224 protein-coding genes, 4 tRNA genes and 2 pseudogenes (2 of these 230 only partly in view) are annotated in these 221,041 nt (G+C 65.1%); 107 read left to right on the top strand and 123 right to left on the bottom strand.

Features of this window, described 5'->3' with window-relative positions; translation table 11 throughout:
* From FFS62_RS23600 to FFS62_RS04400, 4 genes and pseudogenes are all read right to left on the bottom strand, one after another.
* A pseudogene (locus FFS62_RS23600) lies at nt 1-24 on the bottom strand (PAS domain-containing protein); its annotated part reaches 255 nt to the left of the window's first position; the annotation flags it as partial.
* A 153-nt stretch (nt 25-177) separates the two neighbouring features.
* Nucleotides 178-1,905, bottom strand: coding sequence for a bifunctional isocitrate dehydrogenase kinase/phosphatase (aceK, locus tag FFS62_RS04410; RefSeq protein ID WP_137971585.1), 1,728 nt, complete (start codon nt 1,903-1,905; stop codon nt 178-180).
* A 164-nt stretch (nt 1,906-2,069) separates the two neighbouring features.
* Nucleotides 2,070-2,252, bottom strand: a complete 183-nt coding sequence (locus tag FFS62_RS04405) for a hypothetical protein (RefSeq protein ID WP_137971584.1) — start codon at nt 2,250-2,252, stop codon at nt 2,070-2,072.
* Nucleotides 2,253-2,429: 177 nt separating this feature from the next.
* Nucleotides 2,430-3,722, bottom strand: a complete 1,293-nt coding sequence (locus tag FFS62_RS04400; protein WP_137971583.1) for a dicarboxylate/amino acid:cation symporter — start codon at nt 3,720-3,722, stop codon at nt 2,430-2,432.
* Between the two features lie 669 nt (nt 3,723-4,391).
* On the opposite strand from FFS62_RS04400, the gene nirB reads away from it, so the two are divergent.
* The 15 genes from nirB (at nt 4,392) to FFS62_RS04325 (ending at nt 17,996) form a co-directional block, all read left to right on the top strand.
* Nucleotides 4,392-6,950, top strand: a complete 2,559-nt coding sequence (nirB, locus tag FFS62_RS04395; RefSeq protein WP_137971582.1) for a nitrite reductase large subunit NirB — start codon at nt 4,392-4,394, stop codon at nt 6,948-6,950.
* Nucleotides 6,950-7,300, top strand: coding sequence for a nitrite reductase small subunit NirD (gene nirD, locus FFS62_RS04390; RefSeq protein WP_137971581.1), 351 nt, complete (start codon nt 6,950-6,952; stop codon nt 7,298-7,300). The genes nirB and nirD overlap by 1 nt, the downstream gene beginning before the upstream one ends.
* Nucleotides 7,301-7,354: 54 nt before the next feature.
* On the top strand, nt 7,355-8,167 hold the full coding sequence (locus FFS62_RS04385) for a formate/nitrite transporter family protein (protein ID WP_137971580.1): 813 nt from the start codon (nt 7,355-7,357) through the stop codon (nt 8,165-8,167).
* A gap of 43 nt (nt 8,168-8,210) precedes the next feature.
* Nucleotides 8,211-9,929, top strand: coding sequence for a bifunctional protein-serine/threonine kinase/phosphatase (locus FFS62_RS04380; RefSeq protein WP_137971579.1), 1,719 nt, complete (start codon nt 8,211-8,213; stop codon nt 9,927-9,929).
* 199 nt (nt 9,930-10,128) lie between these two features.
* Nucleotides 10,129-11,127, top strand: a complete 999-nt coding sequence (locus tag FFS62_RS04375; RefSeq protein ID WP_137971578.1) for an AraC family transcriptional regulator — start codon at nt 10,129-10,131, stop codon at nt 11,125-11,127.
* A gap of 70 nt (nt 11,128-11,197) precedes the next feature.
* Entirely contained in the window at nt 11,198-11,674 is a 477-nt protein-coding gene (locus FFS62_RS04370) for a hypothetical protein (protein WP_137971577.1), read from the top strand.
* A 36-nt stretch (nt 11,675-11,710) separates the two neighbouring features.
* Nucleotides 11,711-12,235: a M23 family metallopeptidase gene (locus tag FFS62_RS04365; RefSeq protein WP_137972225.1), complete on the top strand. Its 525-nt coding sequence runs from the start codon at nt 11,711-11,713 to the stop codon at nt 12,233-12,235.
* Between the two features lie 656 nt (nt 12,236-12,891).
* Nucleotides 12,892-13,284, top strand: coding sequence for a hypothetical protein (locus tag FFS62_RS04360; protein WP_137971576.1), 393 nt, complete (start codon nt 12,892-12,894; stop codon nt 13,282-13,284).
* An 84-nt stretch (nt 13,285-13,368) separates the two neighbouring features.
* A complete protein-coding gene (locus FFS62_RS04355; protein ID WP_137971575.1) occupies nt 13,369-13,758 on the top strand; it encodes a hypothetical protein in 390 nt (129 codons plus the stop codon).
* Between the two features lie 465 nt (nt 13,759-14,223).
* Nucleotides 14,224-14,976: a hypothetical protein gene (locus FFS62_RS04350; RefSeq protein WP_137971574.1), complete on the top strand. Its 753-nt coding sequence runs from the start codon at nt 14,224-14,226 to the stop codon at nt 14,974-14,976.
* Between the two features lie 131 nt (nt 14,977-15,107).
* The gene (locus FFS62_RS04345; RefSeq protein WP_137971573.1) at nt 15,108-15,365 is read left to right on the top strand and encodes a hypothetical protein; all 258 of its coding nucleotides are present in this window, start codon (nt 15,108-15,110) and stop codon (nt 15,363-15,365) included.
* Between the two features lie 90 nt (nt 15,366-15,455).
* On the top strand, nt 15,456-15,860 hold the full coding sequence (locus FFS62_RS04340; RefSeq protein WP_137971572.1) for a hypothetical protein: 405 nt from the start codon (nt 15,456-15,458) through the stop codon (nt 15,858-15,860).
* Nucleotides 15,861-16,509: 649 nt separating this feature from the next.
* Complete coding sequence (locus tag FFS62_RS04335; protein ID WP_137971571.1) at nt 16,510-17,058, top strand: cysteine hydrolase family protein; 549 nt, start codon at nt 16,510-16,512, stop codon at nt 17,056-17,058.
* A 2-nt stretch (nt 17,059-17,060) separates the two neighbouring features.
* Nucleotides 17,061-17,453 (top strand): hypothetical protein, encoded by a 393-nt coding sequence (locus tag FFS62_RS04330; RefSeq protein WP_137971570.1) that lies wholly within the window; start codon nt 17,061-17,063, stop codon nt 17,451-17,453.
* A gap of 21 nt (nt 17,454-17,474) precedes the next feature.
* Nucleotides 17,475-17,996: a hypothetical protein gene (locus FFS62_RS04325; protein WP_137971569.1), complete on the top strand. Its 522-nt coding sequence runs from the start codon at nt 17,475-17,477 to the stop codon at nt 17,994-17,996.
* Here the strand turns inward: FFS62_RS04325 and FFS62_RS04320 are convergent.
* Nucleotides 17,964-20,945: a hypothetical protein gene (locus FFS62_RS04320; protein WP_137971568.1), complete on the bottom strand. Its 2,982-nt coding sequence runs from the start codon at nt 20,943-20,945 to the stop codon at nt 17,964-17,966. The two genes, FFS62_RS04325 and FFS62_RS04320, sit on opposite strands and share 33 nt — an antisense overlap.
* 229 nt (nt 20,946-21,174) lie before the next feature.
* Between FFS62_RS04320 and FFS62_RS04315 the strand changes: the two genes are divergently transcribed.
* From FFS62_RS04315 to FFS62_RS04300, 4 genes are all read left to right on the top strand, one after another.
* The gene (locus FFS62_RS04315) at nt 21,175-21,825 is read left to right on the top strand and encodes a DUF502 domain-containing protein (RefSeq protein ID WP_137971567.1); all 651 of its coding nucleotides are present in this window, start codon (nt 21,175-21,177) and stop codon (nt 21,823-21,825) included.
* Nucleotides 21,825-22,691: a serine hydrolase domain-containing protein gene (locus FFS62_RS04310; RefSeq protein WP_171016263.1), complete on the top strand. Its 867-nt coding sequence runs from the start codon at nt 21,825-21,827 to the stop codon at nt 22,689-22,691. The genes FFS62_RS04315 and FFS62_RS04310 overlap by 1 nt, the downstream gene beginning before the upstream one ends.
* Before the next feature lie 94 nt (nt 22,692-22,785).
* The gene (locus FFS62_RS04305; RefSeq protein WP_137971566.1) at nt 22,786-23,565 is read left to right on the top strand and encodes a dienelactone hydrolase family protein; all 780 of its coding nucleotides are present in this window, start codon (nt 22,786-22,788) and stop codon (nt 23,563-23,565) included.
* A 221-nt stretch (nt 23,566-23,786) separates the two neighbouring features.
* Nucleotides 23,787-24,485 (top strand): 4'-phosphopantetheinyl transferase, encoded by a 699-nt coding sequence (locus FFS62_RS04300; RefSeq protein ID WP_256662111.1) that lies wholly within the window; start codon nt 23,787-23,789, stop codon nt 24,483-24,485.
* Between the two features lie 176 nt (nt 24,486-24,661).
* Here FFS62_RS04300 and metE read toward each other — a convergent pair whose 3' ends face one another.
* The gene (gene metE, locus FFS62_RS04295) at nt 24,662-26,950 is read right to left on the bottom strand and encodes a 5-methyltetrahydropteroyltriglutamate--homocysteine S-methyltransferase (protein ID WP_137971564.1); all 2,289 of its coding nucleotides are present in this window, start codon (nt 26,948-26,950) and stop codon (nt 24,662-24,664) included.
* 111 nt (nt 26,951-27,061) lie between these two features.
* Here metE and metR point away from each other — a divergent pair, with 111 nt between their 5' ends.
* The 3 genes from metR (at nt 27,062) to FFS62_RS04280 (ending at nt 30,460) form a co-directional block, all read left to right on the top strand.
* The gene (gene metR / locus FFS62_RS04290; RefSeq protein ID WP_137971563.1) at nt 27,062-27,982 is read left to right on the top strand and encodes a transcriptional regulator MetR; all 921 of its coding nucleotides are present in this window, start codon (nt 27,062-27,064) and stop codon (nt 27,980-27,982) included.
* A 66-nt stretch (nt 27,983-28,048) separates the two neighbouring features.
* Nucleotides 28,049-29,665 (top strand): FMN-binding glutamate synthase family protein, encoded by a 1,617-nt coding sequence (locus FFS62_RS04285; RefSeq protein WP_137971562.1) that lies wholly within the window; start codon nt 28,049-28,051, stop codon nt 29,663-29,665.
* Between the two features lie 54 nt (nt 29,666-29,719).
* Entirely contained in the window at nt 29,720-30,460 is a 741-nt protein-coding gene (locus FFS62_RS04280; RefSeq protein WP_137971561.1) for a glutathione S-transferase family protein, read from the top strand.
* 4 nt (nt 30,461-30,464) lie between these two features.
* On the opposite strand, the gene FFS62_RS04275 is transcribed toward FFS62_RS04280, so the two are convergent.
* Nucleotides 30,465-30,875 carry a VOC family protein gene (locus FFS62_RS04275; RefSeq protein WP_137971560.1) on the bottom strand — a complete coding sequence of 137 codons (411 nt, stop codon included), beginning with the start codon at nt 30,873-30,875 and terminating at the stop codon, nt 30,465-30,467.
* Between the two features lie 191 nt (nt 30,876-31,066).
* On the opposite strand from FFS62_RS04275, the gene FFS62_RS04270 reads away from it, so the two are divergent.
* Nucleotides 31,067-34,183 (top strand): transglycosylase domain-containing protein, encoded by a 3,117-nt coding sequence (locus FFS62_RS04270; RefSeq protein WP_137971559.1) that lies wholly within the window; start codon nt 31,067-31,069, stop codon nt 34,181-34,183.
* Nucleotides 34,184-34,243: 60 nt separating this feature from the next.
* Here FFS62_RS04270 and grxD read toward each other — a convergent pair whose 3' ends face one another.
* Entirely contained in the window at nt 34,244-34,573 is a 330-nt protein-coding gene (grxD, locus tag FFS62_RS04265; protein WP_137971558.1) for a Grx4 family monothiol glutaredoxin, read from the bottom strand.
* A gap of 161 nt (nt 34,574-34,734) precedes the next feature.
* Here grxD and FFS62_RS04260 point away from each other — a divergent pair, with 161 nt between their 5' ends.
* Nucleotides 34,735-35,469 (top strand): ABC transporter substrate-binding protein, encoded by a 735-nt coding sequence (locus tag FFS62_RS04260; RefSeq protein WP_137971557.1) that lies wholly within the window; start codon nt 34,735-34,737, stop codon nt 35,467-35,469.
* A gap of 10 nt (nt 35,470-35,479) precedes the next feature.
* Here FFS62_RS04260 and FFS62_RS04255 read toward each other — a convergent pair whose 3' ends face one another.
* The gene (locus FFS62_RS04255) at nt 35,480-37,588 is read right to left on the bottom strand and encodes a molybdopterin oxidoreductase family protein (protein WP_137971556.1); all 2,109 of its coding nucleotides are present in this window, start codon (nt 37,586-37,588) and stop codon (nt 35,480-35,482) included.
* A 234-nt stretch (nt 37,589-37,822) separates the two neighbouring features.
* On the opposite strand from FFS62_RS04255, the gene FFS62_RS04250 reads away from it, so the two are divergent.
* The 3 genes from FFS62_RS04250 to FFS62_RS04240 all read left to right on the top strand — a co-directional run bounded on the left by FFS62_RS04250 (nt 37,823) and on the right by FFS62_RS04240 (nt 40,746).
* Nucleotides 37,823-38,455: an SGNH/GDSL hydrolase family protein gene (locus tag FFS62_RS04250; RefSeq protein WP_137971555.1), complete on the top strand. Its 633-nt coding sequence runs from the start codon at nt 37,823-37,825 to the stop codon at nt 38,453-38,455.
* A gap of 270 nt (nt 38,456-38,725) precedes the next feature.
* Entirely contained in the window at nt 38,726-39,646 is a 921-nt protein-coding gene (argF, locus tag FFS62_RS04245; RefSeq protein WP_137971554.1) for an ornithine carbamoyltransferase, read from the top strand.
* Nucleotides 39,643-40,746: an ABC transporter ATP-binding protein gene (locus FFS62_RS04240; protein ID WP_137971553.1), complete on the top strand. Its 1,104-nt coding sequence runs from the start codon at nt 39,643-39,645 to the stop codon at nt 40,744-40,746. The genes argF and FFS62_RS04240 overlap by 4 nt, the downstream gene beginning before the upstream one ends.
* A 113-nt stretch (nt 40,747-40,859) precedes the next feature.
* Here the strand turns inward: FFS62_RS04240 and FFS62_RS04235 are convergent, their stop codons facing one another.
* Complete coding sequence (locus tag FFS62_RS04235; protein WP_137971552.1) at nt 40,860-41,639, bottom strand: PhzF family phenazine biosynthesis protein; 780 nt, start codon at nt 41,637-41,639, stop codon at nt 40,860-40,862.
* A gap of 355 nt (nt 41,640-41,994) precedes the next feature.
* On the opposite strand from FFS62_RS04235, the gene FFS62_RS04230 reads away from it, so the two are divergent.
* Nucleotides 41,995-43,239 (top strand): alginate export family protein, encoded by a 1,245-nt coding sequence (locus FFS62_RS04230; protein WP_137971551.1) that lies wholly within the window; start codon nt 41,995-41,997, stop codon nt 43,237-43,239.
* 84 nt (nt 43,240-43,323) lie between these two features.
* Entirely contained in the window at nt 43,324-44,103 is a 780-nt protein-coding gene (locus tag FFS62_RS04225; protein ID WP_256662110.1) for a type IV pili methyl-accepting chemotaxis transducer N-terminal domain-containing protein, read from the top strand.
* Here FFS62_RS04225 and FFS62_RS04220 read toward each other — a convergent pair.
* Genes FFS62_RS04220 through ybaK form a run of 3 tightly spaced genes read right to left on the bottom strand, consistent with a single transcriptional unit; the run spans nt 44,100 to nt 46,925 of the window.
* Complete coding sequence (locus FFS62_RS04220) at nt 44,100-44,882, bottom strand: ABC transporter substrate-binding protein (protein ID WP_137971549.1); 783 nt, start codon at nt 44,880-44,882, stop codon at nt 44,100-44,102. The two genes, FFS62_RS04225 and FFS62_RS04220, sit on opposite strands and share 4 nt — an antisense overlap.
* 39 nt (nt 44,883-44,921) lie before the next feature.
* Nucleotides 44,922-46,409 carry a glycerol kinase GlpK gene (gene glpK / locus FFS62_RS04215; protein WP_137971548.1) on the bottom strand — a complete coding sequence of 496 codons (1,488 nt, stop codon included), beginning with the start codon at nt 46,407-46,409 and terminating at the stop codon, nt 44,922-44,924.
* A gap of 45 nt (nt 46,410-46,454) precedes the next feature.
* The gene (gene ybaK / locus FFS62_RS04210; protein WP_137971547.1) at nt 46,455-46,925 is read right to left on the bottom strand and encodes a Cys-tRNA(Pro) deacylase; all 471 of its coding nucleotides are present in this window, start codon (nt 46,923-46,925) and stop codon (nt 46,455-46,457) included.
* 166 nt (nt 46,926-47,091) lie between these two features.
* Here ybaK and FFS62_RS04205 point away from each other — a divergent pair, with 166 nt between their 5' ends.
* Together FFS62_RS04205 and glpD are read left to right on the top strand one after the other, a co-directional pair.
* Nucleotides 47,092-47,850 carry a DeoR/GlpR family DNA-binding transcription regulator gene (locus FFS62_RS04205; RefSeq protein ID WP_137971546.1) on the top strand — a complete coding sequence of 253 codons (759 nt, stop codon included), beginning with the start codon at nt 47,092-47,094 and terminating at the stop codon, nt 47,848-47,850.
* Nucleotides 47,851-48,074: 224 nt separating this feature from the next.
* Entirely contained in the window at nt 48,075-49,613 is a 1,539-nt protein-coding gene (gene glpD, locus FFS62_RS04200) for a glycerol-3-phosphate dehydrogenase (protein WP_137971545.1), read from the top strand.
* Here glpD and FFS62_RS04195 read toward each other — a convergent pair whose 3' ends face one another.
* From FFS62_RS04195 to FFS62_RS04185, 3 genes are all read right to left on the bottom strand, one after another.
* Nucleotides 49,614-50,633 (bottom strand): alpha/beta fold hydrolase, encoded by a 1,020-nt coding sequence (locus tag FFS62_RS04195; RefSeq protein ID WP_137971544.1) that lies wholly within the window; start codon nt 50,631-50,633, stop codon nt 49,614-49,616.
* 118 nt (nt 50,634-50,751) lie between these two features.
* Complete coding sequence (locus FFS62_RS04190; protein ID WP_137971543.1) at nt 50,752-52,371, bottom strand: ATP-binding protein; 1,620 nt, start codon at nt 52,369-52,371, stop codon at nt 50,752-50,754.
* Complete coding sequence (locus tag FFS62_RS04185; protein ID WP_137971542.1) at nt 52,368-53,093, bottom strand: winged helix-turn-helix domain-containing protein; 726 nt, start codon at nt 53,091-53,093, stop codon at nt 52,368-52,370. Before FFS62_RS04185 ends, FFS62_RS04190 begins: the two co-directional genes overlap by 4 nt.
* A 676-nt stretch (nt 53,094-53,769) precedes the next feature.
* Here FFS62_RS04185 and FFS62_RS04180 point away from each other — a divergent pair.
* The 3 genes from FFS62_RS04180 (at nt 53,770) to FFS62_RS04170 (ending at nt 59,810) form a co-directional block, all read left to right on the top strand.
* Entirely contained in the window at nt 53,770-56,652 is a 2,883-nt protein-coding gene (locus tag FFS62_RS04180; RefSeq protein ID WP_137971541.1) for a ribonucleoside-diphosphate reductase subunit alpha, read from the top strand.
* A gap of 378 nt (nt 56,653-57,030) precedes the next feature.
* Nucleotides 57,031-58,275: a ribonucleotide-diphosphate reductase subunit beta gene (locus FFS62_RS04175; protein ID WP_137972223.1), complete on the top strand. Its 1,245-nt coding sequence runs from the start codon at nt 57,031-57,033 to the stop codon at nt 58,273-58,275.
* Nucleotides 58,276-58,433: 158 nt separating this feature from the next.
* Nucleotides 58,434-59,810, top strand: a complete 1,377-nt coding sequence (locus FFS62_RS04170; RefSeq protein WP_137971540.1) for a HEAT repeat domain-containing protein — start codon at nt 58,434-58,436, stop codon at nt 59,808-59,810.
* A gap of 694 nt (nt 59,811-60,504) precedes the next feature.
* On the opposite strand, the gene FFS62_RS04160 is transcribed toward FFS62_RS04170, so the two are convergent.
* The 3 genes from FFS62_RS04160 to FFS62_RS04150 all read right to left on the bottom strand — a co-directional run bounded on the left by FFS62_RS04160 (nt 60,505) and on the right by FFS62_RS04150 (nt 62,344).
* Nucleotides 60,505-60,774 carry a DUF2798 domain-containing protein gene (locus tag FFS62_RS04160; protein WP_137971539.1) on the bottom strand — a complete coding sequence of 90 codons (270 nt, stop codon included), beginning with the start codon at nt 60,772-60,774 and terminating at the stop codon, nt 60,505-60,507.
* 337 nt (nt 60,775-61,111) lie between these two features.
* The gene (locus tag FFS62_RS04155) at nt 61,112-61,303 is read right to left on the bottom strand and encodes a CsbD family protein (protein WP_137971538.1); all 192 of its coding nucleotides are present in this window, start codon (nt 61,301-61,303) and stop codon (nt 61,112-61,114) included.
* 141 nt (nt 61,304-61,444) lie between these two features.
* Nucleotides 61,445-62,344: a LysR substrate-binding domain-containing protein gene (locus tag FFS62_RS04150; RefSeq protein ID WP_137971537.1), complete on the bottom strand. Its 900-nt coding sequence runs from the start codon at nt 62,342-62,344 to the stop codon at nt 61,445-61,447.
* Nucleotides 62,345-62,463: 119 nt separating this feature from the next.
* On the opposite strand from FFS62_RS04150, the gene FFS62_RS04145 reads away from it, so the two are divergent.
* The 3 genes from FFS62_RS04145 to FFS62_RS04135 all read left to right on the top strand — a co-directional run bounded on the left by FFS62_RS04145 (nt 62,464) and on the right by FFS62_RS04135 (nt 64,438).
* Nucleotides 62,464-63,165, top strand: a complete 702-nt coding sequence (locus tag FFS62_RS04145) for an FMN-dependent NADH-azoreductase (protein WP_137971536.1) — start codon at nt 62,464-62,466, stop codon at nt 63,163-63,165.
* A 94-nt stretch (nt 63,166-63,259) separates the two neighbouring features.
* Nucleotides 63,260-63,952 (top strand): GNAT family N-acetyltransferase, encoded by a 693-nt coding sequence (locus FFS62_RS04140; RefSeq protein WP_137971535.1) that lies wholly within the window; start codon nt 63,260-63,262, stop codon nt 63,950-63,952.
* Between the two features lie 48 nt (nt 63,953-64,000).
* Nucleotides 64,001-64,438, top strand: a complete 438-nt coding sequence (locus FFS62_RS04135; RefSeq protein WP_137971534.1) for a hypothetical protein — start codon at nt 64,001-64,003, stop codon at nt 64,436-64,438.
* 82 nt (nt 64,439-64,520) lie between these two features.
* Here the strand turns inward: FFS62_RS04135 and FFS62_RS04130 are convergent, their stop codons facing one another.
* Entirely contained in the window at nt 64,521-65,531 is a 1,011-nt protein-coding gene (locus FFS62_RS04130) for a sterol desaturase family protein (RefSeq protein ID WP_171016262.1), read from the bottom strand.
* 169 nt (nt 65,532-65,700) lie between these two features.
* Nucleotides 65,701-66,363 carry a twin-arginine translocation pathway signal protein gene (locus tag FFS62_RS04125; RefSeq protein ID WP_137971532.1) on the bottom strand — a complete coding sequence of 221 codons (663 nt, stop codon included), beginning with the start codon at nt 66,361-66,363 and terminating at the stop codon, nt 65,701-65,703.
* Nucleotides 66,364-66,548: 185 nt separating this feature from the next.
* Here FFS62_RS04125 and FFS62_RS04120 point away from each other — a divergent pair, with 185 nt between their 5' ends.
* Both FFS62_RS04120 and FFS62_RS04115 read left to right on the top strand, forming a co-directional pair.
* On the top strand, nt 66,549-66,848 hold the full coding sequence (locus FFS62_RS04120; protein ID WP_137971531.1) for a hypothetical protein: 300 nt from the start codon (nt 66,549-66,551) through the stop codon (nt 66,846-66,848).
* A gap of 125 nt (nt 66,849-66,973) precedes the next feature.
* Nucleotides 66,974-68,989, top strand: a complete 2,016-nt coding sequence (locus FFS62_RS04115) for a U32 family peptidase (RefSeq protein ID WP_137971530.1) — start codon at nt 66,974-66,976, stop codon at nt 68,987-68,989.
* Between the two features lie 55 nt (nt 68,990-69,044).
* On the opposite strand, the gene FFS62_RS04110 is transcribed toward FFS62_RS04115, so the two are convergent.
* Complete coding sequence (locus tag FFS62_RS04110; RefSeq protein ID WP_137971529.1) at nt 69,045-69,533, bottom strand: DUF2938 domain-containing protein; 489 nt, start codon at nt 69,531-69,533, stop codon at nt 69,045-69,047.
* Nucleotides 69,534-69,607: 74 nt separating this feature from the next.
* On the opposite strand from FFS62_RS04110, the gene FFS62_RS04105 reads away from it, so the two are divergent.
* Nucleotides 69,608-70,042 carry a helix-turn-helix domain-containing protein gene (locus FFS62_RS04105; protein ID WP_137971528.1) on the top strand — a complete coding sequence of 145 codons (435 nt, stop codon included), beginning with the start codon at nt 69,608-69,610 and terminating at the stop codon, nt 70,040-70,042.
* On the opposite strand, the gene FFS62_RS04100 is transcribed toward FFS62_RS04105, so the two are convergent.
* Entirely contained in the window at nt 70,039-70,329 is a 291-nt protein-coding gene (locus tag FFS62_RS04100) for a putative quinol monooxygenase (protein ID WP_137971527.1), read from the bottom strand. The genes FFS62_RS04105 and FFS62_RS04100 overlap by 4 nt on opposite strands.
* Before the next feature lie 153 nt (nt 70,330-70,482).
* On the opposite strand from FFS62_RS04100, the gene FFS62_RS04095 reads away from it, so the two are divergent.
* A complete protein-coding gene (locus FFS62_RS04095) occupies nt 70,483-71,070 on the top strand; it encodes an NAD(P)H-dependent oxidoreductase (RefSeq protein ID WP_137971526.1) in 588 nt (195 codons plus the stop codon).
* A gap of 31 nt (nt 71,071-71,101) precedes the next feature.
* Here FFS62_RS04095 and FFS62_RS04090 read toward each other — a convergent pair whose 3' ends face one another.
* Nucleotides 71,102-71,950, bottom strand: a complete 849-nt coding sequence (locus tag FFS62_RS04090) for a CAP domain-containing protein (protein WP_137971525.1) — start codon at nt 71,948-71,950, stop codon at nt 71,102-71,104.
* 119 nt (nt 71,951-72,069) lie between these two features.
* On the opposite strand from FFS62_RS04090, the gene FFS62_RS04085 reads away from it, so the two are divergent.
* Complete coding sequence (locus tag FFS62_RS04085; protein ID WP_371920096.1) at nt 72,070-72,912, top strand: class I SAM-dependent methyltransferase; 843 nt, start codon at nt 72,070-72,072, stop codon at nt 72,910-72,912.
* Here the strand turns inward: FFS62_RS04085 and FFS62_RS04080 are convergent.
* From FFS62_RS04080 to FFS62_RS04070, 3 genes are all read right to left on the bottom strand, one after another.
* Nucleotides 72,896-73,351, bottom strand: coding sequence for a hypothetical protein (locus FFS62_RS04080; protein ID WP_137971524.1), 456 nt, complete (start codon nt 73,349-73,351; stop codon nt 72,896-72,898). The two genes, FFS62_RS04085 and FFS62_RS04080, sit on opposite strands and share 17 nt — an antisense overlap.
* Before the next feature lie 145 nt (nt 73,352-73,496).
* Nucleotides 73,497-74,681 (bottom strand): NnrS family protein, encoded by a 1,185-nt coding sequence (locus FFS62_RS04075; protein ID WP_137971523.1) that lies wholly within the window; start codon nt 74,679-74,681, stop codon nt 73,497-73,499.
* Complete coding sequence (locus FFS62_RS04070) at nt 74,668-74,925, bottom strand: transmembrane sensor/regulator PpyR (protein WP_137971522.1); 258 nt, start codon at nt 74,923-74,925, stop codon at nt 74,668-74,670. Before FFS62_RS04070 ends, FFS62_RS04075 begins: the two co-directional genes overlap by 14 nt.
* Nucleotides 74,926-75,203: 278 nt before the next feature.
* On the opposite strand from FFS62_RS04070, the gene FFS62_RS23145 reads away from it, so the two are divergent.
* From FFS62_RS23145 to FFS62_RS04060, 3 genes are all read left to right on the top strand, one after another.
* Nucleotides 75,204-75,341, top strand: coding sequence for a hypothetical protein (locus tag FFS62_RS23145; protein WP_171016238.1), 138 nt, complete (start codon nt 75,204-75,206; stop codon nt 75,339-75,341).
* 206 nt (nt 75,342-75,547) lie between these two features.
* Complete coding sequence (locus tag FFS62_RS04065) at nt 75,548-77,503, top strand: AAA family ATPase (RefSeq protein WP_137971521.1); 1,956 nt, start codon at nt 75,548-75,550, stop codon at nt 77,501-77,503.
* Between the two features lie 94 nt (nt 77,504-77,597).
* Nucleotides 77,598-77,879 carry a peptidylprolyl isomerase gene (locus tag FFS62_RS04060; RefSeq protein WP_137971520.1) on the top strand — a complete coding sequence of 94 codons (282 nt, stop codon included), beginning with the start codon at nt 77,598-77,600 and terminating at the stop codon, nt 77,877-77,879.
* A 15-nt stretch (nt 77,880-77,894) separates the two neighbouring features.
* Here the strand turns inward: FFS62_RS04060 and FFS62_RS04055 are convergent, their stop codons facing one another.
* Nucleotides 77,895-78,953 carry a DUF1176 domain-containing protein gene (locus FFS62_RS04055; RefSeq protein ID WP_171016261.1) on the bottom strand — a complete coding sequence of 353 codons (1,059 nt, stop codon included), beginning with the start codon at nt 78,951-78,953 and terminating at the stop codon, nt 77,895-77,897.
* A gap of 119 nt (nt 78,954-79,072) precedes the next feature.
* Between FFS62_RS04055 and FFS62_RS04050 the strand changes: the two genes are divergently transcribed.
* Complete coding sequence (locus FFS62_RS04050; RefSeq protein ID WP_137971518.1) at nt 79,073-79,915, top strand: class I SAM-dependent methyltransferase; 843 nt, start codon at nt 79,073-79,075, stop codon at nt 79,913-79,915.
* A gap of 4 nt (nt 79,916-79,919) precedes the next feature.
* Here FFS62_RS04050 and FFS62_RS04045 read toward each other — a convergent pair whose 3' ends face one another.
* Nucleotides 79,920-80,843 (bottom strand): LysR family transcriptional regulator, encoded by a 924-nt coding sequence (locus FFS62_RS04045; protein ID WP_137971517.1) that lies wholly within the window; start codon nt 80,841-80,843, stop codon nt 79,920-79,922.
* 115 nt (nt 80,844-80,958) lie between these two features.
* On the opposite strand from FFS62_RS04045, the gene FFS62_RS04040 reads away from it, so the two are divergent.
* The 7 genes from FFS62_RS04040 to FFS62_RS04015 all read left to right on the top strand — a co-directional run bounded on the left by FFS62_RS04040 (nt 80,959) and on the right by FFS62_RS04015 (nt 85,440).
* On the top strand, nt 80,959-81,708 hold the full coding sequence (locus FFS62_RS04040) for a 3-oxoacyl-ACP reductase family protein (protein WP_137971516.1): 750 nt from the start codon (nt 80,959-80,961) through the stop codon (nt 81,706-81,708).
* Nucleotides 81,709-81,927: 219 nt separating this feature from the next.
* Entirely contained in the window at nt 81,928-82,629 is a 702-nt protein-coding gene (locus tag FFS62_RS04035) for a YebC/PmpR family DNA-binding transcriptional regulator (protein ID WP_137971515.1), read from the top strand.
* 9 nt (nt 82,630-82,638) lie between these two features.
* Nucleotides 82,639-82,827 carry a hypothetical protein gene (locus tag FFS62_RS04030; protein WP_137971514.1) on the top strand — a complete coding sequence of 63 codons (189 nt, stop codon included), beginning with the start codon at nt 82,639-82,641 and terminating at the stop codon, nt 82,825-82,827.
* Between the two features lie 199 nt (nt 82,828-83,026).
* Nucleotides 83,027-83,158 (top strand): hypothetical protein, encoded by a 132-nt coding sequence (locus FFS62_RS23365; protein WP_256662109.1) that lies wholly within the window; start codon nt 83,027-83,029, stop codon nt 83,156-83,158.
* Nucleotides 83,159-83,338: 180 nt separating this feature from the next.
* On the top strand, nt 83,339-84,034 hold the full coding sequence (locus FFS62_RS04025) for a polysaccharide lyase family 7 protein (RefSeq protein ID WP_137971513.1): 696 nt from the start codon (nt 83,339-83,341) through the stop codon (nt 84,032-84,034).
* A gap of 124 nt (nt 84,035-84,158) precedes the next feature.
* The gene (locus FFS62_RS04020) at nt 84,159-84,479 is read left to right on the top strand and encodes a DUF2025 family protein (protein ID WP_137971512.1); all 321 of its coding nucleotides are present in this window, start codon (nt 84,159-84,161) and stop codon (nt 84,477-84,479) included.
* Between the two features lie 109 nt (nt 84,480-84,588).
* On the top strand, nt 84,589-85,440 hold the full coding sequence (locus FFS62_RS04015) for an ABC transporter substrate-binding protein (RefSeq protein WP_137971511.1): 852 nt from the start codon (nt 84,589-84,591) through the stop codon (nt 85,438-85,440).
* A gap of 146 nt (nt 85,441-85,586) precedes the next feature.
* On the opposite strand, the gene FFS62_RS04010 is transcribed toward FFS62_RS04015, so the two are convergent.
* From FFS62_RS04010 to FFS62_RS03990, 5 genes are all read right to left on the bottom strand, one after another.
* Complete coding sequence (locus tag FFS62_RS04010; protein WP_137971510.1) at nt 85,587-86,882, bottom strand: phospholipase; 1,296 nt, start codon at nt 86,880-86,882, stop codon at nt 85,587-85,589.
* 96 nt (nt 86,883-86,978) lie between these two features.
* Nucleotides 86,979-87,839, bottom strand: coding sequence for an FHA domain-containing protein (locus FFS62_RS04005; RefSeq protein WP_137971509.1), 861 nt, complete (start codon nt 87,837-87,839; stop codon nt 86,979-86,981).
* Nucleotides 87,840-87,848: 9 nt separating this feature from the next.
* Nucleotides 87,849-89,537, bottom strand: a complete 1,689-nt coding sequence (locus FFS62_RS04000) for a serine/threonine-protein kinase (protein ID WP_137971508.1) — start codon at nt 89,535-89,537, stop codon at nt 87,849-87,851.
* A gap of 17 nt (nt 89,538-89,554) precedes the next feature.
* Nucleotides 89,555-90,334 carry a PP2C family serine/threonine-protein phosphatase gene (locus tag FFS62_RS03995; RefSeq protein WP_137971507.1) on the bottom strand — a complete coding sequence of 260 codons (780 nt, stop codon included), beginning with the start codon at nt 90,332-90,334 and terminating at the stop codon, nt 89,555-89,557.
* A gap of 94 nt (nt 90,335-90,428) precedes the next feature.
* On the bottom strand, nt 90,429-90,752 hold the full coding sequence (locus FFS62_RS03990; RefSeq protein ID WP_137971506.1) for a hypothetical protein: 324 nt from the start codon (nt 90,750-90,752) through the stop codon (nt 90,429-90,431).
* A gap of 139 nt (nt 90,753-90,891) precedes the next feature.
* Here FFS62_RS03990 and FFS62_RS03985 point away from each other — a divergent pair, with 139 nt between their 5' ends.
* The 6 genes from FFS62_RS03985 (at nt 90,892) to FFS62_RS03960 (ending at nt 94,907) form a co-directional block, all read left to right on the top strand.
* The gene (locus FFS62_RS03985; protein WP_137971505.1) at nt 90,892-91,614 is read left to right on the top strand and encodes an endonuclease; all 723 of its coding nucleotides are present in this window, start codon (nt 90,892-90,894) and stop codon (nt 91,612-91,614) included.
* A 167-nt stretch (nt 91,615-91,781) separates the two neighbouring features.
* Entirely contained in the window at nt 91,782-91,991 is a 210-nt protein-coding gene (locus tag FFS62_RS03980; protein WP_068825417.1) for a cold-shock protein, read from the top strand.
* 97 nt (nt 91,992-92,088) lie between these two features.
* Nucleotides 92,089-92,268, top strand: coding sequence for a hypothetical protein (locus FFS62_RS03975; RefSeq protein ID WP_137971504.1), 180 nt, complete (start codon nt 92,089-92,091; stop codon nt 92,266-92,268).
* 107 nt (nt 92,269-92,375) lie between these two features.
* Entirely contained in the window at nt 92,376-93,413 is a 1,038-nt protein-coding gene (locus FFS62_RS03970) for a GGDEF domain-containing protein (protein ID WP_137971503.1), read from the top strand.
* Nucleotides 93,414-93,491: 78 nt separating this feature from the next.
* Entirely contained in the window at nt 93,492-94,049 is a 558-nt protein-coding gene (locus tag FFS62_RS03965) for a magnesium transporter (RefSeq protein WP_137971502.1), read from the top strand.
* Between the two features lie 102 nt (nt 94,050-94,151).
* Nucleotides 94,152-94,907: an ABC transporter substrate-binding protein gene (locus FFS62_RS03960; protein WP_256662108.1), complete on the top strand. Its 756-nt coding sequence runs from the start codon at nt 94,152-94,154 to the stop codon at nt 94,905-94,907.
* Between the two features lie 3 nt (nt 94,908-94,910).
* On the opposite strand, the gene pdxJ is transcribed toward FFS62_RS03960, so the two are convergent.
* The 11 genes from pdxJ to rpoE form a co-directional block, all read right to left on the bottom strand.
* Nucleotides 94,911-95,657, bottom strand: a complete 747-nt coding sequence (gene pdxJ / locus FFS62_RS03955) for a pyridoxine 5'-phosphate synthase (protein ID WP_137971501.1) — start codon at nt 95,655-95,657, stop codon at nt 94,911-94,913.
* Nucleotides 95,650-96,348 (bottom strand): DNA repair protein RecO, encoded by a 699-nt coding sequence (gene recO / locus FFS62_RS03950; RefSeq protein WP_137971500.1) that lies wholly within the window; start codon nt 96,346-96,348, stop codon nt 95,650-95,652. Before recO ends, pdxJ begins: the two co-directional genes overlap by 8 nt.
* A 3-nt stretch (nt 96,349-96,351) precedes the next feature.
* The gene (gene era / locus FFS62_RS03945) at nt 96,352-97,254 is read right to left on the bottom strand and encodes a GTPase Era (protein WP_137971499.1); all 903 of its coding nucleotides are present in this window, start codon (nt 97,252-97,254) and stop codon (nt 96,352-96,354) included.
* Nucleotides 97,247-97,936 (bottom strand): ribonuclease III, encoded by a 690-nt coding sequence (rnc, locus tag FFS62_RS03940; protein ID WP_137971498.1) that lies wholly within the window; start codon nt 97,934-97,936, stop codon nt 97,247-97,249. The genes era and rnc overlap by 8 nt, the downstream gene beginning before the upstream one ends.
* A complete protein-coding gene (locus FFS62_RS03935; RefSeq protein ID WP_137971497.1) occupies nt 97,933-98,304 on the bottom strand; it encodes a DUF4845 domain-containing protein in 372 nt (123 codons plus the stop codon). The genes rnc and FFS62_RS03935 overlap by 4 nt, the downstream gene beginning before the upstream one ends.
* Before the next feature lie 93 nt (nt 98,305-98,397).
* Complete coding sequence (gene lepB, locus FFS62_RS03930; RefSeq protein WP_137971496.1) at nt 98,398-99,249, bottom strand: signal peptidase I; 852 nt, start codon at nt 99,247-99,249, stop codon at nt 98,398-98,400.
* Nucleotides 99,250-99,254: 5 nt separating this feature from the next.
* A complete protein-coding gene (gene lepA / locus FFS62_RS03925) occupies nt 99,255-101,054 on the bottom strand; it encodes a translation elongation factor 4 (RefSeq protein ID WP_137971495.1) in 1,800 nt (599 codons plus the stop codon).
* 152 nt (nt 101,055-101,206) lie between these two features.
* A complete protein-coding gene (locus tag FFS62_RS03920; protein ID WP_137971494.1) occupies nt 101,207-102,631 on the bottom strand; it encodes a DegQ family serine endoprotease in 1,425 nt (474 codons plus the stop codon).
* A gap of 113 nt (nt 102,632-102,744) precedes the next feature.
* Nucleotides 102,745-103,683, bottom strand: a complete 939-nt coding sequence (locus FFS62_RS03915) for a MucB/RseB C-terminal domain-containing protein (protein ID WP_137971493.1) — start codon at nt 103,681-103,683, stop codon at nt 102,745-102,747.
* 8 nt (nt 103,684-103,691) lie between these two features.
* On the bottom strand, nt 103,692-104,273 hold the full coding sequence (locus FFS62_RS03910) for a sigma-E factor negative regulatory protein (RefSeq protein ID WP_137971492.1): 582 nt from the start codon (nt 104,271-104,273) through the stop codon (nt 103,692-103,694).
* A gap of 37 nt (nt 104,274-104,310) precedes the next feature.
* Nucleotides 104,311-104,892 (bottom strand): RNA polymerase sigma factor RpoE, encoded by a 582-nt coding sequence (gene rpoE / locus FFS62_RS03905; protein ID WP_137971491.1) that lies wholly within the window; start codon nt 104,890-104,892, stop codon nt 104,311-104,313.
* A gap of 345 nt (nt 104,893-105,237) precedes the next feature.
* On the opposite strand from rpoE, the gene nadB reads away from it, so the two are divergent.
* The gene (nadB, locus tag FFS62_RS03900) at nt 105,238-106,854 is read left to right on the top strand and encodes an L-aspartate oxidase (protein WP_137971490.1); all 1,617 of its coding nucleotides are present in this window, start codon (nt 105,238-105,240) and stop codon (nt 106,852-106,854) included.
* Here nadB and FFS62_RS03895 read toward each other — a convergent pair.
* Nucleotides 106,823-107,275 (bottom strand): protein YgfX, encoded by a 453-nt coding sequence (locus FFS62_RS03895; protein WP_137971489.1) that lies wholly within the window; start codon nt 107,273-107,275, stop codon nt 106,823-106,825. The two genes, nadB and FFS62_RS03895, sit on opposite strands and share 32 nt — an antisense overlap.
* The gene (locus FFS62_RS03890; protein ID WP_137971488.1) at nt 107,259-107,513 is read right to left on the bottom strand and encodes a succinate dehydrogenase assembly factor 2; all 255 of its coding nucleotides are present in this window, start codon (nt 107,511-107,513) and stop codon (nt 107,259-107,261) included. The genes FFS62_RS03895 and FFS62_RS03890 overlap by 17 nt, the downstream gene beginning before the upstream one ends.
* Nucleotides 107,514-107,632: 119 nt before the next feature.
* On the opposite strand from FFS62_RS03890, the gene FFS62_RS03885 reads away from it, so the two are divergent.
* From FFS62_RS03885 to FFS62_RS03875, 3 genes are all read left to right on the top strand, one after another.
* Complete coding sequence (locus FFS62_RS03885) at nt 107,633-108,574, top strand: folate-binding protein YgfZ (protein WP_137971487.1); 942 nt, start codon at nt 107,633-107,635, stop codon at nt 108,572-108,574.
* Between the two features lie 110 nt (nt 108,575-108,684).
* On the top strand, nt 108,685-109,521 hold the full coding sequence (locus FFS62_RS03880; RefSeq protein WP_137971486.1) for an HDOD domain-containing protein: 837 nt from the start codon (nt 108,685-108,687) through the stop codon (nt 109,519-109,521).
* Between the two features lie 154 nt (nt 109,522-109,675).
* Nucleotides 109,676-110,431, top strand: coding sequence for an ABC transporter substrate-binding protein (locus FFS62_RS03875; protein ID WP_137971485.1), 756 nt, complete (start codon nt 109,676-109,678; stop codon nt 110,429-110,431).
* A gap of 262 nt (nt 110,432-110,693) precedes the next feature.
* On the opposite strand, the gene FFS62_RS03870 is transcribed toward FFS62_RS03875, so the two are convergent.
* A complete protein-coding gene (locus tag FFS62_RS03870) occupies nt 110,694-112,085 on the bottom strand; it encodes a sensor histidine kinase (protein WP_256662107.1) in 1,392 nt (463 codons plus the stop codon).
* Nucleotides 112,078-112,749, bottom strand: a complete 672-nt coding sequence (locus FFS62_RS03865; RefSeq protein ID WP_137971483.1) for a response regulator — start codon at nt 112,747-112,749, stop codon at nt 112,078-112,080. The genes FFS62_RS03870 and FFS62_RS03865 overlap by 8 nt, the downstream gene beginning before the upstream one ends.
* 207 nt (nt 112,750-112,956) lie before the next feature.
* On the opposite strand from FFS62_RS03865, the gene FFS62_RS03860 reads away from it, so the two are divergent.
* The 5 genes from FFS62_RS03860 to FFS62_RS03840 all read left to right on the top strand — a co-directional run bounded on the left by FFS62_RS03860 (nt 112,957) and on the right by FFS62_RS03840 (nt 118,342).
* Nucleotides 112,957-114,225 carry an OprD family porin gene (locus FFS62_RS03860; RefSeq protein WP_137972220.1) on the top strand — a complete coding sequence of 423 codons (1,269 nt, stop codon included), beginning with the start codon at nt 112,957-112,959 and terminating at the stop codon, nt 114,223-114,225.
* Between the two features lie 29 nt (nt 114,226-114,254).
* The gene (locus tag FFS62_RS03855; protein ID WP_137971482.1) at nt 114,255-115,229 is read left to right on the top strand and encodes a tripartite tricarboxylate transporter substrate binding protein; all 975 of its coding nucleotides are present in this window, start codon (nt 114,255-114,257) and stop codon (nt 115,227-115,229) included.
* Nucleotides 115,230-115,376: 147 nt separating this feature from the next.
* A complete protein-coding gene (locus FFS62_RS03850) occupies nt 115,377-115,823 on the top strand; it encodes a tripartite tricarboxylate transporter TctB family protein (RefSeq protein WP_137971481.1) in 447 nt (148 codons plus the stop codon).
* A gap of 1 nt (nt 115,824) precedes the next feature.
* Nucleotides 115,825-117,333 (top strand): tripartite tricarboxylate transporter permease, encoded by a 1,509-nt coding sequence (locus FFS62_RS03845; protein ID WP_137971480.1) that lies wholly within the window; start codon nt 115,825-115,827, stop codon nt 117,331-117,333.
* On the top strand, nt 117,326-118,342 hold the full coding sequence (locus tag FFS62_RS03840) for an AbrB family transcriptional regulator (protein WP_137971479.1): 1,017 nt from the start codon (nt 117,326-117,328) through the stop codon (nt 118,340-118,342). Before FFS62_RS03845 ends, FFS62_RS03840 begins: the two co-directional genes overlap by 8 nt.
* A 101-nt stretch (nt 118,343-118,443) precedes the next feature.
* On the opposite strand, the gene ccoM is transcribed toward FFS62_RS03840, so the two are convergent.
* The 4 genes from ccoM to FFS62_RS03830 all read right to left on the bottom strand — a co-directional run bounded on the left by ccoM (nt 118,444) and on the right by FFS62_RS03830 (nt 119,775).
* Entirely contained in the window at nt 118,444-118,575 is a 132-nt protein-coding gene (gene ccoM, locus FFS62_RS23360; protein WP_256662106.1) for a cytochrome c oxidase subunit CcoM, read from the bottom strand.
* A 143-nt stretch (nt 118,576-118,718) separates the two neighbouring features.
* Entirely contained in the window at nt 118,719-118,871 is a 153-nt protein-coding gene (locus tag FFS62_RS23140; protein WP_171016260.1) for a hypothetical protein, read from the bottom strand.
* On the bottom strand, nt 118,868-119,470 hold the full coding sequence (locus tag FFS62_RS03835) for an alpha-ketoglutarate-dependent dioxygenase AlkB (RefSeq protein ID WP_137971478.1): 603 nt from the start codon (nt 119,468-119,470) through the stop codon (nt 118,868-118,870). The genes FFS62_RS23140 and FFS62_RS03835 overlap by 4 nt, the downstream gene beginning before the upstream one ends.
* A gap of 5 nt (nt 119,471-119,475) precedes the next feature.
* The gene (locus tag FFS62_RS03830; protein WP_137971477.1) at nt 119,476-119,775 is read right to left on the bottom strand and encodes an aspartate-semialdehyde dehydrogenase; all 300 of its coding nucleotides are present in this window, start codon (nt 119,773-119,775) and stop codon (nt 119,476-119,478) included.
* Nucleotides 119,776-119,941: 166 nt separating this feature from the next.
* Between FFS62_RS03830 and rapA the strand changes: the two genes are divergently transcribed.
* Nucleotides 119,942-122,791 (top strand): RNA polymerase-associated protein RapA, encoded by a 2,850-nt coding sequence (gene rapA, locus FFS62_RS03825; protein WP_137971476.1) that lies wholly within the window; start codon nt 119,942-119,944, stop codon nt 122,789-122,791.
* 58 nt (nt 122,792-122,849) lie between these two features.
* Here rapA and FFS62_RS03820 read toward each other — a convergent pair whose 3' ends face one another.
* The 3 genes from FFS62_RS03820 to FFS62_RS03810 form a co-directional block, all read right to left on the bottom strand.
* Nucleotides 122,850-123,659, bottom strand: coding sequence for an SDR family oxidoreductase (locus tag FFS62_RS03820; protein ID WP_137971475.1), 810 nt, complete (start codon nt 123,657-123,659; stop codon nt 122,850-122,852).
* Between the two features lie 103 nt (nt 123,660-123,762).
* The gene (locus FFS62_RS03815) at nt 123,763-124,566 is read right to left on the bottom strand and encodes a CBS domain-containing protein (protein WP_137971474.1); all 804 of its coding nucleotides are present in this window, start codon (nt 124,564-124,566) and stop codon (nt 123,763-123,765) included.
* A gap of 147 nt (nt 124,567-124,713) precedes the next feature.
* On the bottom strand, nt 124,714-125,079 hold the full coding sequence (locus FFS62_RS03810) for a DUF2784 domain-containing protein (protein ID WP_137971473.1): 366 nt from the start codon (nt 125,077-125,079) through the stop codon (nt 124,714-124,716).
* A gap of 256 nt (nt 125,080-125,335) precedes the next feature.
* Between FFS62_RS03810 and bfr the strand changes: the two genes are divergently transcribed.
* The gene (gene bfr / locus FFS62_RS03805) at nt 125,336-125,806 is read left to right on the top strand and encodes a bacterioferritin (RefSeq protein ID WP_137971472.1); all 471 of its coding nucleotides are present in this window, start codon (nt 125,336-125,338) and stop codon (nt 125,804-125,806) included.
* Between the two features lie 53 nt (nt 125,807-125,859).
* On the opposite strand, the gene FFS62_RS03800 is transcribed toward bfr, so the two are convergent.
* The 19 genes from FFS62_RS03800 to FFS62_RS03710 all read right to left on the bottom strand — a co-directional run bounded on the left by FFS62_RS03800 (nt 125,860) and on the right by FFS62_RS03710 (nt 144,311).
* Nucleotides 125,860-126,417 carry a DUF4410 domain-containing protein gene (locus FFS62_RS03800; protein ID WP_137971471.1) on the bottom strand — a complete coding sequence of 186 codons (558 nt, stop codon included), beginning with the start codon at nt 126,415-126,417 and terminating at the stop codon, nt 125,860-125,862.
* A gap of 32 nt (nt 126,418-126,449) precedes the next feature.
* On the bottom strand, nt 126,450-127,136 hold the full coding sequence (locus FFS62_RS03795; RefSeq protein ID WP_137971470.1) for a TadE family protein: 687 nt from the start codon (nt 127,134-127,136) through the stop codon (nt 126,450-126,452).
* A gap of 1 nt (nt 127,137) precedes the next feature.
* Nucleotides 127,138-127,590, bottom strand: coding sequence for a tetratricopeptide repeat protein (locus FFS62_RS03790; RefSeq protein WP_137971469.1), 453 nt, complete (start codon nt 127,588-127,590; stop codon nt 127,138-127,140).
* Nucleotides 127,578-127,943 carry a DUF192 domain-containing protein gene (locus FFS62_RS03785; RefSeq protein ID WP_218569268.1) on the bottom strand — a complete coding sequence of 122 codons (366 nt, stop codon included), beginning with the start codon at nt 127,941-127,943 and terminating at the stop codon, nt 127,578-127,580. The genes FFS62_RS03790 and FFS62_RS03785 overlap by 13 nt, the downstream gene beginning before the upstream one ends.
* Nucleotides 127,940-128,815 (bottom strand): type II secretion system F family protein, encoded by an 876-nt coding sequence (locus FFS62_RS03780; RefSeq protein ID WP_137971468.1) that lies wholly within the window; start codon nt 128,813-128,815, stop codon nt 127,940-127,942. Before FFS62_RS03780 ends, FFS62_RS03785 begins: the two co-directional genes overlap by 4 nt.
* Nucleotides 128,815-129,672: a type II secretion system F family protein gene (locus tag FFS62_RS03775; protein WP_137971467.1), complete on the bottom strand. Its 858-nt coding sequence runs from the start codon at nt 129,670-129,672 to the stop codon at nt 128,815-128,817. The genes FFS62_RS03780 and FFS62_RS03775 overlap by 1 nt, the downstream gene beginning before the upstream one ends.
* A 1-nt stretch (nt 129,673) precedes the next feature.
* Nucleotides 129,674-131,329: an ATPase, T2SS/T4P/T4SS family gene (locus tag FFS62_RS03770; RefSeq protein ID WP_137971466.1), complete on the bottom strand. Its 1,656-nt coding sequence runs from the start codon at nt 131,327-131,329 to the stop codon at nt 129,674-129,676.
* Between the two features lie 10 nt (nt 131,330-131,339).
* Complete coding sequence (locus FFS62_RS03765) at nt 131,340-132,827, bottom strand: type II and III secretion system protein family protein (protein WP_137971465.1); 1,488 nt, start codon at nt 132,825-132,827, stop codon at nt 131,340-131,342.
* 73 nt (nt 132,828-132,900) lie between these two features.
* Nucleotides 132,901-134,940, bottom strand: a complete 2,040-nt coding sequence (gene cpaB / locus FFS62_RS03760; protein WP_171016259.1) for a Flp pilus assembly protein CpaB — start codon at nt 134,938-134,940, stop codon at nt 132,901-132,903.
* A 99-nt stretch (nt 134,941-135,039) separates the two neighbouring features.
* Complete coding sequence (locus FFS62_RS03755) at nt 135,040-136,107, bottom strand: hypothetical protein (protein WP_137971463.1); 1,068 nt, start codon at nt 136,105-136,107, stop codon at nt 135,040-135,042.
* Nucleotides 136,107-136,772, bottom strand: a complete 666-nt coding sequence (locus FFS62_RS03750) for a hypothetical protein (RefSeq protein WP_137971462.1) — start codon at nt 136,770-136,772, stop codon at nt 136,107-136,109. Before FFS62_RS03750 ends, FFS62_RS03755 begins: the two co-directional genes overlap by 1 nt.
* A gap of 2 nt (nt 136,773-136,774) precedes the next feature.
* The gene (locus FFS62_RS03745) at nt 136,775-137,623 is read right to left on the bottom strand and encodes a hypothetical protein (protein WP_137971461.1); all 849 of its coding nucleotides are present in this window, start codon (nt 137,621-137,623) and stop codon (nt 136,775-136,777) included.
* A gap of 22 nt (nt 137,624-137,645) precedes the next feature.
* The gene (locus FFS62_RS03740; protein WP_137971460.1) at nt 137,646-139,742 is read right to left on the bottom strand and encodes a Tad domain-containing protein; all 2,097 of its coding nucleotides are present in this window, start codon (nt 139,740-139,742) and stop codon (nt 137,646-137,648) included.
* A 29-nt stretch (nt 139,743-139,771) separates the two neighbouring features.
* On the bottom strand, nt 139,772-140,026 hold the full coding sequence (locus tag FFS62_RS03735; protein WP_137971459.1) for a pilus assembly protein: 255 nt from the start codon (nt 140,024-140,026) through the stop codon (nt 139,772-139,774).
* Nucleotides 140,027-140,209: 183 nt separating this feature from the next.
* Nucleotides 140,210-140,734 (bottom strand): alpha/beta hydrolase, encoded by a 525-nt coding sequence (locus FFS62_RS03730; protein ID WP_137971458.1) that lies wholly within the window; start codon nt 140,732-140,734, stop codon nt 140,210-140,212.
* A 76-nt stretch (nt 140,735-140,810) separates the two neighbouring features.
* Nucleotides 140,811-141,257 carry a hypothetical protein gene (locus tag FFS62_RS03725; RefSeq protein ID WP_137971457.1) on the bottom strand — a complete coding sequence of 149 codons (447 nt, stop codon included), beginning with the start codon at nt 141,255-141,257 and terminating at the stop codon, nt 140,811-140,813.
* 278 nt (nt 141,258-141,535) lie between these two features.
* Nucleotides 141,536-142,243, bottom strand: coding sequence for a DUF4349 domain-containing protein (locus FFS62_RS03720; RefSeq protein ID WP_171016258.1), 708 nt, complete (start codon nt 142,241-142,243; stop codon nt 141,536-141,538).
* Between the two features lie 101 nt (nt 142,244-142,344).
* Nucleotides 142,345-144,003 carry a cation acetate symporter gene (locus FFS62_RS03715; protein ID WP_137971455.1) on the bottom strand — a complete coding sequence of 553 codons (1,659 nt, stop codon included), beginning with the start codon at nt 144,001-144,003 and terminating at the stop codon, nt 142,345-142,347.
* A complete protein-coding gene (locus tag FFS62_RS03710) occupies nt 144,000-144,311 on the bottom strand; it encodes a DUF485 domain-containing protein (RefSeq protein ID WP_137971454.1) in 312 nt (103 codons plus the stop codon). Before FFS62_RS03710 ends, FFS62_RS03715 begins: the two co-directional genes overlap by 4 nt.
* 215 nt (nt 144,312-144,526) lie before the next feature.
* On the opposite strand from FFS62_RS03710, the gene FFS62_RS03705 reads away from it, so the two are divergent.
* The 4 genes from FFS62_RS03705 (at nt 144,527) to FFS62_RS03690 (ending at nt 149,133) form a co-directional block, all read left to right on the top strand.
* Nucleotides 144,527-146,752, top strand: a complete 2,226-nt coding sequence (locus tag FFS62_RS03705; RefSeq protein WP_137971453.1) for a bifunctional diguanylate cyclase/phosphodiesterase — start codon at nt 144,527-144,529, stop codon at nt 146,750-146,752.
* A 101-nt stretch (nt 146,753-146,853) separates the two neighbouring features.
* Nucleotides 146,854-147,078: a DUF2061 domain-containing protein gene (locus FFS62_RS03700; RefSeq protein WP_137971452.1), complete on the top strand. Its 225-nt coding sequence runs from the start codon at nt 146,854-146,856 to the stop codon at nt 147,076-147,078.
* 82 nt (nt 147,079-147,160) lie between these two features.
* Nucleotides 147,161-148,714, top strand: coding sequence for a beta (1-6) glucans synthase (locus FFS62_RS03695; RefSeq protein WP_137971451.1), 1,554 nt, complete (start codon nt 147,161-147,163; stop codon nt 148,712-148,714).
* 14 nt (nt 148,715-148,728) lie between these two features.
* On the top strand, nt 148,729-149,133 hold the full coding sequence (locus tag FFS62_RS03690; RefSeq protein WP_137971450.1) for a carboxypeptidase-like regulatory domain-containing protein: 405 nt from the start codon (nt 148,729-148,731) through the stop codon (nt 149,131-149,133).
* A gap of 17 nt (nt 149,134-149,150) precedes the next feature.
* Here the strand turns inward: FFS62_RS03690 and FFS62_RS03685 are convergent, their stop codons facing one another.
* Entirely contained in the window at nt 149,151-149,519 is a 369-nt protein-coding gene (locus FFS62_RS03685) for a hypothetical protein (protein ID WP_137971449.1), read from the bottom strand.
* Between the two features lie 84 nt (nt 149,520-149,603).
* On the opposite strand from FFS62_RS03685, the gene FFS62_RS03680 reads away from it, so the two are divergent.
* The 4 genes from FFS62_RS03680 to FFS62_RS03665 all read left to right on the top strand — a co-directional run bounded on the left by FFS62_RS03680 (nt 149,604) and on the right by FFS62_RS03665 (nt 153,248).
* Nucleotides 149,604-150,167 (top strand): hypothetical protein, encoded by a 564-nt coding sequence (locus FFS62_RS03680; protein ID WP_137971448.1) that lies wholly within the window; start codon nt 149,604-149,606, stop codon nt 150,165-150,167.
* A gap of 79 nt (nt 150,168-150,246) precedes the next feature.
* Nucleotides 150,247-151,545: a serine/threonine protein kinase gene (locus FFS62_RS03675; RefSeq protein ID WP_137971447.1), complete on the top strand. Its 1,299-nt coding sequence runs from the start codon at nt 150,247-150,249 to the stop codon at nt 151,543-151,545.
* Nucleotides 151,538-152,308, top strand: coding sequence for a VacJ family lipoprotein (locus FFS62_RS03670; RefSeq protein ID WP_137971446.1), 771 nt, complete (start codon nt 151,538-151,540; stop codon nt 152,306-152,308). The genes FFS62_RS03675 and FFS62_RS03670 overlap by 8 nt, the downstream gene beginning before the upstream one ends.
* A 91-nt stretch (nt 152,309-152,399) precedes the next feature.
* A complete protein-coding gene (locus tag FFS62_RS03665) occupies nt 152,400-153,248 on the top strand; it encodes a pirin family protein (protein ID WP_137971445.1) in 849 nt (282 codons plus the stop codon).
* On the opposite strand, the gene FFS62_RS03660 is transcribed toward FFS62_RS03665, so the two are convergent.
* Nucleotides 153,245-154,447: a patatin-like phospholipase family protein gene (locus FFS62_RS03660; protein WP_137971444.1), complete on the bottom strand. Its 1,203-nt coding sequence runs from the start codon at nt 154,445-154,447 to the stop codon at nt 153,245-153,247. The two genes, FFS62_RS03665 and FFS62_RS03660, sit on opposite strands and share 4 nt — an antisense overlap.
* 40 nt (nt 154,448-154,487) lie before the next feature.
* Complete coding sequence (locus FFS62_RS03655; RefSeq protein ID WP_137971443.1) at nt 154,488-155,420, bottom strand: lipid A biosynthesis lauroyl acyltransferase; 933 nt, start codon at nt 155,418-155,420, stop codon at nt 154,488-154,490.
* A gap of 110 nt (nt 155,421-155,530) precedes the next feature.
* Here FFS62_RS03655 and minC point away from each other — a divergent pair, with 110 nt between their 5' ends.
* The 5 genes from minC to FFS62_RS03630 all read left to right on the top strand — a co-directional run bounded on the left by minC (nt 155,531) and on the right by FFS62_RS03630 (nt 159,469).
* On the top strand, nt 155,531-156,262 hold the full coding sequence (minC, locus tag FFS62_RS03650) for a septum site-determining protein MinC (protein ID WP_137971442.1): 732 nt from the start codon (nt 155,531-155,533) through the stop codon (nt 156,260-156,262).
* 100 nt (nt 156,263-156,362) lie between these two features.
* Nucleotides 156,363-157,175 carry a septum site-determining protein MinD gene (minD, locus tag FFS62_RS03645; protein WP_137971441.1) on the top strand — a complete coding sequence of 271 codons (813 nt, stop codon included), beginning with the start codon at nt 156,363-156,365 and terminating at the stop codon, nt 157,173-157,175.
* Entirely contained in the window at nt 157,175-157,429 is a 255-nt protein-coding gene (gene minE, locus FFS62_RS03640) for a cell division topological specificity factor MinE (RefSeq protein WP_137971440.1), read from the top strand. Before minD ends, minE begins: the two co-directional genes overlap by 1 nt.
* 56 nt (nt 157,430-157,485) lie before the next feature.
* On the top strand, nt 157,486-158,121 hold the full coding sequence (locus FFS62_RS03635) for an RluA family pseudouridine synthase (RefSeq protein ID WP_137971439.1): 636 nt from the start codon (nt 157,486-157,488) through the stop codon (nt 158,119-158,121).
* A 58-nt stretch (nt 158,122-158,179) separates the two neighbouring features.
* Entirely contained in the window at nt 158,180-159,469 is a 1,290-nt protein-coding gene (locus tag FFS62_RS03630) for a M18 family aminopeptidase (protein ID WP_137971438.1), read from the top strand.
* Between the two features lie 180 nt (nt 159,470-159,649).
* On the opposite strand, the gene FFS62_RS03625 is transcribed toward FFS62_RS03630, so the two are convergent.
* Nucleotides 159,650-160,366, bottom strand: a complete 717-nt coding sequence (locus FFS62_RS03625; protein WP_137971437.1) for a UTRA domain-containing protein — start codon at nt 160,364-160,366, stop codon at nt 159,650-159,652.
* Nucleotides 160,367-160,655: 289 nt separating this feature from the next.
* Here FFS62_RS03625 and FFS62_RS03620 point away from each other — a divergent pair, with 289 nt between their 5' ends.
* From FFS62_RS03620 to FFS62_RS03595, 6 genes are read left to right on the top strand one after another with little or no spacing between them, the layout of a single operon-like run.
* A complete protein-coding gene (locus tag FFS62_RS03620) occupies nt 160,656-161,711 on the top strand; it encodes an ABC transporter substrate-binding protein (protein ID WP_137971436.1) in 1,056 nt (351 codons plus the stop codon).
* Nucleotides 161,712-161,759: 48 nt separating this feature from the next.
* The gene (locus tag FFS62_RS03615) at nt 161,760-162,566 is read left to right on the top strand and encodes an alkaline phosphatase family protein (RefSeq protein WP_137971435.1); all 807 of its coding nucleotides are present in this window, start codon (nt 161,760-161,762) and stop codon (nt 162,564-162,566) included.
* On the top strand, nt 162,566-163,405 hold the full coding sequence (locus tag FFS62_RS03610) for an ABC transporter permease subunit (RefSeq protein WP_137971434.1): 840 nt from the start codon (nt 162,566-162,568) through the stop codon (nt 163,403-163,405). The genes FFS62_RS03615 and FFS62_RS03610 overlap by 1 nt, the downstream gene beginning before the upstream one ends.
* Nucleotides 163,395-164,189, top strand: coding sequence for an ABC transporter permease (locus FFS62_RS03605; protein WP_137971433.1), 795 nt, complete (start codon nt 163,395-163,397; stop codon nt 164,187-164,189). The genes FFS62_RS03610 and FFS62_RS03605 overlap by 11 nt, the downstream gene beginning before the upstream one ends.
* A complete protein-coding gene (locus FFS62_RS03600; protein ID WP_137971432.1) occupies nt 164,186-165,175 on the top strand; it encodes an ABC transporter ATP-binding protein in 990 nt (329 codons plus the stop codon). Before FFS62_RS03605 ends, FFS62_RS03600 begins: the two co-directional genes overlap by 4 nt.
* A complete protein-coding gene (locus FFS62_RS03595) occupies nt 165,175-165,828 on the top strand; it encodes an HAD family phosphatase (RefSeq protein ID WP_137971431.1) in 654 nt (217 codons plus the stop codon). The genes FFS62_RS03600 and FFS62_RS03595 overlap by 1 nt, the downstream gene beginning before the upstream one ends.
* A gap of 2 nt (nt 165,829-165,830) precedes the next feature.
* On the opposite strand, the gene FFS62_RS03590 is transcribed toward FFS62_RS03595, so the two are convergent.
* A complete protein-coding gene (locus FFS62_RS03590) occupies nt 165,831-166,793 on the bottom strand; it encodes an NAD(P)H-quinone oxidoreductase (protein WP_137971430.1) in 963 nt (320 codons plus the stop codon).
* 153 nt (nt 166,794-166,946) lie between these two features.
* Between FFS62_RS03590 and FFS62_RS03585 the strand changes: the two genes are divergently transcribed.
* Nucleotides 166,947-169,025 (top strand): carboxy terminal-processing peptidase, encoded by a 2,079-nt coding sequence (locus tag FFS62_RS03585; protein WP_137971429.1) that lies wholly within the window; start codon nt 166,947-166,949, stop codon nt 169,023-169,025.
* 94 nt (nt 169,026-169,119) lie between these two features.
* Nucleotides 169,120-170,880 carry a bifunctional diguanylate cyclase/phosphodiesterase gene (locus tag FFS62_RS03580; protein WP_137971428.1) on the top strand — a complete coding sequence of 587 codons (1,761 nt, stop codon included), beginning with the start codon at nt 169,120-169,122 and terminating at the stop codon, nt 170,878-170,880.
* Here the strand turns inward: FFS62_RS03580 and FFS62_RS03575 are convergent.
* The 7 genes from FFS62_RS03575 to FFS62_RS03545 form a co-directional block, all read right to left on the bottom strand.
* Nucleotides 170,864-171,343, bottom strand: a complete 480-nt coding sequence (locus tag FFS62_RS03575; protein WP_171016257.1) for an SEL1-like repeat protein — start codon at nt 171,341-171,343, stop codon at nt 170,864-170,866. The two genes, FFS62_RS03580 and FFS62_RS03575, sit on opposite strands and share 17 nt — an antisense overlap.
* Complete coding sequence (locus FFS62_RS03570; protein ID WP_137971427.1) at nt 171,343-171,708, bottom strand: hypothetical protein; 366 nt, start codon at nt 171,706-171,708, stop codon at nt 171,343-171,345. Before FFS62_RS03570 ends, FFS62_RS03575 begins: the two co-directional genes overlap by 1 nt.
* Nucleotides 171,705-172,028 (bottom strand): helix-turn-helix transcriptional regulator, encoded by a 324-nt coding sequence (locus tag FFS62_RS03565; RefSeq protein WP_137971426.1) that lies wholly within the window; start codon nt 172,026-172,028, stop codon nt 171,705-171,707. Before FFS62_RS03565 ends, FFS62_RS03570 begins: the two co-directional genes overlap by 4 nt.
* Before the next feature lie 291 nt (nt 172,029-172,319).
* On the bottom strand, nt 172,320-172,754 hold the full coding sequence (locus FFS62_RS03560; protein ID WP_137971425.1) for a YkvA family protein: 435 nt from the start codon (nt 172,752-172,754) through the stop codon (nt 172,320-172,322).
* Nucleotides 172,755-173,107: 353 nt separating this feature from the next.
* Nucleotides 173,108-173,824 carry an FKBP-type peptidyl-prolyl cis-trans isomerase gene (locus FFS62_RS03555; protein WP_137971424.1) on the bottom strand — a complete coding sequence of 239 codons (717 nt, stop codon included), beginning with the start codon at nt 173,822-173,824 and terminating at the stop codon, nt 173,108-173,110.
* 226 nt (nt 173,825-174,050) lie between these two features.
* Nucleotides 174,051-174,127, bottom strand: a tRNA-Asp gene (locus FFS62_RS03550).
* 14 nt (nt 174,128-174,141) lie between these two features.
* A tRNA-Val gene (locus FFS62_RS03545) sits at nt 174,142-174,217 on the bottom strand.
* Nucleotides 174,218-174,377: 160 nt separating this feature from the next.
* Here FFS62_RS03545 and rdgC point away from each other — a divergent pair.
* Nucleotides 174,378-175,298 carry a recombination-associated protein RdgC gene (gene rdgC / locus FFS62_RS03540; RefSeq protein ID WP_137971423.1) on the top strand — a complete coding sequence of 307 codons (921 nt, stop codon included), beginning with the start codon at nt 174,378-174,380 and terminating at the stop codon, nt 175,296-175,298.
* Nucleotides 175,299-175,468: 170 nt separating this feature from the next.
* Nucleotides 175,469-175,783 carry a quaternary ammonium compound efflux SMR transporter SugE gene (gene sugE / locus FFS62_RS03535; RefSeq protein WP_137971422.1) on the top strand — a complete coding sequence of 105 codons (315 nt, stop codon included), beginning with the start codon at nt 175,469-175,471 and terminating at the stop codon, nt 175,781-175,783.
* A 124-nt stretch (nt 175,784-175,907) separates the two neighbouring features.
* Here sugE and FFS62_RS03530 read toward each other — a convergent pair whose 3' ends face one another.
* From FFS62_RS03530 to FFS62_RS03505, 6 genes are all read right to left on the bottom strand, one after another.
* Complete coding sequence (locus tag FFS62_RS03530) at nt 175,908-177,779, bottom strand: MFS transporter (RefSeq protein WP_137971421.1); 1,872 nt, start codon at nt 177,777-177,779, stop codon at nt 175,908-175,910.
* Nucleotides 177,780-177,915: 136 nt separating this feature from the next.
* Entirely contained in the window at nt 177,916-180,042 is a 2,127-nt protein-coding gene (locus tag FFS62_RS03525; RefSeq protein WP_137971420.1) for a TonB-dependent siderophore receptor, read from the bottom strand.
* A gap of 104 nt (nt 180,043-180,146) precedes the next feature.
* Nucleotides 180,147-180,476, bottom strand: a complete 330-nt coding sequence (locus FFS62_RS03520; protein WP_137971419.1) for an AzlD domain-containing protein — start codon at nt 180,474-180,476, stop codon at nt 180,147-180,149.
* Nucleotides 180,476-181,186 carry an AzlC family ABC transporter permease gene (locus tag FFS62_RS03515; RefSeq protein WP_137971418.1) on the bottom strand — a complete coding sequence of 237 codons (711 nt, stop codon included), beginning with the start codon at nt 181,184-181,186 and terminating at the stop codon, nt 180,476-180,478. Before FFS62_RS03515 ends, FFS62_RS03520 begins: the two co-directional genes overlap by 1 nt.
* A gap of 71 nt (nt 181,187-181,257) precedes the next feature.
* Nucleotides 181,258-182,085, bottom strand: a complete 828-nt coding sequence (locus FFS62_RS03510; protein WP_137971417.1) for an AraC family transcriptional regulator — start codon at nt 182,083-182,085, stop codon at nt 181,258-181,260.
* A 4-nt stretch (nt 182,086-182,089) separates the two neighbouring features.
* The gene (locus FFS62_RS03505; protein ID WP_137971416.1) at nt 182,090-182,659 is read right to left on the bottom strand and encodes a GNAT family N-acetyltransferase; all 570 of its coding nucleotides are present in this window, start codon (nt 182,657-182,659) and stop codon (nt 182,090-182,092) included.
* A gap of 163 nt (nt 182,660-182,822) precedes the next feature.
* On the opposite strand from FFS62_RS03505, the gene FFS62_RS03500 reads away from it, so the two are divergent.
* A complete protein-coding gene (locus tag FFS62_RS03500; protein ID WP_137971415.1) occupies nt 182,823-186,293 on the top strand; it encodes a PAS domain-containing hybrid sensor histidine kinase/response regulator in 3,471 nt (1,156 codons plus the stop codon).
* Nucleotides 186,294-186,415: 122 nt separating this feature from the next.
* Nucleotides 186,416-187,114 carry a pirin family protein gene (locus FFS62_RS03495; protein WP_137971414.1) on the top strand — a complete coding sequence of 233 codons (699 nt, stop codon included), beginning with the start codon at nt 186,416-186,418 and terminating at the stop codon, nt 187,112-187,114.
* A gap of 17 nt (nt 187,115-187,131) precedes the next feature.
* Here FFS62_RS03495 and rmuC read toward each other — a convergent pair whose 3' ends face one another.
* From rmuC to dapA, 8 genes are all read right to left on the bottom strand, one after another.
* Nucleotides 187,132-188,493, bottom strand: coding sequence for a DNA recombination protein RmuC (rmuC, locus tag FFS62_RS03490; protein WP_171016284.1), 1,362 nt, complete (start codon nt 188,491-188,493; stop codon nt 187,132-187,134).
* Between the two features lie 176 nt (nt 188,494-188,669).
* A complete protein-coding gene (locus tag FFS62_RS03485) occupies nt 188,670-189,080 on the bottom strand; it encodes a tetratricopeptide repeat protein (protein ID WP_137971412.1) in 411 nt (136 codons plus the stop codon).
* Nucleotides 189,081-189,432: 352 nt separating this feature from the next.
* A complete protein-coding gene (locus tag FFS62_RS03480) occupies nt 189,433-190,185 on the bottom strand; it encodes an RES family NAD+ phosphorylase (RefSeq protein WP_137971411.1) in 753 nt (250 codons plus the stop codon).
* A gap of 48 nt (nt 190,186-190,233) precedes the next feature.
* Nucleotides 190,234-190,605, bottom strand: coding sequence for an antitoxin Xre/MbcA/ParS toxin-binding domain-containing protein (locus tag FFS62_RS03475; protein ID WP_137971410.1), 372 nt, complete (start codon nt 190,603-190,605; stop codon nt 190,234-190,236).
* 180 nt (nt 190,606-190,785) lie between these two features.
* Nucleotides 190,786-190,875: transfer RNA gene (locus FFS62_RS03470), tRNA-Ser, on the bottom strand.
* 124 nt (nt 190,876-190,999) lie between these two features.
* The gene (locus FFS62_RS03465; RefSeq protein WP_137971409.1) at nt 191,000-191,869 is read right to left on the bottom strand and encodes a phosphoribosylaminoimidazolesuccinocarboxamide synthase; all 870 of its coding nucleotides are present in this window, start codon (nt 191,867-191,869) and stop codon (nt 191,000-191,002) included.
* Nucleotides 191,870-191,962: 93 nt separating this feature from the next.
* Nucleotides 191,963-193,078 carry an outer membrane protein assembly factor BamC gene (bamC, locus tag FFS62_RS03460; protein ID WP_137971408.1) on the bottom strand — a complete coding sequence of 372 codons (1,116 nt, stop codon included), beginning with the start codon at nt 193,076-193,078 and terminating at the stop codon, nt 191,963-191,965.
* 17 nt (nt 193,079-193,095) lie between these two features.
* Nucleotides 193,096-193,974, bottom strand: a complete 879-nt coding sequence (gene dapA / locus FFS62_RS03455) for a 4-hydroxy-tetrahydrodipicolinate synthase (RefSeq protein WP_137971407.1) — start codon at nt 193,972-193,974, stop codon at nt 193,096-193,098.
* 167 nt (nt 193,975-194,141) lie between these two features.
* Between dapA and FFS62_RS03450 the strand changes: the two genes are divergently transcribed.
* A complete protein-coding gene (locus FFS62_RS03450) occupies nt 194,142-194,699 on the top strand; it encodes a glycine cleavage system protein R (protein WP_137971406.1) in 558 nt (185 codons plus the stop codon).
* A 10-nt stretch (nt 194,700-194,709) separates the two neighbouring features.
* Nucleotides 194,710-195,183: a peroxiredoxin gene (locus FFS62_RS03445; protein ID WP_137971405.1), complete on the top strand. Its 474-nt coding sequence runs from the start codon at nt 194,710-194,712 to the stop codon at nt 195,181-195,183.
* Nucleotides 195,184-195,236: 53 nt separating this feature from the next.
* On the opposite strand, the gene FFS62_RS03440 is transcribed toward FFS62_RS03445, so the two are convergent.
* Complete coding sequence (locus FFS62_RS03440) at nt 195,237-195,476, bottom strand: sulfurtransferase TusA family protein (RefSeq protein WP_137971404.1); 240 nt, start codon at nt 195,474-195,476, stop codon at nt 195,237-195,239.
* 100 nt (nt 195,477-195,576) lie between these two features.
* Between FFS62_RS03440 and FFS62_RS03435 the strand changes: the two genes are divergently transcribed.
* Nucleotides 195,577-197,007: a M48 family metalloprotease gene (locus FFS62_RS03435; protein ID WP_137971403.1), complete on the top strand. Its 1,431-nt coding sequence runs from the start codon at nt 195,577-195,579 to the stop codon at nt 197,005-197,007.
* Nucleotides 197,008-197,062: 55 nt separating this feature from the next.
* Here the strand turns inward: FFS62_RS03435 and nadA are convergent, their stop codons facing one another.
* The 16 genes from nadA to aspS all read right to left on the bottom strand — a co-directional run bounded on the left by nadA (nt 197,063) and on the right by aspS (nt 210,043).
* On the bottom strand, nt 197,063-198,121 hold the full coding sequence (gene nadA / locus FFS62_RS03430; protein WP_137971402.1) for a quinolinate synthase NadA: 1,059 nt from the start codon (nt 198,119-198,121) through the stop codon (nt 197,063-197,065).
* A gap of 107 nt (nt 198,122-198,228) precedes the next feature.
* A tRNA-Lys gene (locus tag FFS62_RS03425) sits at nt 198,229-198,304 on the bottom strand.
* A gap of 57 nt (nt 198,305-198,361) precedes the next feature.
* On the bottom strand, nt 198,362-199,036 hold the full coding sequence (gene queC, locus FFS62_RS03420; protein WP_171016256.1) for a 7-cyano-7-deazaguanine synthase QueC: 675 nt from the start codon (nt 199,034-199,036) through the stop codon (nt 198,362-198,364).
* A gap of 1 nt (nt 199,037) precedes the next feature.
* A complete protein-coding gene (queE, locus tag FFS62_RS03415; RefSeq protein ID WP_137971400.1) occupies nt 199,038-199,685 on the bottom strand; it encodes a 7-carboxy-7-deazaguanine synthase QueE in 648 nt (215 codons plus the stop codon).
* A gap of 120 nt (nt 199,686-199,805) precedes the next feature.
* Complete coding sequence (gene ybgF / locus FFS62_RS03410; protein ID WP_137971399.1) at nt 199,806-200,618, bottom strand: tol-pal system protein YbgF; 813 nt, start codon at nt 200,616-200,618, stop codon at nt 199,806-199,808.
* Nucleotides 200,619-200,624: 6 nt separating this feature from the next.
* A complete protein-coding gene (pal, locus tag FFS62_RS03405) occupies nt 200,625-201,122 on the bottom strand; it encodes a peptidoglycan-associated lipoprotein Pal (RefSeq protein WP_137971398.1) in 498 nt (165 codons plus the stop codon).
* A gap of 55 nt (nt 201,123-201,177) precedes the next feature.
* Nucleotides 201,178-202,476 (bottom strand): Tol-Pal system beta propeller repeat protein TolB, encoded by a 1,299-nt coding sequence (tolB, locus tag FFS62_RS03400; RefSeq protein WP_137971397.1) that lies wholly within the window; start codon nt 202,474-202,476, stop codon nt 201,178-201,180.
* Nucleotides 202,473-203,429: a cell envelope integrity protein TolA gene (tolA, locus tag FFS62_RS03395; protein WP_137971396.1), complete on the bottom strand. Its 957-nt coding sequence runs from the start codon at nt 203,427-203,429 to the stop codon at nt 202,473-202,475. The genes tolB and tolA overlap by 4 nt, the downstream gene beginning before the upstream one ends.
* Nucleotides 203,429-203,887, bottom strand: coding sequence for a protein TolR (gene tolR, locus FFS62_RS03390; RefSeq protein ID WP_137971395.1), 459 nt, complete (start codon nt 203,885-203,887; stop codon nt 203,429-203,431). Before tolR ends, tolA begins: the two co-directional genes overlap by 1 nt.
* Before the next feature lie 10 nt (nt 203,888-203,897).
* A complete protein-coding gene (tolQ, locus tag FFS62_RS03385; protein WP_137972217.1) occupies nt 203,898-204,569 on the bottom strand; it encodes a protein TolQ in 672 nt (223 codons plus the stop codon).
* Between the two features lie 31 nt (nt 204,570-204,600).
* Nucleotides 204,601-205,044: a tol-pal system-associated acyl-CoA thioesterase gene (gene ybgC, locus FFS62_RS03380; protein ID WP_137971394.1), complete on the bottom strand. Its 444-nt coding sequence runs from the start codon at nt 205,042-205,044 to the stop codon at nt 204,601-204,603.
* Nucleotides 205,045-205,097: 53 nt separating this feature from the next.
* A complete protein-coding gene (ruvB, locus tag FFS62_RS03375) occupies nt 205,098-206,150 on the bottom strand; it encodes a Holliday junction branch migration DNA helicase RuvB (protein WP_137971393.1) in 1,053 nt (350 codons plus the stop codon).
* A gap of 3 nt (nt 206,151-206,153) precedes the next feature.
* On the bottom strand, nt 206,154-206,759 hold the full coding sequence (gene ruvA, locus FFS62_RS03370) for a Holliday junction branch migration protein RuvA (protein WP_137971392.1): 606 nt from the start codon (nt 206,757-206,759) through the stop codon (nt 206,154-206,156).
* An 18-nt stretch (nt 206,760-206,777) separates the two neighbouring features.
* Nucleotides 206,778-207,302 (bottom strand): crossover junction endodeoxyribonuclease RuvC, encoded by a 525-nt coding sequence (gene ruvC, locus FFS62_RS03365; RefSeq protein ID WP_137971391.1) that lies wholly within the window; start codon nt 207,300-207,302, stop codon nt 206,778-206,780.
* 134 nt (nt 207,303-207,436) lie between these two features.
* Nucleotides 207,437-208,186, bottom strand: a complete 750-nt coding sequence (locus tag FFS62_RS03360) for a YebC/PmpR family DNA-binding transcriptional regulator (protein ID WP_137971390.1) — start codon at nt 208,184-208,186, stop codon at nt 207,437-207,439.
* Nucleotides 208,187-208,267: 81 nt separating this feature from the next.
* Nucleotides 208,268-210,043, bottom strand: coding sequence for an aspartate--tRNA ligase (gene aspS, locus FFS62_RS03355; protein ID WP_137971389.1), 1,776 nt, complete (start codon nt 210,041-210,043; stop codon nt 208,268-208,270).
* A gap of 262 nt (nt 210,044-210,305) precedes the next feature.
* Between aspS and FFS62_RS03350 the strand changes: the two genes are divergently transcribed.
* The 5 genes and pseudogenes from FFS62_RS03350 (at nt 210,306) to FFS62_RS23355 (ending at nt 213,943) form a co-directional block, all read left to right on the top strand.
* The gene (locus FFS62_RS03350) at nt 210,306-211,418 is read left to right on the top strand and encodes an HD domain-containing phosphohydrolase (protein ID WP_137971388.1); all 1,113 of its coding nucleotides are present in this window, start codon (nt 210,306-210,308) and stop codon (nt 211,416-211,418) included.
* A 140-nt stretch (nt 211,419-211,558) separates the two neighbouring features.
* A complete protein-coding gene (locus FFS62_RS03345; protein ID WP_137971387.1) occupies nt 211,559-212,029 on the top strand; it encodes a Dps family protein in 471 nt (156 codons plus the stop codon).
* 102 nt (nt 212,030-212,131) lie between these two features.
* Nucleotides 212,132-213,199, top strand: coding sequence for a GGDEF domain-containing protein (locus tag FFS62_RS03340; protein ID WP_137971386.1), 1,068 nt, complete (start codon nt 212,132-212,134; stop codon nt 213,197-213,199).
* Nucleotides 213,200-213,334: 135 nt separating this feature from the next.
* A pseudogene (locus FFS62_RS23520) lies at nt 213,335-213,610 on the top strand (cold shock domain-containing protein membrane protein); the annotation flags it as partial.
* Between the two features lie 90 nt (nt 213,611-213,700).
* Nucleotides 213,701-213,943: a cold shock domain-containing protein gene (locus FFS62_RS23355; protein ID WP_225592204.1), complete on the top strand. Its 243-nt coding sequence runs from the start codon at nt 213,701-213,703 to the stop codon at nt 213,941-213,943.
* A gap of 46 nt (nt 213,944-213,989) precedes the next feature.
* Here FFS62_RS23355 and FFS62_RS03330 read toward each other — a convergent pair whose 3' ends face one another.
* The gene (locus FFS62_RS03330; protein WP_137971384.1) at nt 213,990-214,196 is read right to left on the bottom strand and encodes a SlyX family protein; all 207 of its coding nucleotides are present in this window, start codon (nt 214,194-214,196) and stop codon (nt 213,990-213,992) included.
* A 3-nt stretch (nt 214,197-214,199) separates the two neighbouring features.
* A complete protein-coding gene (locus FFS62_RS03325) occupies nt 214,200-214,625 on the bottom strand; it encodes an HIT domain-containing protein (protein ID WP_137971383.1) in 426 nt (141 codons plus the stop codon).
* A 747-nt stretch (nt 214,626-215,372) separates the two neighbouring features.
* Between FFS62_RS03325 and FFS62_RS03320 the strand changes: the two genes are divergently transcribed.
* Nucleotides 215,373-216,731 (top strand): OprD family porin, encoded by a 1,359-nt coding sequence (locus tag FFS62_RS03320; protein WP_137971382.1) that lies wholly within the window; start codon nt 215,373-215,375, stop codon nt 216,729-216,731.
* A 70-nt stretch (nt 216,732-216,801) separates the two neighbouring features.
* On the opposite strand, the gene FFS62_RS03315 is transcribed toward FFS62_RS03320, so the two are convergent.
* Nucleotides 216,802-217,209, bottom strand: a complete 408-nt coding sequence (locus FFS62_RS03315; protein WP_225592205.1) for a PaaI family thioesterase — start codon at nt 217,207-217,209, stop codon at nt 216,802-216,804.
* A gap of 101 nt (nt 217,210-217,310) precedes the next feature.
* Between FFS62_RS03315 and FFS62_RS03310 the strand changes: the two genes are divergently transcribed.
* On the top strand, nt 217,311-219,026 hold the full coding sequence (locus tag FFS62_RS03310; protein ID WP_137971380.1) for a proline--tRNA ligase: 1,716 nt from the start codon (nt 217,311-217,313) through the stop codon (nt 219,024-219,026).
* A 20-nt stretch (nt 219,027-219,046) separates the two neighbouring features.
* Nucleotides 219,047-219,997 (top strand): hypothetical protein, encoded by a 951-nt coding sequence (locus tag FFS62_RS03305; protein ID WP_137971379.1) that lies wholly within the window; start codon nt 219,047-219,049, stop codon nt 219,995-219,997.
* Here FFS62_RS03305 and FFS62_RS03300 read toward each other — a convergent pair whose 3' ends face one another.
* A complete protein-coding gene (locus tag FFS62_RS03300; protein ID WP_137971378.1) occupies nt 219,998-220,270 on the bottom strand; it encodes an acylphosphatase in 273 nt (90 codons plus the stop codon). It abuts the gene before it with no gap.
* A gap of 4 nt (nt 220,271-220,274) precedes the next feature.
* Nucleotides 220,275-220,742, bottom strand: a complete 468-nt coding sequence (locus tag FFS62_RS03295; RefSeq protein ID WP_137971377.1) for a TlpA disulfide reductase family protein — start codon at nt 220,740-220,742, stop codon at nt 220,275-220,277.
* A gap of 30 nt (nt 220,743-220,772) precedes the next feature.
* Between FFS62_RS03295 and FFS62_RS03290 the strand changes: the two genes are divergently transcribed.
* On the top strand, nt 220,773-221,041 hold the start of the coding sequence (locus tag FFS62_RS03290) for a PilZ domain-containing protein (protein ID WP_137971376.1). The gene runs 1,141 nt beyond the window's last position; only the first 269 of its 1,410 coding nucleotides appear in the window; it begins with the start codon at nt 220,773-220,775; its stop codon lies beyond the right edge, outside the window.

Here is a 221,041-nt window from a genome sequence, read left to right as displayed (position 1 = left end):
GGTCACGGGAAGGTTCTGACGCATATGCGGACCGTCCTTGGAGAAATGTGAGGGAGACTTCCTGGCCTTACACCATTGGTTCTAGCACAGCCGTACCAAACCGGCAGATGGCCAGTATCTACCTCACATTTCCCTGACGAACGGTAGGGACTATTCCCTAGGCAAGGTGCCGCCCGTTCACGCGATCAGGTCGGCCTTGCGCCGATAGGGGAACACGTCGATCACCTTCCCGGAGCGGATCGCATCCTGCAGGCTCTGCCAGTACTCGGCGGTAAAGAGGTCGCCGTGCAGCTGGTTGAACAGCCGGCGCTGGCCGATATCGACGAACAGGAAGCGCGGGAACTCCTCGGGGAACACGTCGTTCGGCCCCACCGAATACCAGGGCTCGCTGGACATCTCATCTTCGTCGTAGCGTGGCGGCGGGATGCGGCGGAAGTTCACCTCGGTCAGGTAGCTGATCTCGTCGTAGTCGTAGAACACCACGCGGCCGTGGCGGGTGACGCCGAAGTTCTTCAGCAGCATGTCGCCGGGGAAGATGTTGGCGGCGGCCAGCTGCTTGATGGCCAGGCCGTAGTCTTCCAGCGCCTCGCGCACCTGGGCCTCGTTGGCGTGTTCCAGGTAGATGTTCAGCGGGGTCATGCGGCGCTCGGTCCAGCAGTGGCGGATCAGCACGGTATCGCCGTTCTCGACCTCTACGGTGGACGGCGCTACTTCCAGCAGCTCGGCCAGGCACTCCGGATCGAACTTGGACAGCGGGAAGCGGAAGTCGGAGAACTCCTGGGTATCGGCCATGCGCCCGACCCGGTCGACGCTCTTCACCAGCCGGTACTTCTCGATCACCGTGTTGCGGTCGACGTTCTTCGACGGCGAGAAGCGGTCCTTGATGATCTTGAACACGGTGTTGAAGCCCGGCAGGGTGAACACGCTCATCACCATGCCGCGCACGCCGGGGGCCATGATGAACCTGTCGTCGGTGCCGGCCAGGTGGTTGATCAGGGCCCGGTAGAACTCCGACTTGCCGTGCTTGTAGAAGCCGATCGAGGTGTACAGCTCGGCGATGTGCTTGCCCGGCAGGATGCGCTTGAGGAAGCCGATGAACTCCGCCGGAATCTCCACCCGCACCATGAAGTAGGAACGGGTGAAGGAGAAGATGATCGAGACTTCCGCCTCGTCGGTGATCAGGGTGTCGATCTGCACGCCCTGCCCCTCGCGGTGCAGCAGCGGGAACACCAGCGGCCACTGTTCGTCCGGGGTGAAGATGCGCCCCACCAGGTAGGCGCCCTTATTGCGGTACAGGGTCGAGGAGAACAGCTCGATGGTCAGGTCCTGGTCCTTGCACACCCAGTCCGGCAGGTTGCTGCGCAGCTGCTGCTCGAGCTTGGCCAGGTCGCGGTCCAGGTCCTCGAACGGGGCGTTGTAGCTGTAGTCGGTGAATATCTGCCGCAGGGCCTGATTGAGGTCGCCGCGCGGCTGGTAGCTGCGGGTCTGCGGCGTGCGCTCGTGGGGGCGCAGCGAGGGCCGGGTGGTGTGGATGAACATGCAGCCGTCGCTGATCTGGTCATGGCTGAACAGCCCGCAGAAGATCGAGTTGTACCAGGTCTCGGCCAGCTCATCGTCGTTGCGCAGGTCGATCAGGCCGATGTAGGCGCTCTTGGCCAGTGGCCACAGGTCGATGTCCAGCAGTTGCTCGTCGGCGAAGGTCGCGCGCAGGCGTCCGCTGACTTCCGCCACCTTCTCCTCGTAGAGGTTGATGCGCGCTGCCGAGGCGAGCTGCGCCTCCTGCCACTGGGCCAGTTCGAAGCGGGCGCGGGCGCCGTTGGTGATCTCGCGGAAGTGCGCGCGATAGTCGTCGAAACCGTCGAGGATCATTCGGGCGATATCGGCGGCCGGCCGTTGCTGCGACATGGGAAAGCCTCTGCTGCATGTGCGGAACCGCGAGCTTAGCCACAGCCGACGTCGAGGAAAAGCAGCAGTGTCGAGGAGTCCGGGTGGTCAGATTGCGAATGGGCAAAAAAAGAGGCGATGCCGGGGAGGACATCGCCTAAAGGCTCTCGGGTCGAGCAGAAGGGTCAGATCAGTGCGGGCTGGCCGCCGACGTGATCGGAAATGCGGGCGTCATCGGTGCAGGAGAAAGCGCTGCGAGCGGCGGCGCCGAGGCAGGCAGGACGACAGGACAGGCAGTGACTGGTGCAGTGCCGCAGCGGCAGGGCTTCGGCTTCGCGGGGCGCAGAGGCGCGCGGTGGGTTCGACATGGCATCCGTTCCAGAGTCGTTACGCAGGCCGCATTTATGCCCTGCCCCGCCCCGCTTGGCTCGCGCCATGTCGCCAGGCTGTGAAGCCGGTCAAACAAATGTTCACTGAAATAAAAAAGCCCGCCGGGGAGGACGGGCCAGGAGAGACCGCCCGCAACGCGGGCGGTGAGAAAACACTCAGACGATCTCAGCGCTGGCCGGCAACTGCGCCTTGCCACCACTGGCCAGCTGGCGCTGCAGGGTGTCCTCGTCCAGCTGCTTGCACCACTTGGCGACCACGATGGTGGCCACGCCGTTGCCGACCAGGTTGGTGAGGGCGCGGGCCTCGGACATGAAGCGGTCGATGCCGAGGATCAGTGCCAGGCCGGCCACCGGCAGATGGCCCACGGCCGAGAGCGTGGCAGCGAGCACGATAAAGCCCGAACCGGTGACCCCCGCCGCGCCTTTGGAGGCGATCAGCAGCACGGCCAGCAGGGTCAGCTGGTGGTTGATGTCCATCGGCGTGTCGGTGGCTTGGGCGATGAACACCGCGGCCATGGTCAGGTAGATCGAGGTGCCGTCCAGGTTGAACGAGTAGCCGGTGGGGATCACCAGGCCGACCACGTTCTTCTTCGCGCCGAGCTTCTCCATCTTGTCCAGCATGCGCGGTAGGGCCGATTCCGAGGACGAGGTGCCGAGCACGATCAGCAGCTCCTCGCGGATGTAGCGGATGAACTTGAGGATGCTGAAGCCATGGGCGCGGGCGATGCCACCGAGCACCACCAGCACGAAAAACACGCAGGTGATGTAGAAGCACAGCATCAGCTGGCCCAGCTGCACCAGCGAGCCGACGCCGTACTGGCCGATGGTGAAGGCCATGGCGCCGAAGGCACCGATGGGCGCGACCTTCATGATCATGTTGATGATGCCGAACATCACCTGGGCGATGCGGTCGATGAACTCCAGTACCGGCTTGCCGTAGTCACCCATGCGCTGCAGGGCGAAGGCGAAGATCACCGAGAAGAACAGCACCTGCAGGATGTCGCCGGTGGCGAAGGCGCCGACGATGGTCGCCGGGATCACGTTGAGCAGGAAGGCCACGGTGCTCTGCGCCTCACCGGCCTTGGCATAGGCGGCGATGCCGCTGGCATCCAGGGTGCTCGGGTCGACGTGCATGCCCACGCCCGGCTGCACCACGTTGACCACCACCAGACCGATGACCAGGGCCAGGGTGGAGACGATCTCGAAATACAGCAACGCGTAGCCGCCGGTCTTGCCCACGGCCTTCATGTCCTGCATGCCGGCGATGCCGCTGACCACGGTGCAGAAGATGATCGGTGCGATGGCCATCTTGATCAGCTTGACGAAGCCGTCGCCGAGCGGCTTCAGCGCCACGCCGGTCTCGGGGTAGAAGTGACCGAGCAGGATGCCGATGGCGATGGCCACCAGGACCTGGACATACAGGCTCTTGTAGAAGGGTTTGCGGGTCATGGTAGTTCCTCGCTCGCTGCCGCCGGACCGCCTTCCCTGGGTGATCATGCGACAGCTCAAAAGTGCTAACCCTCCTGCTCTGGAGGGATTTGTTGTTGGTGCCCGACTGCGGGGCTGTAGCACTCATGGCAAGCGTTATGCCAGGCCATCGACAAATAGAAATCCCTTTATTTACAAATACTTATTAGACAATAACGACTTCGAGCGAGATGGATTTGGCGGATTTCCGCCAACGGTGCGGCGGGATTTCGCCCGCGTGAGGGCGGCGCGGAGGGGTCAAACAATCGCCCTGCCGAGGCTATCTGGCGAAGTGCGTCCGTCGATGCACCAGCACGGATCACAATGGGGCAACGCAACGCTCCCGCGCCTCCTTTTGGGTCCGTGATCCGGCCGCACCCTACCTCGCCAGATCGCCGCCAGGCCGCGCCGGCAAAGGGCTGCAGCCCTGCCAGAAGAAACTGGCACAGCCACTGCATAGTCCGCTCCGAGCCCGCTACATTCGGGCCGTCCATTCGATCAAAGGCGATCGACAGCCAACGCTGGCAATGGGCATTACGGCGCCTCTCGCAGGCGACGGACAGAACAGGCAAAGGCGCCTGAGACCGAGAGGTTTCAGGCGCCTTTTTATTTGCCGGGAAAAAACCTGATGAGCTTTGGCCGGGAAACGCTATGAACAGCACAGACGCTACCACTGACAAGCAACGACTGATCGTCGTCGGCAACGGCATGGTCGGCCACAACTGCGTCGAGCAACTGCTCGCCAATGGCGCCCTGGCGCACTACCGCATCGAGGTGTTCGGCGAGGAAGCCCAGCGCGCCTACGACCGCGTGCACCTGTCCGAATACTTCGGCGGCCGCGATGCCGAGTCCCTGGCCATGAGCGCCGCCTCTCTCTATGAAGAGGACGGCCTGACCCTGCACCTGTCCGCCCAGGTGCTGGAGATCGACCGCGCCAAGCGCGAGGTGGTCACCGCCAAGGGCCGCTTCGGCTACGACAAACTGGTGCTGGCCACCGGCTCCTATCCCTTCGTACCGCCGATCGAAGGCGCCGAGGGCGACTCGCGCCTGGTCTACCGCACCCTCGACGATCTCGACGGCATCCGCGCCGCCGCCAAAGGCAAGCGCCGTGGCGTGGTAGTCGGTGGCGGCCTGCTCGGCCTGGAAGCGGCCAACGCGCTGAAGTCCCTGGGCCTGGAAGCCCACGTGGTGGAATTCGCCCCGCGCCTGATGCCGGTACAGCTGGACGACTTCGGCGGCGCGGCGCTGAAGCAGCGCATCGAGGACCTGGGCGTCGGCGTGCACCTGTCCAAAGCCACCCAGTCGATCTGCGCCGGTAGCGAGTACCGCTACCGCATGAACTTCGCCGGTGAGGACTTCCTGGAAACCGACCTGATCGTGTTCTCCGCCGGCATCCGCCCGCAGGACGCCCTGGCCCGCGCCTGTGGCCTGGAGCTGGGTCCGCGCGGCGGCATCAACATCAACGACCAGTGCCTGACCAGCGACGAGCACATCTTCGCCATCGGCGAGTGTGCGGCCTGGAACGGCAGCATCTTCGGCCTGGTCGCTCCCGGCTACCAGATGGCCCGCCTGGTGGCGGCCCAGTTGTGCGGCCAGGAAGGCTCGCCCTTCCTCGGCGCGGACATGTCGACCAAGCTCAAGCTGCTCGGCGTGGACGTCGGCTCCATCGGCGACGCCCACGGCGCCATGCCCGGCGCCAAGAGCTACCGCTACATCGACGAAGCCACCTCCAGCTATCGCCGCCTGGTCGTTTCCGCCGACGGCAAGCAGGTACTCGGCGCCGTGCTGGTCGGCGACAACAGCTACTACGACACCCTGCTGCAGTACGCACAGAACGGCATCAAGCTGCCGGAAGACCCGGCCAGCCTGATCATGCCGGCCGGCGAAGGTGCGCCGGCGCTGGGTGCCGATGCCCTGCCGGATACCGCCACCATCTGCTCCTGCCACAACGTCAGCAAGGGCGCGATCTGCTCGGCCATCGACGGCGGCTGCAGCGACATCGCCGGGGTCAAGGCCTGCACCAAGGCGGCTACCGGTTGCGGCGGCTGCGCGGCGCTGCTCAAGCAGGTGGTGGAGCACGAACTCACCGCCCGCGGCGTGGAAGTCGACAAGAGCCTGTGCGAGCACTTCGCCTACACCCGCCAGGAGCTCTACCACTTCGTTCGCGTCGAGGGTCACGAGACCTTTGAGTCGCTGCTGGCCAAGCACGGCCGTGGCCACGTCGGCTGCGATATCTGCAAGCCGGCGGTGGGCTCGATCCTCGCCTCCTGCTGGAACAAGCCGATCATGAACCCGGCGCTGGTGCCGCTGCAGGACACCAACGACACCTTCATGGCCAACATGCAGAAGAACGGCACCTACTCGGTGGTGCCGCGCATCCCCGGCGGCGAGATCACCCCGGACGGCCTGATCGCCATCGGCGCGGTGGCGAAGAAGTACGACCTCTACACCAAGATCACCGGCGGCCAGCGCATCGACCTGTTCGGCGCCCAGCTGCACGAGCTGCCGGAGATCTGGGGCGAACTAATCGCCGCCGGCTTCGAGACCGGCCATGCCTATGGCAAGTCCCTGCGTACCGTGAAGAGCTGCGTCGGCAGCACCTGGTGCCGCTACGGCGTTCAGGACAGCGTCGGTATGGCGCTGCTGCTGGAGGACCGCTACAAGGGCCTGCGCTCGCCGCACAAGATCAAGTTCGCCGTCTCCGGCTGCACCCGCGAATGCGCCGAGGCGCAGAGCAAGGACATCGGCGTGATCGCCACCGAGAACGGCTGGAACCTCTACGTCTGCGGCAACGGCGGCATGCGCCCACGCCACGCCGAGCTGTTCGCCACCGATCTGGATGACGCCACCCTGGTGCGCTACATCGACCGCGTGCTGATGTTCTACATCCGCACCGCCGACAAGCTGCAGCGCACCTCGGTGTGGCGCGAATCCCTGGAAGGCGGCCTGGACTACCTCAAGGACGTGGTCATCCACGACAGCCTGGGTCTGGGTGCCGAGCTGGAGGCGCAGATGCAGCTGGTGGTCGACCGCTACGAATGCGAATGGGCCAACGCCCTCAAGGACGAGGAGAAGCTCAAGCGCTTCCGCACCTTCGTCAACGAGCGCGGCGGCGACCCGGACATCCACTTCGTCCGCGAACGCGGCCAGCGCCGCCCGGCGCGTGACAACGAACTCGAACTGATCCCCGTGACCATGGAGGCCGTCTGATGAGCACAGCAACCCAACTCGACAACGCCTGGCAACCGCTGTGCAGCGCCGCCGACCTGGTGGCCAACTCCGGCGTGGTGGCCCTGGCTGGCGGTGAGCAGGTCGCCCTGTTCTACCTGCCGGATACTGAGCAGAAAGTCTTCGCCATCGGCAACCGCGACCCCAAGTCCGGGGCCAACGTGATCGGCCGCGGCATCATCGGCCACCTGCAGGGCGAGCTGGTGATCGCCTCGCCGCTGTACAAGCAGCACTACCGCCTAAGTGACGGCGGCTGCCTGGAATACCCCGAGCAGCAGCTGCCGGTATGGCCGGTGCGCCTGCACGGCGAGCAGGTACAGATCCTCCGCTGAGCCCTGGTGCCGCCTAGCGCGGCGCCCTCCCCGTTTCCGACAGAGAGCACTGCCATGTCCTATCTGGTCCCTGCCGAGTTCGCCACCAAGATGGTCGATGCCGGCGAATCGAAGATCTACATGTCCACCCGCGACACCCTGATCCGCGCCTTCATGGCCGGCGCCATCCTCGCCCTGGCCGCCGTCTTCGCCGTCAGCATCAGCGTGCAGACCGGCTCGCCGCTGCTCGGCGCCGTGCTGTTCCCGGTCGGCTTCGTGATGCTCTACCTGATGGGTTTCGACCTGCTCACCGGGGTGTTCGTCCTCACCCCGCTGGCCTTGCTGGACAAGCGCCCCGGCGTCACCGTCGGCGGCGTGCTGAAGAACTGGGGCCTGGTGTTCACCGGCAACTTCGCCGGCGCGCTGACCGTGGCCTTCATGATGGCCTTCGTCTTCACCTACGGCTTCTCCACCGAGCCCGGGGTGATCGGCGAGAAGATCTCGCACATCGGCGAGGCCCGCACCCTGGGCTACGCCGAGTACGGCGTGGCCGGCTGGCTGACCATCTTCCTGCGCGGCATGCTGTGCAACTGGATGGTGTCCATGGGCGTGGTCGGCGCGATGATCTCCACCACCGTCAGCGGCAAGACCATCGCCATGTGGATGCCGATCATGCTGTTCTTCTACATGGGCTTCGAGCACTCGGTGGTGAACATGTTCCTGTTCCCCTCGGCGATGATCATGGGCGGCGACTTCTCGGTGATGGACTACATGCTGTGGAACGAGATCCCCACCGCCCTGGGCAACCTGGTCGGTGGCCTGGCCTTCACCGGCCTGACGCTCTACGCCACCCATGTGAAGACCGCGCCGAAGCGCTCCTTCGTCTGAGCCCCGCGGCCCCGCCAGCCGGCGGGGCCCACGCCGTTCCAGCATGAGCAGCCAACTGCGGATTTCCGTCGGCCAGCACTCCGACAAGGGGCGCAAGGAGGTCAACCAGGACTTCCACGGCCTGTGCATTCCCGACGAACCCCAGCTCTCCACCAAGGGCATCGCCATCGCCCTGGCCGACGGCATCGGCAGCAGCGCCGTCAGCCATATCGCCAGCGAAGCGGCGGTGAGCAGCTTCCTCGAAGACTACTACTGCACCTCCGACGCCTGGTCGGTGAAGAAGTCCGCCTGGCGCGTGCTGATGGCCGCCAACTCCTGGCTGCACGCACAGACGCGGCAGAGCCAGTACCGCTACGACATGGACCGTGGCTACGTCTGCACTCTCAGCGCCCTGGTACTCAAGGCCACCACCGCGCACCTGTTCCACGCCGGCGACACTCGCATCCAGCGCCTGCGCGACGGCGCCCTGGAACGCCTGACCGAGGACCACCGCCTGTGGGTCTCGCGTGACACCAGCTACCTGAGCCGCGCCCTCGGCGTAGGCCCGCACCTGGAGCTGGACTACCGCCAACTGGCCCTGGAGCCGGGCGACATCTTCCTGCTGACCAGCGATGGCGTGCACGAGTACCTCGAACCAGCCGCCATGGCCGCCCTGATCCGCGCCTATGGCGACGACCTGGACGGCGCCGCCCGCACCCTGGTGCAGCAGGCCTACTCGCGCGGCAGCGACGACAACCTCACCGTGCAGCTGGTGCGCATCGACCAGCTGCCGCGCCAGGATGCCGGCGAGCTGCAGCAACGGGTCGGCGACCTGGCCCTGCCGCCGCTGCTGCAGGCGCGCATGGAGTTCGACGGCTACCGCATCGTGCGCGAGATCCACGCCAGTAGCCGCAGCCACGTGTACCTGGCGCTGGACGGCAAGACGCCGGTGGCGCTCAAGGCCCCGGCCACCGAACTGCAGCACGACCGCGCGCACCTGGAGCGGCTGCTGACCGAGGAATGGATCGCCCGCCGCATCGACAGTGCGCACGTGCTCAAGGCCCCGGCACAGACCCGCCGGCGCAGCTACCTGTACAGCGTCACCGAGTACATCGAGGGGCAGACCCTGCGCCAGTGGATGGTCGACAACCCCCGGCCGGGCGTAGAAAAGGTGCGCGACCTGGTCGAGCAGATCGCCCGTGGCCTGCAGGCCTTCCACCGCCTGGAGATGCTGCACCAGGACCTGCGCCCGGATAACCTGCTGATCGACGCCACCGGCACCGTCAGGCTGATCGACTTCGGCTCGGCGCGGGTCGCCGGCCTCAGCGAGCAGGCCCCGCAGCGCGTGCAGAACCCGCTGCCGGGCACCCTGCAGTACATGGCTCCGGAATACTTCATCGGCGAGGCCGGCTCGCCACGCTCGGACCTGTTCTCCCTGGCCGTGATCGCCTACCAGCTGCTGAGCGGCCGTCTGCCCTACGGCGCCGAAGTCGCCAAGTGCCGCAACCGCGCCGAGCAACTGCGCCTGGTCTATCACTCGGTGCAGGATGCCGAGCGCAGCATCCCGCCCTGGATCGACGAGGTGCTGCGCAAGGCCCTGCACCCCGACCCGAACCGCCGCCACGCCGAGCTCTCCGAGTTCATCCACGACCTGCGCCAGCCCAGCGCCGAATACCTCGACCGCGCCCGCCCGCCACTGCTGGAACGCAACCCGCTGCTGTTTTGGCGTGGCGCAAGCCTGATCCTGGCCGTTCTGCTCGCCTGGCAGCTGCTTGCTCATTGATCGCGGCAGACCAACACGCCCTCACCCCCGGCCCCTCTCCCGAAGGTAGCGGGTGGCTGACGTCCAAAGCCTCGGACATATATCCCCTCTCCCCCGGGAGAGGGTTAGGGTGAGGGACCGTTGATGGCCTCGCCCACGAAACTTGTTCCACCCCGCCATGGCGCCTTACCATCCGGGCACCTTCACGCCGAGCCACGCCATGCGCGAACGCACCATCGCCAGCCACTTCGTCCGCGCCGCCTTGCGCGGTGCCGACCGCCAGGGCTACGACTACGCCGCCCTGCTGCGCGAAGTGGGCATCCAGCCGGCGCTGCTCGAAGAACCGCGCGCACGCCTGGCCCCCGAACAGTTCACCCGCCTGCTGCAAGGCCTGTGGGCGCTGCTCGACGATGAGTACATGGGCTTCGGCGCCATCCCCAGCAAGCGCGGCACCTTCGCCATGATGTGCCACGCCATCATCCACTGCCACAGCCTGGAAAAGGCCCTGGTGCGCGGCATGCTGTTCTACGGCCTGTTCCCCGACGCGCCGCGGGTGCAACTGCAGCGCGAGGGCGAATGGGTGCGCCTGACCCTGGACAGCTCGGCTCTGTGGGACCCGGACCACTTCCTCACCGAGAGCCTGCTGGTGATCTGGCACCGCCTCGGCAGCTGGCTGATCGGCCAGCGCATCCGCCTGGAAGAAGCCAGCTTCGCCCACCCCGAGCCATCGCACAGCGCCGAGTACGACCTGTTGTTCCCCTGCCCGCGCCGCTTCGACGCCACATACACCGGCCTGCTGTTCCACAGCCGCTACCTAGGCATGCCGCTGCTGCAGGACGAACGCACGCTCAAGCAGTTCCTCGAACACTCGCCGGCCGACCTGCTGGCCCGTCCGGATGGCGGCGACAGCCTGACCAGCCGCATCCGCCGCCTGCTCGGCCGCGACTGTGCGCACTGGCCGGACCTGGAGAGCGTCGCCGTGCAGCTGCACATCAGCCCGCAGACCCTGCGCCGCCACCTGCGCGAGGAAGGCAGCAGCTTTCAGGAACTCAAGGACCACCTGCGCCGCGACCTGGCGATCTACCACCTGGGTCGCGACGAGCTGTCGATCCAGGACCTGGCCGAACAGCTCGGCTTCTCCGAGCCCTCGGCCTTCCATCGGGCCTTCAAGAAGTGGACCGGGCTGACACCTGGAGCCTATCGAGCACAGGAGGGCTGACTCGCACAGCCCCGATCTCGCCAGCTTCCACCAAGCCAGAACTGCCGCCCCTTCGCCACCAGACCAGCCGATGACCACACCCCTGCAGATCGACCGCAACACCGGCCACGTGCACGTGGCGGGCAGCCTTATCACCCCCGCCACCACGCCTGAGCAACTGGGCGCCGGCTTCCAGATCGGCGACTCGCGCCCGGTGCTGATCGGCGACCGCGAGGTGCCCTGCCGCTTCGCCCGCATCGGCCTGCAGGAAGGCCGCCTGGGCATCGACCTGAGCCTGCGCTTCGAGTCGGAGCAACTGGTCAGCCTGTTCATCGAACTAACCGACCCGAGCATCCCGACCGGTTCCGACGACGACTTCTACGCCTCCATCCCCCTGCGGGAAAAGCTGCACCAACGCTGGCTGGGCGAGCAGCTGGGCAAGCTGGACAAGCTGGACGGTACACTCGCCCTCTTCCCCTGGGGCACCACCGGCGTCGCCCGCGACAAGAGCGAGAACGTCTTCATCTACCTGCATAATCGCAACAACAGCTGGGTGTTCGGCGACTGAACTCCTGATACAACACCGCATGGATGCGCGATGAAAATAAAGAAGCCCCGCAAACGCCACCTGCTTCTGGCCCTGCTGCTCGCCTGGCTGATCGCCCCCGAATGGCTGCGCGTACCGGTACAGGGCGCCACCGCTCGTGACTGGAACCAGCAGAGCTTCTGGTTCGAACCCTGGGGCCGCTCCGGCGTGCACAAGGGCATCGACATATTCGCCCGCAAAGGCACCCCGGTAGTGGCCCCAACCTACGGCCTGGTGCTATTCCGCGGCGAGATCGACATGGGCGGCAAGGTCGTCTTGATGCTTGGCCCTAAATGGCGCCTGCACTATTTCGCCCACCTCGACGACTACAGCGCCCTGCCCGGCCAACCGGTACTAGCCGGCAGCCACATCGGCAGCGTCGGCGACACCGGCAACGCCCGCGGCAAACCACCCCACCTGCACTACACCATCCTCAGCCTGCTGCCCCATCCGTGGCGTTGGGATAGCAGCACTCAGGGCTGGAAGAAGATGTTCTACCTCGACCCAAACAAGGCGTTGGGTGGTGCACGTGAAGAACCGTAGACAGCTGGAAAACAAGCCAGTAGCGTCGGCTGCAAGTCAGCAAACTGCTGGCATCGGGTCTTGCCGCTCTCGTGTCGCTTTTCCACCTGGCTGCTGTCGCGTTTGGCAAGGCAGTGGCTTGGCGAAACAAGGGCTTGCAAGATGACAAGGAACGTTATCCGACACTCGTTCGGATGTTATGCGACAGCTATGTCGCCTAATAATAGTTAGACGCCAAGAGAACTTATGCCGAACCCCACAGAACGCATCATACTAATTGAGTCCCTCAGTGAGTTCCTGCAATCCACCGTGGGGCACAAAGTAGAAATTGCCGAGTCCATCACACACGACACTCAGAGGGGGCACGATCGTCATTGTTCCACACAATCGTGCATCCAATTCAGTGTCGAGAATTTCCAATGGGCAATAAGTGGCGGAAATTTAATCATTTCTGGACCCAAACCAACTCAGTACTCAATCAGCCCAGGCCAATTGAGTTCAGTGGAAATCCAGAATAATTTCGCGAAAATTACAGAGCGCTTCGAGGCTCATACTGAAAGACTCACCACCTTCAAACTGCTTAGCTCGTGAAGGCGTCTAACAATGCGCTCAAAGCGCTCACTCCGTTCGCTGGGACCGGCGAAGCCGGCCCTTTAGCTTAATCGTTAGAAACCATCATGGATAACTGGTACAACACAATCGAATACCAAATCCATATCGCCGAAAAACTAGAGGCGCTTGGAGAAACAAAGTACAACCGCGAAGCTTATGAGTTCGCGCTTGAGGCATACCAGTGTGCGCCTGAATATCATGAAAATATTCCCGCGCCGTCTCCTAATCTTGGGCTCACCTACCATGTAAGCGCCTTCAATTTCGCACACTGCTATGTCCTTCACGCAAAGGAAGTTTTTGAAGCTCCCAAAGAAACGCTGAGCTCTTGGGGCATATCTTCATCAATGGATATTGGTGAAATTGTTTATGGCTTAGTCCGTATTGGCTTGCTGGACCAAAGCCCCGAAGACAAAAAAGAGCAGTTTGAAGGCTTATTTTTAATCAACGATGTGCTGTGATGCCTTCTAACTACTGGTTCAAGCCGCTCGCTTCGCTCACTCGGGACCGGCTAAAGCCGGCCCCTTAACCAAACGTTAGCCACCATGAAGCATTTAATCCGCATGAGTATGAATTTTTACATTGCACTAATAAGCGCAATGTTGCTCGCTGGGTGTGCGAACAATTCAGGAAATCCCATTCCATGGAAAGAGGAAGAAATATCCGGCCTATCACTGCAGCTTGTAGCCATCGTAAAAGTCCAAAACTTCAAATTTGACGCAGAAGGCTATGTTGCCGCCACTGTCGGCACTGCATTCGCAGTGGCAGCACCAGAGTACGAATGGCGAATTTCCGACGGTAAGTTACAAATTTACAACGAAGCAAAACTCGTAGAGCAGCTCACTCTCCTAGAGCAAACAGCTACTCATGTAAAAGTCATTAGCATTTCTGGAGAGGTTGTAGAGTACAAAATAACTAGATCGAAGCACGGCTAACAAATGGTTCAAGTCGTTCGCTTCGCTCACTGCGGGACCGGCTAAAGCCGGCCCCTTAACCAAACGTTATGTTCCTCAGCAAGGACGCTTGAATTGCTTATAGAACATTGCCCAATCTGCGGATTCGGACCCTTCCAAGAGGCATATCAGAACTCGGACGAGATCCGATATAGTTTTGATATCTGTCCATGCTGCGGTTGTGAGTATGGTTACGACGACTCGGAGTCTTACTATCAACAGTGGGCTTCAGCAGGCTTCAAATGGTTCAATCCTGAGCTCAAGCCTGAAGGTTGGAGCATTAAGTCCCAGTTGGTTCACCAAATTAGACCTTGGCCTCCTCGTGGCGAAGAAACATAACAACTGGTTCAAGTCGCTCGCTTCGCTCACTCGGGACCGGCTAAAGCCGGCCCCTTAACCAAACGTTAAACGAAGTGGCGCGATCAGTGCGTTTTCAACCGAGAGTACATGATGATCACCAGTTTAAGAATTAACCTTAAAAACACTGCTGGCATGCTGGCGGTTTCTTTATTGTCAGGCTGCGTAACACCTATTAATCCTGAAGATCTAAAATCGCCAAAAGAAATAACCTGTATAGATTTAAAAGAGCCGATTGTTCTTAATTACTACGACCAATGGACAACCAGATTTGAAAAAGGCCCTTATTGGTCTGAAAAAATAGACGCGAATGGAACCTACTATCGCGCCCCACCAGGTGGCATATCGGTTACAGACGAAAATGGAGGTGGCTTCCCTGGACAACCCACAACTTCAGATGGGGGATTTTATGTCCCTAATAAGGCAAATGAACCAGTTAAGCTCTATGCTTATTTCTCCACAAAGCCAGCCCCTGTGCAGCCCTACCCAAACGGAACAGATTGTTCCACCTTGGGGTATGTAAGAGATCCTTCTACATCAAAAGTTGACCTCGTCTCTTTCGCAGCTGGAGGAGCTATCGGTGGTGCAACTGGCGGCTTAATAGCCCGAGGTGTTTCTGGCTCTGGAAATATGAGTTATGGGCAAGCTGCAGGTGCTGGTGCGGCAGGCGGTCTGATTGGAGGAGTAATAATTGCTGCCATGATAAACTCCGATGTTGGCAAGATAAAGCCATTGCAGCCGCCAGTTACAAGCACGCAATATCTAGGCAAATTCAATGACATTTCATCCAACGAAGTAACTATAAAAGAAGCAACATCGCTAGCTCTGCCTAAAAAATATTGAGCGCTTTGCTTTACAGAATAAAACTCTGTTCCCAGTATTCGTCTAACAACAGGTTCAAATTGCTCGCTCCGCTCGCTGAGACCGGCAAAGCCGGCCCCTTAACCAAACGTTAGGCAGCTGGAGAATGTTCAATGCAGCTCCACATCGTTCACACCGAAACCAATATGCTGTTCTCAAAGCACCCCTACACGTCTTGGCGTGAGATTCAGGACGAGTACGAGAGTTATAAGACTTCACTCGGCCCTTGGGAGCATGACAAAGTAATCGAGTATTTGACGGAAGAATATCCAAGTATCTCCCCTTCGGCTCAAGAGCAGGTCGCTGCCTTTCTTGCGGAGGCTTGTACTGCCAAGGTACTTACGTTTCACACACAGCAGCCAGCCACCTAACAATGCGCTCAACTGCCGCTCACTTCGTTCGCTGGACAGCCAAAAGCTACGCTTTTGTCTGCCCGTTAGCTTAATCGTTAGGGGCCACCCATGCTCTCAACCGAAACATTAGCTTTCCTAGAGGAATTAGGGCGGCGTTCACATTCAGCGTATCCTGAAGGTGGCCTCCTCTATACATATCTAGAAGCCGCAAACCAAGCACACTCACGCTTTCGCCCTTGCTCCGCTGATGAGCAACGCATTAGCCAGCCTCAGCTTCATGCGCTGGGCGGTTTTCTGCAGTCATCCCAAGGTGAATACACCATTACTGAGGTAAAGCCAGGATTCGTATCCTTGGCTGAGCAGCTCATGCAGCTTCTCAACCAAGATCTGAATTTCAGTCAGGCCACCTGGGCATTTGAAGATGATGGAGATTCCATGGGTGCAAAGCTGGAGTTCGCTCGCCAATCTGATAATCGCTTCTTCTCCCTGGAGCTGTTCTGGTCTATAGATTAGCCCCTAACAACTCGTTCAAGGCCGACGCCTTCGGCGCGGCCTTAACTCCAACGTTAGATTACCAACCCATGAAACTCATCAAACTCCTACTTGGCGCCCTGTTTTTTCATTGCATTGTGCGGCTCAGGCATGATGCTCACTGTCCTTTTTCTTGGTTTTTCTGATGGACACATCAACACTCGCTCACTGGGGTCTCTTTTCATTTCTGCCGGGGTATTTTTCACCTCATCCATACTTTTGCATTATCTCTCACGAACAACCCCAGAGAGCCCACCGAGCGAAATTTCCAAAAAAATCAAATCCCGAAAATTAAAGCTTCAGCTGCTAGTAATTAGTCTCATAATAGTTTTCATCGTAGCTATACCGTTTATTTCTAGTGCTACAAATCACACGCGCCTTGCAGCATCCATCATTTCCGGCCTGTTTTTTGGGCTTTACGCACTGCTTGCTCTGAGGTTATGGCGCTGCCCCGCATGCGAGCATCAACTTCCTTTTATGAATCGATACAAAGATCGACAATCAATAAAGATCTGCCCAAGCTGCAACGCTCAGCTCCAGTAATCTAACAACTGGTTCAAGCTGTTCGCTCTGCTCACTCGGGACCTGCTAAAGCCGGCCCCTTAGATTAATCGTAAGGGCCCACTAACTCATGCGCATACCAGCCCTGATCATCATTGATATGCAGCGTGGCATGCAGGAGCCATCAGCAGGCGCTCGCAACAATCCTCAAGCGGAGCAGGCAATCGCAACGACGCTCAAGGCATGGCGAGAGGCGAAGGCGCCTATCGTGCATGTGCGTCATATCTCGCGCACACACGGCTCTCCGTTCTGGCCTGGGCAATCTGGCGTCGAGTTCCAGGAGCAGCTGCAGCCACTGGCTACCGAGCACGTGGTTGAGAAGAATGTCCCGGATGCATTCATCAACTCGGGGCTCGAGCGCTGGCTTCGCGCGAGAGGTATCGAGGCCGTTGCAATCGTGGGTGTCAGCACCAACAACTCGGTCGAGGCTACGGCTCGTACGGCTGGCAATCTCGGCTTCGCTACATACGTCGCTGCCGATGCAACGTTTGCCTTCGCCAAAGCCGACTACAACGGCGTTATGCGTAGCGCCGAGGCCGTACACGCGATGGCTCTGGCAAACCTCAACGGCGAGTACGCCACGGTGGTCACCTCCAGCGAACTACGAGATTTGCTCTAGCCATGAGTGAACAAGCGGCTCTCGACATCTTCGGCCCCGCGGCGGCCCTTGCGTCGCTGGAAGATATTGAAAGCCTGATCCTGAACAACCCTGCGAACCCGATGCTGCGCACACAGGCTGCGGCATTCGGCCTGTCGCTCGCGGCCGTTCAAACCGTAGGTGTAACCGGCTTCTTCGAAGACGCTCGCCATGTGGTGGACGCGGTCGCCAGGGCGAAGGCTCGCATGGACATCGCTGCGTGGCATTCCCTGGAGGTGGTGCGGACCACGGCGGCGGTGCTCCTTGCTGCGCAGTTGTTCCTGGATGAGCAGACCATTGCCTGTACGGAATGGCCAGCCCCTGGCGAGGTGGCAGCGGCGGTACTGGAGTCCGCTCGCCGCGCGGTGGAGGTCTGATCCTTGCCCAGAGCCGCGCTGTTGCTCATCAAGATCGCCCTCAGCCTGCCTATCGCCTATGGCTTGGCCTACCCCTTCCTGCATCCAGACGCAGGTGGCGGCATCCTCAAGGAAGTGGAGATGCTTGGCCCGGTCGGCAGCCTGATCGCGGTGCTGCTGTTCCTGATCCTGGTGGCGCTCTACTGCCGCGACCTGCAGCGCGCGCTGGCGCTGGTGCGACCCGAGGCGCGCAAGGCGAAGCCGCGTAGCGTGTGGCTGATGTTCCTGTTGCCGTACAACTTCATCGAGGACTTCTTCATCGTCGCCAATGTGGCCACCTCGCTGCGTGAAGAGGCACGACACAACGAGCAGCTGAAGTTGCCGCGCGATGTAGGGCTGGTCAGTGGCTGGGGCTGGTGTGCGGCGCAGGTGGTCTCGCTGATTCCCCATGCGCTCGGTTCGGCGGCCGGTCTGTTGGCGATTGTGCTGTGGGTGGTGCATTGGCGCTTCGTGCGCAGCGCCAATGCCGGGCTAGCGACGCAGCAGCCTGATCACGGCGAATAGCCAGCGCTGCCAACCCGCGTCCGCCGAGGTGATGACCCGCTGCGCGGCGGCATAGCGCCAGGCCCAGTGCAGCGCCTTCTTCAAGCTGCGCATAGGGCTGGTCTTGTCGCGATAGGCCACCTCGGCCAGCAGGCCCATGGCCTGCTCGTTGCCCGCGTCGGCGGCCTGCAGCAGATACTCCTCCGCCAGCTCCCACTCCACCGGCTCGCTGCTCAGCAGCAGTTCCCCGACGAAGGCCTGCAATGCTGCCACCGGTGCCCGCGGCGCAGCCTCGCCGTGGTATTCGAGAAACTGCAGGGCGTGGTGCAGCGCCTCCTCCCACAGCGCAGCCGCCGCGTCGGCTTCACCCAGCTGCTCCGCCTCGGCGGCCAGCAGCCGCACCAGTGCCTCGGTCGCTGCCGCGTGGCCGTCGGCCGAGGCGCTGCGCCACAGCTCGCGGGCACGCGTGGTGTCCGCCGTGCAGCCCAGCCCCTGCTGCCAGCACTGGCCCAGTAGATACAGGCTTTCGGCATGCTCTGGCTGGTGGTGACCGCTGTACAGCTGCACCCGTTCCAGCGCCTCGAAGGCGCGCTTGGCATCGGGTTCGCCGGCCGCCGGATCGAGCCACAGACGACCGACGCAGAGCAGCAGGCGCCCGGTCTCGTCGAGCTGCGGATCGGCGGCCAAGCCCTGCTCGACCCAGCTGCGCGCCTGCCGCAGATCGCCGTGCCCCTGCACAGCCAGCTCGACCAGGTGCAGCCAGGCCGCGGCAGAGGGTTGGCCCGCGACCTCGCCCAAGCCACAGGCGTTGCGCGCCCACTGATAGGCCAGCTCGGCGTCGGCGCTATGCCGGGACAGCGCCAGGGCGGCGTCCAGGTCGCCCTGGCGATAGCGGCGCCGCCACTCCGGCTCCGCCTCGACCAGGGGCCGGCCCGGAACGATGAACACCGCTCGTGCAGGGCCTGCTGCGCTCACGACCAGGGCCTCGACTGCCTCGCCACGGCCCCAGGCCGCCTGCAACTGCTCGCGCTCGCTGCTCCACAGATGCGCGTAATGCAGCTCGGTTTGGCCCAGCAGGCCGATGCAGCGCTCGGCAAACGCCGGCTGGCCGTCGGCGTTCCACAACCGCAGGTTGAATCTGTCGGCTATTCCCTCCTCCTCGGCGAAGCTCAGCAGCACGGGCCGGCCGCAGACATGCAGCACGTCGACTCCGGCATGCCACCCCGGCAGCGCGGGCATGCGCCGCGCGACGTCCCACAGCTGGCAACGCTCCTGCTCGTCCTGCAGGCGCAGCCAATGCAGATTGCCGTTACCGATGGGCTCGATCTGCCAAGGGCCTGGCGGCACTATCTGCCGCCCCGCCTCGTCGATCACCCCGCAGCCCTGGGCGCTGCGCACGCGGATCAGCAGGCGCGACTGCTGCGCATCACCGCCGGCCACGTAGCTGGCCAGGTCGCCGTCTTCCGGCTCGGCACTGCGGCGCAACTCGTCCTCTGCCAAGGCAGCCGCGCCGGGACCGACACCCAGTGGCTCGATATCGTCGTAGTCGCAGGCGATGCGCCAGTCGCCCAGGCTGGGCAGCAGGCCCTGGCGACCATCGCGCACAACCCGATAAATGCCTTCGGCGGCGCAGGCATGCTGGTACGGCTCATAGCAGTCCACCTCGTCCCACTCGCAGGCCACCGCCAGCACACCGGCGGCGTTGACCCAGCCCTGCCGGCCGGACTGCCACACGCGCCAGCCGCGCTGGTCGTGTTCCTCACGAAACTCGACACGCTCGAATACGCAGGGCTGCAGCGGGCGGCAGCCGCTGTCGATCAGCCCCCAGCGGTCCTGCTCGACCACCCAGGCCACGCCCGGTGCGTCGAACAGCCCAGCGCTGCCGAACGGGCGGGTCTGCTGGTAGCGCGGCTCCTGCAGCACGCTGCCGCGGTCATCGAGGTAGCCGAGCAAAGCGCCTTCGCGCACGCGCAGCAGGCCGTTGCATTCGCGGCGCAGCTCCTCGTGCACCGGCGGCACGCGCCAATCGCGCGCCTCGATATCCAGCAAACCCTGGCGCCCGTTCAGGCTGGCTACACAGAAATCGCCCGCCGCCGAATCGACCACTGCATCGAACTGCGGGGCGAACAGCAGCTCCGCCTGCGGCTCGATCTGCAGCAGGCCCCACAGGTCACCCTGCCTGACCCAGACCCGCACGTAGCTGTAGGCATCGGGGCGTATCTCCTGCCACTGCGGCGGCACATGCCAGCTGCCGTCCTCGGCCAGCAGGCCCACCAGCCCGTCGTGCTCATGGGCGCGGAAATTGTGTTGCTGCCAAGGGTCATGGGGCTCCGCCTGCGCTTCACGGAAGTCGGCGAACGAAACGGCCTGCGCGGCAAATTCGCAGGCATGGCCCAGTTCCTGGAAATACGGGTGCTCGAAGCTGTCCAGGCCGAAGCCGCGACACCAGTCCTGCAGGTCTTCGAAATCCACCACCAGGGTGATCTCGTGCAGTTCGAGCGGGTCGCCGGCCTGCACCAGGTCCAGGCGCGAATCGGCGTTCCAGCGCCAGAACTCGATGCGCGATGGCACGTTCTGGTCGAAGGGCCCGGACAGGGCATCCAGATCGCCTTGCAGCCACAGCTGCGACAGCGGGCGATCGAACTGTTGCGCAACCTGCTCGATGTACTCGGCCACCGCCGCCAGGTGCACGCCGAGCGCCGGCACCCGGTGGAACTGCGGATGCTCGGCAATGAACGCGCAGAACTGCTGCCAGTGGTCCAGCGCCTGATCGAGGGCGACACGCAGGCCCTGACGCGGCGTCTCGACGCCCACCTCCGGCGCAGTGATAGCCGGCACCACCATGGCCCTAGCCAGGAGCAGGCACCAGAGCGGCGAGACCCGGCCCTGCCGGTCCAGAACCATCGAGCCGTCGTCCGAGCCGAGATGCAGCCAGGCGGTGCTGGCCGCTGCAGAATCCATTGCGTTCATGACGTCCATCGCTGCGGGAAAACCAGCGCCGATTCTAGCGTTGCCCGCCGAGGGGAAACGGACCCATCCGACAGCTTCGTGCTCTGCCCAGCCGAGGCGGCCGCAGCCATGCCCGGTCGCGCATTGATGGCGCCGACCCAACACTTATCGCAGCAGACTGCGAGCGCCGCCCTGCACAAGAGCGGCGCTTTGCAATAGCCTTGGCGTGCCTTCGCCACGGACTCCCGCCATGTTCAAGAACAGCTTCCACTCCATCGCCACCACCTGGCTGGCCGGCCTGCTCGCCCTGCTGCCGCTGGCCCTGTCGCTTGCCCTGCTGGGTTGGGTGGTGAGCCTGCTGAATGGCCTGGTCGGCCCCTCCAGCATGGTCGGCAAACTGTTCGCCGAACTCGGCCAGCCCTTTGTCAGCAGCCAGGAACTGGCCTGGCTGCTCGGCACCCTGGTGCTGCTGGTGGCGCTTTACCCGCTCGGCCTGGCCGTGCAGCTCGGTCTCAAGGGCCCGCTGAGCCGGCTGTTCAGCTACACCCTGCGGCGCATCCCGCTGATCGGCCCGCTATATGGCCTGGCCGATCGTTTCGTCGGCCTGCTCGACAAGAAGGAAGACGCCGACCTGGCGGCCATGAGCCCGGTCTGGTGCTTCTTCGGCGGCGACGGCACCGCCGTGCTGGCCCTGCTGCCCAACCCGCAGCCGATCGAGATCGACGGCCGCGCCTACCACGCCATCCTGGTGCCCACCGCGCCGGTGCCGGTGGGCGGCGGTCTGCTCTACGTGCCGGTGGAATGGGTCAAGCCGGCGGAGATGGGCATGGACAGGTTCACCAGCATCTACGTCTCGATGGGCATCACCCCGCCGGGCCCGAGCAAGGCGGCCACTGCCTGATGACCCTGCGCGTCTCCCTGGTTCGCGATGGCTCGCTGCTAACACCTGCGCAGGCCGATGAGCCGTTACCCTGGTGGAGCTTCGGCAAGACGGTGATCGCGGCCGCCGCCCTGTCCCTGGTGCGCGACGGCCTGCTGGAGTTGGACGAGGCAGTCGCCGAAGGCCCCTTCACCCTGCGCCAGCTGCTGCGCCACGAGGCCGGCCTGGCGGACTACGGCGAGCTCGCCAATTACCACGCCGCCGTTGCCCACAACGAGGCTCCCTGGCCGGTCGAGGAGATGCTGCAGCGCCTCGACGCCAGCCGCCTGCGCTACCCGCCAGGCACCGGCTGGCGCTACTCGAATGTCGGCTATCTGTACGTGACGCGGCTGATCGAGCGGACCACCGACCTGTCCTTCGGCGAGGCGCTGCAACAGCGCGTGCTGGCGCCACTGGGCGTGGCCCAGGTGCGCCTGGCACGGACGCGCGCCGACTGGGGCGTGGGCGCACCGCCCGCCTACGATCCGGCCTGGGTCTACCACGGCCTGCTGGTCGGCCCGCTGGACCAGGCGGCGCTGCTGCTGGATCGCCTGCTGGGCGGCGATTTCCTGCCCGCGCCACTGCTTGCGCAGATGCAGACGCCATACCTGCTCGGCGGCCCGCTCGCCGGTCGGCCCTGGGTCGCGCCCGGCTACGGCCTGGGCCTGATGCAGGGCCCGGATGCCAGTGGCCTGTACCTGCACGGCCATACCGGCGGCGGACCGGGCAGCGTGGTGGCGGTGTACCGCAGCGCCACGGCGAGTTGCGCCGTGTTCGCCGAAGGCAGCAACCAGGGCGCCGTCGAGGCCGAGGTGGTGCGCCAGCTGCGAGCCAGCGCAGACCGGTAAGCTGGCGGGCCAGAACCGCCGCCCCTGCGCCGCTGTCGATGCATAACCGATCCGGGCTGGCTAGGCTTGCCCCTTCACCTTTCAGGAGATTCCCATGCGCACCCTGCTGACCGCTCTGCTGCTGTGTTGCAGCCCTCTCGCCCTGGCCGCCGTGCAGACTAAGGAGATTCCCTACACCAGCGCCGACGGCACGCGCCTGATCGGCTACCACGCCTGGGACGACGCCATCGAGGGCAAGCGCCCCGGGGTGATCGTGGTGCATGAGTGGTGGGGCCTGAACGACTACGCCAAGCGCCGCGCCCGCGACCTCGCCGCCCTCGGCTACAGCGCCCTGGCCGTGGACATGTATGGCGAGGGCAAGCACACCCAGCATCCCAAGGACGCCGGCGCCTTCATGCAGGCGGTGATGGCCGACCCGGCCACACCGCGTGCGCGCTTCCAGGCCGGGCTGGACCTGCTCAAGGCACAGCCACAGACCGACGCCCAGCGGCTCGCCGCCATCGGCTACTGCTTCGGTGGCCGCGTGGTGCTGGACATGGCCCGCCAGGGCCTGCCGCTGGCCGCCGTGGTGAGCTTCCACGGCGCGCTGGTCACCGACACCCCGGCCAAGCCCGGCAGCGTCAAGGCCAAGGTGCTGGTGGAGCATGGCGCGGCGGACAGCTTCATCACGCCGCAGCAGATCGCCGCGTTCAAGGCCGAGATGGACCAGGCCGGCGCCGACTACCGCTTCGTCGAGCTGCCCGGCGCCAAGCATGGCTTCAGCAACCCGGATGCCGACGCGCACAAGGGCCATGGTCTGGACCTCGGCTACCAGAAAGAGGCTGACCAACGCTCCTGGGCCGATATGCAGCAGTTGCTGAAACAGGTTTTCTGAGCAAAAAAAACGGGAGTCCCGAAGGACTCCCGCACTCGATCAGTAGAGTAAAACCACGGTGGCGACAGGCCTGCCGTGGCTACAACCTCACCAGCGTCCACATGGAACGCATGTCCCAATCTGTCACAAAACAAGCGCTTGCTCTGTAGCGCTTCGTTATCGTCGTGCAAAGAAATGTAAACGGCTGGCCCGCCCACCCCGGCCACGGCAGAATGCCGGCCATGACTTCGCACATCCCGCCCTTCTGCCAGCTGCTGCTGGAACCCGCGCCGCTACAGCTGCCGGGCGCCCGCCTAGTGCGCGCCAGCTTCGATCCTGCGCACCTGGCAGCCGAGGACTTCCCACGCTGCGCCATTGAGCCGGTGCGCGGCGTGGCCAAGCGCCAGGGCGAATACCTGGCCGGCCGCCTGTGCGCCCGCGAGGCCCTGCGCCAGCTGTGCGGCCAGGCCCTGGTGCCGGGCCGCGACGAGGAAGGCGTGCCGATCTGGCCGGCCGGCGTGGTCGGTTCGATCACCCACGGTGCCGGCCAGGCCGCCGCGATGGTCGCCTCGCGCCAGGATTGGCAGGGCCTGGGCCTGGACCTGGAGAAACAGCTGAGCGCCGAGCGCGCGGCCAAGCTGGCGGGCGAGATTCTCACCCCCGCCGAAATGGAGCGCGCCGCAGGGCTGGAGCCGGAGGCCTTCGCCCGGTGGGTGACCCTGACCTTCTCGCTCAAGGAGAGCCTGTTCAAGGCCCTCTACCCGCTGGTGCTGACCCGCTTCTACTTCCACGACGCCGAGCTGCTGGAAGTCCAAGGCGAGCAGGCTCGTCTGCGCCTACTGCTCGACCTGCACGCCGACTGGCCACGCGGCAGCGAGCTGGGCGGACGCTTCGCCGAGTTCGACGGCTATCTGCTGAGCCTGGTGGCTATCGCGACCTAGACCGTGCCTCCCCCTCCCACCAGTGGAAGAGGGAAAAATCAGCTCCGCAGTAGCCCGGATGCAATCCGGGATGGCGGCACAGCCGAGCAACGCTCCCGGATTGCATCCGGGCTACGCCCCTACGAGTCGCCTGGACGTCCCTCACCCCCGCCCCTCTCCCAAAGGGAGAGGGGGTTCTACGCCAGCTCCGCCCGCAGCTGCCGCGCCGCCGCCACCATGTTGACCAGCGCCGCCTCGGTCTCAGGCCAGCCGCGGGTCTTCAGACCGCAGTCCGGGTTGACCCACAGTCGCTCGGCCGGCACGCGCTGGGCGGCCTTGCGCATCAGGCGGACCATCTCGGCGCTGTCCGGCACCCGTGGCGAGTGGATGTCGTACACACCGGGGCCGATCTCGTTGGGGTACTCGAAGCGCTCGAAGGCGTCGAGCAGCTCCATGTCCGAGCGCGAGGTCTCGATGGTGATCACGTCGGCATCCATGGCGGCGATGGATTCGATCACGTCGTTGAACTCGCTGTAGCACATGTGGGTGTGGATCTGCGTCTCGTCGCGCACGCCCGAGGCGGTCAGGCGGAAGGCTTCGGTGGCCCAGTCCAGGTAGCCCTGCCACTGGGCGCGGCGCAGCGGCAGGCCCTCGCGGAAGGCCGCCTCGTCGATCTGGATGACCTTGATGCCGGCCGCTTCCAGGTCGACCACCTCGTCGCGGATGGCTAGCGCCAGCTGGCGCGCCTGCTGCTCGCGGGAGATGTCGTCACGCGGGAAGGACCACATCAGCATGGTCACCGGGCCGGTCAGCATGCCCTTCATCAGCTTGTCGGTGCAGCGCTGGGCGTACTCGATCCAGGACACGGTCATGGCCTGTGGGCGCGACAGATCGCCATAGATCAGCGCCGGTTTCACGCAGCGCGAGCCGTAGCTCTGCACCCAGCCGAAGCGGGTGAAGGCGTAGCCGTCGAGCTGCTCGGCGAAGTACTCGACCATGTCGTTGCGCTCGGCCTCGCCATGCACCAGCACATCCAGGCCCAGCTGCTCCTGGATGCTCACGGCGTGGCGGATCTCGCTGTGCATGGCCTCGGTGTACTCGGCAGCGGACAGCTTGCCGGCCTTGAACGACTGGCGCGCCAGGCGGATGGCTGGGGTCTGCGGGAAGGAGCCTATGGTGGTGGTGGGGAACGGCGGCAGGTCGAGCCGCGCGCGCTGCCTGGCGATGCGCGCGGCGAACGGCGACTGGCGCTGGCTGTCGGCGGCAGTGATAGCGGCCAGACGCGCCTGCACGGCCGGTTTGTGGATACGTGGCGACTGCGCCCGACTGGCCTGCACCGCGCTGCTCGCGGCCAGCGCGGCCTGCACCTCGGCGGACTGCGGCTCGCGCAGGGCCTGGGCCAGCACGGCGACCTCCTGGCACTTCTGCACGGCGAAGGCCAGCCAGCTCTTCAGCTCGGCATCCAGCTTGTCTTCGCGGCCCAGGTCGACCGGGCTGTGCAGCAGCGAGCAGCTCGGCGCCACCCACAGTCGCGAGCCCAGGCGCTCATGGGCCTGCTGCAGCACGGCCAGGGCAGCCTGCAGATCGGTGCGCCAGATGTTGCGGCCGTTGACCACGCCCAGCGACAGCACCTTGTAGGAAGGCAGGCGGTCGAGGATGGCGGGGAACTGCTCCGGGGCGCGCACCAGGTCGATGTGCAGGCCATCCACCGGCAGGCTGGCGGCCAGGCCGAGGTTGTCTTCCAGGCCGGCGAAGTAGGTGGCGATCAGCTTCTTCAGCGGCTCCTTCTGCAGCAGGTTGTAGGCACGCTCGAAGGCATTCTTCCAGGCCTGCGGCAGGTCGAGGGCGAGGATCGGCTCGTCGATCTGCACCCACTCGATGCCCTGGGCGGCCAAGCGCTGGAGGATCTCGCCGTAGACCGGTAGCAGACGTTCGAGCAGTTCGAGTCTGTCGAAGTCGCTGCCCTTCTCCTTGCCCAGCCACAGGTAGGTCAGCGGGCCGATCAACACCGGCTTGAGGTTGTGGCCCAGGGCCTTGCCCTCCTCCACTTCCTCGAACAGTTGCTCCCAGCTCAGGGCGAACTGCTGGTGGGCTGAGAATTCGGGGACCAGATAGTGGTAGTTGGTATCGAACCACTTCGTCATCTCCTGGGCATGGGCACCGCCGCAACAGTTGTGCGTAACGCCTCGCGCCATACCGAACAAGGTGTCCAGGGTCGGCTTGGCGCCGTGCACATGGAAGCGCTCGGGAATCACACCGAAGGTCAGCGAGTGGGTCAGCACCTGGTCGTACCAGGCGAAGTCGCCCACCGGCAGCAGCTCGATGCCGGCGTCCTTCTGCAGCTGCCAGTGGGTGGCGCGCAGCTCGCGGCCCACGGCGCGCAGGCCGCTCTCGTCCAGCTCGCCCTTCCAGTAGGCCTCCAGAGCCTTCTTCAGCTCGCGGTCGCGGCCGATGCGCGGGAAGCCGAGGTTGTGTGCCAGTGCCATCTGTCCATCTCCAGTGTTCGTCAATGGCGCACATTCTCGACAGCGAAGGCATCATGAGACAAACTCAACCTATTCGTGATGATCACAAGTTTCATTCATTGAGATTCGCTCATGTTGGAATTGCGCCACCTCAAGACCCTGCACGCCCTGCGTGAGACCGACAGCCTGGTGGAGGCCGCCGAGCGCCTGCACCTGACCCAGTCGGCCCTGTCCCACCAGTTCAAGGAACTGGAGGAGCGTCTGGGCATGCAGCTGTTCGTGCGCAAGACCAAGCCGGTGCGCTTCACCAGCGCCGGCCTGCGCCTGCTGCAGCTGGCCGACAGCCTGTTGCCGCAGCTGCGTGCGGCGGAGCGCGATATGGCGCGCCTGGCCGGTGGCACCGCAGGGCGCCTGCATATGGCCATCGAATGCCACAGCTGCTTCCAGTGGCTGATGCCGACCATCGACCAGTTCCGCGACGCCTGGCCGGAAGTAGAGCTGGACCTGGCCTCGGGCTTCTCCTTCGCCCCGCTGCCGGCCCTGGCCCGTGGCGACCTGGACCTGGTGGTGACCTCCGACCCGGTGGACCTGCCCGGCATCACATACGTGCCGCTGTTCACCTACGAGGCGCAGCTGGCGGTAGCCAACCAGCACCCCCTGGCCAGCCGCTCCTACATAGTCGCCGAGGACCTGGAGAAGGAAACCCTGATCACCTACCCGGTGGAGCGCGACCGTCTGGACATCTTCACCCGCTTCCTCGAGCCGGCCGACGTGGAGCCGGCGCAGGTGCGCACCTCGGAGCTGACGGTGATGATGATGCAGCTGGTGGCCAGCGGCCGTGGCGTGTGCAGCCTGCCCAACTGGGCACTGCACGAATACAGCTCGCGCGGCTATGTCACCGCCAAGCGCCTGGGCGAGCGCGGTCTGTTCGCCACCCTGCAGGCCGGCATCCGCAGCGACATGCTCGATGCGCCGTTCATGCGCGACTTCCTGCTCACCGCCAAGGACACCTCCTTCGCCACTCTGGCCGGGGTCAGCGCCGCACGCGGTTGAAGCGAGGCGGCAGGACGGCGCCGCTGACGCTACCCTTGCCTGGCGCACCCGCCATAAGGAAGTCCCATGAGTCTGTCGCTGCTGAACCGCTATGCCTTCTTCGCGTTCTGCCTGCTGTTCACCCTGCTCAGCCTGCCCTTTGTCGGCGCCCATGAGTGGCTGTGGGCGCTGACCCTGCTCGGCGGCGTGCTCAGCCTGGTCGGCATCAACGACCTGCTGCAGACGCGCCAGGCGGTGCGGCGCAACTACCCGATCCTCGGCAACATCCGCTACCTGGTGGAGAGCATCCGCCCGGAGATCCGCCAGTACCTGCTGGAGGCCGACGGCGACAAGCTGCCCTTCTCCCGCGCCCAGCGTTCGCTGGTGTATGCGCGAGCCAAGAACGAGGGCGCCGACAAGCCCTTCGGCACCCTGAGCGACGTGTACCAGAGCGGCTTCGAGTTCATCGGCCACTCCATGCTGCCGGCCGACCACTGCGATCCCGCCACCTTCCGCGTCAGCGTCGGCGGGCCGCAGTGCACGCAGCCCTACTCGGCCTCGGTGTTCAACATCTCGGCGATGAGCTTCGGCTCGCTCAGCGCCAACGCCATCCGCGCGCTCAACCAGGGCGCCCAGCTCGGCGGCTTCTACCACGACACCGGCGAGGGCAGCATCAGCCCCTACCACCGCGAACATGGTGGCGACCTGGTGTGGGAACTGGGCAGCGGCTATTTCGGCTGCCGTGGCGAGGACGGCCGCTTCGACCCCGCACGCTTCGCCGAACAGGCCGCCAGCGCGCAGGTGAAGATGATCGAGATCAAGCTGTCGCAGGGCGCCAAGCCCGGCCACGGCGGCATCCTGCCCAAACACAAGGTGACCGAGGAAATCTCCCTGACCCGCGGCGTGCCGATGGGCCAGGACTGCATCTCGCCGGCGCGCCACAGCGCCTTCGCAACGCCCATCGAGCTGCTGCAGTTCATCGCCCGGCTGCGCGAGCTGTCCGGCGGCAAGCCGGTGGGTTTCAAGCTGTGCCTGGGCCACCCCTGGGAGTTCATGAGCATCGCCAAGGCCATGCTGCAGACCGGCATCCTGCCCGACTTCATCGTCATCGACGGCAAGGAAGGCGGCACCGGCGCGGCGCCGCTGGAGTTCACCGACCATATCGGCGTGCCGCTTCGCGAGGGCCTGCTGCTGGTGCACAACACCCTGGTCGGCATCAACCTGCGCGACAAGATCCGCCTCGGTGCCAGCGGCAAGATCGTCAGCGCCTTCGACATCGCCAGCGTCATGGCCCTGGGCGCCGACTGGGCCAACTCGGCGCGCGGCTTCATGTTCGCCATCGGCTGCATCCAGTCGCAGTCCTGCCACACCAACAAGTGCCCGACCGGCGTGGCCACCCAGGACCGCCTGCGCCAGCGCGCCCTGGTGGTGCCGGACAAGGCTCAGCGGGTGCACAACTTCCACCGCAACACCATGAAGGGCCTGGCCGAGATGATCGCCGCCGCCGGCCTCAGCCATCCCTCGCAGATCGAGGCCAAGCACCTGGTGCGGCGCATGTCGGCCAGCGAGATCAAGCTGTACTCGCAGCTGCACGTGTTCCTCAAGCCCGGCGAGCTGCTCGATGGCCGCATCGACGGCGAGTTCTACCGGCGCATGTGGGCCATGGCGCGGGCCGACAGCTTCGCGCCGAGCGCGACTTCGTAGTCAGCTAAGGCTTCATTACACTGCGGCCCTTCCTCTCGCGAAAGGCCGCCGCCCATGCGCACCCTGTACCAGTTCCCGATCTCCCACTACTGCGAGAAGACCCGCTGGCACCTGGACCACAAGGGCCTCGACTACCGGGTGGACAACCTTTTCCCCGGCATCCATCGGCTGAAGAGCAAGCGCCTGGCCGATATCGTCACCCTGCCGATCCTGCGTGACGGCGAGCAGGTGGTGGGCGACTCCACCGCCATTGCCCTGCACCTGGAGCAACGCTACCCCGAGCAGCCGCTGCTGCCGCAGGACGCCGAGCAGCGCGTGCAGATCCTGGAGCTGGAAGAGCGCTTCGACCGCCTCGGCGTACACGTGCGCCGCTGGCTGTACGGCCAGATCGAGGACTGGAGCACGGTGATGCACGCCATGCTCAAGGTCTACCGGCCCTGGTTCGGCCTGCGTGACCTGATGAAGCCGCTGCTGATCGACGGGGTGAAGAAGCTCTACGGCATCCGCCCGGACCGGGTGGCCAAGTCCCGCGAGGAGCTGCTGGCCGGCCTCGACCTGATCGAGCAGCTCACCGGCGGCGATCCGGCGCGCTACCTGGTCGGCGAGCAGCTGAGCCTGGCCGACGTGGCGGCTGCCGCGCTGTACGGCCCGCTGTTCACCCCGGCCGGCACGCCCTGGGAACACATCGCCGGCCATGGCCGGGAGACCCAGGAATTCCTCGACCAGCTGTTCGCCCGCCCCGCCGGGCAATGGGTGCTGCGCCGCTACGCGGAAGATCGCCAGCGTCGCGCCTGAAGGCTTATTCGCTCCAAGGGTCGTAACTGCCCACGCTCCACAGCTGGCCCTCCAGATCGCGGCAGGTGAAGCCACGGCCGCCGTATTCCTCGTCCTTGATCGGGATGAGGATCTCGCCGCCGGCGCGTTGCACCCGAGCGTAGGCGCCGTCGACATCCTCCAGCAGCAGATAGATGCCCTGGGTATTGCCGCCGATCTGGCGCGGATCGCGCAGGTTGCCGGCGTATTCGCCGTCGCGCAGGGTGCCGAGCATCAGCATGCCGTTGCCGTGCAGCAGCTGGGCGTGGTGGATGCTGCCGTCCTCGCCCGGCACGCGCAGCTGCTCGCGCAGGCCGAACACCTCGCCCAGCCAGGCGATGGCGGCCGGGGCGTCGCGATACAGCACGCAGGGAATGAGGCTGGAACCCTTGTCCATGGTCGTTCTCCTTGAGGGGGTTGCCGCGACAGTCAAGCAGGGTTGACCGCGGCGCGCCGCCGCCCGTTCGCGCCAGCCGACGAACAGCCGCCGGCAGGGCAGAAAGCGCTCTGGAACGGGCGATAAAAAGCCATGCGGCGCCCACGGCGAACTACGCTTGAAACAAGAGCAGGCATCCAGGCCAGTCGATCATGGGCGCACTTTGGCAATCGGACGCACCCCAGACTGCGCTCCCCGTGAGCGACCCGGAAGCGCTTTACACCCAGAATCCCCCGCCACGCCGGCGCAAGCTGAAAACCCTGCTGTGGATAAGCCTGTTCGGCGTGGTCGTGCTGCTCGGCCTGGCCGTCCATCGCGAGATCGAAACCGCCTATTTCCAGGCCCGCCAGTTTAGCCAGTTCGCCAGCGAGCTGAGCTACAGCCTGCAACCCGGCCCCAGCGAGGATATCGCCTTCCCCGCCGACGGGCCGTTCGACAAGCGCCTGGGCTACGCCCACCTGCCACTGCTGCTGGAGCGCCTGCAGCAGCGGCATTTCCTGATCACCGCCCAGGTCCAGCAGTCTCCGGCCCTGCTGGCCTATGGCGAACACGGCTTCTTTCCGCCGTTCAGCGAGAAGGTGCAAGCCGGCCTGGCCATCAGCGATTGCCGTGGCGAGCCGCTGTATCTGTTCCATTATCCGCAGCAGCTGTATCCGCGCTTCGCCGACATCCCGCCGCTGGTGGTGAACAGCCTGCTGTTCATCGAGAACCGCCACCTGCTTGACCAGGACCAGCCGCGCGCTAACCCGGCGGTGGACTGGCCGCGCTTCGTCAAGGCGGCGCTGTCGCAGGTGGGCAAGAGCTTCGCCATCCAGGAGCAGTCGGCCGGCGGCAGCACCCTGGCCACCCAGCTGGAGAAATACCGCCACTCGCCGGACGGCCTGACCCTGTCGGCCATGGAGAAGCTACGGCAGATGATCTCCGCCAGCGTGCGCGCCTATCGCGCAGGGCCGGAGACCTTCGCCGCGCGCCAACAGATAGTGCGCGACTACCTCAACAGCGTGCCGCTCTCCGCCGCCCCCGGCCACGGCGAGGTGCACGGCCTGGCCGATGGTCTGCGGGTGTGGTTCGGCGCCGACTTCGCGCGGGTCAACGCCCTGCTCGACCCGGCGCGCACGCCGGTGGCCAGCAGCGCCGAGCGTGGCCTGGCGCTGCGCCAGGTGCTGGCGCTGATGATCGCCCAGCGCCGCCCCTCCTATTACCTGGCCCAGGGCCGCAAGGAGCTGGAGGCGCTGACCGATAGCCATATCCGCGTGCTGGCCAATGGCGGCGTGATTAGCTGGGCCCTGCGCGATGCGGCGCTGGCGCAGAAGCTGCGCTTCCGCGACCTGGAACAACACCCGGCGATCCAGCCGGTGCAGGGCAACAAGGGCATCAGCGTGGCCCGCTCGCGGCTGTCCAGCCTGCTCAACATGCCGCTGTACGACCTCGACCGCCTCGACCTGGCCGCCAGCAGCACCCTCAACGGCCCGCTGCAGGACCAGGTCAGCGCCTACCTGCGGCGCCTGGCCGACCCCGAGTTCGCCGGGCAGATCGGCCTGTATGGCGAGCGCCTGCTGTCGCCGGAGAAGACCGCCGACGTGCGCTACAGCTTCACCCTGTTCGAGCGCAGCCCGGATGGTGCGCGGGTGCGGGTGCAGACCGACAGCACCGACCAGCCCTTCGACATCAACGAGGGCAGCAAGCTGGAGCTGGGCTCTACCGCCAAGCTGCGGGTGCTGACCACTTACCTGGAAGTGATCGCCGAGCTGCATGCCCGCTACGCCGGGCAGAGCCCCGAGGTGCTGCGCAAGATCGAGGTGGCACCGCAGGATCACCTGAGCCGCTGGATGCTCGATCAGCTGATCGCCAAGCCCGAGCAGAATCTGCGCGACACCCTGGAGGCGGCGCTGGAGCGCAAGTACTCGGCCAGCCCCTACGAGACCTTCTTCACCGGCGGCGGCGCGCACACCTTCGGCAACTTCAAGCGCGAGGACAACGCGCGCATTCCCACCCTGCGCGAGGCCCTGCGCGAGTCGATCAACCTGCCCTTCATCCGCCTGCTGCGCGACCTGGTGCGTTACAGCACCTACCACGGCGAGAGCAGCAGCGCCGCCCTGCTGCAGGACGACAAGCACCCGCTGCGCGAGGGCTACCTCAAACGTTTTGCCGACCGCGAGGGCACCACCTTCCTCCTGCGTTTCTGGCGCAAGTACCAGGGCCAGAGCGCCCAGGAGCGCCTGGACACCTTCCTCGAGGGCCTGCGACCCACCGCCGTGCGCCTGGCCGCCGTGCACCGCTACCTGATGCCGGAGGTGGACGAGGCGACCTTCGCCGCGTTCGTCCACGCCCACGCCAACGTCAAAACCGAGAAGCTGACCGAGAAGAAGCTGCACAGCCTGTACCTGGACTACGGCCCCGGCGCCTGGAGCCTGCCGGACCAGGGCTACATCGCCCGCGTGCACCCGCTGGAGCTGTGGCTGCTGGGCTACCTGATCGAGCAGCCGCAGGCGACCTTCAAGGACGCCGTGGCGGCCAGCGCCGAGGAGCGCCAGGAGGTCTACGGCTGGCTGTTCAAGACCCGCCACAAGAGCGCCCGCGACAGCCGCATCCGCACCCTGCTGGAAGTCGAGGCCTTCCTCGATATCCACCAGCGCTGGCAGCGCCTGGGTTACCCGTTCGAACACCTGGTGCCGTCGCTGGCCACCGCCATCGGCAGCTCAGGCGACCGCCCGGCGGCGCTGGCAGAGCTGATGGGCATCATCCAGAACGATGGCATCCGCCAGCCCAGCGTGCGCATCGACCGCCTGCATTTCGCCGCGGACACGCCCTACGAGACGCTGCTGCAGCAGAACAGCCAGCGTGGCGAGCGGGTACTACCCTCGGAAGTGGCGGCGGCGCTGCGTGGCGCCCTGTCCCAGGTGGTCGAGGCCGGCACCGCGCGGCGCCTGCATGGCAGCTTCCAGCTGGCCGACGGCACGCCGCTGGTGCTCGGCGGCAAGACCGGCACCGGCGACAACCGCATCGAGAGCACCACCCGCGGCGGCCATGTGCTGAGCTCGCGGGCGATCAACCGCACGGCGACCTTCGTCTTCTACCTGGGCCCGCGCCACTTCGGCACCCTCACCGCCTTCGTCCCGGGCCAGGCGGCGGAAGGTTTCCGCTTCACCTCGGCGCTACCGGTGCAGGTGCTCAAGGGCATGGCGCCGATCCTCACGCCTTACCTGGAGCCAGACAGCCACACCGGCTGCGGCGTGCCGCCGGCACCCTCCCGCGTGCGCCTGCTGTAGTTTCCTGCGGACACAAAAAAGCCGATGCAGAGGCATCGGCTTTTTCTGACGCGACTCGGCTTATTCGGCCTTGGCCTTCTCGGCGGCGTCCTTGATCAGGGTCTGCAGCTCACCCTTCTCGAACATCTCGGTCATGATGTCGCTGCCGCCGACCAGCTCTCCGGCCACCCACAGCTGCGGGAAGGTCGGCCAGTTGGCGTACTTGGGCAGGTTGGCGCGGATTTCCGGGTTCTGCAGGATGTCCACGTAGGCGAACTTCTCGCCACAGGCCATCACCACCTGCGCGGCGCGGGACGAGAAACCGCACTGCGGCGCGTTCGGCGAGCCTTTCATGTACAGCAGGATGGTGTTGTTGGCGATCTGCTCTTTGATGGTATCGATAATATCCACGACTCACCTCGTCTGAACTTCCCCGGACCAGCGCCGGGCGGGATGGCGCGATTGTAACCGAAAAACCCAGCAGCGGGCTCGGGGATGGCGCGGCACTCCCTGGCGAGCCGCCGGATGGCTAGACTGGACGGCAGGCGACGGCGGGAGTCGAGGGCGATGCAGTGAAGTGGCTGATCAAGGCGATGACCATGTTGTGCCTGTGCGGCTGCGCGCAAGGCACTGTCGCCGAGACCTTCAGGGTGGGCTTCTACGATTATCCGCCGATGATGATCGAGAACCGCAGGCGCGGCATCTACCAGGACATCCTCGATGAACTGGCCAAACTCACCGGCGACCGCTTCGACGTGCAGTACTACCCCTACCCGCGCATCGGCCTGCTGTTCAACGAAGGGCAGCTGGACATCGAGCCCGGCGTCTATCCCGGCTGGGTGCAGAACCAGGCGACACCGGGCGTGTTCTCGGTGCCCTTCGGCCAGGTAGTGGATGTGCTGGCGTTCGCCCCGCACAAGGCCTTTCCGGTCAAGCAGCCCGAGGACCTGCGCGGCAAATCGGTGGGCATGGTGCGCGGCTACGCCTATCCCGAGCTGGCGGCGCTGGTCGCCTCGGGACAGATCGACCGACGCAATGGCCTGAACGAACAGCAGCTACTGAGCATGCTGGCCAAAGCGCGCTTCGATCAGATCATCGTCAACAAGGCCATCGCCCAATACCACAGGCGCGAAGTGCCGGAGTACCGCCGCCTCGAGATCGGCGATGTGATCAGCTCATACGACGTGAGCATGCGCGTCCACCCCAGGCATGCGGCCTGGCTGAACAAGCTGGACGCGGCGATCGTCCAGCTCAAGCAGCGCGGCATCATCGAAGAGATCTACGCCCGCTACGGCGTTCATCTCTGACCCGCCAGCGCTAGGCGGCTTCCACCCGCACAGGCACCCCGTTCAGCGCCGCGTTGCCGGACACCGCGTCGAGCTGGCGGTCGTCGGTCAGGTCGTTGGCACTGGCCCCCGGCTGGGCGCTGGCGATGCCCATCTGCACGCCAGGCCGCGCATGGCCCCAGCCATGCGGCAGGCTGACCACGCCGGGCATCATCTCGTCGCTGGCCACCGCCTCCACTTCGATCTCGCCGACCCGCGACTGCACGCGCACGCGCTGGCCGTCACTCAGACCTCTGCCGGCCATATCCTGCGGGTGCATCAGCAGCTGATGCCGCGGTTTGCCCTTCACCAGACGCTGGTAGTTGTGCATCCAGGAGTTGTTGCTGCGCACATGGCGGCGGCCGATCAGCACCAGCTCACCCTCGGCCGGCAGCGGCTGGGCGGCGAAGCGCGCCAGGTCGGCGACCAGCAGTTCCGGCGCGGCCTCGATGGCCTTGGACTCGGTCTTCAGCCGCGCCGCCAGGTTCGGCTTGAGCGGCCCCAGGTCGATGCCATGGGGTGCGTCGCGCAGCGCCGCCAGGCTGAGCTTGTGCTCGGACTTGTCGCCATAGGGGCCGAAGCGCAGGCCCAGGTCGATCATCTGCTGCGGCGGCATGGTCGGCTTGAGCTCGGTGCCGTTCTTGGCGGCGAAGGCCTTGGCCAGACCGACGAAGATCTCCCAGTCGTCCAGCGCGCCTTCCGGCTTGGCCAGCACCGGCTCGTTGAAGCGGGTGACGTTGCGCACGGCGAACACGTTGAAGGTGGTGTCGTAATGATCGTGCTCCAGCGGCGCGGTGGGCGGCAGGATCAGGTCGGCGTGGCGGGTGGTCTCGTTGATGTACAGATCGACCGAGACCATGAAGTCCAGCCCGTCCAGCGCCTGCTCCAGCTGGCGGCCGTTGGGCGTGGACAGTACCGGGTTGCCGGCCACCGTGACCAGCGCGCGGATCTGCCCCTCGCCGGGGGTGAGCATTTCCTCGGCCAGCGCCGCCACCGGCAGCTCGCCGCCATATTCCGGCAGGCCGGAGACGCGGCTCTGCCAGACGTTGAAGTGGCCGCCCGAAGTGGTCGCCACCAGGTCCAGCGCCGGGCTGGTGCACAGGGTGCCGCCGACCCGGTCGAGGTTGCCGGTGACCAGGTTGATCAGCTGGATCAGCCAGTGGCACAGGCTGCCGTAGGCCTGGGTGGACACGCCCATGCGGCCGTAGCACACCGCCGACTCGGCGGCGGCGAAGTCGCGGGCCAGCTGGCGGATGTCCTCGGCCGGCACGCCGCAGCGGGAGCTCATGACTTCGGCGGTAAATGGGGCCACGGCCTCCTTCACCTGCTCCAGGCCATTGACCGGCAACGGGCCCTCACGGGTCAGGCCCTCGTCGAACAGGGTGTTGAGCAGGCCGAGCAGCAGCGCCGCGTCGTTACCCGGGCGCACGAAGATGTGCTGGTCGGCCATGGCCGCCGTCTCGCTACGCCGTGGGTCGACCACCACCAGCTTGCCGCCGCGGGCCTTGAGCGCTTTCAGGCGCTTCTCCACGTCGGGCACGGTCATGATGCTGCCGTTGGAGGCCAGCGGGTTGCCGCCGAGGATCAGCATGAACTGGGTATGGTCGATGTCCGGGATCGGCAGCAGCAGGCCGTGGCCGTACATCAGGTAGCTGGTCAGGTGATGCGGCAGCTGGTCCACCGAGGTGGCGGAGAAGCGGTTGCGCGTCTTCAGCTGACCGAGGAAGTAGTTGCTGTGGGTCATCAGCCCGTAGTTGTGCACGCTGGGATTGCCCTGGTACACGGCCACGGCGTTCTTGCCGTGCTCGGCCTGGATAGCCGAGAAGCGCTCGGCGACCAGCTCGAAGGCCTCGTCCCAGGCAATCGGCTGCCACTGGCCATTGACCTTGCGCAGCGGCTGACGCACCCGGTCCGGGTCGTTCTGGATGTCCTGCAGCGCCACCGCCTTGGGGCAGATATGGCCACGGCTGAACGTGTCCAGGGCGTCGCCCTTGATCGACAGGATCTGGCGGCTGCCGTCGTCGCGGTCTTCGGTTTCGATGGTCAGGCCGCAGATGGCCTCACACAGGTGACAAGCACGGTGATGGAGGGTCTTGGTCATGGCCTAGCCTCTGTTGTTCTGATCGAGACGACCGGTCTAGTCGCATGGGCCTGACTATGGCGGCTGCAGCCGGGCTTGGCCAGCGGCCTTCACTTTATGAATCGACGGCCATCATGCCTACCGATTCAGGCCTGCACCGAAGAACTGGAATCTCTACCAGGCAAACGGCAGGATTGCTCCGGGTCGCCTTCCGACCCCAGACAAAAATAACGAGCAAGGAGCACCATCATAAGCATGAAGAAACTCATCGTTGCCGCTGCAATGATGCTGGCCAGCATCGACGCCAGTGCTGCTAACCGCTATGCGGTTATTTCGGACAGCATTTTCACCCAGGCCTATGGCACTACCCGCCCTAGCAAGATGGCTTTCAACCTGGTCAGCGCCAAGATCGACGCCATCGTCCATGTCATCGGCTCCCCTGGCGCCACGGTCGCTCCACAGGGCGGCCACCTCGGAGCCGTCGATATGCTCGACGCTATCGAGTTCATCAGTGGCCGCGGCGGCATGGATGGCGTTTTCATCCAGGTTTCCACCAATGACCATGGCCTGGGCGTACCGCTGGAAACCTACAAGAGCAGCCTGCGCACGCTGGTCTCCGGCATCCAGTCCAAAGGGCTAGGCGTGATGTGCATAAAGCCGATCTGGAAATTCAACCAGGACGTGTCGAATGCCGTCGGCTTGAAGCTTTCCCACTATCAGCAGGCGATGACTGACGTCTGTGCCGAGTATGGCGCGGCCACTCTCACCTTCAACGCCACCTCTGCCGACTTCGTGGAGGGTGTGCACCTGAACGAGGCCGGGCATAGCAAATTCGCAGAGTGGTTCATCAATGTAGGAGCCTATCTGGGCGCCTGGAAACGCATCTAGGTCGCTCCGACCAGCGCCCCGCAGGCCCGGCCATGGCACAGAGTGCATGGTGGGGCCTGCCCCCATTATCGGTATCCAATCGGTACACCCGGTGGCCGCAACACCCTGAAACCCGCACCATTCTTGAGTCGTGTTGGCAGGCTGCGACATTTCCTTATAAGATCGCGCCTCCCCCATTTGTCGCCCTCTCGCGGCTCCAGCCGTTGTGTGGGCTGCTTTTCCCCTGAAAAACGGGGCCGCGACAGTTGTCGAATTAAGGTAGTGAACAAGATGAGCGCCAGGCACTTTCTCTCGTTGATGGACTTCAGCCCGCAGGAACTGAGCGGCCTGATTCGTCGAGCCATCGAGCTGAAGGACCTGCGCCGACGCGGCGTGCTGTTCGAGCCGCTGAAGAGCCGGGTGCTGGGCATGATCTTCGAGAAGGCCTCCACCCGTACCCGCCTGTCGTTTGAAGCCGGCATGATCCAGCTCGGCGGCCAGGCCATCTTCCTCTCCCCGCGCGATACCCAGCTGGGCCGCGGCGAGCCGATCGGCGATACCGCCATCGTCATGTCCAGCATGCTCGACGTGGTGATGATCCGCACCTACGCCCACAGCAACCTCACCGAGTTCGCCGCGCACAGCAGCGTGCCGGTGATCAACGGCCTGTCCGACGACCTGCACCCCTGCCAGCTGCTGGCCGACATGCAGACCTTCGAGGAGGCCCGCGGCAGTATCAAGGGCAAGACCGTGGCCTGGGTCGGCGACGGCAACAACATGTGCAACACCTACCTGGAAGCCGCCGTGCAGTTCGACTTCCAGCTGCGCATCGCCTGCCCCGAGGGTTACGAGCCGAAGGCCGAGTTCCTCAAGGCCGCCGGCGACCGCGTGCGCATCGTCCGCGATCCGAAGGAAGCGGTGGCCGGCGCCCACCTGGTCAGCACCGACGTGTGGACCTCCATGGGCCAGGAAGAGGAAAGCGCCAAGCGCCTCAAGCTGTTCGCCCCCTACCAGGTCAACCGCGCCCTGCTCGACGCCGCTGACCCGAGCGTGATCTTCCTGCACTGCCTGCCCGCCCACCGTGGCGAGGAGATCAGCGAAGATCTGCTCGACGATTCGCGCTCGCTGGCCTGGCAGCAGGCCGAGAACCGCCTGCATGCGCAGAAGGCGCTGATGGAAATGCTGGTCGCCCCGGGTTGCCGTCCGGCATGAGCGAACTGCTGCTGTCGCTGCGCGACCTGGCCTGCGGTTACCACGAACACCGCATCGTGCAGTCGCTCGACCTGCACCTGAACGCCGGCGACATCGGCTGCCTGCTCGGCCCCTCGGGCTGTGGCAAGACCACCACCCTGCGCGCCATCGCCGGTTTCGAGACGGTGCTGCAGGGCGAGATCGAGCTGGGCGGCGAAGTGATCTCCCGCGCCGGTTTCACCCTGGCCCCGGAGAAACGCCGCATCGGCATGGTGTTTCAGGACTACGCCCTGTTCCCGCACCTGTCGGTGGCGGACAACGTGGCCTTCGGTATCCGCAAACACCCGCAGCGCGACAGGATCACCGCCGAGCTGCTGGAGCTGGTCAAGCTCAGCCAGCTGGGCAAACGCTTCCCCCACGAGCTTTCCGGCGGCCAGCAACAGCGCGTGGCCCTGGCCCGCGCGCTGGCACCGGAACCGCAGCTGCTGCTGCTCGACGAGCCCTTCTCCAACCTCGACGGCGAGCTGCGCCGGCGCCTCAGCCACGAGGTGCGCGATATCCTCAAGGCGCGCGGCACCAGCGCCATCCTGGTTACCCACGACCAGGAAGAGGCCTTCGCCGTCAGCGACCATGTCGGCGTGTTCAAGGATGGCCGGCTAGAGCAGTGGGACACGCCCTACAACCTGTACCACGAGCCGCTGACGCCCTTCGTCGCCAGCTTCGTCGGCCAGGGCTACTTCATCCGCGGCCAGCTGCAGAGCCCGGACACGGTGCAGACCGAGCTGGGCAGCATCCGCGGCAACCGCGCCTACACCCTGGCGCCCGGCAGCGCGGTGGACGTGCTGCTACGCCCGGACGACATCGTCTACGCACCGGACAGCGCCCTGCAGGCGCAGATCGTCGGCAAGACCTTCCTCGGGGCCGCCACCCTGTACCGCCTGCAACTGCCCACCGGCACCCAGCTGGAGGCGATCTTCCCCAGCCATGCCGACCACGCGCCGGGGCAACAGGTCGGCATCCGCGTCGCCGCCGATCACCTGGTCGTGTTCGCCGCCCAGGGCAGCGTGGCCGCCCAGGTCAGCCTGGGTGAGTCCGGCGTACGCCGCCACAGCAGCAGCTGATCGTCGAATCCGCTTTCCGCAGCGTAGGAAATTAGAGAGCGCCCAGCCGTAGGGCGGGTGAAACCCGCGCGCATGTGGCGGGTTTCGCGGGTTACACCCGCCCTACACAGGCTTCAAACAAACAGCTTGCCGCTGGCCACCAGCACGGCCTGGCCGGCGATCTTCACCCGCTCGCCTTCCAGCCGGCAGTGCAGCTCGCCACCACGGGCCGAGCACTGATAGGCACGCAGCTCGCTCTTGTCCAGGCGCTCGGCCCAGTACGGCACGAGGATGCAGTGGGTGGATCCGGTGACCGGGTCCTCGTCGATGCCGATGCCTGGGGCGAAATAGCGCGAGACGAAGTCATGCTCGCGGCCCTGGGCCGTGACGATCACACCCAGGCCCGGCAGTTTCGCCAGCGCCGCCAGGTCCGGCTTGCACTCGCGTACCGCCTGCTCCGACTCCAGCACCACCAGCAGCTCCTTACCACCCTGCACCGCCAGGACCCTCTGCCCGAGAATAGCCGCCACCTCGGCCGCCATCTCCACCGGTTCCAGCCACATGGCCGGGAAATCCAGCACCAGCCGGCCACTCTCGCGACTCACCGCCAGCGCACCGGACATGCACACGAACTGCAGCCGCTCGCCCGGCTCGCCATACAGCTCGAACAGCGCATGGGCCGTGGCCAGGGTGGCGTGGCCGCACAGCGGCACTTCGCATGCCGGGGTGAACCAGCGAATCCGCCAGCCCGCGCCCTCGCGCACGGTGAAGGCCGTCTCGGCCTGGTTGTGCTCGGCGGCGATGCGCTGCATCAACTCGTCCTCCAGCCAGGCGTCGAGCCGATAGACCACGGCCGGGTTGCCGCGAAACGGTCGGTCGGTGAAGGCGTCGATCTGGTGGAATTCGAGTGACATGTGGCGCTCCCTGGCATTTGGTCTTGAGGTCGCCAGCATGCCGCGCCCCACGCCCGGCGACCCGATACAGTCGGGGCCGATTGCGCCATTACAGCTGCACTGTCTCAAGGCGTCGCGAGCGAGCGCGGTGCAGACGCTTTATCGCGAAAGGCTCTAGATAGTCATTAATTCGCAATAAATCAGTCACTTGCCAATCCTGGCATGCCGCCTGCTATGGCCGACCCCGGTCAGCACAACGGCGTGTCTGCCAACTCAACCGACAACGACGTCACGGAACCCTTCCCCTTACCGGGAGCGCGGGTGCTGTGGCGTTTTTTTTTGCGTTAATTGGCTAACAGGAAAGACCTCCATGTGCATGAAACCGACCCTACTGTCGCTCGCCATCGCCTCCGCCACCCTCGCCCAGGGCGCCTTCGCCGCCGAGGACTTCAGCAACCTGTTCACCCAGGGCAAGCCGATCCTCGATGCCCGCTACCGCTTCGAGAACGTCGACCAGGAAAACGCCCTGCGTGACGCCAACGCCCAGACCCTGCGCACCCGCGCCGGCTTCCAGAGCGGCAAGTGGTACGGCCTGTCCGGCCTGATCGAGGTGGACAACGTCAGCCGCCTGGGCGACGCCGCCTACAACGACACCCGCAACGGCCAGCGCGAATACGCGGTGGTGGCCGACCCGGACGGCACCGAGGTCAACCAGGCCCTGCTGCGCTACGACCACAAGCTCGGCAGCGCCGTGCTCGGCCGTCAGCGCATCAACCTAGACAACCAGCGCTTCATCGGCAGCGTGGCCTGGCGCCAGAACGAGCAGACCTACGACGGCGCCCTGACCCAGCTCAAGCCGATCGACGGGCTGACCCTGAGCTACGCCTACATCGACCAGGTCAACACCATCTGGGGCCCGGAGAACGGCCGCTACGACAACCGCACCAATCCGGCCAACATCGACGGCCACAGCCACCTGGTCAACGCCCAGTACGTGTTCATGCCAGAGCTGACCGCCACCGCCTACAGCTACCTGCTGGACCTCGACAACATCGCCGTGGCGCCCACCGCCGCCGAGGGCACGCTGTCCAGCCAGACCAGCGGCCTGCGCCTGAATGGCGCCGTCGCTGGGGTCAGCTACGTGCTCGAATATGCCCAGCAGAAGGACTACGGCGACAACCCGCTGGACCTGGACAGCGAGTACTACCTGGCCGAACTCGGCTACACCCTCAAGGGCGTGCAGCTGAAGGCCGGCTACGAGGTGCTGGGCGGCGACAACGGCGGCGGCAACCGCGCCTTCCAGACCCCGCTGGCGACCAAGCACCTGTTCCAGGGCTGGGCCGACCAGTTCCTCACCACCCCGGCGGACGGCATCGAGGACGCCTACTTCGGCGTCACCGCGCCGCTGTTCGGCGGCACCCTGCAGGCCTGGTACCACGACTTCGCCACCGAGCAAGGCAGCGATGACTATGGCGACGAGATCGACCTGTCCTACGCCCACCCGATTCCCGGGGTGAAGGGCCTGGTCGGCCTGGTCAAGTACGCCACCTACGACTCCGCGGACGAGGCCCGCACCGTGGATACCGACAAGGTCTGGCTGCAGCTGCAGTACACCTACTGAGCCGCCTCGCGGCCTTCACCGGCGGCCCCGCAACGGGGCCATTGCAGCGCGCGGCCCGGCCGCGCGCCTTCGGAGGTATCCATGATGAGTCGTCTTGCCCTTCTGTTCGGCCTCGCCTGCGCCCTGCTCGGCCAGCCCGCCAGCGCCGCCATCGGCGATGCCGAAGCGATGAACCTGTCCGGCATGCAGCGCATGCTCAGCCAGCGCATCGCCAAGAGCTACCTGATGATCGGCGCCGAGGTGCGCAGCGACCAGGCCGTGCAGCAGCTGGATCAGAGCGTTGCGCGCTTCGAAAGCAACTACCAGGCGCTCAGCGAATACGCTCCCAGCGCCGAAATCACCGCGGCGCTGGAGCAGGTCGGGCTGACCTGGCAGCGCTACCGCGAGCTGGCCCTGTCGCGCCCCGAACCGCAGCAGGCGCTGAGCCTGTTGCAGCTCAGCGACCAGCTGCTGGCGCAGAGCGAGGCGCTGGTACAACTGATCGAGGCCCACACCGGCAACGCCGGCGCGCGCCTGGTCAACCGCAGCGGGCGCCAGCGCATGCTCAGCCAGCGTATCGCCAAGCTCTACCTGGCGCTGAGCTGGAAACTGCCGGCCGAGGGCCTGGAGCAGCAGCTGCAGCAGGCCACCACGGAATTCGAAGCGGCCCAGCAAGAGCTGCTGGCCGCCGAGCAGAACACCCCGCAGATCGCCGCCGCACTGAAGAAGGTCGAGGCCCAGTGGCGCTTCGCCCGCGCCGGCTTCCAGCTGTCCGCCGACTCGCGCTATGTGCCGACGGTGATCACCACCACCACCGAGACCCTGCTGTGGCAGATGAACGAGCTGACCAGCGCCTATGAGCAGGTGATGCAGCGCGAGTCCTAGCGTTCCTCGACGCCATAGGCCTTGAGCAAGGCCCGCAGACGGCCGTCGGCGCGGTAGCGCTGCAGGCCCTGCTCGAACAGCTCGACATAGCGAGCGCTGTCCGCGCGGGTCGGCGAGAAGGCCAGGTAGATCGGCACGTCCGGCTCGCGGCAGCCGGCCTCGCGCAGCTCACCACTGCGGCCGAGGTCGGCCAGGCGCGACTGGATCACCCAGCTGTTTTCCACCAAGGCGTCCAGGCGGCCATGGCGCAGCTTGGTCAGGTTGAGGTCGAGGGCGTTGTCGCCGGCGGCCACCTGCACCCGATCGCCGTCGCGGTGGGCGGCCACATAGGCATTGAGCGGCTCGCCGTAGCTGTAGTCGTTGATCACGCCCAGGCGCACCGGCGCCAGCGAGTCGACGCCGCCGAAGCGCCAGGTGGAATCCTGGCGGGTATAGAAGCAGTTGCGCGACATGGCCACCGGCGTGCGGGTGAACAGGAAGTCCGGGGCATCCTCATGGCCGGCGCCCACTGCGGCGTTGAGCTCGCCGCGACGCACCTCCTGCAGCACCCGCGCCCAGTTGCGCGTCTCGTAGCGCACGGCGATGCCGACCTCGGCGAAGATGTCGCGCGCCAGCTCGACGAAGATGCCCGGCCGTGGCGAGTCGGCCGCGCAGTTCACCGGGCACCAGAGATCGGCGGCGATGACCAGCGTTTCGTCACGCGCGCTGCCCGCCGGCGCAGGGCCAGCGAGCAAACTCAGGGCGAGAGCAAGGAGCGGCAGGCGACGGCGCGGCTGCATGCGGCGACCTCAAGGGGAACTTGGCACCCTTGTACCACCTCAGCCCTCGCTGCGCACCCTCTTCACCGCGTCCAGCCAGCCGGCGTAGAGCTTGCCCCGATGGGCGTCGGCCATGCGCGGGGCGAAGCGCTGCTGGCGATGCCAGTGGCTGGCCACTTCATCCAGATCGCGGTACAGCCCGGCCTGCAAGCCGGCCAGATAGGCCACGCCCAGGGCCGTGGTCTCGGTCACCACCGGACGCTCCACCGGCACGCCGAGGATGTCGGCGAGGAACTGCATGACCCAGTTGTTCACCACCATGCCGCCGTCCACACGCAGCGCGCTGGGCTCGGCGGCGCCATCCTGGCGCATGGCCTGGAGCAGGTCGCGGGTCTGGTAGCACACCGACTGCAAGCCGGCGGTGACGATCTCCTTGATCCCGGTGTCGCGGGTCAGGCCGAAGATCGCGCCACGCGCCTTGGGGTCCCAGTACGGCGCGCCGAGGCCGGTGAAGGCCGGCACCAGGTACACGCCGCAGGCATCACCGGTCTGCTCGGCGAGCAGCTCGGTGTCGCGGGCGTCGCTGATCAGCTTGATGCCGTCGCGCAGCCACTGCACGGCGGCGCCGGCGACGAAGATGCTGCCCTCCACCGCGTAGGTGACCTTGCCATTGAGACGGTAGCCGACGGTGGTCAGCAGGCGGTTCTTCGACACCACCGGCTTGTCGCCGGTGTTCTGGATCATGAAGCAGCCGGTGCCGTAGGTGCTCTTGACCATGCCGGGCTCGAAGCAGGTCTGGCCGATCAGCGCGGCCTGCTGGTCACCAGCCATGCCCAGCACCGGAATGCCGGCGCCTAGCAATGCCGGTTCGGTGACGCCGAAATCGGCGGCGCAATCCAGCACCTCCGGCAGCAGGCTGCGCGGGATGTCGAACAGCTGCAGCAGCTCGTCGTCCCACTGCTGGCTGTGGATGTTGAACAGCAGGGTGCGCGAGGCGTTGCTGGCGTCGGTGCGGTGCGACTTGCCATCGGTCAGGCGCCACAGCAGGAAGCAGTCCACGGTGCCGAAGCGCAGCTCGCCACGCTCGGCGCGCTCGCGGGCGCCGGGCACGTTGTCGAGAATCCAGCGCAGCTTGGTGGCGGAGAAATACGGGTCGATCAGCAGGCCGGTCTTGTCGGCCACCTTGGCCTCGTGGCCCTCGGCCTTGAGCCCGGCGCAGTAGTCGGCGGTACGCCGGTCCTGCCAGACGATGGCCGGGTGGATCGGCGAGCCGCTGACGGCATCCCACACCACGGTGGTCTCGCGCTGGTTGGTGATGCCGATGGCCAGCACCTCGTCGGCCTTCAGGCCCTTGCTGGCCAGGGCCTCACGACAGACCTTGAGGGTGGTCAGCCAGATCTCCTCGGCGTCGTGCTCGACCCAGCCGTCCTTGGGAAAGTACTGCTTGAACTCCTGCTGGGCGCTGGCCAGCGGCAAACCCTGGGCACTGAAGACGATGGCGCGGGAGCTGGTGGTGCCCTGGTCGATGGCAAGCAGGTATTGGGACATGCGCGTTTCCTTGTTGTTATGCGTGAGCTCCGCTCGGGAGCCGGATCATTCCCTGCCGATGGCGGCGAAGGTGCCCTGGGTGTGCAGGGCCAGCACCTCGGCCGCCAGCTCCACTTCCAGGCCACGGCGGCCGGCGCTGACATGGATGGTCGGGTACTGGCGTGCGGATTCGTCGATAAAGGTGCGCAGGCGCTTCTTCTGCCCCAGCGGGCTGATGCCGCCGACCAGATAGCCGGTGCTGCGCTGGGCCTGCTGCGGGTCGGCCATGTCGGCCTTCTTCGCCCCGGCGGCATGCGCCAGGGCCTTGAGGTCGAGACTGCCGGCCACCGGCACCACCGCCACCAGCAGCTCGCCCTTCTCGGTGGCGGCGAGCAGCGTCTTGAACACCCGTGCCGGCTCCAGGCCGAGCTTCTCGGCGGCCTCCAGGCCATAGGACGGGGCCTTGGGGTCGTGGTGGTAGCTGTGCACCTGGTGCTCGGCCTTGGCCTTTTTCAGCAGATCGATGGCAGGAGTCATGTTCGAATGTGAAAATCCCTGACGAAGGCGCGTACCTTAGCGGAAAAAACCTGGCGGGAGCAGCCCTCGCCGTCACACCGGGTGGCTACCGCGGATGGCTGGCCATAACAGTCGCCAGCAGGCGGCACCTCGCTATAATCCGCCGGCCGATAAAAAAGGAAAGCCCATGAGCCTCCCACCCCGCCAGCAGAGCATCCTCGAACGCGCCCGCGAGCGCGGCTACGTCAGTATCGAAGAGCTGGCCCAGGCCTTCGCCGTCACCCCGCAGACCATCCGCCGCGACATCAATCAGCTGGCCGAACAGGGCCTGCTGCGGCGCACCCATGGCGGCGCGGCGAGCGAGGCATCGAGCATCCAGAACACCGCCTACGCCATGCGCGCCGGGCAGATGCGCGACGAGAAGCAGCGCATCGCCGAGGCCATCGCCGCACAGATTCCCGACTACGCCTCGCTGTTCATCAGCATCGGCACCACCACCGAGGCCATCGCCCGCGCCCTGCTCGGCCGCAAGCACCTCAAGGTGATCACCAACAACCTGCACGTGGCCGCCACCCTGGCGGACAAGGCCGACTTCGAAGTGCTGGTGGCCGGCGGCAGCGTGCGCAGCGACGGCGGCGTGGTCGGCCAGGCGGCGGCTGACTTTATCCAGCAGTTCAAGGTCGACTTCGCCATCATGGGCATCAGCGGCATCGACGAGGACGGCAGCCTGCTGGACTTCGACTACCAGGAAGTGCGCGTCTCCCAGGCCATCATCGACAACGCCCGCCAGGTGCTGCTGGCCGCCGACTCCAGCAAGTTCGGGCGCAACGCCGTGGTGCGCCTGGGCTCCATCGCCCTGGTCGACCACATCTTCACCGACGCCCCGCCCTCCGCCGGCCTGAGCCGCCTGCTGGCCGAGCAGAAGATCCAGCTGCATATCGTCTGATCCCGCTCCGTAGCCCGGATGCAATCCGGGAACGGAGTCACCTGCCCTCCCGGATTGCATCCGGGCTACGCGCACCTCTCGTAACCCACGCTGCGCTTGTGCGAGCCATCTCGCCTTTCTGATGGTCGGCCGCCCTTCGGGCTGGCGAAAGCGCGCCTGCTCGGCTAGCATATTTTCGAAATCGAACATTCATAAGTTCACATTACAACTTACGGTGCCTTGCCATGTCGCTCAGTCAGACGCCCCCCATCGCTGAAATCTACGATCTGGCCGTGGTCGGTGGCGGCATCAACGGTGCCGGCATCGCCGCCGACGCGGCCGGCCGGGGCCTCTCGGTGTTCCTTTGCGAACGCGACGACCTGGCCCAGCACACCTCCTCCGCCAGCAGCAAACTGATCCACGGCGGCCTGCGCTACCTCGAACACTACGAATTCCGCCTGGTCCGCGAGGCACTGGCCGAGCGCGAAGTGCTGCTGGCGAAGGCCCCGCATATCGTCAAACCGATGCGCTTCATCCTGCCGCACCGCCCGCACCTGCGCCCGGCCTGGATGATCCGCGCCGGCCTGTTCCTCTACGACCACCTGGGCAAGCGCGAGAAGCTGCCGGGCTCCAACGGCGTGCGTTTCGGCGCCGGCAGCCCGCTGAAGGCCGAGATGGCGCACGGCTTCGAATACTCCGACTGCTGGGTGGACGATGCGCGCCTGGTGGTGCTCAACCTGATGGCCGCACGCGAACGCCACGCGCATATCCACACCCGCACCCGCTGCGTCAGCGCGCGGCGCAGCAAGGGTCTGTGGCATCTGCATCTGGAGCGCGCCGACGGCAGCCTGTTCTCGATCCGCGCCCGCGCCCTGGTCAACGCCGCCGGCCCCTGGGTGGCGCGTTTCATCCAGGACGACCTGAAGCAGAAGTCGCCCTACGGCATCCGCCTGATCCAGGGCAGCCACATCGTGGTGCCGCGCATCCACGAGGGCGAGCAGGCCTACATCCTGCAGAACGAGGACCAGCGCATCGTCTTCGTCATCCCCTGGCTGGAGCGCTTCAGCCTGATCGGCACCACCGATCGCGAGTACCAGGGCGACCCGGCCCAGGTCCGTATCAGCGAGGAAGAGACCGACTACCTGCTCAAGGTGGTCAACGCCCACTTCAAGCAGCAGCTGCAACGTAGCGACATCCTGCACACCTACTCCGGCGTGCGTCCGCTGTGCGACGACGAATCCGACGAGCCCTCGGCCGTGACCCGCGACTACACCCTGTCACTGTCCGGCGCGCCGGGCGAGGCGCCGCTGCTGTCAGTGTTCGGCGGCAAGCTGACCACCTACCGCAAGCTGGCCGAGTCGGCCATGAGCCAGCTCGCGCCCTACTTCCCGCGCCTGTGCCCGGCCTGGACCGACCAGGCGCCACTGCCCGGCGGCGAGAACATGGACAGCCGCGAGGCGCTGGTGGACAAGCTGATCGCTCGCTTCGGCTGGCTCGACCGCGAACTGGCCCAGCGCTGGGCCAGTACCTACGGCAGCCGCACCTGGCGCCTGCTGGACGGCCTGCAGTGGCAGAACGAGCTGGGCGAGCACCTGGGCGCCGGCCTATATACCCGCGAGGTGGACTACCTGCGCCGCGAGGAATGGGCCGTGGAGGCCGAGGACATCCTCTGGCGCCGCACCAAGCTCGGCCTGTTCATGACGCCCGGCCAGCAGGCCAAGCTGCGGGACTACCTGCAGGCCAGCCGTCAGCCACAGCCCCTGGCCAGCGCTCGCGCCATCTGATCAGAGCGGCGACTGCGCCCCACTCTCCTGCCGTTGGGCCAGCTGCGCGTCGTCCATGCGATGGGCGCGCAGGTGCGGCAGCACGGCGGCCAGCAGCGGCTCCTTGAACGCCGTCTGGAAGCGATGGGCCAGGCCCGGAATCAGCTTCAGCTCGCTGCCCTTTATATGGGCGGCCACGTGCACGCCGTGCATCACCGGCAACAGCGGATCGGCGGTGCCATGCACCACCAGAGTCGGCACCCGCAGGCGATTGAGCAGCTCCACCCGGCTCGGCTCGGCGAGGATCGCCAGGATCTGCCGCTGCACACCCTGGGGATTGAAGGCGCGGTCGTAGCTGTGCTCGGCCTCCGTCAGTAGCTGTGCGCGATCCACCGCCAGGCTCGGGCTGCCGAGTGCGGCCAGCAGGTCGGCCTGCTGCTCGATGGCCGCGGCGCGATCCGGCGCCTCGCGCCGCGCCAGCTGCTGCAGCAGGCGCGCATCCGGCTCCGGCAGGCCCGGCGCGCTGGAACTGGTCATCAGCAGAGTCAGGCTTTCCACCCGCCGTGGCGCCAGGTCGGCCATGTGCTGGGCGATCATCCCGCCCATGCTGGCGCCCAGCACGTGGAAGCGCTGCACGCCCAGCACATCCATCAGGCCCAGGGCATCACCGGCCATGTCGCGCAGCGAATAGGGCGCGGCGGCGCCGAGGCCCACCTGATAGCTGAGCAGCTCATAGCCCAGGTTCACCTCGGGAGCGGCGCCCGCCCAGGTCGACAGGCCGACGTCGCGATTGTCGAAACGGATCACCCGGAAACCCTGCTCGCACAGGCGCGCGAGCACCTCATCGGGCCAGTGGATCAGCTGGCCGCCGAGCCCCATGACCAGCAGCAGCGCCGGATCGCTGTCGCGGCCGATGCTCTGGTAAGCCAGACGCACCTCGCCGACATCCGCCATAGCGGTCGGCACCTGCAGATCGCAGCGAGAAGCCGCCAAGGACGACACGCCGCACAGCAGCGCGACGAAGAAGAGCAACGCACGCATCGAGAACACCCAGAACGCAGAACCCCAGTGAAGCGCGAGTCTGCGGATGTTCGTGCGTTGGCGCTGCCACAGTTCGATGACAATTTGATGAAGGGTGCCGAACGGTAGTGACTCGGCTTCAGAGCGGTTCCGTCGTCGCCGGCTGCTCGCGCGGCCAGACCAGGCTGAAGTGGGCGCCACCGAGGTTGGCGCTGCGGCCGACATGGGCGCGGCCGGCGTGCCAGTAGATGATCCGGCGTACGATGGACAGGCCCAGGCCGTGGCCGCCGGAGGCGCGGGTGCGGCTGTCGTCCAGGCGCAGGAAGGGGGTGAAGATGCGCTCCCAGGCGTCCTCGGGCACGCCGGGGCCGTCGTCCTCCACATCCACCCGGCAGCGCTCCGGACCAATGTTGTAGGTCAGGCGCACGCGGGTGTCGGCGTGGCGCATGGCGTTGCTCACCAGGTTCTGCAGGGCGCGGTGCAGGTAACGCGGCTCGGCCTCCACCAGGGCGCTGCCATCCGGTGCATCGCGGCATTGGCCACGGTCGACACGGATATCGGCACGCAGCGGCGCCAGCTCCTTGATCACCTGGTCGAGCAGCGCACGCAGGTCCACCCGCTGGTAGATCAGCTCCGGCGAGCCCTGCTCCAGGCGCGCATAGACCAGCATCTCGTCGACCAGCTTGTCCAGTTCCTGGATATCGCCGTCCATGCCGTCCATGTACTTGCGCCGCGCCTCGTCGCTGTCGGCGTCACCGACCATCTCCAGGCCGAAGCGCAGGCGCGCCACCGGCGTGCGCAGCTCGTGGGACACGGCGCGCACCATCTCGCGCTGCACGTTGAGCAGGCGCTGCAGCTGCTCGGCCATGGCGTTGAAGGTGGCGGCCAGGCGCCCCACCGAGTCGGCGCCCTGGGTCGGCGCGCGGGCATCCAGGCGGCCGCTGGCCAGGTGCGAGGCGGCGTTTTCCAGGGCCAGCAGACGGCGCTCCAGGCGCCGCACCAACAGATAGAGGATCAGCCCGGTGAGGGTCAGGCCGAGCACGCCGATCAGCACCAGCAGCTCGGTCGGATAGGGATTCATCTGGTAGATCGGGCCGACTTCCAGCACCCAGGGCGTGCCGACCATGCCGGCGATCACGCGGATCGAGTCGCCGCCCTTGCCCAGCGCCAGTACCGTGTCGCCCTCGTCCACCCGGCGCTGCTGGTCCTCGTCCAGGTCGACCTTCTCCAGGGTGACCAGGCGCAGGTCGAAGCCGAACTGCTTCTCCTCCTTGAGCGCGGCCAGGCGCCTGGGCTGCTCGACGATGGGGTAGCGCACCAGCTCGTCCATCAGCAGGTAGACGGTGGCGCGCGCCAGCTGCTCGCTGATCTGTTCCACCTCGGTGGTCAGCACCAGTTGCTGCTCGGCACTGACCAGCGCGTAGACACGCGCCGCGTGCGGGCCGGTCTGCTCCACCAGCACCTGGCCGCGCAGCAGACGCCCGCGTGTGCGGCCATCCAGCGGCTCGGCGGTCAGCTGCTGCAGCTCCAGCGACACGCCGATCAGCCGGCTCCAGGTCACCAGCGCCCGACGCCGGTCCACCTCCCCCATGGGTTGCAGGCTGTCCGCCATCAGGCGGAAGGTGCCGCGCGCCAGCTGCTCGCGGTACTGGTCGCTGCGCACCTCGTTGGTCAGCTGCAGGGCGCCGACGCCGAGCAGCGCAACCAGCACCAGGGCGGCGATGATGCCGCCATAGATGCGCAGGAAGATGGTGTTCATTGCAGCGCGCTGGCGGCCTCGGCGACGAACAGGTAGCCCTTGCTGCGCACAGTCTTGATCAGGCGCGGGTGCATCGGGTCGTCGCCGATCTTCGGGCGGATGCGCGAGATGCGCACGTCGATGGAGCGATCCTGGCCGTCGTACTCGATGCCTCGCAGGGCGGTGAAGATCTCCTCGCGGGAGAGAATGCGCCCGGCGTTCGCCACCAGCAGCCAGAGCAGGTCGAACTCGGCACTGGTCAGCTCGATGCCCTCGCCGCGCAACCAGGCCTCGCGCATGGCGCTGTCGATCACCAGCGGACCGAACTCCAGGCGCCGCTGGTTTTCCGCCGTCGGCGCCTCGGCCACGCCCTCACTGCGCCGCAACAGGGCACGGATGCGCGCCAGCAGCACACGCGGGCGCACCGGCTTGCACACATAGTCATCAGCGCCCATCTCCAGGCCGAGCACTTCGTCCATGTCGTCGGTACGCGCGGTGAGCATCAGGATCGGCCCGGCGAACTGGCCACGCACCTTGCGGCAGATGGACAGGCCATCCTCGCCCGGCAGCATCAGGTCGAGCACCACCAGGTCCGGCTGCTCCTTGAGGATGCGCGCCGCGGCCCGGGCGCCATCGGATTCGATCGCCACCTGCAGGCCATTGCCTTGCAGGTACTCCTGGGTCAACTCCGCCAGCCGCTGATCGTCCTCGACGATCAGGATTTGCCAGGCCTCTTGCTCCACGAATTCTCTCCAGCGGGAACGCCATAGTGGCGGCATTGTAACAACCGCGAACGGTTAGCACAGCGCATGCCAGAAACACTAGATATTGTGTTAGCTTCCACGCCCGCAGAATACTTTTCCCGGCCGGCAAACCCGCTCACCAGGGTCGACGAACGGTAGAAGCCAGGGTTCATGGGGCTTGCCGCGATTCCCGCGAATTTCACCCACAATTCACCCACAAGTTATCCACAGAATTGCCCCCCACCCTTCCCTTGCAATGCCCCCGTTAGCGCATTATCTTGTATCCCCATCGCGCCTCACACCTACATATGGTGTTTTTACGAGGCACCGGACACTAAGAAAAAAGAATGCAGAGGGGCCCGATCCGCTCGCTACCGGTAGCACTTCCCACACATCCGCCGCAGCGGTGGATGGTCGCGGCACGGACAGCGCAGCAAGCCCCCTAGATACGCCGAACAGGTACGCAGCCACAGGCGCCCACCACTATCCCTAGTGGTACAGCCTGCGGCCTCGTCACCGACTTTGGAGCCAGGAAGGCGCTTGAAGTCCGCGCCCTTACTGCCCCAAAGAATGCTTTTCTCGATGCCTGGCTGGAACGCCGGATTTCGTGACGTTTTTCAATGGAATGAACACAAGGCACCTCAGGTGTCCAAACCAATTAGAAGTGGAGAACCTCATGCACACCGACACAACTCGCGAGAACCCGCAGGCCGTGGCGCCGCAGGCAGCCGAATCCAGTCAGGATCTGGCCGCCACCGCCCCGGGCCAGCTGCGCGTGATCAAGCGCAACGGCACCGTCGTCCCCTACACCGACGACAAGATCACCGTGGCCATCACCAAGGCGTTCCTCGCAGTTGAAGGCGGCAATGCCGCCGCCTCGTCGCGTATCCATGAGACCGTCGCGCGCCTGACCGAGCAGGTCACCGCCACCTTCAAGCGCCGCATGCCGTCCGGCGGCACCATCCACATCGAAGAGATCCAGGACCAGGTCGAACTGTCCCTGATGCGCGCCGGCGAGCAGAAGGTCGCCCGCGACTACGTGATCTACCGCGAAGCCCAGGCCAGCAAGCGCAAGAGCGCCAGCGACGACGTGGCCCAGCCGCACCCGAGCATCCGCGTCACCAAGGCCGACGGCAGTGTGCAGCCGCTGGACATGGGCCGCCTGCAGACCATCATCCGCGAGGCCTGCGAAGGCCTGGCCGAAGTCGACGGCTCGCTGATCGAGTCCGAAACCCTGAAGAACCTGTACGACGGCGTGGCCGAGAAGGACGTCAACACCGCCCTGGTGATGACCGCCCGTACCCTGGTCGAGCGCGAGCCGAACTACTCCTACGTCACCGCCCGCCTGCTGATGGACAACATCCGCGCCGAGGCCCTGGGCTTCCTCGACATCGCCAGCAGCGCCACTCACCACGAGATGGCCGACCTCTACGCCAAGGCCTTGCCGGCCTACGTCGAGAAAGGTTCCGAGTTCGAGCTGATCGACGCCAAGCTGAAAGAGTACGACCTGGAGAAACTGGGCCGCGCCATCAACCACGAGCGCGACCAGCAGTTCACCTACCTGGGCCTGCAGACCCTGTACGACCGCTACTTCATCCACAAGGACGGCATCCGCTTCGAGCTGCCGCAGGTGTTCTTCATGCGCGTGGCCATGGGCCTGGCCATCGAAGAGCCGAAGAACCGTGAAGAACGCGCCATCGAGTTCTACAACCTGCTGTCCTCGTTCGACTACATGGCGTCGACCCCGACCCTGTTCAACGCTGGCACCCTGCGCCCGCAGCTGTCCTCGTGCTACCTGACCACCGTGCCGGACGACCTGTCGGGCATCTACGGCGCCATCCACGACAACGCCATGCTGTCCAAATTCGCCGGCGGCCTGGGCAACGACTGGACTCCGGTGCGTGCGCTGGGCTCCTACATCAAGGGCACCAACGGCAAATCCCAGGGCGTCGTACCCTTCCTGAAAGTGGTCAACGACACCGCCGTGGCCGTGAACCAGGGCGGCAAGCGCAAGGGCGCCGTGTGCGCCTACCTGGAAACCTGGCACCTGGACATCGAGGAATTCCTCGAGCTGCGCAAGAACACCGGTGACGATCGCCGCCGTACCCACGACATGAACACCGCGAACTGGATTCCGGACCTGTTCATGAAGCGCGTGTTCGACGACGGCCAGTGGACCCTGTTCAGCCCGTCCGAAGTGCCGGACCTGCACGACCTGACCGGCAAGGCCTTCGAAGAGCGCTACGAGTACTACGAAGCCCTGATCCAGTACGGCAAGATCAAGGTCTTCAAGACCATCGCCGCCAAAGACCTGTGGCGCAAGATGCTGTCCATGCTGTTCGAAACCGGCCACCCGTGGCTGACCTTCAAGGACCCGTGCAACCTGCGCAGCCCGCAGCAACACGTGGGCGTGGTACACAGCTCCAACCTGTGCACCGAGATCACCCTGAACACCAACAAGGACGAGATCGCCGTCTGCAACCTGGGCTCGATCAACCTGGTCAACCACATCGTCGACGGCAAGCTGGACACCGAGAAACTCGGCCGCACCGTGAAGACCGCTGTGCGCATGCTCGATAACGTCATCGACATCAACTACTACAGCGTGCCGCAGGCGAAGAACTCCAACCTCAAGCACCGTCCGGTCGGCCTCGGCCTGATGGGCTTCCAGGACGCCCTGTACCTGCAGCACATCGCCTACGGCTCCGACGCGGCCATCGAGTTCGCCGACAAGTCCATGGAAGCGATCAGCTACTACGCGATCCAGGCTTCCTGTGACCTGGCCGACGAGCGTGGCGCTTACTCCACCTTCGAAGGCTCCCTGTGGTCCAAGGGCATCCTGCCGCTGGACTCCCAGCAGATCCTGATCGAGGCCCGTGGCCAGAAGTACATCGACGTCGACCTGAGCGAGTCGCTGGACTGGGCGCCGATCCGCGAGCGCGTGAAGAAAGGCATCCGTAACTCCAACATCATGGCCATCGCGCCGACCGCGACCATCTCCAACATCATTGGCGTGTCGCAGTCGATCGAACCGACCTACCAGAACCTGTACGTGAAATCGAACCTCTCCGGCGAGTTCACCGTGATCAACCCCTACCTGGTTCGCGACCTGAAGAACCGCGGCCTGTGGGACAGCGTCATGGTCAACGACCTGAAGTACTACGACGGTTCCGTACAGCAAATCGAGCGCATCCCGCAGGACCTGAAAGACCTGTACGCCACCGCGTTCGAAGTGGAAACCAAGTGGATCGTCGATGCCGCCAGCCGTCGCCAGAAGTGGATCGACCAGGCTCAGTCGCTGAACCTGTACATCGCCGGCGCCTCGGGCAAGAAGCTGGACGTGACCTACCGCATGGCCTGGTTCCGTGGTCTGAAAACCACCTACTACCTCCGTGCCCTGGCCGCCACCAGCACCGAGAAATCCACCATCAACACCGGCAAGCTCAACGCCGTGTCCAGTGGTGCGATCGACGAGGGCAACTTCGCTGCTCCGGCCGGTCCGGCTCCAGTGCCAAAAGCCTGTGCCATCGACCAGCCCGACTGCGAAGCGTGCCAATAAGCGCACGAATCTGAGCGGCGCCCGCGTTGTTGCCCGGCAGGTCCGCCCCCATCACGTGCAGTAGCACGCTCAGGGGCTCGGACCAGCCAGGCGCCTAGCGCTCACTCGCTCAGCTTCGCGCTTGCACCGAGTTGCCGAGGCTAAAAGCCAAAAGCAACTCGGACAGTTTGTTTCCCCTTTCCCCTCGGGAGAGGGGCCAGGGGTGAGGGAAACCAGCCCCACGAACACTCCCCTCGCCCGCTCTGCGGGCCTGGGCGCCACCGACGGGTGGCAGGGTTTAACCCTTGCGTGCAGATCGCAACGGAACATAATCAGAATTACTGGACATTCATACAGGCCGAACAGAAACACGGCCCGATGACCAAGCAGGAGACCACCATGCTCAGCTGGGACGAATTCGATAAGGAAGATGCCACCGAAGCGGCCGCCAAGCCTGCCGCTCCCGTAGTCGGCGCCGCCATCGACAAACTGGACGACGAAGCCGCCGGCTCCGTGGAAGACGCCCGCGCCGTATCGGCCGACGACTCCGACGCCGTCGCCCGCGCCAAGAAGGCCCTGAACGACCTGGACATCCAGGAAGGTCTGGACGATCTGGAAGGCTCCGCCGCCCGCGTACACGTCGGCGACAAGCAGATGATCAACGCCCGCGCCGACCTCAACCAGCTCGTACCCTTCAAGTACGACTGGGCCTGGCAGAAGTATCTGGATGGTTGCGCCAACCACTGGATGCCGCAGGAAGTGAACATGAACGCCGACATCGCTCTGTGGAAGAGCAAGGACGGCCTCAGCGACGACGAGCGCCGCATCGTCATGCGCAACCTCGGCTTCTTCTCCACCGCCGACAGCCTGGTTGCCAACAACCTGGTGCTGGCCGTGTACCGCCTGATCACCAATCCCGAGTGCCGCCAGTACATCCTGCGCCAGGCCTTCGAGGAAGCGATCCACACCCACGCCTACCAGTACTGCATCGAGTCGCTGGGCATGGATGAAGGCGAGATCTTCAACATGTACCACGAGATCCCGAGCGTCGCGAAGAAGGCCTCCTGGGGCCTCAAGTACACCCGCTCGATCTCCGACCCGCAGTTCCAGACCGGCACCCCGGAAACCGACCGCCAGTTCCTGCGCAACCTGATCGCCTACTACTGCGTACTGGAAGGCATCTTCTTCTACTGCGGCTTCACCCAGATCCTCTCCATGGGCCGCCGCAACAAGATGACCGGCACCGCCGAGCAGTTCCAGTACATCCTGCGCGACGAGTCCATGCACCTGAACTTCGGTATCGACGTGATCAACCAGATCAAGATCGAGAACCCGCATCTGTGGGACGCCCAGATGAAGGACGAAGCGACCCAGATGATCCTGCAGGGCACCCAGCTGGAGATCGAATACGCTCGCGACACTATGCCGCGCGGCGTACTGGGCATGAACGCGGCCATGATGGAGGACTACCTCAAGTTCATCGCCAACCGCCGCCTGACCCAGATCGGCCTGAAAGAGGAATACCCGGGCACCAGCAACCCGTTCCCGTGGATGAGCGAGATCATGGACCTGAAGAAAGAGAAGAACTTCTTCGAGACTCGCGTAATCGAGTATCAGACTGGTGGTGCGTTGAGCTGGGATTAATTCCTAGGTCTAGGCCGTTAGGACACATTACAAGCGCTTTACCTGAGTACGGATGTTCGGGGTAGCGAGAGAAACTAAAAGCCCCGCCTAGTGCGGGGCTTTTTTATAGAGCAAAAAACAGCAGCAGGATGCGATTAACATAAACGCAAGGACAAATAATGCGCAGTTTAATTCTTTTACTGGAGTCCCTCGAAAAGCTAAAGGAGCGAGACTACGAAAAAGAACAGCAGCTCTTCTCAGAGCTTGAAAAGCTTCCAAAGGAGCCCGCCATAGAATTCCTGATCGAATACGCAAGATCTGCAAGCGAAAGGAATTTCCTGATCATCCAACATGCACTTGTAGCGTGTAACACTTCAGCAGAAAAACTGCTTCTCTTATCATCAGAAGCCTTCCCGCTTGGTGAGATTGCGAAAAATTCGCTGTTCATCACCTACACAGAAGAGGCAGTTCCAACTCTTATAAAGATTACAAAATCCAAGTCATCAGATGACGCCAGCTCAGCATACAGGACACTTGGAAATATAAGCTCACCTAATGTTCAGAAAATACTTTTCCATGGACTGAAACACCGCTCGAACACCGTTCGCAGCGCAGCGATTGATAGCATCCGAATACAAGCCGACGAGACCTGGACACAAGACATCATTCAAGCCATAACCTTGCTAAGCGCTGAATCCAGGGAGAAGAAGAAGGATAACAGCGAAGCAATTAACGCACTAAGGAGTATTTTGGTTGGTTCCGTAAAACCAAAATCAAATCCCGCACTTTTGGCCGCACTAAAAAGTCAATACGCCGAGGTTCTAAAAGTTGCTATTTCAGCCCTAGGAGCAACCAAGGACAAGTCTGCGACCCAGCCACTACTCGACCTAATGAAAGCCCCTAGCCAAGGGCTTGAGCGCGAGTTCTATACTCACTCAATCAGTAAAGATTTGCAGACAGACATCCTTCACGCACTTGCCAATATCGGCGATCCTGCCAGCATCTCTGATATAACGAAACTCCCTCCAAGCATGCAAACTGCACTTGCACTGGCCAAAATTCAAGCCCCTGAAGCTATTCCGGCAATAATTAAAGAACTAGAAAAATCCCGTACTCCACGAGACACCACTGATTTAACCGATGCACTAATCCAACTTAAGAATCTAGACGCCAAGTCAGAGCTAACGAAATCGCTGGAATCAGAATTCGTTAACGTTCGCCAAGCCGCCGCGTTAACGCTCTATGAAACCAACACTGATTGCGTAGCCACTCTTGAAGAACTGCTAAGTGAACCAAGTGCTGACATAGTACGAGTTGCAAAAACCTTGATTAAGCTAGGCAACCCCAAAGGATTTCCTGCTCTGGCTGCTGCGATTGCGGACACTGATGGAATCTTCCGCAGAGGGTACTCGGTCATCAAAGCTTGTGAAGAAATACCAGGCCCTGAATCAAGGGAGTTACTGTTATATCTTTTAGAGCACAGCCCACGCGATAAAATCCACTACATCAGAGATGCTATAAAAACACAATCCAAATTAAGCGAATCCCCTAAATAGCTTTCCATTCTTTTTTTGAAGTCAATCCGCTAACAGAAATGGCCTAATTTATTTTCTAAACCACTGAGCTAAACGAGTTCTCTCCTTTCGCCCTACGGCGAGTCACTTTCTCTTGCGTGCCCAAGAGAAAGTAACCAAAGAGAAGGGCACCCCGAAATCCGGGTCTCGCTACGCTCGACTCCCCTCCTTCCGGGGACTCGGGCTCCGAGTTGCTTGATGGTTTCTCTGAGCGCTGCGCGCCCCTGATGGAGTTCGCAGGAATTGCTTTGTAGGGTGGTCTCGCCGCAGGCAGCCCACCACACCGGAACGGTGTACTGCCCTTCGGGCGAGTAACACCCTACAGAAACAACACCGTGCCCTCAGGCAACGCCAAACGCCCCTTCAGGAGGGTGAGCGGAATCGTTGTGTAGAGGGGTGAGCCGCATGGATGCGGCGAAAGGCTTAAAGGGCCATGGATGGCCCTTGTAAGCCGACCCTCGGAGCAATGATGGAGCGAACGAACCCGGAGCGAAGCGCAGGGCCGGATGGCGGGGCAAGACCTTTTGGTTCCTTTTGGGGCGACTGCCAAAAGGAACCCGCCCAGCAGGGCGGAACCACTGCCAAATCACACGCAATAACGAGCAGCGGCACGAAATCCCCAGAGCCCAAGATCAGGCCGAGCCGCCAAAGCGATCTCGGCCTGAATACACCGCCGTCAGCTAGCCCTAACCAGCACCATCGTCGCCCTCCGCACCAACGGCAACACCAGCAACAAAACGGGAAACGCGATCACCCAAGAAAGCCCCCAAGCGGCGAGCCACTTGAGGGCAAACTGCGGCGACCAACCGATGCCCTTGAACGTACTGATCAAGGACACGATGCAGGTCATGAAAATTGATAGCAGCAGCGGCATCACCCATGCGCCATAACGCGCAGGAAGCTTGGGAATGCCGAAGACAATGGTGGATTTGGTAGAAGCGTTCATGGAGTGATCTCCTGAGTCCGGTCAAGCAAAGGCGCCTTTCGCCCGCATACGGGCAAACAGCCCCGGCAATGCCGGAGTTGATGGGGCGCGTTGGTTGACGTGAACGCTTACGGTCGACGCGGAACGCGTGGACGGGGCGATGCTAAACCGCCCAGCGAACGGCTGGCAAGACGAACGGAACCGTCTGGCAGGTAGCCCGGATATCCCGGTGGAAAACGCTTCGCGGTTTCATCACCCCAATGCGGGCCACGTTAGGGTGGATAACCCTGAGCATTCCCACGCAGGGCGTGGGAATGGAGCCTCGACACTCCAGCTACCAAGTGCCAGAGCCTTGCTATCAGGCCTTGTCGACGCCTTTTTTGATCGCATCCTTGGCATCGCCCTTGAGCTGCTGGGCTTTGCCTTTTATTTGCTGAGCATCCCCTTTGCCCTCCAAACGAGGATTATCGGTGGCCTTACCGACACCCTCTTTGACTTTACCGATGGCTTCGTTGGCATGTCCTTTGATTTTGTCATTCGCGCTGCTCATGTGACACCTCATTTTCAGTGGCTTGCGGAGAGTGGAGCCCTGCCTGCCTCAATCGTTTCCTATTTCTGACGAATGAAACGCTCTGCGGCTTTCCGACCTACGCACTACCAAACACCACTGATGCGGCGATAGTCGCCCGACCTACGGCGTACAAAGCCCTCCAGGCACGGTCATAACCCAATCGCGCACCGCTCGAATGGCCGGATCGTCCCGTCGGCTCTCCGGGTACACCAGGAAGAACGGCTTGCCCTGAACCTCCGGCCCGAATGGCTGCACCAACCGCCCCTCCCTCAGCTCATCCTCGATCAGCTGCCGGCTCATCAGCGCCACCCCCTGCCCGCCGATGGCCGCCGAGACCGCGTGGGTCTCGTCGGAGAACACCAGCCCGGCGCTGACATCCAGCCCCGGCACCTTGGCCTGCTTCTGCCACAGCGCCCAGTCCAGCGGCGACGAGACCACGGCCTGGTTACGGAAGTGAATCAGCGTATGCCTGGGCAGCTCCGCAGCATCCTGCAAACCGAGGCGCGGGCTGCAGGCAGGGATGAAGGTGTTGTCGAACAGCTTCTCCGCCACCAGCCCCGGCCAGCGGCCGTCGCCGTAGCGGATGGCGATGTCCGCGGTGACGCCATCCAGCGCCACCGGTTCGTGCGAGGCGTGGATGCGCAGGTCGATATCCGGATGGGATTCGCGCAACAGGCAGACCCAGGACAGCAGCCAGCGCACCGCCACCGCCGGCGTGGTGCTGAGGGTAATGGCCTGGCGGCAGGGCAGCGCGCTGAGGCGCATGGCCGTGGCGCTGATGCTGTCGAACGCCGATTCCAGCGTCTGCTGCAGCTCGCGGCCCTGGGCGGTCAGTTCCAGCCGGCGCGGCTTGCGCAGGAACAGCGCCACGCCGAGCGACTCCTCCAGCGCGCGAATCTGGTGGCTGATCGCCGTGGCAGTCACCGAGAGTTCTTCCGCGGCCTGCTTGGCACTCTCGTGGCGAGCGGCGGCCTCGAAGGCGCGCAGGGCCGAGAGCGAGGGTAGCCAGCGCTGGCTCATGGATGAATTCCTCTCAGGCATATCGAAAAATAATGATCGCTTGTCGCCACTATCCGGCGGCCATAGCCTGAGTCTGCTGCGAAATACAGATGAGCACAACTTCAAGCAGGAGACTCGACATGCCGCACTTACTGCACCTGGATGCCAGCGCCCGCCCCGGCCTCGCCGGCAAGGACCTGCACGGCTCGCACAGCCGCAACCTGAGCCAGCGCTTCGTCAGCCAGTGGCTGGCCCGCCGCGCACAGGACAGCCTCACCTACCGCGACATCGGCCAGAACCCGCCGACCATCATCGACCACGACTGGATTGCCGCCGCCTTCACCGCAGATGAGCAGCGCGAGCCGTGGATGAACGACACGCTGCAGGAGAGCGAGATGCTGATCGACGAGCTGCTGGCGGCGGACGTGCTGGTGATCGGCACGCCGCTGTACAACTTCAGCATGCCGGCCGTGCTCAAGGCGTGGATCGACCAGATCGTGCGCACCGACCGCACCGTGGCGTTCGACGCCAGCAAACCGCTCGATCCGTACATCCCACTGCTGGCCGACCGGCCCCGGCACGCGGTGATCCTCACGGCCCGTGGCGGCGTGGGCTTCGACGCGGGCGGGCAGATGGCGCACATGAACCATCTGGAATCCAGTCTGGTCACCGCCCTCGGCTTCATCGGCATCACCCGCGTACACCAGATCGCCATCGAGGGCCAGGAAGTCGGCGGCGAGCTGCTGGCCGCGTCGGTGGCCCAGGCCATGAGCCAGGTCGATGCGCTGGTGGAGCATTTGCAGGAGGAATTGCAGGCGCGGCGTACGCCGGAGCCGGCCTGAGAAGGGCTTGTAGGAAACATCGGCGGCGGCGGACGCTACAATACCGCCCCGCCGATTCCCAAGCGGGCCTCCCCGCCCCGGAGCCACCCTGCCGATGTTCACCCTCACCCACCTGACCACCCCGCCGCCCGAGTCGCTGAAGAGCCAGGTGCTGCAGATGGTGGTCGACTACTTCAGCGACATCAGCCCCGCCCCGCTGACGCCCAGCAACCCGCTCTACCAGCTGTACCAGTACGTGATCGGCTTCGAGGTGCACCTGTACCTGCAGGCCATGGGCAGCGAGCCGGAGAGCAGCGCCCGACTGATTCTCGCGCTCGACGATCAGGATCCATCCCAGGTGCTGGGCTTCGCCCTCTACCTGCCCAGCGCGGATGACCCGCACGCCTGCACCTTGGCCTACATGGCCGTGCAGGCCAGCCAGCGCCGCCAGGGCATCGCCCGCGCCATGCTGCAGCAGATGCAGCTGCTCCACCCGCACGCCGCGCTGGCCTGCGTGGCGAGCCGCGTGCCGACCTTCGAGGCCCTGGGCTTCCGGGTGCTGGCCGCACGCGGGCCGCAGGTGCTGATGAACAGCCGCGACCACGCCTCGGACGGCCTGGTCGCGGTACAGGACCTGGCGCCGATCTTCCAGTCCAAGGAGGTCGGGCAGATCCACGCCTACCTGGTCAAACAGCATGGCCAAAAGGCCATGCGTGACGCCGAGAAGCAGCGTGACCGTCTGCTCGACCAATTGGCCCGCCAGGCCGAGGCGGTGGTCGAGGAACGCCGCAACACGCGCCTGCACTGAGCAGCATCGGGGCACTAGACTGTTCGCAGAACCGCACAGGAGCCCAGCATGCACGGAATCACTATCACGCTTTTGCTCGCCCTCGCCTTGGCTGGCTGCGCCAGTGGCGGCTCCGGCGAGCACGTTCAGGTCAAGCTGGCCGGCACCGCGAAGAACTCCGGCAGGATCGGCCAGGCGACCCTCTCGCCGCGGGGCGATGTGACCGATATGTCGGCCTTCGTCAGCGGCGTGCCCTTCGGCGTGACGCTGCCGGTGCGCCTGCTGGCCTTCATCTACCCGGGCAGCTGCCAGCAGCCAGGCGCGCAACCGGCCTACGAGCTGAACGACACGCTGCTGACCCAGCACCGGGGCTCGGCCGATGGCTGGCGTCTGTCGCGCACCGCCAAGGTGCCGCTGGCCACGCTGCGCGCCGCGCCCCATGCGCTAGTGCTGCGCACGTCAGCGTCCGACGGCGGTTACGACATCTTCTGCGGAGATATCCGCTGACCGACCCAGCCTGCGCATGCTCGGGCAGCTCATCCGATAAGACAGGGGCGTATCCGACGGCCTGCTCGGCCACCGACGGCGCTCAGCCCGGCACCCGCCGCTGGCGGGCGGCGAGCGCTTTGCGCGCAGTGTCGACGAAGGGCAGCACGATCAGGCTGTAGAGCGAGAGATAGCGATGCGGGTCGCGCTCGGCAGTGCCGAAGTTGAGCCGCTCCGGTTCGGACGTGGTGGTGTAGAGCGTGCCGAACATCCAGTCCCAGATCGACAGATTGGTGCCGAAGTTCTTGTGGAAGTGCCGCGGCGCATCGCTGTGGTGGATCTGGTGCTGCGCCGGGCTGTTGATGACGTGCTCCAGCAGCGGGCCGAACGATAGCCAGACCTGGCTGTGACGCAGGTTGGCGGCCAGGCTGTTGAAGATGAACACCAGATAGGTCACGCCGAACAGGGTGTAGCGACTGACCTCGCCACCGCACAGGTACCAGAACGACCCGGCATAGGCACCGAGCAGCACGGCGGTGAGCAGGTTGTCGGCGAGCTTCTCGAGGAAATGCACGCGGCTGGCCGTCAGCGGCACCAGTACCGGCGCCGAGTGATGCACCTTGTGGAATTCCCACAGCCAGCGCGAATGGAAGGCGCGGTGGCTCCAGTAGCTGGCGAAGTCACTGATCAGGAACACGCCCAGGCCATAGAGCAGGCTCAGGCCCAGATTCTCCCCCAGTTGCGGGCGGGCGCCCCAGAGTTGGGTGAAGAAGGCCACGTAGTCGGCCGAACGCAGCACGTAGGGATCGACCAGCCCGATAATGGGCACCACCAGCAGCACCTTGAGCAGGGCGCGCACGAAGTAGTAGCGGTAATCCAGCAGGGCAGACGGATGCAGATGCACGCGCCAGCCGCCGAGGAACTGCCAGAAGGAAGGCGCCTCGGTCAGCCCCTGCCGCCGGCGCCAGCGGTACAGGAAGTAGGCGGTGCCGTAGGACAGGCCAATGAAGAACGCACCGATGCGCCCGTTGAGGTCGAACAGCCCCTTGAATTGCTTAACCACTGCAGCCAGCAGCCAGCTCAGCTGCTCGTAGGCAAGCGACAACTCGTCCACGTCCGGCGCCCTCCCCATTGAAAGCGGCAGCCATGATAGGCAAGTCGATCTCGTTGGCAAATGAGAATTTATCCCCCTCAGCTCATGGCTAGGAGACTCTGCAATTTCAGGAGTGGATCACCCGCCCGTCATCGGGTCGGGCACAACGCCGTACGGCACTGCCCCTGCGCTAGAAACCTCGCGCCAACACGATATCGAACACCCCACGCCGCCCTGCTTCCGCCATCTCCAACGCGATCACATTGTCCGGATGCTGGCTGGCCCAGGGGTCCTTGGCGATGAAGGGGTCGCCGGCGAAGTACAGCTGCAGGGTCACCGGCACGTGCAGCGCCTCCATCACCCGGAAGTGGATATGCGCCGGCCGGGTGATTCCGCCGTACTGCTCCAGCCCGGGCAGGTTCGGCGGCACCGGGTAGCGACCGGGCATCACCGTCTCGATGTGGTAGCGGCCCTGGGCATCGGTGTAGAGCATGCCGCGCAGCTGGAAGCGGCCCTTGTCGGTGTAGTTGCCGGGAGTCTGGGTGTCATACACGCCGGCGCCGTTGGCCTGCCAGATTTCGACCAGGGCATTGGGTACCGGGGTGCGGCAGTCGGCGCTGAGCACCGTGCCGCTGACCACCAGACGTTCGCCGGCCTCCTCCGGCCCGGCCAGTCTGGCCAGGAAGGGCGCGCCGAAGCGGTAGTAGGGCCCGAGGATATCGCTCTCGGTGGGTCGGCAGAGCTGCTTCGCCAGGGCCGGCGCGGCCAGCAGGCCACCGCCCAGGAACATCGCACCACCGCAGAGGAAATGGCGCCGAGAGAGGCCGGCGCCTGCCTTTCGCTGCTTGTCCACGCCAACCTCCCGGCTCGCCGACGCTGCGCTTCGTTCAGCCTAGGCCGCCGCTACCGGTGCCGCTGCGCCGTTCATCCGCGCTCGCCGCGTGCAGGGTTCACAGTTGCACGAAGCGGAGCGGCAAGCGAGGAACCTTCCTCCGCCGCGCGGCCCTAAAGCCCTTTCGTAATCACCAGGACCCGACCATGCATACCCTCGCCCGCCTCTGCCTGCTCAGCGCCGCCGCCTTCTCCCTCGGCGCCTGCTTCGACCAGGAGCAGAACGAAACCCAGAGCAAGATCTGCATCTACAACACCGACCCTCAGGCCGAACGCTGCAAGGCCGGCCAGATGGCCTGGTTCCGCCCCGATGACGGCCAGCTGATCAGCGAACAGATGGCCCTGAGCGTCGCCGCCGCTTACTGCGACTTCGACCACCAGGTGATGCACAACCGCGCCGGCGTGGTGTGCGTGTTCACTGACCAGCGCCTCGGCAACGTGCAGTAGCACCGCTTTCCCGGCCCGCCCAACGGGCCGCCCGCCGCAACCACCCGGCACCTCGGGGTGCCACCCTCTCCTCGCCCCGCTACAATGCGCGCCTTGCCGTGCCACGCCGATAAAGAAGAAACACCATGTCCCTGCCCAAGAACCATCTGGAACTGCTCAGCCCTGCCCGTGATGTAGCCATCGCGCGGGAGGCCATCCTGCATGGAGCCGATGCTATCTATATCGGCGGGCCGAGCTTCGGCGCGCGGCACAATGCCTGCAACGAGGTGAGCGATATCGCCGAGCTGGTGAAGTTCGCCCGCCGCTACCACGCGCGGGTGTTCACCACCCTCAACACCATCTTCCACGACGACGAGCTGGAGCAGGTGCGCACGCTGATCCACCAGCTCTACGACGCCGGCGTCGATGCGCTGATCGTGCAGGACATGGGCGTGATGGAACTGGATATTCCGCCGATCGAGCTGCATGCCAGTACCCAGACCGACATCCGTACCCTGGACCGGGCCAAGTTTCTCGACCAGGCCGGTTTCTCCCAGCTGGTACTGGCGCGCGAGCTGAACCTGCAGGAAATCCGCAGCATCGCCGACGCCACTGACGCCTCCATCGAGTTCTTCATCCATGGCGCGCTGTGCGTGGCCTTCTCCGGCCAGTGCAACATCTCCCATGCGCAGACCGGGCGCAGCGCCAACCGCGGCGACTGCTCGCAGGCCTGCCGCCTGCCGTACACCCTGAAGGACGACCAGGGCCGCGTGGTGGCCTTCGAGAAGCACCTGCTGTCGATGAAGGACAACAACCAGAGCGCCAACCTGCGCGCGCTGGTCGAAGCCGGCGTGCGCTCGTTCAAGATCGAGGGGCGCTACAAGGACATGGGCTACGTGAAGAACATCACCGCCCACTACCGCAAGGAACTCGACGCCATCCTCGAAGACCGCCCGGACCTGGCCCGCGCCTCCAGCGGCCGCACCGCGCACTTCTTCCTGCCCGATCCGGACAAGACCTTCCACCGCGGCAGCACCGACTACTTCGTCACCGACCGCAAGGTCGACATCGGCGCCTTCGACTCGCCGACCTTCACCGGCCTGGCCGTGGGCAATGTGGAGAAGGTCAACAAGCGCGACCTGATCGCCGTCACCCACGAGCCGCTGTCCAATGGCGACGGCCTCAACGTACTGGTCAAGCGCGAGGTGGTGGGCTTCCGCGCCAACATCGCCGAGCTGAAGAACGAGTTCGAGGAAGACGGCGAAAAGCGCTACCGCTACCGCGTCGAACCCAACGAGATGCCCGAGGGCCTGTTCCGCCTGCGCCCCAACCATCCGCTGTCGCGCAACCTGGATCACAATTGGCAGCAGGCACTGCTCAAGACCTCCGCCGAGCGCCGTATCGGCGTCAGCTGGAAGGCCGAACTGCGCGAAGAACAGCTCAAGCTGACCGCCACCAGCGAAGAAGGCATCGCCGTGGAGGCAGCCCTGCCCGGCCCGTTCGGCGTGGCCAACAAGCCGGAACAGGCGCTGGATGGCCTGCGCGACCTGCTGACCCAGCTCGGCACAACCGAATACCACGCCCTCGACGTGGCGCTGGACGCCCCGCACGCGTTCTTCGTGCCCAACTCGCAGCTCAAGGCGCTACGCCGCGAGGCCGTCGACAAGCTCACCGAAGCCCGCGTCGCCGCCCACCCGCGCGGCAAGCGCAAGGCCGAGACCACTCCGCCGCCGGTGTACCCGGAGTCGCACCTGTCGTTCCTCTACAACGTCTACAACCAGAAGGCCCGCGACTTCTACCATCGCCACGGCGTGCAGCTGATCGACGCGGCCTACGAGGCCCACGAGGAAGAAGGCGAAGTGCCGGTGATGATCACCAAGCACTGCCTGCGCTTCTCCTTCAACCTGTGCCCCAAGCAGGCCAAGGGCGTCACCGGCGTGCGCACCAAGGTGCAGCCGATGCAGCTGATCCACGGCGACGAGGTGCTGACCCTGAAGTTCGACTGCAAGCCGTGCGAGATGCACATCATCGGCAAGATGAAGGGCCATATCCTCAACCAGCCGCAACCGGGTAGCGCAGCCCACAGCAAGATGGTCGCCAGCATCAGCCCGGAAGACCTGCTGAAGACAATCCGCAACAAGCCGACCGGCTACAGCCACTAGGCCGCGGTAGCCCGGATGCAATCCGGGAAACGCCCGGCCCCGGATTGCATCCGGGCTACAACTGAGCCACTAGCCAGCCCGTCAGGTACAGGCCCAGGCCGAAGACCAGATGGGTGACCAGCGCCCGCGACCGGACCTGCCAGGGGTTCGGCGTGCGCGAGGCGGCGATGCCCATACCGAACGCTGGCTGCATCAGCAGCAGCGGCGCTGCCAAGGTGAGCGCACCGAACAGCAGCGCCGGCCACGGTGTCGGCCACTGCAGCCAGTCGTTACCCACCAGTGCCAGGAACAGCCCGGCGAACACCAGCCCGGTCAGGTAGTGAAAGGCCCAGCCCAGCGGTCGTTCGCCCCTTACCGCCGGCGCCTTGCCGATCGCCGCGTGACGAAAACGGCCGGTACGCATATGCCCCAGCCAGCGTCCGACCAGCCCATAGTCCAGCGCTGGTACTCCGAAGAAGCGCCGCCGCACCAGCGCCCACAGGTCCATCACCAGCGTCGCGCCGATGCCTAGAACGCTTGCCTGCACGATCATCTCGACTGCCATAGCCACCTCCATCTACCCTGTCTGAAAAGCCTTCGAAACAAGGCTGCCAGTTCAAGTCGACTTGAGGTCAAGCGATGAAAGAGATGGATATCGGCAAGGTCGCACGCTGGTCCGGCCTGCCAGCCTCGACCCTGCGCTACTACGAGGAAAAGGGCCTGATCCGCTCCATCGGCCGCAGCGGATTGAAGCGGGTATTCGGCGAGTCGGTGCTGCAGCGTTTGTCGCTGATCGCTTTGGGCCGCACCGCCGGGTTCTCGCTGGACGATATCGCCGAGATGCTAGCGGCCGAGAACGGTCCGGCCATCGACCGACAGTTGCTGGAAAACAAAGCGGACCAGCTGGACCTGACCATCAAGCGTCTGTCGGCCATTCGCGATGGCCTGCGCCACGCCGCGGTCTGTCCGGCCGAGAATCACCTGGCCTGCCCCAAGTTCCAGCGCCTGATGGGCATCGCTGCCAAGCAGGCGGCGAAGAGCAAGCACACGCCGCCGGTGCCAGAGAAGCGCTAGGCGCTGAGCAGCTCGATCTCGCGGATCTCGAAGTCGCGGCGCAGGTAGTCCATGCGCCGCGCGCTGAACTCGCGCATGTGCGGCAGGGCCGTGTGCTCGGCGAAGGCCTGCCGCGAGGCCCAGACCTCGAAGAAGATGAACAGCGTTGGATCGGCCGCGTCGCGCAGCATGTGGTACTGCACGCAGCCGGCCTCGGCGCGGCTGGGCTCGACATAGGCGCGGAACAGCTGCTCGAAGGCCTCGGCCTGCTCGGGCTTGGTATGGGCGTGAAGGATAAAGCCGTACATGGTGCGCTCCGGGATGAGTGATGGGCACACCCTAGCGCAATAGACCCATAAGCATTCATGACTTGTCAGCAACAATCATTTGCCCGTGAGCGGCTGTTTCCAGTGGCAGCGCCTGCGTAACCTGCCGGCCATTCGATATGCCCGGAGGCTCCCATGAAAAAGATTCTGCTCCTCAACGGCGGCAAGCAGTTCGCCCATTCCGACGGCCGCTACAACGCCACCCTGCACGACGCAGCCGTGGCCTATCTCGACCGCGCCGGTTTCGACGTCAAGACCACCTTCATCGACGGCGGCTACGACATCGAGGACGAAGTGCAGAAGTTCCTCTGGGCCGACCTGGTGATCTACCAGATGCCCGGCTGGTGGATGGGTACACCCTGGACCGTCAAGAAGTACCTCGACGAGGTATTCACCGCCGGCCACGGCAGCCTCTACGCCAACGACGGCCGCACCCGCTCGGACGCCTCGCAGAAGTACGGCAGCGGCGGCCTGATCCACGGCAAGAAGTACATGCTGTCGCTGACCTGGAACGCCCCGCAGCAGGCCTTTGACGACCCCACCGACTTCTTCGAGGCCAGGGGCGTGGACGCGGTGTACTTCCCCTTCCACAAGGCCAACCAGTTCCTCGGCATGAGCGCCCTGCCGACCTTCCTCAGCACCGACGTGATGAAGATGCCGAACATCGAGCGCGACGTCGCCCGCTACGAACAGCACCTGGCGGAGGTGGTCAAGGCGCTGTGACGGCCCGCTAGCGGGCCAGCGCCGCTCTGGCTCAGGGTGCGCCGAACAGCGCCGTCCAGTAGATGCCGGCGTCGCTCTTCGGGTCCACCGCGTAGGCGGCGCCCAGCTCGCTGAGTTCGGGGCTCATGAGGTTGGCGCAATGGCCGGGGCTGGCCAGCCAGCCATCGACCACGTTGCGCGCGCTGTCGCGCCCGGCGGCGAGGTTCTCACCGATGCGCTGGCCGCTGTAGCCGGCCAGTTCGGCGCGGTCACCGGGCGTGCGGCCGTCGCGGTCGCGGTGGTCGAAGAAATTGCCGTTGGCCATGGCCCGGCTGTGCGCCTCGGCCGTGCTGCCCAGCAGGTCGTTCCAGGCCAGCGGCGCGGCGGCGGCGAAGGGCTGCTCGCCACAACTGCGCGCCTGGCCGCGGGCCACGTTGATCTCCGCCAGCAGCTTCTTGCCTTCGGTCTGCCAGTCGCCCAGGCGTCCGCCCAGCAGCGGCCGTGCCAGCACGATGCGCCAGTCGCGGTCCGCGCGACTCACGCCGACATCGACGAACTGCGGGTCGAGCACCACCTGGCAGAAGCTCTCGCGCAGCGCCTGCATGGCTGCGGCCGCATCGCGCGGGCCAGACAGGGTGATCGCCTGCACATTGACCATCGGGTAACCGGCGCGGGCCAGGGCGTCCTGTAGGTCGCCAGCGCCAGTGGCCGGCAGTACCAGGCGGATATCCGCGGTCAGCGGCGGCAGCTCCGGCGAGGCCTGTTCGGCGCAGCGTTGCACCTGGCTGCGGTAGGCGTTGATCGACTCGATCAGTTCGGCCTCGTCGGCGGCCTGTACGGCCGTGGCGAGCAGGCCGAGCGACAGCGCGGCGAGGCGCAGAGCGGATGACATCAGGTGCATTGGAATCCCCCAGTTCTTGTGGCCCCATCATGCCGCTTATGGCGGCGCCGGGAAATGCCGAGCTTGCCCGCTGAAGACCAGCAGACTACCGTCGCGTTCCCGAGCAATGGAGTGCCGCCATGGACAAGTCCCCCGACCTGAACTCGTTCGCGCTGAACAGGGCCAACTGGGACGAGCGCGCCGACCTGCACGCCGCCTCTCCGGACTACCAGGCCGAACGCTTCGTCGCCCAGCCCGCGCATCTGTCCGCCGTGGTGCGCTTCGACCTGCCGCGCCTGGGCGATATCGCCGGCCTGCGCGCGGTACACCTGCAGTGCCATATCGGCACCGACACCCTGTCGCTGGCGCGTCTCGGCGCGAGCATGACCGGCCTGGACTTCTCCCCCGCCTCGTTGCAGCAGGCACGCCGGCTGGCGGCGCGCTGCAGCACCGCCATCGACTATGTCGAGGCCTCGGTGTACGACGCCGCCACGGTACTCGCGCCCGCCTCGTTCGACCTGGTGTACACCAGCATCGGCGCGCTGAACTGGCTGCCGCGCATCGACGACTGGGCACGCAACGTCGCCGCCCTGCTCAAGCCCGGCGGGCGCCTATTCCTGCGCGAGGGCCACCCGCTGCTGTTCTGCCTGGACGAGGACTGCCAGGACCAGCTGGTGATCCGCCATCCCTACTTCGAGCAGGCGCAGCCCATGGTGTGGGACGACGACAGCACCTATGTGCAGACCGACCAGACGCTGAACGCCACTGTTACCCACGAATGGAACCACGGGCTCGGCGAGATCATCTCCGCGCTGCTGCGCCACGGCCTGGACATCAGCGGGCTGGAGGAGCACGACAGCATCCCCTGGGAGGCCCTGCCCGGACAGATGCTCCTCGGCGAGGGCGACGAATGGCGACTGCGCAGCGGGCGGGAGCGCGTGCCGCTGAGCTACACCCTGCAGGCGATCAGACGTAGATGCTGATGCCGCCCTTCTCCTGCAACCAGTCGCGGTAGGTGGTCAGCGAGTCGGTGCTCTTGTCGCCGTTGCTGCCGGTGAAGGCCTTGCTGTCGCCCAGGCCCGCGTCGATCAGCTTGTTCACCTGCACCAGCAGCTTGGCGGCGTCCTCGCGATCCAGCGTGGCCACATCCGGCAGCTCGATCTGGGTGCTGTCGCCGTTCAGGTTGGGATTCAACGAGGCGCGATCGCTGGCCAGCTGCGGGCCGCTGCCACCATGCAGCGCCCGCAGCAGACCGCCCTCGCTGCGGGTGACCATCTGCCGGGCCAGGCTGCGCAGCTCGGCGATCGGATCCTTGGTGCTCTCGGCGGGCTTTTCCTGGCTGGCCGGTGTGGCGGCAGTGGCGGCCTTGCCACCACTGGCGAGGTAGCTGGCCAGCGGCGAGTTGTTGCTGATGGTGGTCATGGCGGTTCCCTGCTGAAGTCCGTTGCCCCTTCGTAAGCAGAATGCGGGCCAGACCGCCGCAGGCCCCATGTGTACTGGCTTCGACTGACTTTCCCGACACGCTGGACAGGAAAGACCTTGCCGTCGCGGGCAAGGCCTTGCCGTCTCAGCCCGGATGGCCATCCACCCGCGCCGTCCAGAACATAGCCGCGTAGTGACGCAGGAACAGGGCGAACGCCAGGCACCACCCAGCGGCGGCCAGCCACAGGCCGTAGACACTGAAACCAGCCAGCAGCACGCGGCACAGCGTTGCCCCGTGTAGCAGGGCAAAGGCCCAGGCGATGGCTGGCGGCGGCGTCAGCGGCCGGCCGGTATGGCCGAGGCTGACGCGCGCCAGCATGGCCAGGATCAATCCACCCATGGCACCCACTGCCAGCGCATGGCTGGCCAGGCTCGGCTGCTGCACCAGGCCCAGGTGCCACAGGGTCATGCCGAGCGCCGCCACGGCCATCCAGGCATAGGCCAGGTGCAACGACCAAAGCAGCGGCACGCGCCAGATGCCCGGCTCGTACCAGCGCCACAGGCGCAGGCCGTGCAGAGCGGTCACCAGCAGGAACAGCGGCGCCAGCAGTGGCCGCGGCTGCAGGTTCAGCCCGGCGGCGGTGAGTGCGGCGATGGCCAGCGAGCCGCCGAGCAGGCTCCACATCAGCCAGGGGCTAACTGGCGCCTGGCTGGCCAGGCCCAGGCCACGCTGGGTAAAGAACGGAATCACCCGCCCGCCGATGATGCCCATCAGCGCCGCCACCAGCCACAGCGCAGCTAGGGCGCCGCGTCGCTGCAGGGCATCGTCGCCCAGGCTCACGCCATACAGGGACAGGGTCTGGCAGGCGGCGAGCAGCGCGAGTACCAGGACGATTGGCGCGTTGTGCTTCTGCCGCGCCTTGAACACCAGGCGGCCAAAGGCCCACAGCAGGGCCAGGGCGAAGGCCAGCTCGATAGCCACCAGCGCGACCATGGGTAGCGGCAGGAACCAGGCCAGGCGCCCGGCAGCCCAGATGGCGAACAGCGCGATCAGTGGACGCCCGGACAGGCTGGGCAGCCCGGTCCAGGTCTGCACGGCGGTGAGCAGGAAGCCGGCGATGATCGCCAGGCCGAAGCCAAACAGCATCTCGTGGCGGTGCCAGGCCAGCAGGGCACCCAGCGGTTGCAGGCTAGCGTGGCCGGACAGCGACGCGCCCCACAAGGCCACGGCGATCAGGGCGAACAGTGCGCCGCCGAGGAAGAAGGGCCGGAAGCCCAGGCGCCAGAGCGGCGCGATGGCCAGTGCGGCGTGGCGATCAAGCAACTGCACAGTTCGCCTCCCAGCCAGCCTTGCGCATGTAGTGCTGGGCGATCAGGCGCATCACGTAGCCGATCTTCAGCATGGTCGGGCCGATCACCACGCCGGAGTGGGCGACCACCAGCGCCGGGATGCTGAGCTGGCCCTCCATGCCGTAGCCGGCGCCGATGCCGGCCAGCAGGATCACCAAACCGGCGACCAGCAGTTGAGTGGATACACGCAGAACGTTTTTCGGGCAGCTGAGGAACTCGATCATGACGGTGTCTCCCTGGAGAGCGGGGGCGATAGGTCCCCTTTGCCCTGGATGTATCAGGAAGCGTGCCAGTCATTTTTCTTATTATTTTCAGACAATTGAAATCTACGTGTTCGAATGACACGCAGGCATTCGCGGTCAAGATGACTGCAAGCTGTCATCTTGACTGCATCGAAACCGGATTTGGGCTACTCATCCAGTTCTCTCGCAACCCTACGCCGTAGGAACTTACCAGCGCCAGCGAACCCCAATCCCAGGTAGCCACTCAACGAGCCCATGTCATGGCCGACGACGAAGCCACCCCGGACCCAGCAGCCGAGCCAGACGCCAGCTCCGAGGAACTGCCCGAGGAAGTGCTGGAAAACCTCGAGGAAGTCGCCCCGCTGCCCGCCCCCATCCCCGAACCGGGGCCGCTGTAGAGCCGCTGCGCTTGCCGCACTGCCGCTTCGCTAGATCGACCGGCGGTATACCCGCTCGTCCCTGATCGCTTAAACCGCCGTGGCCGATGCCGATAATCCGCTCGCGTGCCGAATCGCTGCTATTGCAGCGGCCTCTCGCGAGCGGAGCTCGATGCCGCCTGGATTGCCCACTCGTGGGCGCTGTATGACTGCACTCCGGGATCGCCATGACCAAACGATTTATCCACCGTCACCGCCGCCTGCTCGGTGGTGTTTCGCTCTGTATCGCCCTGCTCGCCATGGTCGCCGTCGGCTACTGGCAGTCGATCCGCCCGACCACGCCGCCTGCCGGCGACGTCTCGGCCGTCATGCTGGTCGAACTGCAACGCTCCACCGCGCCCTGGACCGCCAACCGCCGCGACCTCTCCACCCTGGTCGGCGACATGCGCGGCGGGCGCATCGCCAGCGCCGCCCTGAGCGACGAGGCGGTGTACGTCTCCACCCATGATGGCCGGCGCTACTGGCTGGCCGACCAATCCGGGCGCATCGGCGAGATGATCCTGCGCGACTACGGCAGCGGCGCCGCGCTGTTCCCCATCGGCCTGTTCGATACCGACGGCGAGGCGCCCTGGTACCGCGAGCTGCAGAGCCAGTGGCCGTTCATTCTGCTGCTGTTGCTCGGTGCCGGCTTCGGCGTGTGGAAGCTGCGCCCGCAGCAGGCGCTGAAGCACAACACCGGCATCCGCTTCGCCGACGTGATCGGCGCCAGCGAGGCCAAGCAGGCCCTGCAGGACGTCACCAGCTACCTGCGCGACCCGGCCGCCTTCGCCGCCCTCGGCGCGCGGCCGCCCAAGGGTGTGCTGCTGACCGGCGAGCCCGGCACCGGCAAGACCCAGCTGGCCAAGGCCCTGGCCGGCGAGTGCGGCGCGCACTTCATCCAGGTCACCGGCAGCGACTTCTCGTCGATGTACTTCGGCGTCGGCATCCACAAGGTCAAGACGCTGTTCCGCACCGCGCGCAAGCATGCGCCGTGCATCGTGTTCATCGACGAGATCGACGGCATCGGCCGCCGCGGCGAGCAGAGCCGCGCCAGCGACGCCGAGGCCAACCGCATCGTCAACCAGTTCCTCACCGAGATGGACGGTTTCGCCGCCGACAGCGGCGTGCTGGTGCTTGGCGCCACCAACTTCCCCAACTCGCTGGACCCGGCCCTGCTGCGCGAGGGTCGCTTCGACCGCAATATCGCCGTGGGCCTGCCCAGCCTGGGCGATCGCGAGCAGCTGTTCCGCCTGTACGTCGGCAAGATCAAGGCCGCCGACGACATCGACCATGCCCTGCTGGCGCGCAACAGCGTCGGCCTGACCCCGGCGGCCATCGCCTACATCGTCAACCACGCCGCCTTGTTGGCCGCCCGTGGGCGCTCCGCCCAGGTGAGCATGCGCCACTGCGTGGAGGCCCTGGAAACCTGCCGCATCGGCGAGCAGCCGCTGGGGGTCAGCGCCCTGTCGGAGGCCGAGCGCACGCGCATCGCCGTGCACGAGGCCGGCCACGCCATCGTCGCCGCCGCGCTCAACTGCGGGCGGGTGGAAAAGGTCACCATCCTGCCGCGCGGCCAGGCCCTGGGCGTGACCCTGGTCACCCCGGTGGAGGACAAGCGCCTGCACCTGGAGTCAGAGCTGCGCGCACGCATCCAGATGCTGCTGGCCGGCCGTGGCGCCGAGCGCCTGCACTTCGCCGAGATCTCCTCCGGCGCCGGCCAGGACCTGCACGAGGCCAGCAAGCTGGCCCTGTCCATGGTCGCCGCCCTGGGCATGGGTCCGAACGGCTCGCTGCTGAGCCTGCAGGCGGTACGCGAGGCGCATCTGGACAGCGACCCGCGCGAAGCACTGGCGGCCGCCGACCAGTTGCTGCAGGACCTCGACCGCGACTGCCTGGCCCTGCTGCAACGTCTGCGCCCGGCACTGGAGCACATCACCCGGCGCCTGCTGGAGGAGGAAACGGTGGCCGGCGAGGAAGTGCTGGAAGCGGTACGCGCGCTGCTCGACGATCCGCTCGCCGCGCCTCGTCCGCATCCCGCCCGCCCCTGCCACCTGGAGCGGGTCGCCGCCAGCCCGATGGTCGAGCTCGATCCGTTCTTCGACCTGGCGGTGGAGGAACCGCAACCCGGCCCGGGCATGGCCTGAGGTGGTCGACAACCCGGCACCGCCCGGCGCCGGGCGTGCCATGGACGGGCCGTTTGCGTTAGGCTCTGCGCCTCTTCAACTGGAGGTAATTCCCATGGCCCGCGCCACTGCCCGTCACATCCTGGTTTCCAGCGAAGCCAAGTGCAATGAACTGAAAGCCGCCATCCAGGGCGGCGCCGACTTCGCCCAGGTGGCCAAGGATAACTCCACCTGCCCGTCCAGCCGCGACGGCGGCAACCTCGGCACCTTCGGCCCCGGCCAGATGGTGCGCGAGTTCGACCAGGTGGTGTTCAGCGCCCCGGTCGGCGAAGTCCAGGGCCCGGTCAAGACCCAGTTCGGCTACCACCTGGTGGAAGTCACTGCGCGCCAGGACTAATGCATCCGGCGGAGGCTAGTCCTCCGCCACCCTCCACAACGTCGGCCACTCTCCCGGGTTGCCCGACGCACAGCGCGACATCAGCTGGTAGGACTGTACGCGGAAGCGCTCGCCATCGAAGCGCCAGCTGCCGGCTTCGCCGCAATCCCCCACGCCCCGCGCCTTCACCCGGTATTGCAGGATTCCCGTCTGCGCGTCGTAGGCGACCCAGCCGGTCGGCTCGCTGCCCTGTAGCGGTAGCGGATCCAGGCGCAACTCCACTTCCTGGAAGGGCGGCTTACGCTGCAGCCGGTACAGCGAGTACTCGCAGTTGTAGGCCGCACACCAGCTGCGCACCAGCACCAGCGCCTCGCTCGGGCTCAAGGCGAAGGCCTCGCCCACGGGAGCCTCGCCCATTTCCTCTTCCTGCTGCGGATCACGGGTCGCCTGCAACACCGCCTGCACGATGCGCTCGGCCTCGTCGGCCGGCATGGGTGTGGTTCCGGGATAGGCAGGCAGCTTCGCCACCGGCGGTGGCGGCGGGACTTCGGAGTCCGCGCGGACGCCAGGGCGATAGAGCGCGCCGCGGGTGTCCAGGCGGCCCTGTACCGAGTCCATCAGCAGCAACGCGGCGGACAGGCCGCTCAGTGACACCGCCACCTCCTCGTCGCCATCCACCGCCATGCGCAGCCGCCCGGCGTTGCGCAGCTCGCCCAGCAGACCCCGCGCCGTCTCGCCCTGGGCTTCCAGGATCAACTCTTTCTCGGCCGGCACCAACTGCAGGGCGTTGGTCAGCGCATCGGGCAGCAGCCGCTCGTCCGCCAGCAGCGGGAAGTACTGGGTCTGGCCGGCATACACCAGGCGCAGCCGCGGCTGGCCCGCCGCGCCGGCGTCACGCTGCAGCACCAGCCGCAGCGCGCTGTAGTCGCTGGTCTGGCCGGCGCTGAGGGCCTGGCAGCTGCGCCGGTTGTCGCAGGCCACCACCCAGTCCTTGATCTCGCGATACAGCGGTACATCCTCGGGCTCGGGCTCGGGCGCGGCCTGGGCGACGCAGGCCAGCAGGCACAGGGGTAACAGACGTAACGAAGCGGGCATGACGGCTCCTTGCACATGGCCTGATGCAGCAGCTTGGCACAGCCGCGGCGAAAACTGGTTGAGCGTTCCGCCCGCTTCGCCGGTCGCAAGTTAGGAAGTACCTTGCCGAGGACTCTTCCATGACTCGCCGACTGCCCTGCCTCTCCGCCCTGCTACTCGCCATCTGCGCCCCGCTGTACGCCGCCGACGAACCGCTCGACAGCACTGGCCAGATCAAGGATGAACAGTACCACGCCATCCTCGCCGGCGACTGGCGCTCCCCCGAGCATCGCCTGCGCGACCCCGATCGCCGACCGATGGAGACCCTGCGTTTCTTCGACCTGTCGCCGACCCAGACCCTGATCGAAGTCGGCCCCGGCGATGGCTGGTACAGCGAGATCCTCGCCCCGCTGCTGCGCGAGCGCGGCCAGTACAGTGCGGCGTTGTCCAGCAGCGGTGATGCCGAGCAGCGCGAAGCCGCCAGCGCGCTGCGCAACAAGTTCGAGCAGGATGCCAAGCGCTTCGACAAGGCCCGCATCATCGAATTCGACCCGCAGGCGCCCAAGTTCGGCGAGCCGGAGTCGGTCGATCTGGTGGTGAGCTTCGACGACCTGCACAACTGGGCAGAGGCCGGCGGCGAGAAGGCGATGTTCAGCGCCATCTACCAGGTGCTCAAACCCGGCGGCAAACTCGGTATCACCGCCTACCGGGGTGCCAAGAACGCCACCCTGGAACAGACCAAGGGCAGCGGCTACCTGCCCACCGACCATGTGATCGGCCGGGCCAAGGATGCCGGCTTCGTCCTCGCCACCATCGAGCAGATGCACTCCAACCCGCGCGACACCCGCGACCACCCCAACGGCGCCTGGAGCCTGCCGCCCCACCTCAAGGGCGGCGCCGAGGAGCGCAGCAAGTACGAGAAGATCGGCGAGCCCGACCGCATGACCCTGCTGTTCGTCAAACCGAGCGGGCCGAGGCCTTGAGTGATCAGCGCGCCGAGAAGCGCCGGTCCAGTCCCTGAACACGGAACTGCTCGACCAGGAAATCGATGAACACCCGGGTCTTGTGCGGCAGCAGTTTCTGCGCGGCGAAGTGGATGGAGATGATGCCGGTGTCCACGTACCAGTCCGGCAGTACCCGCTGTAGCGTGCCGGCCTGCAGGTGCGGCAGCGCGTGGGGCATGGCCACCAGGCAGATGCCGAGGTGCATGAGCGCGACCTGGCAGGCGGCCTCCGGATCGCCCATGACCAGCCGCGGGCGTAGCTCGATGCCGGCCTGCTGGCCCTCGCGATTGCGCAGCAGCATGGAGCGGATGCGACCGGTCTGCGCCGCGCGGATCAGAATGCCGTCGTGCTCTGCCAGCTCGCCCGGTTCGCGCGGCTGGCCGCGTTCGGCCAGGTAGGCCGGCGAAGCCAGCAGCACCCGGTGCGCCGGCGCCAGCTCGCGCGCCACCACGCCAGGCGCCTGCTCGAAGCCGCCGCCGATGGCCGCGTCGAAACCTTCGGCAATCAGGTCCACCGGGCGGTTGTCGAAGTGGAAATCCGGCTGCACGCTGGGATAGCGGGCGAGGAATTCCGGCAGCAGCGGCATCACGTAGTAGCGGCCGAAGGCATTGCCCATGCTCACCTTCAATACCCCGGCAGGCTGGCCCTGGCGGCTGGCCAGATTGGCCATGGCCGCCTTCAGGTCGTTCAACCCGCCTGCCGACTCGCTCAGGAAGCGCTCGCCGGCCTCGGTCAGCGACAGGCTGCGGGTGCTGCGCTGGAACAGCCGCACCTTCAGCTCCGCCTCCAGGCGCGCCACGTTCTTGCCCACCGCCGCCGGCGTCAGACCCAGACGCCGCGCGGCCTCGGCAAAGCTGCCGGCCTCTGCGCTACGGACGAAACATTCGATGCAATTGAGCGTATCCATGCGCCAACTATAAACCTTTAGTATCGAAAGAAACGCAGAAATACCGACTAATCAGAATTCAATCAGCGGCAGATACTCGTCTCCAGCAACCCCACCTCACTCGGAGACACAGACCATGAACCAGACTCTCAACCTGCAAGACAAAGTCGCCTTCATCCAGGGCGGTTCCCGCGGCATCGGCGCCGCCATCGTCAAACGCCTGGCCCGCGAAGGCGCCGCCGTGGTCTTCACCTACAGCCAGTCCGCAGCCAGCGCCAACGCGCTGGTCGCCGAAGTCGAAGCCGCCGGCGGCCGCGCCCTGGCGATCCGCGCCGACAGCGCCAGCGAGCAGGAAATCCGTGGCGCCATCGGCGAAGCGGTGCGCACTTACGGCCGCCTCGACATCCTGGTCAACAACGCCGGCGTGCTGGCCATCGCGCCCATCGAGGAATTCAGCATCGACGACCTCGACCGTACCCTGGCGGTGAACGTGCGCAGCGTGGTGATCGCCACCCAGGAAGCCGCCCGGCACATGGGCAACGGCGGGCGCATCATCAGTATCGGCAGCACCAACGCCGACCGCATGCCCTTCGCCGGCGGCGCCGTCTATGCCATGAGCAAGTCCGCCCTGGTCGGCCTGACCAAGGGCCTGGCTCGCGACCTCGGCCCGCGCGGCATCACCGTCAACAACGTGCAGCCGGGCCCGGTGGACACCGACATGAACCCGGACAACACCGACTTCGCCACTTCGCTGAAGCCGATGATGGCCGTCGGGCGCTACGGCCAGGTCGAGGAAATCGCCAGCTTCGTCGCCTACCTGGCCGGCCCGGAAGCTGGCTATATCACCGGCGCCAACCTGCTGATCGACGGCGGCTTCGCCGCCTGATCTGCCATCCGATAACCCCGTGCCGGCCTGCCGTGCACGGGGTTTCTTGCATTGCCCCTCAACCCTGCTGGACCTGGCCATCGCTTTCACCCAAGCATCCTGGCAAAGGCGTCGACCTCCCCCGATGGCGAACAGACGCGGCAACCCGCTAGAATCTGCCCCCTCAATTCGCCTCGCACATGCGGGGCTCCGTCAGACGCAGCCAGCGAGAACACCGCCATGGGCGCACAGTGGAAAGCCAAACCTAAAGAAGCCGCAGCCAACGCCAGGGGCAAAATCTTCGGCCGCCTGGTCAAGGAGATCATGGTCGCCGCCCGTAACGGCGCCGATCCGGACACCAACGCCAAGCTGCGCGTCGCCGTCCACGCGGCCAAGAAAGCCTCGATGCCCAAGGACACCCTGGAGCGCGCCATCAAGAAAGGCGCCGGCCTGCTCGGCGAGACCGTCAACTTCGAGCGCACCACCTACGAGGGCTTCGCCCCGCATCAGGTGCCGGTGATCGTCGAGTGCCTGACCGACAACCTGAACCGTACCGTGGCGGAAATCCGCGTGCTGTTCCGCAAGGGCCAGATGGGTGCTTCCGGTTCGGTGACCTGGGACTTCAGCCACGTCGGCATGATCGAAGCCTCCACTGACAGCGGTGCCGACCCGGAGCTGGCCGCCATCGAAGCCGGTGCCCAGGACTTCGAGCCGGCCGAGGAAGGCGACACCCTGTTCATCACCGAGATGACCGACCTCGACGCCGTGTGCAAGGCGCTGCCGGAGCATGGCTTCACCGTCAACTCGGCGAAGATCGGCTACATCCCGAAGAACCCGGTGAGCGGCCTGAGCGACGCGCAGATGGAAGAAGTCGAAGCCTTCCTCGAAGCTCTCGACAACCACGACGACGTGCAGAACGTCTACGTCGGCCTTGCCGGCTAATCGCCGCGCGTGAGCCGCAGCCAGTTCCACCAGCAACACGCCGCACGCGCCGAGGCAGAAGCCCGGCGCCTGCTGGCAGAACGCGCCAACCTCGGCGCGCGCTGGCTGGATTGGGTAGCGGCCGAGCTGTACCGCCTCACCCCGCCCGAATACGCAGCCATGGTGCGCCGTGAGCTGCAGCGCCTGAATACTCCGTAAGCCTCTGCGTATCGCCGCACACGGCTAGCTGCGCCCTTGTCGCCCAGCGCAAAGCCTGGCGACGCACGACCGAACCACCCGCGCACTTCGCGACTATGCTCTAAGCAGTGTACGGATCAGGCTGGCTCAGTCTGGGAGGTGGAGATGACCGTCGAAGCATGCCATTCAAACTGAATCGCCATTTTCGGAGGACTCCACCATGAGCAAAGGTCTGGATAGACACAAAGAGGCGAAGAAAAAGCCTCTCAAGACCTCCCAGGAAAAACGCATGGCCAAGCGCAGCAAGAAATCCGGCACCACCCTGCTCGGCAGCCACGCCCCATCCAGCTAACCCTCTCGCACCCGGCCAGCGCCGGGTGCTTCGTTTCAGCCCCGCAGAAAGCCGAGTGCCCCCAGGCAGAGGCCTGGCCAGGCGCCAGTAGCCATTCGTCCAGAATCAAGCGCAACGCTGAACTTCCCGGCGTAGACGGGTCGGAACCCCGACCGTTACGTTTACTGCAAGGGGGACCCGATGCTCGACCTGACTACCTGGAACTTGACCATTCCCGCCACCGAATCGGCCACGGTGATTACTACCGAACGCCTCAAAAAGGGCTACAGCAGCCAGTACTTCCGCCCGCAGAACAGCAGCGTGCGCTTTTGGGTGCCGGTCACCGGCTCCTCCACCGAGAACTCCCGCTACCCACGCAGCGAGCTGCGCGAAACCTGGCCCAACGGCGAGCTGCGCAACTGGCACCACGGCGACGCCGACAACCTCCTCAGCGCCGAGCTGACGGTCAACCAGGTGCCGAGCAAGAACAAGCTGGTGATCGGCCAGATCCACAGCATCAACCGACCCGGCGATGTCGGCGAGCCACTGGTGAAGCTGCAGTATCACTACCGCCCCGAGCTCAACAGCGGCAGCATCGAGGCCCTGGTGCGCAAGCATCCCGACGATAAGCACGTGCAGAACGTCATGCTGGTGAACGATGTGACACTCGACGAGCGCTTCGCCTATCGCCTGCGCCTCACCCCTAGCGGCCGCCTGGCCATCGCCGTGTACAGCGACGAGGACAATGGTGCCTACCACCGGCAGATCGCCTCCAGCTGGAGCAGACAGCTTCTTTACTTCAAGGCCGGCACCTATGCCCAGGACAACTCCGGAAGCAGCGCCGAGGGGGGCCGCGCGACCTTCTACCACCTCGATATCGAGCACCGGAAGCCGTAACCGCAGCGTCGGCGCCAGGCTTGATCCAGAGCAAGGCGCCGCCACGACCATTGGCTAGGATGGCCGGCAAAAATAGCTACAGCTCCTTGCGCGCAATCCTCGACAACATCCACAGGAGGTTTGCATGAGCATTACATCGTCCACCATCTGCGCCGCCGCCGAAGCCCTGCAGGGCCTGGTCGGCTACAACGCCAAGAGCGAGCAGCACATCGTGCGCTTCAGCGAGGACTCCTTCGGCCTCGACGTGACCGAAGAGAGCATCCAGCCCTGCGCCGAGTTCGTCTGGCAGCCGCTCAAGGGCGCGCTGATGACCCTCAGCCGTGAGCGCCTTGGCCTGCTGCTGGAACAGCGTATCGACGAGCGCCTGAACATCTCAGAGCCGCTGCTGGTGTACCTGCGCCGCAGCGACCTGCCGGAGATCATCGCCGAGCGCCGCCGCACCTGAGCGGCCCCACGGGCCACTGCAGTCGGCGCGGGCCACCCGGGCTGGCATAATGCGCGCACCATAAGGATGCGCCGGCGCGCATCGCCCACGATTGAAAGGATTGCAATCGATGCCTGTGCGGCGTCTGACCTGGCTGCTGGCCCTGCTGCTGAGCGCCGCGCCCTGCCTGGCCGCAGAAGGCGTGCTGCGCTACCCGCGCGCGCCAGTCGGCGACGAGTTCCGCCCAGCCTATCCGCTGGCGCAGCTGCAGCTGGCCCTGGACAAGGTCGGCAGCAGCCTGCGCATCGTCCCCTCGCAGCACCATATGGAACAGCAGCGCGCCCTGCTCAGCCTGGAACAGGGCGAGGCGGTCGACGTGGTGTGGACCATGACCAGCCTGGAGCGTGAGCGACGCCTGCTGCCGGTGCGCATTCCGCTGGACAAGGGTCTGTACGGCTGGCGCATCGCCCTGCTGCGAGCGGACCAGCCGAACCTGCTGCAAGGCGTGCGCACCCTGAACGACCTGAGCCGGCTGCGCGCCGGCCAGGGCCACGACTGGCCGGATACCGACATCCTGCGCGGCCACGGCCTGCGGGTGGAAGTCAGCTCCAGCTACGAGAGCCTGTTCCTGATGCTGGAGGCCAGGCGCTTCGACTATTTCCCGCGGGCCGTGCTGGAGGTGGAGGACGAGCTACGGCACAACCGGCAGCGCCCGCTGGTCGCGGACAGCCATCTGGCGCTGCACTACCCCACCGCGCTGTATTTCTTCTTCTCGCCGCACGCTCCGCAGCTGGCGGAAACCGTGCGCCAGGGCCTGGAGCTGGCCCTGGCCGATGGCTCCTTCGAGCGGGTGTTCCAGCAGTACCACGGCGCCGACCTGCGCCGCGTCGCGCTGCAGCAGCGCCAGATCATCGAGCTGGACAATCCGCTGCTGCCGCCGCAGACCCCGCTGCAACGCCGCGAGCTGTGGTATCGCCCCTAAGAACCTGCTTACGATCTCCTGACTGTCGGCCATACGGCGTTAAAAGCGGCCTCGGAATGCTCATTTACAGCTCGTAAACTGCGCTTCCTCGGCCGTTTTTGCCTTGTCTGGCTCTAATTCAGAAGATCGTAAGCAGGCTCTCACGCCTACTGCCTGGGCACAGTGCCGCTGAGCGCGTTGCGGCTGTGCGCCCCGAAGTGGCGGAACAGCTGCACCAGCAGCGCCTCGAGGGCCGGATCGGGCTCCACCGCCTGCAGGCGGTTGCCCTCGCTGAAGCCCTTGGCGGTATCGCCGCGGGCCAGCCACTCGCCGATCAGCGCATCGAGCTCGCCGGCGCGCTCATGCGACTCCGCCGCCACCACCTGGGCCGCGTAGTCCACGTCGAAGGCCGGATAGTCGGCATCGCCATCGCGTTCGGCATAGGCCGTGAGCAGCGGATGCTGCGCCTGGCCCGCCGTCAGCAACGATTGCATGCGATCGAACTGGTACTGCTCGATGGCGGTATGGCGGTCGGCCACGCGCTTGATCGCCGCCTCGCGGTCCTCGGGGTAGCCGGCCTCGGCCTTGGCCGCGATCAGCACCATGCCGCTGGTATCCACGCCCGGCAGCACGCTGGCGTGGTACGGCTGGGTGAGGTCCTGCAGGTAGTGCATGGCCCAGCCGAGGAAGCGATAGCCCCAGTACGGATGACCACTGGCGAAGGCCAGGCGCGCCAGGCCGCTGTACTGGTACACGCGCCAGTGCGGCAGGGTCTGCCCCAGGTAGGGCGCGGCGGCGAAGATCAGCGCCGACTCGTGGTAGTAGCCGATATGAAACGGCGCCTGAGAGGAGTATTCGAAGCGCGCATCGCCGAACGGCTGCGGACCGAAGTTGTAGCGCTGGCCGACGGCGCCGGGGTTGTCGCTGAACAGGTTGATGTCGTGGCCGTAGTCCGGCTCGTCGGCGGCGCTGGCCACCACCTGCAGGGCCGCGACCTTCTCGCCATCCTTCAGCCCCAGGTAGCGCCAGTGGGTCCAGGGACCGACCTTGTGGAACACCAGCACGTCCTCGCCGCCCAGCAGCGGCCGACCACCGGCATCCTGTCCCGGCAGCTGCTGGATGAAGCTGGCCAGCTTGATCTCCGGATTGACGCGCAGGGCCTGGAGGAAGGCACTGCGCCGATCACCGCCAGCGGCCGCCTGCCAGCGCAGCTCCTCCGGGCGCGCCGGATAGTAGGAGAAATGCTCGCGGGCGTAGCGCTCCTGCTCGTCAAGCAGACGTTCGATGGCCGGCGCCTGGTCGGCGAGGAAGGCTTCCAGCGGCTCCACCGCCACCTCCTGGCGCAGCTCGGGCATCTCGCGCAGAGCCAGCAGGCTGCCCAGCGAGTGGTTGGACCAGGCCAGGGCATGGGAGGAAAGGCCGACCAGCAGGCCGGCGCAGGACAGCAGAACGAGTGACTTCACGGCTACTCCGATGCGTGAGGCGAATCGGCCAAGGCTAACCCCGCCAGCGGCGCCAGACACTGTCAGGCTGCGCCAGCGGCACTCACCGATCGGGCATCAGAGCAGCGCGGCAGCGGCCAGCCCACCGACGATCAGCAGCACGCCGATCACCAGGGCGACGCGCAGCGCCCCGCTACCGCTTTTGGTGGCGGGCGCCGGGGCGGCCTGGGCGCGTGCGGCGGCGCGCAGCGGGTTGGCCGTGGGGGCGGCGCTGCTCGCCGGCCGCGCCTGGGGCTTGGCCTTGGGCGTGGGCAGGTCGACGGCGCGCACGAACACCGTGGCGTCTTCGCTCTCCTCCTCCACCGCCTGGGCATCCACCTTGGGCCCGATCACCAGCAGGATCACCGAGCCCATACGCACCTGGTCGCCGGGCTTGAGCACGGCGGCGGCGCTCTTCTCGCCATTGATCAGCACGCCGTTGGCCGAGGCCAGGTCCTTGACCTCCAGCACGTCGTCGCGCAGGAAGAACTCGCAGTGGCGGCGCGACAACTGGGCATCGCTGAAGCACAGCTCGCACTTGACCGAACGGCCGAAGGTCATCGAGCCGCTGACGTGGAATTTCTTGCCCTCGTGCTCGCCCTGCATCACCTGGAGGAACCAGCGCTGGCTGGCCTCGGCATGGGACTTGGCCTTGCCCGGGTCGACCAGCAGCAGCTCGACCTCGCCCAGGCGCACACGATCCTCGGAACGCAGCTGGTAGCGGCTGCCGATGCGCTCGTCGTTGACGAAGGTGCCCAGCTCGCTGTCGCAGTCGCTGATGTAGTAGAGGCCGCCGTCCTGGCGGATTTCCGCATGGAAGGCGTTGATCCCGGCATCCTCCAGGACCAGGTTGTTGCGCCGGTCCTGGCCCAGGGTGAAGCGTTCCTCCACCAGCCAGACCGGGGCCTGGCGACTGTCTTTGAAGTGCAGCTTGAGCATGTCTGGGTCCTACTGGCCGAAGATGTTGTTCCAGGCCCGCTTGATCGGGTTGCTGTTGCGCTCGCGCTCGGCCTGGGCCGCGGCGGCGCGTGTTCGGGCGGCACGGGCCTCGCCGAGCAGTTGTTCGTGTTCGCCGCGCATCTGCAGCAGTTCGGCGTTCTGCGGCTCCACTTCCAGGCCGCGATCGATCATCGCCAGGGCGCCGGGGAAGTCGCTGCGCCGGTAGGCGGCGCTGGCCAGGTCGCGGTACAGCTGCGCCACGTGGCTGAGCCCGGCCAGGGCGTCGGCGTTGTCCGGGGCCCAGCCGAGGATCTGCCGGTAGTAATACACCGCGCTGTCCTCCTCGGGCAGCAGCAGGCGCTTGTCGGCGATGCTCTGCTCGGCCAGCTGCAGGTAGCGGGCGATGTGCGCGTCCAGCACGCGCTGCAGTCCGGCCAGCGTGGTGGCGTGCTGCGGGTCGATGGCCAGGGCCTGGCGGTAGTAGTAGTCGGCGCTGTCCTCGGCCGGCTCGGTCAGCAGGCCATCGGTCAGGCGCTGCTCGGCGAGGTCGGTGAACACCTTGATCCGCGCCTCGCGGATGCGCTGCAGGCCGGCCAGGGCCTCGTCGCTGTCGTCATCGAGCGCCAGCACCTGGTTGAAGTAGTGCTCGGCGCTGTCCTGCGCGGGCTCAATCAGCTGGCCGGCGGTGAAGCGCTGCTCGGCCTCGGCCAGCAGCGCGTCGATCTGCCGCTGCTCCTTGATGTACAGGCCGGCCGAGGTCAGGGTGCCGATCAGCACCAGCACGCTCAGCGTTATCAGCAGAGGCATGGCCGAGCGACGCTTGCGCGGCGCTGGCGCCTCCACGGCAACCGGCTCGCTGACCGGCTGGGCCGGGCGTAGCTGGGTCTCTTCCAGGTCGCTCAGCTCCATCTCGTCCAGTGCGGCTAGCAGCGCGCGGCAATCGGCGAAGCGCTCGTCCGGCTTCTTGGCCAGCATGCGCGCCAGCAGGCCGCGGAAGGCGCCGAGGCTGTCGGGCAGTGGTGGCGGCTCCATCTGCACGTGGTTGACCACGGTCTGGGTGTAATTGCCGCCGCGATAGGGATTGCTGCCGGTGAGCAGCTCCAGGAGGATCACGCCCAGGCTGTAGATGTCGCTGCGGGCGTCCAGCGGCTGGCACTGGGCCTGCTCGGGGCTGCTATAGGCGGGGCTGCCGACGGCGACGCCGAACTGGGTCAGCTCGCTGTCGATGTCCAGGTCCTTGGCCACGCCGAAGTCGGTGAGCACCGCCGTGCCGTTGCTGCGGAACAGCACGTTGGCCGGCTTCACGTCGCGGTGCACCAGGCCCTTGTCGTGTACCACCGCCAGGCCGCTGGCGACCTCGCGGATGATCTGCAGCGCGCGCTCGGGAGCGAACAGTTCGCCCTTGTGCCGTGCCAGGTCGCCGCCGGGTAGAAACTCCATGGCCAGGTAGTAGCGACCATCGGCCAGGCGGTCGATGTCATGGATGGTGATGATCGACGGATGGTTGAGCGAGGCGACTATGTGCGCTTCCTGGATGAAGCGCTTGCTGAAGGCCTCGTCCTCGGCACTGCGCAGGACCTTGATCGCCACCTTGCGGCTCAGCGATTCCTGGGTAGCCAGGAAGACTTCGGCCATGCCGCCTTTGCCCAACTGGCCGTGCACCCGGTAGCCGGGGATTTCAAGCAGAGTGGTGCTCATGGATGTGCGTCGATCATTCAGTGCTTGCGGGAATGGAGCCAACGGCTGAGGAAGTTGCGGGGCTTGGCGTCGATCTCGGTCGATTCGGCCATGCTGCGCCCCAGCACGATGCAGGAGATATTGTCCTTGCCGCCCAGCTGATTGGCCAGCCCTATCAGCTGTTCGACCAGATCATCGAGGGTCGCCGCCCCAGCACAGACCTCCTGGATCTGCTCATCGTTCAGCTCGCCGGTCAGGCCGTCGCTGCACAGCAGCAGCAGTTCGCCGGGCGCCAGGCTGCCCTGCACCCGGCCGACTTCGAGGGCCTGTTCGTTCTGCCCCAGGCACTGGGTGACGATGTTGCGGCGTGGATGCTGACGGGCTTCCTCGACGCTCAGCTCGCCGGCGTCGATCATCGCCTGCACCCAGCTGTGGTCGCGGGTCAGACGGGCAATGCCGTCCAGGCTGATGCGGTAGGCGCGGCTGTCGCCAATCCAGGCCACCTCGAACTCGCTGTCGAAGAAGCGCGCGGCCACCACCGTGCTGCCCATGCGCCGGCCGCCGTCTTCCTGCACCGCATCGAGGATCGCCTGGTTGGCCGCGTGGATCGCCGCCTCCAGGTCGCCGCCTGCCGAAATGGCCTGGCGCAGGGTGTCCAGGGCCATGGCGCTGGCCACTTCGCCGCACTCGTGGCCACCCATGCCATCGGCTACTGCCCACAGACCAAGCTCGGGGAGGCAGAGCACGGCGTCTTCGTTATGCCCTCGAACCCGACCCGAGACGCTCTGCGCCGCGAACCCCAGGGACTGCATCGACATGACTGCTGGCTACCTTCTGAATCTGCACTGCCGTGCATGATGCTGCGCCGAGCCGAGACTGTCAGCCCGAAGCGCGCGAACTGTTAAGCAGTCGTCAGCGGCTGCGCTGCACTTCGTAGCTGTTCTGCCCCGGATACCGCTGCACCTCGATGCCACCGGGGTACTCGATGCTCTGTCGAATGCCGCCGCTCTGCTGCACACTCGAGCCGCCTTGGATGATCTGCACCTGGCGGCCATAGCCCTGGCTAGGCACTGCATGGCCTCCATAGACGTCGTAGCTCTGGCTGCGACTGGAAGAGCTGACGCTACCGGAGGCACCGGGGCTGACATACTCGATGGGAATCTCGCGGCGCACCGGCTCGGCGCCCAGCGCCGCGCCACTGAGTGCGGCGGCCAGCAGCAACAGAATGGTTCGCATGAGGTTTCTCCTCGTCGATCGATAGCCTCGATGCTACGCCCCAAGGCTCCCGGCGAGTAGCCCTGGCCAGCGCCGTGCCACGATTGGCAGGCACTTCCCGATCGGTATGATGCGGCGCTTTTTCCGGGATGCCGTATTCATGCCCAAGCGCTTTGCCCTGCTGCTGCTCGCCTGCTTTCTCGCCCTGCCCGCAATTGCCGCGCCACCACGCACCTTCAGCGAAGCCAAGAAGATCGCCTGGCAGCTTTACGCTCAGCAGTCGGTGGAGTTCTATTGCGGCTGTCGCTACAGCGGCAATCGGGTGAACCTGAAGAGCTGCGGCTACCAGCCTCGCAAGAATCCGCAACGCGCCGCCCGCATCGAGTGGGAGCACCTGGTGCCGGCCTGGGTCATCGGTCACCAGCGGCGCTGCTGGCAGCAGGGTGGACGCAAGCACTGCGCGCGCAGCGACGAGACCTTCCGCCGCGCCGAAGCCGACCTGTTCAATCTGGTGCCGAGCATCGGCGAGCTCAACGGTGATCGCAGCAACCTGCCCTTCGCCTGGCTGCCGCAACAGCCGGACCAGTACGGTGCCTGCCCGATGGTGGTGGACTTCCAGGCGCGCAAGGCAATGCCACGTGCCAAGGTGCGCGGCATGATCGCCCGCACCTACTTCTACATGAGCCAGCGCTATGGCCTGCAGCTGTCGCGCCAGGAACGCCGGCTGTTCGAGGCCTGGAGCAGGAACTATCCGGTCGAAGCCTGGGAACGCCAGCGCAACCAGCGTATCGCCTGCGTGATGGGCTGGAGCAACCCCTTCGTCGGCGCCGCCGATCTGCGCCGTTGCCCGGCACCGTTTACCGGAAAAGGCAGAAATGATTAGGTAAATCAGCGCGGTGCCTGTAAGGTGGCGGGACTGTGCTGCATGTGTCACCGCAAATCGACCGGTTTAGATCTCGGTCCAACCCCCCTCGGTTTCTTTACTCTTTGCACTCAGTCATGGCCTGGGCTGTTCCAGCGCCGTGTTAACTTTGTTCAAGGAGATTTTCCATGTCCGCACGTCAAACCGGCACCGTCAAGTGGTTCAACGACGAGAAAGGCTTCGGCTTCATCACTCCGGAAAGCGGTGCTGATCTGTTCGTTCACTACCGTTCGATCCAGAGCACCGGCTTCAAGAGCCTGCAGGAAGGCCAGAAGGTTTCCTTCATCGCCGTCCAGGGCCAGAAAGGCATGCAAGCTGACGAAGTCCAGGTCATCTGATCTGTACGACGTCCAAAGAACCGGCCTTCGGGCCGGTTTTTTTATCCCTGTTACTTCGCTGCGCCCCGCGTAGCCAATCATTCCTCGAGGGGGAACCATGCGAGTCAAGAAGTCCACCCAGCAGCCCAAGCCGCAGCCGGCTTCGGAAACCAGCGAATCCCTCGAAGCCCAAGTCGCCGCCTTCCTCAAATCCGGCGGTGAGATCCAGCAGATCGCCAAGGGCGTGAGCGGACAATCCTGGGCCCCCAGCCGCCAGATCAGCCTCGGCAAGAAGTAATTTCCGCGGCAATTCGGTAAGCGCAACGATACTGGCACTTTGCCTAACAGTTCCTTGCCGATACGAGCAAAGCCCTGCATCCTTGGTCCATAACAATGAAATGGGCCATGAGCCAGAGAGCCGCGCTGATGCTCAAGCGACTGCGTAACGACTTCCAGCTGTCCATCATCACCCTGATGGGCATCATCGGCGTGCTCGGCATTTCACCCTATGCGGTCTATCGCCTGCTGCACGGCAATCTCCTGGTCGGCATCGCCGATGCCGTGATCGTGCTCTCCACCCTTTCGGCGGTGGTCTACGCCTGGCGCACCGGTGACACGGAGAAGCCCGGCCTGTACCTGGCCGGCGTGTTTTCCGTGGGCTCCACGCTGATCGCCATCAACCTCGGCGTCAACGGCCTGTTCTGGATCTACCCGCTGATCCTCTTCAACTTCTTCATGGTCTCGCCCGGCAAGGCCATCGCCGCCACCCTGCTGGTGCTGGCAGGCCTGGTAGGCCACGCGCTGTGGGTGCCCGGCAGCGTGTTCGAAAGCAACTACCAGATGATCTCCTTCCTGGTCACCAACGCTATGGCCGGAGTGCTGACCTTCATCTTCGCCTACCGCACCCGCATCCAGCGCGAGCAGCTGCAGCTGCTGGCCATCCAGGATCCGCTGACCGGCGCGCGCAACCGCCGAGCCATGAACGAGGAACTGAAGATCGCCGTGTCCAGCAAGCGCCGTCATGGCCGCAGCTACGGCGCACTGGCCATGGACCTGGACCACTTCAAACAGATCAACGACCTCTATGGTCACCAGGCCGGCGATCAGGTGCTGATCGAGTACGTGAAGCTGATCAAGGCCTGCTCGCGCCAGGAGGATCGACTGTTCCGCTTCGGCGGCGAGGAATTCCTCCTGCTGCTCCCGGACACCGATGCGGAGGGCCTCGAATCGGCAGCAGAGAACCTGCTGGCGACGGTCCGCGACAACCTACGCGGGCCCGGCGGACCGGTCACCATGTCTATCGGCGGCGCCCTGCTGCGCGACGACGAGCCCTGGAGCCACTGGCTGCAACGCGCCGATCAATGCCTGTATCAGGCCAAGAGCAGCGGTCGTGACCGCACCATCATCGACCGCCCGACGGTCAACCTCACTCCCAGCCACTGACTAAAATGTAACCAGGTCAACGTCGACCTGAACACCGGCCGGCCGGGGGACCGCCAAGCAGAAGGTGGGAGGTATGCCATGAACCGGCACTACTACATCAGTGACAACCTGGACGATCTGGAGAACCTGGAAGGCGAGCTGGAGGCTCGCGGCATCAATACCGAGCAGATTCACGTGCTGAGCGAGCAGGACGCGGCAGTGGAACAGCACCAGCACTTGAACGAGGTGCCATCGATCCTCAAACAGGATGTGGTCCACTCCGGCTCGATCGGCAGCCTGATCGGCATCGCCCTGGCAGTACTGGTACTGCTGCTGGCCTGGCTGAACGACTGGGCTGCCACACCGGCAGGCTGGATTCCGTTCGTCTTCCTCGCCGTGGTACTGCTCGGCTTCAGCATCTGGGAAGGCAGCCTGTTCGGCATGCAGCAGCCCAACAGCGCGTTCCGCCGCTTCGCCGACCGCCTGCACGAAGGCAAGCACCTGTTCTTCGTCGATGTCAGCCCAGCCCAGGAGCCGATACTCAGCCAGGTGGTGGCGCACCACCCAGGCCTGGAGCTCGCCGGCACCGGCCCAGCCAGCCCGGGCTGGGCGGTGGGCCTGCAGCACCGCTGGCACCAGTTCCGCCGCATGATGTGAGATCTGGTAGGCGGGCCGCTGCGGCCCGCCACTTCATGCTGGGCTAGAATAGGTGGGCGGCCACCCCGGCCGCGCACGACCCAAGGCCCCTGCGCGCCCATGATGATCCGCCTGCTTCTGCCGCTGGCCGCCGGCCTGCTGTTCGGCAGCCTGGCCAACGCCGCCTCGATCAGGCTGGTGACCGGCGACGAGTATGCCCCCTTCACCGGGCAGAACCTGCCCAATGGCGGCATGCTCACCGAACTGGTACAGCAGACCCTACAGCAGGCGGGACACCAGACCAGCCTGACCTGGCTGCCCTGGAAGCGTGGCTATCAGGCGACGCTCAAGGGTCAGTTCGATGCCACCTACCCCTATCTGCCGACGACAGAGCGCCAGGCGGACTATCTGTTCTCTGCAGTGCTATACGAAACCACCCAGCGACTGTTCAGCAGAGCGGGGCAACCGCTGGAGCCAGACCTGCAACAGCTGGTGGGCAAGCGCATGTGCCTGCCGCTGGGCTGGCACCCCCCTCCCCGTCTCGCACCGCTGCTGGCGGCAGGCACGCTGCAACGCCACGAGCCGCAGGACCTGACCACCTGCGCACGCCTGATCGACCTCGGCCGCGATGACTTCTTTGTCGCCGACAGCCTGCTCGGCGAGCGCGCCATTCATCGTTCCGGGCTGGCCGCCGAACGCTTCAGCGAGTCGCAGGGGGTGGTCGGCAGCAATACCCTGCACTTTCTGGTGCCGCGCAACCGGCCGGGAGCCCAGCAGCTGATCGAAGAATTCGACAAGGGCCTGCGCCTGCTGCAGGAAAACGGCGAATACGCGCGGATCTTGCGCACCCACCGTCAGCACGCGCTGAACGCGGAGTGATCCTCAGCCGCGAACGGACGCGGCCAGGATCAGCTGCTTCATCTCGGCCACCGCGCCCTTGAAGCCGACAAACAGGGCATGAGCGACGATGGCGTGGCCGATATTCAGCTCGTGCACGCCGGCAATCGCCGCCACCGGCTCGACGTTGTGATAGTGCAGACCATGGCCGGCATTGACGATCAGCCCATGGGCCAGGCCGCAGGCCACGCCGTCACGGATGCGCGCCAGTTCCCGGGCAGCCTCTTCCGGGGTATGGGCGTCCGCATAGCGGCCGGTGTGCAACTCGATGGCTGGCGCACCGATGCGGCGGGCCGCCTCGATCTGCCGCTCCTCGGCATCGATGAACAGCGACACCTCGCAGCCCAGCTTGGCCAGGCGCTGTACGGCGGCCTTGATTCGCTCTTCCTGACCGGCGACATCCAGGCCACCTTCGGTGGTCAGTTCCTGGCGGGTTTCCGGCACCAGGCAGACGTGCTCGGGGCGAATGCTCTCGGCGAAGCCGAGCATGGACTCGGTGACGCCCATCTCGAAATTCATGCGCGTCTGCAGCACCTCCTTGAGCAGCCGTACATCGCGCTCCTGGATATGCCGACGGTCCTCACGCAGGTGCACGGTGATGCCGTCGGCGCCAGCCTCTTCGGCATCCAGCGCGGCCTTGACCGGGTCCGGATAACGGGTGCCGCGAGCCTGGCGCAGGGTGGCGACATGGTCGATATTGACGCCGAGGAGGATGCGGTTGGCTTCAGTCACGAGCGGGTTCCTTGAGATTCATGAAGAGTTCGCGGCTGACCAGGGGTCGACCGCCCAGATGAGGAGCGAGTGCCTGGCGCATCAGGCGCTTGGCCGCAGCCAGGGCGCCAGGTGAAGACCAGTCGGCCTCGGCCATGGCCAACAGATCGGCGCCCTGAAACAGACCCGGCTGCAGTTGCCCCACCGCCTCCAGGCCGGCATCGGGGCGCAGACGGTAGAGGCCATCGATCGCAATCGGCTGGCCGGCAATATCGATATCCAGGGCGAAACCATAGCCCAGCTCGTCCAGCAGGCGCCATTCAAAGGCGCGCAGCAGCGGCTCCAGCGGCGGGTTGGCAGCCAGGGCCTGGAGCGTCAGGGCGTAATGCTCGAACAGAGCTGGATGCGGGTCTTCGGCGGGTAGCAGGCGCAGGAGGAGCTCGTTGAGGTACATGCCGCTGTAGAGCGTCTGCCCCTGCAACCAGTGCGCGATGCCGCTGGCTTCGAGGCGGCCGACATTCTTCAGCTCACCCCGCCCGCGCAACTCCAGCTCCAGCGGCGCGAACGGCCGCGCCAGGCTTCCAGCCTTGCCACGGGCGCCACGCAGCACCGCGCGCAATCGCCCTTCGGGTGTGAGGAAATCGACCAGTGCGCTGGTTTCCTTGTAGGGCCGACTGTGCAGGACGAAGGCCGGACGCGCGCTGGCGAGCATGGATCAGAAGTCGGTGTAGCCCAGCGAACGCAGGGCCCGCTCGTCGTCGGACCAGCCACCCTTCACCTTGACCCAGAGATTGAGCATGACCTTGGAGTCGAACAGCACCTCCATGTCCTTGCGCGCATCCTGGCCGATGCGTTTGATGCGCTCGCCCTTGTCGCCGATGATGATCTTCTTCTGGCCGTCGCGCTCCACCAGGATCAGGCCGTGGATGTGCAGCACGCGCCCCTCCTGCTTGAACTCCTCGATCTCCACGGTGATCTGGTACGGCAGCTCGGCACCGAGCTGGCGCATGATCTTCTCGCGAATCAGCTCGGCAGCCAGGAAGCGACTCGAGCGGTCGGTGATCTGGTCTTCCGGGAAGAAGTGCTCGGACTCCGGCAGGTTCTCCGCCACCAGGCGCTCCAGGGTGTCAAGATTCTGCCCGTGCAGGGCGGAAATCGGCACCACTTCGGCCTGCGGCAGTTGGGTGGCGAGCCACTCCAGGTGCGGCAGCAGCTCGCTCTTGTCGTCCAGCCGGTCTGCCTTGTTCACAGCCAACAGGATCGGGCATTTCACGTACTGGACCTTCTCAAGCACCATCTGGTCCTCGTCGGTCCAGCGGGTGCGGTCGACCACGAACACGACCACATCGACGTCCTTGAGGGCCGTGGATGCACTGCGGTTCATGTAGCGGTTGAGTGCCTTGTCGTTGTGCTTGTGCAAGCCCGGGGTATCGACATAGACAGCCTGCACATCACCCTCGGTCTTGATGCCGAGCATGTTGTGGCGGGTGGTCTGCGGCTTGCGCGAGGTGATCGCCAGCTTCTGCCCGAGGATATGGTTGAGCAGCGTCGACTTGCCCACATTGGGTCGGCCGACGATAGCGACGTAGCCACAACGGGTCACGGGTGCATCAGTCATGGCTATTCTCCACGCCCAGCGCCACCAGCGCGGCGGCGGCGGCGACCTGCTCGGCAATGCGCCGACTGGCGCCATGCCCCTGGGTCTTGTCGGTCAGCAGCGCCACTTCGCACTGCACGAAAAAGGTACGGCAATGGGGTTCGCCCTGGATATCCACCACCTCGTAGCGCGGCAGCTCAGCGGCGCGCGACTGGAGGAACTCCTGCAGGCGAGTCTTGGGATCCTTGTTGGTATCCACCAGGGTAAGACTGTCCAGCTCATTGGTCAGCCAGGCCAGAACCCGCTCACGAGCCACATCCATGCCGGCGTCCAGATAAATGGCACCGATCAGCGCCTCGAGGGCGTCGGCGAGAATCGACTCGCGGCGGAAACCGCCACTCTTCAGCTCACCGGAGCCCAGACGCAGGTATTCACCCAACTCGAAGCCACGCGCAAGTATGGCCAGGGTCTCGCCTTTCACCAAACGCGCACGCAGACGCGAAAGCTGGCCTTCTCGGGCCTGGGGAAAGCGTTCAAATAGCGCTTCGCCAGCGACGAAGTTGAGGATGGCATCGCCGAGGAACTCCAGACGTTCGTTGTTGCGCCCGGCGAAGCTGCGGTGAGTCAGCGCCAGGAGCATCAGCTCCTGGTTCTGGAAGGTGTGGCCGAGCTGACGCTCGAGGCGAGGAAGGGAATAACTCACTGAGGGCGAATTCGGAATTCTTTGTCGAAGGTAGCGACAAGATCAAGGTTCTCGATCAGATGCTCGCGTTGTTCATATTTGAGGTGGAGAAGGAATAGGTCATTCTCCTGCTTGATCTCCAGCACCTTTTTTAGATCCAGTCGAATACTATTAACACCCATTCCCTTTTGAATGTGATCGTAAAAGTCTCGAACCGACACGATCTGAGCTGGCTCGCTCTCAACCTTAGTGATGATTTTCTGCAATGCATAGTAATCCATGTAATGCGGAAACAGCTTGAAAGCCGTGCTAGCAAGAAAAGCTAATACGGCAAGCGTCACTATCCAACCCAGCAAAGACATGCCTTTTTGCGACCGCGCAAGCATAATGATCGACCTCGTCTATCAGAGTTATTGTGAAGCCTGTGGACTATATATAAGCAGGCACCGCTCAATTGAACAGCGCCTCGCAATTTCGATTCGTTAGTGAATCAAACCAACCCGGGAGAAGTTTGGCAGGCTGCGCAGCTTGGGATCGGGCCAGCTCAGCCATACGGCGAAAGCCTTGCCGACGATATTGCGATCGGGAACCATGCCCCACAGCTCCTTGGGAATCGCACCATCATTCCAGTAGCGGCTGTCGTTGGAGTCATCCCGGTTGTCGCCCATCATGAAGTAGTGCCCTTGCGGCACCACCCACTCGTCACCCGGGCGTACATTGCGATGCAGCTGCTTGCGGATCAGATGCTCGGCCTCGCCCAGCTTCTCGCGATAGACCAAGGTGCGCCCCAGGGAGCGCGGCTCCTCACCCAGTAACTCCTCGGCAACCGACTGGTCATTGACCAGCAGACGCTTGTCCTGGGTATAGGTGATGCGGTCTCCCGGCAGCCCTACTACACGCTTGATGTAGTTGATGCTGGGGTTGCTCGGATAGCGAAACACCATGACATCGCCACGCTGCGGATCACCCACCTCGACAACCTTGGTATCGACCACGGGCAGGCGAATGCCATAGGCAAACTTGTTGACCAGAATGAAGTCACCCACTTCCAGAGTCGGCTTCATCGAGCCGGATGGAATCTGGAACGGTTCCAACAGGAAGGAGCGCAGCACCAGAACAATGGCCAGCACCGGGAAGAACGACTTGCCGTACTCGACCAGCAGCGGCTCCTTGTTCAGACGCTGTAGCACCTGCTCGTCCGGCTCACCGACCTGGCCTTCGTAGGCCGCGATTGCCACCCGACGGCGTGGTGCTAGCAACAGCAGGTCAATCAGAGCCAAGGCGCCGCAAACCGCAACGGCAATCACCAGAATCAGCGGGAAGTTGAACGACATAGGTCTTAGCTATCCACTTTGAGTACGGCGAGGAAGGCTTCCTGCGGGATTTCCACGCTGCCTACCTGTTTCATCCGCTTCTTACCGGCCTTCTGCTTCTCCAGCAGTTTTTTCTTACGGCTGACGTCACCACCGTAGCACTTGGCCAATACGTTCTTGCGCAGCGCCTTGACTGTGGTCCGGGCGATGATCTGGCCACCGATGGCCGCCTGGATCGCCACGTCGAACATCTGCCGCGGGATCAGCTCTTTCATTTTTTCGGTCAGCACCCGGCCCTTCTGGTGGGCACGGTCACGGTGCACGATCAGCGCCAAGGCGTCGACCTTCTCGCCGTTGATCATCACATCCAGGCGCACCAGGTTGGCCGACTGGAAGCGGTCGAAGCTGTAGTCCAGCGAGGCATAGCCACGGCTCACCGACTTCAGTCGATCGAAGAAATCGAGCACCACCTCGTTCATCGGCAGGTCATAGGAAACCTGAACCTGGCTGCTGAGGAACTGTAGGTCGCGCTGCACGCCACGCTTCTCGATGCACAGGGTGATGACGTTACCCAGATGCTCCTGCGGCACCAGGATATTGGCGCGCACGATCGGCTCGCGCATGTCGAGAATGCCGGCCGGATCGGGCAACTTGGACGGGTTGTCGACGGACAGCGTCTCACCGTTCTTCATCTCAACTTCGAAGATCACCGTCGGCGCGGTGGTGATCAGGTCCAGGTCATACTCGCGCTCCAGGCGCTCCTGGATGATTTCCATGTGCAGCATGCCGAGGAAACCGATACGGAAGCCGAAGCCCAGGGCGTCGGAGCTCTCCGGCTCGTACTGCAGCGCGGCATCGTTCAGGGTGAGCTTCTGCAGGGCTTCGCGGAAGTCCTCGAAGTCATCGGAGCTGACCGGGAACAGGCCTGCGTAGACCTGCGGCTTGATGCGCTTGAAGCCCGGCAATACATCCACGTCGGGGGTGTTGGACAGGGTCAGGGTGTCGCCCACCGGGGCACCGTGGATGTCCTTGATACCGGCGATCACGAAGCCCACTTCACCGGCCTTGAGGTCGGCGGTCTCGGTGTGCTTCGGGGTGAACACGCCGACGCTGTCGATCTGGTGGGTTTTGCCGGTGGACTTGACCAGAATCTTGTCGCCCTTCTTCATCCGGCCATGCTTGACCCGCACCAGGGAGACAATACCCAGGTAATTGTCGAACCAGGAGTCGATGATCAGCGCCTGCAGCGGCGCCTCGATGTCGCCCTCCGGCGGCGGGATCACCTGGACCAGACGCTCCAGCACATCGATCACACCCATGCCGCTCTTGGCACTGCAGGGCACCGCGTCGGTAGCGTCGATACCGATGATGTGCTCGATCTCGTCCTTGACCCGCTCCGGCTCGGCCTGGGGCAGGTCCATTTTGTTCAGTACCGGCATGACCTCGAGGCCCTGCTCGATGGCGGTGTAGCAGTTGGCCACGGATTGGGCCTCGACGCCCTGACCGGCGTCGACCACCAGGATCGCGCCTTCGCAGGCGGCCAGGGAGCGACTCACCTCATAGGTGAAGTCGACGTGACCGGGGGTATCGATGAAGTTCAGCTGGTAGGTCTTACCGTCCTGCGCCGGGTAGTGCAGGGTGACGCTGTGAGCTTTGATGGTGATGCCACGCTCGCGCTCCAGGTCCATGGAGTCGAGGACCTGAGCTTCCATCTCGCGGTCGGACAGACCGCCACAGATCTGGATGAAGCGGTCGGCCAGGGTCGACTTGCCATGATCGATGTGGGCGATGATGGAGAAATTGCGGATATGACTCAGATCACTCACGGATCAACACTCGAATAAAGCCGCAGGCAGGCTGCCCGCCGAAAAATAGCCGGGGATTCTACCCGATCGGCGACCGACCCGTCACGCGCGCCACACGGCCGGCAGCCACAAAAAAGGGCGGCCAACGCCACCCTTTTTGCTTCCAACCAGGCCTATTCGGCCAGTTTGAAGGTGATGAAGCTGGCGCGCCCCTGGCGCAGAACGCGCATGGACACCGAGCGATTGACCGGCAATTCCTTGGCCACCTGGGCAAAAGTCTTGGCCGAATCGATAGCCTGGTTGTTCAAATGAGTGATGACATCGCCAGGACGCAGGCCGATCAGCGCGGCCGGGCCGCTCTGCACTTCCTTGATGACCACACCACCGCGCAGGTCGAAAGCCTTCTTCTGCTCGGCGCTCAGCTCCGCCACCGACACCCCCAGGCGATTGCTGCTGCGCTCGACACCCGCCTCACCAGCCACCGGCATCTCCTCGCCCTCTTCCGGCAAGGCGCCGATGCTCAGCGAAATACGCTTGCGCTCGCCCTCACGCACCACTTCCAGATCCGCCTGGCTGCCAGGCTTGAGGGCCCCGACCAGATGCGGCAAATCGGCCGACATGATGATCGGCTGGCCATTCAGGCTGAGGATCACGTCACCGACCTGCAGGCCACCCTTGGCAGCCGGCCCCTCCTCCAGCACCTGAGCCACCAGCGCACCGGCCGGCTTGTCCAGCCCGAAGGATTCGGCCAGGTCTTTGTTCACTTCCTGAATCACCACCCCCAGCCAGCCGCGGCTGACCTTGCCCTCGGACTTCAACTGGTTGGCGACATCCATGGCCACGTCGATGGGAATGGCGAACGAGAGCCCCATGAAGCCGCCGGAACGGGTGAATATTTGCGAGTTGATACCGACCACTTCGCCATCCAGATTGAACAGCGGTCCGCCGGAGTTACCCGGGTTGATCGCCACGTCGGTCTGAATGAACGGCACGTAGCTCTCGTTCGGCAGGCTGCGCCCCTTGGCCGAGACGATGCCGGCGGTGACCGAATGATCGAAACCGAAGGGCGAGCCAATGGCCAACACCCACTCGCCCACCTTGAGCGCCTGCGACTTGCCCAGCTTGACGGTCGGCAGATCCTTGCCCTCGACCTTGAGCAGCGCCACATCGGTGCGCGGATCGGCACCGATCAGCTTGGCCTCCAGCTCGCTGCGGTCGGACAGGCGCACGATGATCTCGTCGGCATCCGCCACCACATGGTTGTTGGTCAGCACATAGCCGTCGCCGGAAATGATGAAGCCGGAACCCAGCGACTGCGCCTCGCGCTGGCGACCGCCCCCCGGGCTACGCGGCATCTGCGGAATGTTGCGCTCGAAGAACTCACGGAACATCGGCGGCATGCCCTCGAGGTCCGGCATCTGCCCCGGAGCTGCCACCTCACGCTGCGGCAGGTTCTGTCGCGTACTGATGTTCACCACGGCCGGCGAGGCCTCCTCCACCAATTCGGTGAATTCGGGCAATTCGGCACGCGCCAGAGACATCTGCCCGAGCAACAGCAGGGCACACAGACCGGACAGCGAGGATTTCAGGCTAAGCATTGACTTCAGCTCCATCCACTTAGAAGACAAGAATTTTCACGATCATTACAGCAGATGCGACGAAGCCGATTCGGAGCAAGTAAGCACTCCGAATCGGCCCATGCCGCAGCAGATCACTGTGCAGAGCTCTCGACAACCGTCGCAGTCTGCATAGATAGGGCCACACGCTCGGCGGTACCCAAAGGAATCTCACCCACCACGGTGACCATCATGTCGCCATCGGCGGTACTCATGCGGCGCGATACAACGGCAGTCGGCCCCAACTGGCTGCGCGCATCTTCCGCCCCGGCCCCGCGCAGCGGCTCGAGGAACACCGTGAAGCGAGCCAGACCATCGCCATACAGTAGGCAGGCTACCGGCTCGGACGAGGCCGGGCTGGTACGTTGCAGCGCCTGACTCAATTCGAAGCCAGGCGGCACCCAGCCGGCCTTCCAGGACTGCGGCAGCTCGGCCACCTTGCCCAGACTGACCGGCTTGCACGACTCACCCGGCTTGAGCGCGGCGTCATCGACATCGGCCGTCAGGTCCAGGCTGACGAACTGGAAGCGCTCCAGCAACTGCCCCTTCTCGCTGATCAGCAGCGACTTCAAAGGCAGCGCGGTCTCGTCGTCTAGATGCAGTTCGAAGGCGTAGCGATGCTGGTCGCGGGGAATCAGCGCCAGCACAGTGGCGGAACGCCCGGCCACCCGAGAACGCCCCAGCACGCGCATGTCGTAACGCTGTTCCAATTGATCCGCATTGAGTTCACGTGCCGGCCACTGAGCATCGACCACCTGCTCGGCCAGCGCGCCGCTCATGCACTGCGGCTTGCCATCGACCCGCAGCACTTCTTGCGCGGGCCCATCGAGCTGCAGCAAGCGCTCGCTGACACCCGATTCGCTACCGCGGTGCCAGATGCCATGGGTAGAGAAGCTGCCATTGCGCTCATAGATGAAAGTGCCTTGAAAGCTTTGCCGGTCGGCCTGAGCCAACCGCTGCAACCAACTCTCGGCAGCCTGTGCGGGTAAAACCAGACAGCTGCCGAGTAGAGCTATAAGGGGGATGACGCGCATGTACCCTCTCAGCGATTTTCCAGGCTGGCGGCTCGGGCGTATGGCAGCGCGGTATCAGCACCGGTGGCGGCAGCCTGTTGCGCATGCTGACGCAGATAAGCAGGCAGACGCTGTTCGTGCCAACCCGAACTGGACTGTTCGGCGTTCTGTTGCAACGGCGACGCCGCCTCAGTATAGCCAGCCAGTACAGCGGGGCCTTGCACTTGCGGCAGAGTCAGGCTGGGCTGCACGCCCTGCTGCGCCAACTGGGCACCGGCCAGCTCATCCTGATTGTAGAAGCGCACGCCAGCCAGCACGGCCAAGGTCACCGAGGCAGCTACCGCCACTCGCCCGACCATGCGCCACGGACCACGAGCAGTCGCAGTCGGCATTGCCTCTTCGGCCAGCGCCGCAGAAACGGCGGCCGCGATATCGAGGCGCGGCTCGAGCAACTCTTTGTGCATCACCGCACGCGCGATCTGGTAACGCGACCAGGTGCCACGCAGCTCGGCATCGTCGCCGGCAGCCGCCAGCACTCGACGCAGTTCCAGTTCGTCCGCTTCGTTATCCATCACCGCGGACAGCGATTCCTGCAGGGCTTCACGACTCATGGTGTTTCCTCTCTTGGCTGTCGCCGCTGTCTCACATTCAGGCTTCCTGCAGCAAAGGCTGCAGGGCTTTGTCGATGGCCTCGCGGGCCCGGAAGATCCGCGAGCGCACGGTACCGACTGGACACTGCATGACGCTGGCAATGTCCTCGTAGCTCAGTCCATCGAACTCGCGCAGGGTCAAGGCCGTGCGCAGATCCTCAGGCAGTTGCTGGATGGTCCGATGCACCGTGGCCTCGATCTCATCCCGCAGCATGGCGCGCTCGGGCGACTCTATGTCCTTGAGCGCGTGATCTCCGTCGTAAAACTCCGCATCCTCGGAACTGACATCACTGTCTGGCGGACGCCGCCCCCGCGAGACCAGATAATTCTTCGCCGTGTTGATGGCGATGCGGTACAGCCAGGTGTAGAACGCGCTGTCACCGCGGAAATTACCGAGTGCCCGATAGGCCTTTATAAAAGCTTCCTGGGCGACATCCTGGGCCTCATGGCTGTCGTGAACGAAGCGCACCACAAGGCCGAGGATCTTGTGCTGGTACTTGAGTACCAGCAGATCGAAGGCCCGCTTGTCGCCGCGCTGCACCCGCTCGACCAGCTGCTGATCGTCTTCCTGGGCTAGCATGAATACTCCTCGTTCGTTCCGGAGGAGATCCGCGCCGGCCAGCCTTTCCGTCTGCCAAGATAGACTCGGGCGTTGCGCAAAAGTTCTCCCCTCCGAAGAAGCTTTGCTCGGCTCTCGATGGCCTTGCAAAGCGTTACAGCATCGTCGATTCGACTACTGCATGAATAACCTGGCCAATCAGGCCGCCGCTCCAATACGACAGGCGCATTTGGCAACTGTCGTTGGAACTTGAACGACTAAGAAAGTTCCAGAGTGTTCTTCTACGTCATAAGCCCAGCTATTGTGCCGGCCACCCCCTCTATATACTAGGTGGCGCCATTTCGATCCCTGCGGAATCAGCAGTAGATGAGCCAACACTATCAGCATGACGTTCTGGTCATCGGCAGCGGCGCTGCCGGTCTGACCCTGGCCCTGACCCTGCCCGAGCACCTGCGTATCGCCGTGCTAAGCAAGGGCGACCTGGCCAACGGCTCCACCTACTGGGCCCAGGGCGGTGTTGCCGCGGTACTGGACGATGCCGACACCGTGGAGTCCCACGTCAGCGACACTCTCAACGCCGGCGGCGGCCTGTGTCGCGAAGAGGCCGTGCGCTTTACCGTAGAGCACAGCCGCGAAGCCATCCAGTGGCTGATCGAACAGGGCGTGCCCTTCACCCGCGACGAAGAACAGGATCGCGAGGATGGTGGTTTCGAATTCCACCTCACCCGTGAGGGCGGACACAGTCATCGGCGCATCATCCATGCCGCCGACGCCACTGGCGCGGCGATCTTCAATACCCTGCTGCAGCAGACCCGCCAGCGCGCCAACATCGAGCTGCAGGAGCAGCGGGTGGCGGTCGACCTGATCACCGAGCGCAAGCTCGGCCTGCCTGGCCAGCGCTGCGTCGGCGCCTACGTGCTCAATCGCAACAGCGGTGAAGTGGATACCTATCACGCGCGCTTCGTGATTCTCGCCACCGGCGGCGCGGCCAAGGTCTACCTCTATACCAGCAACCCGGACGGCGCCAGCGGTGACGGTATCGCCATGGCCTGGCGCGCCGGCTGCCGGGTCGGTAACCTGGAATTCAACCAGTTCCACCCGACCTGCCTGTACCACCCGCAGGCCAAGAGCTTTCTGGTCACCGAGGCCCTGCGCGGCGAAGGCGCCCACCTCAAGCTGCCCAACGGCGAGCGCTTCATGGCGCGCTTCGATGCGCGCGAAGAACTGGCCCCGCGCGACATCGTTGCCCGCGCCATCGACCACGAGATGAAGCGCCTGGGTATCGACTGCGTGTACCTGGACATCAGCCACAAACCGGCCGAATTCGTGAAGGCGCACTTCCCCACGGTGTATGAACGCTGCCTGACGTTCGGCATCGACATCACCCGCCAACCCATCCCGGTGGTGCCGGCGGCGCACTACACCTGTGGAGGAGTCCTGGTCGACCAGCACGGGCGCACCGATGTGCCCGGCCTGTATGCCATCGGCGAGACCAGCTTCACCGGCCTGCATGGCGCCAACCGCATGGCCAGCAACTCGCTGCTGGAATGCTTCGTCTATGCCCGCTCGGCGGTCGAGGACATCCTCGCTCAGCTCGATCAGGTGCCGATGCCACAAGCCCTGCCGGCCTGGGACGCCAGCCAGGTGACCGACTCCGACGAGGACGTGATCATCGCCCACAACTGGGACGAGCTGCGGCGTTTCATGTGGGACTACGTCGGCATCGTGCGCACCAACAAGCGCCTGCAGCGCGCCCAGCACCGGGTGCGCCTGCTGCTCGACGAGATCGACGAGTTCTACAGCAACTACAAGGTCAGCCGCGACCTGATCGAGCTGCGCAACCTGGCCCAGGTGGCCGAGCTGATGATCGAGTCGGCCATGCTGCGCCGCGAGAGCCGCGGCCTGCACTACACCCTGGACTACCCGCAGCTGCTGCCGCAGGCCCACGACACTATCCTGGCGCCGCCCACCTACGCCGGCTGAACTTCAGGCGCACGCGCAGGCGCCTGTGCGCCTCGCGCGGCAATGCATCACGCGGGATGCACAGGCCACGCACCCGCCGCTCGCCGGCCAGGCGGAAACGCAACACCACCACCAACGGCAACGCCAGGCTGTCCGGGCGCAACTGCACCGGCTGCCAGCCATCGCGGCTATTGAATAGCTGCCAGCCCTCCTCGTCCCGACGCAACCCGGTGAAGGCGGCCGAATGGCGCAGCAGGATCTGTCGTGGCAACACCCAGGCGGCATGCAGCAGGCAGGCGCCGACACCGAGCAAGGATGCCCAGAGCGGAACTTCGACGACGAACAGGGTGATCAGCGCCAGGATCAGCGCCGACAGGTAGACCGCCAGCAGCAGGCGCGAGGCCTGCCAGTGGCATTCGAAGACTTCACTTCGGCTGAACACGATCCAGGATCATGCGAACCATGCGGCGCAGATCGGGGTCTTCCGGCTCGCCGCGCTGCATGAACCAGCCGAACATGTCCTGGTCCTCACACTCCAGCAGCTTGCGGTAGCGCGCCTGATCCTCGGCATCCAGGGTGGCGTAGACCTCCTTGACGAAGGGCACCAGCAGCACGTCCAGTTCCAGCATGCCGCGGCGGCTGTGCCAGAAGAGTCGATTGAGTTCGGTAGCGTCGGCCATGCAGCGGCTCCTGTGCAAAGGAGCGGCAGTATACCGGCGCCGCACGCACTCGGCACGCTGACAAGGCTCGGGGGGGCCTCTATGATGACGCCCTTGTCTTTTGCAACCAGCGAGCGCCCATGGCCGACTCCGCCTTCTTCACCCTGCTGAACCACGAAGCCCTGCTCGCCGTGCGCGGCCCCGACGCCGCCAAGTTCCTCCAGGGCCAGCTCACCTGCAACCTGAATTATCTCGACGAACGGACCTCCAGCCTGGGCGCGCGCTGCACGCCCAAGGGCCGCATGACCTCCAGCTTCCGCATCCTGCAGGACGGCGACGGTTACCTGCTGGCCATGGCCAGCGAACTGCTGGAGGCGCAAATGGCGGACCTGAAGAAGTACGCGGTGTTCTCCAAGTCCACCCTCGCCGACGAATCCGCCAGCTGGGTGCGCTTCGGCCTGGACGGTGGCGACGGCGCCCTGCTCGACCTCGGCCTGGACCTGCCACAGCAGCCCGACGCCGTGGCCCGCGCCAACGGCCTGATCGTCATTCGCCTGCCCGGCGGCCGCGCCGAACTCTGGGCACCCGCCGAACAGGCCGAAAGCCTGCACAACCGCCTGGCCGCGCAACTGCGCGAGGCGCCGCTCAACGACTGGCTGCTCGGCCAGGTGCGCGCCGGCGTCGGCCAGGTGTTCGGCGCCACCCGCGAGCTGTTCATCCCGCAGATGATCAACCTGCAGGCGGTCGGCGGCGTCAGCTTCAAGAAAGGCTGCTACACCGGCCAGGAAATCGTCGCGCGCATGCAGTACCTCGGCAAGCTCAAGCGGCGTCTACAGCGTCTGAGCCTGGCCCAGGACGAACTGCCGGCCGTCGGCAGCGAGCTGTTCTCGCCGGTCCACGGCTCCAGCGTCGGCGAAGTGGTGTTGGCAGCCACCTCAGAAGGCGGCGCCGAGTTGCTGGCGGTACTGCAGGAGGATGCGGTCGCCGATGGCCGAATCCACCTCGGCAGCGCCGACGGCCCTGGCCTGAAGCTGCTGGAACTGCCGTACCAACTGGACGCGGATCGCGAAATCCAGCGCTAGGTAAAAAAGCTGATGCATGACCCCGGGCAAACGCGGTACAACCCCGGCATCCCTGAACGAAGTCCGCTTCAGCACCTAAACTGAAGCGGTCGAGTGACCCGAGAACCGAGATGAGCAAGCTTGCCGAGAAAGTCCAGGAAGAACTGATCCACGCCATCGAGAACGATGAGCTGGTGCTGCCGACCCTGCCCGAGGTGGCATTGAAGGTGCGCGAGGCGGCGGAAGACCCGAACATCAGCATCCCTGCCCTGAGCAAGGTGATCGGCAACGACGCGGCGCTGACCGCGCGCATCATCAAGGTGGTGAACAGCCCGCTGCTGCGCACCAGCAAGGAAATCACCGACCTGCAGATGGCCGTCGGCCGCCTCGGCATCAACTACACCTGCAACCTGGCCACCGGCCTGGCCATGGAGCAGATGTTCCAGGCCACCAGCGACGTGGTCGACCGCAAGATGCGCGAAGTGTGGAACAAGAGCACCGAGATCGCCGGCATCTGCCACGTGCTGTGCCGCCACTACACCCGCCTGATGCCCGACCAGGCCACCCTGGCCGGCCTGGTGCACCAGATCGGCGTGCTGCCGATTCTCACCTACGCGGAAGAGAACAACGCACTGCTGGCCGACTCGATCAGCCTCAACCACGTGATCGAGAAGATCCACCCGATCATCGGCGACAAGATCCTGCGTGCCTGGGAGTTCCCCGAGCCGATCGCCATCGTACCCAGCCAGCACCTGGACTTCAGCCGCAACTCGCCGAAGGCCGACTACGTCGACATCGTCCAGGTCGCCACCCTGCAGAGCTACCTGGGCAGCGAGCACCCCTACACCCAGCTGGACTGGAGCCAGATCCCGGCCTTCGCCAAGCTCGGCCTCGACCCGAACGTCGACATGCAGGCCGACGAAGACCTCTCCGCGGCGATGGAAGCCGCCGCCAGCATGCTGCAATAAGCGCAACGGGCGACGCTTGGTCGCCCGCCCCCGCAAGCCACGCATATCCTGACTAGACTGCAAGCAAGCCCGGCTCACCCCGGGTGGCGATAGAAGCCGTACGCCACGGCGCCGAAGGACCCGGCTCCGCCCCGCTCAGTCAAGGAAACCTGCCATGCGCCTGCTGCCACTGCTGCTCGCCCTGCTCCTGCCTCTGGCCGCCACGGCCGACGAGGTTCGCCTAACCAACGGCGAATGGAGCCCCTATCTCGGCCAGAACCTCCCCCACCACGGCGTCGCCTCGCGCATCGTCGAGGAAGCCTTTGCCCTGGAAGGGGTGAAGGTGAAATGGGAGTTCTACCCCTGGGCCCGCGCCCTGCGCAGCGCAGAGCGCGGCAACAGCGAAGGCAGCGCCGTGTGGCTGCGCAGCCCCGAGCGCGAACAGGCCTTCTTCATCAGCGATCCGGTGGTGGAGAGCGGCTACTACCTGTTCCACCGCAAGGACCAGCCGATCGAATGGAAGGAGGTCGCCGACCTCAAATCGCTGCGCATCGGCGGCGCCATCGACTATGACTACGGCCAGGCCTTCCAGCAGGCCGAGCGCGACGGCGAGCTCAAGGTCAAGCGCCTGAGCAACGAGGAACAGGGCCTGCGCATGCTGCTGGCCGGCCGTCTGGACGTGTTCCCGATGGACAAGGTGGTGGCCTTCGACCTGCTGCACAGCCAGTTCAGCCGCGAGGCGCGCAGCCAGCTGAGCTTCCATCCGCAACCGCTGCGCAGCGACAGCCTGCACCTGCTGCTGTCGAAGAAAGTACCCGGCAACGAACAGCGCATGGCGCAGTTCAACCGCGGCCTGAAGGCCCTGCAGGACAGCGGCAAGGTCTCCCAGTACCTGCTGGAAATCCAGCAGCCCCTCAGCCTGGCCTATTAGGGTCTGCCATCGTTTCGCCGCAAGCCGCGTTGCAGCGCAAAATCTCGCCAGGCTAGGCGCGGGACGCAGGCAATGGTCATTCCCTTGCCAAGTCCTGCAACAACGCATGGCGAGATTTTCCGCGCAACCCACAGGGACGGGCCAGTCTTTGTGCGGAACGTCGTTACTCGACAACTCATTTGGAATGCCAAACGTCGTGTCTCGCGCCTAGCTCCGCGCAAAAACTGGCTCCGTCGCGGTCGCGTCGAAACGATGGCAGACCCTACGCCGGCGGAAAGCTCACCCGCACCAGCAACCCACCCAACTCGCCCTGCGCCAGCTCGATCTCGGCGCGGTGGGCGCGGCAGATCTCGCCGACTATCGCCAGCCCCAACCCGGCGCCGCTGCCCTGCGGATTGCGCCGGTAGAAGCGTTCGAACACCCGCTCGCGCTCCTCCGGCGGAATGCCGGGGCCGTCATCCTCCACCTCCAGCACGGCCGGGCTCAGCACCCGCAGCACCACATTGCCGCCGACCGGCGTATGGGCCAGGGCGTTGTCGACCAGGTTGTAGATCAGCTCATGCAGCAGCATCGGCTCGCCGCGCAGCGGCACTTCCGCTTCGGCCTCCAGGGCCAGGGCGATGCCACGCTGGTGCGCCAGCGGCGCCAGGGCCAGGCCCAGCTCGCGGGCCAGTTGGGCCAGCTCCACCCGCTCCGCTCCGCCCTCTTCGATGGCGCGGGCGGCCCGCTCGATGCGCGCCAGCGACAGCAGCTGGTTGGCCAGATGGGTCAGGCGATCTGTGCTCTGCGCCGCCTTCTCCAAAGTGCTGTGCCACAGCGCCGGTTCGCGCTCACGCAGGCCCAGCTCGATGCGTGCCTTGAGCGCCGCCAGTGGCGTGCGCAGCTCGTGGGAGGCGTCGGTGATGAACTGCGCCTGGCGCTCGAACTGCTGGCGCAGGCGTTCGGTGAAGTGGTTGAGGGAGGCCACCAGCGGGCGCAGCTCGTCCTGCGCCTCGACCAGCGGCAGCGGCCGCAGGTCGTCCGGCTGGCGCTCTTCCACCGCCGAGCGCAGGCGCTCCAGCGGGCGCAGCGCGGCGCTCACCGCCAGCCATACCAGGGCCAGGCTGATCAGCGCCAGCAGGCCCATGCGCCACAGGGTATCGAGCAACAGGCCACGGGCCATGCGCACGCGGGCCACGTCGGTCTCGGCCACGCGGATCTCGGCCATGCCGTTCATCCCCGGTTCGCTGACCGGCTGCAACAGGCTGACCACCCGCACGCCGACGCCGTCGAACTCGCCGTCGTAGAAACGCGCCAGCGCCGGGTAATCATCGGTGCGCGGCGTGGTCGGCGGCGGCGATGGCAGCCCGTCGTAGCCGGACACCAGTTTCCCCTGCAGGTCGCTGACCTGATAGAAGATGCGCCCCTCCAGGTCATAGGCGAACGGGTCCAGCGCTACGTAGGGCACGTCGGCGCGCAGCAGCCCGTCCTCGGTGTACAGACCGTCGGCGATGGCCCGCGCCGAGGCCAGCAGGGTGCGGTCATAGGCGGCGTCGGCCGCATGCCGGCCGTTCCAGTAGGCGCTCAGGCTGCCGATCAGCAGCGGGATAGCCAGCAGCACCGCCAGGCGCCGCAGCAGCCGGCCACGCAGGCTGCCGGCGCTGGCCTCACTCACCCGTGGACTCCAGCAGATAGCCGAGGCCGCGGAAGGTGACGATGCGCACCGCATCGCCTTCCAGCTTCTTGCGCAGGCGATGGATATAGATCTCGATGGCGTCGGGGCTGGCGTCCTCGTCCAGGCCGAATACCTGGTCGGCCAGTTGCTCCTTGCTCATCACCCGCCCCGGCCGGGCGATCAGCGCCTCCAGCACCGCCTGCTCGCGGGAGGTCAGGTTGAGCAGCTGCTCGCCCAGGGTGAAGCGCCGCGTGCCCAGGTCATAGACCAGCGCGCCGCAGCGCTGCTGCTGCTCGCCGCCGAGCACGCTGCGCCGCAACAGGGCCTTTACCCGCGCCTCCAGCTCGGTCAGCTCGAAGGGTTTGGCCAGGTAGTCGTCCGCGCCCAGGTTGAGGCCGTGGACGCGATCCTTGACCTCGCCACGCGCAGTCAGCATCAGCACCGGCAGCGTCTTGCCGCGCCCGCGCACCCGGGCCAGTACCTCGAAGCCGTCGAGCCGCGGCAGGCCCACGTCGAGCACGGCCAGGGCGTAGTCCTCGCTGGCCAGGGCGTGTTCGGCGGCCACCCCGTCATGCAGCACATCGACGGTCAGACCCGCGCCACGCAAGGCCTGGGCCACGCTTTCGGCCAGGGGCAGATGGTCCTCGACCAGCAGGATTCGCACGGCGGCACTCTCCACAAACCTCGTCTCTGTCCGCCGAGTGTAACCAGCGCCGACGGCCTGTGAAGGCCGCCGCAGGTTTCTTTCACCCTGAAAGCCTGGCGAAAGTTTCGCCCCCTAGGATCGCGAACAGGGTGGCGAGAACCACCCATAAAACGTCGGGCGCGTGGTTGCCCCGGCGTGACAAGAACAACAATCGGAGACCACATGATGCGATCTGCCCATCGGCTGGCCTCGGCGCCTGTCCGTCGCTTCAGCCTCACCTTGCTCGCCTGCGCTTTGGCGCCTGCCGCCGCGCACGCCGCCTTCATCGAAGACAGCAGCGCCACCCTCAGCACGACCAACATCTACCTCAATCGCGACTTCCGTGAAGGCGATGGCCAGAACAAGCGCGAGGAATGGGGCCAGGGCTTCCTGCTCGACATCCAGTCCGGCTACACCGAAGGCACCGTCGGCTTCGGTATGGACGCCCTCGGTATGCTCGGCGTCAAGCTCGACTCCGGCGGCGGCCGCACCGGCACCGACCTGCTGCCGGTGCAGGACGACGGCGGCACCCCGGACGAATTCGGCCGCCTGGGCCTGACCGGCAAGGTCAAGATTTCCAAGACCGAATTCCGCTACGGCTCGCACATCCCCGAACTGCCGGTGGTCAAGGCCAGCGACAGCCGCCTGCTGCCGCAGGTATTCGAGGGCGGCCTGCTGAGCTCCAGCGAAATCGACAACCTGAGCCTGCTCGGCGGGCGTTTCGACAAAGTGATCGACCGCGCCTCGACCAACTCCGAGGACATCATCCTCAACAGCAAGAACGGCCGCTTCGCCGGTGGCGTCACCGCCGAGCACATGGACCTGGCCGGCCTCGACTGGACCTTCGCCAAGGGCATGACGGCGCGCTACTACTACGCCGACGTCGAGGACATCTACCGCCAGCACTTCCTCGGCCTGCTCGCCAGCCAGCCGCTGGGCGGCGGCACCCTGAGCGCTGACCTGCGCGTCTCGATCAGCGACGACAGCGGCTCGGCCGAGGCCGGCAAGGTCGACAACAACGCCTGGAACGGCCTGGTCTCCTACGCCCACAGCGGGCACAAGGTCGGCCTCGGCTACCAGCACCTGACGGGCGACACCGGCTTCGCCTACGTCGATGGCAGCGACCCGTTCCTGGTCAACTTCGTGCAGATCAACGACTTCGCCAACGCCGAGGAACGCTCCTGGCAGGCGCGCTACGACTACGACTTCGCCACCCTCGGCGTACCCGGCCTGAGTTTCATGACCCGTTACATCAAGGGCGACAACGCCCAGGTGTCCGGCAGCAGCAAAGAAGGCCACGAGTGGGAACGCAACACCGAGGTCAAGTACGTGGTGCAGAGCGGCCCGCTCAAGGACCTCTACGTGCGCCTGCGCAACGCCAGCTTCCGCTCCAGCTTCGCCCGCGATGCGGACGAGAACCGCGTGATCGTCGGCTACTCCCTGCCGATCTGGTAAGCCACAATAAAACTCCACAGGAGAAGATGATGAACACTACCCTGTCGCGTATCGCCCTGGCGTTCGGCGCCCTCGCCCTTTCCGGCCAGTTGCTGGCCGAACCCAAGCGCCCCGAATGCATCGCCCCGGCCAAGCCCGGCGGCGGCTTCGACCTGACCTGCAAGCTGGCCCAGAGCGGCCTGAAAGACAACGGCCTGCTCGAGGCCCCGATGCGCGTGACCTACATGCCCGGCGGCGTCGGCGCCGTGGCCTACAACGCGGTGGTCGCCCAACGGCCGAAGGATGCCGGCACCATCACTGCGTTCTCCTCCGGTTCCCTGCTCAATCTGGCCCAGGGCAAGTTCGGTCGCTACGACGAGAACGCCGTGCGCTGGCTGGCCGGCATCGGCACCGACTACGGCGCCATCAGCGTGCGCGCCGACTCGCCGCACAAGACCCTCGACGACCTGGTCCAGGCCCTGAAGAAAGACCCCGGCGGCATCGTCTTCGGCGCCGGCGCCACCATCGGCGGCCAGGACTGGATGCAGACCGCGCTGATCGCCCGCGCCGCCGGCATCGATCCCAAGGTGCTGCGCTACGTGGCCTTCGAGGGCGGCGGAGAGACCCTCACCGCCATGCTCGGCGGCCATGTGCAGGTCACCTCCAGCGGCCTCGGCGAGGTCACCCCGCAACTGGCGGCCAACAAGATCCGCATCCTCGCCGTGCTCTCGGACCAGCGCCTGCCGGGCAAGCTGGAGGGCCTGCCGACCGCCAAGGAACAGGGCTACGACATCGTCTGGCCGGTGATCCGCGGCTTCTACATGGGCCCGGAAGTCAGCGACGCCGACTTCGCCTGGTGGAAGGCCCAGTTCGACACTCTGCTGGCCAGCCCGGAGTTCGCCAAGCTGCGTGAACAGCGCGACCTGTTCCCGCTGAACATGACCGGCGATGAGCTGAAGGCCTACGTGTTCAAGCAGGTGCAGGACTACAAGGCCCTGGCCAGCGAGTTCGGCCTGGTCCAATAGGGAAGCTGCTGCGCTAGGAAAGGCTGTGTTGGAAGGCGGCTCGGTTCGGTCATTGGGTTAACCCAACTCCCTCCCCTCGCCGCCTTCCGCCTTGCCTTTCCGTCGCTCGCGACGCTTCCCGCCGCCCCCTATCACGAGGAACTCCTCATGTACGTCCGCCTGTTCGCCGCGGTGTGGCTGCTCGTCTGCGCCTTTCTCGCCGTGGTCGCCTGGGGCTTCCAGGCCCCCTTCTCGTATGACCCGGTCGGCCCGCGCGCCTACCCGCTGTTGCTGCTGATGCTGATGGCCGCCTCGGCCCTGTGGCTGCTGTGCAAACCCAGCGCCGAGCCGACCCTGCCGATCTCCTGGGCCCTGGCGCGCAAGGTGGCCCTGTGCATCGGCGCCCTGCTCGCCTACGCCCTGCTGTTCGAGCCGCTGGGCTTCATCCTCAGCACCGCCCTGATCGGCTTCGGCCTCGGTTTGCTGTTCGGTGGCCGCGTGCTGCTCAGCGCCGTCAGCGGCGTGCTGATGGGCGTGCTGCTCTATGGCCTGTTCGACTACCTGCTGGACGTGCCGCTACCGCTCGGCCTGTTCGCCGCTTTCCTGGAGAGCTGAGATGGAAACGCTGAATTTCTTGATGCAGGGCTTCGATGTCGCCACCCGCCCGGTCAATCTGCTGGTGGCCCTGTTCGGCGCCTTCGTCGGCACCATTGTCGGCCTGCTGCCGGGCCTGGGTCCGATCAACGGCGTGGCCATTCTGCTGCCGCTGGCCTACGCCCTCGGTCTGCCGCCGGAGACCGCGCTGATCCTGCTGGCCGCCGTGTACCTGGGCTGTGAGTACGGCGGACGCATCTCGGCCATCCTGCTCAACGTACCGGGCGATGCCGCGGCGATCATGACCACCCTCGACGGCTACCCGCTGGCGCGTCAGGGCAAGGCGGGCATCGCCCTGTCGCTGTCGGCCATGAGCTCGTTCATCGGCAGCACCATCGCCACCATCGGCGTGGTGCTGTTCGCGCCGATCCTGGCCAACTGGGCGGTGGCCTTCGGTCCGGCCGAGTATTTCGTGCTGATGGTGTTCGCCATCGCCTGCCTGGGCGGCATGGTCGGCGACAAGCCGGTGAAGACCCTGCTCGCCGCGCTGATCGGCCTGGGCCTGGCCACGGTCGGGGTGGATGCCACCACCGGGGTGTACCGTTTCACCTTCGACAGCGTCGGCCTGTCCGACGGCGTGCAGTTCGTCATCGTGGTGATCGGCCTGTTCAGCGTCAGCGAGATCCTGCTGATGCTCGAACACACCAGCGCCGGCCAGCAGGCGGTCAAGAGCAGCGGGCGCATGCTGTTCAACGCCAAGGAGTTCGCCTTCACCTGGTGGAGCAGCGTGCGCAGCTCGCTGGCCGGCTTCGTCATCGGCGTGCTGCCGGGCGCCGGGGCGACCATCGCCAGCGCCATCACCTACATGAGCGAGAAGCGCATGGCCGGTGCCAGCAGCCGTTTCGGCGAGGGCGACCTGCGCGGCGTGGCAGCGCCGGAGGCGGCCAACAACGCCTCGGCCTGCGGCTCGCTGATCCCCATGCTGACCCTCGGCGTGCCGGGCTCGGGCACCACCGCGGTGATGATCGGCGCCCTGACCCTGTACAACATCACCCCCGGCCCGCTGCTGTTCGAGCAGCAGCCGGACGTGGTCTGGGGCCTGATCGCCTCGCTGTTCATCGGCAACGTCATCCTGCTGGTGATGAACATCCCGCTGGTCGGCCTGTTCGCCCGCATGCTCAGCGTGCCGACCTGGATCCTGGTGCCGGCCATCACCATCATCTCGGTGGTGGGCGTGTACGCCGTGCACAGCACCACCTTCGACCTGGTGCTGATGGCCGCGCTCGGCCTGTTCGGCTACCTGCTGCGCAAGATGGACTTCCCGCTGTCGGCGCTGATCCTCGGCTTCGTGCTCGGCGAGATGATGGAATCCAACCTGCGCCGCGCCCTGTCGATCAGCAACGGCGACCTGGCGATCCTCTGGTCCAGCCCGATCACCGTCGGCCTCTGGGCCCTGGCCGCGCTGATGCTGGCCCTGCCGGGTCTGCGCTGGTGGCGTAACCGGCGCAAGCTGCAGGCAGCGCATGCCTAACTGGCTGCTCACCCCCGTCGCCGGCGCCGCCGGCGGCTACCTGGCCAGCCTGATCGGCTGGCCTTTGCCGTGGATGGTCGGCTCCCTGCTGGCGGTCATGCTGCTGCGCTGCTTTGGCGGCCTGGAGCTGGGCGAGGTGCCCGGTGGGCGCAAGCTTGGCCAATGGCTGGTCGGCACCGGCATCGGCCTGCACTTCAGCCCGGCAGTGCTGGAGCAGGTGCTCGCCCATGGCGGCGTGCTGCTGATCGGCGCACTGGCCACCAGCCTGACCTGCCTGATCGGCATCGCCCTGCTGCGCCGCGCCGGCGTCGACCGCGCCACGGCGTTCTTCGCCAGCATGCCCGGCGGCGCCAGCGAGATGGTCAACCTCGGCCAACGCAATGGCGCCAGGACCGGCGAGGTGGCGGCCGGGCAAAGCGTGCGCCTGCTGCTGGTGGTGCTCTGCGTGCCGGCGCTGTTTCAGTGGTGGCTGGGCGCAGCTCCGGCGCTGGCGCATGCCGGTGGCACGAGCGACCTGCCAACGCTGGCCGCGCTGCTGGCCGGCGGCGCGCTGTTCGCCCTGCTCTGGCAGCGCCTGCGCCAGCCCAACCCCTGGCTGCTCGGACCGATCCTGTTCGCCGCCGTTGGCGCGGTATGGCTGGATCGCCCGCTGAGCCTGCCGGGCGGCACCAGCGAAGTCGGCCAGTGGCTGATCGGCAGTGCCCTCGGCTGCCACTTCAGCCGCGAGTTCTTCCACCGCGCGCCGCGCTTCATCGGCCTGGTGCTGGTCGCCACCCTGCTGGCCATGCTCGCCGCCGCCCTGGCGGCCGAGGCCCTGAGCTGGCTGGGCGCGCTGGATCACCGCTCGCTGATGCTGGGCATGATGCCCGGCGGCATCGCCGAGCTGAGCCTGACCGCCGAAGCGCTGGCCCTGTCGGTACCGCTGATCACCGGGCTGCAGGTGCTGCGGTTGATGTGCGTGCTGTTCCTCGCCGAGCCGGCCTTTCGCCTGTGGCAACGACGACGCTAGACCCACGTTCAGGCCCGCCGCGTGCGGGCCTCTTTTTTCCAGGCAAAAAAATGGGCGACCGAAGTCGCCCTAAATGCCTTGCGTGCACTGGTTCGGAGGGATCACTCAGCCTTGGCGATTGCCTTGGCCTTCTTGTGCGAATCCTTCCAGATGAAGAGACCGACGCCGCCGAAGAAGGCGACCATCAGGGCGACTGTGCCGATGCCGGCGAGAACTACGGTATCGAGGAACATGGCTGCCTCCTGAGCTGTGCCGTGTCGTGATGGGCTCAGATTAGAGGAGGCGTGGCGGCGGGAATTGATCCGGATCAATGTCCGGTGGGGTGGGCGCCGCGACAGGGCGCCGCAGGCGGATGGCTACTGGCGCGCGCGGCAGCTCAGCGCTTCTTCTTTGGCTTGGACTTGCTCTTGCCCTTGAGCGGCATGGCCTGCTCGAAGGCCTGGCGCATGTCGTCCAGCTTCTTGTCGTGCAGGTCGTGGATGCGCTTGCCGCGCTCTGCGGTGAAGTCGATCAGCTTGTCGTCGCTCATGGTCGGGACCGGATCAGGCGGAAAGTGAGGTTGATGCGTGGCGCCACCGGCTTGCGGGTCTTCGCCACCTGGTGCTGCCAATGATGCTGCGTTGCGCCGGCCATGACCAGCAGCGAACCGCTATCCAGTTGCAAAGAATGCTCGATGCGCCCGCTGCCCTTGCGCCGCAGATCGAAACGGCGCGGCCCGCCGAGGTTGAGCGAGGCGACCAGCGGATTGCGCCCCAGCACGGATTCGTCGTCGCTATGCCAGCCCATGGAGTCGTTGCCGTCGCGGTAGAAATTGAGCAGCACGCCATTGAACGGCTGACCGGCCACCTCCTCGACCCGCGCACGAATCTCGGCCAGCAGCGGCGTCCACGGCAGTGGTTGATGCAGCAGGCCGGAATAGCGGTAGCTGGCCTCGGGGTCGCCATACCAGGCCAGCAGACGCGGCACGGGAAAGTGCTTGCCGTGGATCAGCAGCCGCGGCTGCTCCCAGGGCGTCTCGGCGGCCAGTTGCTGCAGCCATTGGTCGGCGGTGGCGGCATCCACCCAATGCGGACGGAAATCCAGCTCGGCGTCTGGCAGTTGCAGTACTTGGGAATCGAACAGGTCCACGCGGGTCAGACTTCCACGTCCACCCACAGGCCCTGGCGCGGCAGCTCTTCCAGCAGCTTTTCCTCTTCGGGGCTGTGGGCTTCCAGCTCGGCCAACTCCTCCGGGGTATAGCCGCGGCGCTGGCGCCGGCGCTGTTCCTCGCGCAGCAGCTCCTCGGCCTCTTGCGGGTGCCGCTTGTCCAGCTCCACCTTGCCCTCGTTGGAGCTCTCGTTGGTCGGCGTCACCGGCGGAATCTCCGGGCGCGGCTTGACCACGTCCTGCTGGGCGGTGACCGGGACCAGGCTGTGGGGGATGGGCGGCAGCATCAGTGCTCTCCGTGTTTAGTTCTGCTGTCGGCCGGACGGCATTCAACTTGAACCGGCGCTCGCTACACTTTCGACTCAGGCCGCACGCATTGATTCAGCCGCGGGCGTCGCCCTCGACGCGGCGTTCCGCTAACATACGCGGCTTTTTTCGCAGCTGGGGCATTTCATGGCAAGTAGTGGCATTGTGCAGTACCAACCGGGGCAACGCTGGATCAGCGACAGCGAGGCGGAACTCGGCCTGGGCACCATCCTCACTTCCGACGGCCGTCTGCTCACCGTGCTCTACCCGGCCACCGGCGAGACCCGCCAGTACGCCCTGCGCAACGCTCCACTGACCCGCGTGCGCTTCGCCCCGGGCGACGAGATCACCCACTTCGAGGGTTGGAAGCTCACCGTGCAGGAGGTCGAGGATGTCGACGGCCTGCTGGTCTACCACGGCTTCGACGCCCAGCACGAACCCTACAGCCTGCCGGAAACCCAGCTGTCCAACTTCATCCAGTTCCGCCTGGCCAGCGACCGCCTGTTCGCCGGGCAGATCGACCCGCTGAACTGGTTCGCCCTGCGCTACCACACCCTGGAACACCAGAGCCGCCTGCTGCAGTCCAGCCTCTGGGGCCTGGGCGGCGCCCGCGCCCAGCCGATCGCCCACCAGTTGCATATCGCCCGCGAAGTCGCCGACCGCATGGCCCCGCGCGTCCTGCTGGCCGACGAAGTGGGCCTGGGCAAGACCATCGAGGCCGGCCTGGTGATCCACCGTCAGCTGCTCTCCGGTCGTGCCAGCCGCGTGCTGATCCTGGTCCCGGAAAACCTGCAGCACCAGTGGCTGGTGGAGATGCGCCGGCGCTTCAACCTGCAGGTCGCCCTGTTCGACGCCGAGCGCTTCGCCGAGAGCGATGCCAGCAACCCGTTCGAGGATACCCAGCTGGCGCTGGTCTCCCTGGAATGGCTGAAGGACAGCGAGAAGGCCCAGGACGCCGCGTTCGCCGCCGGCTGGGACCTGCTGGTGGTCGACGAGGCCCACCACCTGGTGTGGCACCCGGAAAAGGCCAGCGACGAATATCGCCTGGTCGAGCAACTGGCCGAAACCATCCCCGGCGTGCTGCTGCTCACCGCCACCCCCGAGCAGCTGGGCCTGGAAAGCCACTTCGCGCGCCTGCGCCTGCTCGACCCGGACCGCTTCCATGACCTGGAAGCCTTCCGCGCCGAGAGCGCCAACTACCGCCCGGTCGCCGAGGCGGTGCAGGAGCTGCTCGACGAGGGCCGCCTGTCCGAGCAGGCCCACGCTACCATCGCGCGCTTCCTCGGCGCCGAGGGCGAGGCGCTGTTGGCCGCCGTCACCGATGGCGACAGCGAGGCCGCCGCGCGCCTGATCCGCGAGCTGCTCGACCGCCACGGCACCGGCCGCGTGCTGCTGCGCAACACCCGCGCCGCCGTGCAGGGCTTCCCCGAGCGCCAGCTGCACCCCTATCCGCTGCCGTGTCCGACCCAGTACGCCGACCTGCAACCCGGCGAGCACGCCGAGCTGTACCCGGAAGTCAGCTACCAGGCCCAGGGCGAAGACGAGGCCTGGTGGCGCTTCGATCCGCGCGTCGACTGGCTGATCGACACCCTGAAGATGCTCAAGAAGTTCAAGGTGCTGGTGATCTGCGCCCACGCCGAGACCGCCATGGACCTGGAGGACGCCCTGCGCGTGCGCTCCGGCATCCCGGCCACGGTGTTCCACGAGGGCATGAGCATCCTCGAGCGCGACCGCGCCGCCGCCTACTTCGCCGATGAAGAGTTCGGCGCCCAGGTGCTGATCTGCTCCGAGATCGGCTCCGAGGGCCGCAACTTCCAGTTCAGCCACCACCTGGTGCTGTTCGACCTGCCGGCCCACCCGGACCTGCTGGAGCAGCGCATCGGCCGCCTCGACCGGATCGGCCAGAAGCACACCATCCAGCTGCACGTGCCCTACCTGGAAGGCAGCCCCCAAGCCCACCTGTTCCAGTGGTACCACCAGGCGCTGAACGCCTTCCTCAATACCTGCCCCACCGGCAACGCCCTGCAGCATCAGTTCGGCCCGCGCCTGCTGGCACTGCTGGAAAGCAACGGCGACAAGGCCTGGCAGGCCCTGCTGGACGAGGCCCGCGCCGAGCGTTTGCGTCTCGAAGGCGAGCTGCACAGCGGTCGCGACCGCCTGCTGGAACTCAACTCCGGCGGTGCCGGCGAAGGCGAGCGCCTGGTCGAGGAAATCCACGAGCAGGACGACCAGTTCGCCCTGCCGATCTACATGGAAGAGCTGTTCGACGCCTTCGGCATCGACAGCGAGGACCACTCCGAGAACGCCCTGGTGCTGCGCCCCAGCGAGAAGATGCTGGATGCCAGCTTCCCCCTCGGCGACGACGAGGCGGTGACCGTCACCTACGACCGCAACCAGGCCCTGGCCCGCGAAGACATGCAGTTCCTCACCTGGGAACACCCCATGGTGCAGGGCGGCATGGACCTGGTGCTGTCCGGCTCGATGGGCAACACCGCCGTGGCGCTGATCAAGAACAAGGCGCTCAAGCCCGGCACCGTGCTGCTGGAGCTGCTCTACGTCAGCGAAGTGGTGGCGCCCAAGGCGCTGCAGCTGGGCCGCTTCCTGCCACCGGTGGCGCTGCGCAGCCTGCTCGATCCGAACGGCAACGACCTGGCCAGCAAGGTCGCCTTCGACACCCTCAACGACCAGCTGGAGACCGTGCCGCGCGCCAGCGCCAACAAGTTCGTGCAGGCCCAGCGCGACGTGCTGTCCAAGCAGATCAACGCCGCCGAGGCGAAGATCGCACCGCGCCACAACGAGCGGGTGAGCGAGGCGCGCCAGCGCTTCACCGCGACCCTGGACGAGGAAATAGCGCGCATGACCGCCCTGCAGGCAGTCAACCCGACGGTGCGCAGCAGCGAGATCGAGGCCCTGCGCAAGCAGCGCGAGAGCGGCCTGGCCTTCCTCGACAAGGCGGCCCTGCGTCTGGAGGCGATCCGGGTGCTGGTGGCCGGCTGACCTGTTCGGCAAAACCAAAAAGGGCAGCCTCGGCTGCCCTTTTTCATTGCCGCGCGACTCAGGCGCCGCCGATCTTGGCGCGCATCTTCTCGCACATCTTGGTCATCTCGTCGTAGATGACCTGCGGTTGCTGGCGCTTGATCGCCCAGGCCATACGGCCCTGCTCGTGGGGCAGGATCATGAACTCGCCCTTGGCCACTTCGTCGTAGACATAGGCGGCGATGTCCGCGGCGCTGATCGGGCTGCCTTCCAGCAGCTTGCCGACCTGCTGCTTCATCTCCGGGGTCGGGCCACGGAACGAGTCCAGCAGGTTGGTCTGGAAGAACGACGGGCAGACCACGTGCACCGCCACGTCCTCGGGCTTGAGTTCGATCAGCAGGCTCTCCGAGAGCGCCACCACACCGGCCTTGGCCACGTTGTAGTTGCTCATCGCCGGGCCCTGCATCAGCGCCGCCATGGAGGCGATGTTGATGATCTTGCCCTTGCTGGCACGCAGCAGCGGCAGGAAGGCCTTGCAGCCCTTGATCACGCCCATCAGGTTGATCGACAGCTGCCAGTCCCAGTCTTCCAGGCTGAGGTCGGCGAAGAAGCCACCGGCCGCCACGCCGGCGTTGTTGACTAGCACGTCGAGGCCGCCGAAGCGCTCCTCGCAGGCCTGTGCCACGGCGGTCAGCTGGCTGTAATCGCGCACGTCGCAGCGCAGGGTGAAGCCATCGCCGCCGGCCTCGCGCACCAGCTTGAGGGTTTCCGCCAGGCCGGGTTCGTTGACGTCGCACAGCGCCAGGCGCCAGCCTTCACGGGCCCAACGCAGGGCGATCTCGCGTCCCAGACCGGAGCCAGCGCCGGTGATCATCATGCGGTTCTGCATACTGCTTTGCCTTTGTTCTGTGGTGAAGTTGGGCCGAGTGTAGCCAAGGCATCCCGCGCGGCGGCACTGAATCAGGCGGCTGAATGACGGGTCACAAACGTCCTCAGGGCGTCTGACCGTCCAAGCGCTGGGTCACCGCCAGGATCAGGCTGGCGGTGAGCTTGCTGCGCTCCACCGTGCCCATGAAGAAGCCCTCAGCATTGATCACCGGCAGGCTGTCGGTACGCAGCTGCTCCATGCGCTCCAGCGCCTCGCGCCGCGAAGTGCTGCTGGCCACCGCCGACTGCACGCCGACGAAGCCCGGCAGCTTGCTCAGCTCATCCCAGCTGGCCGCGTCGCTGCTGTTGAGCAGGCGCTCGAACTGCTGATAGCCAGCCTGATCGGCCACCCGCAGATAGCCAATCAGATTGGCCGCATTGAACATGCCGAACAGCTTGCCGTCCGGCCGGTTGACCACCACCACACGCAGGTAGGAACTGCCGGACAGCGACTCAAGGTAGGTCTTCAGTGCCTCGCCGTAGTAGCCGCCATGGCCCAGGCGCAGCTCCAGGGCCTCGATGCGCCTCTCGATCAGCACGCGCAGCTCGTTGATGCCGCCCTTGCCGGCCATCTGCACCACCTGCACGGCGTCCTGCACGGTCAGCTGCTTGGCCGGCGCCACCTGCTCCTTGATCTTGCCCTGGGCGGCATCGGCCAGCAGCTCGCTGAGGTCGGCTTTGACCCCGAACATGTCGATGCCCTTGAGCTTGCCGGTGGCCAGCGCCACCACCAGCAGCGGGATGACCAGGAACACCAGGTCGATGGTCTTGATCTCGTACTTGCCGGCGGAGAACACCCGCAGCAGCAACGAGCCGGCCACCAGCACCGCGCCGGCAATCAGCAGAAAGAGGATGGTTGAGGCTTGCATGGCGTGCGCTCCTTGCCGATCCGGGGTTCAACCCGCACCCGACACGCCTCCTCCGGCGTGCCACGGCAAGTGCAAAACGGGTACCACAGTTGTAAAGCTAGGCCTGCGGAACCCTTGCGTTAGAGCAGTTCGCGATAACCGCTCCGCTCAGCGCCGTAGCACGCGCCAGAGCAGCCACAGATAGACCGGCACGTTGATCGCCAGCACCACCGCGCCGAGCCACAGCTGGATCTGCGGCGTCAGCCCGGCCGGGTAGATCAGCGGGATCAGATAGTGTTCGACGAAGCCACCGTCATAACCGGCCTGCCCTGCCGCCTGGCGCAGCTGGTTCTCCAGCGGTGTCAGCGGGCAATACAGGTGCAGCAGTTCCACTGCCACGCCCCAGGCCGCTGCCGGCAGATGCAAGAACGCCAGGCGCGGCCAGCGCAGCACCAGCAGGCCGCCGCCGAGCACGAACAAGATGAACAACAGGTGCACCACCACGACCGCGTCGGCGGCCAATCGCAACAGCATTTCATTCTCTCCAACAGCCTGTTGCGCCCGCCTCGTGAAATATTCGGCGAGCAGACTCGGCGCCATTAAACAGCCGCCCAATCTTTATCGCCATATATCAATGAGTTAGCGCCAAAACGCGGAAGCTAAACATTCTTATTTATATTAATTTTTTTATATAATTCAACGACTTATATTTGACCGAAAGCAACTTCAGGCGCAAACTTCAAGCCTATCCAGCCGTATCCAACCATCACCACTCAGGGCGAGGCGCATCATGAAAGGCGACAAGAAGGTCATTCAGCATCTGAACAAGATCCTCGGCAATGAGTTGGTGGCGATCAACCAGTACTTCCTGCATGCACGCATGTACGAAGACTGGGGCCTGAAGAAACTCGGCGAGCACGAGTATCACGAGTCGATCGACGAGATGAAGCATGCGGACAAGCTGATCAAGCGCATCCTCTTCCTCGAAGGCCTGCCCAACCTGCAGGACCTGGGCAAGCTGATGATCGGCGAAAACACCAAGGAAATGCTGAGCTGCGACCTCAAACTGGAGCAATCCGCGGTACCCGACCTGAAAGCCGCCATCGCCTACTGCGAGAGCGTCGGCGACTACGGCACCCGCGAGCTGCTGGAAGACATCCTCGAATCCGAGGAAGAGCACATCGACTGGCTGGAAACCCAGCTGGGCCTGATCGACAAGGTCGGCCTGGAGAACTACCTGCAGTCGCAGATGGACGAATAAGCCCATCGCCAACAAAAAAGCCCCGCCAATACGGGGCTTTTTCGTTTCTGCCTTTAGGGCTTCGCATTTGCCGCCACGTAGGGTGGCTCGTCGGCCTGCATGATCTCGTCGATGATCTTCGCCGATAGCGCCTGCACCTGGCGTTCGGTCATGTTGGAGAAGAAGGTGCCCCAGCCGGACGAGGTGGTCCGGTAGGTACGGTTGCCCAGCAGCTCTCCCGACTGCAGATCGTAGAAGGCCACCTTGGCGTCGACCCAGGCGTTGCCGGTGGTCGGACCGAGAAAGCTGCGGCGAATCTGGCTCAGGTAGCGGAAGTTGGTCACGTCCACGCTAACCAGCACACCGGGAACGTCGATGGTCCGCCGCTCGGCCACATGGGTCATGCGGTAGAGCGAATGGAAGGCCTGGTCGTCGAGGTTCGAGTGCAGGGAATGGCGCAGGTCCTGCCAACTTTCGTTGCTCTCGGCCTGCTCACTGCCATTCAGGCTGACCAGCACATTGCGCCTGGCCGGCTTGTCGATGATCAGATCGCCCGAGGTGGCGCTGGTATCCACCTGAGCGGCACAACCGGTCAGCAGGGCAACGGCAAGCATCGTGATCGTGGCGCGCATGGCGGCTCCTTGTTTGATGGCGGGTGAGTTGTTCACAGGCAGTTCATATCCGAGCCACAGGCATCACCATCGGCCAGTGCCGGCGACTGCATGCGCACCATGGCTTCGGAGGTAATGACGATACCGCGCCGGCCGGCCTGGCAGATGTCCGCATAGTTGTCGACAGCAGCCCGCGAAGCCTCGCTGAAGCTGCCCTCGGTGCCGGAGCTGTTGAAGCTCGAGGCAGCGCTGAGCAGACGATCGACAATCGGCACCACCAGCTTCAGGCAGTACTGCACGCGAATCTTCAGCAGGTTGGCGTCCTGGATGCCGGTACCGGGGCGATACATCAGGTTGTCGTTGGGTATGGCGTAGTCCGATTCGTCTGCATCGAACTCGCCATAGGCGCTGAAGTCACCCAGATTGGGGCTGATACGGGTAACCAGCATGAAGTTGTCCACTTCGGCACCCGCCTCGATATTGGCCAGGTCCTTGCTCTCATCAGTGTTGTGGTGGACGAACATCGGCGTCATGCCGCGAATCAGGCCGCGGCGGATATCGTCGTACTTGGCACTGTTCACCGCCCCCAGACGTGCAGCCTGGAAGGTGGCGAAGTTGAGAGTGTTCTTCGCCGAATAGATGAAGGCCGCCTGGATGGTGCCGAAGATCAGCATGACCAGCACCGGCAGCACGATGACGTACTCCACCAAGGCCTGACCATGCTGATTGCGTGGGCTCATCTCAGGGCTCCTGGCGATCCAGCGGCTGGAGAGGCACGTCGAAGGCCTGCATCACCGCCTCGGCCTTCTGTGCCACTGGGGCGACGCGTGGATCGTCGCGGTTGATGTGCAGGTACATCTCCGCCACCGTGTGGCCGACCCCCTGCAGCTGCAGATAGATCAGGTTGTGCCAGGCCTTGGCATGCTTGGAGTCGCGCACCACCGCCTCGCGGTAGGCCTGCATGGCACCCTCCACATCCCCCTGCTTGGCCAGGCTGTTGCCCAGGCGATAGCGCACCTCGGCATCCTGAGGCAGCTCCTCGACCAGGGCGCGATAGCCGCGAGTGGAGCGGGCAAAATCGCCTTCGTTGTAGGCCGCGTTCGCCTCACGCTGCACTTCCAGCAGATCGCCACTCGGCATGCCGGCGCAGCCGGTCAGTGCCAACAACAAGCCGCAGATAATCAGGCCACGCATATGATCACATCCCCCTCACCAATCTTCAGCCTCGCCGCTTCGCCCGCGGCCAGTTCCACCACACTGCGCGCACCGCGACAGGCCGCTATGCGCCAGGGCCGAAGCTGCGAGCAGAGCTTGAGCACGCGCCCTTCGCCATCGAGAAACAACACATCGATGGCGTAGCCCATGAACCAGCAATGTACGGCATTGCAGGGCTTGAGCCAGATGCCCTGGCCGGGCAATGGCTGCGGTCGCCCGAGCAGGCCGCGGGCGCGGCGCAGCATGTCGAAGGCGGCCAGCAGATGCAGCTCGGCAATCGCCCCGCCCTCTCTCTGCACCTGTACCGCGCGATATCCCGCTTTCATCGTCATTGCGCCATGAACTTGACCGCGATCGGGAACAGCAGGATCACGAAGGTCAGAGGGAAGATGAACAGGATCAGCGGGATGATCAGCTTCACCGGCGCCTGCATGGCGGTCTTCTCCGCACGCTGGAAGCGCTCTTCGAGGCGCTGCTGGGCCTGGATCTGCAGGGTCGACTTGAGGCTGGAGCCCATCTTCTCGGCCTGCACCACTGCGCGGACGAAGGTGGCGATGTCCTTCAGGTTGACCCGCTGCTCCATGCGCGTGAGAGCCTCGGCACGCGGCAGGCCGGAACGGATATCACGCAGAACGATGCGGAACTCGTTCTTCATCGCGCCGTTGGGGCCCTTCTCCACCGCCTGCTGCAGGGCGCCGAGAAAGTTGAGGCCAGCGTCTACGCACATGGTCAGGTATTCGAGGAACACCGGCAGGTTGCGCACGATGTCGCGGTCGCGACGGTTGCGCGTGTCGTTGATCCATAGCTCGGGCAACACGGCGCCCAGGGCGAACATCAACAGCAGTACCGACCACATCACCCCGCTCTTGCCACTGACCATTGGCAGCAAGGCAATCAGCGGCAGCAGGATGGCCAGGGACACACAGAGACCGAAGTAGTCTTCCGGGGTCAGCACGTAGAGCGCCCCGGTGCGCTGCAGACGCTTGTCCAGCCAGTCGAGGAACTTGGGCGGCAGCATCGAGCCGATGAAATAGGAGACCAGACGCACCAGCGGCCAGATCGGTTTCATCAGCGGCGGCACCGGGTCCATGTAGGAGCGGTTTTCGTCCGGCAGGTAGCGGAACAGTGCCATGAACACCAGGATCGAGCAGGTGACCGCGACGCCGGTGCCGGCGCCGCTCAACAAGGCAAGTAGCTCGCTCATCAGGCGTCGATCCGGGTGATTTTCTTGATAAAGACGAAGCCGAGCACTTCCATCACCACCATCACCGCCAGCACCATCAGGCCCATGCGTGTGGTGTAGAGCTGACTCATGGCCTCCGGCTCGATGGCACTGAGAATGCCGGCGAGGAAGATCGGCAGCATGGCCATGAAGATGCCTTGAGCGCGGCCCTGGGAAGTCAGGCTATCGATCTTGCCCTCCATGACCTTCTTGCGCCGCAGCATGGTGGCCATGCCGTTGATGGTCTCCACCAGGTTGCCGCCCACTTCACGGCTGATGCGCACGGCCGAGCTGGCCATGATGAAGGACGGCAGCGGGATGCGTTCCTCCATCTTCACCAGGGCGTCCTCCAGGGTCACACCCAGACGCAGCTTCTTCACCAGCAGGCCGAACTCCTGGTTGAGAGGTGCCGGAGACTGTTGCACCACGTTCTCCAGCGCCATGTTCAGGCTGGCGCCGGACTGCAGGCTGCTGGACAGCAGCATGAAGGCATCCGGCAGTTGCTCCTCGAACTTCATCAGGCGCTTGCGCTTGAGCATGCGGAAGAACATGCCCGGGACGAACAGCGTGAGAATCGCGCCGGCAACGGTGATCACGAGGATGTCGAACAGCACGTGCAGAAACAGCGGCACGAACGCCAGCAGCATCAGGTTGAAGATGAACAGCTGCTGGCCACTGGCGAAGATGAACATGTCGGCCAGCTCCACCTCGGCGCTGGCGCTGAACTGGCGACGGTAGAAGCCCATGTTGGCCAGGATCACCCGGCCGAAGATCAGCGCCAGGCAGAAGACGCAGAGGGCGATCGCCGCCACGCTGAGGATCAGCATCAGCCCGCCCATGTCAGACCTCCTGATCGCTCTTGAAGATGCTCATGTCCACCGGGATGCCGCGGCTGCGCAGCTCCTCGTAGAACTCCGGCACCTGCCCGGTGGCCAGGTAACGCCCCTTGACCCGGCCGTTCTGGTCGAAGCCCTGCTGGCGGAAGCGGAAGATCTCGTTGAGCAGAATGGTGCCCTGCTCCATGCCGGTGATCTCGGTAATGCTGGTGATGCGCCGTGAGCCGTCGCCGAAGCGGGTCTGCTGCACGATGATGTGCACCGCCGAGGCGATCTGCTCGCGAATCGCCTGCACCGGCAGATCCATCCCCGCCATCAGCACCATCACCTCCAGGCGGCGCAACATGTCGCGCGGTGAGTTGGCGTGGCCTGTGGTCAGCGAGCCGTCGTGGCCGGTGTTCATCGCCTGCAGCATGTCCAGCGCCTCGCCGCCCCGGCACTCGCCGACCACGATGCGGTCCGGGCGCATCCGCAGGCAGTTGCGCACCAGATCGCGGATGGCCACCTGGCCCTTGCCCTCCATGTTCGCCGGACGCGACTCCAGCGACACCACGTGGGGCTGCACCAGCTTCAACTCGGCGGCGTCTTCCACGGTCACCACCCGCTCCTCCGGCGGGATGAAGTTGGACAGGATATTCAGCAACGTGGTCTTGCCCGAACCGGTACCGCCGGACACCACCACATTGAGGCGCTGCTCAACCGCCGTGCGCAGGAAAGTCACCATGGGCTCGTTGATCGAGCCATAGCGGATCAGGTCGTCGGTAGTGAGCTTGTGCTGGGAGAACTTACGGATGGTCAGGCAGGGACCCTTGAGCGCCAGCGGCGGGATGATGGCGTTGACCCGCGAGCCGTCCTTGAGGCGCGCATCCACCATCGGCGAGCTTTCATCGATGCGGCGGCCGAGCGGTGAGATGATCCGCTCGATGGTCGCCATCACGGTGGCGTCGGAGCTGAAGTTGATGCTGGAGCGCTCCAGTCGACCGGAGCGCTCGACGTAGATGTCGTCATGCCGGTTGACCATGATCTCGGTGATGCTCTCGTCGGCCAGCAAGTCCTCCAACGGGCCGAGACCGACCGCCTCGTCCAGCACTATCTTGTGCAGCACGGCGCAGTCGATGCACTTGGGCAGGCGCGCGCGGATCTGCTCCATGATCTCGTCGACCAGTTCGGCCAGCTTGGCCCGTACCTCGTCGTGGGCCATGGTCTCCAGGTCCATGCGGCGCAGGTCCATGGCACGGAACAGCTCGCCATGGATGTACTTGGACCATTCCATATAAGCGGCCTGGTCGTGGGTAACCACTCCGGCGGCCTCTTCCTCGTTGAACGGCAGATCGGTGTCGCTGGGTGGCATGTCCTCGGTCTCGACCACCAGCGGGCGCACCCGCACCAAGTAACCGCCGATGCCGATCTGATCGTTCTCGCTGAGCGGGCCGTAGCGGCCCACCAGCTTGCCGTTGACCTCCAGCTCGTAACCACGACTGAGATCCTCGACAAACAGTCCGGCCAGGGAACGCTCAATGCGTGCATGCACCGGCGCCACCCGCCAGCCACGCAGACGCAGGATGCAGGTACGCGCCTTGCCCAGCTCGCATTGGCTGGCGGCACAGGTGACCTTGTCGACCGGCTGGCCGTTGCGGTAGCTGACTTCTAACTCGAACATCCGTCGCTCCTCAGTCCAGCAGACCTTTCTTCACCGTTTTCTCGAAGTCGCCGAGCATACGCTCGGCACGGTCCAGTTCACGCTGGTTGGCCGTGGCGGTGGCACCGGTCATCAGCTCCGGCGTGATGAAAATCACCAGCTCGGTCTGGCCGCCCTTGAAGCTCTTGTTGCGGAAGAAGGGGCCGAGCACCGGGATGTCCTGCAGCCACTTGATGCCCTCGTAGGTCTGCTGGGTGTCCTTGTTGACCAGGCCTGACAGCACCAGGGTCTCGCCGATCCTGAGTTGTACTTCGTTGTCGGTGCGGCGGGTCTTGAACGCCGGGTAGTCACCCACCTGGTTGGCCTTGTCCAGCTGGCTGATCTCGGCCATCACCTTGGCCGCGACCCGGTCGCTGCCGTAGATCTGCGGCGAGATGTTGAGGATGATGCCGAACTCCTTGTACTCCACCGAGGGGCCGTTGATGCTGCTGGTCACCACCGGCACCTCACCGCCGACGGTCAGCTCGGCCACACCGCCACTACGCGCGGACAGACGTGGCGAGGCCAGCGTCAGGGCCGAGCCATTCTTCTCCAGGAAGTTGATGCGCGAGGTGATCTCGGTAGCGATGCCCCAGTAGCCGTTGGTACCGGTATTGCCGACCGCCTCGTTGAGGTCGTCGAAGGTGCCAGAGTCGCTGGGGAACTGGCCGCGGAAGTAGCGGTTGCTGCGCTGATCGGAGGAGAACACGAAGCTCGGGCCATTGATGCTGGTGCTCCAGTTGATGCCCAGCTCCTCGACGTCGTCCTTGGCGAACTCGGTGATGCGCACGTCGAAATAAATCATCGGCGCGACGAACTGCGACATCGGCTGGGCCAGCACCAGCATATCCGGATAGCGCTCCTGCAGTAGCTTGATGCGATCCATATCGATCTGGTTGAGGTCGCCGTCCACCACGATCTGCCGGCCAACGGTCTTGATCGAAATGCCCGGAATCTGCCCGAGCATCGCGCGCACCTCCTCCAGCATCAGACCGGAGTCGGACTTGGTGGCCGCGCCGTTCTGCTCCTCGGCCAGCACCAGCACGTTGTCGTAGAACTTCACCGCATCCTTGACCCGCTGCAGGTCCTGGCTGTGCAAGCGCCCTTCCATCACCACCTGACGGCCGACGGTGCGAATCTTCAGGCCAGGAATATCGCCAAGCAGGGCGCGCAGTTCGCCAACCTGGCGATAGCCGTTGGCCTTAACCACCACCACGCCCATCTGCTCACGATGGCCGTCGGTGAACCAGGCCTGCACCGTGGTCTCACCCTCGGTCTCGGCAGTAAGAACCATCTCCTGGTTCTTCAAGAGGGTTGCACTGACCAGTTCCACGTTACCGACCGCCAGGCGCTCGATGCCCGGCGCCTCGATCACCCGTACATCACCTTTGTACAGCGTCAGCTGCGCCGGCAGGCTTTCTGCCGAGGCCAGCGGCACGGCCAGCATCCCCATGAACAGCAAAAGAAATCGTACTTTCATCGTTATTGTCTCGAGGCCCTAGCGTCTTTCTTGTTCATCGAGCGGCACTCTCGGTACCGCTTCATCTTGCGATCTATTCCAGGCGCAGGTTCTGCACCGGGATGACGCCGTTCTTGCCGGTCCCCCCCGGAATGAACTGCACCATGCGGCTGGTCTGCTGGATGGAGCTCTCCCCTTCCCCATCGACGACGGCCAGCGCCGTGTCGGCCTGGGCCTGGCCCTCAACCGCCGCATTCACGCCCGAGGCGACCACGTTGCCATTGGCATCCACCACCTTGCCGTCCACCAGCTTGCCAACCACCTTGCCACTGGCGTCGTAGACGGTGTCGCCCTTGACCGTGCCGATGGCCTTGCCGGAAGCATCGCGGGCGACGCGCACCGCATCCTGCTGGATCTCGACATCGACGCTATCGGCCAGAACCTGGCCGTCCTTGCCGACCACCTTGCCATCCACCAGCTTGCCGACCTCGCGGCCCTGCTCGTCCAGCACCCGGTCGCCAACCACGGTGCCGAGCACCTTGCCGGAGGCGTCGCGAGCCACGCGCACGCCGTCGTCCTTGGGTCGGCCCTGCTCGTCGAGCATGACCCTGTCGACCTGACCCAGGGCCTTGCCGTTGGCACCTACCGCCTTGCCATTCTTGATCTGGCCGACCACCTTGCCATTGGAATCGACCACCTTGCCGTCGATGACCCGGCCGATGATCTTGCCGTTGGCATCGCGCACTACCTCGCCCATCTGCCCGACCACCTTGCCCTGGGCATCGACCACGGCGGTGCTGACCTGACCGAGGACTTTGCCTTCCAGGCCGACCGGCTTGCCGTCCTTGACCACACCTATGACCTGGCCATTGGCGTCGACCACCTTGCCGTCGACCACCCGACCGATCACCTTGCCGGTGGCGTCGCGCACCACCTGCTGCTCGCTGCCGCGCTTCTGCGGCGCGGCCTGGGCAGTCGACTTGCTCATATCGATCGCTCGGCCTTGGGCATCCAGCGCCACGTTGCGCTCGACCCTACCCAGGCTCTCGCCCTTGAGGCCGACCGCCTGACCATTCTTTACCACGCCGATGACCTTGCCCCCGGCATCCAGCACCTTGCCATCGACGATGCGGCCGACCACGTTGCCGTCGGCGTCGCGCACCACGTCGGCACGCTCGCGCATGCGCAGCAGCGGATCATTGGCGGCCACGTCTTTGACCACCGAGCCGAGCGCCTTGCCATCGAAGGCAACCGCCTTGCCATCGACCATCTTGCCGACGATGCGACCCTGGGCATCCACCACGTTGTCGCCGACGATGCGGCCGACCAGCTTGCCTCTGGCGTCGAGCACCACGTCGGCCTTCTCGGCAGGCGGCGGCTCCAGCAGATTGGCGACGGTGATCTGGCCCAGCTTGGCGAAGCTGGTGTCCTTGGGGTGGCGCAGCACGGCGACCAGGTCGCCGCTACGCTCGGCCAGCTCGACACGCGCCACCTGTTGCGGGGTGAGCATCAGGCTGACGGTGGAGAAGTTCATGTTGAAGCCGTCGGCCGAGTTCTGGTCGTAGAAGGTTTCGTACTTGCGGCCGCTGGCATCCTCGCGGCCGGCGGCGACTACCACCACGTTTTCCAGTACGGTCATGATCACGTCGTCGGCCAGGTTCGGCTGCTCCTGCAGGCCGATGTCGGTGGCGGCGAAGCTGCCCAGCAGGTCGACGTGGTCACCCGGGCGCAGCAGGCCATCGAAGGAATTGACCTTGCTGATCTTGACCGTCTTGGCGCGTTTGCCCAGCTCCACATTCTCGGAGAAGCGCGTCACCGAGCTGCCTTCAACTGCGCTCCAGGTGATCGGTTTGCCCTTCTGCAGCGGCGCTTCCACCATGCGCCCATCGAGCTTCTTCCAGTCCTGAGCCAGAACGGCGCCGGACGGCACGAACTGCGCAGGCACCTCCAGGACGGCAACCTTTTCCTTGCTGATCACTTCGGCCTTGCCGATATCCTGGCGCGGCACGATCAGCGCCACCTTGCGCTCCACTGGCGGCCTGTAGGCCTCACGGTACTGGGCCTCCTTGCTCTTCAGGTACATCCACGCCGCACCACCCGCGAGTACCCCGCAGATCACGGCGATGATCAACAACTTGCTCCCCGAAACCGGTTGCATGCCCTATCCCCTAGCGAATCAAAACTCTTGTTATGTCGGCCCGCGCCAGCACGGGCCTGTATTCTTTCGGCGGCTCTAGTAAGGCCCGCTCAGTGTCCAGTCGCTGGCACCCTCGGTGAGCAGCCAGCGGCCTCCGCAGCTGCCGCCCATATCGGCGCTGTCGATGTAACCCAGGTTGTTGGTTGGCGACTCCACCACGGCGTTCTGCGTAGTGGTCACCTGATTGCCCGAGCCGTCGTCCTCGGTCTTGGTGAAGTTGTACTGGCCGTTGAGCTCGCTATTCACCCAGTCCAGCGCGCGCACTATGCAGCGCGAATAGCCGTCCCAAGAGGCGATAGTGGCGGCCTGGCTTAGCAGCATCTCCACCAGCTCGCCATCCGCCACTTTCTGCGTGGCATAGGTCTCGCCCGAGACCTGTACCTTGCTCAGTGAGTAGATGTAGCCATCAACCTCATAACCGAACAGATTGGCGTTGCCGCTTGCGTCCTTCACCATGACCTGCCGCGTTGCAACCGCCTGGGCACCATCAGGCACCTTGGTCAGCTCACCCTTGAGCGGATCGTAGAACTTGCCATCGACCTCATAGCCGAACCCCCTCACCTGGCCACCAATCACAATCGCCTTGAGCGCCACCTCGTTGCCGTCCTGGTCGACGAATACGCTGCCGATGCTGACGCCGGTGACCTCCTTGCCGTCAATCTTGACGATCTGCTTGCCGGTTTCGGGATCGAAGCTGTATTCGCCCACTTCCTTGCCACTGAGGTCGTAGATAGTGTTGCCGCTAACCGTTCCTATCACATTGCCCTGGTCGTCGTAGACGTAGCTGACCTTGTTCAACGCCTCGGTGGGGACCTTGTTGGGATCATCCTTGCCGCCGTCACCGGGGATGCTGTCGTCGTCCTCGACCTCACCTTCGTCCTCCGGCGGCGCGGCTACCTCGACATCGCCGTAGTCCTGAACATCGGCGACGGCGGCCGAATAGCCCTCATAGTTGTTGTGCAAGGCATCGATCAGGGTTGGCACACAACCACTGGCGCTGCCGGCCACGGTGCAGGGCGTCAGGGTCAGGGCGGCGATAATGCTGCCGCCGATGCCGAGTGCCACCAGGTACTCGGCCATGGATTGTCCACGCTGCCCGCGCATCAGCGATCCATCCTGTTGAGCAAAATCTGCGTCTGCTCGCCGGCGGTGCGCAGGAACACCACCGAGAGCTGTTCGCGGCCCTTGCTGTAGATCAGCGTGGCGTTGTTCTGGCTGGCCTGGCGACGGTTCAGCTGCCAGCCACTGCGCACCATCTCGGCCTCGTACCAGCGGGTGGCTGCGTCCATTGCATCGGGATAGAGCAACATCACCAACTGGCCTTCGCGATGACTGTCCTGGTTCTGCATGTCGGTCACCACCACCGCATCGGGCGGCATCGGCACGCCGCCACCCAAGGGGCGCTGGGCCAGCTCCTCGTCCGGCGGGTTGACCAGCATCAGGCGGCCCTGGGTCTGGCCCTGCGCGGTACGCAGCTGGACCATCATCATGCAGTCTTCGTTGATATGCAGTATCTGCTGCCAGGCGCCGAACTCTGTGAAATCCACCTCGCCTTCCCACTGTTTGCCATAGAAGCCACGCACCGTCTCCAGCGGTGCATCGGTGCGGAAACCCTTGACGCTCATCGGCAGGTTGTTCCACTGCATGGCCTCGGCCACCGAGGCCAGCTGCATGCTGTCCAGGGTCGGGAAGTCGTCGAAATCGCAGTCGGCACGCGTCGCCGACGACAGCAGGGCGAGCAACAAAGCTAGGGGCAGTCGCTTGATCATCGTCATTCGTCGAAATAGCAGAAACCGAAATCACACTTGGTCTCGGCCTCGGGAATGGGGTCGGTGCCGATATAGCCGAAATCCACATCGCGGAAGCTGGGCTCGAATACACCGATGAAACTGATCATTGCGTTGACCAGCGCGTTGTCCATAAGGGTGCCGATGGCAAAATCGTCGGCACGCGACCTGAAGTGGTGTTCACCCTGGGCGTTCCAGCCATCGGCCAGGATGGCGCTACTAGCGGTGATGTTCAGACTGGCCGGCAGGGCGCTGGACTCCAGCCCGGTATTGGCCAGATTGACGCTGGCGCTGACCTCGGGCGTGAAGTAGTTATCCTGGGGATGGGCGATCTGGAGGAAATTGCCATCGGCGCCTCCGCCCACTCCGATCATGGTCAGCGGCTCGGTCAGCAGATCCATGCCCTCGTTGTAGACATCCAGCACCTCGTAGGCGACCGAGGGCGTTTTCTCCGGGTTCAGGTTTCCCCCGGCCAGCCCACCGCCATTGAGCATCTGCCCGCCGCTGCTCCAGCGCCACAGCGCATGCTGGGTACCAGCAGGGACGCCCGACACATCGCCGGCGCTCAGTGCCTCGGGTGTAGCTGCGAAGGTCAGCAGGCGCTTCTGAGCGCTGCCGTCGACGGCGCTGTCGCTGCGCACGGCAATATCGTTGCCCGGCTCGGTGGTCTCGCTCGGCTGGTCGCCGTTGTCGTACCAGACAGTGCGCTCCCAGGCCATGTAGCGGGCCATCTGCTGAGTCTGGAAGCTCATGTCGAGCAGCTTGGCCAGCATGGGTACCACCAAGAACAGGATCAGCAGCACGCCGCTGGTCATGACCACGAACTCGGTCATGGCCTGGCCCGAGCACCTGGACCTACGGGACATATTTTTCCAGCTCCCCCATCAGCGAATCCTTGGCGGCGCCGGTGACTTCATCGAGCACCTCGTCGACCACTTCCTCGGCAAGCGCCTTGACTGGCGGCTGGACATTTTTCAACAACTGCTCTTTGGCCGGCTCAGTCAGGCTTTCCATAGCCTTGTCGATAACCCATTCGGCCACGCCCATGATGCCGCCAGAAAGATTCAGCTCTTCCATCAGAGCGAAGGGATCGATCTCGCCGCTGGCGATCATCATGGTGATGGCGCTGGGCTCGCGCAGGCGTGCGTCCCAGAAGGGGCTGAATTGGCTGGCCACCTCCCCCTCGCGCGGACTGGCGAAATAGGTCTCGGCCGAGGACACGGTCATCAGCGCGTTGGGCTCCTGCCACAGGGCGGTCGCGTAGGCGGTGCTCAGGGTGCCGTCCACCGGCCCCTGGGTATCGAGTTGGAAGCGATACAGCTGGTTGCCGGAAGAGCCATTGAGGTCAAGGCCATCGGGGCTGTCGGTGGTGGGCACGTCGCTGAGTTTCTTGGCCACCGCGATACTGAATTCGTGGCTGGTTCCGGACTCGGCGAAGGAGTCGTTGAGCGAGAAGAAGGAAGGCGGGCCGGCGTACTCGGTCTTCACGTCGGCAGGAATAGTGCCGTAGATGTTGCGCACCTGCCCCCAGAACCAGCTCACCGCATGCACCATGTGAAAGCTGTCGCCGTACATGCCCGGCGCCAGCCCGGTCGAGTCCATGCCGGGGAAGCCCCATTGCGGCGCTGATCGCATGGCGTCGGCCTGCTCCGCCACCAACTGTTCGGTCGCCCCGCTGATGGGCATGCCAAAGCCCAGGGGGATATGGCCGTCGATCAGGGTGAAGCACTTGGTGCCGACCACCGGGAACCACAGGCACAATTCGATGACCAGGTCGACGTCCAGCTGGAAGCCCAGCGAGGTGTAGTCGATGGAGGTCCAGCCATAACGCTCGATACCGTCGCCGGTGGAGCTGGTGCGCAACGGGTTGTAGCGATAGGCGGTGCCGCCATCGTTGAACGAGCCCATCTCCAGGGTCAGACTGAAGCTGATCTTCAGCGGCCCCAGCGGCAGGGTGATCTCCGGCATGCTGATCGGCGGCGGCCCCAGGGTGTAGTGGCGCTGGTCCAGCCAGTCGTTGCGGTTGTCGTTGATGATGGCGGCGAACTGGCGGTAGGCCTCCTTGGCATCGTCGTTGGCCGGAGGGTCCTGGGTGGCACCGGGCTTCTTCTTGTAGCGCTCGGGGTTGGTGTCCACCAGCATGGTCTCGGGGCCGTTGAGGCCACCGAGGAAGGAGCCAACCACCTCGTCGGTGGTCGAGGGCTCCGGTTCGGCCCCTCCTGCACCACCGCCGGCTGCACCGCCACCTCCGCTGCTCATGGCACTGCTGGCCTGGCTATAGAGGTTCTCGTAGCTGAAGCTGTCACCGAAATAGGTGAGCGCCGCGTTCTGGGTCAGGAAGTAATAGCCCAGCAATGGGATGTACAGGTCGTCGTCGGGGTCGGCTGCATTGTTCTTACTCTCATGCGCCTCCACCACGTCAATCATGCCTTCGATCTGCGACTCGACCGTGGCCATGGCGAAGGCCTTCTGGAACATGGACAGGGCCATGTTGAAGTAGGACACCGTGGTGGGGTAGAAGCCGATCAACGGAGCAGACACCGCATCGACACCGGTGCCTATGGCGAAGTAAGGGAGATACACCAGATTGAGCATGTCGGCCAAGGTCGGCCTGGGTGCCGGCGGCACTATGGGAATCTGGTAGGCCGGGAAGGAGTTGATCCAGCTCGGCACTGTCTTGTAGCGCTTGGCCCAGGAGCGCATCGCCACCATCTGCCCGATGGACAGCTCGTTGGCGATCATGGCGCGATTGGTGTAGGCGATGAAATTCTGGTTACGGGCGAACAGCTTGGCCTGGGTATAGACCGCCGCATCGGCGGCATTTTCCAGCTGCACACGGTCGCGGGTGAGGATGCCATGGTTGTACACCAGCAGCATCGCCACCACGGCCACACCCAAAAAGAGCAGGCCGAAGACGATGGCCTGCCCTCGTTGGGCAGCGCGACTGACCACCTGAGCCTCGCGAACGGGCTAGACGCTAATCAGTCTTCAGCTTGCTGGAAGTTGCCGAGATCATAATCCTGGGAAGCTTCGGTGCCGGCAGCGGTGCCGGAGGCGGCGCCCTGGTTGGTAGCGGCCTGCCCCCCAAGCTCCGCCGCCATATCACCGACCTGACCGCGAACGGTATCGCCGAACAGGTTGTAAACAACGATGGCGGCAATCGCGATCAGCGCCACGATGATGATGTACTCGGTCATGCCCTGGCCCAGCTGGCGAGCGCGCGCTTTGATATTCATGAGAGAGATACTCCTAGTTTCTTATGGTGATGGCATTTTTATGGCAGATGGCCAATACACTACCAAAGTTGTAGGAAATCGTCTCGGAAAACCTCAGAAAAACGCTTGACTTTGACCGAATGATCAGATTTTAGATTTAAGAAAAAGCCTGGAATACCCGCCCTTGAGCGACTCAAACCTGAATCAGATGAGAAGCGACCGCAACAGCATCTTTCCCTCTGCCCACTCACCCAAGCCACTGTCGCCATTGATATGGCCGCAGGCACCGACGTTGTGCCAGCGGCTGCCCCAGCGCGTGGCGGCGCCATGGGCGTGCTCCAGGCTGCTGTAGGGATCGTCGCTGCTGGCCACCACCAGGCTCGGGAAGGCCAGTGGCAGGTCGGGTACCGGCACGAAGCCCTGGATGTTCAGCTCCTTGGCTGGCCCTTCCGGGTCGGGCGGGGCGACCAGCATGGCGGCGCGGATGCGCTGGCGGGTCTGCGCGGCCCAGTGGGCGACCAGGCCGCAACCCAGGCTGTGGGCGACCAGCACGGTCTGCGGTCCGCTGGCTGCCACGGCTTGTTCCAGGGTCTCGACCCATTCCGAACAGACCGGATTCCACCAGTCGCGCTGCTCGACCCGGCGAAAGCGCGGGTCCTGTTGCTGCCACAGGCTCTGCCAATGCTCAGGGCCGGAATCGCCGTAGCCGGGGATGATCAGAAAGGTCATATCCATCGCGTTGACTGCCTTGTCGAAAGCCTGCGCACACCATGCCGCAAGCACGGCGCAGGCTCAAGCGCGGGGCTCAGCCGGCGCGGGACTGGAAGTAGAACACGCGCCAGAGCCCTTCCCCGTCGCGGCGCAGCTCGACCGTCATCAGGCAGGGACTCTTCTCGAAACGCAGTTTGACGCTGGGCATTTCCACCTCGTGGCCCGCCAGCCAGCGGCGCAGGCGATTGCCGTTGGACTGGGGCGGATGCGGCTGACCGACCAGGGGCAAGTACTCGGCCGAACACAGCTGGCGAGCGGCAAAGGGCTGGAACTCCGCCAGGTCACGCCCTACCAAACTTTGCCTCTTGAGCGTCAACTCGTAGGCCTGCTCCAGCCGTCCCTCCTGCAGTAGGGTGAGGAACTCGCGGGCCACGCCAGCCGCCGTCGAATGGGCATAAGGCGCCTTCAGCCAGGCATAGCCACCCGCCCCCGCCACCAGCAGCCCGATCAATCCGAGCAGCACCGCCGTACGCCGTTTCATAGATCCACCCCGTCCACGTCACGAACAGCCGGCCGAGCTGACGCAGCAGCCATAGCAGCAGGTTCACCGGCAATTCGACCAGCAGCTCCAGCGCATCGAACCAGGGGCTGTCCGCCTGCCGATTGCGCGGCCACAGCCAGTAGGCCAACAGGAAGCACAACACCATGCCGAGCAGGCAGGGCCACAGAGGCCCGCCCGACAGGCCATGCACCAGGCAGGCGATGCCGGCGAGAAACACCAGCGTCACCAGGAGCGCCCGCAGCGTCTCCATCAGCCGATCACTCGCGAATGACGAACAGCTTGACCACGAACCACTCGGCGCCCTTGTACAGGTAACCCAGCGGCCCGTAGATGGTGGCCGGCTTCGGCGGCACCTGCTGCTCCAGCGACACGCGGATGGTGGACATCTGGATCTGATCCTTGAGGATGCGCATGCGCGCCTCCATCGAGTCGATCTCGGACTGGATGCGATTGAGCTCCGCCTCGATCAACAGGATGTCCTTGACGTCCTTGGCCTTGGCCAGCAGGTCACGGAAGCGGTCGCGCAGGGCCAGGTTGTTCTTCAGGCGGGTCTCCACGTCGACGTACTGTTCGGTGACGTCCTCGCCCTTGACGTGGCGACGCTGCACGGTGCCGCTGCGCTCGACGTCGCCCAGCGCCTCATTGAAGGCGTCCTTGGGCACGCGGTAGACGAAGCTCTGGCTCTGGCTGCCATAGTCGCTCTTCTCCTCCACATAGCCGCCGAGGGCGATCATGCGCGCGCTCAGCTGCTCGGCGGACTTGGCGAGGTCGGCCACCTCCACGGAAAAGTCGGCGGTCCATACCAGCAGGCGGCCGCTGGTCTTGCCCTGTGTGGGCGCATAACCGGCATTCACCGGCTCGGCACCTGCGCCGCCGACATCGCCGCCCTTTGAGGAGCAGCCCATCAGCAGGCTCAGGCAGACAGTCAGGGCAATGGCGCCCCAACGGCAGAAAAACGTGTTCATCCTTGAGAGTCCTCGGTTCATCCATGCGAATGGGCGGCGATCATACAGTCGCCCATAAAAAAGGGCAGCCCGAAGGCTGCCCAGTCACACGGAGATATTGCTCAGTGAGCCGAGGCACCGCTGGCGCCGAGGCCGGTCTGCGAGCGCACGAACTGCGGGTAGAAGCGTGCACGCTCCTCGTCTGCAGCGCTGGACTTGTCGGTGATGGAGAAGAACCAGATACCGATGAAGGCCACGGCGATGGAGAACAGCGCCGGATACTCATAGGGGTAGATCGGCGCGGCATTGCCGAGGATCTGCACCCAGATGGTCGGGCCGAGGATCATCAGGCCCACCGCGGTGATCAGGCCCAGCCAGCCGCCGATCATGGCGCCACGGGTGGTCAGCTTCTTCCAGTACATGGAGAGGATCAGCACCGGGAAGTTGCAGCTCGCCGCGATGGAGAAGGCCAGGCCGACCATGAAGGCGATGTTCTGCTTCTCGAAGGCGATGCCCAGGCCGATGGCCAGCACACCGAGGATCACGGTGGTGATCTTCGACACGCGCAGCTCATCCTTCTCGTTGGCCTTGCCCTTCTTGATCACGCTGGCATACAGGTCGTGGGACACCGCCGAGGCGCCTGACAGGGTCAGGCCGGCAACCACGGCGAGGATGGTGGCGAAGGCCACGGCCGAGATGAAGCCGAGGAACAGGCTGCCACCCACGGCATTGGCCAGGTGCACCGCCGCCATGTTGTTGCCGCCGATCAGCAGGCCGGAGGCGTCCTTGAAGTCCGGGTTGGTGCCGACCAGCAGGATCGCGCCGAAGCCGATGATGAAGGTCAGGATGTAGAAGTAGCCGATGAAGCCGGTGGCATAAAATACCGATTTGCGGGCTTCCTTGGCGTCCGAGACGGTGAAGAAGCGCATCAGGATGTGCGGCAGGCCGGCGGTACCGAACATCAGCGCCAGGCCCAGGGAGATCGCCGAGATCGGATCTTTCACCAGGCCGCCGGGGCTCATGATCGCCTCGCCTTTCGGGTGAGCCTTGACTGCCTCACTGAACAGGGTGCCGAAGTCGAAGCCGACATGCTTCATCACCATCAGCGCCATGAACGAGGCGCCGGAAAGCAGCAGCACGGCCTTGATGATCTGTACCCAGGTGGTGGCCAGCATGCCGCCGAACAGCACGTAGCAGACCATCAGGATGCCGACCAGGACCACTGCGACGTGGTAGTCGAGGCCGAACAGCAGCTCGATCAGCTTGCCGGCGCCAACCATCTGCGCGATCAGGTAGAAGGCTACCACCACCAGCGAACCGCAGGCGGACAGGGTGCGGATTTCCTTCTGCTTGAGGCGGAACGAGGCGACGTCGGCGAAGGTGTACTTGCCCAGGTTGCGCAGGCGTTCTGCGATCAGGAAGAGGATGATCGGCCAGCCGACCAGGAAGCCGATCGAGTAGATCAGGCCGTCGTAGCCGGAGGCGAATACCAGGGCGGAAATACCCAGGAAGGAGGCCGCCGACATGTAGTCACCGGCGATCGCCAGGCCGTTCTGGAAGCCGGTGATGCCGCCACCGGCGGTGTAGAAGTCGGCCGCCGATTTGCTGCGCTTGGAGGCCCAGTAGGTGATGTAGAGAGTGAAGCCTACGAAGGCGACGAACATGACGATGGCCGCCATGTTCAGCGGCTGACGCTGCACCTCGCCTTCGAGGGCGCCGGCGGCCCACAGGGCCGGAGCGGCGGCCATCAGGCCGATGGCGGTGAGGAGACGCGCGATCATTTCTGCACCTCGTCCAGGATTTCCTGGGTCATGCGGTCGAATTCGCCGTTGGCGCGCTTGACGTAGATGCCGGTCAGCACGAAGGCCGAGAGGATCAGGCCGACACCCAGGGGAATGCCCAGGGTCATCGGCGAGTCATCGCTGATGCGCGTGCCGAGCAGTTGCGGATCGAAGGCGATCAGCAGGATGAAGGCCACATACAGGCCGAGCATGATGGCGGAGAGAATCCAGGCGAAGCGGTCGCGGGTGGCGACCAGCTCCTGGAAGCGCGGACTCTGCTCGATCCGCTTGTAGACGCTGTCGTTCATTGTTGTTGTCCTCCACAGCACGAGTTACTGGTGAGGCCACTCTGCGAGCGACTGGCGAGGCGAGACAGACGACCTTAGTCGTAACCGCCCTGCGCTTTCGACCAAAGTCTTAGCGCCATCGGCGACGGCCTTGGAATTTGGTACGAGCGTCTATACTCACCAACTCCCGAGCCTGTAGTCCCCTCCTTGCACCCTGTCCGCTGAGGTCGCCTGCTATGGATTGGCTAGGTCTGCGCTTTCTCACCACTCAGCCCGACGGGGCACAGATTCTGCTCGACTGCAGCCACGCCCCGGAGCTGGTGGTGCTGGCCTATGTGCTCGCCTGCGTCGCCGGTTACGCCACCCTCAGTTTCGCCGAACGCGCCGGCCATGCCGACCGCGCCGAGGCGCGGCGCAACTGGTGCGCGGTCGGCGCCCTGAGCCTGGGTGGTGGCGTGTGGGGGATGCACTTCGTCGCCATGCTCGCCTTCCAGGCACCGGTGGCGGTGCGCTACGACCTGCCGACCACGGTGTTCTCCCTGATGATCGTGATCCTCGCCGCCCTGCTGGCCATGCCGGGCCTAGCCAAGGACCGACCGACCCTGCGCCAGCGCTTGCAGGCGGCGCTGTGCATCGGCTTCGGCATCGGCCTGATGCACTACAGCGGCATGGCCGCCATGCGCTCGGAGGCGCAACTGTATTACCGACCGGGACTGTTCGCCCTGTCCCTGGTGATCGCCGTGGTCGCCAGCCTGGCGGCCCTGCAGCTGTCGCTGTTCTTCCGCGGCCGCGAAGGCTTCCTGCATCAGTTGCTGCGCATCATCGCCAGCCTGGTGATGGGCGGCGCCATCGTCTCCATGCACTTCACCGGTATGTGGGCGCTGGAGATGGTGGTGCCGCTGGGCACGCCGCTGCAGCTGCAGAGCCCGGCCAATGCCCTGCAACTGGGCCTGAGCATCGCCCTGATCGCCCTCCTCGCCATCGGCGGCGGCCTCGGCGCGGCCTGGGCCGACCGCAAGCTGCAGCGCAAGGAACACGACCTGCTACGGGTCAACTCGCTGCTCAGCCAGCTCAACCAGGCCCGCGCCTCGCTGCAACAGGCCGCCCACTACGACCCGCTGACCAACCTGCTCAACCGCCGCTCGTTCAACGAGGTGTTCGCCGAGAAGCTGCGCAGCCATGCCCAGCAGGGCCAGGCGCTGGCGCTGATGTTCCTCGACATCGACCACTTCAAGCGGATCAACGACAGCCTCGGCCACGACGCCGGCGACCAGCTGCTCAAGGAAGTGGCCGAGCGCATCCGCCATACCCTGCGCGACCCGGACGTGGTGGCGCGCTTCGGTGGCGACGAGTTCTGCATCTTGGTCAGCCTCAGCCGCATCGAGGAGGCCCGCGCCCTGGCGCGGCGGATCATGACGCGGATGAAGAAGCCGATCACCCTGGCGCGCCGGCATATGGTGATGACCACCAGCGTCGGCATCGCCATCTACCCGCGCGACGGCGAGACCTGCGAGGAACTGCTCAAGCACGCCGACCTGGCCCTCTACCAATCCAAGGGCAGCGGGCGCAATGCCGTGCACTTCTTCAGCGAGCATCTGCGCAACAAGGCGAGCATGGAGCTGGAACTGGAAGAGGAACTGCGCCAGGCCCTGAAGAAGGACCGCGGCCTGCTGCTGCATTACCAGCCGATCCTCGACCTCGGCAGCGGCCGGATCGGCAAGCTGGAGGCCCTGGTGCGCTGGCAGCATCCGCGCCTGGGCCTGCTCAGCCCCGACCGTTTCATCGGCATCGCCGAGGCCAACGGTTTTATCGGCGAGCTGGATGCCTGGGTGCTGCGCCGCGCCTGCCAGGATCTGCGCCAGCTCACCGCCAGGCATGCGCACCCGGACCTGCGCGTGGCGGTGAACTGCTCGGCGCTGAACCTGAGCCACGACGACCTGCCGGACGAAGTGGCGCGCGCCCTGAAAGCCTCAGGCCTGCGCGCCCAGCGCCTGGAACTGGAGGTGACCGAGAACGCGCTGATGAGCAACGTCAACCAGGCTCTCACCCTGCTGCAGCGTATCCGCGACCTGGGCGTGGGCATCTCCATCGACGACTTCGGCACCGGCTACTCGTCGCTGGCCTACCTCAAGCGCCTGCCGCTGGACACCCTGAAGGTCGACCGCTCGTTCATGCTCGAACTGCCCGGCGCCAACGCCGACCGGCAGATCGTCCAGGCCATCGTCGGCATGGCGCATACGTTGAATCTGCAGGTGGTCGCCGAGGGCGTAGAGAATGCCGAGCAGTTGGCCTTCCTGCGCCAGCTGGGCTGCGACTATATTCAGGGCTATCTGCTCAGCAAGCCGCTGCCGCTGGAGTCGCTGGCGCAGTTCCTCACCGACTTCGAGGCCGGCCAAGCGGGCGCCGAAGTCCTACCGGTCGAAGATCGCGTAGAGAAAATCGATTTCCTGAAATCGATATAGCCTGACTATCACAATCATGGCCAAGGTCGATTTCCCCGGATCGGCAGCCACCGCTAAGGTTCACCTCAACGAAGAACAATTCTCATTCATCGAGGTGCGCCATGCTCAAGACAGTGACCTTCACCCTCATGCACTTCTGCATCGCCTTCAGTGTGACCTACGCGCTGACCGGCAGCGTCGCGGTGGGCGGTCTGGTCGCGGCGGTGGAACCGCTGTGCAACTCGGTGGGCTTCTACTTCCACGAAAAGATCTGGCAGCGCTTCGAGAAGCCGGGCCAGTCGCGCGATGAGATTCCCAAGCACGCCTGGTTGCATCATCACGCCTGACACCGCATTGCGCCCGAACTGTCCGCGGGTGCCCGGCTTCCGCTAAGATGCGCGGCTTTGCCACCTCGCAGCAGCAGCCGACATGACCTCAAGCCCGCGCGCCCCTTTCCTGCCTTACCTGTTCGCCCTTCTGCTCGCCCTCGCAGCGCTGGGCGCCGTCTGGTATGGCGTCGGTCGGCCCGTGGAACTGGGCGACGTGGCCACGCCCACGCACAAGCTGCAGTGCGCCTCCTACACGCCGTTCGGCAAGGACCAGTCGCCCTTCGACCAGCCGCTGCAGATCCGCCGCGAGCAGGTGGAAATCGACTTCGCCCAGCTGGCCACCCGCTTCGAGTGCGTGCGCACCTACTCGCAGATCGGCCTGGAGGCGCTGCCGGAACTGGCCCGCAAGCATGGTCTGAAGCTGCTGGCCGGTGCCTGGGTGAGCAGCAACCCGGTGGATACCGAACTGGAGATCAAGGCGCTGATCGCCAATGCCAAGGCCAACCCGGACGTGATCCAGGCCGTGATCGTCGGCAACGAGGCCCTGCTGCGCAAGGAAGTCACCGGCGGCCAGTTGGTCAAGCTGATCGAGCGGGTCAAGGCCGAGGTCGAGCAGCCGGTGACCTACGCCGATGTCTGGGAATTCTGGCTGCAGTACCCGGAAGTGGCGCCGGCGGTGGACTTCATCACCATCCACCTGCTGCCCTACTGGGAAGACGATCCCACCGGCATCGACGCCGCACTCAACCAGGTCGCCAACGTGCGCCGCACCTTCGGTAACGCCTACGCGCCCAAGGACATCCTGATCGGCGAGACGGGCTGGCCCAGCGAGGGCCGCCAGCGCGAGACGGCGCTGCCGAGCAGGGTCAACGAGGCGCTGTTCATCCGCGGCTTCGTCAAGATGGCCGAGGAGAACGACTGGCACTACAACCTGATCGAAGCCTTCGACCAGCCGTGGAAACGCGACAGCGAAGGCGCCGTCGGCGGCTACTGGGGCCTGTTCGACGCCGACCGCCAGGACAAGGGCATCCTCGCCGGCCCGGTGTCCAACCTGCCGCACTGGCCGCTGTGGCTGGGCGCCAGCGGCCTGCTGCTGCTCGCCACACTGATCCTCGCCGGCCGCCCGGCCTCGACCCGCGCCGCCCTGCTGCTGCCACTCACCGCCGCCTTCGGTTCCGCCTGCGCCCTGGGCTGGAGCGAACTGGCGCTGATCACCAGCCGCTACTGGAGTGAATGGCTGTGGGCCGCCGCCCTGCTCGGCCTCAATCTGCTGGTGCTGGCCCATGCCGTGCTGGCCCTGTCGGCCCGTGGCGGCTGGCGCGAACGCGCCTTCGCCTGGCTGGAAGCCCGTGGTGGTTGGTGGCTGGCCGCGGCCGGTTTCGCCGGTGCGGTGCTGATGCTCGGCCTGGTGTTCGATTCGCGCTACCGCAGTTTCCCCAGCCTGGCCCTGCTGCTGCCAGCGCTGGTCTACCTGTGCCGCCCGGTACGCGCGCCACGCCGCGAGATCGCCCTGCTGACCATCATCGTCGGCGCCGGCATCGCCCCGCAGCTGTATCAGGAAGGGCTGCACAACCTGCAGGCCATCGGCTGGGCGCTCACCTGTGCCCTGCTGGTCGGCGCCCTGTGGCGCAGCATGCGCCTGTCGCGCGGCTGAAGGACAGGGCAAGGATGCCCAGACTACTGCTCATGGCGCTCATGGCCCTGGGCCTGAGCGCCTGCGTGCCCTACCCCGCTTACCGCACCACCCAGCCCGAGGCCGAGCTGCGCGTGCTTGACGAACAGGGCCGGCCGCTGATCGGCGCCAGCGTCACGCTGATCGGCCGCGCCCGCCCGACACCCGTTGAGCAATCGCGCGAAACCCGCCTGACCGATGCCGACGGCATCGCCCGCTTCGCCGGCCACCACGCGTGGCAGAGCGAAGTGCTGTTCCTGCACGGCCGCCTGGATTACTACTGGGAGTGGTGTGTGACGGCGCCGGGACGGCGCACCTTCCTCGCACCCTATCAGGCGCAACAGCAGGTAGTTCAGCTGCGACCAGGCGCTGCCGAGCCCTGCCCGACACCCCGGCGCTGAATAGCGAGTACCGAGAGTCAGGCGGCGCGCGGCGCGCGTACCAGGCGCAGGCCGGCCAGCACCAGAGCGAATACCGCCAGGCTGGCGCTGTACAGCACCAGGGCGGGAATGCCGACGAACAGAGCCAGGCTGGCCAGCGCCTTGCCTGCCCTCCCCGGTGCGATGAAGCCGAGCACGGCCAGCACCAGCGCCGTCCAGGCGATCACCCGGAAGTGGATCAGGTAGCCGAGGCTGGCACGAGCCTGGCACTCCCAGCGCGCCGCCTGCTCCACGCAGGTGCCCACCCACTGGCCGTCCTCCATCAGGGCGAAGCGCACGCCATAGCTGGCCGCCAGCCATAACGGCAACACCAGCAGCAACAGCAGAAGGGGAAAATGGCGGGACATCATGGCGCTCCGGTGGTCCGAAAAAGGCGCCCAGCTTAATCCGCTCGCGCCCGAGCGCAATACCGGAACACTAGAATTGCCCTCATGAACGCCCGCCGCCTGCTATTCACCCTGCTCCTGCTGACCGCCCTGGCGCTCGGTTGGCAGTGGCTGCGCCCGTCTCCCGAGCCACCAGTAGCGACGCCGGACGGCGTGATCCGCCTCAACGGCCACACCATCACGCCGCTGCAGCCGTTCCAACTGGAGGCCCTGGTGCTGGGCCGCGAGGACTATCGCTTCGACCGCGGCGCGCGGGTCTCGCCCACCGATCTGGCCCTGGGCTGGGGGCCGATGGCCGATCCGCAGGTGCTGGCGCGCATCGACATCAGCCAGGCCAATCGCTGGTACCGCTGGCGCACCGAGGACTTCCCCATCCCGCGTCGCGACATCGAGACCCACAGCGCCAACATGCACCTGATCCCGGCCGACGCCGCCGTGGCCCACGCGCTGGAACGGGTCGAGCCTGGCCAGCGCATCACCCTCGCCGGGCAACTGGTACGGGTGGATGGCGACGATGGCTTCCACTGGCAGAGCTCGCTGAGCCGCGACGATATCGGCGAAGGCGCCTGCGAACTGATCTGGGTGCAGAGCCTGAGTTCGCTCGATTAAACGAAACGGCACTCCCGCCGCTTGCACTTGTCATAAGCCCGGTATTCACTTCAGCAGTCCTTCGCCAAGGAATCCGGCCATGCCCCGCCTCCCCCTCCTTGCCGCCCTGTTCGGCGGTCTGTTGTTCGGTGCGCCCGCGCTGGCGGCCGATGTTCCTCTCGCCGGCTACGGCTACCCGCTGGACAACCCCTTCGAGGCGACCATCGCCAGCACGCCGCCGGAGCTGCGCCCGGAGCTGCCCAGCGACGACGACATCGACCAGGCCGACTACGACCTCAAGCTGCGCCCCGAGCGCGAGTTCGAGCTGCCGGAAAACTTCTGGCCGGTGACCAAGCTGCGCTATCGCCTGGCCGAGCAGGACGGCCGCGCGCCGCTGATCTTCATCATCTCCGGCACTGGCGCCAGCTATGCCAGCGGCAAGACCGAGGAGCTCAAGCGCCTGTTCTACGGCGCCGGCTACCACGTGGTGCAGCTGTCCTCGCCGACCAGCTACGACTTCATGAGCGCCGCCTCGCGCACCGCCACCCCCGGCCTGTCGCGCCAGGATGCCGAAGACCTGTACCGGGTGATGATGGCCGTGCGCGCCCAGCACCCGAAGCTGGACGTCAGCGAGTTCCACCTCACCGGCTACAGCCTGGGTGCGCTCAACGCCGCCTTCGTCAGCGAGCTGGACGAGCGCCTGCGCAGCTTCAACTTCAAGCGCGTGCTGCTGCTAAACCCTCCGGTCAACCTGTACACCTCGGTGACCAATCTGGACCGCCTGGTGCAGACCCGGGTCGCCGGCATCGACGACAGCACCACCTACTTCGAACTGGTGCTGGGCAAGCTGACCCGCTACTTCGAGGAGCAGGGCCACATCGATTTGAACGACGCGCTGCTCTACGACTTCCAGCAGTCCGGGCAGAAGCTCAGCAACGAGCAGCTGGCCATGCTGATCGGCAGCTCGTTCCGCTTCTCGGTGTCGGACATGGCCTTCACCGCCGACCTGATCAATCGTCGCGGCCTGATCACCCCGCCGAACTATCCGATCAAGGAAGGCACCAGCCTCACCCCGTTCTTCAAGCGTGCCCTGCAGTGCGACTTCGACTGCTACATAGTCGAACAGCTGATGCCCTACTGGCGCGAGAAGTACAGCGGCGGCAGCCTGCCGCAGCTGGTCGACGAGGTCAGCCTGTACGCCCTGGAGAGCTACCTGAAGAAGAGCCCCAAAGTGGCGGTGATGCACAACGCCGACGACCTGATTCTCGGCCCCGGCGACATCGGCTTCCTGCGCCGCACCTTCGGCGAGCGCCTGACCCTGTACCCGCGCGGCGGGCACTGCGGCAACCTCAACTACCGCGTCAACAGCGACGCCATGCTGGAGTTCTTCCGTGGCTAGAAAATGGACTCTCTCGCTCTCCCTACTGCTCGCCAGCGGCCTGGCCCAGGCCGATACCGCGGTGGATGAAGACGGCTTCACCAATCCGCTCGACCAGCTGCAGTTCAACCCCTACCTGGACCAGCGCGAGTTCGAGCGCTCCACCACCAGCGCGCTGCATGTCTACGACCCCTGGGAGCCCTGGAACCGCCGGGTCTACCACTTCAACTACCGTTTCGACGAGTGGGTGTTCCTGCCGGTGGTGCGCGGCTATCGCTATGTCACCCCGGGCTTCGTGCGCAGCGGCGTGAGCAACTTCTTCGGCAACCTGGGCGATGTGCCCAACCTGCTCAACAGCCTGCTGCAGTTCAAGGGCAAGCGCTCGCTGCAGACCACCGGGCGCCTGCTGGTCAACACCACGGTCGGCGTCGTCGGCCTGTGGGACCCGGCCACCCGCATCGGCCTGCCCAAGCAGAGCGAGGACTTCGGCCAGACCCTGGGCTTCTACGGCGTGCCGGATGGCCCCTACGTCATGCTGCCGCTGCTCGGCCCGTCCAACCTGCGCGACACCGGCGGCAAGGTGTTCGACTTCGTCGCCGAGAGCCAGATCAACTACCTCAACGTGGCCGAGGTCAGCAGCGATCATCCGGAGATCACCGCCCTGCGCGTGGTCGACCTGCGCAACACCACCAACTTCCGCTACGGCCAGCTGAACAGCCCGTTCGAGTACGAGAAGGTGCGCTACGTGTACCGCGAGGCGCGCAAGCTGCAGATTGCCGAATGATCTATTCGATCGATAGATAAGCGGTAAATTTCGCAACCATCGATTCAATTTACGGCGATAGCATGGGCACATTCACAGATGGAGGTGCCCCATGACCCAGTTTCGCCAAGTGATCGCCCAGCACATCGGCCAGCCCGCCTCGGACGGCGCCGGCGTGCGCCTGACCCGCGTGTTCGGCGGTGCCGGCATCGAGCGTTTCGATCCCTTCCTGATGCTCGACGAATTCGGCTCGGAGAACCCGGACGACTACATCGCCGGCTTCCCGCCGCACCCGCACCGCGGCTTCGAGACCATCACCTACATGCTCGAAGGGCGAATGCGCCACGAGGATCACCTGGGCAACGTCGGCCTGCTGGAAAGCGGCGGCGTGCAATGGATGACCGCCGCCCGCGGCATCATCCACAGCGAGATGCCGGAACAGGAGGAAGGCGTGATGCGCGGCTTCCAGCTGTGGCTCAACCTGCCGGCCAAGGACAAGCTGGGCGACGCCGGCTACCGCGACTACGCGCCAGGGGAAATCCCGCGCCTGACCACCGCCGGCGGCGTGGGCGTGACGGTGATCGCCGGCCGCTTCGATGATGGCCAACTGCAGCAGGATGGCGCCGTGCAACGGCCGCACACCGCGCCGCAGCTGTTCGACCTGCACCTGCCGGCGGGCAGCCGCCTCTCGCCGCGTCTGGCCGATGGCCAGCGGGTCATGCTCTATGTCTACGAGGGTGAGCTGGCGGTCAACGGCCATACCATCGGCCAGAGCCGCCTGGCGCGGCTTTCCGACGCCGGTGCCATCGAAATGGGCAGTGCCGCGGGTGCGCGAGTGCTGCTGATCGCCGGTACGCCGCTGAACGAGCCGATCGTGCAGTACGGGCCCTTCGTGATGAACAGTCGCGAGGAGATCGAGCAGGCCCTGCGTGATTTCCGCGACGACCGTCTGACTGCCTAGCTCACCGAGGCCGCTGCAGCCTCCGCCGCCTCTTCGGCCACGCCGAGGAAGCGGCACAGGGCGCCCTTCTGCGCCATGGCGTCCTGGTAGCCCAGCTCGATCAGCTCGTTGCAGTAGCCCGGCTCGAACAGCAGGTAGCTGAGCACGCCGGCGCCGCTGGCCCGGGTGGCGCCTGGGCCGCGCAGGAAGAAACGCATGGCCTTGGGCAGCTCGTGGCGGTGGCGCGCGGCGATCTGGTCCAGCGGCTGGCTCGGCGAGATCACCAGCACCTCCACCGGCTTCAGGCCGAGTCCGCGCGGGTGCAGCCCGGACGGCACCAGCTGGCTCATATGATTGAGCCGCTCCAGGGTCTCGATGTCGCCTTCCAGGCTGTCGATAAAGGTGCTGTTGAGCATGTGCCCGCTGATCTGCGCCAGGGTCGGTGGCAGGCCGCTGCGCGGACGCACCACCTGCTGATTGGCCCCCTTGCCCAGTGGATTGCCACTCACCCCCACCACCAATACCCGGTTGGCGCCCAGATGCAGGGCCGGGCTGATCGGCGCCTGCTGGCGCACCGCGCCGTCGCCGAAGTATTCGCGGTTGACCTTCACCGGCGGGAAGATCAGCGGGATGGCCGCGCTGGCTAGCAGGTGCTCCAGGCTCAGGCGCGTGGGCACGCCGACGCGGCGGTGGCGGAACCAGGGATCGATGGTGGCGCGGCCCTGGTAGAAGGTCACCGCCTGGCCGCTCTCGTAGCCGAAGGCGGTCACCGCCACCGCGCGCAGCTGGCGCATGCGCACCGCCGCGGCGATGCCGGAGAAGTCCAGCTCGCGGCCGAGCAGGCCACCCAGCGGCGAGCTGTCGAGCAGCGCCACTGGCAGGTCCTTGCCCATGCCCAGCATGCTGTGGCCGAAGAAGCGCCCGGCCTGGCGCAGCACGCCGGACCAGTCGCTGCGGTACACGTCGCCACAGTGAAAGGCCTGCCAGACCTCGGTTAGCCGGCGCACCGCGCTGGCGAAATGCAGGGCGCCACAGGCCAGGCCGACGGCGTTGATGGCGCCGGCCGAGGTGCCGACGATCACGGGGAAGGGATTGCGGCAGGATTCGCCGAGCAGATCGGCGATCGCCCCCAGCACGCCCACCTGATAGGCCGCCCGGGCTCCGCCACCGGAGAGGATCAGCCCGGTGACGGGCCGCGCTACTGCTACTGCTTGGGTCATGGAGCGGCTTCCGCTTTTTTCTAGCGAGTATAGGGGCCCGCTACTTCTTGCGCTTGTACAGCATCGGCTCGCCCTCGGGGCGGGTCTTGAAGCGCCGATGGGCCCACAGGTACTGCTCGGGATGCTGACTGACCGCCCGCTCGATCCACTGGTTGATGCGCAGGCAGTCGGCCTCCTCGCTCTCGCCGGGGAAGTTCTCCAGCGGCGGGTGGATCACCAGCCGGTAACCGCGGCCGTCGGCCAGGCGCTCCTGAGTGAAGGGCACCACACGCGCCTTGCCCAGGCGGGCGAACTTGGTGGTGGCGGTGACGGTGGCGGCGCTGATGCCGAACAGCGGCACGAAGATGCTCTGCTTGGGGCCGTAGTCCTGGTCCGGCGCGTACCAGATAGCGCGGCCGGCGCGCAGCACCTTGAGCATGGCGCGGATGTCCTCGCGCTCGATGGCGGTGGCGTCCAGGTTGTGACGCTCGCGGCCGCGGCGCTGGATATAGTCGAACAGCGGGTTCTTGTGCTCGCGGTACATGCCGTCGATGGTCTGCACCCGCCCCAGCAGCGCCGCGCCGAGCTCCAGGGTGGTGAAGTGCAGGGCCATGAGGATCACCCCCTGCCCCTGCTTCTGGATCTCCTGCAGGTGCTCCAACCCCTCGATGTGCCCCAGGCTGGCCAGACGCGGCTTGGCCCACCACCAGCCCATGGCAGTCTCGAAGAAGGCGATGCCGGTGGAGGCGAAGTTCTCCTTCAACAGACGCTCGCGTTCATCTGCACTCAGGTGGGGGAAGCACAGTTCCAGATTGCGTGCGGCGATACGCCGACGCGAACCGGCCACCCGGTACATCGAGGCGCCCAGGCCACGGCCCAGCACCAGCAGCACCCCGTACGGCAGCTGGGCGATCAGCCACAGCAGGCCCAGGCCCAGCCACAGGGGCCAGAAGCGCGGATGGAGGAAATAGGCGCGAAATTGCGGGCGATCCATAGTGATTCCGGGCAGACAACGAGGCCCGGCATTCTACAGAAGTCCTCGCGGCTTGCGGCGCTGCGGCCTTCTCGTTATAAGTCGTGCCCATTCAATGCAGTGGGCGAACCATGAGCCAAGCCGATCTCCTCGACCAAGACCCCGTGTTCCAGCTCAAGGGCAGCATGCTCGCCATCACCGTGCTGGAACTGGCGCACAACGACCTGGAGCGCCTGGACCGGCAACTGGCCGAGAAAGTCGCCCAGGCGCCCAACTTCTTCCAGAACATTCCCCTGGTGCTGGCCCTGGACAAGCTGCCGGAAGGCGAAGGCGAGCTCGACCTGGGCAAGCTGATGGAGGTCTGCCGCCAGCATGGCCTGCGCACCCTGGCCATCCGCGCCAGCCGCGAGGACGACATCAAAGCCGCCGAGGCCCTGGACATTCCCGTGCTGCCGCCGTCCGGCGCGCGCGAGAAGCTGGTCGAGCCGGTGGAGGCGCGCAAGAAGGAAGTGAAGCCGGCCGAGCCGCAGTACAAGCCGACCAGAATCGTCACCACGCCGGTCCGCGGCGGCCAGCAGATCTACGCCCAGGGCGGCGACCTGGTGGTGATGGCGCCGGTCAGTGCCGGCGCGGAACTTCTCGCCGACGGCAATATCCATGTGTACGGTCCGCTGCGCGGCCGCGCCCTGGCCGGCGTCAAGGGCGATGCCAAGGCGCGGATCTTCTGCCAGCAGATGGGCGCCGAGATGCTCTCGGTGGCCGGCCAGTACAAGACCGCCGAGGACCTGCGCCGCGACCCTCTGTGGGGTCAATCGGTACAGGTCAGCCTGTCGGGTGACGTGTTGAACATCACCCGCCTTTAACGGATACTGCGGCCCAATTTCAGGGACCAAAAGGGGCATTCGGAAGCCAGTTTACCGGCGCCGGATTTCCCGATTTTTCATATATTTGGGGTGAATCACCTTGGCCAAGATCCTCGTAGTCACTTCCGGCAAGGGCGGCGTGGGTAAAACCACCACCAGCGCCGCCATCGGCACCGGCCTCGCCCTGCGCGGCCACAAGACCGTCATCGTCGACTTCGACGTGGGCCTGCGTAACCTGGACCTGATCATGGGTTGCGAGCGCCGCGTGGTGTACGACTTCGTCAACGTGATCAACAACGAAGCGACCCTGACCCAGGCCCTGATCAAGGACAAACGCCTGGAGAACCTCTACGTCCTGGCCGCCAGCCAAACCCGCGACAAGGACGCCCTGACCAAGGAAGGCGTCGGCCGCGTGATCGACGAACTGGCGCAGAACTTCGAATACGTCATCTGCGACTCCCCGGCCGGCATCGAGACCGGTGCCCACCTGGCCATGTACTTCGCCGATGAAGCGATAGTCGTGACCAACCCGGAAGTCTCCTCGGTACGCGACTCCGACCGCATGCTCGGCCTGTTGGCCAGCAAGTCGCGCCGCGCCGAGCAAGGCCAGGAGCCGATCAAGGAGCGCCTGCTGCTGACCCGCTACAACCCGGAGCGCGTCACCAAAGGCGAGATGTTGGGCGTGGAAGACGTCGAGGAGATCCTCGCCATCAACCTGCTGGGCGTGATCCCGGAATCCCAGGCCGTGCTGAAGGCTTCCAACCAGGGCGTACCGGTCATCCTCGATGACCAGAGCGACGCCGGCCAGGCCTACGGCGATGCCGTCGACCGTCTGCTGGGCAAGGATGTGCCCCATCGCTTCCTCGATGTGCAGAAGAAAGGACTCATGCAACGCCTGTTTGGAGCGCGCTAATGAACATTTTCGACTTCTTTCGTGAACGCAAGAAAGAAACCCCTGCGTCGATCGCGAAAGAGCGTCTGTCGATCATCGTCGCCCACGAGCGCGGCCAGCGCAGCCAGCCGGACTACCTGCCGGCCCTGCAGAAGGAACTGGTCGAGGTGATTCGCAAGTACGTCAAGATCGAGCAGGATCAGGTGCACGTGGCGCTGGAAAACCAGGGCAGCTGCTCCATTCTGGAACTCAACATCACCCTGCCGGATCGCTGATCCGTCCGTGGTGAACGACGGCGGCCCTGGCCGCCGTTGTCATTTGTGGAACGCCCATGCCGCTGTCGAACATCGAGATTCTCCACCAGGACGACGCCCTGCTGGTGATCAACAAGCCCACCCTGCTGCTCTCGGTGCCAGGCCGTGCGGAAGACAACCGCGATTGCCTGGTGACCCGCCTGCAGGAGAACGGCTACCCGGAAGCGCGCATCGTCCACCGCCTGGACTGGGAAACCAGCGGCATCATCGTCCTCGCTCGCGACGCCGACAGCCACCGCGAGCTGTCCCGCCAGTTCCACGACCGCGAGACCGAGAAGGCCTACACCGCCCTGTGCTGGGGCCAGCCGGAACTGGACAGCGGCAGCATCGACCTGCCCCTGCGCTACGACCCGCCAACCAAGCCGCGCCATGTGGTCGACCATGAACAGGGCAAGCACGCCCTGACTTTCTGGCGCGTGCTGGAACGCTGCGGCGACTGGGCGCGCGTGGAACTGACGCCGATCACCGGCCGCTCGCACCAGCTGCGCGTACACATGCTGTCCATCGGCCACCCGCTGCTCGGCGACGGTCTGTACGCCCACGAACAGGCCCTGGCCGCCTGGCCGCGCCTGTGCCTGCATGCCAGCATGCTCAGCCTGACCCACCCGACCAGCGGCGAGCGCCTGCGCTTCGAGTGCCCGGCGCCGTTCTGACGCGACACCTGGCCGACACAGTACGATAAACTCGGGCCATCGCTGTCCGGAGTCCGTTATGCGCGCTGAGCTGAATCAAGGCCTGATCGAGTTCCTCAAGGCCTCGCCCACCCCCTTCCACGCCACCCGCAGCCTGGCACAGCGCCTGCACAGCGCCGGCTTCCGTCCGCTGGACGAGCGCGAGCCCTGGCACACCGAGCCGGGCGGGCGTTACTACGTGACCCGCAACGACTCCTCGATCATCGCCTTCCGCCTGGGCAACCGCGCGCCGCTGGACGGCGGCCTGCGCCTGGTCGGCGCGCACACCGACAGCCCCTGCCTGCGCGTCAAGCCGCAGCCGGAATTGCAGCGCCAGGGCTTCTTCCAGCTCGGCGTGGAAGTCTACGGTGGCGCCCTGCTCGCGCCCTGGTTCGACCGCGACCTGTCGCTGGCCGGCCGTGTGACCTTCCGCGAAGGTGGCAAGGTGCAAAGCCAGCTGATCGACTTCGAACAGCCGATCGCCGTGATTCCCAATCTGGCCATCCACCTCAACCGTGAGGCCAACCAGGGCTGGCCGATCAACGCGCAGAACGAGCTGCCGCCGATCCTCGCCCAGCTCGCTGGCGACGAGCGCGCCGACTTCCGCGCCCTGCTCGCCGACCGCCTGGCCAGCGAGCACGGCATCGCCGCCGACGCGGTACTGGACTACGAGCTGAGCTTCTACGACACCCAGGGCGCCGCGGTGATCGGCCTCAACCAGGACTTCATCGCCGGCGCGCGCCTGGACAACCTGCTGTCCTGCTACGCCGGCCTGCAGGCGCTGCTGGCCGCCGAAGGCGACGAGAGCTGCGTGCTGGTCTGCACCGACCACGAAGAAATTGGCTCCTGCTCGGCCTGTGGCGCCGACGGTCCGTTCCTCGAGCAGGTGCTGCGCCGCGTGCTGCCGGAGGGCGACGCCTTCGTCCGGGTGATCCAGAAGTCGCTGTTGGTATCGGCCGACAACGCCCATGGCGTGCACCCCAACTATGCGGAGAAGCACGACGCCAACCACGGCCCGAAGCTCAACGCCGGCCCGGTGATCAAGGTCAACAGCAACCAACGCTACGCCACCAACAGCGAGACCGCCGGCTTCTTCCGCCACCTGTGCCTGGCCGAGGAAGTGCCGGTGCAGAGCTTCGTGGTGCGCAGCGACATGGGCTGCGGCTCGACCATCGGCCCGATCACCGCCAGCCAGCTGGGCGTACGCACCGTGGACATCGGCCTGCCGACCTTCGCCATGCACTCGATCCGCGAGCTGGCCGGCAGCCATGACCTGGCCCACTTGGTACGGGTGCTGACCGCCTTCTACGCCAGCGCCGAGCTGGCCTGAAGGAAGTAGCCCGGATGCAATCCGGGAGCGGAGCTGCCTGCCTCCCGGATTGCATCCGGGCTACGGGCTGGGTGAGAGAATAAGGGCGAGCGGCCTGTAGCCCCCTCACCCTACGCGGGCCGCCCTACCCCTCTCCCAAAGAGAGAGGGGAGCAAATCCCACGAGCCCCTGTAACAGCCCTTAATCCGGCACTTCGACGCTGACCCGCACGGCGTCGTGGCGCCAGTACTCCACGTCGCAGTCGATGATCCGGCCGTGCTGGTCGCGGTTGACCCGGGTGATGCACAGCGCCGGGCTGCCTGGCGTCGCCTTGAGGTTGAAGGCCGCGTCCACCGGCAGCGCGGTGGGCAGGATGTCGAAGCCGACACGGCCATAGCGGATGTCATAACGGCTGGCATACAGCTCGGTCAGCGAGGCGGTCAGGTCGGCATCGAGGATGCCGGGGAAGTAGGCCGGATTGAGGTAGTGCTCGACATACAGCACCAGCCGCCCATCGATGCGCCGCACCCGCCTGATCTGCAGCACCGCCGATAGCGCCGGCAGTTCCAGGCGCCCGCAGATATCCACCGGCGCCGGCATCAGCCGCGCGCTCAGCACTTCGGTCGACGGCAGCCGGCCCTGCTCGCGCACCATGGCGTGGAAGTGGCTGCGCACCAGCGGGTTGTAGGCCAGCCGCTGGGGCGAGACGAACCAGCCGCGGCGCTCCTCGCGGTAGATCAGCCCTTCCGCCTCCAGCTGCCCCAGCGCCTCACGCAGGGTGATGCGGGTGGTCTCGAACAATTCGCTGAGCTTGCGCTCGGCCGGCAGCTTGCCGCCCTGTGGCAACAGGCCATGGTCGATCTGCTCCTGGAGGGCGCGGCAGATAGCGGTAACGGTACGGGGCGCTTCTTCGCGCATGCATTTCTCCCATCTGGCATAGACCAGCACCAAGCCGGTGCAGGCGCCGGTCATGCTAGGCAGCCTAGATGACTGTCCGATGACAGCCAGATTTCCTCGCCAACGACCTGCACGCCGCATGCCAGCTATCTCCTGCAACTCTACCAAATCAGCCACTTAGCCATGGTCTACGCTTTCCAGCGCGTGCCTGGGTGCGCGGCATCGCCATAAAAACGTCATACAAAGCCTCTAGATTTGGCCTGGGTCTTGCTGATCTAGACCAAACTTTCACCCTGACAAGGAGCTCCACATGAAACGCCTGCTGCTGGCTTCACTGCTGGGATCGGCCATCGTTCTGGGCAACCAGGCCATGGCCAACGAGGACTTGAAAGCATTGGAACAAGCCGCCCGCACCGAGGGCGAAGTCAACAGCGTCGGCATGCCCGACAGCTGGGCCAACTGGAAGGACACCTGGGCCGACCTGAACAAGCTGTACGGCCTCAAGCACCTGGACACCGACATGAGCTCGGCCCAGGAGATCGCCAAGTTCGATGCCGAGAAGGACAACGCCACCGCCGACATCGGCGACGTCGGCGCCGCGTTCGGCCCGATCGCCGTGCAGAAGGGCGTGACCCAGCCCTACAAGCCGAGCACCTGGGAACAGATCCCGACCTGGGCCAAGGATGCGGACGGCCACTGGATGCTGGCCTACACCGGCTCCATTGCCTTTATCGTCAACAAGCAGCTGGTCAAGGACGTTCCCAAGTCCTGGGCCGACCTGAAGCAGGGCAAGTACAAGGTCGCCATCGGTGACGTCAGCGCTGCCGCCCAGGCGGTCAACGGCGTGCTGGCCGCGGCCATCGCCAACGGCGGCGACGAGAAGAACATCCAGCCGGGCCTGGACTTCTTCGCCGAGATCGCCAAGCAGGGCCGCCTGTCGCTGTCCAACCCGACCATCCAGACCCTGGAGAAGGGCGAAGTGGAAGTCGGCGTGGTGTGGGACTTCAACGGCCTGTCCTACCGCGACCAGATCGACGTCAACCGCTTCGAGGTGCTGATCCCGTCCGACGGCTCGGTGATCTCCGGCTACACCACCATCATCAACAAGTACGCCAAGCACCCCAACGCGGCCAAGCTGGCCCGCGAGTACATCCTCTCCGACGCCGGCCAGATCAACCTGGCCAAGGGCAACGCCCGGCCGATCCGTGCCGAGCATCTGACCCTGCCGGCGGAAGTGCAGGCCAAGCTACTGCCCAACGAGCAGTACGCCAAGGTCCAGCCGATCAAGGATGCCGCCGCCTGGGAAGCCACGTCCAAGGCCCTGCCACAGCAGTGGCAGGAAAACGTGATCATCGAAATGCAGTGATGCCGTGCGGGGCCCACCCGGGCCTCGCTTTCGCTGAGGACTATCGCGATGCAACACAAAGTCATCCTGGTGCTGCTGGACGGCCTCAACTACGAGGTCGCCCGCCACGCCCTGGGCCATCTGCAGGCCTACTGCGCCGCCGGCCGAGCCGCCCTGTACAAGCTCGAATGCGAGCTGCCGGCCCTGTCGCGCCCGCTCTATGAATGCATCCTCACCGGTGTGGCACCGATCGACAGCGGCGTGGTGCACAACGACGTGGTGCGCCTCTCCAACCAACGCAGCATCTTCCACTACGCCCGTGACGCCGGCCTCTCGACCGCCGCCGCGGCCTACCACTGGATGAGCGAGCTGTACAACCGCGCGCCCTTCGTCGCCGCCCGTGATCGCCACACCAGTGACGCGGCCCTGCCGATCCAGAACGGCCATTTCTATTACGCCGACCATTACCCGGATTCGCACCTGTTCGCCGATGCCGAGAGCCTGCGCCTCAAATACGCGCCGGATTTCCTGCTGGTGCACCCGATGAACATCGACGATGCCGGCCACGGTTACGGCCTGGATTCGTCGCAGTACCGCAACGCCGCGCGCCGCGCCGACGTAATCCTCGCCGACTACCTGCAGGGCTGGCTGGATGCCGGCTATCAGGTGCTGGTGACCGCCGACCACGGCATGAACAACGACCGCTCGCACAACGGCCTACTGGCCGAGGAGCGCGAGGTACCGTTGCTGGTCCTGGGCGAGGCCTTCAGCCTCGACGCCAGCGCCCGCCCGCGGCAGACCGAACTGTGCGGCACCGTCTGCGCTCTGCTCGGCGCCGCCCACGACAAACCCCTGTGCAAGGAACTGCTCAAGTGATGTCCGCGCTTCGCGGCAAGTGGTTGGCCCTGCTGTGCCTGCTGCCGTTCGCCGTGTTCTTCTTCGCCTTCCAGATCGCCCCGCTGCTGTGGGTGGCGGTGAATAGCCTGGTGGTCGGCGACAGCTGGGGGCTGGGCAATTTCCAGAAGATCTTCGCCTCCAAGTTCTACCTGCAGGCGATCAAGCACAGCCTGCAGATCGCCTTCTGGTCGAGCTTGTTCGGCATCGCCATCGCCATCCTCGGCAGTTACTCGCTGCGCCAGGTGGACTCGAAGCTGCGTGATTTCGTCATGGCCTTCTCCAACATGACCAGCAACTTCGCCGGCGTGCCCCTGGCCTTCGCCTTCATCATCCTGCTCGGCTTCAACGGCGCGCTGACCCTGATGCTCAAGCAGGCCGGGCTGATCGAGGACTTCAACCTCTACTCCAAGACCGGCCTGATCGTGCTCTACACCTACTTCCAGATCCCGCTGGGTGTGCTGCTGCTCTACCCGGCCTTCGACGCCCTGCGCCAGGACTGGCGCGAGTCGGCCCAGCTGCTCGGCGCCAGCACCTGGGACTTCTGGCGGCACATCGGCTTGCCGGTGCTGACCCCGGCACTGCTCGGCACCTTCGTCATCCTGCTGGCCAACGCCCTCGGCGCCTACGCCACCGTGTACTACCTGACCACCGGCAACTTCAACGTGATGCCGATCCGCATCGCCGGCCTGGTGGCCGGCGACATCAGCCTCGACCCCAACCTGGCCAGCGCCCTGGCGATGGTGCTGGTCGGCCTGATGGCGCTGATCACCGTGGTGCACCAGTGGCTGCTGCGCAGGAGCTATCACGATGCGCGCTGAAGCCAAGTCCGTCGCCCTCTACCACCGCGTGGTGGTCTGGCTGCTGTTTCTGATCCTGCTGCTGCCGCTGGCGGCCACCCTGCTCTACTCGCTGTCCACCAGCTGGTCGGCGACCATCCTGCCGGACGGCCTGACCTTCAAGTGGTACCTGGCGCTGTGGAGCGACAGCCGCTTCCTCGCCGCCTTCGGCCAGTCGCTGCTGGTGTGCTTCGGTGCGCTGCTGCTGGCGGTGCTGCTGATTCTGCCGCTGCTGTTCGTGGTGCACTACCACTTCCCCAAGCTGGACGGGCTGATGAACATCCTGATCCTGCTGCCCTTCGCCGTGCCGCCGGTGGTGTCCTCGGTGGGCCTGCTGCAGGTCTATGGCTCCGGGCCGCTGGCGATGGTCGGCACGCCGTGGATTCTGATCGGCTGCTACTTCACCGTGGCCCTGCCATTCATGTACCGCGCCATCACCAACAACCTGCAGGCGATCAACCTGCGTGACCTGATGGACGCCGCCCACCTGCTCGGCGCCAGCACCTGGAAGGCCGCCTTCCTGGTGGTGCTGCCCAACCTGCGCAACGGCCTGATGGTCTCGCTGTTTCTCTCCTTCAGCTTCCTGTTCGGCGAGTTCGTGTTCGCCAACCTGCTGGTGGGCACCCGCTACGAGACGCTGCAGGTGTATCTGAACAACATGCGCAACAGCAGCGGCCACTTCAACAGCGCGCTGGTGATCTCCTACTTCTTCTTCGTACTGGTCTTCACCTGGGCGGCCACCCGCCTGAACAAGGACAAGGCATGAGCTTTCTCAGCATTCGCAATCTGCACAAGAGCTACGGCACCACCCCGATCTTCAGCGATATCCAGTGCGAGATCGGCCAGGGCGAGTTCGTCACCCTGCTCGGCCCCTCCGGCTGCGGCAAGTCCACCCTGCTGCGCTGCATCGCCGGACTCACCGAGGTGGATGGCGGGCAGATCCTCCTCGACGGTCAGGACCTGGTGCCGCTGTCGCCGCAAAAGCGCGGCATCGGCATGGTGTTCCAGAGCTACGCGCTGTTCCCCAACATGACGGTGCAGCAGAACGTCGCCTTCGGTCTGCGCATGCAGAAGGTCGGCAAGGACGAGAGTGCCCAGCGCGTCGACGAAGTGCTGCGCCTGGTGGAGCTGAACGACTACGCCGCGCGCTACCCGCACCAGCTCTCCGGCGGCCAGTGCCAGCGCGTGGCCCTGGCCCGTTCGCTGGTCACCCGCCCACGCCTGCTGCTGCTCGACGAGCCGCTGTCGGCGCTGGACGCACGCATCCGCAAGCACCTGCGTGAACAGATCCGCACCATCCAGCAGGAGCTGGGGCTGACCACCATCTTCGTCACCCACGACCAGGAAGAGGCGCTGACCATGAGCGACCGCATCTTCCTGATGAACGCCGGCAAGATCGTGCAGAGCGGTGACGCCGAGTCCCTCTACACCGCGCCAGTGGACGCCTTCGCCGCCGGCTTTATCGGCAACTACAACCTGCTCGACGCCGACACCGCCAGCCGCCTACTACTGCGCCCGGTGAGCAGCCGCATCGCCATCCGCCCCGAGGCCATCCGCCTGGAAGACAGCGGCGCCATCGCCGCCGAAGTGCTCGGCCACAGCCTGCTCGGCAACGTCATCCGCTACCGGGTACAGGCCAACGGCGTGGAGCTGCTGGTGGACGTGCTCAACCGCAGCGAGGGCGCGCTGATCGGCAAGGGCCAGTGCATCGGCCTGTCCATCGACGCCAACGCAATCCGGGAGGTGGCCTGATGGCCCTGGCAATTTTCGACCTCGACGAGACCCTGATCCACGGCGACTGCGCCTCGCTCTGGGCCCAGCACATGGCCGATATCCAGTGGGTCGACCGCGACTCCTTCGTGCCGCGCGAGCAGGAGCTGATGACCCTGTACTCCCAGGGCAAGCTGGCGATGGAGGACTACATGACCTTCACCCTGGCACCGCTGGTGGGGCGCACGCCGGAGGAAGTCGAGTTCGTCGTCGGACCCTTCGTCGAGGACGTGATCGAGCCAATCATCTTCAGCGACGCCATGCGCTGCCTGGCCGCCCACCGCGCCGCCGGCGACCGCCTGCTGGTGATCTCGGCCTCGGCGCATTTCCTGGTCAGCGCCATCGCCGAGCGTCTGGGCATAGAGGAAGTGCTGGCCATCGACTGCGAGCAGCAGCACGGCTGCTACAGCGGCAACACCGTCGGCGTGCTGACCTACCGCGAGGGCAAGGTCACCCGCCTGCAGGCCTGGCTGGAAGCGGAGGGTGAAACCCTGGAGGGCGCGCACTTCTACTCGGACTCGCGCAACGACCTGCCGCTGCTGCAGCAGGTGCCACACGCCCACGCGGTCAACCCGGACCCGACCCTGCGCGCCCATGCCGAGCAGGCCGGCTGGGAAATCCTCGCCTGGAAGTAGCCCTAGCTCAGGCTCTCGTCGAGCAGCAACACCAGCTTGCCAGCCACCTGGTTGCTGGCCAGCGCGGCGAAGGCCGCCTCGGCATCCTTGCGGGCGAAGCTGCGCTCCAGCTGCGGCTTCAGCCGGCCCTCGGCGAACAGCGGCCAGACATGCAGTTGCAGGTCGGCCATCAGCTCGGCCTTGAACTGCTCGTCGCGGTTACGCAGGGTCGAGCCGGTCAGCTGGATGCGCTTGCCGAGCAGCAACGCCATGTCCAGCTGCGCCTTGGTGCCGCCCATCAGACCGATATTCACCCAGCGCCCATCGCGCGCCAGCAGCTGCAGGTTGAGCTCGGCGTAGCTGGCGCCCACCGGGTCGAGAATCACGTCGAACGGGCCGAGGTCGCGCAGGCTCTCCAGCGCCTCGCCGCGAATCGCGCCGCCCTGGGCGCCCAAGCCCTCGCAGTAGGCCAGGCGCTCGGCCGAACCGACGCTGACCCAGCACGGATTGCCGAAGGCCTTGCACAGCTGGATCGCCGCCGAACCCACGCCGCTGGCGCCGGCATGCAGCAACACCTTCTCGCCGGGCTTGAGCGCGGCCAGCTGGAACAGGTTGAGCCAGGCAGTGGCGTACACCTCCGGCAGCGCCGCGGCCTCGGCCAGGGACAAGCCTTCCGGCACCGGCAGCACATGACGCGCGTCCACCACCACTTCCTCGGCCATGCCACCGCCGGCCAGCAGCGCGCAGACCCGCTCGCCGACCTGCCATTGACTGCCGGGACCGACTTCGGCGATCACCCCGGAACACTCCAGGCCGAGGATATCGCTGGCCCCCGGCGGTGGCGGGTAATGGCCGGCACGCTGCAGCAGATCGGCGCGATTGAGCCCCGCCGCGGCCACACGAATACGGACCTGGCCCACATCGCAGACCGGAGAGGCGCGTTCGGCCCATTCCAACTGCCCTTCGACGCCTTGCAATGCCTTCATGCTGCCTCCATAGTGAGTGAGACCCCGGCATAGACAGCACGCGGCTTTGCGCCTGATGCCGGGCTTTTGCATTTTGCCGCCGGGATAGATGGAACCCGGCGCTCTACCAGACGGCCTAATATGCGTTATCACCTGCCTTCGCGTCGAACCAACATGCAGCGTTTCCTCCCCGCAACAGCCCTGGCCTTGCTTCTCGGTCTGCACGCCCTGCCCGCCGCCGCCAAGGCCGCCGCGGAGAACTGGGCCTACCTGCAGCCGGACCGCGAGCAGGTGATCGCCAGCCTCAACGTGGTCGAGCTGCTCAAGCGCCATCACTACAACAAGCCGCCGCTCAACGACGAGCGCTCGGCGAAGATCTACGACGGCTACCTGAAGATGCTCGACCCCGCGCGCAGCTACTTCACCGCCGCCGATATCGCCCAGTTCGACCGCTGGCAGGCCAAGTTCGACGACCTGCTCAAGAGCGGCGACCTGGAACCCGGCTTCATCATCTACCGCACCTACCTGCAGCGCGCCGAGGAACGCCTCGACCATGCCCAGGCCCTGCTCGAAGCCGGCGTCGACAAGTTCGACTTCAGCGTCGACGAGAGTCTGCTGGTGGACCGCGAGAAGGCGCCCTGGGCCAAGGACAAGGCGGAGCTGGACGACCTCTGGCGCAAGCGTGTGAAGGACGAGGTCCTGCGCCTGAAGATCGCCGGCAAGGAACCCAAGGACATCCAGGAGCTGCTGCTCAAGCGCTACAAGAACCAGCGCAAGCGCCTCGAACAGACCCGCGGCGAAGACGTGTTCCAGGCCTACATCAACGCCTTCGCGCAGACCTACGACCCGCACACCAACTACCTCTCCCCGGATAACGCGGAGAACTTCGACATCAACATGAGCCTGTCGCTGGAAGGCATCGGCGCCGTGCTGCAGACCGACAACGAATACGTCAAGGTCGTGCGTCTGGTACCGGCCGGCCCGGCCGAGAAGAGCAAGCAGATCGTCCCGGCCGACAAGATCGTCGGCGTCGCCCAGGGCGACAAGGAAATGGTCGACGTGATCGGCTGGCGCCTGGACGAGGTGGTCAAGCTGATCCGCGGGCCCAAGGGCTCCAAGGTGCGCCTGGAAGTGATCCCGGCCAGCAACGCACCGAGCGACCAGACCAGCAAGGTGGTCACCATCGTCCGCGAGGCGGTCAAGCTGGAAGAACAGGCCGCACAGAAGTCGGTGCTCAAGCTGCAGCACGAGGGTCGCGAGTACAAGCTCGGGGTGATCAAGGTTCCGGCCTTCTACCTCGACTTCAAGGCCTACCGCGCCCAGGACCCCAACTACAAGAGCACCACCCGCGACGTGAAGCGTCTGCTGGGCGAGCTGAAGAAGGACAAGGTCGACGGCGTGGTCATCGACCTGCGCGACAACGGCGGCGGCTCCCTGCAGGAAGCCACCGAGCTGACCGGCCTGTTCATCGACCAGGGCCCGACCGTGCTGGTGCGCAACAGCGACGGCCGCGTGGACGTGCTGGCCGACGAGGAGCCGGGCGTGTTCTACGACGGCCCACTGGCCGTGCTGGTGGATCGTCTCTCGGCCTCTGCCTCGGAGATCTTCGCCGGTGCCATGCAGGACTACCACCGCGCACTGATCCTCGGCGGGCAGACCTTCGGCAAGGGCACGGTACAGACCATCCAGCCGCTCAACCATGGCGAGTTGAAGCTGACCCTGGCCAAGTTCTACCGCGTCTCCGGGCAGAGCACCCAGCACCAGGGCGTGCTGCCGGACATTGCCTACCCGGATATCGTCGACACCCAGGAGATCGGCGAGAGCGCCCTGCCCGAGGCCATGCCGTGGGACAGCATCAACCCGGCGCTGAAACCGGACAGCAACCCCTACAAGCCGTTCCTCGCCGAGCTGAAGTCGCGTCACGAATCGCGCACCGCGGACAACCCGGACTTCGTCTTCACCCGCGAGCGCCTGGCGCTGGCGCAGAAGCTGATGGCCGAGACCAGCGTCAGCCTCAACGAGCAGGCGCGCCGCTCCCAGCACGCCGACATCGAGTCCAAGCAGTTGGCGCTGGAAAATACCAAGCGCAAGGCCAAGGGCGAGGAATTGCTCAAGGAGATCAAGGCAGAGGACGAGGACGCCGCGCCGGTCGAACCCGAGAAGACCAAGCCGGAAGACGACGCCTACCTGACCGAGAGCGGGCACATCCTGCTCGACTACCTCGGCCTGGAGGCCACCCTGGCCAAGCACTGACCCGGGCGTAATCAAACAGTCATCGTTCTGTCGTGAAATAAGGGGCCGGTAGCGATACCGGCCCTTTTCTTTTCCGGCAGACCGAGACACCTCCATGACCGTCACCGAGCAGTTGAGCGCGCTGGAATCCATCCTCGCTCACGGCGACCTTCACAGCCTGTTCCAGCCCATCGTCAGCCTATCCGAGCGGCGCATCCTCGGCTACGAGGCACTGACCCGCGGCCCCTCCAACAGCTCGCTGCACGCACCCCTGGCGCTGTTCAGCGTGGCGCGCAATGTCGGGCGCCTGAGCGAGCTGGAGCTGCTGGCACGCAAGAGCGCCTGCCGCCGCTTCCGCGATCAGCAGCTGGGCGGCAAGCTATTCCTCAACGTCTCCCCGGAGTCGTTGCTGGAGCCCAGCCACCAGCCGGGGCGCACCCTCAAGCTGCTGCAGGACTTCGGCATCCCCCCGGACCAGGTGGTGATCGAGCTCACCGAGCAGGCGCCGATCGACGACTTCCAGCTCCTCGATACCGCCCTGCACCACTACCGTGCCATGGGCTTCTCCATCGCCCTGGATGATCTCGGCGCCGGCTATTCCAGCCTGCGCCTGTGGTCCGAGCTGCGCCCGGACTACGTGAAGATCGACCGCCACTTCATCGACGGCATCCACCAGGACGCGGTGAAGCGCGAGTTCGTCGATTCGATCCTGAAGATGGCCAAGGCCTCTCGCGCCCAGGTGATCGCCGAGGGTATCGAGCTGGTGGAAGAGCTGGCGACCCTGATCGAGATGGGCGTCGACCTGGTCCAGGGCTATCTGCTGTGCCGGCCCCAGGAGCAGCCGCCACGCGATGCGCAGAAGCTGTTGCCGCGCCTGGAAAGCGTGGCGCCATCCCTGGGTGAAGACAGCGGAGACCTCTCCGCCCTGCTCAACGAACAACCCGCGGTGGCCCAGGACACCGCCATCGCCGTGGTGCTGGAGGCCTTCCGCGCCCAGGCCAATCTCAACTCGCTGGCGGTGCTGGACAGCCAGGGCCAGCCGGTCGGCATCGTCCATCGCCACTCGCTGTCCGATGCGCTGCTCAAGCCCTTCGCCACCGACCTGTTCGCGCGCAAACCGATCAGCCGCCTGATGAGTACGGACTTCCTCGCCGTGGACGTCGGCCAGTCGCTGCAGCAGGTCAGCCGCCTGCTCACCAGCCGCGCGCGGCAACGCATGGAAGAGGACTTCATCATCACCCAGCAGGGTCGTTACCGCGGCCTGGGCCGGGTGATCGACGTGCTCAAGCTGATCACCGAGCTGAAGATCCAGCAGGCCCGCCACGCCAACCCGCTGACCCTGCTGCCGGGCAACGTGCCGATCCAGCAGTGCCTCGGCCGCCTGCTGCAGCAAGGCCGCGAGGCGGTGGTGTGCTATGTGGATATCGACAGCTTCAAGCCGTTCAACGACCTGTACGGCTACGCCCGCGGCGACGAAATATTGCTGTGCCTGGCGCAATGTCTGAACGAACGGGTCGACCCCAGCCGCGACTTCGTCGGCCATATCGGTGGCGATGACTTTCTGCTGGTACTCGGCCCGGGCAACTGGCGCGAGCGGCTCAACCAGCTGCTGGAGGATTTCCAGGCCCAGTGTCGACGTTTCTACCGTGAGGAACACCTGCAGGCCGGCTGCTTCGTCAGCCACAACCGCCAGGGCAAGCGCGAGGAATTCCCTCTGCTGTCACTGTCGATCGGCGTGGTGCATCTGCATCCGCAGAGCTGCCCGCAGCTGGATGCCAGCCAGTTGGCCGGTTTGGCCTCGGAGGCCAAGCGCCACGCCAAGGCGGTGCCGGGCTACAGCCTGCACATCCTCGATACGCTCAGCCTCTCGGCCTGAAGCCCAGCTCCTCGGAGCGCCGGGCATAGCGCTCGGCCTGCAGCGCATCCGCCGTCAGACCGGGACCACCATCGCGATAGAGCTGGGACAGGCGCTGCGCCGCCAGCGGATGAGCGAGCGCCGCGGCTCGCTCCCACCAGCGCGCCGCCTCGGCCGCATCCGGGGCCTGGCGGCTGTCGCCGGTGAGGTATTGCACACCGAGCTGATAGGCCGCCTTGCCATCACCGCCCTCGGCGGCCAGACGCAGCAGCCGCAGGCCCTCCTCGCGCGCACCGAAGCCCTGACCGCGAAACAGCAGCAGATGTCCGTAGAAGCTTTGCGCCGGCGTATCACCGAGCGCGGCCATGCGCGCGAACTGGCCCTGCATCCAGCCCCAGGCGCGCGGCTGTTGCATCAGCCAGCGCCAGTGGAACAGGCGCCGCGCCACCCAGTAGCCCAGGCGCGCGCGCAGGCGCCAGAGCATCAGGGCTCCTCGGGGTAGCTGAACTCGAAGACCCGCGCCACTTCCGCCGCATGCCAGGAGGCGGCGGCGATGCCGTCGGAGGGACCGGAGAAACGCCCGAGACGGTTCACGCATTCGAAGAAGCCGGTACGCGGCAGGCGACTGGCGCCCTGGCTGATCACCAGTGCGCTGCGCAGGGGCCGCTCGGCGCGGGCATCGAGGGCGGCCAGGTGCTCCAGGGCGGCGGTCAGGGTCTGCATGGCCGGCGTCGGCAGCTGCAGGCGCTCGACCAGCGCACGGTAGGTCAGCAGATGGCGCTGGCGACGCGCATCTTCCAGTTCGCCGAGCAAGGCCTGCCAATGTTGCCGATGGATACGCACACTCAAGACGACTGCTCCCAGTCGCTCACACCCAGCACCCGCCCCAGCGAGCGCAGGATGGCGCCATCCGGCGCACGCTCACCGGTCTCGAACAGATTCAGATAATGCGGGCTGATGCCTACCGCACGCGCCAGGTCGGCCTGGGACATGCCCTTGGCCTCGCGCAGGCTGGCCAACTGATCGAGCCCGGAACCGGTGGTCGCCGGCGCGACGCTGGCGATGGATGCGGAGGCCTGACCGGCGGCCTTGAGCAGGGCTTGGTATTCGGCCCAAGGCAGCACGGCGTACTCCGCCTCGCCGTCGCGCGTGATCACTTGCACACTCATACAACTCTCCGTGGACCGCAGTGCCGAAACGCTCGGCACCTCCCTTCAGGCGCTCATGTTAACCGCCCGGATGCCCCAAGAGCGTGACCTATACTGACCCAGCAGACAAGAGTCGGCGCCCTTGGCGCAGCGCGAATGCTGGGCAAGTCGCATGCAGTTCACAGCGACAGGCGATCGCGATAGATGCGCGGATTCGAGCAGAGGAATGTGGCTCGCACATGGATGTGGGCAGGATGAGCGCCCGATAGCGCGAACGGCATTGCGCCGCCACGCACATTAATCGTCTGGCAGTTACTCGGGGCGCCCTTCGTCCAGCGCCGGCAACGCCTCGACCCGCCGCAGCACCTCGGGCGCCTGTGCATCGCGCCAGACACGGTAGGCCTGCAGCTCCGCTTCCCAGGTACGCAGCACCCAGGCCAGCACCGCCAGATCATCCAGCAGGCCGACGCCCAGCAGCCAGTCCGGCACCATGTCCAGCGGCATCAGGAAGTACATCAGCGCCGCGACCACGGCCACCAGCGCCTGGCTGCCGATGGCGCGGTACTCGCCACGCCACCAGGCCGCACACAGGCCCTGCAGCAACTTCAGATCGCCGCGCAGGCGGGCGAAACGCGCGCCGCCCTCGCCCTTGCGGGTCACCGCCAGCAGCAACGCCGGTAGCCGGCCACGGGCCAGCACGCGCTGCGCCAACCTGAGGTAACGCATGGAATTGAACGGGGGATTCATGACCAACCTCCGCGATGACGCATGCCTGCTGGGCTCTGCCTGGTTATCCACCGAAGCTGTGGATAACCCTGTGAACAGTTGTTTGATGACTCGATCAAACGCCCGTACCACGCGGCCTCTCCACAGATCGGGTGTTTTTTGCTCACGAACAAAAAACAATATAAATCAGCTAGTTACGATACGAGCATTGCTCATGAAAGGCGTAACGGGCCTGGCAAGCCTGGTAACCGGCGCAATGTGCATAACCGTAACACCACAAGCGGCGTTACCTTCGTTCAGACCGACGGGTCGCCTGCCGGTTCGGCAAAAGAAAACGCCCCGGCAAGCGGGGCGTTCTGTGCAACCGAGGACTGTTACTGGGCAGCGCCAGGAGCAGCCTGGTCCTTGATGGCCAGCAGTTCCAGCTCGAATACCAATACCGAGTTGGCCGGAATGGCCGGGCTCGGGCTTTGCGGGCCGTAGGCCAGCTCACTGGGGATGTACAGCTTGTACTTCTCGCCGACGTGCATCAGCTGCAGGCCTTCGACCCAACCCGGGATCACGCCGGCAACCGGCAGATCGATGGGGCTGCCACGCTCGACGGAGCTGTCGAACACGCTGCCGTCGGTCAGCTTGCCCTCGTAGTGCACGGTGACCACGTCGGTCGGCTTCGGCTGAGCGCCATCGGCCTTCTTGATCACTTCGTACTGCAGGCCGGAGGCGGTGGTGACCACGCCTTCCTTCTTGCCGTTCTCCTCAAGGAATTTCTTGCCGGCCTGGGCCGATTCCTCGTTGAGTTTGGTCATGCGCTCTTCGGCACGCTTCTGCAGGAAGGCGAAGGCCTCGGCCAGCTCCTCATCCTTGAGCTTCTGCTCTTTCTTGCCGATGGCGTCTTCGATGCCCATGGCCACGGCCTTGGAATCCAGATCGGACAGGCCTTCCTGGGACAGGCTCTTGCCCATGTTCAGGCCGATGCCGTAGGAAGCCTTCTGCGCCGGGGTCTTGAGTTCCACTTCGCTGGTCTGCGCATCGCAGCCGGCCAGTACCAGGCCGACCAGGGCAACCGCCGCCGCTAGACGATGTTGTTTCATGCTTGTTCCTTGTTGTAGCCGCAGGGGCCGGAGAGAGACGCGAGCTTAGCAGCCTGCGGCAAGCACTGGCTACGGCACTGTAGGAGCCGCAGAAAGCGGATAAGTTCAGCCACCCCGGCCTTGTCGGGCACGCGCTGCGCGCTGGATGGAAAATCGCGGGCAAAAAAAAACGACCTTTCGGTCGTTTCTTCCAGTCTTGGTCTTCAGTCTAACCAAGGCTTATATATGGCGCAGCGGACGGGACTCGAACCCGCGACCCCCGGCGTGACAGGCCGGTATTCTAACCGACTGAACTACCGCTGCGCGTAACTGCGAGATGGTGGGTGATGACGGGATCGAACCGCCGACCCTCTGCTTGTAAGGCAGATGCTCTCCCGGCTGAGCTAATCACCCTTCACTCTCGAAGTGGGGCGCATTCTAGAGAGCGACCCTGACCTTGGCAAGCTCTTTTTTAAAAAAAATCTGCAATTGTTCCAAAGGCTTAGCGATGGGTTGGCCAATCCGCCCCGGCGGAGAATAATGCGCGCTTTGCGTAATTGGAGAGTCAACCCCCATGTGGTTCCGCAACCTGCTCGTTTATCGCCTGACCCAGGACGTGCCCTTCGACGCCGAGGCCCTGGAAGCGGCGCTAGCCGCCAAGGCCGCGCGCCCCTGCGCCAGCCAGGAGCTGACCACCTACGGTTTCATGGCGCCGTTCGGCAAGGGTGGCGATGCGCCGCTGGTGCACGTCAGCGGTGACTTCCTGCTGATTTCCGCGCGCAAGGAAGAACGCATCCTGCCCGGCAGCGTGGTGCGCGATGCGCTGAAGGACAAGGTCGACGAAATCGAGGCGCAGCAGATGCGCAAGGTCTACAAGAAGGAGCGCGACCAGCTCAAGGACGAGATCGTCATGAGCTTCCTGCCGCGCGCCTTCATCCGTCGCTCCAGCACCTTCGCCGCCATCGCGCCGAAGCTCGGCCTGATCCTGGTCGACAGCGCCAGCGCGAAGAAGGCCGAAGACCTGCTGTCCACCCTGCGCGAAGCCATCGGCTCGCTGCCGGTGCGTCCGCTGAGCGTGAAGATGGCACCGACCGCCACCCTCACCGACTGGGTCAAGACCCAGGCCGCCGCGCCGGACTTCTTCGTCCTCGACGAGTGCGAGCTGCGCGACACCAGCGAGGATGGCGGCGTGGTGCGCTGCAAGCGACAGGACCTGACCAGCGAGGAAATCCAGCTGCACCTGTCTTCGGGCAAGCTGGTCACCCAGCTGTCCCTGGCCTGGCAGGACAAGCTGTCCTTCGTGCTGGACGACAAGCTGGCGGTCAAGCGCCTGCGTTTCGAGGACCTGCTGCAGGACCAGGCCGCCCAGGATGGTGGCGAAGATGCACTGGGTCAGCTGGATGCCAGCTTCACCCTGATGATGCTGACCTTCGCCGATTTCCTGCCGGCGCTGTTCGAGGCGCTCGGCGGCGAAGAGATTCCGGAAGGCATCTGACCCGCCGGACAACTTCCGCAACAACTGCACAGGGTCCGCCCGTCCTTCCGGACTTGCCCTGTGCAGTCCACTGTGCAGAATAGCGAACAACGCGGGGACGACCTCGCGACTCCTTTCGAGTGATCATCCGGGACGGCCCGTCGCCTTTTCAGCAGTACGGAGCTATCGCCATGTCCTGGATCATTCTGTTGTTCGCCGGTCTGTTCGAGGTGTGCTGGGCCATCGGCCTCAAGTACACCGACGGCTTCACCCGCCCCCTCCCCACCGTGCTTACCGTTGGCGCCATGATCGTCAGTCTGGCCCTGCTCGGCCTGGCCATGAAGGAGCTGCCGCTGGGCACCGCCTATGCGATCTGGACCGGCGTCGGCGCCGTCGGCACGGTGATCGCTGGCATCGTCCTGTTCGGCGAATCCATGGCACTGATGCGCCTGGGCAGCGTGGCGCTGATCGTCATCGGCCTGGTCGGCCTCAAGCTCAGCCACTGAGTTCGCCGCCATGAAAAAACGGCAGGACAGCCGTTTTTCACAGCGAAGCTGCCCGAAGGCTGGCGCACAGGAATGTGCGCCATGAAAAAGCCCGCCGATTGGCGGGCTTTTTTTGGCATCGAGCTTAGCGTTGGTCACCACGCAGCAGGCTGACCTGCTCCTGCAGTGCCAGCCGCCCGGTGTCCGCCGGCAGCGCCGTACCGGCGACTATGTTGACCCGCGACCATAAGCGTTTGAACAACCCCTTGTGCGGCGCACGACTGAAGAAGCTGCCCCACAGGCCCTGCAGCGCCAGCGGAATCACCGGCACCGGGTTGGCGGCGAGGATGCGCTCGACCCCGGCCTTGAACTCGTCGATATCGCCGCTGGTGGTCAGCTTGCCCTCGGGGAAGATGCACACCACCTCGCCCTCGGCCAGGTACTGGGCGATGCGCGCGAAGGCCCGTTCGAACACTTCCGGGTCCTCGTTGCGCCCGGCGATCGGCACGGTGCCGGCGGTGCGGAAGATGAAGTTGAGCACCGGCAGGTTGTAGATCTTGTAGTACATGACGAAACGTACCGGCCGGCGCACCGCGCCGCCGATCAGCAGCGCATCGACGAAGGACACATGGTTGCACACCAGCACCGCCGCGCCCTCCTCCGGGATCACTTCCAGATTCTGGTGGCGCACCCGGTACATCGAGTGGCTGAGCATCCAGATAAGGAAGCGCATGGTGAACTCGGGAACGATCTTGAAGATGTAGGCGTTGACCGCCAGGTTCATCAGCGAGATGGCCAGGAACAGCTGCGGGATGCTCAGCTTGGCCACGCTGAGGAAGAGGATCGACACCAGCGCCGCCGCCACCATGAACAGCGCGTTGAGGATGTTGTTGGCGGCGATCACCCGCGCCCGCTCGTGCGCCTCGGTACGCGACTGGATCAGCGCGTACAGCGGCACGATATAGAAGCCGCCGAAGATGCCCAGGCCGAGAATCGAGGCCAGCACCCACCAGGCCTCGCCCATCTGCAGTAGGCCCAGCCAGTCGTGCGCCGCGGCCGCCTGCGGGAAGCTGCTGGAGGTGGCCCACAGCAGGATGCCGAACAGCGATAGGCCGAAGGAGCCGAACGGCACCAGGCCAATCTCCACCTTGTGCCCACTCATGCGCTCGCAGAGCATCGAGCCCAGCGCGATGCCCACCGAGAACACGGTGAGGATCAGCGTCACCACGCTCTCGTCGCCGTGCAGCAGATCCTTGGCGAAGGTCGGGATCTGCGTCAGGTAGATAGCCCCGAGGAACCAGAACCACGAGCTGCCGATCAGCGAGCGCGACACCGCCGGACGCTGGCCGAGGCCCAGGCGCATGATCTGCCAGGACTGGCGGAAGATGTTCCAGTCCAGCTGCAACTGCGGCAGCACCGCGGCGAAGCGCGGAATGCTGCGGCTGGCCAGGTAACCGGCCACGGCGGTGGCGATGATGGCGACGCCCACCGCCACGCGGTAGCCCTCGCCGGACATCAGCAGCCCCGCGCCGATAGTGCCGGCAAGGATGGCGAGGAAGGTGCCCATCTCCACCAGCGCGTTGCCACCCACCAGCTCCTGCTCGCGCAGGGCGGCGGGCAGGATCGAGTATTTCACCGGGCCGAACAGCGCCGAGTGGGTACCCATGGCGAACAGTGCGGTGAGCATCAGGTAGAGGTTGTCGAGCAGGAAGCCGGTGGCGCCGACCGCCATGATCACGATCTCGGCCAGCTTGATCGCGCGGATCAGCGCGTCCTTGTCGAACTTCTCGCCGAACTGTCCGCCGAGGGCGGAGAACAGGAAGAACGGCAGGATGAACAGCAGCGCGCAGAGATTGACCAGCAGATCGCGGTCGGCGCTGACGCTGAGCTTGAACAGGATGGCGAGGATCAGCGACTGCTTGAAGATGTTGTCGTTGAACGCACCGAGCAGCTGGGTCACGAAGAACGGCAGGAAACGCCGGGTGCCTAGCAGGGCGAATTGCGAATTCTGGGTCATCGTCCTTGTACCTGTGAGAGGCCGAGCGGGCTGTCCGATATTGGACAGCATCTGTCCCAGGCAAAGCCACACCCGCCGGCCACTTTTGCCGCATCGGGCAGAAAAAAAGGCGCCTCGCGGCGCCTTCTTCGTTGGCTCAGAAACTGAGACTGGCCTGCACGTATAGCGTGCGCGGCTGCCCCACGTACTTGCCGTAGTTGTTGTCCAGCGAGCGGGTGAAATACTGGCGGTCAAACAGGTTCTTCACCCCGGCACCCAGGGTGAGGTTGGACAGCTGCGGACCGAAGGCGTATTCGCCACGGGCGCTCCAGATGCCGTAGCCGGGGATGTCACCGTAGCGACCGTCGGCGGTCTCGTCGCGGTAGTAGACGCGGTTGGCCAGATCGGCGACGTACTGGCGCGACTGGGCGTAGCCGTCCAGGTTCCAGGTCCAGCGATTGCGCTCGTAGCGCAGCCCCAGCGTAGCGGTCTGACGCGAGTAGAAATTGAGATCCTGGCCGGCGAAGGCGCCCTTGTCGGCGGTCGCCTTGGTGTAGGCGAAGCTGGCATAGGTGGACAGACCCTCCAGGCCGCGGCTCAGCGTGCCCAGATCGTAGTTCAGCGCGGTCTCCACACCTTCGTGGGTGGTGGCGCCCATCTGGGTCCAGCCGTCCTGCTTGGCGTACTGCAGCTGGCTGTCGAACTCGATGCGGAACAGGGTGACCTCGCCGCTCCAGGCGCCGTTGTCGTAGCGGGTGCCGACCTCGTAGGTGTGAGCCTTCTCCGGCTCCAGCCCCGGGCCCACCTCGTTGCCATAGGACGGCAGCGGAGCACCCGGATCCTGACCCAGCTGGAAGTACTGCAGGCTGCCAAACGAGTTGTTGTAGTTGGCGTACAGCTTCCACTCATCGGACAGGTGATACATGACGTTCAGCGACGGCAGCGGCTCGAGGTAGTTGACCTCGCGCTGGTAGCCGTTCACCCGGCTGTGCCAGGTGGTGCGCACGCGCTCGTAGCGCAGACCGGGCGTGACGGTCCAGTCGCCGACGTCGATGCGGTCGTCGATATACAACGAGTGCGCCTCGGTGCCGCCGGTGTTGTCCGCGGTCACGCTGAACGGGGCACTGTAGGGGTCACCGCCGTCGCGCAGATAGGTGGCGCCGCGCTCGGTGCTCTCGTGCATGCCCTCGTCGACGTAGCGGTAGCCGACGCCCACCTCGTGGGCCACGTCGCCCCAGAAGAACAGCTGCGAGTAGCGCGGCTCGATACCGAACACGTGGTAGTAGCGCGGGTAGGAGAACAGCCGATCGCGGGTGGCGCTCTGCTCGGTGACGATGTTGCTGCCGCGATAGCTCTCGTAATAGTAGGAGCCGAGTTCGAAGGTGCGCTCGTCGTCGGGCTTGCGGGTGTACTTGACGGAGATGTCCTTGCGCTCGCCCTCGAAGCTGTCGTAAGGCCGCACCGATTGATAGGGGTCCTCGTCGTACTGAGCGGCGCTCAGCCCGCCCGGCATGTCGGCGTCGGCGCGGTAGTAGTGCAGGCTGGCCGCCAGCTCGTCGATCTCGCTGAGGGCGAACTTGCTCTTGAGCAGGAAATCATCGACCAGGGTGCCGTCGTTCTCGTCGCGATAACCGGCTCCGCGGATACCGGAATACATCAGCGCGGCACCGATGCCATTGTCGGCGGTGCCGCCGAGGAAGGCGCTGGTCTGGGTCTTGAAGCCACCGGTCTCCGCCGCCTCGGTGCCAATGCTGACGTTGCCGGCCGATTCTGCGGGAATATCGCGGGTGACGAAGTTGATGATGCCGCCAACGTTCTGCGGGCCGTAGCGCACGGCGCCGCCGCCACGCACCACGTCGATCGACTGCAGGTTGCCCACCGCCACCGGCGCCAGCGACAGCTGCGGCTGGCCGTAGGGGGCGAAGGCCATGGGGACGCCGTCGATGAGGATGGTCGAGCGCGGTGACAGGCGCGAGGTGAGCCCGCGTGCACCGACGTTCAGGGCCAGATCGCTGCCGCCGGTGCCGTTGCTCTCCTGCACCTGCAGGCCCGGAACCCGGCGCAGCACATCACGCACATGCTTGGCGCCGCTCTCCTTGATCGTCTCCTCGCGAATCACCGTACGCGCACCGGGGTGATTCTTCACATCCTCGTTGTTCGCTTCGCCGAGCCAGTCGCCGACCACTTCCGCGCCTTCGAGCTCCAGGTTTTCGGCGATGGCCGGCAGGCCGGTGAACGCCAAGGCGACTGCCAGGGCCAGACGATTGTGCTTGCTGACGAGCATGTGTTCCCCCAGTGAACAGGCATAGCCTGAAAAAGGGGCGCACCTTAGGAGAAACGGCAACGGTTGTAAATAGCAATGAATATCAATTGAACAAAAAGTCTCTTTTAGACAGGAAACTGTCCCAGCCACCAGCGCAACAGGAAGAACACCAGCAGCCCGCCGCCGATGGTGGCCAGCAGATGGCGGGTCACCGCGGCGATGGCGATGGTCGCCAGGCCAGCCAGCAGGTAGGCGTTGTCCAGGCTCAGAGCCCAGCTCTTGCCGTCCGGCAGCAGCATGCCGGGCACCACGATGGCGGTGAGCACGGCGGTCGGCACGTAGTGCAGGCCCTGGCGGATCAGCGGCGGGAAGCGCAGGTCGGGGAAGGCGAACAGGCTGTAGCGGGTGGTGAAGGTGATCACCAGCATGCCGAGGATGAGTATCCAGTTTTCCATCAGAACACCTCGTCCTGCAGCAGGCGGTAGCGACGTTCCAGCACCACGCCGACGACGATGCCGGCGAAGGCCGCGGCCATCAGGCCGAGCTTGTAGGGCAGCCCGTGACAGGCCACGGCAACACCCGCAGCGACCAATGCCGCCGCCACCTGCGGGCGGTTGCGCAGCATGGGCACGACGATGCCGATGAAGGTGGCGAGCATGGCGAAGTCCAGGCCCCAGTCACCGATGTTCGGCACCGCCTGGCCGAACACCAGGCCGACCAGGGTGCAGGCCAGCCAGTTGCCATACATGGCCAGGCCGGCGCCGAGGAAGTACCAGTGCTTGTGCGGCGAGGCGTCGGTCTCGGCATAGCGGTGCTGGACCACGGCGAAGGCCTCGTCGGTCAGCCAGAAGGCCAGCGGCACACGCCAGCGTTTGGGCAGGTGGCGCACGAAGGGTTGCAGGCTGGCGCTGTACAACGCGTGGCGCAGGTTGACCACCAGGGTGGTCAGCCACAGCACGGCCAGGGTCGCGCCGCCGCCGAGCAGGCTGATGGCGATGAACTGGGCGGAGCCGGCGAACACCAGCACCGACATGCCGATGGTCTGCCAGGGCGTGAGCCCGGCAGCACCGGCCAGGCTGCCGTAGATGATGCCGAAAGGCATGGCGCCGAGCAGCATCGGCAGCATGTCGCGAGTGCCCTGCAGGAATTCGTGATGACGGGACATGGAACCTCCTTGAACCGAGGAGGCTAGCCGAGCGCCGCGGCCGCTGTCTTGAACGATCTTGCGCGTCTGCCTCAGAAATCGGCACAGGCGCGGCGATACTCGCCGGGGCTGACCCCATAGCTCTGCTTGAACTGCCGACTCAGGTGACTCTGGTCGGAGAAGCCAAGCTGCAGGGCCACCTGCAGCGGCGCGCAGCCGGAGCGCAGCAGCGCCCGCGCCTGCTCCAGGCGCCGCTGCTTGAGCCAGGCATGCGGTGGCAGGCCGGTGGCGCGGCGGAACACCCGGGCAAAGTGGAACGGCGAGAGATTCACCAGCGCGGCCAGCTCTTCCAGCGACGGCGGCTCGCCCAGGCGCGCAGCCAGCAGCTCCTTGGCCAGGACCACGGCGCGTGGCTCGCGACCGGGCTCGGCCGGCTGGGATATCCGCGCGTGGCGCTGGAACAGCAGCAGGATCGCCTCGCGCCAGGCCGTCTGCTGCTGCAGGGCATCGGCGTCGCTGTCGAGCAGGCGGTGCAGCTGGCCGAAGGCCTGGTGCAGATCGAGGTCCCGCAGCACGCTGACGCCGAACGAGGGCATGCCACCGCCGGCCAGCCCCAGCTCCTCCAGCACACCCTGGACCTGCGCCGGCGCCGGGTAGAAGCCGCGGTACCACCAGCCCTGTTCGTGGGCCTTGGAGCCGGTGTGCACCTCGTCCGGGTTGATCAGCACCATGCTGCCGACCGGCGCCAGGTGATCGCTGCCGCGATGACGGAAGCGCTGGGCGCCGCCCTCGATCACGGTGAACACGAAGCCCTCGTGTACATGCGGGGCGAAACGCTGTTCGATGTAGCGTGCGTGCAGCAGCTCGACGCCGGTCAGCGCCTGACTCTCCCAGAAGCGGGTCTGCTCGCCGCCGGCCAACGCCTCACGCGCCGAAGCGCGCCTCCAGGCCGGCCTTGACCTGCGGCCACTCGCTGTCGGTGATGCTGTACATCACGGTGTGATCGAGACGGCCATCGGCCAGACGCCGGTGGTTGCGCAGCAGCCCCTCGCGCTGGGCGCCGAGCTTCTCGATGGCGCGCTGCGAGCGCAGGTTGCTGGCGGCGGTCTTCAGCTGCACGCGCACCAGCTGCCACTCCTCGAAGGCGTGGCGCAGCATCAGGTACTTGATCATGCGGTTGAGGCCGGTGCCGTGCTGGCGGGCATCCAGCCAGGTGGCGCCGATCTCGGCGGCCGGCAGCACCGGGTTGAAGTCGAAGAAACTGGTGGTACCGACCAGCTCGCCGGCTAGGCGGATGGCGAAGACCACCTCGCGGCCCTCGCGCTGCTCGGCCAGGGCGCTGCGGTACCAGTCCGGCCGCGTGGTGCCGCTCATGTACTGCTGGGACTCCCGGTTGGCCTCGGCCAATTCCAGCAGGCCCGGCAGATCGCTCTCGCTCAGCGGGTCGAGGCGCAGGGCCCCCTGCTGCAGGGCGACGGGTTGAGGCTTGAACATGACACGAACTCCGGTAAAGCGACCACGGCCGGCCACGCTAGCAGGCGCCTGGCGGCGACTCAAGCCGTTGCGACCTTGGTCGGCCTGACGATTGCGGCGCCGCGTGCGAGACTAAACCCATAGCCAATGGTCTTGCTGACCATGCCCCACACGCGGAGTTCGCATGTCGCTGTCCGGCGGATTGATCGCCTTCGTCGCCCTGGCCTACATGGCCGTCCTCTTCGCCATCGCCTTCTATGGCGACCGCCGCCGCACGCCGCTCAAGCCGCGCCTGCGCGCCTGGGTCTTCAGCCTGTCGCTGGCGGTGTACTGCACCAGCTGGACCTTCTTCGGCGCGGTCGGCCAGGCCGCCGGCCAGCTGTGGTCGTTCCTGCCGATCTACCTGGGGCCGATCATCGTCCTGCTGCTCGCCCCCTGGGTGCTGGAAAAGATGGTGGCGATCAGCAAGCGCGAGAACATCACCTCCATCGCCGACTTCATCGCCGCCAGATACGGCAAGTCGCAGAGCCTGGCCGTGGTGGTGGCGCTGATCTGCCTGGTCGGCGTGCTGCCCTATATCGCCCTGCAGCTGAAAGGCATCGTACTCGGCGTCAACCTGCTGATCGGCACTACGCCCAGCCCCACCCGCAGCCAGGACACGGCGCTGATCGTGTCGCTGATCCTGGCCCTGTTCACCGTGCTGTTCGGCACCCGTAGCCTGGATGTCACCGAGCACCACCGCGGCATGGTGCTGGCGATTGCCTTCGAGTCGCTGGTCAAGCTGCTGGCCTTCCTCGCCGTCGGCGTGTTCGTCACCTGGGGCCTGTTCGGCGGTTTCGGCGACCTGCTCGATCGCGCCAGCCAGGCCCCGGCGCTGGAGGACTACTGGTCGCGGACCGTGAGCTGGCCGGCCATGCTGGTGCAGACCGGCCTGGCCATGACCGCGATCATCTGCCTGCCGCGGCAGTTCCACGTCAGCGTGGTGGAGAACATCGAGCCGGCCGATCTGCGCCTGGTGCGCTGGGTGTTTCCCGCCTACCTGCTGCTGGCCGCGCTGTTCGTGGTGCCCATCGCCCTGGCCGGCCAGCTGATCCTGCCGCAGGGCGTGCAGCCGGACTCCTTCGTGATCAGCCTGCCGCTGGCCGAGGCGCACCCGGCCCTGGCCATGCTGGCCTTCATCGGCGGCGCCTCGGCCGCCACCGGCATGGTGATCGTCGAGGCCGTGGCGCTGTCGACCATGGTCAGCAACGACATGCTGCTGCCGGCCCTGCTGCGCCGGCAGAACGCCGAGCGGCCGTTCGAGGCCTTCCGCCAGTGGATGCTCAGCGCGCGACGCCTGAGCATCCTGATCATCCTGCTGCTGGCCTATGTCTGTTATCGCCTGCTCGGCACCAACGCCAGCCTGGCCACCATCGGCCAGCTGTCCTTCGCCGCCATCGGCCAGCTGGCGCCGGCCATGTTCGGTGCCCTGGTGTGGAAGCAGGCCAACCGCCGCGGCGTGTTTGCCGGGCTCGCCGCCGGCTGCGCCCTGTGGTTCTACACCCTGGTGCTGCCACTGGTGGCCGGCGGCCTGCGCTGGTCGCTGGACAGCTTCCCGCTGCTGCCGGAGCTGCTGTACTACCCGGTCGGTTTCGAGATCGATCCGCTGACCCGCGGCGTGGTGCTGTCGCTGGCCGGCAACTGGCTGCTGTTCGCCCTGGTCTCGTCGTTTTCCCGCACCCGCGTCTCCGAGCACTGGCAGGCCGGCCGTTTCATTGGCCTGGATACCGGCGCCAAGTCCGGCAGCCGCAACCTGCTGGCCGTGCAGGTGGCCGACCTGATGGCCCTGGCCGCGCGCTTCGTCGGCGAGGAGCGGGCACGGCAAAGCTTCGTGCGCTTCGCCTACCAGCAGGACCGCCCGTTCAACCCGACGCAGAATGCCGACCCCGAGTGGATCGCCCACACCGAGCGCCTGCTGGCCGGCGTGCTCGGCGCCTCCTCGACCCGCGCCGTGGTGCGCGCGGCCATCGAGGGCCGGGAGATGCAGGTCGAGGACGTGGTACGCATCGTCGACGAGGCCAGCGAGGTGCTGCAGTTCAACCGCGCCCTGCTGCAGGGGGCGATCGAGAACATTACCCAAGGCATCAGCGTGGTCGACCAGAACCTGCAGCTGGTGGCCTGGAACCGCCGCTACCTGGAACTCTTCGAATACCCGGACGGGCTGATCGGCGTCGGTCGGCCGATCGCCGACATCATTCGCTACAACGCCGAGCGCGGCCTGTGCGGCCCCGGCGACGTCGAGGAGCACGTGACCAAGCGCCTCTACTGGATGCGCCAGGGCAAGCCGCACACCTCCGAGCGTCTGTTCCCCAACGGCCGGGTCATCGAGCTGATCGGCAACCCCATGCCCGGCGGCGGCTTCGTCATGAGCTTCACCGACATCACCGCCTTCCGCCAGGCGGAGCAGGACCTGCTGGCGGCCAACGAGGGCCTGGAGCAGCGGGTCGAGGCGCGTACCCACGAGCTGTCCCAGCTGAACCAGGCACTGGGCGAGGCAAAGGGCGTCGCCGAGTCGGCCAACCAGTCGAAGACCCGCTTCCTCGCCGCGGTCAGCCACGACCTGATGCAGCCGCTGAACGCCGCGCGGCTGTTCTCCGCCTCCCTCTCCCACCAGCAGGACGCCCTGCCCCAGGAGGCCCAGGAACTGGTGCGCCATCTGGACAGCTCGCTGCGCTCGGCCGAAGACCTGATCACCGACCTGCTGGACATCTCGCGCCTGGAGAACGGCCGCATCGCCCCGGAGCGCAGCCACTTCCCCCTCGGCCAGTTGTTCGACGCCCTCGGCGCCGAGTTCAAGGTACTGGCCCAGGAGCAGCGCGTGGACTTCCGCCTGGTGCCCAGCAAGCTGCGTATCGACAGCGACCCCAAGCTGCTGCGCCGGGTGCTGCAGAACTTCCTCACCAACGCCTTCCGCTATGCCCGTGGCCACGTGCTGCTCGGCGCGCGCCGCGACGGCGAGTTCCTGCGCCTGGAAGTCTGGGACCGCGGCCCGGGCATCCCCGAGGACAAGCGCAAGGTGATCTTCGAGGAATTCAAGCGCCTGGACAGCCACCAGACCCGCGCCGAGAAGGGCCTGGGCCTGGGCCTGGCGATTGCCGACGGCCTGTGCCGGGTGCTCGACCATCGCCTGGAAGTGCGCTCCTGGCCGGGCAAGGGCAGCGTGTTCAGCGTGCGTGTGCCGCTGGTGCGCGGCGCCGCACCGCAGGTCGTACCGGCGAGCATCGAGCTCAACGGCCACACCCTGGGCGGCGCCCAGGTGCTGTGCATCGACAACGAGGACAGCATCCTCACCGGCATGCACAGCCTGCTGTCGCGCTGGGGCTGCCAGGTGTGGACGGCGCGCAATCGCCTGGAATGCGAACACCTGCTCGACGAGGACGTGCGCCCGCAGCTGGCGCTGATCGACTATCACCTGGACGAGGGCGACACCGGCACCGAACTGATGGCCTGGCTGCGCACCCGCCTGGGCCAGCCGCTGCCCGGCGTGGTGATCAGCGCCGACGGCCGACCCGAGCTGGTGGCCGAAGTGCACGCCGCCGGCCTCGACTACCTGGCCAAGCCGGTCAAGCCGGCGGCGCTACGCGCGCTGATCAGCCGCCATCTGCCCCTGGCCTGAAGCATTGATTTAATCGATAGGAAGTAGCGGTTTTTTGCGCTTTTTATCGAGACATCATCGATAGATCATGCACTCCATCCCCGGTGACGCAATCTGGCATCACCGGCCACGGAGTCATCACCATGATCGAAGTACGCCCGTTCGCTTCGCTCGGCCACGCCCACCATGGCTGGCTGAACGCCCGCCACCACTTCTCCTTCGCCGAGTACCAGGACCCGCAGCGGATCAACTGGGGCCGGCTGCGCGTGTGGAACGACGATGAGATCGCCGCAGGCTCGGGCTTCCCGCCGCATCCGCACCATGACATGGAGATCATCACCTACGTCCGCGAAGGCGCCATCACCCACCGCGACAACCTGGGCAACCAGGGCCGCACCGAGGCCGGCGACGTGCAGGTGATGAGTGCCGGCACCGGCATCGCCCACTCGGAATTCAACCTGGAGGACGTCACCACCAAGATCTTCCAGATCTGGATCATCCCCGACCAGCAGGGCGAAGCGCCGTCCTGGGGCGCCAAGCCCTTCCCGCAAGGCGAGCGCGCCGGCCAGTTCGTGATCCTGGCCAGCGGTCACGCCGGCGACGAGGAGGCCCTGCGCATCCGCGCCGACGCCCGTCTGGCCGCCGCCACCCTGAGCGCCGGACAGAACGCCGAGTACCCTCTGGGCCGCCTGCGCAAGGGCTACCTGGTGGCCGCCAAGGGCAGCATCGAGGTCAACGGCGTGCAGGCACTGGAGCGCGACGGCGTGGCCATCGCCCAGGAAGAAGTGGTGCGGGTCACCGCGCTGGAAGACAGCGAAGTGATTCTGGTCGACGTGGCCTGAGCCGCGAGGCGGGCGAGTTACTCGCCCGCCTCGTCCAGCAACGGCATGCCGGCGGCACGCTCGATGAGATCCGCCGGCAGGCTCTTGCTGGCGCGGGCGCCGAGCAGCTTGAGGTTCTCGACCCGGTTGATCAGGTTGCCGCGGCCCTCGCACAGCTTGTTGCGCGCCGCGTCATAGGCCTTGTCCAGCTGCTTGAGGCGGCTGCCCATCTCGTCCAGGTCGGCGATGAAGGCGACAAACTTGTCGTACAGCTGGCCGGCCCGCTCGGCGATATCGCGGGCGTTCTGGCTCTGTCGTTCCTGGCGCCACAGGCTGTCGATCACCCGCAGGGTGGCCAGCAGCGTGGTCGGGCTGACGATCACCACATGCTGCTCGAAGGCTTCCTGGAACAGGCCAGGGTCGGCCTGCAGCGCGGCGGCAAAAGCCGCCTCGATGGGTACGAACAGCAGCACGAAGTCCAGGCTGTGCAGGCCTTCCAGGCGCTGGTAATCCTTCACCGACAGCCCCTTGAGGTGGCTGCGCAGGCTCAGCACATGCTGCTTCAGGGCATGGGCGCGGACCGCGTCGTCCTCGGCGACGATCATCGCCTGGTAGGCGGTGAGGCTGACCTTGGCATCGACGATCACCTGCTTGTCACCAGGCAGCTGGATCAGCACGTCCGGCTGGAAGCGCTCACCGTCGGCGCCCTTGAGACTGACCTGGGTGTGGTACTCGCGGCCCTTCTCCAGGCCGGCGTGCTCCAGCACCCGCTCCAGCACCAGCTCGCCCCAGTTGCCCTGGGTCTTCTGGCCCTTGAGCGCGCGGGTCAGGTTGGTCGCCTCGTCGCCCAGGCGCTGGTTGAGCAGCTGCAGGCGCTCCAGCTCCTTGGCCAGGGAGAAGCGCTCGCGCGCCTCGTTCTGGTAGCTCTCCTCCACGCGCTTCTCGAACGCCTGGATGCGCTCCTTGAGCGGGTCGAGCAACTGGCCGAGGCGCTGCTGGCTGGTCTCGGCGAAGCGCTGTTCGCGCTCGTCGAAGATCTTGCCGGCCAGCTCGGCGAACTGCGCGCGCAGCTCGTCGCGGGCGGCCTGCAGATCGCTCAGGCGCTGCTGGTGATGTTCCTGCTGCTCACGCAGCTCGGCGGCCAGGCCGGCGCGCTGGCTCTCCAGCTGGCGCAGCTGGCCTTCTTTATTCTCGCGCTCGCGCGCCCATTCCAGGGCTGCCGTCTGCGCGGCCTCGCGCTCGCGGCCGAGCAGCTCGCTCTCGCGGCGCAGGGCGGCCAGTTCGGCCTGCTGGCGGGCGCTTTCCTGCTGCTGGCTGCGCAGATCATCGTTGGCCCCGTCGAGCTGCGCGCTCAGACCTTCCTGGGCCAGACGCGCCTGACTCAGGCGCTCCTCCAGCAACAGACGCTCGGCCGCCTGGCTCGCCAGCCCGCGCTGCTGGCGCCACAGCAGCACGGCCAATGGCACGGCGCCGAGCAGCAGGCCGAGCAGCAGATTGGGCAGATCGAGAACGAAGGAAACGGGCACGGGCGAACTCGCTGGCGGGGAAGGAATGCCCGGCAGTATACCCGCGTCGATCAGTGATCGAGACGCTGCAGCAGGCGCACGGCCTCGTCGGAACCCTGGGCAGCGGCCAGCTCCAGCCAGTGCCTGGCCTGCAGCGGCTCGCGCTGGCGCGGCAGGCAGTAGAGGCGGCCGAGTTCCAGCTGAGCGCGCAGGTCGCCGGCGCGGGCGGCCTGACGCAGCAGCTCCTGGCCGATGCGGCGATCACGGGCGTTGCCGCAGTCGCGACACAGCAATTGACCGAGGCGGCTCTGCGCCGCGACCACACCCTTACGGGCCGGCTGCTTGAGCAGGCCTCCGGCGAAGCGCTTGATGGTGGAGTGATGCCCCAGGCGGGGGCGATCGAGCAGCCAGAAGGCCAGACGAACCGGCAGACGATTGCCCATGTCGGGCTGATGCTGGGCGGGCAGAACGCGAGACTTCATGTAAGCGACGGCTGGCTTCGGGGCGCGCCACTCTACTCTCTTTTCTCGCCTGGTAAAGACTTGCCAAACGCGCAAAACCGCGCTCTAGAGCAACTACTCTGACAATCCACAGAAGCTGTGGATAACTACGTGGACAACTTGGTGGAAACCTTTCTTATCGCCCAGTGTCTGCGGCCTCGGCTCAAACTGATGCTTTTTTCACCAATGAAAAAATTCCTTATTTTTCATTGACTTGAAAAATGATCACGGAGAATCAAGCGGTTACGACGCTTTGTGACAGAAGCTTGACAAGCTGCTTCGCCAATGTGCACAAGTGCGCCGCCCTCGCCCTCTTTCAGCGCACGCGCAGGCCCTAGGCGGGCTGCGGCAGGTTGCCTTCGACCAGGTACAGCTCCAGGCCGAACAGGCGAGGAATATCCGGCGCCTGGGCACTCTTGAAGGCCACATAGCCGGAGGTGGTTTCGCACAACCAGGGCTGCAGGTTGCGCGGGCGTTTCTCGCTGAACGCGGCAGGTGCATAGAGGGCGACATTGGTGCCCCGCAATGGGCAGCGCGCCGAGGGATACTCGAACGCCTCCACCCCCGCCTCGCGCATGGCGCTGCCCAGTTCATGGGTAGCCCGGTAGTCGCTGCGATGAGTCAGCGCCTGGCGGTACCGGTCGAACGGCGGCAGTTGCAGGCGAATGCCGCGCTGCACCTGATAGCGCGCTTCGAAGGAAGAATGCTCGGAGAGAATGCGCCCGCTGGGCGGCGGCTCGGCCATGCCGTACCAAAGCACGAAACGGTAGAAGGCGGTCTCGGCCATCGCCGTTTCCAACTGGCAGGCGGCATAGAACAAGCTCGGCTCGTGACGCCGGCCGAAGCGCGACCCCCAGCGCAGCGGCGGGTAACGGAACGGCGTGTGTAACAAGTAGTGCAGCGGCTCGTCGCTGGGCGGCAGCGGCGGTTTGCTACTCTCCAGCAACTGTTCGAGCAGCGCCTGCTCTTCCAGGGTATCCACCAGCTGCAGGGTGGCCACCTGCTCCTGGTTCTCCACCAGGCGTACCAGCCGGCCGCGCAATGGAGTCAGCTGTTCTGGGCCGGCACAGGCCTGCCAGATATCCATATCGGAAACTCGCTTAGCCCCGCCAAGACGGGGCATCGGGAAAGGAATTCAGACCTTGCCGCGGATCGCGTCGAGGTACTCCACCACACGCACCAGCCCCTGCACTTGCCCCATCTGCTCCAGCGGCACGCCGGCCAGATGGCGATTTTCTGTACGCAGGAAATGGCGCATGTCATCGAGATTGCCGCCAAACAGGGCAAACAGGGCGCGGTAGATGCGGATTAGCAGCAAAGCCAGTTCGCCGGTCTTGCTCTGCGGACGCAGACCACCGCTATCGCCCCAGCGGCTGATGGCGGAACGGTTGACCCCGACTATTCCCGCCAATTCCTGCTGGGTCAGCCCCAACTGCTCGCGGGTGCTGAGCAGGGCCTTAAGCAATACCGCATCGACATCGACGCCGGGCTTGCTGAGCGCACTCATGGTCGCCTCCAGATGTTTGTTTAAAACAAAAATAGCAAATTAATTGCAAAACAAACAGTAGAGAAGTTATCTGGGAATGCGAGCCCCATACTAAACAGGGCAGTGACGGACAACTTTCCATACCCCCAGAAACGCAAAAACCCCTGAAGTCCGAAGACTTCAGGGGTTTTTCACTTTGTATGGCGGGAAGATAGGGATTTGAACCCTAGGTGCCATTGCTGACACAACGGATTTCGAATCCGTCCCGTTCGACCACTCCGGCATCTTCCCAAAGCGGTGCGCATGATATCAGCTGAGCGCCGTTAGTCCAGCAATTTTTCTTGTGCGATCAGGTGCTTGCGGCAGACATGAAAAAGGGAGCCCATGGCTCTCTCCTTCTTACCGAGATGCGAACTCAGCTGGTCAGCCGGGTCAGTGCCTCGCGGTATTTGTCGGCGGTCTTCTGTGCCACTTCGGCCGGTACGGCCGGGGCCGGCGGCTCCTTGTTCCAGCCGGTGGACTCCAGCCAGTCGCGCACGAACTGCTTGTCGAAGCTCGGCGGATTGCTGCCTTCGGCGTAGCTGTCGGCCGGCCAGAAGCGGCTGGAGTCCGGGGTCAGCGCCTCGTCCATCAGGGTCAGGGTGCCGTCTTCGTCCAGGCCGAACTCGAACTTGGTGTCGGCGATGATGATGCCGCGAGTGGCCGCATATTCGACCGCCGCGCTGTACAGGGCGATGGCGGTGTCGCGCACCTTGGCCGCCAGCTCGGCGCCGATGATGGCCTCGCACTGGGCAAAGCTGATGTTCTCATCGTGGTCGCCGACGGCGGCCTTGGTCGAGGGGGTGAAGATCGGCTGCGGCAGCTTGGCCGCTTCCTTCAGGCCGGCCGGCAGCTGGATGCCGCAGACGGTGCCGCTCTTCTGATATTCCTTCCAGCCGGAGCCGACGATATAGCCACGCACGATGGCCTCCACCGCCACCGGCTGGAGGCGCTTGGCGACCACCGCACGGCCTTCCACCAGCGGCAGCTCGGCGGCCGGCACCACGTCCTCGACCTTGTCGCCGGTGAAGTGGTTGGGCACCAGGTCCTTGAGCTTGTCGAACCAGAAGTTGGAGATGGCGGTGAGGATCTTGCCCTTCTCCGGGATCGGCTCGTCGAGGATCACGTCGAAGGCCGACAGGCGATCGGTGGCGACCATCAGCATGCGCTTGGCATCGATCTCGTAGAGGTCGCGGACTTTGCCGGAGTAGATCTTCTTCAGGCTCAGGGTGGAGGGAGTGGTCATGTCGAAGTTTCCGCCTGGTTTAAACGAAACAGGCGAAACCCACCGGGTTTCGCCTATCGATTCGCTGCAGGCCCGGCAGGTGCCGGGCCGGGATCAGCCGAGGTTTTCCTGGATCAGGGTCAGCACACGGCGGGCCACGTCTTCCGGGGCCACGGTGTTGATGTCCTTCTCCACGGTGACCTGCACGTCGCCACCAGCGCTGCTGGTCAGGCGCACCTGATAGCGCTCGGCGCGGGCGTCGATCTCTTCCTGGGTCGGCTCGCTGCCAAACAGGCCGCTGATGAAGCCCTTCTCTTCTTCCGGCTTCTTGGCGCCCTCGGCCAGGTTGACGTAGTACACGCCCAGGCTGCGGTTGATGTCGTCGACGCGTACGTCGCCCAGCTCCAGGGCACGACCGACGCTGGACCAGGCACGGTCGAAGTCGGTGCTGAGGTTCAGTACCGGGTTGCCGGCGCCGTCCTGGGTCAGGTTGATACGGCTCGGGGCGTCGTAGTTGCGCGCGGCCAGCAGGGATACCGAGCCATGCTCGGCAGTGCTGCTGAGGTCGGCGAGCATGCCGTCGAGCAGTGAGGCCTCGAGGCTGGCGTTGCCGGTGCGGGCCGGGAAGGCCACGTCGGCAGTGCTGCCCTCTTCACGCTCGGCGCTGACCACGAACACTTCGCTGGTATTGCGCACCACGCCCGGCTCGATGCGCACACGCACGCGAACCTGATTGTCGGTATCGGCCATCAGGCTGCCCACGCGACGACCCATGGACGGAGCCAGGTCCTCGACTCCCTGCCACTCGGTGATGAACTCACCAGTCTGCGGGCGCTCTTCGGCAATGCGGAAACCGCTGTTCTCGAAGTAGGAGCGAGCCACCGGCCAGACTTCCGCCGGAGCGCGCTGAGCCACCAGCCAACGCGAGTCGCCGCTCTTCTGCAGGCTGAACTCGCTGGCCTCGCCAGTAGTGCCGAGGGCCTGCGGACGCGGCACCTCGAAGCTCTGCGGGGTCTCGGAACTGGTGGCGACGTGCGCCGGCACCGGCAGCAGCGGGTCAATGCGCTTGGCGTCGACGTTCGGCGGCATCTGCATCGGCGCGGTTTGGCGCGCATCCAGATAGTCAGTGGAGCGGTCACGGAAGTAGCCTTCGTCGCCCCAGAGCCAGCCGCAGCCGCTGGTGGTGGAGATGATCAGGGCAAGGGCAGAGAGTCCAGCCAGTCGCTTCATGCGCAAGTATTCCTCGATTAAGCCAGGACGCCGGACTGGCGCATGGCCTGACGCAGCGGTTCGTGACAGCGCGGGCTGAGCCAGGTCAGCGGCAGACGAATGCCGTCCTGCATCATGCCCATTTCCTGCAGGGCCCATTTCACCGGAATCGGGTTGGATTCGATGAACAGGTTCTTGTGCAGCGGCATCAGGCGCTCGTTGATAGCGCGAGAGGTGGCGGCATCGCCGGCCATGGCGGCGGCGCACAGCTCGGCCATGGCGCGCGGGGCGACGTTGGCGGTCACGGAAATGTTGCCCTTGCCACCCATCAGCATCAGCTCGACGGCGGTGGCGTCATCGCCGGAATAGACCAGGAAGTCCGAGCTGACGCGATCGAGGATGTCCTGAGCGCGCTGCAGGTCGCCGGTGGCTTCCTTGATACCGATGATGTTGGCGACCTTGGACAGGCGCTCGACGGTCTCCGGCAGCATGTCGCAGGCGGTACGGCCCGGCACGTTGTAGAGAATCTGCGGGATGGCCACGCTCTCGGCGATGTGGCGGAAGTGCTGGTACAGGCCTTCCTGGGTCGGCTTGTTGTAATAAGGGGTGACCAGCAGGCAGGCATCGGCGCCGACGCTCTTGGCGTTCTGGGTCAGCTCGATGGCTTCGCGGGTGCTGTTGGCGCCGGTACCGGCGATCACCGGGATGCGGCCGGCAACCTGGTCGACCACGCGGCGGATGACTTCGACGTGCTCGTTGACATCCAGGGTGGCGGATTCGCCAGTGGTGCCGACGGCGACTATGGCGTTGGTGCCCTCCTGCAGGTGGAAGTCGACCAGCTTGCTCAGAGCAGCCCAGTCCAGACCACCCTGTGCGTCCATGGGCGTGACCAGTGCCACCATACTGCCCGAAATCATGCAACCGCTCCTGCCGGAAAAAGAGAGCGGTAATGGTACTGGCGCCACTTGTGTTGTACAAGCGAACGGGACCCAGGCCAGCATTCCCCTGAGCGGCGCTTTTCGCTACCCTTCCCTCTTTGTTGGGCGCCTCATCGCGCCGGCCCTCATCGTTTCAGGAAAGCTGAATGTCCACCCCCCAGGTTCGCGAACAATTCCTTGTCATCAGTGCCCTCGGCGCCAACCCCATGGAGCTGACCAGCGTGCTCTGCCGGGCCAGCCAGGAAAACCGCTGCGGCGTGGTCAGCAGCCGCCTGACCCGCCACGGCGAGTACAGCTCCCTGACCCTGCAAGTCAGCGGAAGCTGGGATGCCCTTGCCCGTCTGGAAGGCGTTCTGCCGGCCCTGGCCAAGCGCCACAGCTTCAGCGTCAACATGATCCGCAGCGGCGCCCTCGAAGCTCGCCCCAATTCGCTGCCTTATGTGGCCTATGTCAGCTGCGCCTATCGCCCGGACATCCTCAACGAGCTGTGCCAGTTCTTCAGCGACCACCGCGTGGAGTTGGAAAGCATCACCTGCGACACCTACCAGGCCCCGCAGACCGGCGGCACCCTGCTCAACGCCACGCTGACCGTGACCCTGCCGCCCGGCACCCAGATCAGCTGGCTGCGCGATCAGTTCCTCGACTTCTCCGACGCCCTCAACCTGGATGCGCTGATCGAACCCTGGCGCCCGCAGAACCCATAAGGAATCCGAGATGGCCGTTTCCCTCGACCAGCCGGTCGCCGATTTCAGCGCCGCCGCCACCAGCGGCCAGCAGGTCAGCCTCAGCGCCCTCAAGGGCCAACAGGTAGTGATCTACTTCTACCCCAAGGACAGCACCCCGGGCTGCACCACCGAGGGTCAGGGCTTCCGTGACCAATACGCCGCCTTCCAGGCTGCCAACACCCTGGTCTTCGGTGTATCGCGCGACGGCCTGAAGTCCCACGAGAACTTCAAGTGCAAGCAGGAATTCCCCTTCGAGCTGATCAGCGACAAGGACGAGGCCGTTTGCCAGCTGTTCGATGTGATCAAGCTGAAGAAGCTCTATGGCAAGGAATACCTGGGCATCGACCGCAGCACCTTCCTGATCGACGCCAATGGCGTGCTGCGCCGCGAGTGGCGCGGCGTGAAGGTGCCGGGCCATGTGGACGAAGTACTGGCGGCGGCTCAGGCCCTGCACAAGGGCTGATGACGCCGAAATGAAAAGGGCCGCTGATGCGGCCCTTTTTCATGGCACTCGCTTCAGGCCTTCCTCAGCCAGTAGCGGAACACCCCACCCTCTTCCTCCTCGCGCAACAGCTCATGGCCGGCCAGCCGGGCGAAGGCGCGAAAGTCGCGTTGCGAGCCGGCGTCGGTGGCGGTCACCTTGAGCACCGCCCCACTGGCCAGGCGATTGAGTTCCAGCTTGGCCTTGAGCAGGGGCAGCGGGCAGTTCAGGCCACTGGCGTCCAGCTCGGCGTCGCAGGCGGGGAAATCGGTCATGCAGTCTCTCCTCGAAGGCCGGCAAGGATACCGCACAACCCTGGCCAGCAGAGCGGCGAGGCGGCTACAGTAAGGCCTTCGTTTGCCAAGAGCCCCGTGCATGACTCTTCTGCGCCCTTCCCTGCTCGCCCTCGCCTGCCTGGTGCTACCCGCCTTCGCCAGCGACCTGCCGTCGCTCGGTGACTCCAGCTCGTCCATCGTCTCGCCGGAGCAGGAACACCGCCTCGGCCGCGCCTGGCTCAGCGTGCTGCGCGGCCAGGTCGACCAGCTCTCCGACCCGCTGCTCAAGGACTACGTGGAGACCAGCGTCTATCGCCTGGCCGAGACCAGCCAGCTGGAAGATCGGCGCCTGGAGTTCGTCCTGCTCAACAGCCCGCAGATCAACGCCTTCGCCGCGCCCGGCGGCATAGTCGGGGTCAACGGCGGCCTGCTGCTGCACGCCCAGACCGAAGCCGAATACGCCTCGGTGATGGCCCACGAACTGGCGCACCTGTCGCAACGCCACTTCGCCCGCGGCATCGAGGCGCAGCAACGCATGCAGGTACCGGTGATGGCCGCCATGCTCGCCGGCATCGTTGCCGCGGCAGCCGGCGCCGGTGATGCCGGTATCGCCACCATCATGGGCGCCCAGGCTGCGGCCATTCAGGAGCAGCGGCGCTTCTCCCGCCAGAACGAACAGGAGGCCGACCGCATCGGCCTGCTCAATCTGGAGAAGGCCGGCTACGACCCGCGCGCCATGCCGAGCATGTTCGAGCGCCTGATGCGCCAGTATCGTTACGACTCCAGGCCGCCGGAATTCCTCCTCACCCACCCGGTGACCGAGTCGCGTATCGCCGACACCCGCAACCGCGCCGAGCAGTACCCGGCAAAGGGCGTCGAGGACAGCCTGCGCTATCAGCTGATGCGCGCCCGCACCCAGCTGATGTTCGAGGAGACCCCAGGCATCGCCGCCAAGCGCTTCCGCTCCATGCTCGACAGCAACCCCAAGCTGGACGCCGCCCGCTACGGCCTGGCCCTGGCGCAGATCAAGGCCGGCCGGCCCGAGGAGGCGCGCAAGGACCTCAACGAACTGCTAACCAAGGCGCCCGACGAGCTGATCTACAACCTGGCGATGATCGACCTGGACGAGAACGCCAACCGCCTGGCCGACGCCCGCCAGCGCGTCGAACGCCTGCGCGGCCTGTACCCGGACAGCTATCCGCTGGAGCAGGCGCGCATCGACCTGATGCTCAAGCAGAACCAGACCAAGGAGGCTGAGGTCGCCCTCGACCAACTGCTCAAGCAGCGCGACAACGACCCGGACGTCTGGTACCAGGTCGCCGAGGTGCGCGGCATGACGCGCAACATCATCGGCCTGCACCAGGCCCGCGCCGAATTCTTCGCCCTGGTCGGCGACTACGACCAGGCCCTGGAACAACTGGACCTGGCCAAACGCCGCGCCAGCAGCAACTTCCCCCTGGCCTCGCGCATCGACGCGCGCCAGCAGGAGCTGATGGAAGAGAAACGCGCACTGGACAAGATGATGCGCTGAGCGCAGCCATGAAAAAGCCCGGCAATGGCCGGGCTTTTTTCTGCGCGCAAGCTACTCAGGCGTTGCCGGCCAGCTTCAGCCGCGCAGCCTGGGTGAAATCGAGCATGCGCTTGAGCGGCTTGATCGCCCGCGGAATCAGCGCCGGTTCCACTAGGATCTCGTTGCTGCCCTCGCGCAGGCACTGCAGGGTGCGCTGCAGGGTGTTCATGGCCATCCATGGGCAATGCGCGCAGCTGCGGCAGGCTGCGCCGTTGCCGGCGGTGGGCGCCTCGACGAAGACCTTGTCCGGGCACAGCTGCTGCATCTTGTAGAAGATGCCGCGGTCGGTGGCGACGATGAAGGTCTTGTTCGGCAGGGTCTGCGCGGCCTTGATCAGCTGGCTGGTGGAGCCCACCGCGTCGGCCAGCTCGATCACCGCCTCGGGCGACTCCGGATGGACCAGGATGGCAGCTTCCGGATAGAGCGCCTTCATGTCCTCCAGCTGCTTGGCCTTGAATTCCTCGTGGACGATGCAGGCACCGTCCCACAGCAGCATGTCGGCGCCGGTCTCGCGCTGGATGTAGCGACCCAGGTGCTGGTCCGGGGCCCAGAGGATCTTCTCGCCGTTGTCCATCAGGCTCTCGACGATCTCCAGCGCGCAGCTGGAGGTCACCACCCAGTCGGCACGCGCTTTCACCGCCGCCGAGGTGTTGGCGTATACCACCACTGTGCGGTCCGGATGCTGGTCGCAGAAGGCCGAGAACTCGTCCACCGGGCAGCCCAGGTCGAGCGAGCAGGTGGCTTCCAGAGTCGGCATCAGCACGCGCTTTTCCGGATTGAGGATCTTCGCCGTCTCGCCCATGAACTTGACCCCGGCCACCACCACGGTCTGCGCCTCGTGCTGATTGCCGAAGCGGGCCATCTCCAAGGAGTCGGAGACGCAGCCACCGGTTTCCTCGGCCAGGGCCTGGATCACCGGGTCGCAGTAATAGTGGGCCACCAGCACGGCGTTCTGCTTCTTCAGCTCGGCGGCGATCTCGCTGCGATAGAAGGCTTCTTCGTCCGGCGTCAACGGCTTGGGTTGTTTGGCGTCGAGGTGAGCCTGAACCAACAGGCGTTCGGAAATCTGGGTCATGTCATCAGGCTCTGAATATGCTTTCAGTGCGGTCGATTATACCCACCAAGAGTTCTGGCGAGAGCGTTCTGATGGGAGTATGCGAGGAGGTGACGCGAAGGAGGGAGTGGTGGGTCGTGTAGGATTCGAACCTACGACCAATTGGTTAAAAGCCAACTGCTCTACCGACTGAGCTAACGACCCAACGCGGAGCGCATGATACTGATTTGATTCAGGAAATCAACACTCCGCGAAAAATTTTTAGGCGTAACGGGTCGGGTCCGCCACTCCGGCCGCGGTAAAACCGGCGGCGCGCAGGCGACAGCTGTCGCACTTGCCGCAGGCGCGGCCGTCGTCATCGGCCTGGTAACAGGACACCGTCAGACCATAGTCCACGCCATGCTGCAGGCCGATCTGCACGATCTGCGCCTTGCTCAGGTTCTGCAGCGGCGCCTGAATGCGGAAACCGCTGCCCTCCACCCCTTCTCGGGTCGCCAGATTGGCTACGCGCTCGAAGGCGCTGATGAACTCGGGGCGGCAGTCCGGGTAGCCCGAATAGTCCACCGCATTGACGCCGATGAAGATGTCATGGGCGCCCAGCACTTCGGCCCAACCCAAGGCCAGGGAGAGAAATACGGTGTTGCGCGCCGGCACGTAGGTGATCGGAATGCCCTCGGTCGGCTCTTCCGGCACAGCGATGGAGCTGTCGGTCAGGGCCGAGCCGCCGATGCCATTGAGGTTGAGGCCGATCACCTTGTGCTCGACCACACCCAACTGGGCAGCAACGCGCTCGGCGGCCTGCAGTTCGGCGCGATGGCGCTGGCCATAATCGAAACTCATGCTGTAGCAGGCGAAGCCCGCCGCCTTGGCCTGGGCCAGAATGGTGGCGGAGTCGAGGCCACCGGAGAGCAGTACCACGGCTTTCTTGTCGGTCATCTCAGTGCCCCGGCTCGTCATTCCACAGAATCTTGTGCAGCTGCAACTGGAAGCGCACCGGCAGATTGTCGGCAACGATCCAGTTGGCCAGGTCGCGTGCATCCACCTGCTTGTGACTGGGTGAGAACAGCACTTCGCCGGCGCGCTCGTCCAGGCGGTACTCGATCAGCTTGGACACAGCCCAGTCGTAGTCCTCGCGCGAGCAGATGACGAACTTGACCTGATCGTTGCGGGTCAGCTCGGCCATGTTGCTGTAGAGATTGCGCGAGACTTCCTGGGAACCAGGCGTCTTCAGATCAACCACCCGACTGACGCGCTTGTCGGTCGGGGCGATATCGATGGCGCCGCTGGTTTCCAGGGATACCTGATAGCCGGCATCGCACAGGCGCTGCAGCAGCGGGACGCAGTTGGGCTGGGCCAGCGGCTCGCCGCCGGTCACACAGACATAGCGCGGCTTGTAGCTGGCCACCCGCTCGAGGATGGCGTCCAGGCTGGTGATCTCGCCGCCGCTGAAGGCGTAGGCGGTGTCGCAGTACTGGCAGCGCAGCGGGCAGCCGGTGAGGCGGACGAAAACCGTGGGCAGGCCACTGGTGAGCGTCTCGCCCTGCAACGAGTAGAAAATCTCGGTAATGCGCAGGGTTTCTTGCATATGAGCACCGGGCGTGACGGCTAAACAGGCCATCCGCCTCCGTTGCGGGTGATTCGGGGCGGCGATTCTAACGAATAACCCGCGACTAGCGCGGGTTTTCTGACCAGCAGGGCTGGCGAATCAGGGCAGGCGTTGCAGGTCGCGCTGGGCCAGCTGGGCCGCCGAAGAGCCGGGGTACTGAGCGATCAGCTGCTGCAGGATGCCCTTGGCGCGGTCGGTATTGCCCATGCGCTGCTCGACATCGGCCAGCTTGAACAGCGAATCCGGCACCTTGGCGTGAGTCGGGTAGTTGGCCGCGACCAAGGCGAAGGCCTTGCCGGCTTCCTGCAGATTCCTGTTGGTCAGGTTGATCTCGCCCAGCCAGTACTGGGCGTTGCCGGCGTACTGGCTCTGCGGGTACTTGCGCAGGAAGGCATTGAAGGCCTGGGCGGCCCTGTCGAAGTCTTTGGCCTTGATCAGGTCGAAGGCAGCGTCGTAGTACAGCTTTTCCTTCGCCGGGTCGGCCGGTTCGTTGCTGGCTGCCGGAGCCTGCTGGGCAGGGGCGGCGGGGTTGCCGGCGGCGTTGATCGCGCCATCGGCCGGGGGATTCTGCGCGGGTGCTTGCGCACCGGCGGCACCACCTTGCAGGCGGCTGTCGATGTCCTGATAACGGGCATCGCCTTCTTGCTTGAGACGCTGGATCTCGTTCTGTTGCTCTTCGAGCATGCCACGCAGTTGGGCTATCTCGTCCTGCATCTGCTGCAGTTGCATGAACAGCTGGCCCTGCGCGGTGGCCGGGGCTTGCGCCCCGCCCCCGGCATAGGCGCCGCTCGTACCATAACCAACCGGCGGATAGCTGCTACCGGAGCTGCCATCCACCACGGGAACCTCGGCCACGGCCGCGAGCGGCAGGGCGAGTACCAGAGAGGTCAGGATACGAGGGCACTTACGCATGGCAAATTACTTGCGCAGTTCGACGCGGCGGTTCTGAGCCCAGGAGGACTCGTCGCTGCCGGTAGCAACCGGACGCTCTTCACCGTAGGAAACCAGTTCCAGCTGAGCCGGGGAAACGCCCTGCAGAACCAGGTAGCGCTGAACGGCCTTGGAACGACGCTCGCCCAGAGCCATGTTGTACTCGCGGGTGCCGCGCTCGTCGGTGTGGCCTTCCAGAACGACGCGAGCGCCGTTGCCTTTCAGGTCCTTGGCGTGTACGTCCAGAGCGCGCATGGCTTCCGGCTTCAGGTCGGAGCTGTCGTACTCGAAGTAGAAGGTGGTGATGGCGCGCAGGGCGGCTTCTTCGCTCAGAGCACCGTCAACGCCGCTGCCGTTGGCGTTGTAGCCAGCGTTCGGGTCAACAGCGCCTTCGCCGGAAGCGTCGCCGCCTTTGGACGAGCAACCAACAGCCACGGCCAGAGCCAGGCTCAGAGCGGCAAATTTGCCAAATTTCAGCATTTCCATGGTGTAGCTCCTAATGATTTCTAGGTGTGTTTACAGCAGAAAGTGTTTTACCGCATCAGTTCAGGAAAGGAGACCAGGACGGTTCCCGGACATCACCTTGAGCGGTGGGAATCGGGAGCCTGACACGCCCGTTGGTGGACACGAGCATCAGCACTCCCCGGCCCTGCTGGCGGGTGGCGTAGATTAGCATGGTGCCATTGGGCGCAACAGTGGGCGAGTCGTCCAGGCTGGTCTCGGAGAGGATGCGCAGGCGGCTGGTCACCAGGTCCTGGGCGGCCACCTTGAAGTTGGTGAAACCGTCCTGACGGTGGATCATCACCAGGGTCTTCTCGTCGGCCGACAGCTTCGGGTTGGCGTTGTAGTTGCCGGTGAAGGTCACGCGCTGGGCGGCACCACCATGGATGCTCTGCTTGTAGATCTGCGGCTTGCCGGCGCGGTCGCTGGTGAAGTACAGGGTCTGCCCGTCCTTGCCCCAGAACGGCTCGGTCTCGATCGAGCCGGAATTGGTCACGCGCTGGATATTGCGCGAGCCCAGATCCATCACATAGATCTCCGGGTTGCCGTCCTTGGACAGCACGAAGGCCAGGCGATTGCCGTCCGGCGAGAAGGCCGGGGCGCCATTGAGGCCCTCGAAGTTGGTCAGCTGCTCGCGGCGGCCGGTGTCGATGTGCTGCATGAAGATGCGCGGGCGACGCTGCTCGAAAGACACATAGGCGATGCGGCGACCATCCGGCGCATAGCGCGGCGACAGTATCGGCTCGCGCGATTGCAGCAGGGTCACGCCACGGGCGCCGTCATAGTCGGAGCGCTGCAGGGTGTAACGGGTGTTGTTCACGCCGAAACGCTCGGCGGTGACGTAGAGCATCTTGGTGGAGAAGGCACCCTTGATCCCGGTGAGCTTCTCGAATGCCTGATCGGCGACATGGTGCGCCATATCACGCAGCTGGTCCGGAGTACCGCCAACGGTGCCAGCAACCACCTGCTGCTGGGTCGCCACGTTGAACAGGGCGAACTGCACCTGCAGGCGGCCGCCGTTCGGCACGATGCTGCCAACCATCACGTACTGGGCGCCCAGGGCCTGCCAGTCGCGGTAGATGATCTCGGCCGCCGAGGTCGGCAGGCTGATCATGTTCTGCCGCGGGATCGGCTCGTACATGCCGCTGTTGCGCAGGTCGTTGCCGATAACGGTGGACATGTCTTCGGGCAACACGGTGCCGCCCTGCCAGCCGAAGGGCACAACGGCGATGGGGATGGCGCGGTCGCTGCCACTGGTTACCACCAACGGGTCCGCTGCCTGCACGCTGCCAACCAGCAGCGCCAGACCCAGCAGGGCGATACGAATCAAGGTATTCACAGAGACAAATCCTCCGGTTTGAAAATCATCCGCCGCTGACGATACATGGCGTTAAAGGTTGCACTATCCAGCTGTTGCATCTCGGGAATACGCACGACGTTCTTGACTGCAGCCACAGCAGAACTGTCGAAGGGCGCGTCGCCACTGGAACGGGTGACAGAAGCATTGACGATAGTGCCATCGGGCAGCATCTGAATCATTACCTCGACACTCATGCCGTTGCGTGCCGACGGTGGACGCTGCCACTGCTCGCTGACCAGCTTGATGATCAGATCGTCGAGACTGCCGGCAACCTCATCACCCACTTCGTCCGCCATCGCCCGCTGACGCTCGGTGGTGTCCCCCAGCAGCTCGGCAAGCGCCTGGGCCTTCTTGTCGTCAGCGGCCTTGCGCGCGGCTTCCTGGTCTTTTTTCTTCTTCGCAGCCTCGGCAGCCGCCTTTTTCTTCTTGGCGTCTTCGGCAGCCTTTTTCTTCGCCTGCTCGGCTGCTTTCTTACGGGCCTCCTCGGCAGCAGCTTTTTTCTTTTCTTCCTCGGATTTCTTCTTGGCGATATCGGCCTGCTTCTTCTGCTCGGCTTTCTTCGCTTCCTCGGCCTTCTTGGCTTCGGCCTGCTTTTTCGCCTCAGCCTGTTTGGCCGCCTCGACTTTCTTTTGTTCCGCTGCTTCCTGCTTCTGCTGCTCTTCCTTCTTGGTCTCCAGCTGCTCCACTTCGTACTGGCGGGCCTTGGTCTTCTCAGCCTCGCCAGCAATCTTCTGAGCGGTCTGAGTGGTGGCAGGGCTCTTCGAATTCAGCCGGTACAACGTTGCCTCGACGATAGGTCGAGCCGGCGGGAGCTCAGGTGCAAAGTGGAAGCTGACAAACAGCATGGCGAACATCAGGGCGTGCAGAGCCACGGCCCAGACAGTCGGCCAGAAATAACTTTCCGATGAGGAGCGAACGCTCTGCTGCTGCATCAAGGCGCCTCGGTGATCAGCCCGACGTTGCCGACACCGGCCTCTTGCAGGCCACCCATCACGGCCATCACGGAGCCATAGTCGACCGCCTTGTCGCCACGCACGAAGACCTGGACCTTCTTACCCTGGCCGGCGTTCTGGCTCATGATCGCGCTCACCGTCTGCACCAGCGCCGGCAAAGCGGTAGCGGTTTCGCTGGCCTTGCTCTGGTCCGGATCGACCTCGTCGCCCATGTTCCAGTAGTAGGTCTTGTCGGCCTTGATCGAGATGGTCAGCACGCGGGAGTTGTTGTCCTGCGGCAGTACCTCGCTGGAGACCTTGGGCAGGTCGACCTTGACGCCCTGGTTGAGCATCGGCGCGGTCACCATGAAGATCACCAGCAGCACCAGCATCACGTCGATATAAGGCACGACGTTCATCTCGGCGACCGGCTTGCGTCTGTTGCGAATTCTGGCCATGGGCTGAGCCTCAGTCCTCGCTGGTGTGCACTTTGCGGTGCAGGATCGCCTGGAACTCGTCGGCAAAGGTGTAGTAACGGCTGATCAGGCGATCGCCTTGCGCCGAGAAGCGGTTGTAGGCGATGACCGCCGGGATCGCGGCGAACAGGCCGATGGCGGTGGCGATCAGCGCCTCGGCGATACCCGGTGCCACGGTGGCCAGGGTGGCCTGCTGCACCTGGGCCAGGCCGCGGAAGGAGTTCATGATGCCCCACACGGTACCGAACAGACCGATATAGGGGCTGGTGGAGCCGACGGTGGCGAGGAACGGCAGGCTGGTTTCCAGCTTCTCTTCCTCACGCGAGATGGCGACGCGCATGGCTCGGGCCACGCCGTCCATCACCGCATCCGGATCGACGCCGGACTGCTGGCGCAGGCGGGAGAACTCCTTGAAGCCGGCGCGGAAGATCTGCTCGACGCCGCAGTCCGGGTCCGGGTTGCTGCCGGCCTGGCGATACAGCTTGGACAGGTCGATGCCGGACCAGAAGCGCTCCTCGAACACTTCCAGCGACTTCTTCGCCGCACGCAGCATGGTGCTGCGCTGGAAGATCATGATCCAGGACACCACCGAGGCGGCCACCAGGGTCAGCATGACCAGCTGCACCACGAAACTGGCGTTGCTGATCAGGCTCCACATCGACATATGGTCAACGGCGTTGGCTGTTGCTTCCACGCTACTCTCCTGCTGTGACTTGACCCATGCCGGCGAAGGCTGCACGCAGCGCTTCGGGAATGGCACGGGGCTTCAAATTGTCGGTGCGCACACAGGCCACCACGAACTGCCCCTCGCAGAGCAGTGCCTCATCCGTTGCCCGCCGTACCTGTTGACGAAAGCGCAGGCTGGCACGGTTTAACTCGATTACCTCGGCAGTGATAAAAAGTTCGTCATCCAGCTTGGCCGGCGCGTGATAGCGCGCCTCGGCGGAATGCACGACGAACAACAGGTTCTCGCCGGCGAGCTGCGACTGGGCAAAACCCAGACTGCGCAGGCACTCGGTACGAGCCCGCTCCATGAACTTGAGGTAATTGACGTAGTAGACGATGCCGCCGGCGTCGGTGTCCTCGTAATACACCCGACACTTGAGGGCAAAAGGCTGGGCCTCGTTTTGCGCGCGCATACTCTAGTGTTTACTCCTGGCCTTGCCAATCCGGGCAAGCCTTTGTTTTGCAACTATTCGTCGCTGCCGGTGAAAAGGTCGGCAGTGGGTGGTTCGGACAGGCGCTTGGGCAGATTGAGCCCGAAATGCAGATAGGCATGTCGGGTCACCACCCTACCCCGCGGGGTCCGCATGATATAGCCCTGCTGGATCAGGTACGGCTCGAGCACGTCCTCGATGGTGCCGCGCTCCTCGCCGATGGCGGCAGCCAGGTTGTCGATACCGACCGGGCCGCCGTCGAACTTGTCGATCATGGCCAGCAGTAGACGTCGGTCCTGGTGGTCGAAGCCACGCTCGTCGACATCCAGCATGTTCAGCGCCTGGTCGGCGATGCCACGACTGATCTGCCCACCGGCACGCACCTCGGCGAAGTCGCGCACCCGGCGCAGCAGGCGGTTGGCGATACGCGGAGTACCACGAGCACGACGGGCGATCTCGAAGGCGCCTTCCGCATCGATATGCAAACCGAGAATGCCGGCCGAACGACTGACGATGGTGGCCAGGTCCTGACTGGAGTAGAACTCCAGGCGCTGGACGATACCGAAGCGGTCACGCAGCGGATTGGTCAGCATGCCGGCGCGGGTGGTGGCGCCGACCAGGGTGAAGGGTGGCAGGTCGAGCTTGATCGAGCGAGCCGCCGGACCTTCACCGATCATGATGTCGAGCTGGAAGTCCTCCATGGCCGGATACAGCACTTCCTCGACCACGGGCGAGAGGCGATGGATCTCGTCGACGAACAGCACATCGCCGGCCTCCAGGTTGGTCAGCAGCGCGGCCAGATCGCCCGGACGCTCCAGCACCGGGCCGGAGGTGCTCTTGATAGACACCCCCATCTCCTGGGCGATGATATTGGCCAGGGTGGTCTTGCCCAGACCGGGCGGGCCGAAGATCAAGGTGTGATCGAGGGCCTCCTGGCGATTCTTGGCGGCCTGAATGAACAGCTCCATCTGCTCACGCACCACTGGCTGACCGACGTACTCGGCCAGCCTGAGCGGGCGAATGGCGCGGTCCTGCTGCTCGTCGCGGTCGCGACTGCTGGCGGTTATCAGGCGGTCGGCGTCTATCACTTCTTACACCATTCCTTTCAGGGCACGACGGATCAGCTCTTCGCTGGAAAGCCCCTCTTCCTGCACGGCCGCCACGGCCTTGCTGGCCTCCTGCGGCTTGAAGCCGAGCGAGATCAGCGCGCTCATAGCGTCGCTCTCGGCGCTTGAGACTGCCACGCCGGCACGAGGTTCCACCACCAGCGGCGCGATGGACGGCATGCTCTCCCAGGCCTTGAAGCGATCCTTGAGCTCTACCAGCAGGCGCTCGGCGGTCTTCTTGCCGACCCCGGGGATCTTCACCAGGGTCGAGGTGTCCTGAGCCTGCACGCAGCGCACCAGCTCATCGACTTCCAGGCCGGACATCAGCGCCAACGCCAGCTTGGGCCCGACACCATTGAGCCGGATCAGCTCGCGGAACAGCTCACGCTCGCGCTTCTCGGCGAAGCCGTAGAGCAGATGCGCATCCTCGCGCACCACCAGATGGGTGTGCAGCGTCACCGGCTGCCCCAGGGCCGGCAGGCGATAGAGGGTGGTCATCGGCACTTCCAGCTCGTAGCCGACACCGTTGACATCGAGGATCAGGTGCGGCGGCTGTTTCTCCGCCAGAGTGCCCTTCAGGCGTCCGATCACGAATTGGTTTCCTTCTGGTTACAGGCGCAGCCGCCCGCTGCGCCGCTTGGCGCCGAGCAGGCCGTGGGGAATCAGGCTCTGCCGGTGGTGGGCATGGCAGAGGGCGATGGCCAGTGCGTCGGAGGCGTCGATCTGCGGCTTCTGGGTCAGCTTGAGCAGGTGCATCACCATCATCATTACCTGCTGCTTGTCCGCCCCGCCGGTACCGGCGATGGCCTGCTTGACCTGGCTGGCGGTGTATTCGTTGACGTCCAGACCCGCCTCGATGCCGGCGACTATGGCCGCACCGCGAGCCTGGCCTAGCTTGAGCGCGGAATCGGCGTTCTTCGCCATGAATACCTGCTCGATGCCCATGGTCACCGGCCCGTGCAGGCGAATCACCTCACCGACCCCGCGGAACACCACCTGCAGACGGCTGGCCAGATCACCATCACCGGTGCGGATGCAACCCGAGGCGACGTATTCGCAGCCACGCCCGGTGTCGCGCACCACGCCGTAGCCGGTGATGCGCGAGCCGGGATCGATGCCAAGAATCAGGGTCATGCAGCGTTTCGCTCCGCGGGCCGGTCGAGCCGACACACTGTCTATTTATCCAGCCGCGAGTATACGGAGCGGCGCCCATATAAAAAAGCCGGAAGCGCACGAGGCGACTTCCGGCTTCGGCCGACGAGTCGGGATCAGTCCAGCTGCTCCATGATCTCGTCGGAAATTTCCGCGTTGTGGTAGACGTTCTGCACGTCGTCCAGATCCTCCAGCATGTCGATCAGCTTGAGCACCTTCTTGGCGATCTCCAGATCGGCGATGGGCGCCATGGTCGAGGGAATCATCGCCACCTCGGCCTCCTCACCCTTGAAGCCGGCAGCGGTCAGCGCCTCGTTGACCGCGAGGAAGTCGGCGAAGCTGGTCGACACCAGGGCCGAACCGTCGTCACCCATCTCCACATCGTCGGCCCCGGCCTCCAGGGCCGCCTCCATCAGGGCATCCTCGCTCACGCCCGGCGCGAAGCTGATCTGCCCCTTGCGCTCGAACATGTAGGCCACCGAACCGTCGGTGCCTAGGTTGCCGCCGCACTTGGTGAAGGCGTGACGTACATCGGCGGCGGTGCGGTTGCGGTTGTCGGTCATGGCCTCGACGATGATCGCCACGCCACTGGGCGCATAGCCCTCGTAGCTCAGCTCGATCATGTTGTCGGCTTCGGTGTTGCCGGCACCACGCGCGATGGCGCGGTCGATCACGTCACGCGACATGTTGGCCGTGAGGGCCTTATCGACCGCCAGGCGCAGGCGCGGGTTGTCCGCCGGCACGCCACCGCCATGCTTGGCGGCTACGGTCAGCTCACGAATCAGCTTGGTGAAGATCTTGCCGCGCTTGGCGTCCTGGCGCCCTTTGCGGTGCTTGATGTTGGCCCATTTGGAATGACCGGCCATAACTCACTCCGTTTCTTTCAATCAGTTTTGTAGTGCCTGAAATGCAAGGAGCCTGGCATGCCAGGCTCCTGTTGCTACCGCTTACTCAGCCTTGGGCTGTTCGCGCAGGCGGATATGCAGCTCGCGCAGCGCCTTGGCATCGACGATGCCCGGAGCCTGGGTCATGACACAGGCCGCGCTCTGGGTTTTCGGGAAGGCGATCACTTCACGAATCGAGCTGGCGCCGGTCATCAGCATCACCAGGCGGTCCAGGCCGAAGGCCAGGCCACCGTGGGGCGGAGCACCGAACTTCAGGGCGTCGAGCAGGAAGCCGAACTTCTCCTGCTGCTCGTCTTCGCTGATGCCCAGCACGCGGAACACGGTCTGCTGCATGGCCTTGTCGTGGATACGTATCGAACCGCCGCCCAGTTCGGTGCCGTTGAGCACCATGTCGTAGGCACGCGACAGGGCGGCAGCCGGGTTGGCCTCCAGCTCTTCCGGGGTGCACTTGGGCGCGGTGAACGGGTGGTGCATGGCGGTCAGGCTACCGTCGTCGTTTTCCTCGAACATCGGGAAGTCGACGACCCACAGCGGCGCCCACTCGCAGGTGAGCAGGTTCAGATCGTGACCAACCTTGATGCGCAGCGCGCCCAGGGCGTCGCAGACGATCTTGGCCTTGTCGGCACCGAAGAACACGATGTCGCCATCGACGGCGCCAACGCGGTCGAGGATGACCTTGAGGTTGTCTTCCGGGATGAACTTGACGATCGGCGACTGCAGGCCTTCGACGCCCTTGGCGCGTTCGTTGACCTTGATGTAGGCCAGGCCCTTGGCGCCGTAGTTGCCGACGAACTTGGTGTAGTCGTCGATCTGGCTACGCGGCATGGAGGCGGCGCCCGGTACGCGCAGGGCGGCGACGCGGCCCTTCGGATCGTTGGCCGGGCCGGAGAACACCTTGAACTCGACGCCCTGCAGCTGATCGGCAACATCCACCAGCTCCAGCGGAATGCGCAGGTCCGGCTTGTCGGAACCGAAACGGCGCATGGCTTCGGCCAGGGTCATGTGCGGCAGCTCGCCGAACTCCAGGTCCAGCACTTCCTTGAACAGGTTGCGGATCATGGTTTCGGTGATGCCCATGATGTCGCTTTCATCGAGGAAGCTGGTCTCGATGTCGATCTGGGTGAATTCCGGCTGACGGTCGGCACGCAGGTCTTCGTCGCGGAAGCACTTGGCGATCTGGTAGTAGCGGTCGAAGCCCGCCACCATCAGCAGCTGCTTGAACAGCTGCGGCGACTGCGGCAGGGCGAAGAAGCTGCCGGCGTGGGTGCGGCTCGGCACCAGGTAGTCACGCGCGCCTTCCGGAGTGGCACGGGTCAGGATCGGGGTTTCGACGTCGAGGAAGCCGTTGTCGTCGAGGTAGCGGCGGATGCTGCTGGTGATGCGCGAACGCAGCTTCAGCTTCTCGGCCATTTCCGGGCGACGCAGGTCGATGAAGCGGTAGCGCAGACGGGTTTCTTCGCCCACGTCGGTGTATTCGTTGAGCGGGAACGGCGGGGTTTCTGCCTCGTTCAGCACTTCGAGCTCGTAGCCCAGCACTTCGATGGCGCCGGACGCCATGTTGGCGTTGACCGCACCGGCCGGACGCAGGCGCACCTTGCCGGTGATCTTCACCACGTACTCGCTGCGTACGCGGTCTGCCTTGGCGAAGGTCTCGGCGCGATCCGGGTCGAACACCACCTGGGCCAGGCCTTCACGGTCGCGGATGTCGAGGAAGATCACACCACCATGGTCGCGACGGCGGTGAACCCAGCCGCAAAGGGTGATTTCCTGGCCATCCAGGCTCTCGTTCAACTGGCCGCAATAGTGGCTGCGCATCATGGTCGTGGTTCGCTTCTCTAGATCAGTCTTGAATTCGTACCCGGCCGGCCCGGGCATGTTTCCGCCGGATAGTGGCGGACATTTTCTTCAATTCGGAGGGGAAACCGCAGGAAAACGCGACCAATGGCGCCACAGCGCCGCGATCGATGCGCTTCCGCATCCGGAGACAAGGGGCGCGATTATATAGGGATAATCGCCCCCTTGCAGCCCACCGCCCCGCGGCCTTTCTATACTGAGAGTCCAGCCCAGCGGAGACCGCCCCATGGCCTTAGCCCGCCCCGCCGACGTCCCCAGTGATCTGCTGGAGGAATTTCGCCTCGATACCGCCGATCATCTGCCGCGCTGCGAGCAGCTGTTGATCGAACTGGAGCGCCATCCCCAGGACGGTACGCGCCTGCGCGAGCTGTTCCGCCTGGTACACACCATCAAGGGCAGCCTCGGCCTGGTGGAACTGAACCACCTGCTGCCGCTGCCGCAGGCCATGGAGGATGTGCTCGATCGTCTGCGCGAGGGCAGCCTGCAGTTCGACAGTCTGCTCGGCGACATCCTGCTGCTTAGCCTGGACCAGCTGCGCAACCTGATCGAGGCCGCCCTGGGTCGGGCTGCGAGCCCTGATCCCGTGCAAATCGCCAGCCAGTGCCAGGCCCTGCAGGCCCTGGCCGCCGCTCCGGCCTCACGACAGACCGAGATTCGCCGCACGCTGCTGCAGCACCTGGCGCCGGAGACCCGCCTGCAACCGGTCGAGGTTGGTCACGGGCAGATTCCGCAACTGCTCGCCGACTACGGAATAGCAGTAGACGCCGACCTGCTGTTCTTCATCGAGCTGATGACCACCAGCGAGCATCGCTCGCCGTTCTGGCACGGCCGCGGCCTGCGCCTGCTCGACCTGGCACTGGGCATGAACGAGGTCGCCGATCAGCCTGTAGAGCCTGCACAACTGGCTGCCGCGGTCTGCCTGCACGACCTCGGCATGGCCTTTCTGCCACTCGACCTGCTGCACAAGGAAAGCGAGCTGAGCCGCGAGGAGCGGCGGCAGATGCAATCCCACCCACGCCAGGCCTGCGAGCTGCTCAAGCGCATGCCGGCCTGGAACGCGGCGAGCGAGATCATCCTGCAGCACCAGGAGCACGCCGACGGCAGCGGCTATCCCAAAGGCCTGCGCGAAACGGAAATCCACCCCGGCGCCCTGCTGCTGAACATCGCCGACACCTTCGACGCCCGCACCCACGAGCGCGCCCACCAGACCATGAGCAAACGCCCGCGCCTGCGCGCCATCCTGGAGATCAACAACCTGTCGGGCATGCAGTTCAGCGGCTACTGGGTCGAGGTATTCAATCGCACCCTGCAACTGCACCCGGAACTAGCACACCGGTGACCGACGGAACCGCCAGCGCGCTCATAGCCTCCAAGCATCGCCTTCATTGACATAGATCGGACGGGCAAACGCAGCCCCTGTGATAGGCTCGGAACCATCACGGGGAACGTCTACCCCGGCCACCTGAGAGGAGTAAAGGTATGGAAATCAATATTGGCATCGCCGAACAGGACCGCGCCGCCATCGCCGAAGGACTGTCGCGCCTGCTGGCGGACACCTACACCCTGTATCTGAAGACCCACAACTTCCACTGGAACGTCACCGGTCCGATGTTCAACACCCTGCACCTGATGTTCGAGGCGCAGTACACCGAACTGGCACTGGCCGTGGACTCCATCGCCGAGCGTATCCGCGCCCTCGGCTTCCCGGCACCCGGCACCTACGCCGCCTATGCCCGCCTGTCCTCGATCAAGGAAGAGGAAGGCGTACCGGGCGCCGAGGATATGATCAAGCTGCTGGTTCAGGGCCAGGAAGCAGTGGTGCGCACCGCCCGCGGCATCTTCCCGCTGCTGGACAAGGTCAGCGACGAGCCAACCGCGGACCTGCTGACCCAGCGCATGCAGGTGCACGAGAAAACCGCCTGGATGCTGCGCAGCCTGCTGGCCGCGTGATCGTCCAGAGGCAAAAAAGGCCCGGCTAGACCGGGCCTTTTGCTAGGCGAAGCGCCCACAGCTACTCTATCCTTTGCCTTTTCCCATACCCCAGTGACGCGCATGAGCCAGCAGCCGAAAGCCCCCTCCATTCTCGAGCTTTACCCCGAAGAGACTCGCGAGGCCGCCGATCTGCTCAAGCAGGCCGTGCCGCACATGGTGCGCCACGACATTCCGCCGAACCCGGTGCATTACGCACTCTGGTACAGCTACTGCAAAGGTTCCGACCCCGAACTGAACCGACGCCTGGAAAAGGCCATCAAGGACTTCTCCAGCTTCCCACCCGAGACGGCGATCAAGCTGTTCCGCGACTTCATCATCCGCGGCGAACTGGAAGACGCCCGCGCCGGCCAGCATCAGGTCATCGAACTGGTGGACGATATCGAGGGCGACGTGCAACGCAGCGTCAGCGGCAGCCAGCACTATCAGGCCAGCCTTTCCCAGGGACTGGCCGCCCTGCAGGAGCCGATCGTCGACGACCTGCCCAGCGTGCTCAACGAACTGCAGCTGAGCACCCAGCAGATGCAGGACCAGCAGGAAAAATTCCTCTACCGCCTGCGCTCGGCACAGGCTGAGATCCAGAACCTGCGCGGCCAGTTGGAACGCGCCCAGGCCGCCGCGACGCTGGACAGCCTGACCCATGTATTCAATCGCCACGCCTTCACCCGCCTGCTGGAACAGGCCCTGGCCGGAGATATCAAGGGGTTGGCCTTGGTGATGCTGGATATCGACCACTTCAAGCAGTTCAACGACCAGTACGGACACCCTCTGGGCGATCGCGTGCTGCAGCATGTCGGTCAACTGCTGCGCGAACTGCTGCCGGCACGCGGCGTGGCCGCACGCTACGGCGGCGAAGAGTTTTGCGTGATCCTGCAGGACTGCTTCGACCTTGGCACCGCCGGTGACTTCGCCGAGCAGCTGCGCCTGAAGATCCAGGCCCTGCGCGTCAAGGTGCGCAGCACCGACAAGGTACTCGACACCATCACCGCCTCATTCGGCCTGGCCCTGGCCGAGATGGGCGACACCTTCGACAGCCTGGTCACCCGGGCCGACGATGCGCTCTATCAGGCCAAACGCAACGGCCGCAACCAGATCCACCCGCCCACCCCGGAAGCAGCTCTAAGCGCTTGATTTGAGCCGACATCCTCTTTGCGGTTAAATACGCACCGTGCTGCATTGCTGCGGCATAGGCGAAGCGCATTGCCCATTCATCGGACTGCGACTCCGCTCCTCTGATAGCCATTTCGACAAGCGAGTTCCTTGACCATGTTGAAGATCGTTCACCTGATCACAGGCGGCGGCGCCCTGCTGCTGTCCTTTGCCCCCAGCCTTCGCAGCGAAACACTGCCCTACCTGCAACAACCCGACGCGATTTATCTGGCCCTGTTCGGCCTGGCCAACCTGCTGCTGGCGCCCCTGCTGCCGGTACGCCATGAAGGTGTGCGCAACCAGCTGCAGGCCCTGGTATCGGCCCTGCTGGTATTCGCCAGCGTACTGCAGGCACTGATCCTGCTCGCCCCGCTGGCACAGATCGGCAATCAACCCGCCATCTCACTGAGTCTGGCCACCCTGCTGGCTGCCGCCCTGCTGCATCTGGCCATCAACCTGGGCAAACGCAGCCCGCGGATCGCCATGCCCCGTCGCGACCTCGACGACAGCCGCGAGACCGGCACCGTCAAATGGTTCAACACCTCCAAGGGGTTCGGCTTCATTTCCCGCGACATCGGCGACGACATCTTCGTGCACTTCCGCGCCATTCGCGGCGAGGGCCACCGTGTTCTGGTCGAAGGCCAGCGCGTGGAGTTCTCGGTGATGCAACGCGACAAGGGCCTGCAGGCCGAAGACGTGATAGTCGCCCTGCCCGGCCAACGCTGAATAAATGCGTATAAAAAAGCCCGCTGATGCGGGCTTTTTTATGGGCTCAGTAATGAGGCGGCGGCGCATCGCCCTCGGCGATACCGAACTGGCCGACCATCTCTTCCTGGCGACGGGCCAACACGGCAATCTGCTGCTGCAGGCGCTCGATATCCCGCTGCTGCGCCACCACTACATCATTCAGCGCCGCAATGGTGTCGTCCTGGAAGGCCAGCCGGCTCTCCAGCTCGATGACACGCTGCTCCAGTTCCATCGCTCAAGCCTCCGCAAACTGGAAATCATTGGTAAGCACCAGACGCAGGCGCTCGCGAATCGAGGCCACCTCGCCAGCCTCATAGGCACGCGCCGGATGCCGCCCCCAGACAGGAGCCGGCCAGGCCTGATCCTCACGGCGACGCACGATCACATGCATGTGCAGCTGGCTGACCACGTTGCCCAACGTGGCGACATTCATCTTGTCGGCCACGAAGGCATCCTTGAGGGTCTCCGCCAGGCGAGTGGTTTCCAGCCAGAGCTGCTGCTGATCGGCAGTATCCAGCTGGAACAGCTCGCTGACCGCCTCGCGACGCGGCACCAGAATGAACCAGGGGTAATTGGCATCGTTCATCAGCAGCAGGCGGCAGAGCGGAAAATCCCCCATGACCAGGGTGTCCTGCTGTAAACGGGAATCAAGGCTGAACATCTGAGCTTCCTCCGGACCAGGCCCAACGGCCGCGCAGCATAGCGGGATGGCCAGCGCAATTCACCTTCAGCGACTCGCCCACTGCGCCAAGATGATGCGCATCGACTCCCCGAGCGAGCCAGATGACAGCCTAAAGTATGGCCAAGCCTCGACAGCAAAGAGGAGCGAGAGGTCACCGCTCCAAAAGCGGGCACTCTCAAATCGGCAGCGCCCACAAATTGAACAAGCGCACAGGCAAAAACGTTACCGACGAGTAAATTCCACCTGCAGCAATGGATCACGGTAACGCTCGGATGCCCACCCTATAAAGGAAATGATCCCATCAAGAGCAGGCTCGCCTGCTGTAGGGCCCATGAAAAGGGACTTGTAGCCGTGAACCCACCCCGAAGAGAGCAAAAGAAAGAAACTTTCCATGGCCGATAAGCATTTTGTGCATGGAAGTTGCTTTAGGAGGAGCACCGTCAGCGTCGGCACGTTTCGATCTGTCTGCAAAGCCCTAAGCGATTGGATTTGCAGTCTTTTCAGAACAAGCCGGAGCGCGGGACTGAAGACGACAAAACCTACAAAATTGCGACGTCAAAAATGCAGATTTGCGACGCGCACAGAGAGAACTTGTAGGGAATCAATGATATCTGTCGCCAACTTAAGTCACCGTGCTATAAGTTAGCGCCGACACAAAAAGAAAGAGCCGCCCAGAAAACAAGACAATGGGCAGCACAAATCTTCTAAACCAAAGGAGCAATCACAATGCAAGTGATGAAGTGGAGCGCACTGGCTCTGGCCGTGACCGCCGGTACCACCCAACTGGCTTTCGCCAGCGCACAGTCCGATTCCAAGGGCTTTGTTGAAGACAGCAGCTTCGACGTTCTCAACAAGAACTATTTCTTCCACCGCGATTTCCGCAACAATGGCGCAGGTAACGGCGGCAGCTCTGACGATCAGAATTATCGTCAAGAGTGGGCCCATGGCATCACCGCCCTCTACGAGTCCGGCTTCACTCAAGGCACTGTTGGTTTCGGCGTAGATGCCCACGGCATGCTGGGCCTGAAGCTCGACAGCGGCCGCGGCACTACCGGCACCGGCCTACTGCCGATCGACAGTGAAGGTCGCGCAGAGGACGAGTACTCCTACGCTGGCGGCGCAGTTAAAATCCAAGTTTCCAACACCGTACTGAAGTACGGCGATCTGATGCCCACCGCTCCGGTTTTTGCTACTGGCACCGCTCGCCTGTTCCCAGGCTCGGCCACTGGCTTCCAAGTACTGAGCAGTGAAGTCGAAGGCCTGAACATCGACGCTGGTCATTTCACCTCCATCCGCGACGGCAGCGCTAGCACCAATAGCGACGGCGAAATCACTCTGGCCTACGCCGGCGCGATCGATGCCGGTGACGTCGATTACGTAGGCGGCTCTTACGCTGTCAACGAGAACCTCAGTGTCAGCCTGTATGGTGCTGAGCTGGAAGATATCTGGCGTCAGTACTACAGCAACGTCAACTACAACATCCCGCTTGCCGAGAACCAGGCCCTTAACTTCGATTTCAACATCTATCGCACCAACGAAGAAGGTGACGAGCTGGCTGGCGAAATCGACAACACCACCTGGTCTCTGGCTGCCGCCTATTCCATTGGTGCACACAAGTTCACCCTGGCCCACCAGCAAGTGAACGGCGACGAGCCCTTCGATTACATCTCGATGGACGGAGGCAACGCTGGCGACTCCATTTGGCTGAACAACTCCGTGCAGTACTCCGACTTCAACGCTGCAAACGAGAAGTCCTGGCAGGTTCGTTACGACCTGAACATGGCTGAATTCGGCGTTCCCGGTCTGAGCTTCATGGCTCGCTACATCAAGGGTACCGATGCAGACGGCACCCACGCAGACCCGAGCGGCGCATACGCTGGTTACGGCGGCGACGACGGCAAAGAGTGGGAGCGTGATCTGGAAGTCAAATACGTCTTCCAGGAAGGCGCAGCGAAGGATCTCTCCATCCGCGTTCGTCACGCCTCTTGGCGCGCCAACAACGATATGGGCGGCTACTACTCCGGCGGCAGCAGCGCCTTGGACGAAATCCGCGTAATCACCGAGTACCCGCTGGACGTCCTCTAAGAGTCCGCACGTAATCAGTGAAAAAAAGAACCCGGCCTAGGCCGGGTTCTTTTTTAGCCGCAGCTTTGCATCACTGAGGCAAGGCATAGGTCCCGGTGACATGGGCCACCAGCTCGCCCTCCTCGCCTTGCGAGTAGAGCTGCACCTCGCATACAGCCTGGCGCCGCGACAGACGCAGGATACGCGCCTCGGCAATCAGATCCACCGGTTTGGGCCGAGCCAGGAAGTTGATATTGAGATTGGCCGTCACCGCCATCTCCACCCGCCCCAATCGCCCCAGCACCACCGCATACATGGCCGCATCGGCCAGCGACATGATGGTCGGCCCCGACAGTGTTCCACCCGGCCGCACCAGCTTGCCCTGAAAAGGCACCCGCGCCACCGCCAGATCGGCATCGAGACGGTCGATGCACAGGTCGATATCCTCGGCCATCGGCACTCCAGCGCGGATCAGCGCCTGCACCTGGCCAGCGGTCAGTTCCGCCATCCTCAACTCCCGGTCTGTCCTGTACGCCACATGGCTGGCACCGTACAATGCCGAGTCATTATTTGCCCTCGCAACCGACATAACGGCCAAACATGCGTACCAGTCAGTACCTGCTCTCGACCCTCAAGGAAACCCCCTCCGACGCAGTAGTGATCAGCCACCAGCTGATGCTGCGTGCCGGCATGACCCGCAAGCTCGCCTCCGGCCTGTACACCTGGCTGCCGATGGGGCTGCGCGTGCTGCGCAAGGCCGAGGCCATCGTGCGCGAGGAGATGAATGCCGCCGGCGCCCTGGAAGTGCTGATGCCAGCCGTGCAGCCGGCCGAGCTGTGGCAGGAGTCGGGACGCTGGGAGCAGTACGGCCCCGAGCTGCTGCGCATCAAGGACCGCCACGACCGCGAGTTCTGCGTCGGCCCGACCCACGAGGAAGTCATTACCGATCTGGCGCGCAACGAACTGAACAGCTACAAGCAGCTGCCGATCAACATGTACCAGATCCAGACCAAGTTCCGTGACGAGATCCGTCCGCGCTTCGGTCTGATGCGTGGCCGCGAGTTCCTGATGAAGGACGCCTACTCCTTCCATGCGGACCAGGCCTCGCTGCAGGAAACCTACGACCGCATGCACCAGGCCTACTGCAACGTGTTCACCCGCCTGGGCCTGAACTTCCGTCCGGTGCAGGCCGATACCGGCTCCATCGGCGGTACCGGCTCCCACGAGTTCCACGTGCTGGCCGAATCCGGTGAAGACGATATCGCCTTCAGCGACACCTCCGACTACGCCGCCAACATCGAGAAGGCCGAGGCCATTCCGCGCGAGAAAGCGCGCGGCGCGGCCACCGAAGAACTGCGCCTGGTCGACACGCCGAACGCCAAGACCATCGACGAGCTGGTCGAGCAGTTCGGCCTGGCCATCGACAAGACCGTGAAGACCCTGGTGGTGCATGCCGCCGAGGAAGGCAAGCTGATCGCCCTGATCGTTCGCGGCGACCACGAGCTGAACGAGATCAAGGCCGCCAATCATGAGCTGGTCGCCAGCCCGCTGGTGTTCGCCTCCGAGGCCGAGATCCGCGCCGCCATTGGCGCCGGCCCCGGCTCGCTGGGCCCGCTGAACCTGCCGATCGCCTGCGTGATCGACCGCAGCGTGGCCCTCATGAACGATTTCGGCGCCGGCGCCAACGTCGACGACAAGCACTACTTCGGCCTCAACTGGGAGCGCGACCTGCCGCTGCCGGCGATCGCCGACCTGCGCAACGTGGTCGAGGGCGACCCCAGCCCGGACGGCCAGGGCACCCTGGTGATCAAGCGCGGCATCGAAGTCGGGCATATCTTCCAGCTCGGCACCAAGTACAGCGAGGCCATGGGCTGCAAGGTACTGGGCGAGAACGGCAAGCCGGTGACCCTGACCATGGGCTGCTACGGTATCGGCGTATCGCGCGTGGTGGCCGCAGCCATCGAGCAGAACTACGACGAACGCGGCATCCTCTGGACCGACGCCCTGGCGCCCTTCCAGGTCGCCATCGTGCCGATGAAGTACGAGAACGAAGCGGTGCGCGAAGCCACCGACAAGCTCTACGCCGAGCTGACCGCCGCCGGCTACGAAGTGCTGCTGGACGACCGCGACAAGAAGACCAGCCCCGGCGTGAAGTTCGCCGACATGGAGCTGATCGGCATCCCGCACCGTATCGTGGTCAGCGAGCGCGGCCTGGCCGAGGGCAACCTCGAGTACAAGCACCGCCGCGACAGCGAGAGCCAGCCCCTGCCGGCTGCCGAGGCCTTGTCCTTCCTGGCAACCCGTATCCCCCGCTGAGTACCGACCAAGAAGCCCGCATGTTCCAGCGACAAACCCTCAATACCGGCGCCGCCCTGCTCGGCGCCCTCCTCCTCGGCGGCTGCGCCAACCAGCTGCCGCAGCGCAGCGAGCACGAGGAGCGCTTCGAGCGCCGCCTGCTCGACCACAGCCTGCAGATCGATGTAGGCGAGCCACGGGTGCTGGAGCTGCCGCAGCGCCGGGTACGCATCCACGAGCAGAAGACCTTCGAAGTCACCGAATTCGAGGTCACCCGCCGCTACGACCGCTACACCCCCTATCAGCCCTGGCGCGAGCTGTACGAGGTGCCGCTGGGCGCGGTGGCGGTGGTCGCTGGCGTCGGCGCCAACGTGGTCAACGTGATCGCGCTCGGCCGCCTGCCGGACAGCATGACCAAGGACTGGATCAGCTACGGCGTGGCCGGTCTCAACCCGGCGATGAACGTCGAGTCCAACGGTCGCTCCCAGCAGAACCTGGCGGCCATCGAGGAAAAGCAGCACGACAAGCGCATGGAGTATTCCAGCCTGCCCTGGGCGGAACGCCCGGTGCTGGTCAAGGCCGGTCGCGAGACCCACGAGCTGACCAGCGACCGCAGCGGCGTGTTGCGCCTGAACCTGCTCGACGGCCCCTTTGCCGAGCATGACGCCAGCCAGGTCGGCACCCTGCTGCTGAGCGTGGAAGACCCACAGGACGGCGCTCGCGCCGAGGCCACCCTGCTGGTCAGCCGCAACCTGCGCGGCAAGCTGCGCGAAGCCCACGCCCTGATCTACGACGACCTGGAAGATGACGAAGTCAGCCACTGGGTGCACCGGGTCAAGCGCCTGTCCGACCTGGGTCTGGAAGAGGAAGCCAGCGAGCTGGAGCAGAGCCTGATCGAGCTGACCCGCAACGACCCGGAACTGCAGCAGGAATTCCTCAAGGCGCTGATGAAGGACGCCGGTCGCCTCGCCGCCGACCCGGGCGAAGACTGATCAGCGCCTGACGACGAAGCCGGTGATGCCCTGCACCGGCTGCTGCTCCAACTCCAGCGCATCCACCCGCGCCGCCTGCGGGCCGTGCCCGAGCCAGGTTTCCAGCTCGCGCACCGCAGACTCCTCCCCCTCGACCAGCACCTCGACCCTGCCATCGGCCAGGTTGCGCACCCAGCCATTCAGGTCGAGGCGTTCGGCCTCCTCCTGAGTGTGCTGACGAAAACTCACACCCTGCACCTTGCCGCTGACAAAACCGTGTAAGCAGATCTGCATTCCGTTACTCCTCGGCCTGCCAGTGGGCCAGCCGCGCCTGCAGGCCGGCAGCGGTCTGTTCGCCGACCAGTCGCTCGCGCAGCCTGCCTTCGGCATCGATGATATAGGTGACCGGCAACACGTCGTTGCGCGGCAGTTCCAGGCGCGACGCGGGGTCCTGCGCCAGCACGGTGAAACGGATAGCGAAGGCCTCGGCGGCCTTGCTCAGCGCCTCGCCCTGCAGGGCATCGAAGTTGACGCCGAGCACCTGGGCGCCCTTGTTGCGCAGCCCGTCGTTGAGCTTGTTCAGCTCCGGAATCTCGGTGCGGCAGGGCTTGCACCACTCGGCCCAGTAATTGATCACCAACCACTGGCCTTCCAGTTGTTCAGCCGGTACCTTTCGTCCATGCTGATCGACGCCCCAGTCCTCGGCGCAGCCGGCCAGAAGAAGCCCGGCAATGACACCTATCACCATCTGGAGTGGCCTTCCCATGCATTCGCTCCTCGTGCACGCGGGGTTGATATGACGCTGGATGCTCTGCACCTGGAAGTGCCGGACATCCTCGCAGAGGATGCCACGCCACTCGCCGACCTCATGTCCGAGCTCGCCGGCGCACGCCAGCAGTCCCGCGAGGATGGCCTGCAGCAAGTGCTGAGCCTGCTGTTCCGTCTCAATCGCTGCGCCATGACCTTACTGGAAAGGCAGCGGGCCCTGCAAAGCTTCTGCGAAGAGTACCGCCACTACTGCCAACCGCTGCGCGACGGCGCCATGCCCAGCGCGCTGTTCGTACA

It is taken from the genome of Pseudomonas sp. F(2018), assembly GCF_005508865.1.
Taxonomy (GTDB): Bacteria; Pseudomonadota; Gammaproteobacteria; order Pseudomonadales; family Pseudomonadaceae; genus Aquipseudomonas.
Note: the sequence above shows the minus strand (reverse complement) of the source record. Positions and strands in the feature narration are given on the sequence as shown.

Excerpts from the sequence above, each read along its gene's own strand:
- FFS62_RS03465 (WP_137971409.1), bottom strand. The coding sequence starts at position 191,869 with ATGACCACTCCCTCCACCCTGAGCCTGAAGAAGATCTACTCCGGCAAA.
- FFS62_RS03445 (WP_137971405.1), top strand. The coding sequence starts at position 194,710 with ATGGCCGTTTCCCTCGACCAGCCGGTCGCCGATTTCAGCGCCGCCGCC.
- FFS62_RS03910 (WP_137971492.1), bottom strand. The coding sequence starts at position 104,273 with ATGAGTCGTGAAGCCCTGCAGGAATCGCTGTCCGCGGTGATGGATAAC.
- dapA (WP_137971407.1), bottom strand. The coding sequence starts at position 193,974 with ATGATTTCGGGCAGTATGGTGGCACTGGTCACGCCCATGGACGCACAG.
- FFS62_RS04095 (WP_137971526.1), top strand. The coding sequence starts at position 70,483 with ATGAAAAAGATTCTGCTCCTCAACGGCGGCAAGCAGTTCGCCCATTCC.
- FFS62_RS04015 (WP_137971511.1), top strand. The coding sequence starts at position 84,589 with ATGCCTGTGCGGCGTCTGACCTGGCTGCTGGCCCTGCTGCTGAGCGCC.
- FFS62_RS03305 (WP_137971379.1), top strand. The coding sequence starts at position 219,047 with ATGTTCCAGCGACAAACCCTCAATACCGGCGCCGCCCTGCTCGGCGCC.
- FFS62_RS04345 (WP_137971573.1), top strand. The coding sequence starts at position 15,108 with ATGCAGCTCCACATCGTTCACACCGAAACCAATATGCTGTTCTCAAAG.
- FFS62_RS03325 (WP_137971383.1), bottom strand. The coding sequence starts at position 214,625 with ATGTTCAGCCTTGATTCCCGTTTACAGCAGGACACCCTGGTCATGGGG.
- FFS62_RS03830 (WP_137971477.1), bottom strand. The coding sequence starts at position 119,775 with ATGCTGCCGCCCATCCCCCACAGCCTGGTCCCGGTCACCGCCCAGCAG.
- FFS62_RS03615 (WP_137971435.1), top strand. The coding sequence starts at position 161,760 with ATGCAACACAAAGTCATCCTGGTGCTGCTGGACGGCCTCAACTACGAG.
- FFS62_RS03565 (WP_137971426.1), bottom strand. The coding sequence starts at position 172,028 with ATGAGTGTGCAAGTGATCACGCGCGACGGCGAGGCGGAGTACGCCGTG.
- FFS62_RS04300 (WP_256662111.1), top strand. The coding sequence starts at position 23,787 with ATGACTTCGCACATCCCGCCCTTCTGCCAGCTGCTGCTGGAACCCGCG.
- FFS62_RS03920 (WP_137971494.1), bottom strand. The coding sequence starts at position 102,631 with ATGCTTAGCCTGAAATCCTCGCTGTCCGGTCTGTGTGCCCTGCTGTTG.
- FFS62_RS03605 (WP_137971433.1), top strand. The coding sequence starts at position 163,395 with ATGCGCGCTGAAGCCAAGTCCGTCGCCCTCTACCACCGCGTGGTGGTC.
- FFS62_RS03820 (WP_137971475.1), bottom strand. The coding sequence starts at position 123,659 with ATGCAGAACCGCATGATGATCACCGGCGCTGGCTCCGGTCTGGGACGC.
- FFS62_RS03560 (WP_137971425.1), bottom strand. The coding sequence starts at position 172,754 with ATGAATCCCCCGTTCAATTCCATGCGTTACCTCAGGTTGGCGCAGCGC.
- FFS62_RS04080 (WP_137971524.1), bottom strand. The coding sequence starts at position 73,351 with ATGACCACCATCAGCAACAACTCGCCGCTGGCCAGCTACCTCGCCAGT.
- FFS62_RS03505 (WP_137971416.1), bottom strand. The coding sequence starts at position 182,659 with ATGTTCAAGCCTCAACCCGTCGCCCTGCAGCAGGGGGCCCTGCGCCTC.
- FFS62_RS03990 (WP_137971506.1), bottom strand. The coding sequence starts at position 90,752 with ATGCGAACCATTCTGTTGCTGCTGGCCGCCGCACTCAGTGGCGCGGCG.
- FFS62_RS03755 (WP_137971463.1), bottom strand. The coding sequence starts at position 136,107 with ATGCGCGGGCAGCGTGGACAATCCATGGCCGAGTACCTGGTGGCACTC.
- FFS62_RS04370 (WP_137971577.1), top strand. The coding sequence starts at position 11,198 with ATGACCACACCCCTGCAGATCGACCGCAACACCGGCCACGTGCACGTG.
- FFS62_RS03450 (WP_137971406.1), top strand. The coding sequence starts at position 194,142 with ATGTCCACCCCCCAGGTTCGCGAACAATTCCTTGTCATCAGTGCCCTC.
- FFS62_RS23145 (WP_171016238.1), top strand. The coding sequence starts at position 75,204 with ATGGCCGACGACGAAGCCACCCCGGACCCAGCAGCCGAGCCAGACGCC.
- FFS62_RS04335 (WP_137971571.1), top strand. The coding sequence starts at position 16,510 with ATGCGCATACCAGCCCTGATCATCATTGATATGCAGCGTGGCATGCAG.
- FFS62_RS04250 (WP_137971555.1), top strand. The coding sequence starts at position 37,823 with ATGAAGAAACTCATCGTTGCCGCTGCAATGATGCTGGCCAGCATCGAC.
- era (WP_137971499.1), bottom strand. The coding sequence starts at position 97,254 with ATGACTGATGCACCCGTGACCCGTTGTGGCTACGTCGCTATCGTCGGC.
- FFS62_RS04065 (WP_137971521.1), top strand. The coding sequence starts at position 75,548 with ATGACCAAACGATTTATCCACCGTCACCGCCGCCTGCTCGGTGGTGTT.
- FFS62_RS04045 (WP_137971517.1), bottom strand. The coding sequence starts at position 80,843 with ATGGATACGCTCAATTGCATCGAATGTTTCGTCCGTAGCGCAGAGGCC.
- FFS62_RS03330 (WP_137971384.1), bottom strand. The coding sequence starts at position 214,196 with ATGGAACTGGAGCAGCGTGTCATCGAGCTGGAGAGCCGGCTGGCCTTC.
- FFS62_RS04020 (WP_137971512.1), top strand. The coding sequence starts at position 84,159 with ATGAGCATTACATCGTCCACCATCTGCGCCGCCGCCGAAGCCCTGCAG.
- ybgF (WP_137971399.1), bottom strand. The coding sequence starts at position 200,618 with ATGCGTAAGTGCCCTCGTATCCTGACCTCTCTGGTACTCGCCCTGCCG.
- FFS62_RS04040 (WP_137971516.1), top strand. The coding sequence starts at position 80,959 with ATGAACCAGACTCTCAACCTGCAAGACAAAGTCGCCTTCATCCAGGGC.
- FFS62_RS03845 (WP_137971480.1), top strand. The coding sequence starts at position 115,825 with ATGGAAACGCTGAATTTCTTGATGCAGGGCTTCGATGTCGCCACCCGC.
- FFS62_RS03340 (WP_137971386.1), top strand. The coding sequence starts at position 212,132 with ATGAGCCAGCAGCCGAAAGCCCCCTCCATTCTCGAGCTTTACCCCGAA.
- FFS62_RS03630 (WP_137971438.1), top strand. The coding sequence starts at position 158,180 with ATGCGCGCTGAGCTGAATCAAGGCCTGATCGAGTTCCTCAAGGCCTCG.
- FFS62_RS03595 (WP_137971431.1), top strand. The coding sequence starts at position 165,175 with ATGGCCCTGGCAATTTTCGACCTCGACGAGACCCTGATCCACGGCGAC.
- nirD (WP_137971581.1), top strand. The coding sequence starts at position 6,950 with ATGAGCACAGCAACCCAACTCGACAACGCCTGGCAACCGCTGTGCAGC.
- FFS62_RS03800 (WP_137971471.1), bottom strand. The coding sequence starts at position 126,417 with ATGCGCGCCACGATCACGATGCTTGCCGTTGCCCTGCTGACCGGTTGT.
- FFS62_RS04150 (WP_137971537.1), bottom strand. The coding sequence starts at position 62,344 with ATGAGCCAGCGCTGGCTACCCTCGCTCTCGGCCCTGCGCGCCTTCGAG.
- FFS62_RS03975 (WP_137971504.1), top strand. The coding sequence starts at position 92,089 with ATGCGAGTCAAGAAGTCCACCCAGCAGCCCAAGCCGCAGCCGGCTTCG.
- FFS62_RS03575 (WP_171016257.1), bottom strand. The coding sequence starts at position 171,343 with ATGCTCTGGCGCCTGCGCGCGCGCCTGGGCTACTGGGTGGCGCGGCGC.
- FFS62_RS03980 (WP_068825417.1), top strand. The coding sequence starts at position 91,782 with ATGTCCGCACGTCAAACCGGCACCGTCAAGTGGTTCAACGACGAGAAA.
- queC (WP_171016256.1), bottom strand. The coding sequence starts at position 199,036 with ATGACCGACAAGAAAGCCGTGGTACTGCTCTCCGGTGGCCTCGACTCC.
- FFS62_RS04115 (WP_137971530.1), top strand. The coding sequence starts at position 66,974 with ATGTCCCTGCCCAAGAACCATCTGGAACTGCTCAGCCCTGCCCGTGAT.
- FFS62_RS04340 (WP_137971572.1), top strand. The coding sequence starts at position 15,456 with ATGCTCTCAACCGAAACATTAGCTTTCCTAGAGGAATTAGGGCGGCGT.
- FFS62_RS03585 (WP_137971429.1), top strand. The coding sequence starts at position 166,947 with ATGCAGCGTTTCCTCCCCGCAACAGCCCTGGCCTTGCTTCTCGGTCTG.
- FFS62_RS03690 (WP_137971450.1), top strand. The coding sequence starts at position 148,729 with ATGCCCAGACTACTGCTCATGGCGCTCATGGCCCTGGGCCTGAGCGCC.
- FFS62_RS04060 (WP_137971520.1), top strand. The coding sequence starts at position 77,598 with ATGGCCCGCGCCACTGCCCGTCACATCCTGGTTTCCAGCGAAGCCAAG.
- FFS62_RS03620 (WP_137971436.1), top strand. The coding sequence starts at position 160,656 with ATGAAACGCCTGCTGCTGGCTTCACTGCTGGGATCGGCCATCGTTCTG.
- FFS62_RS03680 (WP_137971448.1), top strand. The coding sequence starts at position 149,604 with ATGAACGCCCGCCGCCTGCTATTCACCCTGCTCCTGCTGACCGCCCTG.
- FFS62_RS23355 (WP_225592204.1), top strand. The coding sequence starts at position 213,701 with ATGCCCCGTCGCGACCTCGACGACAGCCGCGAGACCGGCACCGTCAAA.
- FFS62_RS03515 (WP_137971418.1), bottom strand. The coding sequence starts at position 181,186 with ATGTCCCGTCATCACGAATTCCTGCAGGGCACTCGCGACATGCTGCCG.
- FFS62_RS23365 (WP_256662109.1), top strand. The coding sequence starts at position 83,027 with ATGAGCAAAGGTCTGGATAGACACAAAGAGGCGAAGAAAAAGCCTCTC.
- FFS62_RS03590 (WP_137971430.1), bottom strand. The coding sequence starts at position 166,793 with ATGAAGGCATTGCAAGGCGTCGAAGGGCAGTTGGAATGGGCCGAACGC.
- FFS62_RS04140 (WP_137971535.1), top strand. The coding sequence starts at position 63,260 with ATGTTCACCCTCACCCACCTGACCACCCCGCCGCCCGAGTCGCTGAAG.
- minC (WP_137971442.1), top strand. The coding sequence starts at position 155,531 with ATGAGCCAAGCCGATCTCCTCGACCAAGACCCCGTGTTCCAGCTCAAG.
- aceK (WP_137971585.1), bottom strand. The coding sequence starts at position 1,905 with ATGTCGCAGCAACGGCCGGCCGCCGATATCGCCCGAATGATCCTCGAC.
- FFS62_RS03885 (WP_137971487.1), top strand. The coding sequence starts at position 107,633 with ATGGCCGACTCCGCCTTCTTCACCCTGCTGAACCACGAAGCCCTGCTC.
- FFS62_RS03915 (WP_137971493.1), bottom strand. The coding sequence starts at position 103,683 with ATGCGCGTCATCCCCCTTATAGCTCTACTCGGCAGCTGTCTGGTTTTA.
- rpoE (WP_137971491.1), bottom strand. The coding sequence starts at position 104,892 with ATGCTAGCCCAGGAAGACGATCAGCAGCTGGTCGAGCGGGTGCAGCGC.
- FFS62_RS04180 (WP_137971541.1), top strand. The coding sequence starts at position 53,770 with ATGCACACCGACACAACTCGCGAGAACCCGCAGGCCGTGGCGCCGCAG.
- bfr (WP_137971472.1), top strand. The coding sequence starts at position 125,336 with ATGAAAGGCGACAAGAAGGTCATTCAGCATCTGAACAAGATCCTCGGC.
- FFS62_RS04110 (WP_137971529.1), bottom strand. The coding sequence starts at position 69,533 with ATGGCAGTCGAGATGATCGTGCAGGCAAGCGTTCTAGGCATCGGCGCG.
- tolR (WP_137971395.1), bottom strand. The coding sequence starts at position 203,887 with ATGGCCAGAATTCGCAACAGACGCAAGCCGGTCGCCGAGATGAACGTC.
- queE (WP_137971400.1), bottom strand. The coding sequence starts at position 199,685 with ATGCAAGAAACCCTGCGCATTACCGAGATTTTCTACTCGTTGCAGGGC.
- nadB (WP_137971490.1), top strand. The coding sequence starts at position 105,238 with ATGAGCCAACACTATCAGCATGACGTTCTGGTCATCGGCAGCGGCGCT.
- FFS62_RS04350 (WP_137971574.1), top strand. The coding sequence starts at position 14,224 with ATGATGATCACCAGTTTAAGAATTAACCTTAAAAACACTGCTGGCATG.
- FFS62_RS03715 (WP_137971455.1), bottom strand. The coding sequence starts at position 144,003 with ATGATCGCGCGTCTCCTCACCGCCATCGGCCTGATGGCCGCCGCTCCG.
- FFS62_RS04155 (WP_137971538.1), bottom strand. The coding sequence starts at position 61,303 with ATGAGCAGCGCGAATGACAAAATCAAAGGACATGCCAACGAAGCCATC.
- FFS62_RS04305 (WP_137971566.1), top strand. The coding sequence starts at position 22,786 with ATGCGCACCCTGCTGACCGCTCTGCTGCTGTGTTGCAGCCCTCTCGCC.
- FFS62_RS04170 (WP_137971540.1), top strand. The coding sequence starts at position 58,434 with ATGCGCAGTTTAATTCTTTTACTGGAGTCCCTCGAAAAGCTAAAGGAG.
- FFS62_RS03770 (WP_137971466.1), bottom strand. The coding sequence starts at position 131,329 with ATGTTCGAGTTAGAAGTCAGCTACCGCAACGGCCAGCCGGTCGACAAG.
- FFS62_RS04230 (WP_137971551.1), top strand. The coding sequence starts at position 41,995 with ATGAAACCGACCCTACTGTCGCTCGCCATCGCCTCCGCCACCCTCGCC.
- FFS62_RS03725 (WP_137971457.1), bottom strand. The coding sequence starts at position 141,257 with ATGAAACGGCGTACGGCGGTGCTGCTCGGATTGATCGGGCTGCTGGTG.
- FFS62_RS04310 (WP_171016263.1), top strand. The coding sequence starts at position 21,825 with ATGACCCTGCGCGTCTCCCTGGTTCGCGATGGCTCGCTGCTAACACCT.
- FFS62_RS03475 (WP_137971410.1), bottom strand. The coding sequence starts at position 190,605 with ATGAGTGCGCTCAGCAAGCCCGGCGTCGATGTCGATGCGGTATTGCTT.
- FFS62_RS03965 (WP_137971502.1), top strand. The coding sequence starts at position 93,492 with ATGAACCGGCACTACTACATCAGTGACAACCTGGACGATCTGGAGAAC.
- FFS62_RS04000 (WP_137971508.1), bottom strand. The coding sequence starts at position 89,537 with ATGAGCACCACTCTGCTTGAAATCCCCGGCTACCGGGTGCACGGCCAG.
- FFS62_RS04160 (WP_137971539.1), bottom strand. The coding sequence starts at position 60,774 with ATGAACGCTTCTACCAAATCCACCATTGTCTTCGGCATTCCCAAGCTT.
- FFS62_RS04285 (WP_137971562.1), top strand. The coding sequence starts at position 28,049 with ATGAGTCTGTCGCTGCTGAACCGCTATGCCTTCTTCGCGTTCTGCCTG.
- FFS62_RS03440 (WP_137971404.1), bottom strand. The coding sequence starts at position 195,476 with ATGACCGATTTCCCCGCCTGCGACGCCGAGCTGGACGCCAGTGGCCTG.
- FFS62_RS03970 (WP_137971503.1), top strand. The coding sequence starts at position 92,376 with ATGAGCCAGAGAGCCGCGCTGATGCTCAAGCGACTGCGTAACGACTTC.
- FFS62_RS03720 (WP_171016258.1), bottom strand. The coding sequence starts at position 142,243 with ATGAACACGTTTTTCTGCCGTTGGGGCGCCATTGCCCTGACTGTCTGC.
- FFS62_RS03660 (WP_137971444.1), bottom strand. The coding sequence starts at position 154,447 with ATGACCCAAGCAGTAGCAGTAGCGCGGCCCGTCACCGGGCTGATCCTC.
- lepB (WP_137971496.1), bottom strand. The coding sequence starts at position 99,249 with ATGTCGTTCAACTTCCCGCTGATTCTGGTGATTGCCGTTGCGGTTTGC.
- FFS62_RS03580 (WP_137971428.1), top strand. The coding sequence starts at position 169,120 with ATGACCGTCACCGAGCAGTTGAGCGCGCTGGAATCCATCCTCGCTCAC.
- FFS62_RS03525 (WP_137971420.1), bottom strand. The coding sequence starts at position 180,042 with ATGCTCGTCAGCAAGCACAATCGTCTGGCCCTGGCAGTCGCCTTGGCG.
- FFS62_RS04205 (WP_137971546.1), top strand. The coding sequence starts at position 47,092 with ATGAGCCTCCCACCCCGCCAGCAGAGCATCCTCGAACGCGCCCGCGAG.
- FFS62_RS04235 (WP_137971552.1), bottom strand. The coding sequence starts at position 41,639 with ATGTCACTCGAATTCCACCAGATCGACGCCTTCACCGACCGACCGTTT.
- FFS62_RS03310 (WP_137971380.1), top strand. The coding sequence starts at position 217,311 with ATGCGTACCAGTCAGTACCTGCTCTCGACCCTCAAGGAAACCCCCTCC.
- FFS62_RS04360 (WP_137971576.1), top strand. The coding sequence starts at position 12,892 with ATGGATAACTGGTACAACACAATCGAATACCAAATCCATATCGCCGAA.
- FFS62_RS03295 (WP_137971377.1), bottom strand. The coding sequence starts at position 220,742 with ATGGGAAGGCCACTCCAGATGGTGATAGGTGTCATTGCCGGGCTTCTT.
- FFS62_RS04105 (WP_137971528.1), top strand. The coding sequence starts at position 69,608 with ATGAAAGAGATGGATATCGGCAAGGTCGCACGCTGGTCCGGCCTGCCA.
- FFS62_RS03730 (WP_137971458.1), bottom strand. The coding sequence starts at position 140,734 with ATGACCTTTCTGATCATCCCCGGCTACGGCGATTCCGGCCCTGAGCAT.
- FFS62_RS03530 (WP_137971421.1), bottom strand. The coding sequence starts at position 177,779 with ATGACCCAGAATTCGCAATTCGCCCTGCTAGGCACCCGGCGTTTCCTG.
- FFS62_RS03350 (WP_137971388.1), top strand. The coding sequence starts at position 210,306 with ATGGCCTTAGCCCGCCCCGCCGACGTCCCCAGTGATCTGCTGGAGGAA.
- FFS62_RS04380 (WP_137971579.1), top strand. The coding sequence starts at position 8,211 with ATGAGCAGCCAACTGCGGATTTCCGTCGGCCAGCACTCCGACAAGGGG.
- FFS62_RS04120 (WP_137971531.1), top strand. The coding sequence starts at position 66,549 with ATGCATACCCTCGCCCGCCTCTGCCTGCTCAGCGCCGCCGCCTTCTCC.
- FFS62_RS03875 (WP_137971485.1), top strand. The coding sequence starts at position 109,676 with ATGCGCCTGCTGCCACTGCTGCTCGCCCTGCTCCTGCCTCTGGCCGCC.
- FFS62_RS03480 (WP_137971411.1), bottom strand. The coding sequence starts at position 190,185 with ATGGATATCTGGCAGGCCTGTGCCGGCCCAGAACAGCTGACTCCATTG.
- FFS62_RS03300 (WP_137971378.1), bottom strand. The coding sequence starts at position 220,270 with ATGCAGATCTGCTTACACGGTTTTGTCAGCGGCAAGGTGCAGGGTGTG.
- FFS62_RS04375 (WP_137971578.1), top strand. The coding sequence starts at position 10,129 with ATGCGCGAACGCACCATCGCCAGCCACTTCGTCCGCGCCGCCTTGCGC.
- FFS62_RS04050 (WP_137971518.1), top strand. The coding sequence starts at position 79,073 with ATGACTCGCCGACTGCCCTGCCTCTCCGCCCTGCTACTCGCCATCTGC.
- FFS62_RS04025 (WP_137971513.1), top strand. The coding sequence starts at position 83,339 with ATGCTCGACCTGACTACCTGGAACTTGACCATTCCCGCCACCGAATCG.
- FFS62_RS03815 (WP_137971474.1), bottom strand. The coding sequence starts at position 124,566 with ATGCAAGCCTCAACCATCCTCTTTCTGCTGATTGCCGGCGCGGTGCTG.
- minE (WP_137971440.1), top strand. The coding sequence starts at position 157,175 with ATGAACATTTTCGACTTCTTTCGTGAACGCAAGAAAGAAACCCCTGCG.
- ybgC (WP_137971394.1), bottom strand. The coding sequence starts at position 205,044 with ATGCGCGCGCAAAACGAGGCCCAGCCTTTTGCCCTCAAGTGTCGGGTG.
- FFS62_RS04405 (WP_137971584.1), bottom strand. The coding sequence starts at position 2,252 with ATGTCGAACCCACCGCGCGCCTCTGCGCCCCGCGAAGCCGAAGCCCTG.
- FFS62_RS03520 (WP_137971419.1), bottom strand. The coding sequence starts at position 180,476 with ATGGAAAACTGGATACTCATCCTCGGCATGCTGGTGATCACCTTCACC.
- FFS62_RS03700 (WP_137971452.1), top strand. The coding sequence starts at position 146,854 with ATGCTCAAGACAGTGACCTTCACCCTCATGCACTTCTGCATCGCCTTC.
- FFS62_RS03985 (WP_137971505.1), top strand. The coding sequence starts at position 90,892 with ATGCCCAAGCGCTTTGCCCTGCTGCTGCTCGCCTGCTTTCTCGCCCTG.
- FFS62_RS04220 (WP_137971549.1), bottom strand. The coding sequence starts at position 44,882 with ATGCAGCCGCGCCGTCGCCTGCCGCTCCTTGCTCTCGCCCTGAGTTTG.
- FFS62_RS03880 (WP_137971486.1), top strand. The coding sequence starts at position 108,685 with ATGAGCAAGCTTGCCGAGAAAGTCCAGGAAGAACTGATCCACGCCATC.
- FFS62_RS03780 (WP_137971468.1), bottom strand. The coding sequence starts at position 128,815 with ATGAGCGAGCTACTTGCCTTGTTGAGCGGCGCCGGCACCGGCGTCGCG.
- FFS62_RS03555 (WP_137971424.1), bottom strand. The coding sequence starts at position 173,824 with ATGAAACAACATCGTCTAGCGGCGGCGGTTGCCCTGGTCGGCCTGGTA.
- tolQ (WP_137972217.1), bottom strand. The coding sequence starts at position 204,569 with ATGTCGATGTGGAGCCTGATCAGCAACGCCAGTTTCGTGGTGCAGCTG.
- nadA (WP_137971402.1), bottom strand. The coding sequence starts at position 198,121 with ATGACCCAGATTTCCGAACGCCTGTTGGTTCAGGCTCACCTCGACGCC.
- FFS62_RS04135 (WP_137971534.1), top strand. The coding sequence starts at position 64,001 with ATGCACGGAATCACTATCACGCTTTTGCTCGCCCTCGCCTTGGCTGGC.
- FFS62_RS04035 (WP_137971515.1), top strand. The coding sequence starts at position 81,928 with ATGGGCGCACAGTGGAAAGCCAAACCTAAAGAAGCCGCAGCCAACGCC.
- FFS62_RS03790 (WP_137971469.1), bottom strand. The coding sequence starts at position 127,590 with ATGCGTGGCCTGATTATCTGCGGCTTGTTGTTGGCACTGACCGGCTGC.
- ccoM (WP_256662106.1), bottom strand. The coding sequence starts at position 118,575 with ATGTTCCTCGATACCGTAGTTCTCGCCGGCATCGGCACAGTCGCCCTG.
- FFS62_RS03485 (WP_137971412.1), bottom strand. The coding sequence starts at position 189,080 with ATGAAGTCTCGCGTTCTGCCCGCCCAGCATCAGCCCGACATGGGCAAT.
- FFS62_RS03345 (WP_137971387.1), top strand. The coding sequence starts at position 211,559 with ATGGAAATCAATATTGGCATCGCCGAACAGGACCGCGCCGCCATCGCC.
- bamC (WP_137971408.1), bottom strand. The coding sequence starts at position 193,078 with ATGAAGCGACTGGCTGGACTCTCTGCCCTTGCCCTGATCATCTCCACC.
- sugE (WP_137971422.1), top strand. The coding sequence starts at position 175,469 with ATGTCCTGGATCATTCTGTTGTTCGCCGGTCTGTTCGAGGTGTGCTGG.
- FFS62_RS03890 (WP_137971488.1), bottom strand. The coding sequence starts at position 107,513 with ATGGCCGACGCTACCGAACTCAATCGACTCTTCTGGCACAGCCGCCGC.
- FFS62_RS04225 (WP_256662110.1), top strand. The coding sequence starts at position 43,324 with ATGAGTCGTCTTGCCCTTCTGTTCGGCCTCGCCTGCGCCCTGCTCGGC.
- FFS62_RS03785 (WP_218569268.1), bottom strand. The coding sequence starts at position 127,943 with ATGACGATGAAAGCGGGATATCGCGCGGTACAGGTGCAGAGAGAGGGC.
- FFS62_RS04255 (WP_137971556.1), bottom strand. The coding sequence starts at position 37,588 with ATGACCAAGACCCTCCATCACCGTGCTTGTCACCTGTGTGAGGCCATC.
- FFS62_RS03655 (WP_137971443.1), bottom strand. The coding sequence starts at position 155,420 with ATGGATCGCCCGCAATTTCGCGCCTATTTCCTCCATCCGCGCTTCTGG.
- FFS62_RS04320 (WP_137971568.1), bottom strand. The coding sequence starts at position 20,945 with ATGAACGCAATGGATTCTGCAGCGGCCAGCACCGCCTGGCTGCATCTC.
- FFS62_RS04175 (WP_137972223.1), top strand. The coding sequence starts at position 57,031 with ATGCTCAGCTGGGACGAATTCGATAAGGAAGATGCCACCGAAGCGGCC.
- FFS62_RS03675 (WP_137971447.1), top strand. The coding sequence starts at position 150,247 with ATGCCCCGCCTCCCCCTCCTTGCCGCCCTGTTCGGCGGTCTGTTGTTC.
- FFS62_RS03600 (WP_137971432.1), top strand. The coding sequence starts at position 164,186 with ATGAGCTTTCTCAGCATTCGCAATCTGCACAAGAGCTACGGCACCACC.
- FFS62_RS03685 (WP_137971449.1), bottom strand. The coding sequence starts at position 149,519 with ATGTCCCGCCATTTTCCCCTTCTGCTGTTGCTGCTGGTGTTGCCGTTA.
- FFS62_RS03750 (WP_137971462.1), bottom strand. The coding sequence starts at position 136,772 with ATGATCAAGCGACTGCCCCTAGCTTTGTTGCTCGCCCTGCTGTCGTCG.
- FFS62_RS03495 (WP_137971414.1), top strand. The coding sequence starts at position 186,416 with ATGATCGAAGTACGCCCGTTCGCTTCGCTCGGCCACGCCCACCATGGC.
- FFS62_RS04085 (WP_371920096.1), top strand. The coding sequence starts at position 72,070 with ATGGACAAGTCCCCCGACCTGAACTCGTTCGCGCTGAACAGGGCCAAC.
- FFS62_RS04400 (WP_137971583.1), bottom strand. The coding sequence starts at position 3,722 with ATGACCCGCAAACCCTTCTACAAGAGCCTGTATGTCCAGGTCCTGGTG.
- metE (WP_137971564.1), bottom strand. The coding sequence starts at position 26,950 with ATGGCACTGGCACACAACCTCGGCTTCCCGCGCATCGGCCGCGACCGC.
- FFS62_RS03850 (WP_137971481.1), top strand. The coding sequence starts at position 115,377 with ATGTACGTCCGCCTGTTCGCCGCGGTGTGGCTGCTCGTCTGCGCCTTT.
- rapA (WP_137971476.1), top strand. The coding sequence starts at position 119,942 with ATGGCAAGTAGTGGCATTGTGCAGTACCAACCGGGGCAACGCTGGATC.
- FFS62_RS03810 (WP_137971473.1), bottom strand. The coding sequence starts at position 125,079 with ATGCTGTTGCGATTGGCCGCCGACGCGGTCGTGGTGGTGCACCTGTTG.
- FFS62_RS04195 (WP_137971544.1), bottom strand. The coding sequence starts at position 50,633 with ATGCGTGCGTTGCTCTTCTTCGTCGCGCTGCTGTGCGGCGTGTCGTCC.
- FFS62_RS03360 (WP_137971390.1), bottom strand. The coding sequence starts at position 208,186 with ATGGCCGGTCATTCCAAATGGGCCAACATCAAGCACCGCAAAGGGCGC.
- FFS62_RS03665 (WP_137971445.1), top strand. The coding sequence starts at position 152,400 with ATGACCCAGTTTCGCCAAGTGATCGCCCAGCACATCGGCCAGCCCGCC.
- FFS62_RS04190 (WP_137971543.1), bottom strand. The coding sequence starts at position 52,371 with ATGAACACCATCTTCCTGCGCATCTATGGCGGCATCATCGCCGCCCTG.
- FFS62_RS03710 (WP_137971454.1), bottom strand. The coding sequence starts at position 144,311 with ATGAACGACAGCGTCTACAAGCGGATCGAGCAGAGTCCGCGCTTCCAG.
- FFS62_RS03765 (WP_137971465.1), bottom strand. The coding sequence starts at position 132,827 with ATGAAAGTACGATTTCTTTTGCTGTTCATGGGGATGCTGGCCGTGCCG.
- metR (WP_137971563.1), top strand. The coding sequence starts at position 27,062 with ATGTTGGAATTGCGCCACCTCAAGACCCTGCACGCCCTGCGTGAGACC.
- FFS62_RS04090 (WP_137971525.1), bottom strand. The coding sequence starts at position 71,950 with ATGCACCTGATGTCATCCGCTCTGCGCCTCGCCGCGCTGTCGCTCGGC.
- ybaK (WP_137971547.1), bottom strand. The coding sequence starts at position 46,925 with ATGACTCCTGCCATCGATCTGCTGAAAAAGGCCAAGGCCGAGCACCAG.
- FFS62_RS23140 (WP_171016260.1), bottom strand. The coding sequence starts at position 118,871 with ATGAGCGACGACAAGCTGATCGACTTCACCGCAGAGCGCGGCAAGCGC.
- FFS62_RS03995 (WP_137971507.1), bottom strand. The coding sequence starts at position 90,334 with ATGTCGATGCAGTCCCTGGGGTTCGCGGCGCAGAGCGTCTCGGGTCGG.
- glpD (WP_137971545.1), top strand. The coding sequence starts at position 48,075 with ATGTCGCTCAGTCAGACGCCCCCCATCGCTGAAATCTACGATCTGGCC.
- FFS62_RS04385 (WP_137971580.1), top strand. The coding sequence starts at position 7,355 with ATGTCCTATCTGGTCCCTGCCGAGTTCGCCACCAAGATGGTCGATGCC.
- FFS62_RS04005 (WP_137971509.1), bottom strand. The coding sequence starts at position 87,839 with ATGCTCAAGCTGCACTTCAAAGACAGTCGCCAGGCCCCGGTCTGGCTG.
- FFS62_RS04145 (WP_137971536.1), top strand. The coding sequence starts at position 62,464 with ATGCCGCACTTACTGCACCTGGATGCCAGCGCCCGCCCCGGCCTCGCC.
- glpK (WP_137971548.1), bottom strand. The coding sequence starts at position 46,409 with ATGTCCCAATACCTGCTTGCCATCGACCAGGGCACCACCAGCTCCCGC.
- pal (WP_137971398.1), bottom strand. The coding sequence starts at position 201,122 with ATGGAAATGCTGAAATTTGGCAAATTTGCCGCTCTGAGCCTGGCTCTG.
- tolA (WP_137971396.1), bottom strand. The coding sequence starts at position 203,429 with ATGCAGCAGCAGAGCGTTCGCTCCTCATCGGAAAGTTATTTCTGGCCG.
- FFS62_RS03735 (WP_137971459.1), bottom strand. The coding sequence starts at position 140,026 with ATGAATATCAAAGCGCGCGCTCGCCAGCTGGGCCAGGGCATGACCGAG.
- FFS62_RS03695 (WP_137971451.1), top strand. The coding sequence starts at position 147,161 with ATGACCTCAAGCCCGCGCGCCCCTTTCCTGCCTTACCTGTTCGCCCTT.
- FFS62_RS04055 (WP_171016261.1), bottom strand. The coding sequence starts at position 78,953 with ATGCCCGCTTCGTTACGTCTGTTACCCCTGTGCCTGCTGGCCTGCGTC.
- FFS62_RS04100 (WP_137971527.1), bottom strand. The coding sequence starts at position 70,329 with ATGTACGGCTTTATCCTTCACGCCCATACCAAGCCCGAGCAGGCCGAG.
- recO (WP_137971500.1), bottom strand. The coding sequence starts at position 96,348 with ATGCTCGCCAGCGCGCGTCCGGCCTTCGTCCTGCACAGTCGGCCCTAC.
- FFS62_RS03745 (WP_137971461.1), bottom strand. The coding sequence starts at position 137,623 with ATGACCGAGTTCGTGGTCATGACCAGCGGCGTGCTGCTGATCCTGTTC.
- nirB (WP_137971582.1), top strand. The coding sequence starts at position 4,392 with ATGAACAGCACAGACGCTACCACTGACAAGCAACGACTGATCGTCGTC.
- FFS62_RS04355 (WP_137971575.1), top strand. The coding sequence starts at position 13,369 with ATGAAGCATTTAATCCGCATGAGTATGAATTTTTACATTGCACTAATA.
- FFS62_RS04275 (WP_137971560.1), bottom strand. The coding sequence starts at position 30,875 with ATGGACAAGGGTTCCAGCCTCATTCCCTGCGTGCTGTATCGCGACGCC.
- FFS62_RS03635 (WP_137971439.1), top strand. The coding sequence starts at position 157,486 with ATGCCGCTGTCGAACATCGAGATTCTCCACCAGGACGACGCCCTGCTG.
- FFS62_RS04240 (WP_137971553.1), top strand. The coding sequence starts at position 39,643 with ATGAGCGAACTGCTGCTGTCGCTGCGCGACCTGGCCTGCGGTTACCAC.
- FFS62_RS03960 (WP_256662108.1), top strand. The coding sequence starts at position 94,152 with ATGATCCGCCTGCTTCTGCCGCTGGCCGCCGGCCTGCTGTTCGGCAGC.
- FFS62_RS03860 (WP_137972220.1), top strand. The coding sequence starts at position 112,957 with ATGCGATCTGCCCATCGGCTGGCCTCGGCGCCTGTCCGTCGCTTCAGC.
- FFS62_RS03795 (WP_137971470.1), bottom strand. The coding sequence starts at position 127,136 with ATGAGCCCACGCAATCAGCATGGTCAGGCCTTGGTGGAGTACGTCATC.
- FFS62_RS03775 (WP_137971467.1), bottom strand. The coding sequence starts at position 129,672 with ATGGGCGGGCTGATGCTGATCCTCAGCGTGGCGGCGATCGCCCTCTGC.
- FFS62_RS03840 (WP_137971479.1), top strand. The coding sequence starts at position 117,326 with ATGCCTAACTGGCTGCTCACCCCCGTCGCCGGCGCCGCCGGCGGCTAC.
- FFS62_RS03320 (WP_137971382.1), top strand. The coding sequence starts at position 215,373 with ATGCAAGTGATGAAGTGGAGCGCACTGGCTCTGGCCGTGACCGCCGGT.
- FFS62_RS03855 (WP_137971482.1), top strand. The coding sequence starts at position 114,255 with ATGAACACTACCCTGTCGCGTATCGCCCTGGCGTTCGGCGCCCTCGCC.
- FFS62_RS04070 (WP_137971522.1), bottom strand. The coding sequence starts at position 74,925 with ATGATCGAGTTCCTCAGCTGCCCGAAAAACGTTCTGCGTGTATCCACT.
- FFS62_RS04270 (WP_137971559.1), top strand. The coding sequence starts at position 31,067 with ATGGGCGCACTTTGGCAATCGGACGCACCCCAGACTGCGCTCCCCGTG.
- FFS62_RS03610 (WP_137971434.1), top strand. The coding sequence starts at position 162,566 with ATGTCCGCGCTTCGCGGCAAGTGGTTGGCCCTGCTGTGCCTGCTGCCG.
- argF (WP_137971554.1), top strand. The coding sequence starts at position 38,726 with ATGAGCGCCAGGCACTTTCTCTCGTTGATGGACTTCAGCCCGCAGGAA.
- FFS62_RS03705 (WP_137971453.1), top strand. The coding sequence starts at position 144,527 with ATGGATTGGCTAGGTCTGCGCTTTCTCACCACTCAGCCCGACGGGGCA.
- FFS62_RS03625 (WP_137971437.1), bottom strand. The coding sequence starts at position 160,366 with ATGCGCGAAGAAGCGCCCCGTACCGTTACCGCTATCTGCCGCGCCCTC.
- FFS62_RS04330 (WP_137971570.1), top strand. The coding sequence starts at position 17,061 with ATGAGTGAACAAGCGGCTCTCGACATCTTCGGCCCCGCGGCGGCCCTT.
- rdgC (WP_137971423.1), top strand. The coding sequence starts at position 174,378 with ATGTGGTTCCGCAACCTGCTCGTTTATCGCCTGACCCAGGACGTGCCC.
- aspS (WP_137971389.1), bottom strand. The coding sequence starts at position 210,043 with ATGATGCGCAGCCACTATTGCGGCCAGTTGAACGAGAGCCTGGATGGC.
- FFS62_RS03500 (WP_137971415.1), top strand. The coding sequence starts at position 182,823 with ATGTCGCTGTCCGGCGGATTGATCGCCTTCGTCGCCCTGGCCTACATG.
- ruvC (WP_137971391.1), bottom strand. The coding sequence starts at position 207,302 with ATGACCCTGATTCTTGGCATCGATCCCGGCTCGCGCATCACCGGCTAC.
- FFS62_RS04315 (WP_137971567.1), top strand. The coding sequence starts at position 21,175 with ATGTTCAAGAACAGCTTCCACTCCATCGCCACCACCTGGCTGGCCGGC.
- FFS62_RS03435 (WP_137971403.1), top strand. The coding sequence starts at position 195,577 with ATGACTCTTCTGCGCCCTTCCCTGCTCGCCCTCGCCTGCCTGGTGCTA.
- FFS62_RS04280 (WP_137971561.1), top strand. The coding sequence starts at position 29,720 with ATGCGCACCCTGTACCAGTTCCCGATCTCCCACTACTGCGAGAAGACC.